Here is a 218,940-nt window from a genome sequence, read left to right as displayed (position 1 = left end):
CGCCGGCTACAACTTCCGGCGCCTCCTCCGCTGGCTGCAGCTCTTGTTGCGCCAAATCCTCGTCCAGCTCATCCTCCGACTTCAGCTCGTTCCGAACTGAAGTTCAGGTTCTTCACGGACGACTCTTGAGTTCTTCGCAGAAAGCAAGTTTAGCGGGGCTTGGTGGCAGCATTCCGACGCACTGTTTCGAGAAGCTCTCGGAGCGACTGTGGACGGCGGCCCTAATTCTGATCTTGCACGAAGAATCCTTCGACTTGCACGTTCGGAAAGCCTGGTGGATCGAAAGCGGAGATTCTTGGAGACAACTAACCGATACATGCCTGACAAAAGCAGCTTTCGGGGAATGGGTGCACTTCGCTAATCGGCAGCGCTGGCACTAGCTGAGTGTGCGTGGTGGCCGTACGCTGCCGACCAATCCTGGTAGGTGCCCAGCATCCCTCGCACCGGTACAACTTGGCAAACCTACGGCGCAGGAATAACTCAGGAGGTCAAGGCTATGTACTTCCAGCTGTACCGGGACGCGCGTAATGAGTGGCGTTGGACGTTGTACTCGGTGAACGAACGCAAAATCGCCGATTCCGGCGAGGGCTATCACAACAAAGTTGATTGCCTTGGTGCCATTGAGCTTGTGAAGAGTACGGACGCCAGTACTCGCGTGCGGGAGTAACGCAGCGAGGATGATCTTAGAGAAAGCCGCCCACGTGCCCGCTAACGTTAGTCGCTTCGCGCTTTTCTTCGAACATATGCCAGCTGCGCGGCGGCGATCAGGGTGAGACTCCAGCGACAATCAAGGTGAGACTGCGCCGATGGGGACGGACCGAAGGGAGGGCGTAGCCCGACCGGAGGACCGTCGCCATCGGCGTCGCGCGTTTTTGGACCCGTCTGGCGGCTGGGCGGGGCTGGTGCAAGCTTTTGATTCGTCTCGACAAGAGGGAATCGATGCCTTGCCTGGCCTTCACATCACCGACCACCAGATGAGGCTGTACATGACCTACCGACTGACATTGTCCCCCGAAGCGGCCGCGGCCAAGGCGGGGTTCTCGAAAGCGAGTGCGTATCGGATTGAGGGCGATGCGCGCCCGCCATCGCAGAAGAAGGCGCCGAGGGGCCGGCGACGATCCGATCCACTCGCGCCCTATTGGGACGCCGAGATCGTTCCGATCCTGAAGGCTGCTCCCGGCATCCGCGTGATCGGTGTGCTGGACGAACTGCGCCGGCGGCATCGCGACCTCAAGCCCAACATCCGACGCACGCTGGAGCGGCGCATCAATGCGTGGCGGGCGCTCAACGGCCCGGAACAGGACGTGATCTTCCGCCAGGAGCACGAGCCTGGGCGGCTGGGTCTGTCCGACTTCACCGACGTGAGCGCGCTCGGCATTACCATCGTAGGTGAGCCACTCGATCACCGGCTCTATCACTTCCGGTTGGCGTTCTCCGGCTTCGAGCATGCCCATGTCGTGCTCGGGGGCGAAAGCTTCGTCGCCCTGGCCGAGGGCTTGCAGAACGCCCTGTGGGCGCTTGGCGACGTTCCACGGGAGCATCGCAGCGACAGCCTATCGGCGGCGTTCCGCAATCTGGCGGCTGACGCGCGTGAGGATCTGACACAGCGCTACGCTGCGCTGATGGGCCACTATGGCATGGCACCAACACGCAACAATGCGGGCATTGCACACGAGAACGGCTCGATCGAGAGTGCGCACGGCCATCTCAAGCGCGCACTGGAAGATGCGCTGTTGCTGCGGGGGACGCGCGACTTCGCCAGTCTCGATGCCTACCGGGCTTTTGTCGACGAGATTGTCGGCCGGCGCAACGCCAACCTCGCCAAGCCGATCGCGCTCGAGAAGGAGGCATTGGCGCCGCTGCCGAAAGGCCGCACGACCGACTTCGACGAGAAAGTGATCCCGGTGACGTCGTCAGGCGGCTTCATCCTGCGGCGCGTGTTCTACACCGTTCCTTCAAGGCTGATTGGCCATCGCCTGCGTGTGCGCATCTTCGACGACCGGCTCGAATGCTTCCTCGGCGTCACGCCGGTTGTGACGTTGCGGCGCGGTCGGCCTGTGTCGGAGAGCCAGGGCGGGCATGTCGTCGATTACCGGCACGTCATCCATGCCCTGCGGCGCAAGCCGATGGCGCTCCTCAACCTCGTCTATCGCGACCAGCTCTTCCCGCGCGCCGCTTACAGACGCCTATTCGAGACCTTGCGGGAGCACGGTGACGATCGGCGCGCCTGCAAGGTGACGGTCGAACTTCTAGCGCTGGCCCACGAGCGAGCCTGCGAAGCCGAGCTCGCCAAGGCGATCGCGATGGATCTGGACGCCGGACAGTTACCCGATCTTGCCGCGCTGCGCGACCGCTTCCGACCCGAGGCGGCCTCGATCCCGCGCGTCGCCGTCAAGCTGGCGCCGCTCGACGTCTACGATGAACTCGCCTCCGTCAGCGTCATGTCGGGCCGCTCGAACCTGGGAGAGGCAGCATGACCGGTATCGCCACCTCCGTCGATGCTGCTCGTGTCGAGTTGCTTCTCAATGAGCTCCGCCTGCCGGGCGTCAAGGCGATCTGGCCGAAGCTCGCCGCACAGTCGGACAAGGAAGGATGGCCTGCCGCCCGCTTCCTCGCCGCCCTTGCCGAGCACGAGGCATCCGATCGCACCCGCCGTCGGATCGAGCGACACATGGTGGAAGCGCGTTTGCCCGCCGGCAAGACGCTCGCCACCTTCGACTTCGAGAGCGTGCCGATGCTATCAAAGGCACAGGCCATGGCGCTCGCCGCCGGCGACGCCTGGTTGAAGGCCGGCGCCAATTTGCTCTTGTTCGGTCCACCGGGCGGCGGCAAGACCCATCTCGGCGCGGCGATCGGCCTGGCCCTCGTCGAGAACGGTTGGCGCGTTCTCTTCGCGCGCACCACTGATCTGGTGCAACGGCTGCAGGTCGCGCGGCGCGAGCTGGCGCTGGAGTCCGCGATCGCCAAACTCGATCGCTATGACCTCCTGATCCTCGACGACATCACATATGTGAGCAAGGATCAGGCGGAAACCAGTGTGTTGTTCGAGTTGATCGCCGCCCGCTACGAACGACGCTCGCTGCTGATCACGGCCAATCAGCCATTTGGCGAATGGGGGCGTATCTTCCCGGACCAAGCAATGACGTTGGCTGCCATCGATCGTTTGGTCCACCACGCCACAATCCTCGAGATGAACGTCGAAAGTTACCGTCGAAAAGTTGCCCTCGATCGCAAGCGCGGTCCAGGCCGGCCGCCTGTTCACACTACCCCCAACGAACTCGACAAGACTGCGATTGACGCTGGCAGCGCCGCTTGATTGTCGCGCAGCGTCAATCAACGCTTGCCAAGCCGGCGGCCAGCGTCAATTATCTCCTGACTCGGCCGCCTCGTCGCGGCACGCTTAGCTTGATGCAATCAACTATTTAGCGTCGACAACAGTCTCGACGAAACTTTGAGCATCACTGTCCTTCAGCGGCCGGTACGTGGCCTTGACGTTTCAGCTTAGAAAATCCTCGATCCGTCGCCATAAAGCGCGCCAACATGGGGGCGATGAGTTTGGTAGGATCGACCACTTGCCCCCCCTGACGCGTAAGCGCTTCTGCATATGCAATGAGATCACGATGGACCGCCGCAGGGAGCTCCGTACTCACTTTGACGGGCTTGTCGTCTGGAAGCTCCCCTATTTTGAGTTTTGGCATGTTGTCACCCTCTATACAATGTAAGTATGAGGTCATGATTGACAAGAACACGAACCGGGAAGCCAGGTCTTACGTTAAGCGTGGGCTGGATGCTGAGACTGCGGCGAACCACCTGCTGCCCGGTCTGGTTTAGTGAGTCCGACGCTCCATGTCGCAATGCCTGGATGATTGCGCTGTCGTTGCTGTTGGTGTCCGAGCCGGCCCCCAGTTCGGTCCCGATCGCCAGAAACGTCGATAGTGCCGCAGCTTTGAACAGTTCGCCCCAGTGATTGTCCACTTGGTCTTCGAGGCCGGCATACCCAGCGGTGTCAGCGCCAGGCTGCCGTTCGAGAACGATGGAACGTCCATTCGGCATGATCAGCCGTGTCCAGACGAGCAGCACACGGGATTGGCCGAAAGTGACCTGGCTATCGTAGATACCGATCAGACGCGCCCCCTGAGGCACAAGCAGAAAGCGGCCGGTCGGCGTGTCAAAGACATTCTCGGTTACCTGCGCGGTGATTTGACCTGGAAGGTCCGATCGGACCCCGGTGATCAGCGCCCCAGGAATCACTGTTCCAGCCTGCACGATGTAGGGTGAAGCGGGCCTAGTGAGGCGGTCAGGGCTTACAGTGCGACGGTCCACCAAAGCGTTTACGAAGGCAAGCTTGCGGTCCTGACCGTTTTGCGCATATCCATCGTCGCCAGAGTTCGTTGCGTTGGGCAGCACGACGCGATCCCCTCCGACCGGCGCAGCGGCGGACGGACGCATCTCTCGCCCATTAGTCGAAGCGAACAGATGACTGATGCGGGCTGCTTCGGTCTCTTGATCCTGGCGCTGTTTGTCGGGGTCAGAGCCACTCGTCGGCGACAAACCTTGAGCGGCAAGGATCGGTCGACCCATGTCGCCGGGAAGCGGCGGACCTAGCTGCGGAACTGCCTGGCGCGGAATGCCGGCGTAGTCCTTCGGCAGTGTCGTAATGCCATCGGCAACATTGTGGTGGTCGGTACTGTAGAGCTCGTCGGCCGCCTGATTACGGGAGCGATTGTTTTGCAAGGACCACAGCACTGCACCTCCGATGACGAGCAGGGCAACCGCGCTCCCGCCCGCCAGTATCTTCCGCGACAACCTCGTGACGGGCGGATGCTCTGCTCTCAAGCGAAAGCTCCTAGACTGCTCCTCTTGTGTTTGCGGCGGCGCGACTTGGGGCTGGTCGTTCTCGTTCGGCGCAATCATGACGACGGCCTCCCGTCTGTCCTGACAATCCTGACCTTCCGTTGGTGCTCACCGCCGAGCCGGAGTTCGGCAGCAGCAAACAGCCGATCCACGATCAACACGTTGCCGTAGGCGCGGTAGTTGACGAGCTCGGTCTTGCCATCCGGGCCAATGACAAAGAGCGGAGGCATCTCGCCTTGCACAATGCCCTGCGGGAATTCGACATAGACCTTGCGGCCATCATCATATGCGGCGAGCGGCCGCCAAGGAGGATTATCCCCTTCGATGGCGTAGCGGGAGATGCGTTGCGCCGGATCAGGCAGAACGGGTTTCAGAGCGACTGAACGCGACCGTTCGCGTGGCGTTTCAGGATAGTACCAGGCAACGGATGGCATGTATGGCCGCTCGCGAGAGCGGAGCTCAATCAGGTAGGTGCGCCGGTCAGTATTGACCACCAGATTAGTCTCGATCGAAGCTCGAGTCGGCTTGACCAGAATATGGACGCGCCGTGTGTCGCCGCTCCCGCTTTCGGTATCGCCCACGACCCACCGTATGGTATCTCCGGCCGCGATCGGCCCTGCCCCCGTTAGCTGCTCTCCTTCCTCTAGCGCGATATCCGTGATCTGCCCCGGCGCAGCGTAAATCTGATACAGCGCTCCGGGACTATAGGTGTAGATTTGCGCCGCGTTGAAATACCCCCGCTTGCGCGGTTCGACTCGGGCTGCGCTGTTTGCGGTCTCAACCCGGCTCACGGGTTCAGCGTCTTCCTTCCCTCCCGACTTGCCGCCAAGAGCCGGATTCCAGAGCGGTGGAACGTGCAGCGGTCGCGACCTGTCGTCGAGAATTGCTGGAGCCGGCGGCAGCGGCGGGACCTCCGCGTCGTAGCTGATCTCCGGCGGAATGTAGGTCGCGCACCCGCCGAGCGCGAAGGAAGCAAGCAGGAGAGCAAACAAGACTGCTCGCTTCGCGGTCGAAAATTCGGGCGGAGTCGGACTGATCCTGCTGTACGGTACCGGATGCTTCGAATGAACGTCAGACGGCGTCTTGGTCACTGACTCAACTCCTTTGACCAGTTGATGGCGCGAACGTAGACGCCAAGGGGATTCTTGCGCAGACGTTCGGCATCGCGCGGTGTCTCGATCACGATCGCGATAATTGCAGTCCAGCGCTCGGTCGAGCTCAACGAGCCGTTTTCGTAGACGCGCTGGGTCCACGCGACGCGAAAGCTTTCCGACGAGGCGCGAATGACGCTCGAGACCTCGACGGAGATCTGCGCCTTCCCCAACTTGGCAAAGGGATCGTTGTTACGCGCATAGTCGTTGAGCGCGGCCGCGCCGCGATCTGTCGTGAAATCATAGGCCCGCAGCCAGTTCTGGCGTAGGACAATCCCGTCCGCAGGAAGGCCCCTGACGTCTTCAATAAACCGAGCCAGATGGTAGGCGATCTGAGCGTCAGTGGGCTGATAGTCGAAGTTGGCGGGCGCAACCCTCTGGGCTTGGCCGAGGTGATCGACCTCGACCACCCAGGGAGTGACTGATCCTTGGTTCGATTGCCAAACAAGTCCGCCTGCAAGCCCCGTAGACAGCAACAGGCAGCCAAACGCCATCAGGCGCCAGTTCTTGGCTTGCACGCGCGCCGATCCAATGCGTTCATCCCAAACCTGAGCTGCCTTTTGGTAAGGCGTAGTCGGCTCAGGCATTCGCCCATAGTGAACTGACGGTCGTTTAAACATCGATATTTGCCCCTGGAATCAACTGATCGGTTTCAAGCCGTGCGCTGTCCGGGTTTTGAGGCGCTGCCGCGCGGCGTATGGTGAAAGTGCTTTCGTCTATGTGTCAGCGCTCTCCATCGGACAAATCGACGGAGGAACCGCTGCCACCGTGATCGCCGGAGCGGACCGCGTGGCCAGCCGCCGATGCACCGTGCCGAATGGCCTCGGCGCGTTTCATGCGTCGCGCCCAATTGGGTTGCCCTTCGGCCGAGGTGCTAGCGGCCTGCTCGCCTGCATGCCCACCTCCGCCGAGCGCAGCCGCTGCGCGGCGCAAAGGGCTCATGGCGGCCGAGCCACCGGCCTCCGCGACGCCAGCAAGGCCTCCGGTTCGGTAGGCGGCGGATACTCCACTAAAGACCGCGCCGCCACCGCGCGCGGCGCCTGCAATGGCACCGCCGGCGAGACCAGCACCACCGGCGGCAAGTCCCGCGCCGGCAGCCATAACTCCGCCAGCGGCAAGTCCGGTACCGACAGCCGCACCGGCGCCGAGTTGTGGTCCGCCGGACACCAGGCCGTTTGCGATTCCAGGACCGAAGATACCGAGGCCCAGCAAAGAGAGCGCCGCAAGCACCAATGTCATGGCGTCTTCGATCGTTGGCTGCCCGCCAGCAAAGCCGGAGGTGAACTGCGAGAACAGGGTCGAGCCGATACCAACGATCACAGCCAGGACCAGGACTTTGATTCCCGAGGATATGACATTGCCCAGAACCCGCTCTGCCGCGAAAGCGGTCTTGCCAAACAAGCCAAAGGGAATGAGGACGAAGCCGGCCAGCGTCGTGAGCTTGAACTCGATCAGGGTGACGAAGAGCTGGATCGCCAGGATGAAGAAGGCGAGCAGCACCACGAGCCAGGCGAACAGGAGAACGAGGATCTGAACGAAATTCTCGAAGAAACTGATGTAGCCCATCAGGTTCGAGATCGAGTCGAGCAACGGCCGGCCGGCATCAAGTCCGACCTGAGCGATCTTTCCCGGTCGCAGGAAATCAGATGCGGAGAGGCTTGCGCCGGATGCCTTCAGTCCAAGACCGGCAAAGCTTTCGAAGACGATGCGAGCAAGGCTATTCCAATTGCCAATGAGATAGGCAAAGACGCCGACGAAGAGCGTCTTCTTGACAAGGCGCGCGATGATGTCCTCATCCGTTCCCCAACTCCAGAACAACGCGGCGAGCGTGATGTCGATCGCGGCAAGGGTCGTTGCGAGATATCCGACGTCACTCCCGAGCAGCCCGAAGCCGTTATCGATATAACGGGTGAACGTCTCCAGGAACTGGTCGATGATCCCCGCACCAGTCATGGCTTGATCGCCTCAGGTTTCGGATATCCTTGCGGGATCCGGCTTTGATCCTTTGGGACCGACACTAGGCCTGCGGCCGCTTCATCGTGGCCTGCGACACCATCTTTCCTGCCAAAGAAGCGGCGGCGGCTTTCGGCCCAAAGCTGCTTGCAATGCTGATAATCTGCCGCTTCCTCCGACGTGATGCTGCGGCAGCGCATGAGCTCAGCGCTGGTTGCGCCCGTCGTGTACTCCGCCTTCTGTGGCGCGGGGTCGTTCCCACCACGAAGCTGAATTGTGCAGGCGGTAACGACCAAGACGCCGATGGTCGAGAGCAGCGACAGCGCCTTGAATGCCCTTACGTCGGTCATCAGTGGAACATCCGCACGTCTTGGGATTGATAGCCTTGTCCCGGCGTCAAAAACCGCCGGAGCTGTTCCCGCCCCTGATCCTGGGCGGATGCGCGCTGCGCCGCTTCAAGGCTCTGCGCCCTGCCCTGGGCCGCCACGGCAGCCGTGAGATCGGCGAGTTGCTGGGCCTGGAGCGCGAGAATTTGATTGCCGGCTTGCGTCGCCTGAAGGGCGCCACTGGCACCTTGGCTTGATGTCACCAATGCGGACGTCTGGATGCGGTTGGTGTCGAGGTTGCCGACGACGCCTGCTTGGACGCGGAGCGCGTCCTGCAATGCGGCGACTGAGTTCTGCCATCTCGACTGCGCGTTTATGACCAACGCCTGGTTGGACTGGCTGCTGGCAGCTGGCGCATAGCTAGTCGAGAAGGCGCGATCGATCTGCTGGACGTCGTAGGCGATCCGCTGAGCCTGGGCCAACAGCAGCTGGGTCCGCTGAATAGATGATTGCAATTGCTGCAGCGACGAGTACGGCAGGTTTGCCAGATTCTTGGCCTGATTGATCAGCATCTGCGCCTCGTTCTGTAACGAGGTGATCTGATTGTTGATCTGCTGGAGCTCTCGGGCCGCGGTGAGGACGTTCTGAACGTAGTTATTTGGATCGAAGACAATGAGCGCCCGTGCGGGCACCGTGACGACAAGCGTCAGAGCAACGGTACCAGCCGTCAGCAACAGACCAAGACGCCTCATAGCGATTTCTCCAGATTGACGAGGTTGGGGATCAGGTCAGTGGCCCAGGCGATGCCGCGGTGCTGAAGCCATGCCGGCACGAACCCCTCAGGCCCATGTTCGGCGAGCAGCCGCGCGATGGCGACCTGGTCCGTCTTGGAGGAGGCTGCCGCAAAGGCGAGCGCGACCTCGCCAAGGCCGAGTTCGAACATCCGGTTGCCGCGACGGGACTGGCAGTAATAGTCGCGCTTGGGCGTTGCCCGGCTCAGAAGCTCAATCTGGCGGTCATTGAGGCCGAAGCGACGGTAGATGGCCGTGATCTGCGGTTCGATCGCTCGTTCGTTCGGCAGCAACAAACGTGTCGGGCAGCTTTCGATGATCGCCGGCGCGATCGCAGAGCCATCGATGTCAGAAAGCGACTGGGTGGCGAAAATAACCGATGCGTTCTTCTTCCGAAGCGTCTTCAGCCACTCCCGGAGCTGGCCGGCAAAATCCTCGTCGTCGAGGGCAAGCCAGCCTTCATCGACAATAAGAAGAGTCGGTCGGCCGTCGAGACGGTCGCCGATCCGATGAAAGAGGTAAGCCAGCACGGCCGGTGCCGCGCTCGTTCCGATCAACCCTTCGGTCTCAAATGCCTGGACCGAGGCCTCACCGAGCCGCTCGAATTCGGCATCGAGCAGGCGCCCAGTGGCGCCACCCAAGCAGTAAGGTTGCAAGGCACGTTTCAGGGAGTTCGATTGCAGGAGGACCGATAGGCCGGTCAGCGTCCGTTCCTGCCTCGGCGCCGATGCGAGAGACGTCAGCGCCGACCACAGATGATCCTTGACCTCCGGGGTGATCTCGACCTTTTCCCGCGCCAGGATCGCTCCGATCCATTCCGTGGCCCATCCGCGCTCGGAAGGGTCGTCGATCCAGGCCAGCGGCTGCAATGCAACGGATTGGTCGTCTCCGTCCGACAACGCGCCGCCGAGATCGTGCCAATCACCGCCCATGGCGAGCGCGGCGGCCCGGATCGAGCCGCCGAAATCGAATGCAAACACCTGAGAGCTCGGGTAACGGCGAAACTGGAGCGCCATCAGGGCCAGCAGCACCGACTTTCCAGCGCCTGTCGGTCCCACCACCAGGGTATGACCGACGTCACCGACATGGAGCGAGAATCGGAATGGTGTTGATCCCTCGGTCTTGCCAAACAGGAGCGGCGGCCCCTTGAAGTGGAAATCCCTCGGCTCACCGGCCCATACGGCCGACATCGGGATCATGTGGGCGAGGTTGAGCGTCGAAACCGGCGGCTGACGCACATTGGCGTAGACGTGCCCGGGCAGACTGCCGAGCCAGGCTTCGACGGCGTTCACCGTCTCGATCATGCAGGTGAAATCGCGCCCCTGAATGACCTTCTCGACCAGACGGAGCTTTTCATCCGCAGCATTGGGATCGCGGTCCCACACTGTGATAGTCGCCGTAACAAAGGCTTGTCCGATCTGATCCGACCCCAGTTCCTGCAGTGCCGCGTCGGCATCAAGCGCCTTGTTGTGAGCGTCGGTATCGAGAAGCGTCGACGCCTCGTTGGTCATGACCTCCTTGAGAATGGCGCCGATGGACTTTCTCTTGGCGAACCACTGCCGACGAATTTTGGTCAGCAACTTGGTGGCATCGATCTTGTCGAGCATGATCGCCCGAGTCGACCAGCGATAGGAGAATGCCAGGCGATTCAAGTCGTCCAGAATTCCCGGCGTCGTCGCGCCGGGAAAGCCGACTATCGTGAGAACACGCAGGTTCGCTGAACCCAACATCGGCTCGAGCCCGCCGGTCAACGGCTGGTCGGCCAACAATGCATCGATGTACATGGGAATTTCGGGCACACGGACGCGATGACGCTTGGTCGAAATCGTCGAGTGCAGGTAGGTCAGCGTGTCCTGATCATCTAGCCAGGCGCGTTCGGGCATGAATCCTTCAACAAGCTGCAGCACGCGGTTGGTTTGATCGATGAACCCACGGAGCACCTCGCGCGCATCGGCTCCGACGGTGCGATCGCGACCCTCATAGAGTAGTCGCTCTGCCCTCGCGGCCCCCTCCTCCGGGGGCAGATATAGGAAGGTCAGGAAATAGCTGGACTCATAGTGGGCACCAGCCTCTTCGAACTGAGCCCTACGTTCCGCGTCAACCAGCGCGGACGCGACGTCCGGAAAGGTGCTCGGCGGGTATGCCCCCGCAAAATGACGCTGCGCCTCGACGAAGACGGCCCAGCCGGATCCCAGTCGACGCAGGGCGTTGTTCAGACGGCCGGCGACGGCGACGAGTTCGGCCGGTACCGCGCTATCGAGGTCAGGTCCTCGGAACTTTGCCGTCCGTTGGAATGAACCGTCCTTGTTGAGGATGATTCCCTCGTCGACCAGAGCTGCCCAAGGCAGGAAGTCGGCGAGACGCGCGTTGGAATGGCGATATTCGGCAAGGTTCATCATGATCGAGAGCTCAAGCGTCGAGATGACCGGGAATCCGCAGATGTCGGCGCACGACATCGACGAAGGCGGGGTCGCGCTTGGCGGCCCAGACGGCGGCCATGTGGCCGACGAACCAGAGGACGAGACCCGCGATCCAGAGCCGCAGTCCAAGGCCCAAGGCTGCCGCAAGCGTGCCGTTGACAATCGCGACCGACCGCGGCGCGCCGCCCATCAGGATTGGCTCAGTGAGCGCGCGGTGAACGGGTACGACAAAGCCTGCGACCTGATCTTCCATCAGATCACCAGGCCGCCGCCGAAGGAGAAGAACGACAGGAAGAAGCTCGAGGCCGCGAACGCGATCGACAGACCGAACACGATCTGGATCAGCCTGCGGAAACCACCTGACGAGTCCCCGAAGGCCAGCGTGAGCCCGGTCACGACGATGATGATGACGGCGATGATTTTGGCGACCGGCCCCTCCACCGACTGCAGAATCTGATTGAGCGGCTGCTCCCACGGCATGTTTGAGCCAGCCGCCCACGCCGGAGCCGTCGTCAAAAGCACTATGCCGGACGCGGCGAGTGTTGCGGCCCGAAGAACTGGAAATTCCAAACGCATGTCAGTCTCCTGCTGGTGAAAGGCTGTAGTCGCCGGCAGCACCAAGCCCTCTGACGAGGGCGAGCTCGGCGAGGCGACGGTCAGCGCCGCGCCCCGCAAGTACGGCGACGAGGTTGATTGTCTCGGCGATCAGGGCGCGCGGAACCGTGATGACGGCTTCCTGGATGAGTTGCTCGAGCCGCCGCAGCGCACCGAGTGCGGTGCCGGCATGAATGGTCCCGATGCCGCCGGGATGGCCGGTGCCCCAAGCCTTGAGCAGATCGAGTGCTTCAGCGCCGCGGACCTCACCGATCGGAATGCGATCGGGACGCAATCGCAGTGACGAGCGAACGAGGTCCGAGAGCGTCGCCACGCCATCTTTGGTCCGCAACGCCACAAGATTTGGCGCTTTGCACTGAAGTTCGCGGGTATCCTCGATCAGCACGACGCGATCGGAGGTCTTTGCCACCTCGGCCAGGAGCGCATTCGTCAATGTGGTCTTGCCGGTCGATGTCCCACCGGCCACAAGAATGTTCTTCCGTCCGGCGACCGAGTTTTTCAGTATTTCGGCCTGCGCCGAGGTCATGATCGCCTTGGCGACGTAGTCGTCGAGCGTAAACACGGCGACCGCAGGCTTGCGGATAGCGAACGCCGGTGCAGCAACGACCGGAGGCAAGAGGCCCTCGAAGCGCTCGCCGGTCCCAGGCAGTTCGGCCGAAACGCGGGGCGAGCCAGCATGCACTTCCGCACGGACGTGGTGCGCTACCAGCCGAACAATGCGCTCACCATCCGCCGCGGATAGAGTTTCGCCGGTGTCAATCAGGCCATTCGACAACCGATCGATCCACAGTCGCCCATCTGGGTTGAGCATCACCTCGATGACCGCTTCATCTTCGAGGTAACCGGCGATCGCCGTGCCAAGCGCGCTACGCAGCATTCGCGCGCCGCGCGAATTCGTCTCCGATTGAAAGGAATGGATTGCCACCGTCGCCCCCACCGAATCAGGGCATCCAGGGCCCTCAGATGGGATGATTAGAAAAGGCACCAACGGACGTGGCGCAACAAGCGCTTTTGGTGATCGTAGAGCAGCGTAGAAAAAGAAAGTCCGAGAACCGGCAATTGAGACTACTCAATTGTCTCGGTTCGCCGCGAGTTGCTGTTCACCACTCCGCATCGTCATCCGCGGGCAGGAGAATCACCGAATCCTCATACAACCCAACTGACTCGGCAGCGTAGGAAACATCAGCCGGCTTGAGGAAAAGGACTGAGTTCATCCACGAAGCGATAGATCGGCCCCAGGGCAGCGCGTACCAGACCAGCGCCGCGATCTGCAGCGCTACGTTGAGACCGAACGCAACTTGATAGGCTTGGACGGTCCTATGGCCTTCATTCGTGGGCCATTGCTCCAGGATCAAGCCTGTCGCGTATTGTGCCAGAAAGGCCCAGCCAAAGTGCAGGACGTTCAAAGCGCCATTGGCACGACCGGCCAGTTCCGGCGGAAAGTAATCCGCTATCACCGCGAAGCTGACCACGGTTGCCGTTCCGAAAATTGCGACAATGGACCAGGGCAAGATGGACGGCAGAGGCGCTCGCAGGATCAGGACCACCTCGGCTGCGATAAACAGCATTGCAACCATCGCAAATATCGTCTCCGCCCCGATTCCAGCTCGTTTGATGTAGTGGACCATCATGCCGAACAACCAGGCACCGCCGCTCAATACGATGGACATGATGAAAAGCCGTCCGACCACGGCTGTGTGATCGAACCTCTCTACGTCCATTAGCCACGGCGACACCCACAATCCCTGCAGAGACCAGGCCGATCCAACGCAAGTCGCTGACAACGGAGCAATACGCCAGAAACGCCTGTCGCGGAAAACGGAGCTGAGGGTCGCGGGAATTGATACTGTTGATGGGATGATGACTCGTTCAGGCACCACGAGATAGATGAGGATGGCGGTAGCACCGGTAGCGACCGCCAGAATCTCAAAGAGCTGTCGCCAGCCCATCCAGGCGAGCAGATGCTCGGCAGGAGCCGTAGCGGTCACCGCTCCTAGCGATCCCAACATGATCATGTAGCCATTCAGCAAGGCAACTTGTTGCCTGGGGAACCAAAGGATGATGGACTTCAGTCCTGCCGTCAGCGCCGCCGCCACGCCAAGCCCGATCATTGCACGCGCGATCAACATCGACAGGAAACCGGTCGATACCGCGAACAGTCCGGCGCCGACTGCTGCGACCAGAAGCAGAACACTCTGAACGCGACGTGGACCGAAGCGGTCCAACAATATGCCGATGGGGATCTGAGCCGCCGCGAAGACCAAGAAATAGACTGACGTAAGCAGTCCAAGGTCGGCAGTCCCAAGCCCGGTATCGGAGCTGAGCTGGCCGGCGATCAAAGCGTTGATCGTTCGAAACAGATACGAAAGATAATGCCCCGCGGCAAAAGGAAGAAAAACGCGCGCGATCCGACGCCATGCTATTGAGATTTGCATGCTGGCCCTTCTTGCTCCTCAGCTCATTCGAGCCGATAGCGCGTCCAGCTTTTTGTCAGTTGGGCTAAATCTCTGCGGTCGTAGGCTGGCGTAGAATAAGGAGGGGCCGACGCGATATCGTATTGAGGACCCTCAGTCAGGTTTCGTCGGCCGGTTCGTGACGGCGGATATCTTCCGGAATCTCGCGGAGGAAGCTTTGCCCCTTTTGCAGCCGGCGCCCGAGCGTTTCGACAAATCCCTCAAAGCGTTCCCTGCCCTTTATCTGTGCGGCCGCCTGCGAATCGTTGGGCAACGGTGGCGTGATCGTCAGCCAGAAACGAATGAAGAGGGCCAAAGTCTCGGCCGTCAAACCGACGTCGCGCTCCAGCCTCTGCATCTGACGCGACATCCGGTCCAGGCGGCGGGTAAACGCTGCCTCCCGTCTGTCCGCGCCATCAGGTGACAAAAATGAAACGACGGCCGCTTCCACGATCGCAGACCGGGAAAGTTTCTTGCGATCGGCCAGTTCCGAGATTTGCTTCAGGAGCTCCGGCGGGAAATACACATTCATCCGGTCGCGCATGTTGCGTCAGAGCTCCATACCGTCATTCGGGTCCATGGCGACCTGACGGGCGACGCCACGCATCTGTTGACGTAGTAGACGGGATTGACGGACGGCGTCCTCATCGTCATCAAGGACGACAGCAAACTCCTGTGCCGGCGTCGGTTCGGTCGTCTCCTTGACGATCGCAATGTGATCGGGGAGTTCAGGCTCACGACGGAGGCCGCTGTTCGCCGCGTCTTCCTCTCCTTGCCCCCTCTCGGTTGGAAGTGGCACCGGCCTCAGCGTTCCGGCCGTTGACCATCCGTCCGTTCGCGATGACCGACCGGATGTCGCCGGATCGGGCGGCGGCAAGACCCGCTCGCTAAACCGCCGATCCTCATAGTAGCGCACCTTCTTCCCCCGGATCGGCGGCGTGCCTGCCACCATCACGATTTCGTCCATCGGCGAAAGCTGCATGACTTCGCCAGGGGTCAGCAGCGGTCTTGCCGTCTCCTGCCGAGAGACCATGAGGTGGCCCAGCCAGGGGTTCAACCTGTGCCCGGCATAGTTTTTCATCGCGCGCATCTCCGTCGCCGTACCCAAGGCGTCGGACACGCGTTTGGCGGTTCGCTCGTCATTGGTCGCGAAGCTGACTCGGACGTGACAATTGTCGAGGATCGCATTGTTGGGCCCATAGGCCTTCTCGATCTGATTGAGCGATTGCGCGATCAGGAAACTTTTGATGCCGTACCCCGCCATGAAGGCGAGTGCGGACTCGAAGAAGTCGAGACGCCCCAGCGCCGGGAACTCGTCAAGCATCATCAGGACTCGATGTCGACGATCGCGGGCGTGCAAGTCCTCGGTCAGGCGCCGGCCGATCTGGTTCAACACCAGACGGATGAGGGGCTTGGTCCGCGAAATATCGGAGGGAGGCACCACCAGGTAGAGCGTCGTTGGGCGGCTATCTGCGATCAGATCCGCGATCCGCCAGTCGCATCGGCAGGTCACCTTGGCCACGACGGGATCGCGGTACAGCCCCAGGAAAGACATCGCCGTCGACAGGACGCCCGAACGTTCGTTCTCCGACTTGTTGAGCAGTTCGCGCGCGGTCGAGGCGACCACGGGATGAGCGCCCTGCTCGCCCAGGTGTGGGGTGGTCATCATCGCCTTCAGCGTCGCCTCGATGGGCCGCTTCGGGTCGGACAGGAAGGCGGCGACGCCGGCCAAAGTCTTGTCCGACTCGGCATAGAGGACGTGGAGGATGGCGCCGACCAGGAGCGAATGACTGGTCTTCTCCCAATGGTTCCGCTTGTCGAGCGAACCTTCAGGGTCAACCAGGACATCGGCGACATTCTGGACGTCGCGAACCTCCCATTCCCCACGCCGGACCTCAAGGAGCGGATTGTAGGCCGAAGACTTTGGGTTGGTCGGGTCGAATAGCAGGACGCGGCCATGTCGCGAGCGGAAGCCGGCGGTCAGTTGCCAGTTCTCACCCTTGATGTCGTGAACGATGGCCGATCCGGGCCAAGCCAGCAACGAAGGAACGACGAGGCCGACACCTTTGCCCGACCGGGTGGGCGCAAAACACAATACGTGCTCCGGTCCGTCATGGCGGAGGTAGTCATGGTCGAGCTTGCCGAGCACCACGCCATCCGGACCGAGAAGTCCGGCCACTCGAACCTCTTCCGCACCGGCCCAGCGCGCCGAGCCATAAGTCTCGACGTTCTTGGCTTCGCGCGCCCGCCGGACCGACATGCCGATCGCCACCGCGATCGAAACGAAGGTCCCCGACGCCGCGATGAAGGCTCCCTCAACAAAGACCTGAGGCGCATAGGCATCATAGACGAACCACCACCAGAAGAAGACCGGGGGGGGTAATAGACCTTGAAGCCCAAGAGTTCGAACCATGGCCGCCCAAGCTCCGGTTGATAGGCAAGCCGCCAGGCCGTCCATTCTGTTGCTCCCCAGATGGCGATCAAGACGATCAGGCCGACAACGATGACCTGTCCCCAGAGGATCTTGGTTCCCGACATCCCGAACGTCCTTCCGCAACTGAATTGGAAAGATTGCTAGAGCCCGAGGTCGCGCTTGCGGCCAAAGCCCCATTCGATGCCACCGCCGTCTTTCACGACGCCGCTGACGTGTTGCCCGAGCCTCTTTTCGAGATCGCGCGACCAGGGCACGAGCTGGAAGCCGAGCCCACTATCGATCATGGCGAAGCGTCCGGAGGTGAGCGTCAACCGCTGGCGATACGTGCCCGCCACATGCTCCCCGGAGGCGGCGTTCACGTGAGCCAGGCCGGTGTCGGCCGAGACTTTTGCCGCCACCTCGTCCAGTTCGCGCCGGCGCAACGTGTTCAGGAGGTCGCGCTGCAAGATGATGCGTGAGCCTTGCCGCCGCGCCAGGTCCTCCTGGATCAAATGCTCGGTACGGGCTTCCAGGGCCTCGCGAGTCTCGCGGCCGAAGCCTCCCATAGCGAGCGGCATGGGGTCTCGTTCAACAAGTCTGTGGTCGAGCCAGGTGGCCCCCTTTGCAGTGACCTGCGCACCGAGATCGAGATCGGAACGAGTCGCCAGCACCACGGTCGGCCGCGGGTCACTGGCTTGACCGAAGCGTCGGATTTCCACGATACCGCCGGCCGGTGGCGCCTGTTCGAACGCCTCGACCCCTCGGAAGCGCACGTGGTGCGCGCGTCCGTCTGTTCCGTCGATCAGAGCGTAGGCCTCGCCAGTCAGTTCGTCATGCAATCCGCGATCGACCAGCCGTCCGATGATCTGGGACGTCGGCTCTCCGCCTTCGATGACGAAGTCGGCAACGCCGCGCGCTTCCCCGCGCTCGGTAAAGGCGCGGTGCATGGTCTTGATGATGTCGCCGCGCATGCCGAGATCGCGCAAGCTACGCTCAGCGTCGAGCCCTACCATCCATTCCCCTGGTGCGACGGATGCGGCAAGGCCCATCTTCTCCAGGTGCTGAAGGCGGCCAACCATCAGGCGCCGAATCTCAGGATCGGACTTGCCGGGAACCTCTGGGCGCAGATCGATAAAGCCGGTCTCATCTGCCGCCAACCGGATCTCCCGGTCGAGCCGCGTCCATCGTTCCGCCGTAACTTCCTTCTCCAGCGAATTGCGGATCTCGTGCTCCGGCTTCGGACCGAGTTCGATGGCAACCAGTTCCTCGGCACGTGAGCGCAGGCCCTGGCTGATATAGTCGCGAGAGATCACGAGGTCCGCCCCTTCCTCGTCCACGCCCCGAACGAGAAGATGGACGTGTGGGTTGTCCGTGTTCCAGTGATCGACGGCTACCCAATCGAGCCGCGTGCCGAGATCGGATTCTATCTGCCTGGCGAGGTCGCGGGTGAAGGCTTTGAGGTCGGTCATCTCGCCAGCGTCCTCCGGCGAGATGATGAACCGGAAATGATGCCGGTCGTCCTCACACCGCTCCGCGAAAGCCGCGCTATCGGCGCCGTCGCTGCCGGCATCGAACATCTTGGCACGCTCACCATTCCGGGTCACACCGTCGCGCTTCAGATATGAGAGATGGGCCGTCAGCGGTGCTGAACGGAAGGCTCGCCCTTTGTGACGAACCACGCGCGCCTTCACCACAACGCGCCGCGTCGGGCTGAATAATCTGGCGCGACTAAAGGCGAGGCGGCCGCGGCCAAACGTGGAGCGCCCATAGGCCGCTGAACGCCTGCCGGATCTGGTCTGATCCGAGGTGTGTCCTGCTTTCTCCGCCGCCCGCAGCACCTGGTTGATGAAGCTCTTCGGCTTCGGCGCGCGGGTACTGCGGATACGCCCAGGCCGAATACGCAGATCGCTGTCGCCCACGCTCACGGCAGGGCCTCCCAACGATCAAACGCCCACACGGTGCCGAAGACCCCCTTGATTGCATTCATCAAAATGCAAGGCGCGGCACGCGCCCCGACCGATCGGCACGCCAGAACCCAAGCCATGCCAATGGCTTGCGGTTCGACCGGCGAGCCCCTTTTATCTAGCCGTCCTGCCGTCGTGGTGTAAGCGTCCGAATCCTGCACGACTTTCCGAGAGTGCGTTGTCGTTCCATATCGGGTTCCTTGCTGCATTGGAGGATCTCCGGTGGGTACGGAATATTTCAAGAACGAAGCGCGTCGCTCTTTTTGGTCGGTACAGGTTGAGGCGTGGCGGCGAAGCGGTCTCAGCAAGCGCAAATACTGTCGTCAGCATCGTCTCAGTGGCGGCACATTCGATCGCTGGCTGCGGCATCTGATTGACGCCGAAACGCTGAAAGTACGTGCGGAATTGCGTCGCGAGGAACGTCGGGAGCGGCTTCGCAAGAAGCGGAGTCCAGTGTCGAAGGACCAGCGCTGCAGAGCCGTCCAAGCGTTCTGGACAATGCACGTTGAAGCGATGAGGTGGTGCGGACTGAGCATGCAAGCCTATGCCCGGGCACATGGCATATCGCAGCACAGCCTGAAACGGTGGCGCGATCTGATCGACGCCAATGAGGTGGAAATCGACTGGCGGACGCAACTTCATCCGAGTGCCCGCCCACTAATAAGCACTAGTGTTAGCAGCGCTGCTAAGGGGTCTCGCGCAAGAAGCCGCTTGACAGATGCACCAGCCGTCGATCCGCCGAGCGACGAACGCGCCAACCGGCGTCGCTTCAGTGAGGAGGAAAAGCTCGCGATTGTGACCCAGTCCGAGCTCCCCGGTGCCACCGCTGCCGAGGTTTGCCGGCGCCACGGCATCGTCACCAGCATGTTGTTCCGGTGGCGGGTACAGTTCGGGTTCAGCAAGCGAGTGCCGGCGAAATTGGCGGCTGTGAGGGTCGCTGGCGCACAATCCGCAACGCTCGTCCTGAATGATCTGTTGCAGCCGCCTGACGGCATGACGGTTGTCGAATTGGACGATGGGCGTCGCGTCTTCGCACCGATCGGCAGTGACCCGGATGCAGTCCGTCGCCACGTCATTGAGCAGGAGACTGCCCGATGATGATCGTGCCGGCCATGGGATATACCGACATGCGGAAGGGCCTGGATGGCCTCGCCGCTCTCGTTCAGGAACACCTCAAGAAGGACCCATTCTCCGGCCACCTGTTTGCCTTCCGAGGCAAGAAGGCAAGCACGCTTAAGATCCTGTTCTGGGACGGCAACGGCCTTTGTCTGTTCAGCAAAAGGCTCGACCAAGGCGGCTTCATCTGGCCGAGAATGAGCGATCCGGGCGGCACGGTGACGCTGTCCCCGGCGCAGCTTGCCATGCTGATCGAAGGCATCGATTGGCGCACACCCGAGCGTCGATGGCGCCCGGTCATCGCGGGTTGAATCGCAAAAACACGCATAGAATATAGCGAAGTTGCTTCGTCGAATCAGCGTGTCCGAGTAGAATCGGTCATGCAGCTCGATCTCGACAATCTGCCGTCGGATACTGCGCTTCTGCATCGCCTGGTGCGCGACATTGCTTCGGTCATCACGCATCGGAACAGCGAGATCCAGCGTCTCCAGGCAATCATCAAACAGCTTCAGCGTGCACAATTTGGGCGTCGTTCCGAGCGTCTCGACGCCGATCAACTCGCCCTTGGACTGGAAGACCTGGACGTCGATCTGTCGGCTGTCGAGGCAGATCAAGCCTCGGTGGAGGCGTCTGCGCCGACGCAGAAACTGCGGCCGAAGCGCAAGCCACTGCCGGATCATCTGCCCCGCGAAGAGGTCGTGCTCAACGTCGATAGCGAGAAATGCGCGTGCTGCGGCGGCGCGCTGCATGCGATCGGTGAGAGTGTCAGCGAGATGCTGGACTGGGTACCAGCGCAGTTGCGCGTGGTGCGCGTCTGCCGCCCGAAATATGCCTGCCGCAGCTGCGGAACGATCACCCAGGCACCGGCGCCCGAACGACCGATCGCCGGCGGTTTGGCCACGCCAGCCATGCTCGCGCAGGTGCTGGTCAGCAAATACTGCGACCACACACCGCTCTATCGACAGGCGCAGATTTTTGCCCGCCATGGCGTCGAACTGGAGCGCTCGACATTGGCCGGATGGGTCGGCGGCGCGTGCTGGTGGTTTGCGGCCCTGCACGATCGGCTGTGCGAGCACATGTTCGCGTCGGATCACCTGTTTGCCGACGACACTCCAATCCCGGTGCTCGATCCTGGCCGCGGGCGCACCAAAACCGGACGGCTGTGGGTGTATGCCCGCGATCAACGGAGCTGGGCTGGGCCTGAGCCACCAGCTGCGGTTTATGTGTTCGCGCCCGACCGGAAAGCGGAGCGCCCGGCAGCGCATCTGACGCACTTTAGGGGCGTTCTGCACGTCGACGGTTACGCTGGATTCTAGCGGCTGACTGGCGCCGGAAACATCACTCTCGCCGCATGTTGGGCGCACACCAGGCGCAAGTTCTACGAGGTTGCGCAAGCCGAGGACACGCCCATCGCGCACGAGGCCCTGCGCCGCATCGCCAGCCTCTATGCCGTCGAAGCGCAGGTGCGTGGTCAATCGCCAGCGCATCGGCTGGCCACGCGGCGCGCACTCGCCAAGCCGATCATTGACAGCCTTCGCCTTTGGCTCGAGGTTCAGCTCCCGCAACTGCCCGGCCGCGGCAATCTCGCCGAAGCGATCCGGTACGCGCTGTCGCGCTGGGATGGATTGACCCGCTTCCTCCATGACGGCCGCATCGAACTCGACACGAACCCCGTCGAGCGGGCGATCCGACCTGTGGCGCTCGGCCGCAAGAACCATCTCTTTGCCGGTAGCGACGGCGGCGGGGAACGATGGGCAATCCTCTGTTCGCTGATCGAGACGTGCAAGCTCAATGACGTCGAGCCTTACGCATACCTGCGTGACGTGCTGCAGCGAATGGTCGACGGACATCCGATCAACCGTCTGGACGAACTGCTGCCGTGGACTTGGAACGCTCAGCATCCTGTCAAGGCCTGAGCTCATGTGCAGGATCCGGACGCATACGTCGTGGTCTCCCAGTCGCCGGATCCCGAAAGAGCCGTCGCGACTTGGCAGCCGGCTCGCGAAGCCCCCACTGCTTCCGAGCGCTTGCGATAGCGATCGTTACCCGAAGGGCCGAGACACCCGAAGGGTGGCTCGGTGAGGAGCGAAGCGACGAGTAGAGCGCGGGCCGAAGGCATCGCCCGTACGCCGTCAGCTTGCGAACCCGCACGCTTGGTCATTGCGATGCTCCTGAATCGATCGAGGCACGAACACGCCAATTGGCCGAGAGAACCATGTGCCCGTCCTGCCGTCGTGGTCTCCCGGTCGCCGAAAGAGCCGCCGCGACTTCGCAGCCAACTCGCGAAGCCCCCACTGCTTCCGAGCGCTTGCGATAGCGATCGTTACCCGAAGGGCCGAGGCACCCGAAGGGTGGCTCGGTGAGGAGCGAAGCGACGAGTAGAGCGCGGGCCGAAGGCATCGCCCATACGCCATCAATACGCGGCACCTTCTTGGTGAAGCACACGAAGGCTTGCGAACCCGCGCACTTGGTCATTGCGATACTCCCGCATCCGATCGAGGGACAAACACGCCAATAGGCCGGGGGACCATGGGCGAAACATCGGGCGCAGAGATTGCAGTCGTGACGCCGCCCGACGGCATGAGCGCCGGCAACCGAACGCGTGTTTTCATGAGACCGGATCGCGTGACGAATAGCGTTGCAGCTGCTGCTGACTGTCCGCTGGACGGCCATCTCGGCGGCAGTTCGATGGCAAGCAGACTTGCAAGTTTTGCGACGTATGCTCGCGTCTCATCTGGCAGAGAGCCGCCTGCAAGATGCTCTTCATAGCGAGAGGGTCCCGCGTTGTACGCGGCAAACACGCCAGGCGAGCCATACCGATCGAGCAGTTCGCGCAAATAGGCCGTACCGGCCAGAATGTTGTTATGCGGGTCGTAGGGGTCGTTCCCGAGATTGTAGCGCTCGCGAAGTTCCCCCCAAGTCGCCGGCATGATCTGCATCAGGCCCAATGCGCCTCTGGCCGACCTGGCGTGCACGTCTCCAGCGCTTTCGATGTTGATGACTGAACCAATCCAGTTCACCGGAACTGCAAAGCGCTCTGAAGCTTCGTCGACGAAAGCTGCGAATTGGTTCCTCGTTTTTGTGACCGTTCGAACCGCGGCCGCTCTGCTCTCGGCGACGGCGGCACCGTGCGGCACAGGGCAGATGAGCAGCAGCGAAGCGAGAACCCAAACACGCGCGCACAACTGGGCCAAGCATGCTGTCGTGCCGGCACCCGTCCAGGGCAATGCTTCTCCGCGCCGGGTATTCGGCCGCCCTGGACCGCCGCTGCGCGCGGCGGCCTCGCGGACGCTCATCGAGGTGGAGGAATGATCTCGCAATCGATCGAACGGAGGAATGGCGGTCTGAACACGTGGAACACGCACGATCACTCCTCCCACGTCCACACCGGCAGCGCACGGCCGATCACTGCCGACGCCGGCAAAAATCCAAAATATCGGCCATCAAGAGAGTCGTGAGACTGCCAGTTCATGAGAAAGAGCTCGCCGTCTCCGACCACGCGGCAGCCCTGCCACTTCGGCAGCGGCCGGCCGCGTCTGTCGCGATCCCTCGCCTCGCCCACGGCGATGTCGTCGACCGAAATCGCGAGGCCGATTCTGCAAACACTCTGCCCCGGCAGGGCGAGCACGCGCTTGAGCATGGGGACGCCAATGGGCAAATAGCCGTTAAGATCGAGGAAGGTCGCGAGCAGGTCCGGTGGCTGCACGGCGACCAATTCAGTGACATGGAATTGTTCCGCCGGTCGCAAGCGATAGAGTCCGATCGGCACGCTCGCGGACGCATTCCAGATGTAGAGCGGAAGCGGCTCCAGGGCGATCGTCGCGACGAGCGCAGCAGCAGCCACAAAACTCGCGGCCAGCGTCTTCAGGCGTCCCGTCATCGCATTACCCTCTGACGGTGAAGCCAGGCCTGGTGGCGCGCTTTCGTATAGGGACGCGGGTTCTCGTTGACGGACAGACGGTTATGAACGTGATGCCAATGATCAGGCGCAACATCAGCGGGATCGATACCGAGGGCCTCGACGGCATCGACCATCTGCAGCACCCGTTCGACCTTCGGCCAACCAGACAGCCGCAGCAAGATCTGTCCGCCGGGCTTCACGTACGGTACAGTCGAGCAGCGCTGTCCCGGCGCGACCGCGCGCAAGATGTCGATCCGAGAAATGATTGTCCCAAGGTCGTTGGAGGTCCAACGGACGAAGGCAAAGATGCTGCCGGGCGCAAATGACAGGACACACCGGTGGCGATCGATCTTGCGTTCCTCGACAACGCGGCCGAACCGAATGCGGTTTTCGATACGCTTCTCGAGCCACAACACTTCCACTTCCGTGAGATCGCTCATGCGGCGGCTCCATGACGCTGGAGCTGGTAGCCGTAAGCTTGAGGCGCGGCGGAGAGTGTGCGTGGCCCGCAAGGGCGAGCTAGACTGACGGACCGGCGTTTCCGGGCGCCGCCAAGGCGGCTTTCCGCCTGGTCCGTTAGAAGAAATCCGAAGGATTTCTGGTTAGTAAAGTTAGAGCGGCCGGAAAGCGCGGAGAAGCAAGCGCTTAAGTCCGATTCCGGTCCCCGATAGCACGAGGATCGGGTCCCCGATAGCACGAGGGTTGCGGTCCCCGATAGCACGAGCTGATTCACAGGTTGTCCTCCGAATTTGGAATGAGACCGCGCCGACCCGGGCGGGCCGTTAAGGGAGCAACAGGCGTTGGCGTGAAGTTCAGGCGGTCGATGCCGTTCGGGTCGCGCGTGAGCACGAGCTGATAGCCGGGCAATATCTGGCGCTGGACGATCTGGCGCACGTCGTAAGCAAAGTGCTTGAGCGGCGAGAGAATGCCGGACTTGGCATGGAGATGCACAAGGTCAAAGCTCCAGCCGCCGTCCTGACGACCGCCGTGCTTGCGCACGAGCCGGTAGAGCCACCGCTCAAGCCCGCCCGTCAGATCGAAATACGAGCGATCAATTGTCAGCACGAGCGCGTCATCGATCACGCCGGCATAGAACCAATCAGGCAGGATCAGTTCGAGCCCGAACGGGCGGCCGTTAGCATCGGCCGTCTCCTTCCACTCGTTGATCCAGGAGAAACGATGCCGCCGCCGTTCTGCCGGCTGACGGATCGACGTCAGCACGGTCGTTGACTGAAGTCTGTCCAGACCAGCCTTCAGGCGGTCATAGTCACGTGCGCTGGTGCCGCGGCCCACGAACGTCAAAATCTCGTAAGGCGTTGCAGCCATCAGGCGCGACGTCTTCAAGCCTGCGTCGCGGGCTTCGACGATCTGGGACGCGGCCCAAATCAAAACGTCTGCATCCCAGATGGTTGCCATGCCGTGTTCCGGCACGGCTTCGACACGAATTGCAATCGCACCGGCACGGAAATCGATCGGCACGATCCGCTTGGTCTTTGCGAGCGAGAAGAACGGATATGCCATCAGATCCTGCGCGTCGCGGGGCGCAAGGTCACCGGGCAGTGCCCGAAAGAGCTCAAGCTGATCGCGCTCGGAATGGACTTTGCGCCGCATGATCACAGTCCTTCCGTGGTGATCAGCGACGTTCCTGGCCGGCATAAGGGCGCAGCGCGGGATGCTTCTTGGCCGGCAGCACCGTTCCCTTGCCGGGGTCGGAGGTCGATGTCTTGGCGCCCCGGTCGGCCCATGCTTTCAGGTCATCGACGGCGTAGACAACACGTCCGCCGATCTTCCGATACGTCGGCCCGGTGCCGTACGTGCGGTGCTTCTCCAGCGTGCGGCCGGACAGGCCAAGATAGCGCGCCGCCTCAGGTGTACGCAGGAATCGCGGGGGAAGACCGGCCATCGGATCGGGCATTTGAGAACTCCAGGAGGACAGCGCACCACGCTTGGCTAGGCCGGCGTGTGTGGGGTCATCATGGAGAAGCAAGATCTCGGAGGGGGATGCTGAATGTTGGAGGTACGATTTTCGGCACCCCTTGAGGACTGCGCTACTCGTCCTTGCGTCCGGGCCGCAGGAGTTTGCGGTAACCACCGCGCATCAACGTGAGGCCGCCTTGCACCAAGCGGATTGTCCGATTGCGCAGATCATGCGTCTTCCAGGCGTGATCGGGGATGCGCCTTTTGCCGAACAGCCCTTCGGCGATAACGCGATAACTGCCGCCGGCGCTATGCGCATCGAGCGCACGGATCGCGGCGCTCAGGCGCTCGCGCCGCTGCTTAGATAACTTGTGAAATGCAGGGCCGGGCGCGCGTCCACTCATCGCGCGCCATAGCCGTCGGGCTGCATAGGCACGCGCGCCGAAATCGCCGTCAAACGCCAGTTCGGCTGCGTATGACGCGCCTACCACGGGAGGCTCTTTCGACCAGACACGGTGATCCGTTGCCCGATGCGCAGCACGACATGCCAGCCATCGGCGGCGCGGCGTACCTGCCCCGCTGCAAGGTCGAGCAGTGGCCGGGAGGCCGAACTGCGACCGGCGGGCGACGCGACCGTGACTGGAACGACGGTCGTTAGAACCTCAGGCGCCCAAAAGATTATCTGCTCGTCGAAGGACCGCTGCGGGTCATGGGCGAAAGCAGGTGCCCCACTTCCTCCTGAACTCGGTGGTCGCTTCGCCATCTGGGCTGGTGGCGATCATCGCCTCAAAGTCGCGTCGATAGTCCGCGTTGCGGCGAAGACATTCCCAGGCGATGTCGGTGATTTCGGCGTCCTGTAGGCTCTTGTAGGAATCCGGCGACCGCCAGTCGAATTCAGGCATTGTTTCCGCCCCATTGCACACAGCTAACAACGATTGCGCCGCAATAGGTATGAACGAAGCGGTTGTAGGAAGCCCCTAGTTTGGCACCACGTGGTGCACCGGAGTGACCACCAATCAGCAAAAGAAAATAGTTCTGCCTGCGAGTCGTCAGTCGATAATTTTCTTCTATTTGGAGCCAGTGCCACGTAATAGGCGGCCCTGCTCGGTCAACCATTTGGCCCGCGCAAGGTGACTCTGATATGCGCTTCGCGCACGGTCCGGCTCCCGCACCGGATCGATGTGCAGCACGATTTGAGCGACTTCCATCCAGTCAGCCCCTTCGCTTTCGGCCTGCAGAAGGCGCATGTAGGTCACCACATGCCGCTCATCGTAGACAGTGAGAATTTGATCTGCAGGCGCAGCATCGGCGACGTCTGGGTCGAGCGGCGGCTTCCTCATAAGACTCCACGCCTTAGATTAGACAATTTCTAACACGCGGTCCGGAAGGAGCAGAAGCGTTAAAACTGTCGCGGGAGCCATCCGGAGGGTGTTTTGTCGAGAATACTCCGTGGTGAAATACTCTTCAAGGACATGCCCTCTCGCGTATGGATATACGCGAGATACTTGCAATCAATTTGCGGAAGCTCCGGCAGGCCCGTGGTTTGTCACAGGAGGAATTGGCTCATCGTGCTGAAATTGACCGCACTTATATCAGCGCACTCGAGCGAAGCGTTTATGCGGCGGGTATCGACGTTGTCGATCGGCTCGCGCGCAGCCTGGGTGTCGAGGCCGCCGACCTGCTCACTCGCCCGCCCACAAGCGCCAAGAAGAAGACTCGGGGACAGGCCGAGTGATTGATGTCGAGCCGCTCGATCCGGCGGCCGGTTTGCGCTCACTGATGCCAAGGATGAGAAGCCCCGCCCGGCGGACCGGACGGGGCTTGATGGAGTGGGCCTACTCGCCAGTCTTGCGCGGCCGCGACCACAGCAGGGTGTAGCCCTCACCGCCTTCGTCGTCGAACAGGTTCGCGTAGATCGGCCCGTTGAACGAGGGGGCGTCCAGCTTGAGCGAGAGGTAGTCGCGGCCTTCCTCGGAACGCTTCGACCAGGCTGCGCCGATCTCCGCCCGGCCCACATAGATTCGGTGGCTGGGGGCGTTGTCATTGGAGCGGTTGGTCTCGGCGACGATGCGGACGCCCTTGGCCTTCAGGCTCAGGGTGACGATCTCGCCCTGGAACTCGTTGCCGACCTTCTTGAAAGAACCGATGTTAGCCATGTCACTTCTCCTGTTGTGTTTCGAGCCCGCGACCACCGCGGCCTCGATGGCGATCTAGGGCCGAGGACGATCGGCGACGCACTCGCTCGCGGGCCGGAGCGCAGCGGAGGACGTCGTTGTGGCGACTTTCTTGTCTCGCGAGGAATGGGCGAAGCCCAGGGGAAGAAAGTCGCATCAACGGCGTTGCGGCTCAGACGATCGAGGCGAAGCCGGTCTTCGGCCAGATCAAGCCATCAACGAGGCCACGTGCGTCTGCGTGCTGAACCACAATCTCTGGAGAAGCGTGGCTATCTCGGTTCTGATGAACAAGAGGTCGGAACGATTCAGCGCGGAAAGAGAAACAATCTGCTGCAAAGGGCGCCATCGTCTCCCAGAAACGAATCGAGGCAACACCGCTCCGCCGCGGCTGCGTGGGCCAGACCGGATGCCGCCGCTTGATCAAGGAGTTCGGAGGAGGATTGCCTCTCCCGCGATCAGGCTTTAGTCATCGCTCAGCGCGCCGATCTACGCGAACCTGTTCGTCGACGAAGGCGGTGAACGGTCATCCTCTCGGGCCATGCGGCCGTAAGAACTGGTTAGGACGGATTCTCCAAGACCCCGCCCGGCTCGAACGAGCGGGTCTTCGCCAAAACCATCAAGCGCGTCCATGACGTAACGCCAATGCAGACTGCGCCGAGGCAAGCGAAGACCTCACGCCAAGCCGGCGAAGGCACCCCGATCTGGGACACCGCGAACACCACATGATAGCCGGCGACAGCCGCGGGAACAGCAAATGCTGTCGCGATCGCGATTTGCAAGGCCGAGGACCGAGTAACAGCAAAGGCGACCTGGCCTAGGACGAGCGTCAGCGCACCGCCGGCCGTTCCAAGAAGCAGCGCGCCGATGAGGCCGGCACCGCTCTGAAACGCTATCATCCCGATACTCAGGGAGACGAAAAGCGGCAACGCATACACGGCGAGTGTAAAGATCGCCCAGCAGAACAAGCCGATGCCGAGTGTGTTGAGAACAAGCCCAATAGCGAGCATGGTGGTGGCTCCATGTGCATAGATGTACCAGTCGCGCCTTCCACCACCACCACGGCGCAACTCTGGATATGAGACCGAAACGAGGCGGAGTTGCGGCGTGCAACTCCACCTTGGCGTCTTCGAGGTGACGGCGCTTACGCGCCGCCGAACTTCCAGACGGGAATGCCGAGCCGCTTTGCCTTGTCGGCAAGGTTGTCCTGAATTCCCGTGCCCGGGAAGTGCATGAGGCCGATCGGCAGGAGTTCGAGCATGGCGTCGTTCCGCTTGAAAGGCGCTGCCTTAGCATGCTTTGTCCAGTCGGGCTTGAAAGCGATCTGAGGCACCTTGCGGGTGATCGCCCATTTGGAGGCGATCAGTTCGGCCCCTTTCGGCGAGCCGCCATGGAGCAGGACCATGTCGGGATGCTTGGCGTGAGCTTTGTCGAGACGATCCCAGATCAGGTGGTGGTCGTTGAAGTCGAGCCCGCCGGTGAGTGCGATCTTCGGGCCCGCCGGCAACATGACCTCGGTCTCAGTGCGGCGCTTGGCTGCGATGAAGTCGCGGGAGTCGATCATCGCTGCGGTGAGCGTGCGGTGGTTCACCAGTGATCCCGATCGGGGACGCCAGAATGAGCCGGTGTGTGTCTCGAAGCGCTCGATGGCCTGGTCACGGAAGAGTTCCAGGCAGTTGCGGCGCTCAATCAGCGTGATGCCTTCCGCCGTAATGCGCTCGAGTTCGACGGATCGGACTTCGGAGCCGTTCTGCTCGCGCTGGCTCTTCTGCTGCGCCTGTTCGTTGTCGTCGAGTTGGCGTTCGATGCGGTCGACGGCACGATGGAACAGGTTGACAGTCGACCAGAGCAGATCGTCAAGATCCGGCTCGAGCCGAGTGTCGCTCAAGGTCGCGACCAGGGCATCGAAGATGTCGGCGACGGCTACGGCGACGATCCTGCCCTCGGGAAGCGGCCGTGGATCGGGCTGGTCGTCGAAGGGGCGGTAACCGAAGAGCTGCAATTCGGTGAGAACGTGATCGGTTGGAGAAGAGACGTGCTGCACCTCGGTGTCGTCGTGGTCGGTCATGGTGGAGAGGCCCTTTGCCGGATCGACCGCGCCCATCGCGGCCTTCGTGGCGATCACTCAGACGGCGGGCGGACCGGGCCAGAACCCGAAGGGCCGAAGCGCAGCGGAGGATGGCGGAGGCCGGCTATTTTGCTTCGCGATGCAAAGCGCGCTGGCCAGATAAATAATGTGTCTTCCATCGCCCACGCGCGGCGGAAAATAGCCGGACGCAGCCATTGCCGGCCCGAGCCGCTTGCCGTCCGATCGCCCTCCAGAAGGCCGTGGTCGCGTGCTCTTCCGGCATTGGACGCGTCGTGACCGGGCTGTCGTCCCCGATCGAAGCGCACGGGCTATTCCGCAGCTACCGTCGGAGAATGCAGGAAGCGGACGACGTCCTCCGGTACGAGTTGAAGGAGCAACGCTGCTCGGAGGGCCTCGAGGCCGAAGATGTGCAGATCTTCGTTGAAGTCGCCCAGTCGAGGCGACAGCGGGATCACTTCAATCCCGACGGCTTCCGCGCGCTGGGCAAGAATAGCCTGTCCGGCATCTCCCGCGGCATCGTCGTCGCGGGCGATATAGAGACGTCGCAGGCCAGACGGCAGCAACATCGCTGAGAGGTGATTGGCAGAGAGAGCAGCGGTCATGGGCAAGGTCGGCAGTACATAACGCAGCGACAGCATGGTCTCGATCCCCTCGCCCGCAGCGAGCACGTCGTCCACCACTCCGAAGCGAACGGCGTTGCCAAGCAGGTCGCCCATGGCCCGTCGTGGCGTGTCGATCGGGGCCTTGCCGAGCCGCACGCGATCGGAGCCGTGTGGATCTAGCCAGGTGCGATGCACGCCGGTGATCCGTCCCTCGAGGTCCGTGACCGAGCCTATCATCGCCGGCCATGTTTCGGTCGGCAAATGCTCGTCCGGTCGGTAGTAACAACGCGGGTGGAAGCGAAGGCTGCCACCATGATGGATTTGGCCTATTCCGCGGCCTTGCAAGTACGTCTCGGCTAGCGTCCCTTTAATCGGGCTTGATATCGCAAAGAGCCGACGAGCGGCTTCCTGCGATCCGGCTGGCGCGACTGAACGAATGGGTTTCGGAGCGAATTGCGGCTGTGAACGAGGCAGCTTCAGAAACCGCCTCGCCTCCTCTACGACCTCGCGAAAGTCTCGCAACGCCAGACTTTCGCGAATGATGTCGAGGAGATCACCATGTTCTCCGGTCGCGGCGTCGGTCCATTTCCCCGCGAGTCCCTTCGGCGATTCCTGGAGCCGGACGAACAACGAGCGGCCCGGCGCGTTGTGGACGTCGCCGACTACCCAGTATCGCCCCGCTCGCTTGCCGCGGGAGAGATAGTGCCTGCACACCGCCTCGGCGTCGCGCGCGAGGCGGCGTGCCAGTTCGGAGGCGTCGCGCGACATCACACAGCCTCCCGCTCACTGATGCGCGCTACCGGATAAGTGTCGAGCACTTTCGACAGGACCTCGACGCCGCTCGCGTCCGTGGGCACGAACATCCGCAGCTTCCAGGAGATGATCTCCCCAAAGAGGCCGTCAGCACGGAGGCGATCGCGCATTGTGTCGTTGAATCCCGAGAGCTCGATGCGATGTGCACCCATCACCTGGACGCGGCGAAGCTGGAGCCCCTCCGCAAGATCGATAACGGCCCGCCCCCCCATCAGCGCGGCAAAGGCTGCGCCCGGCGTCAGTGAAGGCGCGTCCGTCGCAAGGACGTTTGCGACCCACGCGGCAGAAACCTTGCGACCGATGATGCGCTCGCCCGCATCGCTCTGGAGCCGATAGACACGGGTCGATTCGTTCGGCAGCCGCTTCCAAATCGGTAGCAGCAAGCCCGCCACGACGTGGATCGTGCTTTCCGAGAACTCGGGGACCTCGGCAAGCTCCGCCAGCCATGCCGCAGCGAAGCGCTCACGGTCCGCCTCGGCCCAATGGCTTTCCGCCATCATGTTCAAGGCGACCGTGTGCTGCTCCATCGGCCGGACCAGGCGGACGCGCCGTTCGATCTCGCCGTCGTCGAGCATGACGCTCACCGCCGGGACCTGCACGGCGGCTCGTCCAGAGCGCTCATTGATTAGCAGGACAGCCTGACGATCGGAAACACGAGCAAGAGCATCGTCCAGGCCCACAGGATGGTTGCGCTGGCGCTGCGTGATCTTGAGCAGCCGGGCCTCGGCGCCGGTGCCCGGATGGGCGTAGATCGTCCGCCGGTTAGTGACGACAAAGCTTTCGGCGCGGAGCGTTTCCAGCCCGACGTCGTAGGTGCCCGACGCGACTGCGCCTTCGATCCGACCGGTCAAGAGCTGCTCGAAGGCGGTGAACAGGACATTCTGTAGGTCGATGGTGAGCGCCAAAAGCCTGTTCAGGAAGGTCGTGATCGGCGGTAGGTCATCCCTGAGCCCATTGGCATCCGTCAGTTTCAGCCCGGTGGCATCCTCGAACTCTTCGAGCGAGCAGCCTTCGACCTTGCCGCGCACCAACAACGTGTAGAGCTGACGCAACGCGTCACGCCCGTACTGGCTTTCGAGATTGTCCTCCGGCCGAAACAGGCCCTGCCCCCCGGTCTGGCGCTGGCCGCGGGTGATCGCTCCTAGCGTATCGAGCCGGCGGGCAATGGTGCTGAGAAAGCGCTTTTCGGCCTTCACATCGGTCGCGATCGGACGAAACAGCGGCGGCTGCGCCTGGTTGGTCCGATTGGTCCGGCCGAGCCCCTGGATCGCGGCGTCCGCCTTCCAGCCGGGCTCGAGCAGGTAATGGACCCGCAGGCGGCGATTCCGGGCTGACAACTCTGCATGGTAGCTCCTCCCCGTGCCGCCCGCGTCGGAGAACACGAGGATGCGCTTGAGATCGTCCATGAAGGCAGAGGTTTCGGCGAGGTTGGCGGAGCCGGCCCGGTTTTCGACGACCAGCCGGTCGCCCTTGCGAACGATGCGGCGCGAGCGGCCGGTCAATTCAGCGACCATGTCGGTGCCGAAGCGCTGCACGATCTGGTCCAGCGCGCCCGGGACCGGCGGCAGCGAGGCGAGCTCTTCGATGAGACGGTCCCGGCGAGCGACAGCTTCCCGGCTCTCGACCGGCTGACCGTCACGATAGACAGGCCGGGAGCAGAGGTTGCCCTCCTGATCGGTGAAGGGCTCGTAAAGCTGGACGGGAAAGGAATGGGCGAGATAGTCGAGAACATACTCGCGTGGGGTGATATCGACCTGTACGTCGCCCCACTCCTCAGTCGGAATCTCGGCGAGCCGACGCTCCATCAACGCCTCACCGGTCGAGACGATCTGGATGACCGCGGCGTGTCCAGACTCAAGATCGTTCTCGATCGATCGGATGAGCGACGGCGTCTTCATCGATGTCAAAAGATGCCCGAAGAAGCGCTGCTTGGCGCTTTCGAAGGCGGACCGTGCCGCAGATTTGGCCTGCCCGTTCAGCGTTCCCGTTGCGCCTGTGATGTTGGCGGCTCGCATCGCCGCATCGAGGTTGTTATTGATTACGCTGAACGCACCGGCATAGGCATCGTAAATGCGAACCTGCTCCGGCGTAAGTTGGTGCTCCACCAGGTCGTACTCGACGCCTTCGTAGGAGAGCGAGCGAGCCGCGTAGAGACCGAGCGCCTTGAGGTCACGCGCCAGCACTTCCATGGCTGCGACGCCGCCCTCCTCGATCGCTTCGACGAACTCGGCACGGGTGGCGAACGGAAAGTCGGCGCCGCCCCAAAGGCCGAGGCGTTGGGCATAAGCGAGATTATGAACCGTGGTGGCGCCAGTCACGCTGTGCATCTTCGATCAGCTTGTCCGACTTGCTGATCCAGACCGCGCGGCGGCGGCCCTTGAGCCAGTTGTCGAGCAGGATCCCCGCGACCTGCCGCCCCTTGCCCGCCCCGGTGCCATCGCCCAAGAACCAGCCACGTCGAAAGCGGACGGCATTCTCTGCGTCGTCGCGCGCGGCGGCCAGAACATCAAAGGTCGCGTCGACCGTCCAGGAGCCCGAGAGAAACTCAGAATGCGCCTCGCCTGCATAGATGACGCTCTCGAGCTGAGCGTCCGACAGAAGTCCGTCTGCCATAACATTGACGGGCAGGTGCGGACGATAGGATGGCTTCGGTGGCGCAACGGAAGCCATCGCCGCGGATTGAACGAGTTTGGTCGGATGTGCGCACGATCCCGAAATACGGATCGACTGCAATCCATACTCCTCGTAAAGTGCATCGGTCAGCCGGCCGCCTTCCGGCGGCGACCATTCGACCGTTTCGTACGCAAGTTCGACACCTTCTGGCGCTGCGGTTATCGAAGAGGACGAAGAAGTTGGTGCAACGGGGCCGACCGATCGTGACGTTGCTGGCCGCCCGATAGCAGCGATCTCCGATGGTGAGGCGACGGGCAGCCTTTCAGGCACTTGCTGGTTCACCCAGCCAAGCAAGGTCGCGACATCGCCCGCCATTCCTGGCGAGGCAGGAAAAGCTTTCGGATCTGCGGCGGGCAGCTTGTCGATCACAAGCAGCCTCGTATCCGTCCGAGTGCCATGCTTGGCGTAAAAGCTGCCGTCGAGAGCCGCAGAAAAGACGACCCGCCCGCGTTCCTGGAGCCGCACAAAGGCATCTCGCCATGTCGGGTTATCCGGCGCGAAGCTCGCGCCAGCGATGGCGACGAGGCGTCCACCGTCGCAAAGACGCGCGAACGCCGAAGCGACGTGGCGGAGAGCCGCATCCGCCATCCGTCGATCGACATTGGCCAACGCGGAGAACGGCGGGTTCATCAGTACGACGCTTGGTACGAAACTGGCGTCGAGATGATCGTCGATCTGGGCGGCGTCGAACCGCGTAACCTTAACGCTTGCGAAGAGATGATCGAGCAGCGACGCGCGGGCCTCGGCCAGTTCGTTCATCACCAAGGCACCGCCAGCGAGCTCGGCAAACACGGCGAGCAAACCGGTCCCCGCGGAGGGCTCCAGGACGCGATCGGCCGGCGTAATGCCGGCTGCGGTGCATGCCGCAAGCCCGAGCTGGATCGGTGTCGAGAATTGCTGAAGCGCCTGACTGTCCTCGGAACGCCGCGTATGGGTCGGCAAACAGCTCGCGACCTTCACAAGCATCGGCAGCATGGCGACGGTCGAGCCGGCCTTGGCGCGCATGGCCGGGCCGAACTTGCGAAGGAACAGAACGGTTGCCGCCTCGCAGACGTCATAGGCGGTTTTCCAGTTCCAAACGCCGGCTGTGTCCGAAGCGCCAAAGGCGGCTTCCATGGCGCTACGCAAAACAGCGGCATCGATGCGCCGGCCGCGTTCGAGCTCGGTCAGAAGCTGTCGCGCGGCCCTGACGGCGGCTGAGGTGAGATTTGCAGCGGCACGCATGGAGAGCGGCGTGGCGACGCCGCCGGCAAGAGATTCGGTCATGGCAGGATTTCTTTCGGAGAGCAGGAACGAGTCGAACCATCAGGCGCTCTCCTCCGCCCCAACGGCTCAAACCCTTCCCGGCCTAGCTCTCCCTCTGAGCCCTCGCCCATAAGAATGGGGACCGGCATTCTGCACCGGTCCCCAAGCAACTGCAGGACGGCCGGAGCCGTCCCGCTTTGTGTTTTCACTCGGCCGCGTCGAGCTGTTGCGGATCGTCGTCGCTGGCGTTCTCTTGATCCTCATCATCGGCGAGGAATTCGGGAAGCGGGCCCGCTTCGCCCTCCTGTCCCACTGGCGCCGCATCGGGATCGACGAGACGCAGCGGCTCCGGCAACCAACCCGAGCCATCCAGAAGGCGCTCGGCCTCCTTGGCCATGTCGGCCTTCTTCAGATGGTCGATCAGTTGCGCCGACAACTCGCCCTTCGCTTCCCGCACGGCCTCCAGAATACGCGGCTTGGTGACCCGGCCGAAATAGTTGTCGATGGTCGCTCGCCAGCCAGCCTGCGCCATGTCAAGCCCGACCGCGCGCGCCAGCACGTCAGCCTGGTCAAGACGCGTGCGGACACCGTGCGCGGAGACGCGGCCCTGATTGGCGCGATTGGCCGGTTCAAAGACGGCGTTGACCGCGAATGACGCGCAGTGGGCGAACAGCGATGCCTGTGCACCACCATCGAGAGCCGTCAGCGTGTCCCACAGATCGTTCTCGCTCTTCGGCAACCGTGCCTTCCAGGCTTCATGCCGCGCCTCGACAGCCTTGGCCGAGACGCTTTCTCGCAGCCCCGGAGCTTGAGCGGGAAAATTTGGCGTGCGAAGGCCGATCTCAAGACAGCTCCCGGACGAGGCGAACCGGTAAAAGGCCGTCAGCACGAAGTTATGCAGCACCGCCTGGAACGCGACCGCTGGATTTTCTGCCAGCGCATCCCGCAATGCCAGCGTACGATGCGCCGTCAGCTCGATAATCAGCCGATCCGGCAGAGGCCTGGCCGCGTCCTCATCATCTTCTTCAGCATCAGGAGCACTACCTGCGACCGCTATGACCGAGCGCTGGACGGAAGAGCCCCCTCCTTGACCTTCGGTCGACGACGCATCAGCGCCCTGCTCGGCATCAGGATCGGCTGCCGGCACCTCGTCCTCTGGCCGGACGTAACCCCGGTCCACGGAGAGGCGCCCTTCGGAATCGATGCTGATGAAGACGCCGGCTCGGGCGATCTCCGACTGATCATAAAGCATCGGCCGGTCTTCGAATGCCGCCAGTGCCGACTCGATTGCGCCGAGACGCTGATCGACCTCGTCGGGCAATTCGTCGGCATCCTGATAATCGGTTTGGAGCTTGGCCTGCTCGGCGTTCAGCGCATCGATGGTGGCCTGCTCCTCAGGCGAGAGATCGACAGGTCTGCCCTCGATTTCTCTTAGGCCTTGGATGTGACCGTAGGGGAACTCTACGGCGATCGATATCCACTTCCAACCTTCGGCGGCAATCGTCTCAGCCTCGGCCTTGAGCTTTTCGGTTACGAGGCGGTCGAGCAGCACGACGTCCTGAAGCCAGCCGCCGTCGTCGTGCTCGAACAGATCCCGCAGAACGCCGCCACCCGCGTTCTGATAGGCATCAAGGCCCACAAATTGGGCGCGGCGATCGGACCAGCGTACGGTGTTCTCGGTGAGCAAGCGCCGGATAAGGTAAGGCTCGTCATAGCCGGAACGGCTGACATTCTCCCAGACTTGCTCCTGGCGGGCGTGATCGGCCGTGACCGAGAACGCCATGAGCTGCTCGAGAGTCATGCCGTCTTCGGCATAGACTTCATGCAGCTTCGGCGACACCGACGCCAGCCGTAGGCGCTGCTTGACAATTGCAGGGTTCACGAAATGGCGGGCGGCAATGTCTTCCTCGCTCATGCCGAGATCGCGGAGTGTCTGGAAGGCCCGAAACTGATCGAGCGGGTGCAGGCCGACCCGCTCATCGTTCTCCGCCACCGAATCGTCCTCCGCAATGCCCCCTTCGCGAACAACGCAGGGCACCGCCTGCGACTTCGACATCCGCTTTTGCTTCACCAGAAGCTCGAGAGCGCGATAACGCCTGCCACCCGCCGGCACCTCGAACATGCCGGTCTCGTTGCCAGCTGCATCAACAACGGCCCGGACACTCAGACTTTGCAGAAGCGTACGCTGCGCGATGCTCTCGGCTAGCTGCTCGATCGAAACACCGGCCTTGACGCGGCGAACGTTCGACTGGCTGAGCACGAGCTTATTGAAGGGAATGTCCCGGGAAGGCGACAGCGTGATCTTTTGGACGGCTTTCGTCATTTTGGCTCTCCACGACGGGCGGCCGTGAGACTCTCTCTTGGCTTCCAACCCGTCGCGAACAGCCTCCCCTCCTCTCACTCTCGCGCGGCCACCAGGCCAAGCATCACGCCGTCTCGTGATCGGCGACAGCCGAATCCAACGATGCGGGCTCAATGGACCCGGGAACGAAGCCGAGCAAATAGTCCACGGCCTTGCTCGCCTGTGAGGCGGCACGCACGATGGCCCGACTGTCTTCACGTAGGACTTCAAGCCAGGAACCGATATAGTCGGCATGGCGCACGGTCGGGACGATCCCGAGCGATGCGCAGCTGAAAGCGGAGCTCAACTCGGCGACCAGTTCTTCAAAGGCATATTTCTTCGTACCGTAGGATCCGCTCTGGTCGCGATTGAGGCGCGAGGGATGCCCGGTCGCATGGCCGAGTTCATGCAAGGCCGTACGGTGCCAGTTGATGGGTTCGAAATAGGCCTGCGGTGGCGGGACCTGAACATAGTCTTCGGCTGTTGCGTAGAATGCGCGATCTCCACCAATGCGAAATGGAATTCCGCTGGCCTTGATGAGGGCGTCAACCGTGGGTTCAATCAGGCCAGCCGGCGGTGGCGGAGCAGCGGTTGCGATGCCGTCTGGCAGTTCCTCGCACTGATCGACGTTGAAAACGGTAAATCGTTTGAGGAATGGAATCGTCTGCGCGTCTTCACCGGTCTCGGCGGCGCGGCGCTTTTCGTCATTCGGCACGAAACGATCTGCGTAAACAACAGTAGTACCGCGCTCTCCCTTGCGAACGTGGCCGCCAAGCGAGAGCGCCTGACGAAAGGTGAGCCAACTTTGACCTGTAAATCCGCGTTCGATCACGGCTCCCCAGAGGATGAGGATGTTCACCCCACTGTATTGCCGGTTGGTCGACGCGTTTTTCGGCATGGCCAGCGGCGCTTTCGCCGCGGCAGTACCCCAGGGCTGAACCCAGGGGACACGTCCGGCCTCAAGCTCGGCAATGATCTTATCGGTGATTTCGCTATAGAGGTTCGCCCGGTCGTGGCCGGCGCGCGCGCAAGCATTAAGGTTTGACATCGCGGGTCTCCGCGACGGGCACCGCGAGCCTCTCTCGCAGCTTTTAACCCGCCACGAAAAAACCCAGCCTGCACTCTTACTTTCAGCCTCTAGCGCCATCTACCTGGGACCCAGGCCCGATCAGGCGTGTGCACAAGGGCGCATCGCCTCAAGGGAAAATGGCACCCGGAGAGCGTGAGCATAGCGACCCGAAGGGGCACGCGGGTCCGAGTGCAGCGACGACACCGGTTCAATAGCGGCACCCGGGAACGGGGCAGTGATAGCGATCGCCGCAGGCGAGCCCCTTTCCCGAGTGCCCCCGGCGAGGAGCACCAAAGCTCTGGCGCGAGGGATCGAAGCCGCAAGGCCGAGACGCTGCGCGGCTCGGTTCACGAGAGCGCGGTGCGGCCCTGGCCGCACGCGCCAAAACCTGAGCGAACATGATGCGGGCAATGATACGAGAACCGCCTGGCATTTTCACAGGGGTCTCACAATTGTGGAAGAGAGGTCTGTGGGCGGAGCGAAAGCGAAGACCACTCGCGGACGCGGCGAAAGAGGCACCCGCAGGAGGGTCAGCATAGCGCCGACGCGTAGCGGCGGGACCCGGGACCGAGTGCCGTCGCGAGACCGGTTAAGAAGGCACCCGACCCGAAGGGCAGTGATAGCGACGCCGGCATGCAATGACGGCGGGCCCGAGGGCGAGTGCCTCCGGCGAGCGACTCAATGCGGCTTCACGTCTGCTTGGTATCAATTTTGCTTTTGTGATAACGTCTCACTCGTGCGCATGTCTATGCACGTCGTGGGCATGTTCACTGAGAGCCAATTCTTACAGAGGACGACATGGCCAAGAAAGCGAAGAAGGCAAAGAAGACGACGAAATCAGCTACCAAGAAGGTGGCGAAGAAGACTTCAAAGAAAAAGAAGTAGTCGTATCGGCTACTGATCTATTGCCGCCTCCGGGTCGCAACCCGGATGAAAAGCGAGACCTTCCCAAAGGATATGAAGCGTCCTTTGCAGCCGTTTGGTATCGCGGCACGCTAAGATAAAGCCGGACCTTTGTGCAGGTGGCTGCTGCATAAAGGTCCGGTTTTTCGTTTCTGTCCCGCGAGGGAATTATCTTCTCGTGCGCAAGGGATCGAAGCCGCAAGGCCGAGACGCTGCGCGACTCGGTTCACGAGAGCCCGGTGCGGCGACAGCCGCACGCGCAAAACGGACCAAGAAGCAACCACCTGTGCTCGGACGTCTGAAGCATCGGAAAACGGTTCTTCTGTTCGTTTTTGTCCACCCTAGCATCTGGCCGGGCGGAAAATTCGGCCTTTGAAGGACCACGAGATCCCACGATCCGGAATCCCAGTCGTGTGTTAGCGATGGGGAACGTCTGCGGGACTAAACGATTCGTCTCAGCATGGGAGAACCTTCAATGCTGATGACCAAGCAGAGACGGCCAGCGTTCCGCACCCTGCGCGGTTGGGCGATCAACGTGCTGAACGAAGCCGGCGCCATCCGCGAGTGCGAGGAGCACGGTTGGATGCAAGACCGTGCCGATCCGCATGCACGAGAGCGGGCCTTCGACATCGCCCGTCGAGATCCGCCAGCAGACGTATCCCGTCAGGCAGTGGAGGCCGCGATTCGCGACGCGCTGGACTCGATTGGTGATACCTGCCCAGAATGCCCTCCTGACGAGGAGGACCGGCTCTAGGCCCCGACGCCGACCCTACTCCGCCTCAGCGGCGCAGCCGTTTCTCCACGCGCTTGCGCGCGTTGCCGACCTTTTTGACGGCCTTCTTCACCGCTGGCGCCGACCTTCCGGTTTTCTTTGCCTCGTACTGCACTTCGTAGTCCTGCCCGCCTGCCACCCGCGCCCGGTCCTGCCTTCGTCCGCGCGCCGTTTTGCTCTTTTTTGCTCCCGCCATGGGTGCCTCCTGTTGTGACATCGAAGCAACGCGACAGGGATTCGCAGGTTCCGGAACGATTCGAACTGTGCCAATTTGAATCGTCTGTAGCGTGGAGTTCTTCAGTGGCGTTTCAGCGTAAAAAGCAGGCGGTTATCGGCGTCAACGCGCCTTTCCCCGGCTTCATCGAACCGGCCCTGGCCACCTCGAGCGATAAGGTGCCGTCCCTGCATTACGCCACACGCACTGAAGGATTGGCCCTTGAATGAGCCGGACGTCGACCCTGCCCAAGCGCTTACAGCCAATGCTCGCTACGCTCACCGACGCGCCGTTCGACGACCCCGACTGGGTTTTCGAGGATAAGTACGATGGCTTCCGGATGATCGCGGAAGTCCGGCGGGGCAAGGTTTCGCTCTACAGCCGCAACGGCAAGATCATCAGCCGCAGCTATATCGAGGTCGCCAAAGCGCTGGAGGGCGTGAAGGGCGACGCCGTGATCGATGGCGAACTCGTTGCGATCGGAAAGGACGGCGTCTCGCATTTCCAGCTACTTCAGAACGCATTGCGGCATGAAGCGAAGCTCCTGTATTGCGCGTTCGATCTCATGTTTCAGAACACAGTTGACTTGCGCAAACAGCCTCTTCTCGAGCGCAAGGAACGGCTGAAAGCGATCTTGCCGCGTCACCGGCTGATTACCTTCAGCCGTCACCGCAAAGCGAGCGGCACAAAATTCTTCGCCGAGGCCGAGCGGAAGGGTTTGGAAGGCGTCATGGCGAAGCGCGCCGACAGCGCGTATGCGTCCGGAAGCCGGACGGCGGATTGGCTGAAGATCAAGACAGCAAAGCGGCAGGAAGTGGTGATCGCGGGCTTCACGGCGCCGAGGCGTACAAGACCATACTTCGGCGCCCTGGTCCTCGCCGTACGGGAAGACGACACATGGCGCTATATCGGACATGTTGGCACTGGCTTCAGCCACAAGGTCCTGGAAGACCTCCACACCAAACTCATGAAGCTGACGACCCCGAAATCGCCCTTCCCTGCCAAAGTGAAGGACGAGGCTGCCACGACCTGGGTCAAGCCCTCGTTGGTTGCCGAGGTCAAATTTGCGGAGTGGACGAGTAAGGGCGAACTGCGCCAGCCCGTCTACCTCGGGCTCAGGTCCGACAAGCGGGCGAAGGACGTCGTGCGAGAGCGAGAACGTCCGCGCAAGTAGTGCTTCCCTTCGGCGAAAGCCGGCAAAAAGGTTTGACGCACCCTCCGCCGACACTCACTCGCCTCCAAGGTCGTGGATTTCCGGTCGCATGCCGTCAGGCGTGAGTTCGAGCGTCGCAAAACGTGATCGGCAGCTGGAAACGGCGAGGTCCCGCGCTGCCGGGATTCAGGTAGAGAATGCCACCGACCGTGTCGATCTTCGGCACGTGGGAATGCCCGGAGACGATGACGTCGATGCCGGCGCCGGGATCGACCTTCAGCGTCTTCAGGTCGTGCAGAACGTAGATCGACTTGTCCGCCAGACGTACGAGTTTCGTGTCGGGGTAGTCGCGAGCCCACTCGCCACTGTCCACGTTTCCACGAATGGCGGTGACAGGGGCGATCCGGCGAAGTGCGTCAACGATCTCGGGGCGCCCGATGTCGCCGGCATGGATGATATGATCGACGTCCGCCAGGCCTCGTTCCGCCTCGGGCCTCAACAGGCCGTGCGTGTCCGAAATGATTCCAATCCTGAAGATCATTTCCCGGCGCTCTCAACGGCGATCGCCAAAAGACGATCGAGAAGCTCTACCTGCCCGGACAGCATCTTCTTCCGCGCAAACTCGATATCGAACCATTCCGCGCGGTCGACTTCGGGAAAGCTCTGCCGTCGACCGCTTCGTGGCGGCCATTCGATATCGAAGGTATTGCTGGTTAGCGCAGCTGGGTCAAAATGGCCCTCGCCGGCGAATGCGATGACGCGCTTCCCACCGTGCTGTCGGATCTCCCCCAGCGGCTGGAGCGGACCAATCGAAGCACTCGGACCGAGTTCTTCGGCAAACTCGCGCCGCGCGACCTGCTCCGGAGCATCCGCGGCGTCGATTTCGCCCTTAGGAATGGACCAGGCGCCATCATCCTTATTGCGCCAGAACGGACCGCCGGGATGAACGAGCAGTACCTCGAGCCCCCGCGCTCCCTTGCGGTATGCGAGAATGCCCGCGCTCAAGGTCGATCTCCTGGAAGTCTTGTTCACCGCAGCCATATCGCCCCTACTTTGCAGAGCAGTCGAATGCCGGCGAGCCGTCCTGCCATACTGGACCGCGCTCGCTGCTTAGCCTCGTCCACGGCCCTATGCAGCGCGGCTTCGGCCTCGCGGTCGGCCGCCTTGCTGGCGCGCGCACCGACCCGCCGGGCCGCCACTAGACGGCCGACAATACGATCTCGGGTGACCTCGTTGAGATGGGATTAGCCATTCGCCAAAGCCTGCCGCGGACAACGAAGTAGTGGCCGTCCATCGTCACCGGATACTTCACGACGCCTAAGCCGACTTCCGCTGCGGCTTGGCCGCCGGCTTCTTCGCCGCGGTCTCCTTCGCAGGCTTCTTGCCGGTGATCGGCATCAGCATTTCCTTCTGCCCGGCCGCCGCCTTGCGCGGCTTTTTTCCTGATTTCTTGGGTGCCGCTGGAGCTGCCGCGCCCTCTCTTCCGATGCTCTTGCGCAGCGCGTCCATCAGGTCCACGACGTTCTCACCTCGAGGACGCGCTTTCGCGGCGATGGGCTTGCCCGCGCGCTTCTGATTGATGAGATCGATAAGGGCGGTTTCGTACTGGTCTTCGAACTTGTCCGGCTCGAAATGACCCGCCTTCTGATTGACGATGTGCTTGGCGAGATCAAGCATGTCCTTGGTGACTTTTACATCCTGGATATCGTCGAAATACTCATCCGCAGAACGGACTTCGTAGGGATAGCGCAGCAATGTCCCCATCAGCCCCTTGTCCAGCGGCTCCAGCGCGATGATGTGCTCGCGATTGGTCAGCACCACGCGACCGATCGCGACCTTGTTCATTTCGCGGATGGTTTCGCGGATAACGGCGAAGGCGTCGTGCCCGACTTTGCCATCTGGAGTCAGGTAGTAAGGGCGGATCAGGTAGCGTGGATCAATCTCGCTGCGGTCGACGAACTCGTCGATCTCGATCGTTCGCGTCGATTCCAGCGCGACGTTCTCGAGCTCCTCCTTCGTCACCTCAATGAATGTGTCGGTGTCGACCTTGTAGCCCTTGACGATGTCTTCGTTGTCGACCTCCTCACCGGTATGAGCGTCCACCTTGGCGTACTTGATGCGGCGGCCGGTCTTTCGGTTGAGCTGGTTGAACGAGACTTTTTCGGATTCCGACGTGGCCGGATAGAGCGCTACCGGACAGGTGACGAGGGAAAGACGCAGGAAGCCTTTCCAGTTAGCGCGGGGGGCCATGCGGGGGAACTCCATACTGGTGCCGGATTCAAGACGAACGGGCCGGCTTGGTTCCGACACCGCCAGCCGTCTGGCAGGAGGATTTTTCTCACCGCCGGTCTACCTGGACTCGACATTTGTTCTTGTTATGTTCTAATTGCGTATGACCGACCGACCCGCGAGCTGGCGCATGCCGACCCCAAAGCAGATGGAAAAATTGGCCACTGAAGCCGACCGTAGACGAGCGCCGTCCGCTGCGGGTCCGGATGCCCCCCTCCCGGCCGAATATTGGGAATCGGTCCTGAAAGATCCTCGCGCCGGCGCGACCGTGGCCCAGGCCCGGCAGCGACGCCTTTCGGAAATTAGGGCCCACGTCCTGCGCGTCTCCTGCCGCCGCTGCGACCGGACCGTGGAAATCCAGACCGCCGATGCCGTCCGCTTGTATGGCGCCAACGCAGTCTGGAAGGACGTGGCGCAGCGCTTGCTCGACAACACCTGCCAACAGCGCACCGGCAGGCATGAAGAAGACGGGTGTTGGCCAGCGTTCGAGTCGCCGTAGTCGCTCTGAATTTGCCGATCCGATCTCTTTGCGCCCGGAAATCCGGATGGCCCCGAAGTATCACCCTACGCCCCTGTCGGGTGGCGATCGCAAAGCTCTGGCAAAGGAGCTCGGCAAGGCACGCGCGATGGCCAACATGCTTGCTGCCCAATCGGCGCAGATGCGGGCTAAGGGCGAGGCCATGATTCAGCAAGCAGACAGGTTGCTTTGCGAAAGCTGGAACGAGCGCATGTGGAGCGACGGCGAACCGATCGATCCGTCGCCCACCATTGACCAGGCCGTGAACGGAGGCTTCCCTTGGCTCGAGATCAGGTGCACGCGCTGCAAGACGCCGAGCGACGTCGACCTCGCGGCGATGAAGCACCCGCCAACCACCTTCGTGCACGATCTCGCCAGCCGGCTGCGTTGCCGCAAATGCGCCAAGGCGGGCCGGCGTCCATCGGCGACTCTGCTACAGTTGGCTTGGCAGCCTCGCCACCCTCGAACCGAAACCTGATTGATGTGTAATCTCTATTCGATCACGACAAACCAAGCTGCTATTAGTGCGCTGTTTCGCGTCGTAAACCGATACGACGGCAATCTGGCGTCGATGCCCGGCGTGTTTCCAGACTACAAGGCACCGATCGTGCGCAACGGGGCCGAAGGCCGCGAGCTCGCCACGGCGCGATGGGGGATGCCGTCGTCATCAAAGGCGTTAATGGATGCCACCAAGAAACGAGCGCAAAAGCTGCAGGCCAAGGGCAAGACCGTCGACTTCAAGGAACTGCTGCGGATGGAGCCGGACGGCGGCACGACCAACATCCGCAACGTGGAAAGTAAGCACTGGGCCCGCTGGCTCGGCGTCGAAAATCGCTGCGTGGTGCCATTCAACTCGTTCAGCGAATTCAACAAGGCCGAAGGTGGCGACATCTGGTTCGCCCTCGACGAGTCCCGGCCCCTCGCCTGTTTCGCCGGGATCTGGACCAACTGGACCTCCGTTCGGAAGGTCAGGGAAGGCGAGACAACCAACGACCTCTACGCGTTCCTCACGACGGAGCCGAACGCCGAGGTCGGCGCCATCCACTCCAAGGCGATGCCCGTGATCCTGACAACGCCGGACGACGTCGAGACCTGGATGACCGCGGGTAGCGATGAGGCACTAAAGCTGCAACGCCCGCTTCCGGATGGGTCGCTTCGGATCGTCGCCCGAGGTGTCAAGGAAGACCCGGCGGAACCGGCGACGTGACGGAGGAAGACGACATGGATGCAGGGTGCACTTCACCCCTGCACCCATGCGCATCGAGGAGACCGGGGTAGCAAGTGCCAGGGGGAACCGAGCGGAGGAAGACCCGCCCGACAGGGCCGGCGCCCTACTCTGGGCGGGGCACCAGGGGGCACCCCCTGAGATCTTGACAGTGAGTATGTCGGATGGCGCCAACTGAAGCCGCCAGAAGGCAGCAATTTCCGAATGCTTCCGACGGCGGCCGAAGCGCCACTCCAAAGTTCCTGTTAACCCTTGCTTGAACAGACACGCTGACGGTGCCGTGCGTAGGGGTGTTACCCCCAGCGCAAGCGGCCGTTGCTCTTGTATCTTTCCGCAACCGCGAGTTAACCTAGGAGTCTTTTCAGAACCTATTTTCGGTCACATCAATTCAGGGCACGGTCCGCGCATGAGAACTTTTTTAAGAATCGCTGGATGGAGCACCGCTCTGGTCGCATTGGCACTTTCGCCACTCACAACAGCCAAGGCCGCCGACGATTGGACAATCAGCGGGATGGTGCTTAGCCCCAACGGCATCATCTCCGATGGCGCAATTTCCATCTCCAAGCAAATAATCACCGCCGTTGGCCCGATTGCCTCGGTCCCGTCGTCTTCCTCGGCGATCAAAGTCCCCGGCATCATCCTCCCGGGCTTCATCGATCTGCACGACCATCTGACATGGAATGCGTTGCCGCGGTGGATCCCGGCGAGGAAGTTCAACAACAGATACGAATGGCAGGATACGGCCGAATACGACAGGGCCTTGGTGGCCCCACACAACGTAGTGCTTGCTGATACAGCCTGCGAAACCGAGATCTATGCCGAAATCAAGGCGCTTGCGGGCGGCGCGACATCAGTCCTTGGTGGATTGCTGGCGGACGACAAGCATCCAGACAACGCAAAGTGCGTGGCCGGCCTTGTCCGTAATCTGGATACGGCTTCGAACATGCCATTCACCAAGCCGCCTTCCGATCCGAAAGACACGATCTGCCCGACCGATCTAGCGATCGACCGCACTTTACTTGATGTGGTGGAGAATGATGTCTTCCCGCTGGAATTGACGCATGGCCGGATGGACTTCCTTCTATGCGAGCTCAAGGCTGGGACTCTGCGCGGCATGGTCGTCCACCTTTCAGAAGGCGCACCGACTGATTCCGCGGCTCATCGCGAATACACCATGCTGAGCAAGGAAATCCTGCGGCAGAAGGACCTGAAGACCGGCATCGAGTCCGCCATCGAGCGAGAAGGTCTCATCCTCATACATGGCACAGCGCTGCGAGACCAAGATTTCAAAGGCATGAAGGAAAGTAAGGTTGGGCTAGTGTGGTCTCCACGCAGCAACGATGAACTATACGGCTCGACGGTTAACCTCGCAGCCGCCCATCTAGCGGGCATCGACATGGCAATCGCTCCGGATTGGAGTCCGTCTGGCAGCGCCGGGATGCTCCAAGAGATGGGCTACGCCGCGCGGCACTACGGCGTGAAGTCGGACGACCTTATCAAGATGGCCACGTCAACACCGGCGAAGATGGCGCGCATCTCAGACCATGTCGGAAGCCTTGCTCCGAACAAGTTCGCAGATTTTGTCGTCGTCAACGTTGCCGTCGATCCGACAAAGCCAACTGCTCTCGACCCTGTTGTTAAGGCCACTCCTGCCGACATTGCATTGGTCGTGGTTGGCGGCCAGCCAATCTACGGCGATCTTGCGCTGTTGACCCAGCTGCTACCAACTGGAACGGCGGTTGATCAAATGACCGTCTGTGGTGCAACGAAGGCCATCTATCTCGGCCAAAGCGAAGCAGGCGTGCGCGGCTGGAGCGTGGCAGACATCAAGAAGGCGCTAAATGCGGCTCTTGCGAAAGGAAGCTCTAGCCTGCCTGACATTGAGTGCGACTGATCATCGTCGTGGTTCTTCACTAGAAGTCATGGCAGCATCGGTTGGTTCTTTCAACGGTGCTTACAAGCAAGCGCTCAACTGATCTGTCGGAGGCAGGCTCATGCGAAATGCCGTGCGTGTATATTGCGCCACCGTTGTGATGTCGCTGCTTGCGACGCTGGCTGCCGCGCGCGGCGACCAACTCACGTTTTCCACCTGGAAGGCGACAACACCGTTCGAAGGTCCTAGGACCTCGCATGCCGCGACTCTCGTCAACAACAGGATCTACATCCTAGGGGGCCTGTACGCTTCGGCAAACAACTTCACACTATACAACGATGTTCAAACTGCGCTTCTCGGGAACGACGGTGCCATCGCCGAAGGCGCATGGGAGAAGACAACGCCCTTCGTGGAGCCGCGCTCGGGAATGGGCGTAGCTGTCCACAAGGAGTTCATCTACGTCGTCGGTGGCTTTTCGAATAAGGGGACGCGTGCCGACGCTCAGTACGCCCGCGTGATGCCAGACGGTATGCTGGGCTCATGGACTACGAGTCCCAACCAGCTCGCAATACCTCGTTCGAATCTCGCCTTGCAGATATTCTCCACGATGTCGGGCACGAGCTATCTCGCGGCAATCGCTGGCGTCGGCGAGATTGGCAAGGATACGGTTCATTTCGATACGATCGAGACCGCAGAGATCAATCCCGATGGCTCGCTCGGCCAATGGAAACTATGTCCATTTCACCTCAAGGGTGGTCGTTCAGCTCCAGGCGTAGCCGTGAACAAAGGCGTCCTTTATGTCGCTGGAGGATGGGGTGACCTGCTAATTGAAGACGTTTTTAGCGATGTCCAGTATGCTCCAATCAGGGATGACGGCTGTCCTGACGCTTGGCACACCAACGCTGCAAGACTGAACATGCCGCTGTACGGTCATACAATGACTGTCACGTTAGCAGCTGGGAGGCCGTCGCTCGTTGTACTCGGCGGTAATGCCGGACAGGGCAACTACTTTAACAACGTGCAATTTGCCCCCCTGGCGCCAGACAGTGAAACCGGGCGGTTTGTGTTCGACACACATCAATTCGCAGTGCCCCGGTGGGGTCAGGCCACAGTGCAATACAACAACTTTCTCTATGTTCTAGGTGGGTCACAACGCGGAAATGGCGATTATCTGAACGACGTCCAGTTCACCGTCATGGGCAACCAGTAAGACCTCGCTCCCACTGAACGTGTTGCGTGCATCGCGTGTCACCTTCCATGGTGGACTCGAGATTTGCTGCCTCGGGTCCATGCGGAAGCGCCGCCCCACCGCACTTGAGGAAAGGAACCGCCCGCGTCGCACGGGCGCCGGCCGGCGCTTTGCCCCGGCGCGCGCGGCAGTGCCCTCAGAATTCTCGTGGGAATGCTGGGGAATTCGGCCGAGGAGAAGACAAAGCGAAAGACTGGGAGAATCAAAAGAGGCCCCCGGAGAGCGTGAAGCATAGCGACCCGAACGGGCACGCGGGTCCGATAGCAGCGACGAGACCGGTTTAATAGCGCACCCGGGAACGGGGCAGTGATAGCGCTCGCCGCAGGCGGGCCCCTTTCCCGAGTGCCCCCGCGAGGAGCTCCTCAGTCCTTGCGCGAGGGATCGAAGCCGGATGGCCGAGACGCGAAGCGGCTCGGTTCACGAGAGCCCGCTGCGGCAGCGGCCGCACGCGCGCAAACGGAGCAACTCTGCCTAGATTAAACCAGCGGATCTAGATTTCCTCGCGCGCATGCGTGTGCGCGTCATAGATTCTGATCTGAAGCATGGGAAAACGCCTCTTGAGTTCTTCTCCACCTACTCTGGCGCCGTCCCTGGTTGCAAATTCGGCTTTGAGTCGGCCGTCCACTTCAAGCGCATAACCAGAAGCCGGCGGTTCACGGGTGGCTGCAACCATTTCATTCCCATTGTGCAGTGAGGTGGTTGAGAATGATGGTTAGCGTGAGTCGCCTGGACCACGCTAGAGCTACCTACGCAACAGTGGCGATCGGTCATCGCAGGTTGTGGATCGATGCTCGCAGCGGAGTCGCTCAAAGGATGGGCATTGGCGTCCGGCTATTTCCACCCAGCCGTTAGCTGCGAGATGTACACCGGCGAAGAGCTATCCACAGGCTCCGATGCATAGCCCGATCGCATCCGATAGAGTGCACTCTGGCGCGCACGGAGCGCGGTTTCATCTATTGACCATGAACATGACCAATCCCCTAACCTTGGCCGAAATGGCGGCCGCGCTCGAGCAATCGCCGGATTATCGCGTCTTGCGCCGGCTCATTCCACGATCAGAATTCGCTACGAGCAACGGTGAAGCGGTCAAGACTGCTCTCCTGCTGGATGTCGAAACAACCGGCCTGAATCCGGCCCACGATCAGATTATCGAGCTCGGAATGGTCAAGTTCGCCTACCTGCCGGACGGCCGGACCACCCGAGTTCTCGATACCTTCAGCTGCTTCAACCAGCCGTCGGTGCCCATCCCCGCGGAGGTTACGGCTCTCACAGGGATTACCGACGAGATGGTCGATGGCCACAGCCTTGATCCGGATCGCGTTGCCGCCTTTGCGGCAGATGCTGTTGTCGTCATTGCTCACAATGCCGCTTTCGACCGGAAGTTCATTGAGCGTTGCTGTCCATCGTTTGAACATCGAGCGTGGGCATGTTCAGTGAGTGAGATTGAATGGCGCAATCATGGGTTCGAAGGCTCACGATTGCCGTATCTGCTGATGAAGGCGGGCCTATTTCATGAGGCACATCGCGCCGTCGATGACTGCCTCGCGCTCCTCGAGATCCTGGCGCTGCAGCTCCCCCATCACAATCAGACTGTTCGTTCCACTCTGCTGGAACGCGCGCGGCGCAAAACCATTAGGATCTGGGCTGAACATTCGCCGTTCGAGCTGAAGGATGAACTCAAGCGACGCGGATATCGTTGGAGTGACGGTACCGATGGACGGCCAAAGTCCTGGTACATCGATGTCGATGACGGCGATCAAAACGCGGAAATCGAGTTCTTGCAAAAGACGATCTATCTCCGGGAGCTTGAACCGCGTATTCAGAGCCTGACTGCGTTCAATCGCTTTTCTGTCAGGGGTTAGTTGGGGCGCGGTGCTGCTCGATGCCGAAAATCTCGGCGGGATCGGCGGCAGGTATTGAGGGGATTGTAGGCACAACGCCGGATTAAACGCCGGCGTTGTGCCTATTCATCCAGAGGCGACGCTTGTTGTTCGGTCAGAGGCGCCCACCATCGTCGGGACCTCGATTTCGATTGATGTCCGAACTCTCCAATCTTCCTGTATGTGTTGGGGCGACATTCCAAGCGCGAAGAGATGCGATCGCCAGATCGGCTTTCTTTAGCAATTGGCGCAGCGGTGGGCACTCGGGATAGTATCGGACGAGCGTAGCCTTAACCTCGTCAAGATTCAAAATGTGCCGATCCCAGCTTGTGGGTACCGCAGCGAGTGCGTCCCCTTCGGGAAGCTCATGATAGTAGAGATCGAAAAACACGTCATCCGAAAGCTCGTCGCGCCTATACTCACACTGGACCCAGTTATCGAGCTCGCAGCGGATTGCGTCGACGCGTCGGTGAACGCCCGCGCGAGTTCTCGTCCCGATCAGGATCGACTTCAGCAGTCGCCCGACCAGTTTGTGCCCCTCAATTGGCATGCGCGTCTTCGGTCGGCGCTGCGCTCCCGAAAGAAACATGCTATATGGGACAGAGTTGTTGGAGCTGCGCCGCTCGCCAGCTCTCTTGACCTCGCGGGCCTCTGTCTCGATCTCCGCCACCTGACCCGGGCTGACGAAGGCCGGTGCGATCGGCCTCGACTCTCCATCCCAGGCCGACGCCACGATGGGAGCCGGTGCCTCCACCAACCGCGAGATCATCGGCTCAAGCAAATATCCCTTGGACATATCGGCCAAAAGAAAGAGCGATGTCCCGCCGTCAGGCCGATACATTCCCTTCCACGGCGAAACCGCGACCGCCCAACCGTGTCGGTCAGCCCATTCCTTCTGCTCGCGAGTGACGCTATGGGAATAAGGCTCATTGGTGCGGATGAAGGTCTTCGCTGCGGGATCGAACCACGCTGCATCGTGATCGGAGCCCGGCATCCGATGCTGGACTTGTCCTCTGGGGAAAGATCGTTTCGCCTTTGACGGGACCAATCGGGCTGCCTCAATAAACTGAATAGTCCTGGCAGCCTCGCACGCAGCCTCCCGCGCCGCCTCCTGCGACGACGCGGTGTATGTGTCTGCGAGATGATCAGGACCTTCTCGGCGCATCGTACCCAGCCCCCGCGATGCTTTGTATTGTGCCGGCTTAACAAGCGCGTCCAGAGGTCTGCCGAGCGGCATTTTCAGGATCTCGCAGCCCGTAACCTTGGTCGTACGATCCCGCCAAAGAACGGAGATGTACAGTTCGGCCGACGGCCCGGGGGCTGCGAGGCCGTCTCCAAGCTTGCGCAGTGCGTGCTTGTAATTTTCGAAGCCGGCCGCCTTTGATGCCTTGTCCAAGGCGACAGCATGCTGAATGCCGTCGGACTTCTTGAATCGCTTGGCGAGCTGCTTGATGCCCTCAATTGAGGACGGACGAATGTGATCGTTCGACACGTCAGGTCTCCCGGCCCTTAGCGAAGCGTCGCCCGTCAACCACCTCTCGGGCCCGACATGACATGGCGGGAACGATTGATCTGGACAGCGCCTCAACGGCTTCGCTACGACGGGCGGCAGGCTCCTGCCGGGAGCCGAGTCGGAGAATACCACGACCGAGACTTTCGCGAAAGGATGCACCCCAGGACGGGATGACCTCAGGTTGCGCTACTGTATTACCTCTCCTGGAGGGATCCGAGATCGTGGCAATCTCAAACTGAAGGACAGGTTGTGCGGTAAGGCCTGGGGGAATGAATGCGCATCGTCTACTTGGAAGTAGAAAATTTCCGCGGCATCAAAAGGCTGAAATGGGCACCATCCCCTGGCATGAATTGTCTCATTGGCCCCGGGGATTCGACCAAGACCACTGTGCTGGACGCGATCGAGCTGTGCCTCAATCCCAGGTCCTACATTTTTGCCGACGACTGCGATTTCTTCGATCTCGACATTAAGGCGCCGATCCGGATCACCGTAACGCTTTCTGACCTGCCACCGCAGCTCAAGGCCGAAGATCGATATGGGCTCCACCTCCGCGGCTGGGATGTCTCGGCCAAAAAAATCATCGATGAGCCGGGACCAGGCTTGGAGGAAGTGCTCTCGATCAACGTCGTCATCGATCAGACCCTAGAGGCTCGGTGGTCGATATATAATGACAGGATCGACGCGCTCGACAGCGATCCGCCGACGATCCGGTTCAAGGACGCCAAGCAGCTTGCGACGAACCGCCTCGGCCCCTACGCGGAGAGACATCTGGGTTGGGGGCGAACCTCCGTGCTGACTCGCATCGGCGAGGCGGGCGATGGCTTCAGCCTGCAACTCGCTGAAGCGGCCCGCGCCGCCCGTTCCTCGTTCAAAGCCGGCGACCGAAATGTCTTCAAGAGCGCCGTCGATCGAGCGGAGGAGCTGAGCAAGCTCTTCGCAGTGCCTGTGCGGGGCAAGTTTACGGCGGAGCTCGACGTACAGGGTGTCAGCATCACTTCAGGCGGCATCTCACTTCATGATGGCGATCTGCCATTGCGCAGGCTCGGCACAGGCTCCGCACGTCTTCTTGTGTCGGCTCTCCAGCACGACGCCGGTCCCCCGCATGTTGCGATCATCGATGAGATCGAGCACGGCCTCGAGCCGCATCGTATCGCTCGCCTACTAAGATATCTCAAGGCGCCCAAAGCCGCCGCCGACGCGGCTCAGCCGCAGATATTTGCAACCACACATTCCCCGGTCGTGATCCGCGAGCTTACTGCGGCCGATATCTTTTCAGTCCGGTCAGATGTCGGCATCATCACCGTCAAGTCCATCTCTGCTCTTGCAAGGGACTCCGACACTGCACAACGCCATCTCAGAGGAAACCCCGAGGCCTTTCTCGCCCGGAAAATACTGGTTGGGGAAGGCCGCACCGAACAGGGGCTTGCCCGCGGCCTGGACGAATGGTGGCAGACGTCCGGCAATGACTCATTTGCCTTGCAAGCTACTGTCGCAATCGACGGCGGAGGTAAGGACAAAGCACCCCTTATCGCCGAACATTTACGTGACCTTGGCTATGAGGTCTGGCTTCTCCTGGATTCCGACGAAGAACCGAATCAGGCAGGCGCGCCAAGGGGAAAGGCGCAGTTGTTCACCAATGGCCTGACAAGTGCTCGACGGAAGAACGCCTGTTTCTCGACCTCCCCTGGGCTTGTATACGCTCGATGATCGCACTCGCCATTGAATTCAGCAGCGTCGAGAGCGTCAGGGCCGTGATTGACAACGCTCTGTCGACAGTCGGGCTCCCCACCGCCACGGCAGCTAAGCTCGGCAATGACCGCGATACCGTGCAAGTCCGACGTATCCTCGGCAAGGTCGCGAACGACAAGAAGTGGTTCAAAACAATCGAGCGCGGCGAACGGCTGGCCGCGCTCATCGGGCCTCATCTTTGTGCTGTTTCCGACAAGCCTCTCAGCATAGGTGTTGCCGCCATGAGGAAGTGGGTCGATGGCAAATGATGACGATATTGCCCGGCTCGCTGTAAGCATCCGCCGTGGCAGCATTGTCGCCGCAGCTGGGTGCGGTAAAACGGAGCAGATCGCGCTCGCCGTCGGAATCTCCGATCGGCGCAGGCTGATCCTCACGCACACACATGCGGGCGTCGACGCCCTGACCAAACGCCTGCGTAAGCACCAAGTTGCGACCGCAAAGTACCGCATCGACACCATTGCTGGGTGGTGCTTGCGATTTGCGGCATCGTTTCCACAACGTTCGGGACTCGCCGCGTTTGCGCCGGCAACAAGCGCCCACTGGGACGATGTCTACCGTGCCGGCGCGCGCCTGCTCGATAGCGGCGCTGTCGATGGCGTTCTACTCGCATCCTATGGAGGATGCTTCGTCGACGAATATCAAGATTGCACCAAACAGCAGCATCAAGTTGTTTCACGGCTCGCCAACCTTCTGCCGACTTGCGTGTTCGGCGATCCATTGCAAGCGATCTTCGATTTCGGAGATCAGCAACCGGTCGACTGGGATAGCGATGTATTTCCCCTGTTTGAGCGTTCGGCGGAGCTTCTGACGCCATGGCGCTGGAAGAACGCGGAAAATCTAGAATTGGCCGAGTGGCTGCAGGGCGTCCGTACCGCCCTTGAGAACGGCAACGATCTGGACCTGCGATCAAGACCACGATGTGTAACTTGGACGTCTCTGCCCGCGGCAGCTCAACGCCGTCAGAGAGCCATCGTCGGGGAATGCCTCGCTTCCATGCGCGACCCCGTGCAAGGCAGCCTGATCGTCATTGGCGACAGCACAAGCGAGAACCGGCGTTCCGCACTGGCACAAAAACTTGCCAAACAGGGTTTTGGCAACCTTGAAGCGATCAGTTGCAAGACCCTCTATGCCGCCGCCAAGACGATCGATCGGACGACCGGGTTGGCCCGAGCAAAAGCAATCGTCGACTTCGGGTCCAAATGCCTGACGGGCCTCGAAAGGGCGGAGCTGCTCAAAGCGCTCGGAGCCCGCCAGCAAGGTCGGCGCCTGGGACAGGCCAAGTTCGGTTCGCTATTTCCACTCAGCGACGCCGTGATCTCCAGCGGTTCGGAAGCGAGCATTCTCGCCCTTCTGCAAACGCTCCACGACAGACCCGGCGTTTATCTGTATCGTCGTGAGATGTTCCATGCGATGCGATCAGCCCTGCAATTGAAGGCGACGCGCCAACTTGCCACGCTGAGCATCGCGATTTGGGAAGTTCAAAATCGGATGCGGCATGCGGGGCGTCGCCCCGGTAACCGAAGCATCGGCAGCACGCTGCTGGTGAAGGGCCTGGAGTTCGAACGCGCGATCATCATCGCAGAAGACGCGATGACGAGGAAGGATTGGTACGTCGCACTGACCCGGGCGACAACGAGCATTCGGATCATATCCCCGGCGGAGCGATTCCTACCGTCACGGGATCAAATCGAACGTAGCCGCAGCGCTCTATAACCAGGTCGGAGACCGCAGGAGATCTATCGATGTATGCTTTGCACGTAGGTTGAGTCTCGTCTCCGTACATGCTGAGGAGTTTCGGCATACGACCTTAGCGAAGGCAGAGCCATCAGGACGGTTGCCCCTCCCTCTGGGTAGCGGCGATGGATTGGAATGCTTCGTGGATGTCACGAGATCGCCTCGGAAAAAAGGCCCTCATTTCTCCTTCTTCCAGCGGATATTTCTTCAGATTGAAGGTCCCGTGGAGCTCGCGCATTTCATAAAAACGAACGGGCCGTTGCCTACCATCCAGGGCGGTAACGATGGCGTACTTTACGGCTTCCTTGCAGCGCATTCCGAAAATCACCTCTTCGAGCTCCAGTAGGGAACGCTGCACCCCGCGCGGCCCAATCAAACGCCATTCCTGCTCGTATCGCCAGCTCGCCGCCTTTCGCAACAGAACGGCCTCGTCGACCTGACGACGGGCGTCCTTGTCGCCGTCGAGCATAGCTAGGACCTTGCTGGCATCGACGAGCCGCGTGCCGCCGTACTGAACCTTATGGAGATCATCGAGCGCATCAGAAGGCACCGAGTAGCCGATGCAGACGCCGTGATGCTGATCGCCATAGTGGCTCCACATTAACGGGCAGGTAGCGCGCTGACCCAAAGATACAATGCCCTTATCATATTGCAGTAACAGTTCCTTCTCCAGATAGCGGCCAAGCAGAAACTGAAGAGGGTCATCTATTTCATAGCTTGGGTCGGTCGCGTTGTGGATTATTTCCGAGATGACCTGATCGGCCTGTAGGCGGCTAAGTCGATCGATATGATCCAGGGTTTTCGGACCTTTGTACCTGATTGTCTGAGCCGCGGCTTTCATCTCCGCGCTGACGCGTCGCTCGATGAGTTGCCGTAACGCGCTCTCGATGTCTGTGGCAGGAAGATCGGCGTTGAGCGACGGCCGCGTGTCGAGCGGATCATTGAATGTGCTCGGATCGGCATAAAAGAGATTGTCCGCAATGATCATATCGAGTGTGAGATTATTGAACGCGCGGTATTTGAACAGCCGCCTCGGAACGCTTCGTTTTTCTGCCATTGCTTCCTCTTGAGCCGCGATTCGGGTTCGCGGGTTTTGGGGTACGAATCGGATGAGTAGCAACACGGTGGGCACTTCGGTGGGTTTCGGCGCAAGGCGGCGAACGGCCGGACCTCGTTCTTCGGCAGCCTAAGTCCCTGATCTTTTGGGATCTTTGCTCCCAACCTCCACGAACTGATAGAAAAAGGGGCACAGAACTTGACACAGGACAGAAAAAAGGGCGATCTACTTGGCGCGCGTCGGGGCAGAGGGAAGCCGTACCACCATGCAGACCAAGACTTTTCAGCAGCGGTTGGACGCCGCGTTCGCCTACGACACCTACGCAAACACGCTGCGGGCCCTGCGAGAAGGCATCGCCGCAGGCGACGATGTGATCAAGGGCACCCCGATGTTCTCGTCAGAAGTCGGGGACGACATGCGCGGTCTGATCCGCCGAGCCGGCATCCTGATGCGTTTCGAGGAGATGTGCAAAGCCGGCGATCTCCCATTCAAGTGCACGCTGATGCCGATGCCTCGCGGCACCTGGCACTGGCTCGACATTTACAGCGGCGACTGCCACGCGCACATCGTCCGCACCGAGGACCCGACCAAGTTTCCGGAAGACACGCCGAACCGCCAGGACGCGCGGGCGTCGAACATGCCGAACCTGTTCGAGACCGAGCAGGAACGGATCATCCGCCTGGCACCGCCGAAGCTCTACACGTGGTTGACCTATCGCGCAGCGCCAGACGGGCGGCTCTCGCACGCGCTCTGGCAGTCGCCGTCGGCGAATGCTGACGAGTGGCTCGCGCGTATCAACCTGATGACCGTCGTCGTGCAGAAGAAGTCGGAGGACGCGAAACGGCCGGCCGAGGTTGACCCGAAGTCCAAGATGAAGCTCAAGGACAACGTGGTCTCGATGATGGAGAAGAAGAAAAAGAACGACGACACCAAGCGTTGAAGGCGTGCCCATGTCTGCGAGGATCATCCCCGAGAGGATTCGGGAGGCGCGCGAGTCCGTCGGCATGACCGACGAGCAGTTCGCCGACGCGATCGGCGTGAGCCGCCAGTCCGTTGGCACCTATGAGACTGGCGCCTTCGCACCGCGCGGCGACGTGTTCAGCAAGATCATCGCCGTCACCCGCCAGCCACCGGGTTTCTTCATAGCGCCGCGCAAACATACTGCTGAGCGCTTCCTGACGCCGACATGGCGCAGCCTGAAGCGCATGCAGCGGCCCGACCGCCTGCGGATCGGCCGTCGGCTGGAGTGGGCGTTCTACATAGCGGAGTCCCTCGCGGAATACGTCGAGCTGCCGCCAGTGCACTTACCCGCTATCGAGTTCGACTACGAACGCGACGGCAACGAGCGGATTGAGGAGATCGCTGACCAACTGCGCGAGTTCTGGAGCGTCGGCTATGGTCCAATCACCGATCTGGCTCCGCTGCTCGAATACCACGGCGTTATCGTGATCGAGGAGCCGGTGCGCTGCGAGGACATGGATGCAGTCTCCCGCTGGCAGGGCGGCCGACCATACGTGCTCTACGCAGCCGACCAGGAGAGTAACTCGCGTAAGCTCTTCAACATGGCACACGAACTCGGCCACCTCGTCCTGCACAACGCCGTCGAAGTGAACAGTCGCAACCTGGACCGGCTTGAGAACCAGGCCAACCGGTTCGCCGGCGCCCTGCTCCTGCCACGCCGGACGTTCGCGCGGGAGATCGCGAACACAACCATCGACTACTTCATATCGCTCAAGGGCCGGTGGCGCGTGGCCGTGGCGGCGATGATCTACCGGTGCAAGGAACTCGGGATCTTGAACGCCGATCAGGTCAAATACATGTGGAAGCAAATGAACGCCCGTGGCATCCGCAAGCGAGAACCGCTCGACAATGCTTTCGCGCTGTCGAGGCCGACGGTGCTCGGCTCGGCCGCGCAGATGCTGATTGACAACAAGGTCAAGCTCCCCACCGAGATCGCCGAGGACGTGCTCCTCAACGCCAGTGATGTGGAGTCGCTCTGCTCGCTACCTAGCGGCAGCCTGCAGAACAAGGTGGTATCATTCCCTACATTGCGGCAGATCTAGTTCGTGCCGATCGCGAATCCGCCACCGGCGGACCTCAAGCAGTCCTCACCTTCAGTCCGGTGAAGCTCACGACCGCCGAAGCAATCGTCCTGCGTAGCCGGCTTGGAAGCCCATGCCTGGAGTCAATTCGGGAGGCCGAGCAGGAGGATTCTGAAGGAACGAAGGAGCAACTATCCATCGCACCTAGCCCGCTCTGTCTCTCAGTCGTACAGTCGGCGTGGCGCACCAATTCGGTGTCGGCATGGCCGCTACAGGAACGGCGCAGTTCGGCGCCGGGCAATGAAAATGTTGGCCATCGCTCGCTACAGTGCCTCAAGCAGTCGCCCGGGCTGCCTGCCAGTCGAGTGAATAGGTGTCCACCCAATGTAGCAACTCGTCTTCCGACGTGAAGATTTCTCGAAAGGATTGGCTAATCATTGGATTATTGCCTGTGGGTAAGGCTCTTCTCACGTCGGTCTGAATCGCAACGCATGTGAGCCCGAGAGCGTAGGCGAAGCCTACCTCAAAGGCGACCCCCTCATCGATTGTCGCGCCGTCCAGTACTGCTACCAAGGCATCCGACGATCGCAATGCGTCAATGTCTTGCGCGAATACTCTGCGCTCAGCGACAATCTGAGAGACGCCCGCTTCCAGCATATCGACAAGAAGTGTACCGTCGCGCTGTGGAAGAAACACCTTAACGTTCCGTTGCTCCAATTCTCGAGTGAGACGATCATTAAAGGCGCGTTCACGCGGATTGAAGAGCGGTGCAGCCAGGTAGACGCAGGGACTAGGCACAGACGGCCTCACAATGTTTTTGCAATTCGGCGCCAATATCGACAGGGGTGTATTCCGCGAGAAATATTATACGAGCAATTTCACGAGCGACTTCGTCGATGCTTCGACCGCGAGTGCACAGAACAGTCTTGGGAACGTCGCGGTACACCAAATCGATCTCGTTGATCAAGCTTGAGAGTTTGTCATCTTCCCAATATTTGTGCTTGAGACTGTTGCGATGCTTCAATTCATCCAAATCGCAATCCAGCATGATCACGTGCCCCTGCGCAATCGTCATCGCATTTTCGTGAGTCATCGTCGCGAGGAGGTTCGCCGCCTTCGCTTGCTTGTCTCCCGGGAAGGTCAGAGGATCAAGTGGACATCGATCCACAAGATGAATGCCTTCCTTACATTCATTTAGGGCATAGTTCTTTTTGCGGAATTGTTCGGCGATCCAACTGTCTATGCTCGAAGCATCATCCTCGGCACTCTGCGGGCGCGCCAGCTCGGGAAGTCGCTCGTCGATCCATTCATCATAGGTGATCAAGCTACGAAAATTGGAGGCTGCAGTACTTTTGCCTGCCCCGATAGAGCCTACCACGTAGTAGACGAGTTTCCGACTATTCGGCTGGAAACGGACGAATTGCGAGTCTGGCATCCGGATTAAATCTGCCAGATGGCGAATTCCATCAGCGTCTAGAAACAACGTATAGAGATTGTACGATGTAAAGTTGGAATCGAAGACCGCCTTCCGAGTTTCGTCGGAGAGGGAGGTATCGGTCCCGACAAAGTGAACAAAATAGTGAATGTGCCCAGGGCTCGCAACGGCATTCTGCCGAAGCATACTCTGCAGAGTCGTGTCATCAAGCGACAACCCGATCAACAGGCATGTATTGCGGGAAAGGTGATTTGAGAGGTGAACGTAGCGTCCATTCGCTGCGCTTATCAACTGATCCTGGAACCCGTCACTATCAAACACAAGATCTGCACTAGCGCCGTCGTCGAAGCGAGATGGCAGGAAGCCATTGGGATGATAGATCACGCCAGCTGGCTTCTGGAATTGAGCATTCGGTTTGTCGATGGTCTCGTAACCCCGAGTGGTCGACTCCTCTTCTTCATTTCGCGAAAACATCAACAACTTCTCGATCGTATCGTCGAAATTGTAGTTCACCGTGAGCGGCGAGGCTTTAACGACATCCAGGAATGATTTCAGATACGGATGGGCCTCAATCGACTTTTTTCGGTCGTCTGCAGCTTTAGGGACATCTCGATATAGCTCGCTATGAATGATCCGTAGCCAATCGCTTTTGATCCGCTGCTCCTGCAGTAGAGGCACCGATGTGTCAAGACCTGCACCACTCAGCTTTCGCGCGCGAAAATGGTCAAACATCATGTGCGTGAGTGCAGCGAGTGATCGTGGCGGTTTGATCTCACCTGCCCTGCTCAACACATCTTCCGCCTGAACGGCCTCGTGCCTTGCAATACGATTGACCAGATCTTCCCATCCGGGAAATCCTAACGCCTTGCTGGCGCCTGCTCCGAAGATTAGGCCTAGTCGCTTTCGATGTCGCTGTGCGCGCAGGTGCACGATCGCTCGCGCTGAGTTGCCCATCAAGTTCGAAGGATCTGACGGACCAGATTTACGCACCATGAAGCTTGTTATCCGTCTCGAAGAGGTTGAGCTGTTCGTGGTTCGCATGTGAGGGCCGGCAAGCCCAATCTACCGGGGCGAGCGATTCTTCCCGTGGAGCGTCCTTGCCGCCCATAATGTTTATGTAGATTTCAAGTACGTCCAAGAATCTGGGATCCGGACGAAAAAACAAATGATCTAGATTCCAAAGCCCGGAGGTGACGATCCGCCAGTCGACGCTCGCCCGTCCGAGCCAATTGCTATTGGGAGCCGGTCGTATTCCCAAAACGTTTGTGCGGGACAGTAGACCGATAATATTTCGCTCAAGATATGCTCGATCGCTCCGAGGCCCAGCCGCATCAGGAACACTTAGCCAAAGCAATCGCATGTCGCCGATGACGCTGGATACTTTTCGCTCCAACAAAGACTCACTAGCCCGCACATCTGCTGGTGCAGACTGACCGACGCCCCAAGATGCGGGCAATGCCTCGTCCCCTCTGCGGCCGAGAGCCCGTCCTACGTGCGAGCGGAATATCGATGATCGATGACTACCTCCGCCGTGGCCTGCGACCCCACGGTGCGTACTAATGCGGTCCCACAAGGTGGTGCGTGAGCCAGCACTCACTGCGTGAGTTCCGACCCGCGTGATCCAGTCTCGGCCAGCGGGTCCAACAGGCTCGACAACGAAATAGAGCCCTCGCTCGGGCCATGGCTGCCGTCCAGTCGCTTGGGAAAGAAGTCGTCCACCGACCTGAATGCGAGCTAACTGACGCATCAACTGTCCGAAGCGGATTAGCATCGTCTTCAGAAGGGCTTCGTCATTAATCTCTCGAAGGTACTGTAACCGTGCGCCAAGGGATCTACGCCCGAGCGGTTGTTGGAGTCTGTAGCCTGAGGCCAGCAAGGTAGACTTAAGGGGCTTGAAGTAGTCATCCCCGGTGAAGAAGATAAGGGTATCATTTGGGGAAGCGGCCGATGCGAGCTGAGCAGCGACCCGAGTTCCCCAAGCAGCGCGTTCAGCTGCGGGCATGAACTTAAGAGTCTGCTCATAGGGCGAGACGATGTCGCCTGGATTCAGCAACCCATGCTTCGCCGATAAGATCCGAACTTGCTTGCAGCGATCGAGAGCCGCGAGCAACGACTTTCGAAACAACGGGGAGACGTAGAGATCTGAGGCATGCGTCGCTACTTGGCGCTTGGTTTTCGTGCACGCAACGAGGGCGAGATCACCCATAATCAGAGTCCTGCCCAAGCGTGAGCATGTAGCTTACATGCATCGCAATGATGGCACGGTGCGATGGTGCCGTTGACGCGTTGGGGCCTGTAACAGCTCCAAGTGTCCCACTCGCCTAAGCCAAGCTCGCGCGCGAGCAAAGCGATTTGCCGCTTACTCATTCTCAGCAACGGAGCTTGTAAGCTGGCCCCTCCAGGGCTTGCTATGGCTAACATATTTCTGAAAGACTCAAAAAATTCGATCGTACAGTCAGGATAACCGGAAAAGTCTACGCAATTGAGCCCTATGTGGATTTCATCCGCGTGTAGGCCCGCCGCATGTGCGGCGGCAAGTGACAGAAAGACAATATTGCGTCCAGGCAGGAACGCGGGTGAGATCGAAGAGGGCATTTCTTCAATGTCGCGATCGAGTGGAATTTTACGCTGGGGTTTTTCCCATTGAACACGGACCACTTCCCGGCGCGCCCCGATGGCTGCAGCTTGCTGCTCTGCAAACGTCATTTCTACAGCAAGCCGTTGCCCATAGTCGACGCCAAGGCTTATTACCTCATGACCCGCCCGATGCGCTGCGTAAAGGCACACGGTCGAATCCATACCCCCGCTATGAAGCACCAAAATTCGACGCCTCATCAATCACCTCCAACTTCCTCGAGGTCTGAAGTGCCCAAGGCATGCAATCCGGCTTAAAGACCAAGAGCCGGTAACGTCGAAGAATCCTAACCGAGTCTCCGGCTCCTACTGAGCGAATAGGTGACGCACAGCCAGAAATTGCCCCGGCTAGTGGTCGACCACCAGTGGATAATCCGCTCGTTGATCAAGACAAGCCACCTTGTTCCCTTATTGTTCTCACCTAACAGCGACTGCCGGGTCCCTCCAGCGGGGCGCCCGCACAAACCGGAGCCGAGAAAATCACACCGGATGCAATGCTACTGTGACGCTCATCGCTCTTTGAGCGCCTTCCTCGTCTCGCTTACGCGCCGGGGTTACGCGCCGAGCCGAATCCTCTGTTGTACTCTTTCGTAGAGCTGCACTTCGGCCTTGTGCAATAGTTGGACAATGACGGCAAATGACTGCCGCTCCACATGCGTCGCCCAGCCACTCTCGCAACGCACGACGAGATAATAGCTGTCTCCATACTCCTCGACGCCCCGCTTGAATGCCACCATCGCGGATTGAACGGTCCCCCTCTCTCGTGCCTGCGGCCCAGGAATAAGCTGACAGTTGTATCGCGGTGCGAGTTCTGGAAATGGACCCTCTGCCTGCTCGCGTCGACGATAGTGTTCGAAAATCAAGTCCGGCTCACATCCTCGGACCAGCCGGAAGCTCATACCCAAACCTGCATAGTCGTTTCGCGTGTGCCGAACCGGGGGATCAAACGCCAGCGTTACGCGGATTACGCGTTCACCGTTACCCGCCTGAAAGGCATCGGGAATCGGAATCCGGTAGACTGCGAAGTGATCGAGAGCAAGCTCGTCCTCGGCGTAAAGCGTCACGCGAGCATCGTCGGAGAAAGCTGCGCGTTCGAGGTTGACGAGGCCATGCCCGCAGATGTTGCGTATGGCCTCGGTCCCTAGAAGCTGCAATCGATCCCGCGAGGACTCTGGAATGTCTGCAGATCCCACGAGCAGAGCGCGGACCAGATTGGCTGACGCCTGCGGGAAGCGCGTCAGTATTTGCGCTGCGCTAAACGCAACTCGCGGCGCGGCGTAGGACGTTCCCGATCCCCCTGTGAACAGCCGGTCAAGATAGCGGTGATAAAGTGTCAGCACGCCGGCGCTGGCTAGCTCCTCGCCTCCACGAAGGCGGCCGACCACAGGGTCGAAGATCAGCGTCCCGCCGACTTCAACAACATCGGGTTTGGTCGCGCCTCCGGGCCCAGGCCCCACGCGCGAGAATGGCGATGGTTCAAGCTCGCGCGTGATCGGACGGACGCGAACGTCATCGGCACGATCTGGATCGAGCCCTTCGCCGTGCGCCAGCGCACCCACGGTAATGACGTTCAGCGCGCCAGCTGGCTCGAAGAAGCGGTTGGCATCCTCAAGGAGATATCGCGGATACTCAGTGACTGCCTGCTCAAGGCGATTGCCGCCACGCGGGCTGCGGTTTCCGGCCGACACGATGATGACGACGTCAAGCTCGCGCGCGAGCTCGTCAAGCGTGGCGGCCCACGTTCCAACCTTCCCACCATCGAAGACACGGCGCCGGTCGGCGAGAGCGATGACGAAAATCCGACAACCGAACCGCTGCTTCAAGGTCGTCACCGCTTGCCGCATCTGGGAGGGAACGAGGCGCCGGTCGTCAAAATCCCCCTGGTCGTTCACGACCTTCGCCGCGCAAATCCGGGCGCCGCGCTGCAGTTCCCCCCGCCCTAGCTGTGCACGAAGGTCGCCGAAGACCGCCACACCAGCGACACGAGTGCCGTGTCCCCAGACATCTGCGGTGCCAAGGTCGTCGGGCACGGCGATCGCGCCTGCGAAAACATCGGCCAGAAACGGATGATCGTTGACACCACTATCGATGATGCCGATCACCGGTGCATCGTCGGCAAGCGCGTTCATTGGAGGAACGTCGGTCAGCGTCAGATCGAGCGCGTCCGCCGTCGTCACATCGGGTGCGGGCGGGAGGTCGATCGCGGCGATTTCCTCGATTGTCAGTAAGGTGCGAATGAGTTCGCCCGTCAGGCGCGCGCGGAACATGCTGATCGAGGGGCCGATATAGCGATCTAGAACCTCGCCCGCTCGGGCTTCGACATAGCTGATGACATCCTCGAGCTTGCGCTCGCGCAGGCGGCGCTCGCCGAGGTCCCAAAGCTCGAGATCGACCAGGTAAGATGTGCGGGGTAAAAAATCGTTGGGAGCGGAAAAACCCTCTTCACGCAGGCGGTGGCCGATTCGGTCGCGTGGCTCGACTGACCCTATGCTTTCGATTCCAGCGACGAAATTGTTGTATGGCGCGTGCTTCTGGCCAGGCGGGGCCCCGGCTTGGTAGGCGTCGAGCCGGGCGCGAAACTCTTGCATCTCGTCGTTCGAAGCGAACAGCACGAGTGTGCGGTCCGCATCGCTCGACAGCACTGTGAGTCCGAGACGCTGCCACTCTTCCTCCAGAGGCGCCCCGGTCATTTGTACGCGTAGGATTAGTGAGGGGTCAACGAACTCGGGTTTGCGGCGGCTGCGTTGTTCCTGAGTTGCTGCATCGAGCTCGTCGCGCAGCCTCCCGCTGTGCTGGCCACGGTCCCGTGCGGGTGGGGGTCCACCTCCGCCATGCTTACGACGCTCGAATTGCTCGGGCAGTCGGACGAGTTCGAGATGATCGTAGCGCGCCACGTTGCGACTAACTCGGCGGCGCGAGCCGCGATTGGCCAGCGCGGCGCCTTACCTCATCTTCCAAGGCGCGATTGAAGTCGCGTTCCAAAACCTGCTTGCGGCGCTCGACGATCATCGACTTGATCGCCTGGATGCAGACGCGTTCGATCTCGGCATAGGAATAGCCGTCCAACGCCGACGCATGCCGCAGCGGATCGAAGGCCACGGAGACATTCTTGAACTTCAATCGTAGGAAGCGGCCGATCATCGACTTGCTTGGCTTGTCAAACCATACGACCTCGTCGAACCTCCGCCAAATCGCGGGATCCAGCGATCGGTCGAGATTGGTGGCGGCGATCAGGAAGCCCTTCGGTCGAATATTATCAATGAAGAGCAGCAGGCTGTTCACGACCCGCCGCAATTCATTGTGCTCGCTGCTGTCTTCGCGCGAGCGCGCCAGCGCGTCGAACTCGTCGAAGAAGAGGACGCACGGCTGTTTGCGGGCAAACTCGAAGATCTTGCGGACATTGCCTGCTGTCTCCCCGAGATAGGACGAGATCAGCCTATCTAGCTTGACGAGAAAAAGTGGCAAACCGAGCTCCGCCGCGAAGATTTCAGCGCAGAGCGTCTTGCCGCAGCCCGGCGGTCCACAGAACAATAATTTGGAGCGTACCTTCAGGCCATGGCGACGAATGTCGTCCGCGCGACGGTATTCCTTGATGAGCCCAAGGAGCACGCGGACATTGGTCGCGCCGAGAACGATATCATTGCGCGCATGCGTTGGTTCTACACGTTCAATGAAATCTGCAGCCGCATCGGGGAAGGGAATCAGGGGCGCCAGTCCCTTTGGACCGCTGGGTCGGCTTGGGCTTGGGCCGGTCTCCAAAGTCTTGCGCAGGCTACGCGCAAGCACCCGATTATTCTTCTTCTCTTCCTCGTCGATGATTTGCTCCGCCACGGCGCGGAACTCCTCGTCCCGACCGTAGCTGGCCAGCAATTTCTTCATCAACTCTCCGCGGGCCATGGCTCTGCTTCACTTTCTCCGGTTGGGTCGAATCATAACCGCAATCCGACCGTCGCACGATGGGGTTACCGCCCGATTTAAACAGCACAATTGGGGGTTGGGCGCCGCCTCTAGCTGTTCCGGTCGGCCCGCGAACGCCCGGTTCTCGCCCTCGCGAGGCTTAGCTCGGTCCCCATGCCGACCAAGAGCGCCGATCGCCGCGCAAAAGAGACGCGATGCTGACCCCGACGTCATCACCATCGGGTGGCTTTCTATCGCCTGAGCGGACCCGGCGCGCGTGAGATTGCTCTTCGTCCTATTTGTACGCCACGGCTACCCAGCAGCCCGATCCGCGCTCGGGATTTCTTCTTTTCCGGAGAAGCCTAGGCTTTGATCGCCCAAGACCGATTGTGGGTTGGAGCGGAGGCATGGGCGGCAAGGACGGAATGATTCGGATCGAGGCATTTAGATCGCCAGGTAGTAGGAAAATACCGCCTGGGGCGAAGCGCCATCGCAGGAACCGTGGTATGCCGCCACCGGCGACGTTCGATATCGATACGCTGCCGGGCAGCTCTAATTTGACGGCTTTGGAGACAGCAGCGGTCATCCGGCGCACGCCCGGAGCGCTGGAACAGTGGCGGCGCGATCCGAACCACCCGCTGAAATGGCGCTACGTCGATGGCCGCCCCCTCTATCGTGTCGATGCGGTGCGGGACTATCTGGCCAAGTGCGATAAGACGACTAGGACGCCTCGGCCGCATAATGCTCACGGAGACGGCCGAGCAGCTCGGCCTTGATCGGGTCAAGTGGATTCGTCCGCTGCAGGCGCACGATCTTCCCGATGCGTTTCGCGCCAACCAACTCTGCGATGTAGTCGTGAGCGGCCTCGAACGCCATCTTGCGGATGATCCACTGTTCGTCGTGATTGTAGACTTGATCGATTCCGCTTGGCTTCTGCCCAACACACAATCGCTGGATTTCGTTGTCGTAGCCACAGCGCGACATGATGGTGCGCAAACTGCGCCTTAGGTCATGCATGGTGAACTTGGCAACGCCCGCTTCCTTGACCAGGCGGTTGACCATCTTGGTAAAGCCCGACATCTGCCCACCGGTCTTCGGTGACGGGAAGACATAGTCGGACGTCGCGCGCTGGAAATGTTTCGCGGCCGTGAGCACCTCGTCAACCAGGTGAGTGCGCGGCACATCGTGGTGCAGCCCCATCTTGGTCCACGCCGCATCGAAGGTGATCCGGTCGTCCATGATGTGCTTTCGCCACTCGATCATCGTAGGCTCGCTGCGGCGCGGGCCGCCGAGCAGGCACATGCGTGCCAGGAGACCGAAAGCCCCGAGCTTGCCGGATGCATCCCAGACCTTGATGATTTCCTCATCGGTCAGCGCGCGGCCCTTTGTTCGGCGCCCGACTCTCTGCGCGCGAGTTTCCTTGGGCGCGCGATAGCCGGCGAGCACGTTGTGCTCGACGTAACCTTCGCCGACGCACCATTCGAGGAAGGTGTGCACGTGCTTGCGCAAGTCCTTGGCGGCACCGCGCTTGCCGGTCTTGGCAATCTTGTCGACCGCAGCCATGATTTGCCGTCGCGTCAGGTCCCCTACGCCGCTCTCGGCGTGATCCTTGAGCCCGCGCCGCAACGCCGACATTGCTGGCTTCCAGTTGACAACTTGACGTTCGGTCAAGGACGTCTGGTAGGGACCATCTTCAACAATGAGGGTCGCGAGCGTGGTGCGCTGCTTCTCGGCTGCCTGTTGCCGCCTCGCCTCGCGCTTCGCGTCGTTCGGGTCCAAGCCCTTGACCACCTCGCCTGCGGCGATGGTGGCGGCCTTGCGCGCGGCCTTCTCATTATATTTGGGCCACGCGCCGAGGGTCTTGCGCTGGGTACCCCTCACCCCCGGCTTGGTGAAGAGGTAGACCCAGGTCCGGCCGCCGGTGGCGCGCATGCGCAAGGCGAGGCCGGGCAGCTTGTCGTCGTGGAGATAGTGCTGCGCCTTACCCGGCGGCAGCGTTGCGTTGCGGATCACCGCATCGGTGAGTGTCAGCTGGCTGGCCGGCTCCGTCATGATCCATTCCCTCTCTCTGTGCCCCGCAACAAGGGCGGCCAACCTCGAACAGAACCGGGTCTCAGACCTCCCCCGTTTTTGTGCCCCGAGGGAAAATCCACGGCGGGCACAACGGGGGCATACAAAATGTAGCAAGATCACCTATGGCCTCTTATGGCCGCACAAGGCCATACCCACCATCAAAGAGGTTTTTGCATCTCAACTATGGCCGGATTTGGTTGGATCGGGTCTACCGATTGTGGTTCACACGGGAGAGGTCCAAGGTTCGATCCCTTGTGCGCCCACCACGCTTCGCCAGGAGGCTTCGCGTGGCGCAGCCTTCGCCAAGAGGCTTCGCGTGGCGCAGCCACGTCCAACAGTGGCGAAGCGTGTCCGGCGTAGCTCGAAGAGCGTAGACGGACTGGGGCGTCTTGCTCCCGGTCCGGCAAATCGTGAAAACAACCCCATGCACAGTAACTGGCGTCAGCTGGATCAATGGGTTACGAATTTTCCAAATTAAACTTGCTCCGCCGGGCAAAACAGAGCCGCTTACCGCTCTAAAGCGCGATGCGATTAGGATGAATCGTCATCGCGGTTTAGGTTGTTGTTTAAGCATGATCTTTTCGGAAAACCGCTGCGCACTTTTCCGGATCATGCTTTAATGAGCCATCAGGACCGGTAGATCCGCGTGTTCCATGATGTAGCTGGTCGCCCCGCCGAATATCATTTGCCGCAGCCGAGTGCGGGTGAAAGCGCCCTTGATCAGGAGATCGCAGCCCCTGGTCCTGGCGGCATCGAGGACCGCCTCGCCGGTATCGCGATTCCCCAGCTCGACCCTTATCGCCTCGGCTGCAATGTCATTGTAGCGCAGTTGCTCGACGATCCGATCGGCAGATGGTCCTGCTACCTCCTGGCCGCCAATGACAGTTAGGACCGATACCCTTTTCGCCAAGCGAAGCAGCGGCATGGCAAATGCGTTTGCGCGCGCTTGCTCGGTACTACCATTCCAGTGGATCATGATGTTTGTCGCGACGCTTGGCGGTGTATTCAACGGCGCCAGCAGGACCGGCCTGCCGCTCTCAAACAGCGCGGATTCGATCGCGCGACGGTGAAGGCCCGCAGCATCGACGTCAGACCGTGCCATCACGATCAGATCGAAAGCGCGCCCATAATTTCCGACAAAGTCTTCGCCCTCGGGCGCGTTCTCCAGCCAGCCGAAGCATGGCCGACCTGAACCCGCAGTGGCTCGAGGAATGTCGTGCTTCAGCATGAATGCTTCGAAGGAGCTGCGCATGTCATTCAATTCGGCCTCGCTCTTCGCCTCATACGAATCCAGGAGGATGCCGGTGGCCAATTCCGAGGCCACATATGGCGGGATGCCGAATCGCAGCGGAAAGCCTTCGATATAGGCGCCAGTACGTCGCGCGAGGCCTACGACGACATTGAGCGTGGATGTCATCATCGGAATATTTTGAAGCGGGACCAAGAGCGTCTTCATTTTCAACCTTCCAGTGTTTTCGGTGAACATCGAGGTCAGATGCGCTGCGTTATTCCACCATGCGAGACGTTCCGGTTTGTCATCGACCGCGAGAACGGTCAGGCGGCCTGCTCAAGCCTTGTGTCTATCTCCTGGCGCAGCGCCGCGAAGTCGATTGGTTTGGTCATCAGATCGGTTGCGCCGTTCGCCAGCGCCTTGCGCCTGGTCTCGGCGTCGCCGTAGGCCGTGATCATGATGACCGGCACATCGGGGCGAACCGAACGCACGATGGGCAACATCTCCAGCCCGCTCATTCCGGGCATGTTGATGTCGGACAGGATCAGAATCAGGGTGGCATCCTCCATCTCGACCGCGCGCTCCAAGGCCGCGGGCGCGCTAGACGCGAACTCCATGAGAAAGCGGCCGGCGCGCAAATCGCGGCGAAACTGCTGGCGAAACAAGGCCTCGACGTCCGGCTCGTCGTCGACGACCAATATGTAGACGCTCAACTTCTGCCTCCGGTTCGCGATGGTGCAGCCAGCGTGCGTGGCAGCGTAATGATGAACTCGGTATAATCGCCGGGCTCGGTATCGACCTCGATGCTGCCGCCGTGCTGCTTCACGATGATGTCGTGACAAATTGAAAGGCCGAGGCCGGTGCCTTCGCCTGCGGGCTTGGTCGTGAAGAATGGATTGAATATCTTCTCTCTCACGTCGGCCGGGATGCCGGCGCCATTGTCGCGAATCCGGATTTCAACGGAGCCTCCCAGATTTGTGGTCGTCGCGCGCAACCTTGGCTCGAAGCCGTCGCCGGTGGCGTTCTTTTGTTTGCTCGCCGCGTAGAATCCATTGGAAACGAGATTGAGGACCACCCGCGTGATTTCCTGCGGATACAGCTCGAGCGCCCCTGCGGATGGATCGAGATTCCTTTCAAGCGTGATATTGAAGCCTGCTTTTTCAGCGCGCGCCCCGTGATAAGCAAGGTTGAGACTCTCCTCGACGATGGCGTTGATATCGGCCGAGCGGCGCTCGCCTGCCCCCTCGCGAGAGTGCAGAAGCATATTCTTGACAATGGAATCGGCGCGCGTTCCGTGCTGCACGATCTTTTCCAGATTGCCCTGCAGCAGGTGTATCAGCGCGTCGATGTCCTGCCTTGCTTCCTCGCCAAACGTGGCTGAGCGCAGCCCGTCGCGGAGCTCGTCGATCAGCTCGGAGGACAGCGCAGCGAAATTGTTGATGAAGTTGAGCGGGTTCTTGATTTCATGTGCAATGCCGGCGGTAAGTTGCCCGAGCGAGGCAAGCTTCTCGGTCTGGACCAACCGATCCTGCGCATTTCGAAGTTCCTCGAGCGACTGCGACAATTCCCTTGTGCGCTCGCGCAGTTCATTCAGCAGGCGTGCATTCTCGATTGCTATCACGCCCTGGTGCGCGAAATTGGATACGAGTTCGATCTGCTTGTCGGTGAAGGGCTTAACTTCCTGCCGGAAGATCGTGATAGTGCCGATCAGCTCATCTTCCTTGAGCATTGGCACGATGACGAGCGTCCTTGCGCCGGCAAGATCGGCGAGCGCGCGAACGTTCGGGTTGCCTTCGACGTAGGGCGGCTGAGTCCTGATATCGTCGATATGAACCGTCTGGTGAGTTTTCTCGACGGTGCCGAGCCCGCTTGCCGGGTGCGGGCGAATTTTCTGGGATAGCCGGGTGTCAATATAAGCCTGTGGCGCGTTATGCAGCGCCACCGTGCGGAAGCCGCCGTCCTCGTAGAGATTCATGGTGCCGAAACCTGCGCCGCAAATGCGGGTCGCATTCTCCAGCATCTTGTCGAAGACCGGGGTCAAGGCGCCTGATGAAGCGCTTATGATCTCCAGCACCTCCGACGTTGCCGTCTGTCGCTCCAGCGATTCGTTCAGCTGCTCGAACAGACGCACGTTGCCGATGGCGATGACTGCCTGGTCTGCAAAGGTCTGAAGCAGGTTGATCTGCTTCTCGCCGAACGGGCGCACCTCCGTACGGCGTAGCACGATCGCCCCCATGCTCTCGCCTTCTCGCAAAAGCGGCACGCTCAGGACGGTCCGAACGCTGGAGCGAAGCGCATATTCTCGTCCCGTCGGGAATTCCTCCCCTTCAGGCCCGAGCAGGTCGTGCACATGAACTGTGCGGCGATCGATAATGGCCCTGCCGGTGGGCGATTCCGCACTGATCGATCGTCGGCTCCACACCACGGGAACTTGGCCATGGTGCGCCTGGATAACGAGATCGTCCCCGTCCCTCAGAACGACCAGCGCATCATAGGCCTCGCAAAGTCCGCATGCGCTTTCCACAATGGCCTTGAGCACCGGACCGACCTCGGTCGGCGAGGACGCGATGACGCGCAGGATATCGGCGCTGCCGGTCTGGTACATCAGCGCCTCGGACAGATCCCGCGTCCTGGTCTGCAATTGTTCCAGGAGCCGCACATTCTCAATGGCAATCACGGCCTGGTCGGCGAACGTGGTGACGAGCTCGATCTGCTTTTCCGTGAAAGGCTGCACGCGCTTGCGGGCGATCACGATCGCGCCGATCGGCTCATTCTCGCGCAGGAGAGGAACACCGAGCGCGGTGCGCTGACCGGCCATGGTGATCGACGCCTGCAGGCCGTATTCGGGATCGGCAGCGACGTCGAGGATCTGCACCGGACGGCGTTCGAGGACGGCCCGACCTGTGACCGTGCTCCGTCCGGGGCTAATCGGGTGAACCCGCAGAAACTCGATGTATTCCTCGGAGAACCCTACCGCTGCTCCGGCCTGATATTCATCGCCCTCGCGGCGCATGATGAACGCCATCTCCGCTTCGCACAGCCGCGCCGCCGAATCGACCAGCGTATCGAGCACGGTTTGCAGGTCGAAGGTCGAGCGGCTGATCACCTTCAGCACATCGGCCGTGGCCGTTTGCTGCTGAAGCGATTCGGCGAGATCGCGCGTCTTCGCCTGGACCTCATCGAATAGCCGGACATTCTCGATCGCGATCACGGCCTGATCGGCGAAAGTGGAGACCAGGTCGATCTGCTTGTCCGTGAACGAGTTCACGGTCTTGCGGCCCAGGAACAGCACGCCGATCGTTTCCCCGGACCGAAGCAGGGGCACGCCCAGGAGGGTGCGATAACCGCCGGCCCTCTGCTGCTCGGGATAGGCATATTCGGGATCGACCAGGACATCCTGAATCTGGACGGCTTTGCCGCATAGCAGCACACGCCCAACGACGCTGCCGCGTCCAGCACTAAGCCGAATGCCCGCCGAGACTTCGGCCCACTCGGGCGAGAAATTGTATCGCGTTGCATGACAGTAGGCGCCGTCGGCGTCCTGCCGGACGATGGCCGCCATGTCGGCACCACTCAGCCATGCCGCTGATTCCGTCAGAGTGTCGAGAACCGGCTGCAAGTCAAACGCGGAGCGGCTGATGACCTTCAAGACATCGGCGGTCGCGGTCTGCTGCTGCAGCGATTCCCGCAGGTCGTCAGTACGCGCCTGCACCTCATTGAACAACCGCGTATTCTCAATGGCGATAACGGCCTGGTCGGCGAAGGTCTGCAGAAGTTGCACATGATGCGGAGCGAAAGTACCGGGCTCGGTCCGCGTTACGCTGATCATGCCGATCACCACGCCGCCGGTCGCGAGCGGAACGAACAACATGCTGCGAAAGCCGCGGGCGCGAGCGATGAATTTAATCTCGTTCGTCAGCGTTTCAGTGTCGGGAGTCGGTACTACCTTACCCGCCTGGACATCTGCGAAACTTTCAAACTCGGCAATTGGCCTCGGAAACATGTTCTTTAAGGCCTCGTCGGCGGCAGAATTCGTCGGCGTGAATGCCGCCAAATGGGCCGTGCCGTCGATGAAGCGGAATACGGTGGTCGAAAATCCGCCAAGCAAGGCATTGGCCTGCCTCGCAATTGCATCGAATACCGGCTTCACCTCCGATGGCGAACTGGCGATGATCTTGAGGATGTCCGCAGTGGCGCTCTCGCGATCTTGTGCGGCGCGCAATTCGGCCTGGAGCCGCGCATTCTCCTGCTGCAAATCCGTCACCACGTCCTGAGGAAGCGCGGCCATGATGAAAATCCACATCGCCGGCCGGTTCGCGGCCGACGTCAAAATTAAATCAAGAAAGCGTCGGGAATTATTCCACCATCAGGTGCTTCCGACCAGACGTATCGTTAGTTGATTTTCAAACAACTGCGCGTCAATTCGCGTCCCGCGATCTACCGAAGCGGCGAGTTCCACAAGTTGCCGCTGGGGCCGATTTGCTTCGGTCCACTGATTTCGGATTGCCTCCAGTCTCTTCATGATCTGCCGGCAAGGTCTATCAGACCATCGCCAAGAGAGCACCTCAGGAACGCATCGCGTCAATCGCGTGGGCTATCAGGACCGCAACGCTGACGCCGATAAGGATAACGAGGACCCAATTCAAAAACACGTTCGCCTCCAACCCTTGGAATTGAACGCGAGCAATTGTGCACAGTCAAAAACAACCGGCCCAAATTATTAATTTCGGCTTGGGCTGAGGATTCAATGTAACTGTTGCGTCCGTTGTCGGCCCTATCGATGGAATGCCATGAATAGAAGAACCCCGACAACGCACGCCGCGAGTGAGAGCAAGTAAATATCCACGGCAAATCCCGACTCATCTCGAGGTGGAGATTTAAATGGGAACTCGCATTATGCCCCGGTCAAGCCCAAAGCTTACCAGAACAGTCGATATGCCCTGTAACCTGCCAGCTGCGGCAATCATGGCCCGGGAGCCTCGAAAGTCTCTGCCGCGACGACACTCTAGCTTTAAACTGCCGATTTAAAAACATTCCTCCGCGGGGAATTAAATCTTATTTAATTCAGCTCTCACGCGACCGCAACCGGCGCATTCAACTGAGCCTTAGGAAGCGTTGCGATGTGCGCTACTCGCACTCGTCTTGCCGACGCCATTTTCCCCGTTTACGACAAACGACCTCGGTTTGGGGCCGAGGTCGCCAACCTTGGGGAAGGTTTGCTCCCGACGGGGGGCTTTTGATCTGGGGACTTGTCGGGAGCTTGGATTCGACTCGGAATTGGGAAAGTCGTTCCGCTTGCCGAGCAAATAAAAGCTTGCCGAGCAAATAAAAGCGGCCTCGGCGAACGGCGCCGGGCCGCTGCATTTCCGGCCATTCGTTCAGCTCACCTGTCCGATGGATCATCTTCGGGCCCGTCCCTATGGTCATCGGGGGCTTGTAAGCGCTTTCGGCGCACTTCACGGTCGTGTGCACGAAGCCATTTTGGCGGCCAGACGAAGCAATGCTGAAACAACGCGGTCCGATGCTGAGATGAGCGAGGGAGGTTTTAAATGCGTAGCCTAATTTTCGGGGTCGTGCTCGTTGCGCTAGCAGCAATCGGATCTTCATCGTTTATTTCGGCCGCTCTTTCGGCAACGCGGGATGCGAAGTCCGCAACGTTCTCAACGCGGTTCGCGCCAGCAACAAACATTGCCGCCTGCCCTTTGCCCCCCGGGCCGCGGACCGGTTCGGGCGTGCGTTCTTAGCGGCTGCTTTCCGAACCATGGATCGGCGCTCCGCTGTTCGATCAGGGCCTGGCACGGTTTCACGGTTGGAACGATGACAGCTGCACCCCAGGGATAATTGCGCTTTCGCGCGTGGCTTGGGGATATTCTGCCAATAGGTCAACGCATCTGTATTTTCCGAATCGACGTTCCATGGTCGCTCGCTAATGCGTGGCCGTTCGGGGGTGTAGGTGTGAGCCAGTTTCTATCGATGCTGCTGCTGACAACAGCCGTGGTTCTAACCGTCTGCTTCGGAGTGGCGGCCTGGCGCCTCTCTGACGAAAAGGACATTGACATCACTGGCCAGATCGCACGCCAGTCGTATGGATGGAAAGGGGCGCCGGCCAGATAACCCTTTCACTTGCCTCCTGCGCGCCTCTGGTCTGAAATGCCGGCTGCACGTCGCTGGCACGGTCCTTGCCAATCCCGGCCTATCTTCACCGGTCCTGGCAGGGAGCCGTTTCGCGATGAAACAGAAATCTCGAACCTCAAAGCCGCAAAAGCCTACTTTGGCACACATGATCTCCGATTTGGTGAGATTGCTTAAGGCAATAAAGGATCTTGAGGGCCTAAGAAAGAAAGTCCGGCTAGCAGAAGGCTCTCGCGTATTGCACTAAGCTTGGGGTAAAGGCGCATTATTAAATAGATTATGGCTCGATCAGCGCAGCGATCTATTGATCGCAGACGATCAGTGGCGCGCCCGCCACGCCTTAGTACCTGGCGATGATGGGACCGCCAAAGCGGTAGTTCAACCGAGCCCGATGCTGACGTCCTGGCGATCCGCTCCCCGAAGGCGCATCGCTTGCCACGACGGAGGTCTGCTCCCTCCCGCTTGCGGGCGAGTTGAACGAGTTCGCGGCGATCCAACCTTCGTTCGTCGTCATTGCAATGACGTTGTTGATGCAGTTATGCCCGGAACTCCGTTCTCCTGCCCCGGACGCAGCGCAGCGCTACTTCAGCGGTGCGCTGCAGAGCCGGGGCCCATGTCTCAGCGAGTGCCTGGCTCCCTGGGTCCCGGCTCAGCGCAGCAACGCTCGCGCATTGCAGCGCGTCCGGGACACTAACGAGAAAGATGCGCCCTATCGCCGCGCACGCCGCCTCAAGCTTCAAGCAACCCGCTGGGGCCGCCACGCCGTGTAGAGACCGGCCAGGGTGCCGATGGCGACCAGCGCGGCGGCCAGCAGCAGCTGCAACTCCCCGTCATCGGTGGGGCCGACGGACGACACCAGCCGGGTCACGATGACGAACAGAATGCCGACGGCGGCCGCGGCCCCCACGCAGAGATAAGCCAGCTCCCGCGTCAAATTGCGGCCGAGAAGCCCGAGCGCCGTGAAATACATCGCGCAGGCGTTGGGATGAATGAACAAGGCGATGCGTGCGTAACGACCGTAGGCATCGAACAGCGACTCGCATCGGCGCAGGGCCGCCTTCGAGGCCACCCGCTGCAGGAACGGCCTGAAGAAGCGAGCCTGTCCGTAGCTGAGAACGGCGCCGAGGATGATGGCGAGCCATGCCACGGTGAAAACGGAGCCGTCCACGGCCTTGGGATTGAGCGCCACGGACATCAGGATCAAGGCTGTTCCGGGAAAATAGCCGAAGTACGGGAACACCGCTTCCAGCAGCACGCAGACGAACATGAAGGCCGGAAACCATGCCGACCCGGTGGCGCCATGGACGATCGCGTTCAAGTCGAACAGGCTCGTCCTGTACAGAACGAGGTACATGCACACGGCAAGGCCGGCCAGCGCGTAGAACGGCAACGCTCCCGATAGAAACCGTCTCATCCAACCATCGCGCTTCGTTTGGCGGAGACGACGGCCTCGCGCTGTTCCGGATCATGCTTTAGGCGAATGAGATCGCTCCTGTCGATAGCGCGCATTGCTACGCGATCGACAAAATCTCGATCTCCTGCGCGCCTGCCCCCACGACATCGCCGACCGCCTTGCCCATCAGCGACCGCGCCACCGGCGCGACGAACGAGATCGTCCCCGCCTTCGGGTCGGCTTCGTCCTCGCCGACGATGCGATAGGTCTGCACGCGGCCGTCAGCGCGGCTGAAGGTCACCGTGCTGCCGAAGGCGACGATATCGTTCGACACCGGATTGGGAACGACCTGCGCCGTGCGCAGCCGCTCCGTCAGATAGCGGGCATCGCGCAAGGGCACGGCCGATTGCCGGCGCTTCTCGTTGACGTCCTCGATGGCTTGCGCGGCCTCATAGGCCTCGCGGGCTTCTCGAAGCTGCGTCTGCAACGCCTGCAGGCCGGCTTCCGTGACGAGGTTGGGATGCGGCGAGATCGGGCGATCCGGCAACAGCGTCTCTGACGCGGTCTCGGCGCTGTCTTCCTTGGTAAAGGCGACGCTCAATGCAAGAATCCTGTCGAACCGTTCCGGGAGGCGGCGCCAGGCGCCGCCGCTTGTCCCGGACTATATCTCAAGTTCGACGAAACGACGGAGCTTGAAGACGATATCCGGCAAGGCCCGGCGGAACCGCGTTGCATTCTGGAAATTGGTCGAGAACGGCGCGAAGGTGATCATCGCGTTCCATTGCCGGTAGCCATAGACCGTGATTGAGGCCCCGGTTGCCGGAAAATCCTCCAGCTTGCGCAACTCGCCCAGTACGAGATCGGCGATCGCTTCGGCAGGCAGCAGCCGTTTGCCACCCCGCGTCGTGACGACCTTGGCAGGCTGCTCGACCGGCTCCACTTTGGCCGGTGCAGCGTCGGACGCATCCTCCTGCCGGATAGACGTCGCCTCGGCGACGGGCGCCGAAACTGATTCGGCTCCGTTCGCGGGCATTGTCGGCGGCGCCTCGGTGAGCGGCGGCGGTGCAACATTGTCTGCGCGCTTGTTGCCTCCGAGGATGCTGCTGATCATGGCCACAAGGCCAGCATCCTTCACGTCGTCACTCATCATTCCCCCCGGCTTCGGCTTAACTCTAGCACCGCTCTCGCAGACCGCCACCGGGGATCTGCGACCGGAATCCGCCTGGCAGAGGCGGTTCGTCGCAGACCGTTGGTCGGAGGGCCCGGCTCTTCGACAGCCCGTTCTTCGAAGGCAGCAGCGGCGCAAAGCCCAGCATCCCGCGTCGCCGTGCGATCCGTCACCGTTTATCGAACGGAATATATTGCTGGTACTGCCTGGGCACCGAGCTGCGATAGCGCGCGGGCACGGTGCCGGTGTCGATGGAGTGATCGATTTCCTGCTGCCGCGTCATCTTCTTCTTCGCCGGCTTCTTCGACGCACTCTTCTTGGCGTCGGTCGGCTGGCTGGAGCTGTCGGTGGTCGCAGCAGGTGCCGCCGTCGTTGCCGGCGCAGGGGCTGTCGCCGCAGGCGCGGCGGTCCCGCCGGCAGCGGGCGGGGTCTGGGCCAGCGCGAGCGGTGTCTGCATGATGAGCGCCAGCGCCGCTGTCGCGGCCAGCAAGTATGACTTTTGCATCAGAGCCTCCGAAATTGCCTGATCCCAACGAGGCCAAAGCTAGGCCTGCGGCATCGACACGTGCAAGTCTGTCAACATTAGGTCCGATCCCCCACGAGAAATGTGGCCGAGATCACATTGATCGCCACCGGCGCCGGGCACAGCCTTTCCTACAAGTTCCTCGCCAGTCCGCTACGGGTCTCGGACGACACGACGACCATCGAGGTGACCGGCATGGCAGACGGATGGTCGGTGATCACCCGGAGCGGGTCCGACCGGCCTGATTGCGCGTGCTACCGCGCGACGCCGAGACCGGCCTCCGCGAGCCGCGTCGCGAACCAGCGCGACAGCGCGTCGTCGGCAGCGCCGCTGACATAGATCTCCGACATCGTCAGCCGGTCCTTGTCAAGCACCAGCAGCACGCCGATCCAGTAGGGAAACCAGACGTGGACATCGGTCAGCGCCCTCAGCTTGTGCTGGTCGTGCTCCAGCGGCGTGTGATTGCTCGCCTTGCGAATCTCCACGGCGAGCAGATTGTTCGGGATCTCGCGCTGATGCACGACGACATCGGGGTAGATCGACTTTCCCAGATGATCGTCGGTCGAGATGATGGTGCCGTGGGGCAGATGCAGCGTGCGCTCGCCGAGCCGGTCGTAATTGCAGTCGACCGACCAGCCGGAGAACTGCTTCTCCAGATGCACGGCGAAGCGGTGCGTGACCGCGCGCTCGCCGATGTCCTTCTCGAACAGAAAGCCCTCGTGAGCGTAGAAGTCCCGAAGCGCCGCGATCACCTTGTTCAGCTCGGTCTGCATCGTGCCTCTCGACTCATTCGGCCCTGCGTCCCGACCGGTCTCTCGCTCCCTCGCCCCGTTCTTGCGAGGAGAGGGTGGGGTGAGGAGCCGTCTGCGCGAATTCGGATGGAATGATAAGTCGAACGCGCGCGGCGTGCGAGTCGGATGGTCCTTTACGTGGGCTTGCAGCCTGCCCTGCCCCTCACCCGGATGCGCCGGACGATGCTGCGCATCGCCGGGAGCAATCCGACCTCTCCCCGCAGAAGAGCGGGGAGAGGTGAAGAGACCGAGCATGCCTTACATCTGGACTTCGATCAGCCGCGGCCCCGGCTCGGCGACGGCCTCAGCCAGCGCCTTGTTGAACTCGTCGGCATTGGTGACGGCGCGGCCGGGCACGCCCATGCCCTTGGCCAGCGCCACGAAATCCAGCGTCGGACGGTCGAGCCGCAGCATGTCGTTGGCGCGCTGGCCGGGCTCGCCGGCGCCGACATTGTCGAACTCGCCGCGCAGGATCTGGTAGATGCGGTTGGCGAACACGATGGTGACGATGTCGAGGTTCTCGCGCGCCTGGGTCCACAGCGACTGGATCGTGTACATCGCGCTGCCGTCGCCGACCATGGTGATGACCTTGCGGTCCGGGCAGGCGATCGCGGCACCGATCGACAGCGGCGTCGAGAAGCCGATCGAGCCGCCCATGTTCTGCAGCCAATCGTGAGGAGCCGCCGCCGCGGTCGGCGGGAAGAAGCCGCGGCCGGTGGTCAGGGACTCGTCGACCATGATGGCGTTCTCGGGGATCGCGCACGCGATCGCCTGCGCGATCGAGGCGAAAGTCAGCGCGCCGGTCGGCTTGACCAGCTCCTGCAAGGCCTGCGGCTTGACGTCCTTGGCGCTGGCCTTCACCGCGCCGGCAAGCGCCTCGAGCGCGGCGACCGAGTTCTCGCCCCAGGAGGTCATGCGATGGACCTCGCAGCCTTGCGGCTTGAGCATGCTCGGCTTGTTCGGATAGGCGAAGAACGCCACGGGATCGTCGGACTCGACCAGCACGATGTGACGGAACTTGGCCAGCATCGGCAGCGCCTGCTCGATCACGTAATGGATGCGGTCGATCGAGAAGCGGCCGCGGCCGCGCGCCATCTTGGGCCGGAAGGTCGGGCCCATCACGGTGCAGCCGGTCTTGTTCGCGATGCGCTCGGCGAACGCCAAGCCCCGCTCGCTGAGCGCGCTGCCGGTCATCAAGAGCAGCGTACCCTCGCCGTCGCCATGCAGGATCTTTGCGGCCTGCTCGACCGCCTGCGGCGAATAGCTCGCGCGCTGCTGCTCGGCCGGGACCTCGGCGATGCCGTCGGCCTCGTTCCAGGCGGTGTCGGCGGGCAGGATCAGGGTGGCGATCTGCGGCGGCGCGCTTTTGGCGGCGGCAATGGCCGCGGCGCCGTCGGCGGCGACCGATCTGGCATCCGGCGAGGTCCGGACCCAGGACGACATCGGCCGGGCCAGGCCCTCGATGTCGGAGGTCAGCGGCGCGTTGTAGCCGATGTGGTAGACCGCGTGCTGGCCGACGATGTTGACGATGCCGGAATTGGCCTTCTTGGCGTTGTGCAGATTGGCAAGGCCGTTGGCGAGGCCGGGGCCGAGATGCAGCAGGGTCGAGGCCGGCGTGCCCTTCATGCGGAAATAGCCGTCGGCAGCGCCCGTCACCACGCCCTCGAACAGGCCGAGCACGCAGCGCATGCCCGGCACGCGATCGAGCGCTGCGACAAAATGCATCTCGGAAGTGCCCGGGTTGGTGAAGCAGACGTCCACCCCGCCCTTGACCATCGTCCGCACCAGGCTTTCCGCACCGTTCATTCTTTTTGCTCCGCAACCGGCCACTTCCGGCGATCCACGCGATCAATCATTGTTCGCTCGGCCCGTCAAAGCAATAGCCGGCATCGCGGCCCTGCCCCGCATGGCGATGCGCCGGCTTGGCTAATACTCCGTTCCGGTGAGAGCGCTCCAACGTCTTCGAGCAAATTGGCGCAGTTGCCGATTTGGTAACACCATCCGTTAAGGATGCCCTGCCTCACGGCCCCGTGGCTTGCGGAATGCCCGCAAATATGGCCTGTGGCTTTTGTTGAATCGTTTTTTTCTGGGGGAAGCAATGATCCGGTTTTTTGCCGCGCAGATCACCGCAATGGCGCTCGTGCTGGCCGGCGCGGCCGACGCATCCGCGGCGGGAATGATAGACTTCACGGGCACCAGTTCCACCGGCTATCTCGGCGGCGGCGGCGCCAGCCCGATCCCCCGCACCACCGTCATGTACAACGGCAATTATGCGCCCGGCACGATCGTGGTGAACACGGCCGAGCGCCGGCTCTATCTGGTGCTCGGGAACGGTCAGGCGCTGCGCTACGGCATCGGCGTCGGCCGCGACGGCTTCCGCTGGGGCGGGATGCACAGGATCACCGCCAAGAAGGAATGGCCGGACTGGACGCCGCCCTCGCAGATGCTGGCCCGCCGCCCCGACCTGCCGCGCCACATGAAGGGCGGCATCGAAAACCCGCTCGGCGCACGCGCGATGTATCTGGGCTCGACGCTCTATCGCATCCACGGCTCCAACGAGCCGGAGACGATCGGCCAGGCGGTTTCCTCGGGCTGCTTCCGCATGACCAATGACGACGTCAGCGATCTCTATAGCCGCGTCGCGGTCGGTACCCCTGTGGTGGTGCTGAACAATTAGCGCTGCACATGCGGTGCGCTCCCTCCCCCGCTTGCGGGCGAGGGTTGGGGGAGAGGGTCTTGTGCACGCGGCGTGAATACGGCAGCGTCGCACGACAATGAGCGCATTGAATCCCTCCTCGGCTGCCCTTCGCTCCGCCCTGCTGGCGTTCGCGGCGCTCACCTGCGCGCCTGACATCGCTACCATAGCCGCCGCCGGCGAATTGCCCGCGGTCTCCTCGCGCCAGCGCACCGAGAAGAAGAGCTTTACCGACGGCGAGATCGTCGACGGCTTCCTGAAGACGGCGTTCGGCGCCGAATATCATCTCGCCGGCCGCGTCGACCGCATCCGCAAGTTCGACGGACCGGTGCGCGTCTACGCCGAGAGCGACCGCGCCGATCGCAAGGCACAGCTGGCAAAGGTCGTGGCCGACATCGGCAAGCGCGTGCAGCATCTCGACATCGCCATGACCGACACCAACGAGGCGGCGAATGTGCGCGTGAAGCTGGTGCGCGATCGCGATCTCTACCGCACCCTCACCAGCTTCTACGGCGCCGAGAAGGCGCGCGAGATCCGCTCCTCGCTCGACCCGCAATGCCTGTCCGGCTTCCGCAAGAACGACAATTTCGAGATCGAGCATTCCGACGTCATCCTCACCGTCGACAACGGCGATTTCGTCTTTCTCGATTGCGCCTATGAGGAGCTGCTGCAATCGCTCGGGCCGATCAACGACACCACGAGCGTGCCCTGGACCATGTTCAACGACAACGTCTCGATGGGCTATTTCGATATCTACGACCAGTACATCCTCAATCTGCTGTACGATCCCCGCATCAGGGCAGGCATGACCGTCGCCGAGGTCAAGGCGGTGCTGCCCGCCGTGCTCGCCGACGTGCGCGCCTGGGTGAAGCGGGTGAATGATCTGAAGGAGTGAGGCGCCCACCCAAACGCTGAAGTCGTGGGATGGGTAGAGCGAAAGCGAAACCCATCGAGCTGCTGCGACGGCGGCGAAGCTGATGGGTTTCGCTGCGCTCTACCCATCCTACTGCCCTATTGCACCAGATCGGCCACGGTCGTTGCCGCCTTCAGGCCCGTGCCGGTGAGGACCGCGACCGTGGTCTCGGTCGCCTTGATGGCGCCGGCGGCTGCGAGCTTGTCCAGTGCGGCGGCCGCGCTGGCGCTGGTCGGCTCTGTGAACTGGCCCTGGCGCGCAAGGCGGCGCAGCGCGGCGACGATCTCCGCCTCGGTGAGCGCAATGGAGCCGCCGCCGCTCTCGCGCAGGGCGCCGATGATCTCGCGCAGGCGCAGCGGATGCTTGATGGCGGTGCCTTCGGCGATTGTCTTGCTCACCTCGCGGGCGACGGGCGTATCGACGCCGGCCTTGAAACTCGCATCGATCGGCGAGCAATTGAGCGGCTGCGCCGCGAACAGCCGCGGCAACCTTGCGATCTGTCCGGCTTTCTTCAGCTCGCGAAAGCCGAAGGCGCAGCCGAGCAGGCTGCTGCCGGCGCCGACGGGAACGATGACGTTGTCGGGCGCACGGAAGCCGAGGTCCTCCCAGATCTCGTAGGCGAGCGACTTGGTGCCTTCCAGAAAGAACGGCTGCCAATTGTGGCTGGCATAGAACGTCTGGCTCGACTGGCGAATGGCTTCCGCCTCGGATTCCTCGCGCGGTCCCTCGACGAGCTGCACCGCCGCGCCATAGGCGCGCACCTGCGCGATCTTGGCCGGCGAGGTCGAGGCCGGCGCGAGAATCTTCACGCGCATGCCGCCGGCGGCACCGAGCCCTGCCATCGACGAGCCGCCATTGCCGGAGGAGTCTTCGAGAATGGCCGAGACGCCGATCTGCCGGAGGAAGGACAGCATCACGGAAGAGCCGCGGTCCTTGAAGCTGCCGGTCGGGTTGAACCATTCCAGCTTGAACAACGGGCGCAGCTCGCCCCAATTCTGCTGAACCAGCGGCGTGCAGCCTTCGCCGAGCGTGATCGGATTCTTGATCTCGACCGGCAGTGCGGCCCGGTAGCGCCAGAGCGAGCGGGTGCGACCATCGATATCATCACGCGAGATGCCGGCTCCCGGCGTCACCAGCAGCGGCGTGCGCTCGTCCGAGCACCAGCGCGGCTGGTCGAGCGGGTAGAGCTGTCCGTTGCGGGGGTCGATGTAACTGGCGGGCATGGGGATCTCCGGAATAGAGCCGATCCGGTCGATATGTCCGAATATGCAGGCTTTATCCAGTCACCTGTTCGGGCCGCCGGGGCGCCGCCCGCCCCTTCAAAAATTATAGCAATTACATAGATATAGGGAGCATTCTGGCGCCGTTGGCCGATCCGGACGGGCGCGGGAACGGGTCTCGGCGGCCGCGCACGATTAACTTGTCTGTCGCTCGCCGGGGTTACAATATGTTGGATTGAGCTTGCGTCGCCGGCTGTTCCGAGAGCCGGGCCGCAAGCGAGCCAGGCCCGTCCGAGCGGCGGGCCGTTGGCTTTTTGGGAGCCTGGACATGAGCCGCGCGAACCGTACCGACCACATCCGCCTGACCTCCCATCCGGAGCCGGGCCGGACCTCCGCCTTTCCGATCCACTGGGGCGCCACCGAGGCGCGCGCCCGCGGGCCGGTCATCGGCACGGTGTCGCGCGCCGGCGATCGCAACGTGATCGGCAGCCATGGCGGCTCCTACGCGATGTACCGTGCGCTCGCGGTGTCCGCCGGCGCGCTCGATCCGATCCGGCGCCCCGACCTCACCAACACGTTTCCGGCCGCGACGATCGGCCCGTTCCCGCAATGGAGCGATCCCACCAAGATCGTCGCGCTCGATCCCTGGGGCCATCTCGTCGCCGAGAACTTCCGCCAGGAGATCGCCGAGGGCGCCGATATCCGCCCCAGCATCGCGGTGACGCGGGCGCGGCTGGACCTGCCGGAGATCCGCGAGGCGCTCGCCGCAAAACGGCTGCGCGCCGACGGCGAGGTCGTGCACGCCAACGGCAGCGTCTCCGTGGTGAAGATCGCGATCGATCCGGTCTGGTACCTGCCCGGCCTTGCGACGCGCTTCGGCACCAGCGAGACCGAGCTGCGCCGCACGCTGTTCGAGCAGACCGCCGGCATGTTCCCCGAGCTGGTGACGCGCCCCGACATGAAGGTGTTCCTGCCGCCGATCGGCGGCACCACCGTCTACATGTTCGGCGACGTGACGAAACTGCCGGATCATCGCACCAGGATCACCTGCCGCGTGCATGACGAGTGCAACGGCTCCGACGTGTTCGGCTCCGACATCTGCACCTGCCGGCCCTATCTGATCCACGGTATCGAGGAATCGGCGCGCGGCGCGCAGGAGGGCGGGCTCGGGCTCGTCGTCTACAACCGCAAGGAAGGCCGCGCGCTCGGCGAGGTCACCAAATTCCTGGTCTACAACGCGCGCAAGCGCCAGGAGGACGGCGACGCCGCCGCCGCCTACTTCGAACGCACCGAATGCGTCGCCGGCGTCCAGGACGCGCGCTTCCAGCAATTGATGCCGGATACGATCCATTGGCTCGGCCTCAAGCGCATCGACCGCTTCCTGTCGATGAGCGACATGAAATACGACGCGCTGACCTCGCAAGGGATCGACATCGTCGAGCGCGTGCCGATCCCGCCGGAGCTGATCCCGGCCGACGCCTATGTCGAGATCGCCGCGAAGAAGGCCGCCGGCTATTATTCGACCGACATCGCGCCGGAGAAGGACGTCGATGGCGTGGTCGGACGTTCGCTGGAAAAATACTGATCGCACGATGGCGGACGCTTTGGAACGACAGGCCCGCTCCCTGCTCAGCGCAGGAGCGGTGCGCGCGCGTGCCGGACAGATGCTCGGGCTGGGCCTTGCCGGCGGCTTGAGCCATTTCACGATCGATCTCGACCGCATGGACAATGTCGCGGAAGCCGTGCTCGCGGTGACGCGACAGGCCTATCCGACGCTGGAAATTCCGTTCCATGCGCGCTGGCGGCATTTTGTGATCGGCGGCGTCGACCGCTGGGCGCGGCTGGCGGACACGGCGCCCTGGCCCGATCGCGAGGCACGGGCGCGTGCCGAGTTCGACCTTGCGATCGTGAGCGTGCTGCTCGACGCCGGCGCCGGCGCGGCTTGGCGATATCGCGATGCGACGAACGGCGAGAACATCGGCCGCTCCGAGGGACTCGCGATTGCGAGCCTCGACATGTTCGCGGGCGGCCTCTTCTCGGACGCCGCCCGCGCGCCGTTCAGGGCTGATGCGGACGTGCTGGCAAAACTGCCGCTCGCCTCCCTCACCTCCGCCTTTCAGGTGAGCGATGCCAACCCGCTGCTGGGCCTCGAGGGACGCGTCGATCTGCTGCGGCGTCTCGGAACATTGGTGGCGGAGCGCGCCGACGTGTTCGGCCTGCGTGACACGCCACGGCCGGGCGGCCTGTTCGATCACATCGCGGCGCAGGCGAAGGGCGGCGCCATTGCCGCGCCGGCGATCCTCGCCGCGGTGCTGAACCAGCTCGGACCGATCTGGCCCTCACGGCTCGAGCTGGCGGGCGTCCCGCTCGGCGATTGCTGGCGCCATCCCGCGCTCAAGGCCGACGACGCGACGGCAGGCCTCGTGCCGCTGCACAAGCTGTCGCAATGGCTGAGCTATTCGCTGATCGAGCCGCTGCAGCGCTCCGGCTTCGACGTGACCGACATCGACGGCCTGACAGGACTGGCCGAATATCGCAATGGCGGCCTGTTCGTCGATCACGAGGTGCTGCGCCTGCGCGATGGCGCCGATGCCGAGCGCGCGCATGCGGTGGATTCGCTGCTCGTCGTGGAATGGCGCGCGCTGACGGTCGCACTGCTGGACCGGCTCGCCGAACTGGTTCGCGCAAAGCTCGGCCGCACGCCGGAGACCTTGCCGCTCGCCAGCATCCTGGAAGGCGGCACCTGGGCCGCCGGCCGCGCCATCGCCTTCGCTCGTCGCCCCGACGGCTCGCCGCCGCTCAAGGTGATCAGCGACGGCACGGTTTTCTAACCCTCTCCCCTTGTGGGAGAGGGTGGCTTCGCGAAAGCGAAGCCGGGTGAGGGGTTGTCTCCGCGGGCATATCTCTCGCTTGAGTTCGTGGAAGCAGACCCCTCATCCGGCGCTTCGCGCCACCTTCTCCCACAAGGGGAGAAGGGAAGAAGAGAGCATCCGTCATGGAAGGTGTCACGATCGTCGATCATCCGCTGGTGCAGCACAAGCTGACCCTGGTGCGGGACAAGTCCATCTCGACCAAATCGTTCAGGGAGCTGATCAAGGAGATCGGCATGCTGCTCTGCTACGAGGTGACGCGCGATCTGCCGCTCACTGACACCGTGATCGAGACGCCGCTGGCGACGATGCATTCGGCCAAGATCGCCGGCAAGAAGCTGGTGTTCGTGCCGATGCTGCGGGCCGGCACGACCTTCGTCGACGGCATGATGGACCTGGTGCCGACCGCGCGCGTCGCCCATATCGGACTCTACCGCGAGCCGCACAGCTTTGCCGCGGTCGAGTATTTCTTCAAATCGCCGTCCGATCTCAGCGAGCGCCTCGCCATCGTGGTAACGCCGGTGGTCGCGACCGCCAACACGGCCGTCGCCGCCATCGACCGGCTGAAGGAGCGCGGCGCCAGGGACATCCGCCTCGCCTGCCTGATCGCAGCGCCGGTAGGATTGGAGCGGCTGCGCGGGCTGCATCCCGACGTGCCGATCTGGACGGCGGCGGTGGACGAGGGCCTCGACGACAACGGCTTCATCCTTCCCGGCCTTGGCGATGCCGGCGACCGCGCCTACGGAACGCGATAGGCAGGAGCCTAGACCTTCCCGCTGCCGCAGATCAGCTTGAGCGACTGCCATTCCTTGTCCGTCAGCAGCGGCGGGCCGGAGGCCGGGCGATCTTCCCTGGTCATGCGGGCGAGGCGGTCCTCGGTCAGCGGGTGGCTGGCGAGGATGGTCGTGAGCGTCGAGCCGCCTTCCTTGCCGGTGATGCGGAACATCAGCTCAGCCGCGGGCTTCGGCGAGCGGCCGAGCTTGTGCATGATCTCGATCGCGAACGTATCGGCGGCGGTCTCCGCCTCGCGCGAATAGGAGGCTTCGACCAAGCTGCGCGAGGCGAAGATCACCGCGGACGAGCCGGTGACGTCGCCGAACAAGAGGCCGATCAGGAACGAGGTGCCGCCGTTGTAGATCAGCCCGCGCATGTTGTCGTAATGCTTGAGATGACCGAGCTCGTGCGCGAGGATGCCGGCGAGCTCGTCGGGGCTTTCGGCCTTGTCGAGCAGCCCCTTGAGCAGGTAGACCTTGCCGCCCGGCAGCGCGAACGCGTTCGGCACCGAGCTCGGCAGCACGCCCGCGGTCATGGAATCGTCGTCGAGACCGGCGGCATCGCGCAGGCGGTTGACGAGCTTGGTGAAGGCGGCCTTGCCTGCGGGGTCTTCACAGACGCTGCGGCCGAAGATGGTCTTCACCTGCACTTCGGCGGCGTCGCCGATGCGCAGTTCGACGGGTTTCGGCACCAGCGGCGCCAGACGGTCGGCGGCGAGCGGCACGCCGAACAGAACGACGCAGACGATGGAGACGGCGGCCGCCACCGACCAGCCGACGATTTTTGCCATACCGCGGCGCGAGGTCCTGTGCTCGTCGAGCCGCATGCAACGGACTGTCACGTCTGCCGCGAGCGCCGCGTCGCGAATTTCCAGCCGCGCCAATGGCGGCGCGGCGGTGCACGAAAGGCGCAGGATGCCGGGCGGGCTGTCGGCACGGCGGATGTCGCCGTAAGCCCAGCGAACCGGCGCCCCGCCCTCCTCGGCGATCTCGAGCGCATCACCGAGCGCCAATGTCACCTGCCGTCTGCGGCTCGACGTTCCGTCGAAGAAGATGGTCGGCTTCGCCGACTGCGCCGGCGCTTCGGCAAATGTTTCACTCACAGCCTAGAATCCCGCGACATCGAGCCCGTCGGCAAAACCTTCGCCGAGCGCGCTGGCGAGCTGGCCGCTGCCGCGCACATCCGCCGCGGCCGCGATGTCGTGCACCTCGACGGTCTCCAGCACCTTGGCCCAGAGATCGCGCTGGAGATAGACCCGCATCACGATGTTGATCGCGAGCGCCAGGGCGAAATAGCCGATCACCATCATCACCACCATCGGGATGCTCTTGGCGGCGTTGTCACCGGCGAAGATCTCCTCGGCCGAAACGCCGCTCAGCTGAACCAGCAGCAAGGAGCCGCCGCCCATGTAGACAGCGAAGGCGACCGTGAGCAGCATCCACCAGCCGACCAGCTTCCAGTACAGGCCGTAGAAGGCATCATGAGGCAGGTTCGAGGACAGGCTGACGCCGCCGATGCGGATGCCGTCGAGCCACCAGCGCCATTCGCGCGCCTTGAATTCGGCATAGACGAACGGCGCGAGCGGGAAGACGAATAGCGCGATCGGGCTGAGCAGCCACAGCCACCAGGCGCGCTTGAAGAAGGTCCAGCCGTCACCCTCGAAATCGCCGGTGAGATCGCCGTAATGGCTGTGCTGCATCTTGTAGCGTTCGAGCGCGGCCGCGCGCCACGGCAGCGCCAGGCCGAGCGTCAGCAACACCAGCAGGCCCCAGGCCATGGCGCGGAACGAATAGGCCCAGCCGGAGCCGTCCATCCAGAACCGCACGCCGCGCCAGACCGTGCGCGTCAGCCGATAGCGTCGCGCGCGAAAGATCGCGAACTGGCCGAAGGCGTAGAAGCCGATGAACAGCGGCGTCGAGGCAAAGCCCTGCCAGCGCTCGAACTCGATGCCGATCAGGAAGTAGGCGAGGTAGATCGGCACCAGGATCGCGAGCGCGAACAGGAAGCCGACCAGGAGCTCCTTGGCCCGCCCGGTATATTCGGCGGCATCGCCGTCGATCGCCGTGTGCGCCCACAGATGACGGCGAATGTCGGTGACGAGCCAGAACCGGTAGAAGCCGAAGGTGACGAGCTCCAGCATGGCCCCCTTGGTGACCATTTTTCGGAATTCGGAGCGGTTGCCGGAAAACTCGACGCGCGTCGGCGGCAGCGGCGGCGGAATGGGCTCGGAGCCGATCGGGGTCCATTGCATGTCGTTCACGGCGGCAACCTCGGGATGTCGGTCTGTTGCAATCAAACTATAAATCCGAGATTGGTCGATCCCCAACACGGCCGGGTTCGATTTAGCTCGATTCCAGTCGATTCTTGCATGATTTCACGACAAACGGTGTGCGGGGGATCACGCTGCAGCTTCGTAGCCCAATCCTGTAGCCCGGGTGAGCGGAGCGATACCCGGGGACGCCGCGAGCAAGGTCCCGGATGTCGCTTCGCTCATCCGGGCTACGCATTCCCCTCTCGCAAGGGTTGGATGTGGCAAAACTCTCCCTTGCCCCGGCGCAGACAACCGGCTGTAATTGCAAATCAAATACCGCAGCGCAGAATTCAACGAGAACGCGCGGTTCGTGCCAGGGAGAACGGTCATGCATGGGACCATCGAGAGCGCGGCCAAGCTCGACACGCTTCGCGAGCGCGCCAAGTCATTGCCGCTGGAGCAATTCGATCCGGGTGATCCCGAACTGTTCAGGACCGATACGTTCTGGCCCTATTTCGATCGCCTGCGCCGGGAAGACCCCGTGCATTATTGCAAGGACTCGATGTTCGGGCCGTACTGGTCGATAACCCGCTACAACGACATCATGGAGATCGAGACCAACCATGCGGTGTTCTCCTCGGCCTCCGCGCTCGGCGGCATCACCATCCGTGACATCGATCCGGACCTGCGCCGCGAGAGCTTCATCTCGATGGATCCGCCGCGCCACGCCGCCCAGCGCAAGACCGTGGCGCCGATGTTCACGCCGACGCACCTGGACAACCTTGCACTCAATATCCGCAAGCGCTCGGCCGAGTGCCTAGATAATCTGCCCCGCGGCGAGGTGTTCGACTGGGTCGACCGTGTCTCGATCGAGCTGACGACGCAAATGCTGGCGGTGCTGTTCGACTTCCCCTGGGAGGACCGCCGCAAGCTGACGCGCTGGTCCGACGTCGCCACCACGATTCCCGGGCCTGATGGCCTCGTCGCCACCGACGAGGAACGACTGGCCGAGCTCGGGGAATGCGCGGCCTACTTCTCGCGCCTCTGGAAGGAACGCGCCGAGCAGCCGCCGAAGAGCGACCTGCTCTCGATGATGGCGCATGGCGCCGCGACGCGCGACATGGACGCAAAGAACTTCCTGGGCAATCTCATCCTTCTGATCGTCGGCGGCAACGATACCACCCGCAACACCATGTCCGGCTCGCTTCTCGCGCTGAGCCAGTATCCGGAGCAATATCGCAAGCTGCGCGAGAATCCCGCGCTGCTCGACAGTTTCGTTCCGGAGGTGATCCGCTGGCAGACGCCGCTCGCGCATATGCGCCGCACCGCGCTCTCCGACTTCGAGTTCCGCGGCAAGCAGATCAAGAAAGGTGACAAGGTCGTGATGTGGTACGTCTCGGGCAACCGCGACGCGGAGGTGATCGAAAGGCCCTATGATTTCATCATCGACCGCGCCCGACCGCGCACGCATCTGTCCTTCGGCTTCGGCATTCACCGCTGCGTGGGCCTCAGGCTTGCCGAACTCCAGCTCAAGATTATCTGGGAAGAGATCCTGAGGCGGTTCGACCATATCGACGTGGTCGGCGAGCCCAAGCGGGTCTATTCGAGCTTTGTTAAGGGTTTGGAAGAGCTGCCGGTGAAGATTGCGGCTTAGGACATCTCCCTCTCCCCGTTCTTACGGGGAGAGGGTCGGGGTGAGGGGCTCTCTCCGCACACACGCTGAGAGACGGATTCGCGGAGAGTCCCCCTCACCCGGATTGCATCTTCGATGCAATCCGGCCTCTCCCCGCAAGCGGGGAGAGGCGAAGGAAGAGAAACATTGGAGCCACGACGATGAACATCCAAGCGCCGGTTAAGGTGGACAAGGCCGAACGCATGCGCAAGGCCCGCGAGGAGGCCTATGCGACGCCGCTGTCGCAATTCCACCCCGGCGCGCCCCGGCTGTTCCAGGACGACACGCTGTGGCCCTGGTTCGAGCGGCTGCGCAAGGAAGAGCCGGTGCATTACTGCACCAACGCGCCGATCGAGCCGTACTGGTCGGTGGTGAAGTACAACGACATCATGCATGTCGACACCAATCACGGCATCTTCTCCTCGGACTCGACGCTCGGCGGCATCTCGATCCGCGACGTGCCGGAAGGCTACGACTATCCGAGCTTCATCGCGATGGACCAGCCCCGGCATTCGGCGCAGCGCAAGACGGTGTCGCCGATGTTCACGCCAACACATCTGGACGAGCTGGCGAAGCTGATCCGCCAGCGCTCGCAGACCGTGCTGGACAACCTGCCGCGCAACGAAACCTTCAACTTCGTCGAGCACGTCTCGATCGAACTGACGACGCAGATGCTCGCGACATTGTTCGACTTCCCCTGGGAGGAGCGGCGCAAGCTGACGCGCTGGTCGGACGTTTCGACTGCGCTGCCCAAGAGCGGCATCGTGGCTAGCGCCGAAGAGCGCCGCCGCGAGATGGACGAATGCTATGCCTACATGTCCAGGCTCTGGAACGAGCGCGTCAACTCGGCGCCGCGCAACGATCTGCTGTCGCTGATGGCCCATAACGACGCCACGCGCCACATGGACCCCGACAATCTCATGGGCAACATCATCCTGCTCATCGTCGGCGGCAACGACACCACGCGCAACACCATGACCGGCTCGGTGCTGGCACTGAACGAGAACCCGGAGCAGTACGACAAGCTCCGCGCCAATCCGGAGCTGATCGACTCCATGGTTCCGGAGGTGATCCGCTGGCAGACGCCACTGGCGCATATGCGGCGCACCGCATTGCAGGACACCGAAATCGGCGGCAAGCACATCAAGAAAGGCGATCGCGTCGTGATGTGGTACGTCTCGGGCAACCGCGACGACGAGATGTTCGACCAGCCGAACGAGTTCATCATTGACCGCCCGCGCCCGCGCACCCACCTCTCCTTCGGCTTCGGCATCCACCGCTGCGTCGGCATGCGGCTCGCCGAATTGCAGCTCAAGATCGTCTGGGAGGAGATGCTGAAGCGCTTCGACCGCATCGAGGTGGTCGGCGAGCCCAAGCGGATCTATTCGAGCTTCATCAAGGGGTATGAGACGCTGCCGGTGCGGATTCCGGGCTGAGCTCTCTCCGCCGTCATTGCGAGGAGCGAAGCGACGAAGCAATCCAGACCGTCGCCGCGGAAAGATTCCTGGATTGCTTCGCTGCGCTCGCAATGACGAGGTCTTGGATACATAGGCGCGCCACATTCCGGACAGCGAACGCTGCGGCGCGCTGAACCGCTCCCCCTCACCCTGAGGAGCCTGCGAAGCAGGCGTCTCGAAGGGCGAGGCCACCAACCGGGCCTTCATCCTTCGAGACGCGCGAAGACGCGCTCCTCAGGATGAGGATCAGGCATTGAAGCCCAGCTATAAAATTTCGGCATGACAGCTCGCGCCAGATGCGAAGGCAAGTCGGCGCCTGACTGTTCTACGACATCGGCACATCTAGCTCAATTTGATGTCCCACACGCCGTCCTTGCGGCAGGCGGCGACTTCCTCGCGCAGGAGAGCTGTGACCGCCAGCGAGGCCGTCGAGACCGGCCGATCGATCGGAGAAGCGAAAATGAGCTCGCGCGTCATCGGCTTCGACACGGACGTGGTTTCCAGCCGCCCCTCCGCGACCTCGCCATGGACCGACGAGGGCGGCAGCAGCGCGAAGCCGAGCCCCTCCTCGACCAGGCTGGTGAGCACGCGGAAGGAATCCGCCTCGAGCTGGACGTTGATCTTGATCTTGCGCTGGGCCGCCGCGTGCTCGATCAGCGCGCGGAGGCCGTGGGAATGAGAGGGCAGCACCAGCCGCTGCCGCAGCAGCCAGCCGACATCGACGCTCTTCTTGCGCGAAAGGCCGCAGCCGCGCGGCCCGACCGCGACGATGTTGTCGCGCCCCAGGCTCTGCACGTTGAGATGCAGATCGGCGGAGCGGCCGTAGAGGATGGCGAGATCCATCTCGCCGCGATGCAGCCATTCGACCAGATGGCCGCTGTAGCTCTCGACGATGCGCAGCGATATGCCGGGAAACTTCTCGACGCAGCGCCGCGCAAAGCGCGCCGACAGCACGCAGCTGACGGTCGGAACGAGACCGAGCACGACTTGGCCCGAAGGCGGCCCTTGGGACGACTGGATGTCGTCGCGGATCTGGTCGATCTGCCGCACGATGCCGGAGGTGCGCGCCAGCAGCAGCCGGCCGGCTTCGGTCAGCACCATGCCGCGGCCGTTGCGGGTGAAGAGTTCGGTGCGCAGCTCGTGTTCCAGCAGCTTGATCTGCCTGGAAAGCGCCGGCTGCGCCACGCGCAAGGTGTCGGACGCCTTGGAGAGGCTGCCGAGCTCCGCCACGCAACTGAAGGTCCTGAGCTGCCGGAAATCCATGCTTGCCAATCCTGGAAGGCTGCTTCATACGCTATAACAAATGAGCATAGGGGGCTGGCGTTGTTTTCACAACGCCAAGGGATTGGCCGGCGTTATCTTAACTGCCGCTAGGAACGGGAAACGCCATGAGCGAAGAACACCACACCGAAGATTACGCCGACATCCGCGAAGCCGTCGCAAAGCTCTGCGCGCAGTTTCCCGGCGAATATTGGCGCAAGCTCGATCGCGAGATGGCTTACCCGAAGGCCTTCGTCGACGCGTTGACCGAGGCCGGCTATCTGTCGGTGCTGATCCCCGAGGAATATGGCGGCGCGGGCCTGAAGCTGTCGGCCGCGGCGGCGATCCTGGAAGAGATCCAGCGTGCGGGCTGCAACGGCGGCGGCTGTCATGCCCAGATGTACACGATGGGCACCGTGCTGCGCCACGGCAATGCCGAGCAGAAGGCGAAGTACCTGCCGAAGATCGCGAGCGGCGAGTTGCGCCTGCAGGCTTTCGGCGTCACCGAGCCGACCAGCGGCACCGATACCTCCTCGCTGAAGACGTTCGCGCGCAAGGACGGCAACGACAGCTACATCGTCAACGGCCAGAAGATCTGGACCAGCCGCGCCGAGCATTCCGACCTGATGGTGCTGCTGGCGCGCACCACGCCGAAGGAGCAGGTCAAGAAGCGCACCGACGGCCTGTCAGTGTTCATTGTCGACATGCGCGAGGCCAAGAACAACGGCCTTGAGATCCGCCCGATCCGCACCATGATGAACCACGCCACCACCGAAGTGTTCTTTACCGACATGAAGGTGCCGGCTGAGAACCTGATCGGCGAGGAAGGCAAGGGCTTTCGCTACATCCTCTCCGGCATGAATGCCGAGCGCATCCTGATCGCCGCCGAATGCGTCGGCGACGCCAAATGGTTCATCGCCAAGGCGACGAACTACGCCAAGGAGCGCGCCGTGTTCGGCCGGCCGATCGGCCAAAATCAAGGCATCCAGTTCCCGATCGCCAAGGCCTATGCCTCGATGCGCGCGGCCGAGCTGATGGTGAAGGAAGCGACGCGCAAATACGAGGCCGGGCTCGACTGCGGCGCGGAGGCCAACATGGCCAAGATGCTGGCGGCGGATGCGTCCTGGGAAGCGGCGAACGCCTGCATCCAGACTCATGGCGGCTTCGGCTTTGCCGAGGAATACGACGTCGAGCGCAAGTTCCGCGAGACGCGGCTGTACCAGGTGGCGCCGATCTCGACCAACCTCGTGCTCTCCTTCGTCGCCGAGCACGTGCTCGGCATGCCGCGCTCGTACTGAGGTCCGGCCATGGGAGCACTTGACGGGATCAGGGTGATCGCGGTCGAGCAGGCGGTGGCGGCGCCGTTCTGCTCCTCGCGCCTGGCCGATGCCGGCGCGGAGGTGATCAAGATCGAGCGGCCCGAAGGCGATTTCGCCCGCGGCTATGACGCGGCGGCCAAGGGCCAGAGCAGCTATTTCGTCTGGCTCAACCGCGGCAAGCAATCGGCCGTGGTCGATCTCACGACGGCGGAAGGCCGCGCCGAGCTGGAAAAGCTGATCGCCGGCGCCGACGTGCTGATCCAGAACCTGAAGCCGGGCTCGATGGACAAGCTCGGCTTCTCCCGCGAGCGGCTTTTGAAGGACTATCCGAAGCTGATCTCCTGCACCATCACCGGCTATGGCGATGACGGCCCCTATGCGCATCGCAAGGCCTATGATCTCCTGATCCAGGCCGAGAGCGGGCTTGCCTCGATCACCGGAAACCCTGATGGCGCCTCGCGCGTCGGCATGTCGATCGTGGACGTGGCGACCGGCGCCACCGCGCATGCCGCGATCCTGGAGGCGCTGATCGCGCGCGGGCGCACCGGCAAGGGCGCCGACATCCGCATCTCCATGTTCGACGTGATGGCGGACTGGTGCACCGTGCCGCTGCTCAATTCCGAGGCCGGCAATCCGCCCAAGCGCATGGGCCTGCGCCATCCCTCGATCGCGCCCTATGGCGTGTTCACCTCGAAGGACGGCAAGGACATCCTGATCTCGATCCAGAGCGAGCGCGAGTGGAAGACGCTGTGCGCCAAGGTGCTGGATCAACCCGATTTGCCCGCCGATCCACGCGTCGCCAACATGGTCGAGCGCGTGCGCAACCGCGACTTCACCGACACGACGGTCGCGGATGCCTTCGGCAAGATGACGCGCGACGAGCTGTTGAAGCGGCTGTCGGACGCCGACATCGCCTTTGCCGAGGTCAACACCATGGCCGACCTCACCAACCATCCGCATCTGCGCCGCATCGAGGTCGACACGCCGAACGGCCGTGTCAGCTATCCCGCGCCGGCGCCGATCATCGTCGGCGAGACGCGCAGCTACGGCGCCGTGCCCGCGATCGGCGAAAAGCCCCAATCCAAGCGATAGCAGAGCGAGGGCGTCATGACCGAGAAGCTCGACATCGATCACTTGCGGCAATGGATCGGCCGCAGCACGGAGGCGACCGACATCGTCACCGCGCAGCTCGTGATGGGCCTGCGCGCGACACTGTTCCAGGACGTCGGCGAGCCCAGGAAGGGTGACGCCGCGCCGTTCACGGTGCATTGGTGCCTGGCGCAGCCGGTGTTTCCGATGTCGATGCTCGGGCCCGACGGCCACCCGACCCGCGGCGGCTTCCTGCCGCCGGTGCCGCTGCCACGCCGGATGTGGGCCGGCGGCGAGATCGAGTTCTTGCAGCCGCTTCGCGTCGGCGATGAATCGACGCGGACCTCGCGCATTGCCGATGTGCAGGTGAAATCAGGCTCGACCGGCACGCTGTGCTTCGTCTCGGTCGAGCACAGCATTTCCTCGCCGCGCGGCACCGCCATCCGCGAGCGGCAGGACATCGTCTATCGCGAGATGACCGGCAGCGCGCCGACAAGCGCGAAGGCCTCGCCTCCGCCGCCGAAGGCGCAGCACCGCGAGACCCACGTCTCCGATCCCGTGCTGCTGTTCCGCTATTCCGCCCTGACCTTCAACGGCCACCGCATCCATTACGACCGCGACTACGTCACCAAGGTCGAGGGTTATCCGGGCCTGATCTTCCACGGCCCGCTGCAGGCGGCACTGATCATCGAGATGGCGGCCAAGCTTCGCGGCGGCAAGGCGCCGAAGAAGTTCAGCTATCGCGGCCTGCAGCCGCTGTTCGAGGGCAGCGAGTTCTCGGTCAATGCCAACGAGACCGCTGATGGCATGGAGCTGTGGACCGCGAATGCGGAGGGGCAGCCGACCATGAAGGGCACGGCGGTGTGGTGAGCTCCGTCCGCATCGTTGCGAACAGCGATGTAGGAAGTTAGACCCTCACCCTGAGGAGCGCGCCCTTCGCGCGCGTCTCGAAGGGCGAGGCCGCCAGCCGGGCCTTCATCCTTCGAGACGCGCGAAGACGCGCTCCTCAGGATGAGGAATAAGAAGGGGACGGAAACCATGGCCAAGAACGGCAAGAGCGGCAGCAAGTCCGTCACCGTCAAGCAGGCGACGCTCGACCTGCTGCGCGCCTTCGGCATCACAAAAGTGTTCGGCAATCCCGGCTCGACCGAGCTGCCGTTCCTTTCCGACTGGCCCGATGACATCGACTACGTGCTGGCGCTGCAGGAAGCCTCCGCCGTCGGCATGGCCGACGGCTACGCGCAGGCGACGCGCAATGCCGGTTTCGTCAATCTGCATTCGGCGGCCGGCGTCGGCAATGCGCTCGGCAACATCTACACCGCGCATCGCAACCAGACGCCGCTCGTGATCACCGCGGGCCAGCAGGCGCGCTCGATCCTGCCCTTGCAGGCATTCCTCTATGCCGAGCGCGCCTCCGAGTTTCCGCGTCCTTACGTCAAGTACAGCGTCGAGCCGGCGCGGCCCGAGGACGTGCCGGCCGCGATCGCGCGGGCCTATTACACCGCGATGCAGCCGCCGTGCGGGCCGACCTTCGTATCGATCCCGATCGACGACTGGACCCATGCCACCGCGCCGGTGGAAGCGCGCAAGGTCAGCCGCGAGATCGGCCCAGAGCCTGAGGCGATGAAGGCGCTGGTCGCCGCGCTCGCCAGCGCAAAGCACCCTGCCCTCGTCGTCGGCCCCGGCGTCGATCGCGCCGGCGCGGTCGACCTGATGGTGCGCCTGGCCGAAAAGGCCAAGGCGAGCGTCTGGGTCAGCCCGTTCTCCGCGCGCTGCTCCTTCCCGGAGCGGCATCCGCAATTCGCCGGTTTCCTGCACGCCTCGCCGGCGCAGCTGTCCGACGCGCTGCGCGCGCATGACCTCGTCGTCGCGATCGGCGCGCCGGTGTTCACCTTCCATGTCGAGGGCCATGCCGCGATCTTCGACGGTGGCGCGAGCATCTTCCAGATCACCGACGATGCGGACGCCGCGGCGGTAACGCCGGTCGGCACCAGCATCATCGCAACCATGAAGCCGGCGCTGAGCCTGCTGCTCGAGCTGCTGCCGGAGAGCAAGCGCGCCACACCGAAGGGCCGCACGCTGCCGCCGGCGCCGCAGGCCGCCGATCCGCTGCCGGTCGAGTTCCTGCTGCATTCGCTGTCGCAGGCGATGCCGGACGGCGCCTCGCTGGTCGAGGAAGTGCCCTCTCACCGGCCGGCGATGCAGAAGTTTCTGCCGATGCCGGGCCAGGACAGTTTCTACACCATGGCGAGCGGCGGCCTCGGCTATTCGCTGCCCGCCGCCGTCGGCATGGCGCTCGGCAAGCCGAAGCAGCGCACGGTGTGCCTGATCGGCGACGGCTCGGCGATGTATTCGATCCAGGCGCTGTGGACTGCCGCGCAGCGCAAGCTGCCGCTCACTGTGGTCGTCATCAACAATTCCGGCTACGGCGCGATGCGGTCGTTCAGCCAGGTGATGCAGGTGCGCAACGTGCCGGGGCTGGAGCTGCCGGGGATCGACTTCGTCCGACTGGCCGAAGGCATGGGCTGCCATGCGGTGCGGGTGAGCAAGGCGGCGGAGCTCGGCGAGGCGCTGAAGCGCGGCATGGCGTTTGAGGGGGCGAGCCTCGTCGAGGTCGTGGTGGATTCCGCGGTGCCGGTGCTGTACGGGCAGAAGCATTGAGCCTGTCGTAGCCCGGATGAGCGCAGCGATATCCGGGGGGCTGCACCAAAGGTCCCGGATGTCGCTTCGCTCATCCGGGCTACGCCACTACGACGCCAGAAATCCGCCGTCCGCCGCCAGCACGTGCCCGACCACATAGGATGACGCGTCGGACGACAGCCAGACCACGGCCTCCGCCACCTCCTCCGGGGTCCCCATCCGCCGCAGCGGCAGGCCGGCGCTCACCGTCGCGACGTCGCCGACACCGGCGCGCAGCATCATGTCGGTGACGACACGGCCGGGCGCGATGGCGTTGATGCGGATGCCGCGCGGGGCGTTCTCCAGCGCCACCGAGCGCGTCAGCGAGATCGCGGCGGCCTTCGAGGCCGAATAGAGCGAGAAGCCGGGATTGGGATTGCGCACGCCGCTGACGGAGGCGTTGACCACGATGCTGCCGCGCCCCTGCGCCAGCATGACAGGCAATTGATGGCGCAGGCACAGGAACAGCGCCCGGACATTGGTGTCGAACACGCTGTCGTAGATCTCGGTGCCCTGCTCCTCCAGCGGCGCCCGCCGTTCCTGGAAGCCGGCGTTGTTGAAGGCGACGTCGAGCCGGCCACAGCGTTCGACGGCCGTGCGGACCAACCGCTCGACCTCGGCCTCGCGCGTGATGTCGGTCTGGAGCGCAATCGCCGCCGTGCCGAGCTCGCGGCATGACGCGGCGGTCGCCTCGATCTCGGCCTCGCGGCGGCCCGCGACCAGGATCGCTTCGGCACCCTCGGATGCCATCCGCAGCGCGGTGGCGCGACCGATGCCGCTGCCGCCGCCGGTGATCAGGCAGACCTTGCCCGTCATTCGCATCGTCGGCAAAGCTCCGCTCATGGTCGACTCCAAGACGCTTGCGCGCGCCGTTGCGCCCATATAGTTGTATGGTACAACTATATGCCGGGTGTCAAGGATGGCCGAGCTTTCGCTGATCGACGACATCCGCGCCGCCTCGCGCCTGATGGTGCGCGAGCTCGGCTTCATGGATGCGACGGTGGCGGCATCGGACTATCCGCCGTCCGCCGTCCACACCATCCTGGAGATCGGCATCCGCGGGCCCATGACCTCGGGCGAGCTTGGCGATTTCCTGCGTCTGGAGAAATCCAGCGTCAGCCGCCTGGTACGCAAGCTGATCGATTGCGGCGAGCTGCGCGAGACGCCGGACGAGCTCGACGCCCGCAGCAAGCTATTGTCGCTCACGGCGAAGGGCCGGCGCACGCTGGAGGCGCTGCATGCGTTCGGACGGCAGCAGGTGCGTGGTGCGCTGGCGGCGCTGACGGAAGCCGAGCAACGCAAGGTGCGCGAGGGCATGATGCTCTACGCGCGGGCGCTGCGGCAGAGCCGGGTGGAGGATGAGATGGCGCCGGTGGTGTGACCTCAACCTCGGTGTCATCGCCCGCGAAGGCGGGCGATCCAGTACTCCGAGGCGGTTGTGATTGAGTCGAGAGGCCGCGGCGTACTGGATGCCCCGCCTTCGCGGGGCATGACAGCGTCAATCGGGGCGACAGCCTCCGCCCTACTTCCCGAACTCTTCCCGCATCCTGGCCTGGATCTTGGCCATGCCGCCGATCCAGCGGTCGTAATTTTCGGTCTTCTTGCGCATGTAGCCGAGCACCTGGGGGTGCGGCAGGATCAGGAACGTCTCCTGCTCAAGGCCGGCGAGCACGTCTTTGGCGACCTGCTCGGGCGTGAGGTCGCCGTCGCCGGATTGCGGGCCCTTCGGGATCGAGCGCAGCATGTTGGTGTCGACGCCCTGCGGGCAGAGGATCGAGACCTTGATGTTGTGGGCCTTGTGCGAGATCGCGAGATTCTCGGCAAAGCCCACTGCGGCGTGCTTGGTCGTCGAATAGGCCGGGCTGCCGACCTGCGACAGCAGACCCGCGGCCGAGATGGTGTTGAGGAAATAGCCGCCGCCGCGCGCCTTCATGCGCGGGACGAGATGCCGCGCCGCGTAGACATGGGCCATGACGTGGATCGCCCAGCTGCGCTGCCACGGCTCGTCGGAGGCGCCGCCGGCATTTTCCGACATCGGATCGAAGCCGCCGCCGATGCCGGCATTGGAGCAGAACAGTTCGATGGGACCGAACTGCCGTTCGGTCTCCTCGATGACATGCGCAATGTCTTTCTCCTGCGCGACGTCGCATTTGAAGGCCGCGCCATTCACCATGGCGGCGACCGCCCTGGCATTGGCAGCATCCATATCCGCGACGACGACCTTGGCCGCGCCCGCATTGTCAAACGCCTCGCACAGCGCCTTGCCGATGCCGTTTGCGCCGCCCGTGACGACCACCACCTTGCCGGTCACCTGCATGCGACGTCTCCTCTTGTCTCATACCGCCTTGCACCGCGCGGCTTATTCCGCGGCGCGGAGCTTGTTCAGCTCAACACGAGGTCGAGCACCGCGGTATAATGGCATGCCGCGCCGGCCAAGACAAAGCCGTGCCAGATCGCATTCTGGAAGCGCAGCCGCCGCCAGGCGTGGAAAATCACGCCGAAGCTGTAGAGCACTCCGCCGGCCAGGATGAAGCCCAGCACCAGCGCCGGCAACGCTTGGACCACGGCATCGTAGAGCATCACGCCGCTCCAGCCCATCGCAAGATAAATGCCGACCGAGACGCGGTCGAAGCGACCGGGGTAGCAAAGCTTGAGCACGATGCCGAGAATGGCGACGCACCAGACGCCGGCGAGCAGCACCAGCGCGAACCCGCTGTCCTTCACCTCCAGGATGAACGGCGTGTAGGTCGCGGCGATCAGGAGATAGATCGCGGAATGGTCGAACCGGCGCAGCAGCCATTTGGCCGGCGACACCGGCCAGAGGTTATAGGTCGCCGACAGCACCAGCATCGAGAGCAGGCCGGCGATGTAGATCGAGACGCCGACGACGTCGGTCGCGTCGGCATAGATCGCCGTCAGCACCACCAGCACGGTGGCCGCGACGATGCCGGCGAGCACCCCGATCGCGTGGATGATGCCGTCGGCGATGAGCTCGGCGCGGTCGTAGTGCCAGCCCATCGCGTCGGCCGCGGCGTGGACAGAGCTGGATGCAAGCTGTTTCAGTTGGAAGACGGTCATGGCAATCCGCAAAATGAGGTAGTGCCCTCTGCTATGGGTGTTTCGGGATCGGCGCGTCGTTCAAACGGCTGACTGGCCGACAAAGGCGGTGGAAGTATGGAGCTTGATTTTCCCCACGCAATTGCCACTTTTGTGATCGGCCGCACATTCCTCCCGCCCCGGATCCTCTAACGTTCATATGGCATTCAGTTTCCAGGATATGGTCGAAGAGGCGCGGCTGTCTGCGCAGGCGCTGATCGACTATGGCGAGCACTTCTTCAATCCGACGGTGCGGTTAGGCGTTACCGGCCTGTCGCGGGCCGGCAAGACCGTGTTCATCACCGCGTTGATCCACGGCCTCACCCGCGGCGGCCGGTTTCCGGTGTTCGACGCCTATGCCTCGGGCCGGATCGCGCGGGCGCATCTGGCGCCGCAGCCCGACGATGCCGTGCCGCGCTTTGCCTATGAGAGCCATCTGCGCGCGCTCGTGGAGGAACGGCGCTGGCCGAATTCGACCGTCGACATCAGCGAGCTCAGGCTCGTCATCGACTATCAGCGCCCGAACGGCGCCGATCGCACGCTGACGCTCGACATCGTCGACTATCCCGGCGAATGGCTGCTCGACCTGCCGCTGCTGCAGAAGAGCTTTGAACAATGGTCGGCGGAGAGCCTGGCCTTGTCGCGCGAGGCGCCGCGCGCGCATCTCGCCGGCGAATGGCACGCCCATCTCGCGACGCTCAAGCCCGAGGCGCGCGAGGACGAGCAGGCGACGCTCGCCGCTGCGAAGCTCTTCACCGACTATTTGCGCGCCTGCCGCGACGAGCGTTTCGCGATGAGCCTGCTGCCGCCAGGCCGCTTCCTGATGCCCGGCAATCTCGCAGGCTCCCCGGCGCTGACCTTTGCGCCGCTCGAGGTGCCCATCGGCGGGCACGCGCCGGAGGGATCGCTATGGGCGATGATGGTGCGCCGCTATGAGGCCTACAAGGACGTCGTGGTGCGGCCGTTCTTCCGCGATCATTTTGCCCGGCTCGATCGCCAGATCGTGCTGGCCGACGCGCTCGCCGCGTTCAACTCCGGTCCCGAGGCGCTGCACGATCTCGAAGCCGCGCTCGCCGGCATTCTCGATTGCTTCAACATCGGCCGTAGCACCCTGCTCTCCAGCCTGTTCCGGCCGCGCATCGACCGCATTCTGTTCGCGGCGACCAAGGCGGACCATCTGCATCATTCCAGCCACGACCGGCTCGAGGCCGTGCTGCGCCGCGCCGTCTCGGGCGCCGTTGCGCGCGCGGAAAGCACCGGCGCTTCCATCGACGTGGTTGCGCTGGCCGCCGTGCGCGCCACGACAGAAGCGCAGGTCGCGCGCGGCCGCGACAAATTGCCGTCGATCCTGGGAACGCCGGCCGCCGGCGAGAGCGCCGGCGGCGAGTTCTTCGACGGCAACACGGAAGTGGCGACCTTTCCGGGTGACCTGCCGCTGGATCCCGAACCGCTGTTCAACGGCCGTGATGCGTTCCGCGGCCTCGCGACCGAGGCTGCCGAGAGAAGCGATTTCCGCTTCCTGCGCTTCCGCCCGCCAACACTCGAGCGCGAAGGCACCGAGCCGCCGACGCTGCCTCACATCCGCCTCGACCGCGCCCTGCAGTTCCTGATCGGAGACAAGCTCGCATGAACGACCGATCGAAGCCACGGCGGCCGGCGACGTTCCGGCTCGACGATCCCGGCGTCGTCGTCACCGAAGCCGACGAGACGGCGCGGCTCGGCCGCGCCACCATCCAGATCACGCCGGAGCATGATCCGCAGGCGCTGCCGGTGCCGATCGAGGCGGCGCGGCCGGCGCGTCGCGGCTTTCCCTGGGGCACGCTGTTCTGGTCGGGGCTTGCCGGGCTGACACTGCTCGGCACCGGGCTCGGCGTAGTCCATCTGATCGAGGATCTGTTCGCACGCAGCGAAACGCTCGGCTTTGTCGGCCTCGCTTTCGCCTCCGTCACCGCGCTGGCGCTTGCCGTGGTGATCGGACGCGAAGCGTTTGGCCTCGCGCGTCTTGCCACGATCGAGCAATTGCATCAGCGCGCAGCCGCCGTCCTTGCCAGCGACGACCGCAAGGAGAGCCGCGTGATCGTGCAGGACCTGCTCAAGATCGCGCACCAGAACCCGCAGCTCGCGCGCGCGCGCGCGACGCTGGAGAGCCACACCGGCGAGATCATCGACGGCGCCGACATGATCCGGCTCGCCGAGCGCGAGTTGATGTCGCCGCTCGATGCGGAGGCGCGGCGGCTGGTGTCGTCGGCCGCGCAAAAGGTTTCGATCGTCACGGCGGTGAGCCCGCGCGCCGCGATCGACGTGCTGTTCGTGTTCGTCGCTGCGCTGCGCCTGATCCGCCAGCTTGCTTTTCTCTATGGCGGCCGCCCCGGCGCGCTCGGCATGATCCGCCTGCTGCGCCACGTCATCGCCCATCTCGCCATCACCGGCGGCATGGCCGCGAGCGACAGCCTGGTGCAGCAGATGCTCGGCCACGGCATTGCGGCGAAGCTGTCGCAGCGGCTCGGCGAAGGCGTGCTGAACGGCTTGCTGACGGCGCGACTCGGCCTCGCCGCGATCGACGTCACGCGCCCGCTGCCCTTCGCGGCGCTGCCGCCGCCGAAGCTGTCGGACCTCGCGACGGATCTGCTGCGGAAGAAGGATGGGGAGGAGTAGTCTCTTCTTCCTCTCCCCGCTTGCGGCAGGGCCATCGCATATGAGTTCTTGGCGGGGCCTGAGCGAGCGCCTCGTCCTTCGAGACGACCGCTTTGCGGTCTCCTCAGGATGAGGCTGAGTGGCATCTTTGCTTGCGGAAACTGCTGTCACGCACTCGGTCCTCATCCTGAGGGCCCGCCAAAGGCGGGCGTCTCGAAGGATGGCCGCAGGGAAGGGTTCTCAAATGCGATAGCCCTGCCGCGTGCGGGGAGAGGAGAAGAGGGCCAGTACCTTCCACTGAAACAGCGGCGAGTCCTTCGGCGGTGACAGCTCCGGGGTCCAGCCGGAGAGCTTTTCAATCGCGTAGGTATCCATCACGAGGCCGCGCCAGCGGCGTTCGACCTGACCGAGCTGTTCACGTTTCGCCGGAATGTTCTGCCACAGCGACGAACGGTTGTCCGGCTCGCGGCCGACATAGATGCCGGCGTGGCCCTTGATCCGGTCCATGCCGGGATCGGCAAAATCCTGGAAGCGGCCGCGTTCGTTGATCTCGATGACGGGCACGCGCCCACGGAACAGCCAGCGCATCATGGCGTAAGTGCGATAGTCCGTGGTGGCGATCCAGGTCGCGCCGGTCTCGTCCAGTGCAGCCTGCGCGCGCGCGGCGACCTGCTCGTAGCCGGCCTCGGCGCCGATCGGATCGATCCTGCCGAGCAGATTCCAGGGCGCGGCGACGTAATAGAGGAACACGATGACGACGAAGGCGATGCCGGAGACCACGGCTGTCCTGGCCCAGAACAGCGACGATCTCAGCATGCGCGCCGACCAATCCTCCTTCATCATCGCCACGAGGTTCACGGCGGCAGCGGCGAAGCCGACCGGCCACATGAACATCGGCCAGGTGTCGCCGACCCGGAGCGTGGTCGACTTCGCCAGGAAATACAGGAACGGCACCAGCACCGCGCTCGACAACAGGATCGCGACCGGCTCGCGCGTGCGATAGCCGCGCCACGCCGTCAGCACCAGTCCGGTCAGCACCACCGGCAGCATGACGAAGCCGACCAGGCCGAATTGCAGGCCGATGTAATCGCCGATGGTACGCAGCGAGATGCCGTAATTGGCGGTCGCCCGCACGCCCTGGAATCGGAACGAGGCCCAATCGTGCTGCACGTTCCAGATCAGCACCGGCGAGAACACGAGGGTGGCAACCAGCACGGCGAGATAAGGATAGGGGCTGCGCAACCAGCGCCAGCGCCAATCCGGCACCAGCAGAAAGGCGGCGACTGCCGGCGCGAACATGATCGCGGTGAATTTCGACAGCATCGAGAGGCCGGCGAACAGGCCGGCCGCCAGCCACCAGCGTCCGTCGCCGCTCTGTGACAGCCGCACCAGCGACCACATCATCGCCACCGCAAATGGGATCATGGCGACGTCGGGCGCGACCTTGGCCATCAGCAGGCCGTAATAGAGCGCGGCCTCCGGCATCAGCACCGCGAACATCACCGCGCGCGCATCGTGGGTGAGGCGGCGGACGATGTCGGCCAGCAACAGCTGCGTCAGCAGCATCGCGACGATGCCGCCGAAGCGGACACCGAGCGGCGTGTCGCCGAAGATCGCAGTACCGAGGCGGATCAGCCAGGCGATCCCCGGGGGATGATCGAGGAAGCTGAGCGCGCCCTCCTTCGACCAGGTCCAGTAATAGGCCTCGTCGGTGCGCAGCTCGATCGCGGAGGCGTAGACGATGCGGAGCAGCGTCATCGCGGCGATGACGAGCACGGCAACAAGGATGGGACGGCGTTCGGCGCCGTCTGGCTTCACGGGGATATCGGCAGCGATCGTCACGGCCGCGCTTTTCGCCAACCTCGGAGGGGGAGTCAATGCGGGGATGGGCAGCGGCGATCCAGCCCCGACGCGGACGCCGTAGGGTGGGCAAAGCGCAGCGTGCCCACGCCGTGCATAAACGGATAGACTCGGTGGGCACGGCGCTTTGCGCCTTTGCCCACCCTACGATTTCTGGGGGCGCTTGTCCGGGACGACGGCGGTGTGTGGGGCTCCCTCCCAGGCATGTGATCCCGAACCTGTCCACCCCCGGAATTAACCGCTAGGCTGGCTGTTCTCCTTCGTGAACTGATACAACCGAATCATGGCCACCGCTGCTGCACAGATGTCCGAGCTCGTCCGCGCGACCAGCGTGCGGCAGGTGCGGCTCGTCTGCGGCGTGATCCTGTTCTGCTATGTGATCAGTCATTTCCTCAACCATGCGCTCGGCAATATCTCGGTCGAGGCCATGGAGGCCGGGGTCACCTACCACACCCTGTTCTGGCAGTTCCTGCCCGTCACACTCGTGTTCTACACCGCCGCGCTCACGCATATGGGGCTCGGCATCTACGCGCTGTATCAGCGCCGCCAGTTCCGCTGGCGGACGATCGAGCCGCTGCAGCTCGCGCTGGGCCTGAGCATCCCCGCATTGGTCATGGGGCACGTGGTCGGGGTGCGGCTCGGCTACACGCTGTACGATCACCAGAAGCTCTACCCGCAGGAGCTCTATCTGTTCTTCGTCGCCGCGCCCGGCCGGCTCTGGCAGATGACGATCCTGCTCGTGATCGCCTGGGTCCATGGCTGCATCGGCATCTATTTCTGGCTGCGCCTCAAACCGTTCTTCACGCGCGCCGCGCCCTATCTGCTCGCCGCCGCCGTGCTGATCCCGACGCTGTCGCTGCTCGGCATCTACCAGGGCGGCCGCAACGTCGCGTTCGAAGCCGATGACAGGGAGTGGCGCGCGCAGAATCTCACCCGACGCCAGGTCGGCACCACGGCCGAGGCCGCGACGCTCGATCGCATCACCGGCGGCTTCACCATCGCCTATTTCGGGCTGCTGGGCCTGGCGCTGGCGGCGCGCGGCGTGCGCGCCTGGCGCGAGCGGCGCGGCGGCATGGTCGCGCTGTCCTATGGCAACGGCAAGACGGTGCGGGTCCCCAAAGGCCTCTCCGTGCTGGAAGCGAGCCTGCGCCACAATCTGCCGCATGCCAGCGTCTGCGGCGGCCGCGCCCGCTGCTCGACCTGCCGCATCCGGATCATCGGCGATCATGCCACCCTGCCCGAGCCGTCGCAGCGCGAGGCCTTCGTGCTGACCCGCGTCGGCACCAACGATCCCTCGATCAGGCTGGCCTGCCAGTTGCGGCCGACGTCGGATCTCTCCTTCTTCCAGCTCTTCACCCCGCAGACGTCGGCGGCGACAGCGCATGCCTCCGCGCCGGCGAGCATCGGCCAGGAGCGCTATCTCGTCAGCCTGTTCGTGGACATGCGCGGCTCGACGCAGCTCGCCGAGAAGCGGCTGCCGTTCGACACCGTGTTTATCGTCAACCGCTTCCTCGGCGCGGTGTCGCAGGCCGTGATCGAGAATGGCGGCCAGCCGAACCAGTTCGTCGGCGACGGCATGCTGGCGCTGTTCGGGCTGACCGCCGATCCGCAAACCGCCTGCCGGCAGGCGCTGAAGGCGGCAAGCGGCATCGCCACGCAGATCGACGAACTGAATCAGCTCCTGAGCCATGATCTTCGCCAGCCGATCCGCTTCGGCATCGGCATTCACGGCGGCGAGGTCATCATCGGCGACATCGGCTATCGCGATCACATCGTCTTCACGGCGCTGGGCGATGCCGTCAACGTCGCCGCCCGCCTCCAGGACATGACCAAGACGCTGGCCTGCGAGGCGATCGTCTCGGACGAGATCCGCCGTAGCGCGGGTCTCGCCGACGATGCCTTGCCGCACCAGGAGGTCGCGATCCGCGGCCGCGACGAGCCGATGGCGGTGCGGGTGGTGGCGGATGCACGGGAGCTGGCGGCGCTGGTCGATCGCAGCGAGCGCGTCGCGGCGTAAGGTGTGAGCCCCGGAGGCGCTGCGCTCCCTCCCCCGCTTGCGGGGGAGGGTTGGGGAGAGGGTGCTTCCGCAATGAGACCGTCCCCTAGAGGAGAAAGCCCACCCGGCGTGCTCGGGACGATGCTTCGCATCGCCCGGCGCGCAGGACAGGTGCACCGTCGCCGCCGCTACAGTTCGACTCAATTCACTGCCACCGCGTAACACCGGCCTGCTGCGACGCAGCGGCATGGGCCTGCTGCGAAAGCACGAATTGACTTCGTTCCGATCGTTGCAACAGATGAGCGCGGGTCCGCGGTGATGGCCGCTGACAGAAGAAAGGCTCCGGGAGGAGACGAGGATGTTCGATCGACGCGACCTGCTCAAGGGAGCGGGCTTGACCGCTCTTGCGGCCACACTGAATGCCACGAGGGCGTCGGCCCTCGAAACCGTCACGCTTCCGTTCGCCAACGGCGAACGGCCGCTGGTGAAATACCCGCAGAAGCGGCCGATGATCGGCCTCACCAGCCGGCCGCCGCAGCTCGAGACGCCGTTTGCGATCTTCAACGACGGTCCGATCACGCCGAACAACGCGTTCTTCGTGCGCTATCACCTCTCCGATCTGCCCTACGATCTGGATCCCGACAAATTCACGCTGGAGGTCAAGGGCAAGGTCGACAAGCCGCTCAAACTTTCGCTGAAGGACATCCGGAAGATGAAGGCGACGGAGATCGTCGCCGTCGCGCAGTGCTCCGGCAACAGCCGCGGCTTCTTCGAGCCGCGCGTCGCCGGCGGCCAGCTCGCCAACGGCGCCATGGGCTGCGCGCGCTGGCGCGGCGTGCCGCTGAAAGCCGTGCTGGAGATGGCCGGCGTGCAGAGCGGCGCCAAGCAGGTCACCTTCAACGGCATGGACGGGCCGGTCAGCGACAAGACGCCTGACTTCGTCAAGGCGCTCGACATCGATCACGCCAATGACGGCGAGGTCATGCTGGCCTACGGCATGAACGGCGAGGATCTGCCGTTCCTCAACGGCTTCCCGCTGCGCCTGATCGTGCCCGGCTATTACGGCACCTACTGGGTCAAGCACCTCAACGAGATCACCGTCATCGACAATGTCTATGACGGCTTCTGGATGAAGTCGGCCTATCGCATTCCGGATACACCGAACAACGCGGTTGAGCCCGGCACCGCGCCGAAAGCGACCATCCCGATCAACCGCTTCACCATACGCTCCTTCATCACCAGCGTGCCTGACGGCGCCAAGCTGAAGGCGGGAGCTGTGACCCTGCGCGGCATCGCCTTTGACGGCGGCAAGGGCATCAGGGAGGTCCAGGTCTCCACCGACGGCGGCAAGACCTGGGTGAACGCCAAGCTCGGCAAGGATCTCGGCAAATACGCCTTCCGCGAATGGAAGCTGCCGGTGAAGCTCGCGGCGGGCAGCCATGAGCTCAAGGTCCGCGCCACCGGACATGGGGGCGAGACGCAGCCGGACACGCCGCGCTGGAACCCGGCGGGTTATTTGCGCAACGTGGTCGAGACCGTCCATGTGACGGCCGCCTGAAGGAGAATGATCATGCAGCGCACCGTTCTCCTCGCCGTCTCGCTCGGCCTTGTCGCCGCGATGGGTTCGGCACTTGCCGCGCCGGTCAACTACAAGACCCCTGATGAGGTCGCCGCGTTCAAGCCGGGCCCCGGCCTTGAGGTCGTCGAGGGCAATTGCAGCGCCTGCCACTCGGCCGATTACATCAAGACGCAGCCGCCGATGAAGGACAGGAAGGGCTTCTGGCAGGCCGAGGTAACCAAGATGATCAAGGTCTATGGCGCGCCGATCGACGATGCAGATGTCGGCAAGATCGTCGATTACCTGGCCGCGACGTATTGACTGACAGCGCGCAGCACGCGGGCTGTTTGACCGCGAAACGGGCAAAACCGGCAAAAGCGCCGCGAAGTTGAGCGGAATTCGGCGAAATGCCGATGTGGTTTGAGCTACCAAGCCCGCCACATTCCGCGTATCCTGTTAGGACCGAACCGGCCGGTTGGCGGGGACTGGCGGTTCGGAGATCTCGGAGGAAGACCCGCGGAGAAGTCGTGATGGCTAAAGGTACGGTCAAGTGGTTCAACCCGACGAAGGGTTATGGATTTATCCAGCCTGCGTCGGGAGGCAAGGATGTGTTCGTGCATATCTCGGCAGTGCAGAAGGCCGGTCTGTCGACCCTGAACGAGGGACAGACGGTGGAATACGAAGAGATCGCAAACCGGGGCAAGACTTCCGCAGAGAACCTCAAAGTATAAGCCCGCCAGCCTTTGCTGCCTCCCGGATCACCTTCCGGGAGCGGGCCAAGAAAATTTCAGAAGACGGCCAGTGCATTCGACGACAGGCGTTGCGATTGCACGAGGATAGCTATTTTTTCCTGCGAAGACCGCTTGTTCGACGCCGCAGCAATGACAATCGCGACGACATGTCGTCAGCCCACCGGCAACGGTGCGTCGCGCTTGATCTCTTCCATCACCGCATAGGTCCGCGTCTCGCGCACGCCCGGCATCGACAGCAGGGTCTCGCCGAGGAAGCGTCGATAGGCGGACATGTCCGCAAGCCGCGCCTTCACAAGATAGTCGAAGCCGCCGGCAACCATGTGACACTCCAGCACCTCGGGCGCGAGCTTCACCGCGCGCGCAAACCGCTCGAAATTGTCGGGCGTGGTCTTGTCGAGCAGCACTTCGACGAACACCAGAAGGCCAAGGCCGAGCCGATGCGGGTTGAGCCGCGCGCCGTAGCCCTCGACGAAGCCCTCGCGTTGCAGGCGCTTCAGCCGCTCGCCGATCGAGGTCGGCGACAGCCCGATGCGCTCGGCGAGCTCGACATTGGCGATCCGGCCATCCTCCTGTAAAATCGAGAGGATTCTCCGGTCGATGCGATCTAATTCCATAGTTTCTGAGGTCAATTGTCTACCAATCTTCATTTTCTAAGGCAAATGAGCTAGATTGTCTATCGAACTACGGTCACGCGGGCACTATCCTGAATTCAGCCCCAGGAGACGCATGTCGAACATCCCGCCTCCCTTTACCGCCCCCTACGCGCCCGACGATGCCGAGCTCGCCGCGCGGCTGTTACCGGCGTCGCATCTCAGTCCGCCGCAGGAGGCACGGATCGACCGTACCGCGACCCGGCTGATCGAGGCGATCCGCAAGCGCGACGACCGGCTCGGTGGGGTCGAGGACATGCTGCGGGAGTTCGCGCTCTCGACCAAGGAGGGCCTCGCGCTGATGGTGCTGGCCGAGGCGCTGCTGCGCGTGCCGGACGCCCGCACCGCCGACCAGTTCATCGAGGACAAGCTCGGCGAGGGTGACTTCATCCACCACGAGACCAAGTCCACGGCCTTCCTGGTCAACGCCTCGGCCTGGGCACTCGGGCTGTCGGCACGGGTGATCCAGCCCGGCGAGACGCCGGACGGCACCATCGGCCGCCTCGTCAAGCGACTGGGCGCGCCGGCGGTACGCACCGCAACGCGCCAGGCGATGCGGCTGATGGGCAACCATTTCGTGCTGGGCGAGACCATCGAGCAGGCGCTGGAGCGGGCTCAGCCGCGCTCCGGCCAGAAGCCGCGCTATTCCTTCGACATGCTCGGCGAAGGCGCGCGCACGGCGGCCGACGCGAAGCGCTATTTCGATGCCTATGCCAGCGCGATCGAGACCATCGGCAAGGTGGCAGGCACTCATTCCCTGCCCGACCGGCCCGGCATCTCGGTCAAGCTCTCGGCACTGCATCCGCGCTTCGAGGCGATCAGCCGCGCGCGGGTGATCGCCGAGCTGGTGCCGCTGCTGCTCGATCTGGCGCAGCGCGCCAAGGCTCATGACCTCAACTTCACCGTCGATGCCGAGGAAGCCGACCGGCTGGAGCTGTCGCTCGACGTGATCGCAGCAACGCTCGCCGATCCCTCGCTCAAAGGCTGGGACGGATTCGGCCTTGCGATCCAGGCCTATCAGAAACGCGCCGGCGCCGTGATCGACTATGTCGATGCACTCGCGCGCGCGCATGACCGCAAGCTGATGGTGCGCCTCGTCAAGGGCGCCTATTGGGACACCGAGATCAAGCGCGCGCAGGAGCGCGGGCTCGACGGCTATCCCGTGTTCACGCGCAAGGCGATGACGGACCTGAACTACGTCGCCTGCGCGACGAAGCTGCTGGCCTTGCGGCCGCGCATCTTCCCGCAATTCGCCACCCACAACGCGCTGACGGTCGCGACCGTGCTGGAGCTCGCCGCAAGCGGCGGCGGCTTCGAGTTCCAGCGCCTGCACGGCATGGGCGAGGCGCTGTACGAGCAGCTCGCCAAGGACCAGCCTGACATCGCCTACCGCACCTATGCGCCGGTCGGCAGCCATCGCGACCTGCTGGCCTATCTGGTCCGGCGACTGCTGGAGAATGGCGCCAACTCCTCCTTCGTGGCGCAGGCTGCCGATTATCGCGTGCCGGTTACGGCACTGCTGCAGCGTCCGGCGGATGCCATTGTCCGGCCGCAAGCGGCGGCCCATTCCAAGATTCCGTTGCCAGGCGATCTGTTCGCGCCGGAGCGGCGCAATTCGCGCGGCGTCGAATTCGGCGCGCGCCGCGCGCTCGAGCAATTGCTGGCCGACGTGAAGGCCGAAGCTGTGGACCTCAAGCCCATCGCCGATGCCACGCCGGATCAGACCAATGCGGCACTCGCTGCGGCGGTTGCGGGCTTTGCCGCCTGGAGCCGGACGCCGGCAGGCACGCGCGCGGCGGCATTGGAGCAGGCGGCGCATCTGCTGGAGCGCCGCAGCGCCCGCTTCATCGCGCTGCTGCAAGCCGAGGGCGGCAAGACGCTCGACGATGCGCTCTCGGAGCTGCGCGAAGCTGCGGATTTCTGCCGCTATTATGCCGCGCAAGGCCGCAAGCTGTTCGGCGCTGATACCGCGATGCCCGGTCCGACCGGCGAGAGCAATGCGCTCGCGATGCGCGGCCGCGGCGTCTTCGTCGCGATCTCGCCATGGAATTTCCCCCTGGCGATCTTCCTGGGTCAGGTCACGGCCGCGCTGATGGCCGGCAACAGCGTGGTGGCAAAGCCCGCCGAACAGACGCCGCGCATCGCGCGCGAAGCCGTCGCCCTGCTGCACGAGGCCGGCATCCCCAGAAGCGCGCTGCATCTCGTCACCGGCGACGGCAAGATCGGCGCGATGCTGACGGCGCATCCTGGCATCGCCGGCGTCGTCTTCACCGGCTCGACCGAGGTCGCACGCCTGATCAACCGGACGCTCGCCGCCAAGGACGGGCCGATCGTGCCGCTGATCGCCGAGACCGGCGGCATCAACGCCATGATCGCGGACGCCACCGCGCTGCCCGAGCAGGTCGCCGACGACGTCGTCACGTCCGCGTTCCGTTCCGCCGGCCAGCGCTGCTCGGCGCTGCGGCTCTTGTTCGTGCAGGAGGACGTCGCCGACCGCATGATCGAGATGATCGCGGGCGCCGCGCGCGAACTGAAGATCGGCGATCCCTCCGATGTCGCGACCCATGTCGGCCCGGTGATCGACCTCGAGGCCAAGCAGCGCCTCGATGCGCATATCGCGCGGATGAAGCGCGAGGCTCGGCTGCACTTTGCCGGCGACGCACCGGAGGGCTGCTTCGTCGCGCCGCACATCTTCGAGCTCAAGGAGGCCGGCCAGCTCACCGAGGAGGTCTTTGGCCCGATCCTGCATGTCGTGCGCTATCGTGCGGAGACTCTCGCGCGCGTGTTGCAGGCGATCGAGCGTACCGGCTACGGGCTCACCCTCGGCATCCACTCCCGCATCGACGACACGATCGAAGCCATCATCGACCGCGCCCAGATCGGCAACGTCTACGTCAACCGCAACATGATCGGCGCCGTGGTCGGCGTGCAGCCGTTCGGCGGCAACGGCCTCTCCGGAACCGGCCCCAAGGCCGGCGGCCCGCACTACCTCGCGCGCTTCGCCGCCGAGCAGACCGTGACCATCAACACGGCCGCGGCAGGCGGCAATGCTGCGTTGCTTGCGGGTGAGGAGTGAGACGGCGTCCGAGCCCTCTTATCAACGCACGATACCAGTTCCGTCATCCTGAGGTGCGAGTGGCGCGATGCCACGCATCGCGCCGGGAGCCTCGAAGGATGTACGGCCGAGATACAGCCGGGCCGTCGCCCTTCGAGGGCCGCTGAAGAAGCGGCCACCTCAGGGTGACGGAGATGGGTTCGGGTCCGTGGCGGACGCGCGCCGACTACCGCAATGGGCCCTGCGCCGGGCGCCGTTGCATCCCGCGGAAACATCGGTCTAATGCTCCCATGAATGCGCCCGTGCCAATTCCAGCGCGCGGGAAACGACTGAAGCGAGGGAGCGACGCTGCAATGGATAAGGGCATTTTTGCCGGCCTGAAGGTTCTGGACTGCGCGAGCTTCATCGCAGCGCCCGCGGCCGCGACCGTGCTGTCAGATTTCGGCGCCGACGTCGTCAAGATCGAGCCGCCCGGCGCCGGGGATCCCTACCGCAATCTGCCCAACCTGCCGGGCTATCCCACGGGCGAGCACAATTTCGCCTGGCTGCTGGAAGCACGCAACAAGAAGAGCATCGCGCTCGACCTCGCAAAGCCCGAGGCGCAGGCGGTGCTGTACAAGCTGGTGGCGGAGGCCGACGTCTTCATCACCAACATGCCGCCGCCGGTGCGCGCCAAGCTCGGCATCACCTATGATCATCTCGCCCATCTCAACGACCGGCTGATCTACGCCTCCTTCACCGGCTATGGCGAGAAGGGCGAGGAGGCCAACAAGCCCGGCTTCGACAGCAATGCCTATTGGGCGCGGTCGGGCCTGATGGACCTCGTGCGCGCCGACACCGACACCACCCCGGCGCGCTCGGTCGCCGGCATGGGCGATCATCCCTGCGCCATGGCGTTCTACGGTGCCATCGTCACCGCGCTGTATCAGCGCGAGAAGACCGGCAAGGGCTCGCATGTCGCCTCCAATCTGATGGCGAACGGGGTGTGGGCCGCTAGCGTGCTGGCGCAGGCAAAACTCTGCGGCGCCAAGTTCGGCGAGCGGCGCCCGCGCGAGCGCGCGCTCAACGCGGTCGCCAATCACTACCAGTGCAAGGACGGCCGCTGGCTGATCCTGTCCCTGCTGAGCGAGGAGAAGCAGTTTCCGACGCTGGCCAAGTGCCTGGGGCGCGAGGACCTGATCGCCGACCCGCGCTTCGCCACCAAGGCCGACCGCCACGCCCGCTCGGTCGAGCTGATCAAGATTCTGGATGAGACCTTTGCCACCAGGGATCTCGCCGAATGGCGCAGGATCCTCGACGGCAACGGCCTCGTGTTCGGTGTCGTCGCCATTCTCGACGACATCCCGAACGACAAGCAGATGCTCGACAACGAGGTGCTGGTGCCGTTCGAGAACGACACCATGCTCACCATCAACAGCCCGATCTGGATCGACGGCGCCAGGAAGGTGCAGCCGCGCAAGCCGCCCGCCGTCGGCGAGCACAGTGACGAGATTTTGCGCGGGGCGGGATACGACGAGGCGGCGATCAAGCAGCTGCGCAGTTCGGGCGCCGTGGGGTAAGGTGGCGCGCGCCGCTCTAACCCCGTCATTGCGAGCGCAGCGAAGCAATCCAGACTGTCTCCGCGGATGCATGGCTGGATTGCTTCGCTGCGCTCGCAATGACGATGCCGGACGATCCCGCTACAAACCTATGGCAACATCACGCCGCGCGAGGTTCCATGCCCAGCTACCGCCTGCACTACTTCCCGGAATCCGGCAACAGCTACAAGCTCGCGCTGATGCTGACGCTGTGCGGCGAGACGTTCGAGCCGGTGTGGACCGATTTTGCCGGCGGCGTCACGCGCACGGCGGAATGGCGCAAGGCGGTCAACGAGATGGGCGAGATTCCCGTGCTCGAAATCGACGGCGTGAAGATGACGCAGACCGCGCCGCTCCTGCTGAAACTCGCCGAGCAGTACGGCCGCTTCGGCGCGGAAACCGAGGACGAGAAATTCGAGCTGCTGCGCTGGCTGTTCTGGGACAACCACAAGCTCACCGGCTACATGGCGACCTATCGCTTCATGCGCGCCTTCACCGAGAAGAACGATCCCCAGGTGCTGAAGCATTTTCGCCGCCGGCTCGAGGACTTCCTCGGCATTCTCGACGGGCATCTCCAGCACAACGACTTCGCGATCGGCGCAAGGCCGACGGTCGCCGACATCTCGATGATGGCCTATCTGCATTATCCGCGCGACGAGCACGGTTTTGACTTCGCCACGAGCCATCCCGCCATCCACGCCTGGCTCGGCCGCATCGCCGCGCTGCCCGGCTGGAAGCCGGCCTATGAATTGCTGCCGGGCAAGCGGATGAAGAACTTCGCGAAATGAGGGGGCCAGCGCCAAGCTTCAGCGCCGTCATGGCCGGGCTTGTCCCGGCCATCCACGATCTTGGACGCGGATACGAGAACGTGGATGCCCGGGACAAGCCCGGGCATGACGAAGGAAGCGCGGCTTACCGCAGCGACAGCCAGCCGAGCGTGAACAGGATGCCGCCGACGATGACGGCCATCGCAATCGCCGAGATGCTGACGCGGGCGCTGCCGGCGATCTGCTTGGCTTCTTCGTTCTGGGCGATCTCGCGATTGCGCGCCTTGTTGGCGTTGCCCGTATCCGTCATGAATCATCCAAATCGCTTGTTGGCTAACGCGTCTTGATGAAGCACATGCCGATGCGGCGCGAGGCCGCGGCGGCCTGACAGGTGAGACCGTTAGCACAGTTCCATGACGTAAAACTCTTGTCTGGCGTTCCCGATCCCGCATCCCGCAGGGAACAATGCGCGCCCCAGCCGTCCTGATACTCGCTTCCGGCGAGCTCGCGGCTGCCGCGGGTCTGCGGCCGGCTGGCAAATCCGCGTGAGAAATCAGGACGTTTGCCCGTGGCGAAGGCGGTCAGGATATCGCGGCGACGCAGCTGGTCGCCGACGAAATGCGGCGAGGCCGGCACGATGGCCGCGTTGGACGGCTTGTCGGCGAGCCAGTCGACGCCAGGGAAATGGAAGCCGCCGATGCCGCGGGTCTGGTGGCATCCTGAGCAGGTGACGTCGTTGAGACGACGCTGGAAGCCCGCGACCGAGCGGATGTTCTGCATGTCTCCGCGCGCGGCGGCCTGCTTCAGCGCGCCGACCACGTCGTCATCGGTGAAGACCGGGGCGCCGCTGCCCTCGCCTCCTTCTTCTCCTTGCAACATGCCGAACTCGGGCTGCAGCGCGGAAGCGTCGAGGCCGGCGGGCGTCGCCACCACCGCAGCCTTGGCCAGGAATCTTTCCGGGATCAGCACCGTGCCGCGATCGAATTCGCGCAGATTCCCGGGTGCGAGCAGCCAATCCCTGAAATCGCGCCGGAGCGCATCGTCGGCGAGGATGCGGTCGCGGTCGATCTGGTTCTCCAGCACCGCTTCGGCGAACGTCTTCGTCGCGGCGTCGTACTTGAACACCTTGAGCAGATAGTCGGAGCGGAAATCGTGCAGCGCCGATTTCGGCGCGACGGAGACCTGGATGTTGGTCTCGATGCGATCGAGCATGGAATCGTCGCGGCCGCCGATCAGCTCCTGCCAATTGCCGTTGTCGAGCCAGCGCCGCGCGATCTCGGCGCAGCTGATCGGCTTGCCGCCCCCCTCCGTCTGGCGCGCATCCCTCGCCTTTATCACCAGATTGAAGGTCATCGGCAGGCGCGTCGCGATCGTGCCACGGTCGGTTCTAGCGTCGAACCGCGCCAGACGATAAATCAGCCGGATCTCGCCGCAGGATTCTTCGGCGACATAGGCGCGGTCCATGCGGTTGACGATACCGGCCAGCACGAAGCGCGTATCGGGCGACGCCAGATTGGCCCGATCGAACAGCTGTACGTCAAAACCCTCGCCGACGCCGATGGTCTCGGTCGGATACGCTGCCTTCCGCTGGCCAATGTAGCGCTCGAGCTCCGCGTCGATCGCGGGAGGAATGTCCTTGAGCTGCGGCAGCGATGCGAACAGCCGGTCGGTTGTCAGCGGACCGTCCGCCTTGCGCGCCGGCGCCAACAGGCGCGGGATCGTGAGGACGTCGCCGTCGTCGAGCTTGCGCAACAGATCGGGATCGGCGATTGCCGTGCCGCGCATCAGCTGCGCCGTCTCCGCGGCTGATGGCGAGGCGGCGCCGCCAAGCAAGACGGCGGCAGCAATGAGAATTCGCAGCGCGCGGCTCATGCCTTAGGTAACACCGCGCCGGGATGCCTATTCAAGCAAAAAGGCGCCTCACATGCTGGTGAAGCGCCTCTTCGAAAGTCGAATATCGAATGCTCAGCGTGCGACGATCAGCCCCTTGCTGGTGACGACCACCCAGCGGCCGTCCTGGCGGCGGATCGCATCGACGCGGCCGACGCCGGGGATGGGGTCGCCGGGATAGACCTCGTAGAGGCCGTCGCGGCCCTCGATCAGCGCGCCGCCATTGGCAGCGTTGCGCAGCCGCCAGCCTTCGATCGTCGGCAGACGGCCGACCTCGGGCTTGGGGGCGGCAGCCACCGGGGCCGGTGCAGCGGCGGCAGTCGCAACCTGAGTCGGCGCGATCGAGCCGGTGGTCTCCCTGGCGGGAGCTGCGGCAGCCTGCGCGGGCGCGGCGGACGACGTGACGCGGAGCTTGTCGACGGCCTCCGACAGCTTTGCGATCCTGGCGAGCGGCTCGGCCTGTGCCTTCTCGAGCTTGTCGAGGCGATCGTTGGCGCGATTGAACTGGCTGAGGCCCGTCTTCGAGCCCTGCTCGACATTGGCCTTGAGCGCGACGAGGTCGGCATCGATCCGCGCGACCGAAGCATCGAGCGCGCTGGTATCAGTGACCTGCACCGGCGCCTGGGCGGGGCTTGCGAAATGCATCATGCCGGCCGTTGCGAGCGCGCCGCTGATCGCGCCGACACTGGCTGCGATCGCTACCACCGCGGCCATTGCCGACAGGCGCCGCTTGCCAGCGGCCTCGCGCGGCTCGTCCGCCTTCACATGCGGGGCAAAATCCTCGCGGTCCCAAGAGCCATTCCACGACCGCTCCGAGGGCGCCATGACGATGAGCTTGCCGGGCTTCGGCTCGGGCTTGGCCTCGGCTTTGGCTTCGACCTTCGGCAGCTCGATCCTTGACGCTTCGATCTTTGGCGGCTCGACCGGATCCGGCTTGGGCGGCGCCTCGTGGTCGGGGGCGATCGAAGGGGCGTCGATCCCGGCAGCCTCGACAGCCTGCGGCGCGGTCGTCCCGGCTTCGACGACGCTCTTATCCTGGGCAGCCTGCTCAGCCATTGGTTCGCTCACGGTTCAAGTACTCCGCTCTGGATTGACCTTTTGGTAACTTTCATTGCTTGCGAAATCCTTACCTTGGGACCCGCTTACCGAAATTTTAGGAAATTATCCGGGGCCGAATTAGGCCGGGAAGATGGAACCGGTGTGGCGGGCATGAAACAATTTGTAACCGGAGCAAAATGAACGGCGGCGGAATGACGACACGACGCGCGTGTCTCACCCGTCATCCTGAGGCGCGAGTGGGGCGGTGCGCAGCACCGCGCCGGGAGCCTCGAAGGATGAACGGCCGAGCTGCTACAGCCGGGCCGTCGCCCTTCGAGGCTCGCCGAAGTGGCGAGCACCTCAGGGTGACGGTGAGAGACTTGAGCGCGCCACCTCCACGTCGTGATTGCGAGCGCAGCGAAGCAATCCAGAATCCCTCCGCGGAAGAAGTCTGGATTGCTTCGTCGCAAGGGCTCCTCGCAATGACGGAGCAGGCAGTGCCCGCCCCTCACTCACATCACGGTTCGTCACATCACGACCGGCGCATCCGGCAGCTCGTTCGCAGGCGAGGCCCGCGGCGGGAAATGCCGCGCCAATTCGCGCGACACCGCTTCGATGCCGCCGATGACGCCGCGCTCGAACTGGCCGGAGGCGAACTCCGCCTCCATGGCGCGACAGATGCTCTCCCAGCCCGCCGCGCCCACCTTCGCGTCGATGCCGCGATCGGCGATGATCTCGACGTCGCGATCGGCGAGCAGGAGATAGATCAGGACGCCGTTGTTGTGCGCGGTGTCCCAGATACGCAGCAACGAGAACACGTCGAGCGCCCGCGCTCGGGCCGGCTGGTTGCGGAACAGCGGCACGCCGTCGAGTGCGCCCTCGACCACGAAGCGGACCTGGCCGGAATGGGCGGCTTCGCCGCGCTTGATCGCCTGCTCGATGCGGGCGAGGACGTCTGGCGGAAAGATCTGCTTTGCCCGCCAATGATGCTGCACGAGATGTCTGGCAATGCGCTTGATGCTCATGACCGCTACCAGCTCCCCGAGGCGCCGCCGCCGCCGAAACTGCCGCCACCGCCGCTGAAGCTGCCGCTGTCGCTGCTGCTCGAGCCGCTGCTCCAGCCGCCTCCCGACGAGCCGCTCGACCACGAGCCGCCGCGCGAGCGGCCGGTGCCCGGCGTGATCGCCGAAAACAGATCGGCGATGAAGCCGACGATGAAGCCGAGGACGCCGACGGCGGCGGCGAGCGCTGCGGAGCCGAGGATGAACCACGTCACCGCCGCAATGATGCCCCCGGTCACCATTGATCCGAGCAGCCGTCCCAGCATGGCGCGGAAGAACCCGCCGACGCCGATCGAGGCGAACAGCGCCACGGCGAAGACCGGCGCGAGGTCGTCCAGATTGTGGGCGAAGTTGACGCTGCGCGAGGGGGACGGCAGCGGCTCGCCGTCGATCACCCGCATCATGCGGTCGACGCCATCGGAGATACCGCCGGCGAAATCGCCTGCCCTGAACTTCGGCGTGATGACCTCATCGATGATCCGCCGCGACGTGACGTCCGTCAGAGCGCCTTCCAGGCCGTAACCGACCTCGATACGCAAGTGCCGATCATTCTTGGCAACGACGAGGATCGCGCCGTCGTCGACCTTCTTGCGGCCGATCTTCCAGGCGTCCGCGACCCGGATCGAGAACTGCTCGATCGTCTCCGGCTGCGTCGTCGGCACGATCAGGACGGCGATCTGGCTGCCCTTGCGCGCCTCGAAGTCTTGCAGCTTTTGCGACAGCGAGGCGATGTCGGCGCTGGAGAGCGTGTTGGTCTGATCGACGACGCGGCCGGTGAGTTGAGGGACGGCGACGTCGGCAAAGGCTGGGAAAGCGAGGGCGAGGAGGAACGCGACGACGAAGACGATGCGCGTGGGCGCGGCCGAAGCAGCCCGCCACAACCTCGCTGTCATCGCCCGCGAAGGCGGGCGATCCAGTATCCCAGAGGCCGCACTGCTTGAACCGAGAAGCCGCGGCGTACTGGATTCCCCGCCTTCGCGGGGAATGACGGCGGTGGGTGGGGCGCGCATGGGCGACGAATGCGGCTACTTCGACGGCGCTGGCGCCGGATTGAAATCCACCTTCGGCGCGGTCGAGATCGCCTTCTCGTTCTCCACCGAGAAGTTCGGCTTCTCCTTGTAGCCGAACATCATCGCGGTGAGGTTGCTCGGGAAGGAGCGGATGGTGACGTTATAGTCCTGCACCGACTTGATGTAGCGGTTGCGCGCTACCGTGATGCGGTTCTCGGTCCCCTCCAGCTGCGACATCAAATCCTTGAACAGGGCGTCGGACTTCAGCTGCGGATAGTTTTCGGTCACGACCAGAAGCCGCGACAGCGCGCTGGAGAGTTCGCCCTGGGCTGCCTGGAACTTCTGGAAGGCGGCCGGATCGTTCAGCACCTCGGGCGTCGCCTGGATGCTGCCGACCTTGGCGCGCGCATTGGTGACGCCGAGCAGCACGTCCTTCTCTTGCTGCGCAAAGCCCTTCACCGAGTTGACGAGATTGGGCACGAGGTCGGCGCGGCGCTGATACTGGTTCACGACCTCGGACCAGGCGGACTTGATCTGCTCGTCCTCGCTCTGGATCGCGTTATAGCCGCAATTGGTGAGGCTCAGCGAGGCCAGCGCCGCCAGCACGGTCAGGATCTTGCGCATTAAATTTCTCCCGGTGGAATCTGGCGCAAACTACCAGAACGGCTCCGCGGAGTGTCGAGATTTTTCCGTCATTCCGGGGGACCGCGCAAGCGGGGCCCGGAGCATCGAACCCGGAATCTCGAGATTCCGGGTTCGCTTCGCGCCCCGGAATGACTGCGACAAGCACGTGCGCGCCCACCCCAGCCGACTGACGCAAGCCTCTTGCCTATCCCTGACCGACATAGTCAACTCTCGACAACAAGACGAAAAGCGCCAGGGGGAACGCGATGACCTCGTTCGAGACCATCCTCGTGGAGCGGCCCGAGCCGGAGATCACAAGGGTCGTGATGAACCGGCCCGAGGCGCGCAACGCGCAGAACCTGCAGATGACCTACGACCTCAACGCCGCCTTCGACGCGGCGGTGCAGGACGATGCGGTCAAGGTGATCATTCTTGCCGGCAGCGGGCCGCACTTCTCGTCCGGCCACGACCTGCGCCCCGGCGGCAAGAGCGCGGCCGGTGTCGATTTCCCGCCGATCGGAAATTGGGGCGGTTTCGCCGAGCCGAACGCGCACGGCCGCTTTGCGCGCGAGCAGGAAATCTATCTCCAGATCACCCGGCGCTGGCGCAACCTCGCCAAGCCGACCATTGCCGAGGTGCACGGCAAGTGCATCGCCGGCGGGCTGATGCTGGCCTGGGCCTGCGATCTCATCGTCGCCAGCGACGATGCGCAGTTCTGCGATCCCGTCGTCACCATGGGCGTCTGCGGCGTCGAGTGGTTCGTGCACCCCTGGGAGCTGGGCCCGCGCAAGGCCAAGGAGTTCCTGTTCACCGCCGACAGCTGGAGCGCGCAGGAGGCGCACCAGCTCGGCATGGTCAATCAGGTCGTGCCGCGCAGCGAATTGTCATCGCGCGTGCTGGAGCTGGCGCGCAGAATTGCGACAAAGCCATCCTTCGCGCTGAAGATGACCAAGGAAGCCGTCAACCGCTCGGTCGACGTGATGGGACAGCCCGCCGCGATCGATCAGGCCTTTGCGCTGCATCAGCTCTGCCATGCCCACAATCTTCAGGAGTTCGGCATGATCGTCGATCCCTCCGGCCTGCATCCTTCCGTGCGCAAGCCGCCGCCGCCGGCGGAGTAGACAACATGGACCTCAATCTCAGCGACGAGCAGAAGCTGCTGCGCGACAGCGCGGAACGCTTCGTGGCCGGAAGCTACGATGCCGCTCACCGCCGCAGGATGGCGAACGATCCGCTCGGCTTCAGCCCCGCGGTGTGGAAGCAGTTCGCCGAGCTAGGCTGGCTGGCGCTGCCGCTGCCCGAGGAATTCGACGGGCTCGGCGGCGGCGCGGTCGAGATCGGCATCCTGATGGAGGCCTTCGGCCGCGGGCTGGTGTCGGAGCCCTATGTCGCAACCGTAGTCCTGGGCGCCGCACTGATCGCCAGATGCGGCACCCACGAGCAGAAGCAATCGAGCCTGCCCAAGGTCGCGGACGGATCACTGAAGCTCGCATTCGCGCATTCCGAGCGCGCGGCGCGGTTCGATCTCGCCAAGGTCGCGACATCCGCGACCAAGACGGCGCAAGGCTGGCGTCTGTCCGGCAGCAAGATCGCGGTGCTCGACGGCCATGCCGCCGATGAGATCATCGTCTCCGCGCTCGTGCACGACCATCACGGCCCTTCGGGACGGATCGGCCTGTTCGTGATGCCGGCGACCGCGCCGGGCGTCGCGATTTCCGACTACGCGCGCCTCGGCGGCGGGCGCGCCTGCAACATCGAGCTGTCCGACGTGCATCTGCCGGAAGACGCCCTACTCGGCGACGGCCACGACGCGCTGCCGGCGATCGAATGGGCCGTCGATCGCGCCATGGCCGCACTTGGGGCGGAAGCTGTCGGCATCATGCAGACGCTGCTCGACACCACGCTCGACTACACCAAGATCCGGAATCAATTCGGCCGGCCGCTCTCGGCCAACCAGGTCATCCGCCATCGCCTCGCCGACATGGCCATGCAGGTCGACGAGGCGCGCTCGATCGCGCTGCGCGCCGCGCTGAAGGTGGACGCTGCGCCGACCGAGCGCGCCCGGGCGGCGTCCGGCGCGAAGGCCAAGATCGGCAGATGCGCCCGCTTCGTCGGCGAGCAGTCCATCCAGCTTCACGGCGGCATGGGCGTCACCGAAGAGCTCGAGGTCGGCGCCTATTTCAAGCGCCTCGTCGCCTTCGACACGCTGTTCGGCGGCAGCGCGCATCACTATGCCCGCCACGCCGAGCTTGGCCGCAGAGCCTGACACCGGGAGAGCATCATGGACCTGTCGTTCAATGCCGAGGAGCGCGCCTTCCAGGACGAGGTGCGCGGCTTCATCGCCAGGAATCTCACCGAGGAGATGAAGCGCGCGACCGCGCTGACGCCGTCGGTGTTCTCCGACCCCGATATCGGCACGGCCTGGCAGCGCGCGCTGCATAGGCAGGGCTGGGCCGCGCCGGGCTGGCCAGTCGAGTACGGCGGGCCGGCCTGGACGCCGGCGCAACGCTGGATTTTCGAAACCGAATGCGCGCGGGCCGGCGTGCCCAATGTCAACGTGATGGGCGTGAAGATGGTCGGGCCGGTCATCATCGGCTTCGGCAGCCCCGAGCAGAAGAATTTTTACCTGCCGCGGATTCTCTCCGGCGAGGATTATTGGTGCCAGGGCTATTCCGAGCCGGGCTCGGGCTCCGATCTTTCCTCGCTGAAGACGCGGGCGGTGCGCGACGGCGACGATTACATCATCAACGGCACCAAGATCTGGACCACGCACGCCCACCACGCCAACCGCATGTTCGCGCTGGTGCGCACCGGTGACGGGCCGCGGCAGCAGGACGGCATCAGCTTCATCCTGATCGACATGAAGACGCCGGGCATCACCACGCGCCCCATCCTCACCATCGGCGGCGACCACGAAGTCAACCAGGTGTTCTTCGACGACGTCCGCGTGCCGGTCGCCAACCGCGTCGGCGAGGAAGGCAAGGGCTGGACCTATGGCAAATACCTGCTCGAGTTCGAGCGCGGCTCCGGCATCGCTTCGGCGAAGCTGCGCGAGGGCTTGAGAGCGATCACGGATCTTGCCGAGTCGGACCTGACGGGACGCGCCATCGACAGTCCCGATATCGCAACGCGCATCTCCGAGGTCGAGGTCGACATCGACGCGCTGGAGATGACCGAGCTGCGCGTGCTCTCGGCGCTGCAGACCGGGCAAAACCCCGGCGCGGTGTCATCGATCCTGAAGCTGCGCAACAGCGAGATCCGCCAGGCGGTGACGCGGCTCGGGGTCGACGTGATCGGTCACGACGCCCTCGCTGTCGAGCCGATGCGCCCGCTCTACAGGCTCAACCACGAGCCGGCGATCCCTGAGGAGATGCTGACAATGGTGCCGGAATATCTCAACGGCCGCGCCTACACCATTTTCGGCGGCACCTCGGAGATCCAGCGCGATATCATCGCGAAGATGATGCTGGGGATTTGAGGGGCTACGGCTGTCTCCTCCGTCATTGCGAGGAGCTCTTGCGACGAAGCAATCCAGGATCTTTCCGCGGACAAAATCTGGATTGCTTCGCTATGCTCGCAATGACGAGGACCTTGAAGGCTTACCCCGCCGCCCGCGCATCCCGAATCGCCTTCCACACCTTCTGCGGGGTCAGCGGGGTGTTCAGCTGGGTGATGCCGAGCTCGGCGAGCGCGTCCATGACGCCGTTGGTGACGCAGGGCGGGCCGCCGATGGCACCGGATTCGCCGCAGCCCTTGGCGCCGAGCGGATTGGTGCGGCAGGGCGCGGAGCCGTCCAGCGTCACCTCGATCGGCGGCACGTCGTCGGCGCGCGGGATGCAATAGTCCTGATAGCTCGCGGTCAGCAGCTGGCCGTCCGCATCGTAGGACACGCCCTCATACAGCGCCTGGCCGATGCCTTGCGCGACGCCGCCATGGATCTGCCCCGTCACCAGCATCGGGTTGACGGCGACGCCGACGTCGTCAACCGTGGTGTAGCGCACCACCTTGGACACGCCGGTCTCGGGGTCGATCTCGACCTCGCAGATGTGCGTGCCGTTCGGCCAGCTCGGACCGTCCACCTCACCTTCGGAATCGACGCTGAGCTTGGCGCCGCTCTCCTTCTCGGCGAGGTCGAACAGGCTGATGCTGCGGTCGGTGCCGACTACGGTGAGCATGCCACCCTGATATTCAATGTCCTCGATCGAGGTCTCCAGCACGTTGGCCGCCTTCTCGCGCGCCTTCTGGATCAGATCGTTGGAGGAGACCGCAACCGCCGTGCCGCCGACGAACAGCGAGCGCGAGCCGACGCTGCCGAAGCCCATGGCAAGATCGGTGTCGCCCTGCACCACGTCGATCTTCTCCATGGGAATGCCGAGCGTGTCGGAGATCATCTGGGTGTAGGTGGTCTGCAAGCCCTGCCCCATCGCCATGGTGCCGGAATGCAGCACGACGCGGCCTTGCGAGGTCGCGTGCAGGCTGACCTTCTCGGTGTGCGCTCGGCCACCGGTCCATTCGATGTAGGAGGTGAGCCCGCGGCCGTAGAGCAGGCCCTTCTTCTTCGCGGCCTTCTTGCGCGCGGCAAAGCCGTCCCAATCCGCAAGCTTCACGGCGCGGTCGAGCATGTGGGCGAAGGCGCCGGAATCATAGACCTGGCCGGCCGCATTGGTGTAGGGCAGCTGCGCCGGCTTGATGTAATTGGCCTTGCGGATCGCGCGCGGATCCATGCCGATCTTTCGCGCGGCGGCGTCGAACAGGCGCTCGACGATGAACACGGCTTCAGGGCGGCCTGCGCCGCGATAGGCGCCGACCGGTGCGGTGTGCGTCATCACCGACTTCACCTCGAAATGCACCAGCGGCAGATCGTAGACGCCGGTCTGCACGAACGGCCCGAGCACCAGCGGGATGATATTCGCCGCGCCCGAGGAATAGGCACCGGTGCAGCCAATCGACTTGACGCGATAGGCCAGCACCTTGCCCTTCTCGTCGAGCGCGAAGGAGGCGGTCGAGGTCAGATCGCGGCCATGGGTGCCGCCGACGAATTCGTCGGTGCGATCGCCGCGCCAGCGGATCTTCTTGTTCAGCTTGGTTGCGGCATAGGCAACGATGCCGTCTTCGGGGTAGAGATTGGTCTTCTGGCCAAAACCGCCGCCGATGTCGCCGACCAGCACGCGGACACTGTCCTTGGGGCGCTTGAGCACGGCCTCCGCCAGCACGTCGCGGGTCGAGGCCGGCGTCTGCGACTGCACGTGCAGCAGCAGACGGCCGGTCTTCTTGTCGATCTCGGCGATGGTCGAGCGCGGCTCCATCGCGGATGGAACGAGGCGCTGGCTGACGAGATCGAGCTCGACGGTGTGCGCCGCCTTGGCGAAGGCATCGTCGACCTTGGCCGCATCGCCATAGCTCATGGCACCGACGATGTTGTCGGGCGCCTCCGGCCACACCACGGGCGCGCCGGGCTTGACGGCCTCGACGGGATCGACCACCGCGGGCTGAACGTCGTACTCGACGGCGATCGCCTCGGCGGCGCTCTGCGCCTCCGCGCGCGACGAAGCCACCACGGCGGCCACGGCCTCGCCGGCATAGCGCACGACCTCGTGGGCGAGCAGCCGGCGCGGCGGCACCGTCATCGGCTTGCCGTCGGGACGCTTGAAGATGTTCAGGGTGGGGATGGCGCCGATGTCGTCCTTGACGAGGTCGGCGCCGGTATAGATGGCGGTGACGCCGGGCATCCCGGCCGCGGCGCTGGTGTCGACCGAGACGATCTTCGCGTGGGCGTGCGGTGAGCGCAGCACGTGCAACCACAGCGCGCCGTCTTCCGGCTTGTCGTCGATGAACTGTCCCTTCCCGGTGAGCAGCCGCTGGTCTTCCAAACGCTTGACGGGCTGCCCCGCTCCGAAACGCAAATTGCCGGGAAGAATGTTCATTCCGCTGTGTCCTCGAAATCCGCAAAATCGACCGCGGCGGTTTTAACCGATTTTGCGGGCCAGACAACCGAGCCTCGGCGCATCTGCAATGCGCGTCCGAGCCCCTTGCTGACGCGGATCGGCCGGCTAGGACCTGTCGATATCGATGATGCCTACATTCACGTCACGGGCGTCCGAGCCGCGCTTGACCGTAAGCCGAACGGTCTTTCCGGCCCCGGCCTGCTCCAGCGCATCGGTCAGATCGGCAAGGCGCCGCACCGGCTTGCCTTCCACCGCGGTGATGATGTCTCCGACCGCCCCTGTCGAAAAATTGACGCCGCGAATCCCCGCCCGCTCCGCCGGGCTGCCGGGCGCCGTCCGCACCACGATCACCCCTTCGACGCCAAGCCGGGTGGAAACATCCTCGCCGGCGGCCACGATGCCGATGCCGGGCGTCGGCACCCGGCCGCTGCGAATGAGTTCGGGGACAATCCGGTTCACGACGTCGACCGGGACAGCGAAGCCGATGCCGGCGTTCGAGCCGGACGGCGAGATGATCGCCGTGGTAACGCCGATCAGCCGGCCGGCGGAATCCAGCAGCGGCCCGCCCGAATTGCCCGGGTTGATCGCGGCATCGGTCTGGATGACGTTGGCGATCTCCCTGCCGGCATGGGTCGGCAGCCTGCGCTTGAGCGCGCTGATGATGCCGGAGGTCATCGATTGATCCAGACCGAAGGGATTGCCGATCGCGAAAGCGGATTGCCCGACCTTCAGGTCGCTCGAGCTGCCGAGCGCGATCGGCGGCGGCAGCTGGCGCACGCTGCGGATCCGCAGCACCGCGAGATCGTAATTGGGAGCCGTGCCGACGAGGTCGACCTTGGCCACCTCTCCCGACGCAAACCGCACCGCGATCTCGCCCCCATTGGCGATGACATGGTTGTTCGTCACGAGATGACCGTCGCGATCCCAGACGAAGCCCGTGCCGGACGCGCCGCCGCCCTGGCCTTCCTCGCCCATGAGAGGACTGGCTGCCGACTTGGCCGCAACCTGGACGACCGAAGGAGACACGCGCTCGAAGATTTCGATGGTCGCCTTCTCGCCATCGGACAGCGGACCGCGCTGCTCGACCGCGCGTGCGGTGGGCGCCGCCCATGGGACAGGGACATGCAGGACTTTTGCGGCAGTGACGGCAAGCAGCAGGGCGGCGAAGGCGGCCGCGGCAATCGCATAGCGACGGTTCATCGGTGACCACCGTGTCCAGTGCTGAATACGGCCTTGGGATGCATATGCATGGGGTGACAGATCCGGCTTACGCAGCAACGTCGCAAACGAACGGAAGTTTCCCGGTTGGGCAGGTAAGGGCTTTTCTGACTCATGCACGGGTGCCGGGGCATATTGCCGCGCGCCAAACAGCTAGGTCAGCTCGCGCAGCGCCACTTCCACGACCTTCCGTGCCTCGGCCGTGAGCGGCGCCTGCGGCGGGACGGGGTCGCCGACGTCGTAGCCCTGGATCGAAAGCCCCGCCTTGATGCAAGCGGCGAGATTGAAGCGGGCGAAAGCTTCGTTGATGCGCCACAGCCTGCGCTGGAGCACCATCGCCTCGTCCCAGCGGCCGGCCTTGCAGAGCTCGTAGAGCGCAACGCTCTGGCGCGGGATGATGCAGGCCGGGCCCGCCATCCAGCCGAGCCCGCCGATCAGCATCACCGCGGCCGGGATATGGGCGGAGGCCGAGAACACGCGCAAGGCGTCCCCGCAGCGGTTCATGATCGAGAGCAGCCGGCCGGTGTTGGTCGAGGCGTCCTTGATGTAGCCGATGCGCGGATGCGCAGCGAGGCGCGCGATGACGTCGAGAGTGAGATCGGAGCGCTGGAATTGCGGGTTGGTGTAGATGACGACGGGAATGTCGACGGCATCCGCAATGGCGCGGAAGTAGGATTCGACCTGGGCGTCAGTCAGCGGGAAATACGCTTCGAGGATCGCCAGGATGCCGTCGGCCCCACACTTCTGATAGGCTTGCGCCTGGGCCACCGCATCCGCGGTCGAGGTGGAAGCGACGCCGGCGATCACCGGCACGCGGCCCTGCGCGGCCTCGATCGTGGTCTGCACGACGGAGCTGCGTTGCGCGGCATTGAGATAGGCGAATTCGCCGGTCGAGCCCAGCGGCGTCAGGCCGTGTACGCCGGCGCCGATCAGGTCGTCACAGAGCTTTGCCAGCACGTTGGTCCGCACCGTGCCGTCGGCATCGACGGGCGAGACGAGATAGGGAAAGACGCCGTGGAATTCGGACATGTCGGTGAGGATCCCGGAGCGCAGGCTGGCCTGACGGGTCTTAGCAACGCCCGCGCCGGCGATCAAACCCTGATCAGCCGCACCCGGGTGCCCCAGGGATCCACGGCCTCAAGGCCGTCCGAAAGCGCCGTGACCTTCGCGCCGCCCTTGCGCAGGCGTTCCTCCTGTGCGGCGAGAATGTCCTGCTTCGCCGTCACCAGCGAGAACCATGCAAGGCCCGTGGTGGCATCGTCGCGCCGGCCGGCGCCCTGGCTCTGCCAGACATTCATGCCGAGGTGATGGTGATAACGGCCCGACGACAGGAACGCGGCGCCGCTGCGCTTGCGCGTCGGATCAAGGCCGATCGTGCCGTGATAGAAGCTCTCGGCCTGCGCCAGATCGCCGACGCGCAGATGCATGTGGCCGACGCGCAAGCCGTCCGGCGCCCTGGCATAGTCGGCGACGCGTGTATTGGTCAGCGACAGCAGGTCGGGAATGTTGAGCTCGTCGGTCGCCATCTTGACGCTGCCCTCGCTCCATTGCCATTGCGAGGGATCGCGGTCGGCATAGACCTCGATGCCGTTGCCTTCGGGGTCGTCGAGATAGACGGACTCGCTGACGAGGTGATCGGCAAAGCCCGACAGCGGCACGCGATGCGAGGCGGCATGCACCAGCCAGCGCGCGAGGTCTTTTCGCGTCGGCATCAGGAAGGCGGTGTGGTAGAGGCCGGCGGCGTTGCGCGGCTCGATTCCCGCATCGGGACGGGCCTCCAGCACCAGCAGCGCTATGCCGGCCGTGCCGAGCTTCGCGGCGGTCGCCGAACGCTCCATCACGGCAAGCCCGATCACGTCGCGGTAGTAGTCGGCGACCTTGTCGAGATTCTTCACCCGCAGCGTCACCATGCCGACCCGCATCGGGGTGCGGCTGGCAAAGGTCGGCCCGCCGCCTTGAGGAATGCCCTCGGCGCGCGCCGCGGCAGCAGCCGCCATCGCGAGCGAGGTTGCGCCGGCGAGTTGCAGCAGGGTGCGGCGGGTGAGATCGATGGTCATCGGTCAGGGCTCGTTCAAAATGGTTGGGGCCATGCGGCGCAATGTCGGCCGATTGCTACACGTTCCCGTGAGCGGGTCCCAATCACATGTTCGTCGGCCGTGGCCTTGACGAGCCCGTCCTTGTCCTGGCCACCCGGCCAGTTTCGCAATTCCCCGCGACATCCCAGATTGAGGGCAATCACAGGAGCACGCCATGACCGATCCTAGTCCCCTGTCTTCACTGTCATCCGCCCTCGCGGAAGTGGTGGCGCGCACCGCACCCTCGATCGTCTCCGTGCGCTCGCATCGCTTTCGCTCGACCGGCTTCGTCTGGAAGAGCGGCCTGATCGTCACCGCGGACGAGGCGCTGGCCGACGAGGGCGAGGTCGAGATCGGCCTTCCCGATGGTGGCACCACCGCCGCCACGATCGCCGGCCGCGACCACACCACCGATATCGCGCTGCTGCGCGCCGACATCGCATCGGCCCCGGTCAGGCTCGCGGCAACCGTTCCGCCGCTGGGCGCATTGGCGATCGTAGTCGCCACCAACCGCGACACGCCGAGCGCGGCGCTCGGGATGGTCTCGGCCTCCGGCAAGAGCTGGCGCTCCCTGCGCGGCGGCGACATCGATGCGCGGATCGAGCTCGATGTCCGCCTGCGCGGCAGCCAGCAGGGCGGCCTCGCGCTCGATGCCTCTGGACAAGCATTCGGCATGGCCGTGCTCGGCCCGCGGCGCGTGCTGGTGATCCCGACGGCGACGATCGAGCGGGTCGCGGCGCAGCTCGAGACGCGCGGCCGCATCGCGCGCGGCTATCTCGGCCTGGGGCTGCAGCCGGTGCGGCTCGACGACGGCATCGGCGCGATGGTGATGAACGTCGACAAAGCCGGCCCCTCGGCCGCGGCCGGCATCCGTCAGGGCGACGTGATCGTCGCGGTCAACGACCAGAAGCTCTCCGGCGTGCGAGCGCTGTCACGGACGCTGGGACCTTCGAGCGTCGGCGCGGTGATCGATGTCGCGGTGCGCCGCGGCGGCGAGCCGGCCAGCTTCAGGGTCACGGTCGCCGAGAGGCCGGAGACGTGAGCGAGGACAGCTCCCCGGAGATCGTGCTGTCCCTGGAGATCGACGATCCCGCTCTCGCCGACCGCCTGGCGAAGCTGCTCGGCAACGTCACAGGGCTACGCCTAGCCGCGCCCGGCGAAGCTGCCGCGGCGACGATCGTGGCGCGTGATCCGCGCATCATGCCTGATGACATCGCACTGACCCAGCGCGAGCTCGACGTGCTGGCGCTGATGGCCGAGGGCGCCTCCAACAAGATGATCGCGCGGCAGCTCGGCATCTCCGTGCACACGGTGAAATTCCATGTCGGCTCGCTGCTCGACAAGCTCGACGCCACCGGCCGCACCGACGCGGTTGCGCATGCGGCGCGACGCGGCGTGATCGAGCTGTGACGGACTCCAGAGCGGCGAGGTCTTGACGCGGGCGTCAGGGAGCCGGTCCAGCTCTCTCCGCGTCATTGCGAGGAGCGCTTGCGACGAAGCAATCCAGACTGTCCCGGCGGGAGGCAGTCTGGATTGCTTCGCTGCGCTCGCAATGACGAGATGGATAGAGCTTGGCCGCGTCAGGCGGCTCAGCCGTTACACCCGCTTGCCGCCGTTCTTCTCGGCCGCGCGGCGCAGCGCTTCGGCGAGGGCGCCGCCGCCGGAAGAGGATTCCTGCTTGCGCGGGGCCGACGAGGTCATGCGGGACGGATTGCGCGCGCCATTGTCGCGCTGCATGCCGGGGGCGTCCTTCTTGGCGCCGACCTCGTCGTCGAGGCGCAGCGTCAGGGAGATGCGCTTGCGCGCGACCTCGAAGTCCAGCACCTTGACCTTGACGATGTCGCCGGGCTTCACCACCTCGCGCGGATCCTTGATGTAGTTCTTGGACATCGCAGAGATGTGCACGAGGCCGTCCTGGTGCACGCCGATGTCGACGAAGGCGCCGAAGGCGGCGACGTTGGTCACGGTGCCCTCGAGGATCATGCCCTTCTGGAGGTGCTTGATCTCCTCGACGCCCTCCTTGAACACCGCGGCCTTGAACGCCGGGCGCGGGTCGCGACCCGGCTTTTCCAATTCACGCAGGATGTCGGTGACGGTCGGCAGGCCGAAGGTCTCGTCGACGAAATCCTTCGGCTTCAAGGTGCGCACGATCTCGCTCGAGCCGATCAGCGCCTTGATGTCGCTCTTGGTGGCCGCGAGGATGCGGCGCACCACCGGATAGGCTTCCGGATGCACGCCGGAGGCATCGAGCGGGTCCTCGCCGCCGAGAATGCGCAGGAAGCCTGCGCACTGCTCGAATGCCTTCGGCCCGAGTCGCGGCACGTCCTTGAGCGCCTTGCGCGACTTGAACGGGCCGTTGGCGTCGCGGTGCGCCACGATGCTCTGCGCAAGGCCGGCGCCGACGCCCGACACGCGCGCGAGCAGCGGTGCGGACGCGGTGTTGACGTCGACGCCGACGGCGTTCACGCAATCCTCGACCACGGCATCGAGCGACTTGGCGAGCTTGGCCTGGCCGAGGTCGTGCTGATACTGGCCGACGCCGATCGCCTTGGGCTCGATCTTGACCAGCTCGGCCAGCGGATCCTGCAGCCGCCGCGCGATCGAGACCGCGCCGCGCAGCGTGACGTCGAGACCCGGCAACTCTTCCGAGGCGAAGGCGGAGGCCGAATAGACCGACGCGCCGGCTTCGGACACCACGATCTTGGACATCTTCAGCTCGGCAAGCCCCTTGACCAGCTCGGTCGCGAGCTTGTCGGTCTCGCGCGAGGCGGTGCCGTTGCCGATCGCGATCAGCTCGACTTTGTGCTTCATCGCGAGCCGGCCGAGTGTCGCCAGCGACTCGTTCCACTGCCGCTGCGGCTCGTGCGGATAGATCGCGGTGGTGTCGACCACCTTGCCGGTCGCATCGACCACCGCGACCTTGACGCCGGTGCGGTAGCCGGGATCGAGCCCCATGGTGACGCGGGTGCCGGCCGGCGCGGCCAGCAGCAGGTCGCGCAGGTTGGAGGCGAACACGCGCACGGCTTCGGTCTCGGCCGCATTCCACAGCCGCATGCGAAGATCGATGTTCAGATGCACCTGGATCTTGGTGCGCCAGGCCCAGCGCACGGTGTCGATCAGCCAGCGGTCGCCGGGACGCTTGAGGTCGGCGATGCCGAACCGCTTCATGATCTTCAATTCATAGGCGCTGGGCACGCCCGGCGGCGGCGCCTCGGCCTCGGCCTGAATTTGCAAATCGAGGATCTCTTCCTTCTCGCCGCGGAACATCGCGAGGATGCGATGCGAGGGCAGCTTGGTCAGCGGCTCGGAGAAATCGAAATAGTCGGCGAACTTCTCGCCCTCGGTCTTCTTGCCGTCGCGCACCTTGGAGGCCATGCGCGCGTTGGTCCACATCTCCTCGCGCAACGCGCCGATCAGGTCGGCGTCCTCGTCGAAGCGCTCGACCAGGATGGCGCGGGCGCCGTCGAGCGCGGCGGCGGCATCGGCAACGCCCTTCTCGGCATTGATGAAACCTTCGGCCACGACCTTCGGATCGTTGCCGGGCTCGGCGAGCAGTTGATTGGCCAGCGGCTCGAGGCCAGCCTCTTTGGCGATCTCCGCCTTGGTGCGGCGCTTCGGCTTGAACGGCAGATAGATGTCTTCGAGGCGCGCCTTGCTGTCGGCAGCCATGATCGAGGCTTCGAGCGCGGCATCGAGCTTGCCCTGCTCGCGGACCGATTCGAGGATGGCCTTGCGGCGGTCCTCGAGCTCGCGCAGATAGACCAGGCGCTCCTCCAGGGTGCGCAATTGCGCGTCGTCGAGCGCACCGGTCGCTTCCTTGCGGTAGCGGGCGATGAAGGGAACCGTGGCGCCGCCGTCGAGCAGCGTCACCGCCGCCTCGACCTGCTCGGCCCGAACCCCAAGCTCCTGCGCAATTTTCTGGTTGATATTTGCCACGCGAGATTCCTTCTATCCAAGCCCGCCGTGCGGCGGCGAACCACCGGCCACGGGACGCCGCTTATGGACCAAGCGGGGTTGATTCATCAAGGTACGCCGGACCACCGTCGACAGGGGATTTTTTCCTCGAACCGATGCGATCTCGCCACATTCGTGGGGAGACGCAGCTTCTCTCTTGCGTCGCGGCAGACCAGGATAGCCGATCCGTCATCCCTGCTTGACAGGAGCCGCTGTTCAGCGGCTGTTTGCTCCGCCGGGCCCCTGAACTCCACAAGGACAGTCATGCGTACAAGATCGGTCGGCGTCTTCAAGATCGCCACCACGGGCCCCGGCGATGTCTCCGGTCTCATGGCCATGATCGGTTCGGGCGCGATCGATCCGCGCGAAATCCTGGCGATCCTCGGCAAGACCGAGGGTAATGGCGGCGTCAACGATTTCACGCGGGAATACGCCGTCAGCGCGCTGTGCGCGGCGCTGGCGCCCCACCTCGACCTGCCGCCGCGCGAGGTCGAGCAGCGCATCGCCTTCGTGATGTCCGGCGGCACCGAGGGCGTGCTCAGCCCGCACATCACGGTGTTCACGCGCCGAGCCATCGACAGCCCTCCGGTACGCCCCTCCGGAAAGCGGCTGAGCATCGGCATGGCGCAGACGCGGGATTTCCTGCCCGAGGAGCTCGGCCGCTCCGCGCAGATCACGGAGACGGCGACCGCCGTGAAGGCGGCTATGGCGGATGCCGGCATCAGCGATCCCGCCGACATCCACTTCGTGCAGATCAAGTGCCCGCTGCTCACGAGCGATCGTGTCGAGGCGGCAGCTGCGCGCGGCAACAAGACAGCGACGACCAGCGCCTACGCCTCGATGGCCTATTCCCGCGGCGCCTCCGCGCTCGGCGTCGCCGTCGCGCTCGGCGAGATTGCGGCCGATCTCCACGATGAAGACGTGCTGCGGCGCTACGATCTGTTCTCGTCCGTGGCCTCCACCTCATCAGGCATCGAGCTGATGCACAACGTCGTCATCGTGCTCGGCAACTCGGCGGCATCAGCAAGCGAGTTCGAGATCGGTCATGCCGTGATGAACGACGCCATCGACTCCGCCGCGGTGGTCGCGGCGCTGCAAAGCGTTGGACTGCGCATGGCGCCGCAGGCAACGGAGGGCCGCGAGCTCATCAACGTCTTCGCCAAGGCGGAGGCCTCACCTGATGGCACGGTGCGCGGCTGCCGTCACACCATGCTGGAGGACACCGACATCAGCTCGACGCGCCACGCCCGCGCCGCGGTCGGCGGCCTGATCGCGGGTCTTGCCGGCACCGGCGCGGTCTACGTATCAGGCGGCGCCGAGCATCAGGGTCCCGCTGGCGGCGGGCCGGTTGCAGTGATTGCGCGACTGTCGGATTGAGACGGGCGGCATCACCGGTTTTGCGACCCCTCCGCCCCGCGCAACCCTGCCCCCCGCGCCGGCTCAGTTGATTCAGGCCCTCCCTTGCGAAAAAGGTGGCGCCGCACCTTGAGGGGATTTGGATTTCATGACGTTGCCGATGAGCTGGAATGAATGGGCGCAGCACGACGGCGTCGCGCTAGCCGGCCGCGTCCGCAAGGGCGAGCTGACGGCAAAGGAGCTGGCGCGCCAGGCCGCCGCGGGCGTCGCCAAGGTCAATCCGGCGCTGTCGGGCGTGGTCGAGCTGTTCGAGGACGTGATCGCCGATCCCGCCAAGGACGGCGCCAATCTCGGAGGTCCCTTCGCCGGCCTGCCCTTCCTGATGAAGGACCTCGGGCCGACCATGAAGGACCGGCTGCAGGAAATGGGCTCACGGCTGATGCGCGGCAATCGCGCCAGCGCCGACACGTTCCTGACCGGTAAGTTCCGCCAGGCCGGCCTCAACCTGATCGGGCGCACGACGACGCCGGAATTCGGCGTGTGCTCTTCGGCCGACAATCCCGCCGTCTACGTCACGCGCAATCCCTGGAATACCGACTACACCACCTGCGGCTCGTCCGCGGGCAGCGCCGCTATGGTTGCCGCCGGCGTGGTGCCGATCGCACACGCGACCGACGGCGGCGGCTCGATCCGCATTCCCGCCGGCGTCAACGGCAATATCGGCCTGAAAGTCTCGCGCGGCGTGTTCTCGCTGGCGCCCCACATGTCGGACCTGACCGGTCTCGTCTCGATCCAGGGCTGCCAGTCGCGCTCGGTGCGCGACACCGCCGCCTTCGTCGATCATGCGAGGGGACCTGCGCCCGGCGAGTTCATGCCGTTCTGGACCACGGCGCAGCCTTATTCCGAGATGATCAAGCGCGATCCCGGCAAGCTGCGCATCGCGCTCTCGCACACATGGGGCGACTACACCGCGACGCCAGAGATCGCCGCCGAGCTGGAGAAGGCCGGCCGCTTCCTCGAAGGCCTCGGCCATCACGTCGATTATGCGCTGCCCGAGCTCGACTTCCGTGCCGCCTTCGCCGCGCAGACCACCTGCTACATCTCGAACTTCGCGGTGGTGATCTCCAACATGCTCGCCGCGCGCGGGCTGGAGAAGCCGCCGGAAGATCTGATCGAGCCGATGAACATCCGCATCTGGGAAGCCGGCCGGCATACGAGCTTCGCCGAGCGCGCGAAGATGCAGGGCGTGTTCAACACCACCTCCCGCGGTTTCGGCGCCTTCTTCGAGCAGTGGGACGTGATCCTGACGCCGATCACCGCGCTGCCGACGCCCAAGGTCGGCACCAAGGAATATCTCACCATTTCCGACAATCCCGACGTGCTGGACTGGTTCGGCAATCTCTGGCGCTTCTTCGCCTTCACGCCGCTCGCCAATCTCTGCGGCATGCCGGCGATCTCGATGCCGATGGCCATGCAAGACCACGGCCTGCCGCTCGGCATCCAGGCCATCGCCAAGCAGGCCAACGACGGCCTGTTGCTGCAACTCGCCGCCCAGATCGAGCGCGCACTCGACGGCAAGTGGAACGGCGGCAGGAAGCCGAAGGTGCATGTGGGCTGAGGCGAGGCTGCTCGCCTCAGACATGCGTCCAAGTTCCTGCAGCCATCCTTCGAGACGCCGCCTCCGGCGGGCTCCTCAGGATGAGGTCTGGTTTCGCGGCGAGACGTCAGACCCTCATGGTGAGGAGACCGCGAAGCGGTCGTCTCGAACCATAAAGGCCGAACACGATCTCCAAAAATGCGTCGTCAGTTCTTCACCGCCGGAATCTCCTCCGCCATCGGCTGCTTCTGGCCCTGCTGGTACATCGCCAGTGCCTTGTCGAGGGCTTCGCGCAGCGCCAGCGCCGCGGCGACGCTGCAGCGCAAATGCGCGGTCTGGACCACATCGACCCTGACGGCGGCGCCGACCGGCATCAACAGGTTCGCGGCGAGCTCGATCTGGATCGCGCCGTTGTGATGGCCGAAGCAGGACGCGCCGTCGAAATAGATGATCGGCGCCCGCTCCGCGCTGGAGCTCGAAATGGTGACGGGCCCCTGATTGGCGGGCGTTTCGGGGTCGGCCATGGGCGCTCCTTACAGGTCATCGACGAACGAAGCGCCCACCATCGGCGCTTCGGCCCGCTCTGTCGAGGCCAAACCGCCTGCGGTGCGGGGGCCCATCCGGGGTTTTGCGCGGCGCCCGACACTGGTCTAGAACGTCCTCATGAGCACCATACCGACCACGCTCCCGTTCGAGGAACTCGCCGAAGCCATCAAGGGCCGCCGCTCCGATTACGGCCATATCAGCGGGCTCCAGCTCGACCGCTTCGCGCCCGCCGAGGCCTGGTCCAGCCTGCCCTATCGGCCCGTCTTCGTCGGCGACACCGAGACCGGGGTGCTGCATGGCGGCGTCGTCACCGCGATGCTGGACGAGAGCTGCGGCATGGCGGTGCAGCTCGCGCTCGACGGCACGCGAGCGATCGCGACGCTGGACCTGCGCATCGACTACCAGAAGCCGGCAACGCCAGGTCTCGACATCAAGGCGCATTCGGTCTGCTACCGCACCACGCGCTCGATCGCCTTCGTGCGCTCCACCGCCTATCAGGACTCCGAAGACGATCCGGTGGCGACCGCGACCGCCTGCTTCATGATCGGCGCCAACCGCACCAACATGCTTGCCGATCGCCGGATGGATGCGCGCAGCATCCCGGTGCTGGAGGCGCCGGATGATCCGGACGGGCCATTCGCGCGCAGCCCGTTCGCGCGCGCCCTCGGCATCCGCGTCAACGACGACGGCACGCTGACGATGCCGTTCTCGCCGCAGATCATCGGCAACCCTATCCTGCCTGCGATCCACGGCGGCATGACGGGGGCCTTCCTCGAGACCACCGCCGTCATCGGCGTCGCGCGCGAGCTCGGTACCGCCGCTCCGCCCAAGCCGATCGGGCTCACCGTCAATTACCTGCGATCGGGGCGCGCCCTCGATACGTTTGCCAACGTCTCGATCGTGAAGCAGGGCCGGCGCATCGTCGCCTTCGAGGCGCGCGCCTGGCAGGACGATGCGGAGAAGCCGATCGCCACCGCCTTCGGTCATTTCATGCTGCGCCCGACGCCGGGAAGTGACGACGAATAAGCGCATTTTGACTTGACGGTCGCGGCTCCGGCCACAACGATAATACGTCCCCGCGAGAGGTATTGAATTGCGGCATCCGCTCGACATCGTCGCCATGTTCGCCGCGCTCTGGCTGCTGGCCTCGATGATGCTTGACGCGGTGACGCCGAAGGAGCTGACTGCGATCATGATCGCCGTCGCGATCGGCCCCGCGATCGTCATCACTGCCGTGTTCTACTACCTGCGCTGCCCGCGCACGGACTTCGCGGTGATGTTCGCGGCGCTCTGGCTGATCTCGGACATCGCGATCGCCTTCGTCTCGCCGAGGCAGCTGCCGCATTTCCTGATCGTGCTCGGCTTCATGCCGGCCCTGCTGATCGGAAGCGTACTGCACTGGCAACGCCTCCAGCGCCGTGAGCAGCGGCTGCCTGCGCCTTCGGTCAAGCGGGGGTGAGACTGCGCATGCGGTCCTCACCTCTCCCGCTTGCGGGAGAGGTCGGCGCGTTCCGGACGATGCGAAGCATCGTCGGCGCGCCGGGTGAGGGCTTTCTCCTCTAAAGCGCGATGCGATTAGGACGAATCGTCATCGCGCTTTAGGTTGTTGTTTAAGCATGATCTTTTCGGAAAACCGCTGCGCACTTTTCCGGATCATGCTTTAGGGGATTATCCCATTGCGGAAATACCCTCTCCCCAACCCTCTCCCGCAAGCGGGAGAGGGAGCGCACCGGCGCTGTGGCGTCAATCTTGATTTCATCACGCTCTAGCGCGGCAGCAGATTCGTCTTCGCAAGGTCGAGCACCTCGTCGCCGCGGCCGTTCATCACCGCGCGCAAGACCCAGAGGCTGAAGCCCTTGATCTGCTCGGTGGTGATGGTCGGCGGCATCGACAGCTCCTGCTTGGCGGTGACGACGTCGAGCAGCGCCGGCCCGTCATGCGCGAGCATCTCCTTCACCGCACCGGGAAGCTCGCCCGGATCCTCGACGCGTTTGGCAAAAATCCCCATGGCACGCGCCATCGCCGCGAAATCCGGATTCTCCAGGTCGACATTGGTGTCGACGAAGCCGGCCGCCTTCATCTCCAGCGCGACGAAACCGAGCACGCCGTTGTTGAAGACGACCACCTTCACCGGCAGCTTCTCTTGCGTCAGCGTGATCAGGTCGCCCATCATCATGGTGAAGCCTCCGTCACCGGAGAGCGAGATCACCTGCCGGCCGGGCTGGGCCGCCTGCGCACCGATCGCCTGCGGCATCGCATTGGCCATCGAGCCGTGCACGAAGGAGCCGATCAGCCGGCGGCGGCCGTTCATGTCGAGATAGCGCGCGGCCCACACCGTCGGCGTGCCGACATCGGCGGTGAACACCGCATCGTCGGAGGCATGGTCGCTGACGACCTTGGCGAGATATTGCGGATGGATCGGCTTAGCTCCCGGCGTGCCCTTGGCGAGCGAGTCCAGGCCTTCGCGCGCCTTCTTGTAATGCGCGACGGCGTCGTCGAGATGCTTGCGCTGCGTCTTCGCTTTCAACAGCGGCAGCAGCGCCTCGATGGTGAGCCTGACGTCGCCGACGAGGCCGAGATCGATCTTGCAGCGGCGGCCCAGATTTTCCGGGCGGATGTCGATCTGCGCGATCTGGCAATCGGTCGGGAAGAACTGCTTGTAGGGAAAATCGGTGCCGAGCATCACCAGCGCGTCACAGGCGTGCATGGCGGCATAGCCCGAGGAGAAACCGATGAAGCCGGTCATGCCGACGTCATAGGGATTGTCGTATTCGACATGCTCCTTGCCGCCGAGCGCATGCACGATCGGGCTCTTCAGCGCCTCGGCGAGCTGCATCAGGGGCGCATGCGCGCCGGCGCAGCCGCGGCCGCAGAACAGGGTGACGCGCTCGGCACCGTTGAGAAGATCGGCGAGCGCCTTGAGCTCATCCGCCTGCGGCACCACCTTTGGCGCCGCCACGCCAAGGCCGCGCGTCGTCGACAGCGCGCGCTTCGGCGGGCTGCGGAACGCGACGTCGCCGGGCATCGCGACCACGGCGACGCCGCGCAGGCCCACCGCCGCCCGGATCGCGTTCTCGAGCACGTAAGGAAGCTGGCTGGGGTCGGAGACCAGCTCGCAATAATGGCTGCATTCGCGGAACAGGTTCTGCGGATGCGTCTCCTGGAAGTAGCCGCCGCCGATCTCGGCGGTCGGGATCTGCGCCGCGATCGCCAGCACGGGCACGCGGCTGCGATGCGCGTCAAACAACCCGTTGATCAGATGCAGATTGCCGGGACCGCAGGAGCCGGCGCACACCGCAAGGCTCCCGGTCACCTCGGCTTCGCCGGCGGCGGCGAAGGCAGCGACCTCCTCGTGGCGGACATGGATCCATTCGATCGTGCCGCGGCGGCGCAGCGCCTCGGTCAGCGCGTTCAGGCTGTCGCCGACGATGCCGTAGATGCGCTTGACGCCGGCCTGTTCGAGCGTTGCCACGAACAGATCGGCCACGTTGTTGATCGCCATATCGGTCTCCTGCTGCGCCGGTCACACTGCGCGAAGTGTCAACATCAGCATCGCGGCAATATGAGGCACAATAGGCGATGACGGTTCACAGCTGGTTTACTACCCTCAGTCTTTCGCAATCGCCCGATCGTAGGCTTCGACCGTCGCCTTGGCGCGCGCGGCGACATCGGCGGCGCTCATGCCGGGCTTGTACAGACTGGAGCCGAGCCCGAACGCGGTCACGCCGCCCTTGATGTATTCGGCAAAATTCTGGTCGGAGACGCCGCCGACGGCGGCGATCATCACCCCTGACGGCAGCACGGCGCGGATCGCGGCGATGCCGGCGGCACCTAACACGCTCGCCGGAAAGAATTTCAGGCCCGATGCGCCGGAGCGCGCGGCAAGCAGCGCCTCGGTCGGCGAGAACACGCCGGGCAGCGTGACCATGGCGTATTGATGTGCACGCACCAGCACCTGGGTGTCCACGTTCGGCGAGACCATCAGCCTGCCGCCGACGTCATTGAGGCGATCGACATCCGCGGTGGTCAGCACCGTGCCGGCGCCGATCAACACGCCTGGTGGCGCCTGCTTCACGGCCATTGCGATGGAGCGGAATGGATCGGGCGAATTCAGCGGGATCTCGATCGCGGTCATGCCGGCTTCGACCAGCACGCCGACGATAGGCTCGCACTCCTCGGGCTTGACGCCGCGCAGGATCGCGACCAGCGGTCGCTTCATTGGCGGAAAGGCAACGCTCATCTCAAGAATCCTTCTATTTCTTCCAGATCGCGGCAGCCGCCATCGACAGGCCGCGGCGGACGGCTTCATCCGCATCGACCGGCTGCACCGTGAACGACAGTGCATCGAAGGCATGCCGGTACAGCATCGCAAGCCGGCCCGAGGCAATCAGCACGACGGCAGCGTGCGGCACCGCGCCGGAGAGACCGGCGGCCAGCTCGGCGCCGATCAAGGTGCCCGACAGCGTCTCGCGCGCCGCGGCCGGCGTGCCGCCGAACAGTAATTGCCGCGAGCGCGCCGTGAACAGGAGATTCGCGGCGAAGGCCGGCGCCGCGTACGCGGCCTTGACCGCCGCCTTGAAGCTCGCAACATCCTCGGCCTCGTCGGCGCCCGCGATCGCGAGCGACAGGATGGTCTCGCGCGAGACGGCGCTGAACAGCTCGCCGGTCATGAAGGTGGAGAAGCGTTCGACGATGCCGCCCCCGACGCGCACCCATTTCGAATGCGTGCCGGGCATGCAGACCAGCGCCTCGCCCACCGCATCGAGGCCGAGCGCGCCCAGCAGCTGCGTTTCCTCGCCGCGCATGACGTCCGGCGCGGCAGCGTCTCGCTGTGCGATGCCCGGCAGGATGCGGATGTCGCGCGCCTGCCCGGGGACGCGCACGGCCTGGTTCAGGACGGCGGAGAGCGGCGCGGGCGTGTCGACATAGCCGGCCTCGACCCAGCCGGTCTTCGCGCCGGCCATGCCGCAGACGAGAACCGGCAGATGATCCGGCGCCTCGACCGCCGCGAGATGCGATTGCAGCACCGCGGGAAAGCCGGTCTTGGCGGAGGCCAGCATGCCTTCATCGCTGCGGCGTTCGGCCAGCACGAGGCCGGCACGATCGACCAGCCACAGGCGAAAACTGCTGGTGCCCCAGTCCACCGCGACATAAGCGGGTTCGGTCATGCGAAACTGTCCTCGTCTCACGGCCAGGCTCTTGTCCCACCTGCAAGATCTTGTCTCACCAGCAAGACGCCGTCTCGCGACAATGAGACGATCTCTTGCGGGCCTTGGTCGAGATACCGGCTATTGCGCGGGCAAACCAGCCCTTTCTCTCGGATTTGCGGCTGCACCGCGCTGGCACAGCGCTTGCTGAACGCTCCCCGCTCAACGCCGTCAACGCGCGACAAGACGCGGCAACATCAGATGAGGAAACCCATGGAGATCGGCTATTTCACGATGCCTTCGCATCCGCCGGAGTGCGGCCTGAAGGAAGGGAACGACTGGGACCTGCAGGTCATGCGCTGGCTCGACGAGCTCGGCTATCAGGAGGCCTGGGTCGGCGAGCACCACACCGCACCGTGGGAACCCAATCCCACGCCCGACCTCCTGATCGCGCAGGCGCTGATGCAGACCAAGAAGCTTCGCATCGGGCCGGGCGGTTTCCTGCTGCCCTATCACCACCCGGCCGAGCTCGCCAACCGCGTCGCGATGCTCGACCATCTCTCCGAGGGCCGGCTCAATTTCGGCGTCGCCGCATCCGGCCTGCCGAGCGACTGGGCGATGTTCAACGTCGACGGCATGAGCGGGCAGAACCGCGACATGACCCGAGAGGCGCTGGAAATCATCCTGAAGATGTGGAGCGATCCCGCGCCCTGGACCTACAAAGGCAAGTTCTGGACGGTCTCCAAGCCGGACACGATGTTCGACTTCCTCAAGCCGCACATCAAGCCGCTGCAGGCGCCGCATCCGCCGATCGGCGTTGCGGGCCTCTCCAAGAACTCGGACACGCTGAAGCTCGCAGGCGAGCGCGGCTTCATCCCGATGAGCCTCAACCTCAACCCGGCCTATGTCTCCAGCCACTGGGATTCCGTCGAGATCGGCGCCGCCAAGACCGGGCGCAAGCCGAACCGGCAGGACTGGCGGCTGGTGCGCGAGGTGTTCGTCGCCGACACGGACGAGGAGGCCTGGAGGCTCTCGACCGGCGACATGATGGGCCGGATGATGAGCGAGTACTTCCTGCCGCTGCTCGGCCATTTCGGCTTCAAGGACTATCTGAAGCACGCGCCCGACGTGCCCGACAGCGACGTCACCGTCGAATATTGCGCCAAGCGGAACTGGATCGTCGGCTCGCCCGCGACCGTCGCCGAAAAGATCGAGAAGATCTACGACGAGGTCGGCGGCTTCGGCGTGCTCCTGGTGTTCGGCTTCGACTACAAGCACAAGGCCGAAGCCTGGCACCATTCGCTCTCGCTATTGAAGAACGAGGTGATGCCGCGCCTTGCGCATCTCGGTTCTGCGAGGAAGGCGGCTTGACGCTCAGCGGGTGCGGCGCGATCGTTCCGCACCCGCATTTATTTCGGAGATTTCCGCGTGACGGTCGACGCCAAGGACTTCAAGCAGGCGATGCGCCAATGCGCCGGCGCGGTGGCACTGGTGACGGTGGGGACCGAGCACGGCAAGCGCACGGGCCTGACGGTGACCTCGGCCTGCTCGCTGTCGGACACCCCGCCCTCGCTGATCGTCTGCGTCAACCGCAACGCCAGCGCCCATGCGCGCATCCGCGAGGAAGGCGCGTTTGCGGTCAGCTTCCTGCACGAGGATCACGCCCTGCTCGCGCTCACTTTCAGCGGCCAGAAGGGCATCAACGGCGACGACCGCTTCGCGTTCGGGCAGTGGACGCGGGGTGCGACCGGCGCGCCGGTGCTGACCGACGCGGTCGCCGCGTTCGACTGCGTGCTGGCGCAGGAGTTCGAGACCAGGACCCATTCGATCTTCGTCGGCGAGGTCCGCAGCGCCTCGCATTCGGCCATGGCGACGCCGCTCGTGTACTTGCGCAGCAACTTCCATACGCCGCGGGAGATGCGCGAGGGCGTGACGATCGGCGACCTCGACGCGCGACACCTGAGCTGGACGGATTTCTCCTGACGAGGCCGATGCAGGATACGCCGATCTAGAACAGCTCATAGCCCGGAGTGAGATGGCTGCCGGGGTCATGCCTCCCCTTGGCTTCGCGCAAGAGCGACCATCGCACACCGAAATGATCCGTCCAATCGCTGGACGACATCGGGAGCGCGCTCACTGGATACAACACACCACCTGCGCTGCGAATGCGCTCATAGAGCTCGCGGTTTCGCATGACCAGCCGCTCCGCATTCGCCCTGTCTGCCGACGCCGGGATACGGATCAGATTGAACGGAAACACGACGCGTTCGTCAGGAAGCCGAAGCAGGGGCGTGCGGCATCGGTCGGTGAACATCGGATAGTAGGTGATGCGCCCGAACGGGCCCAGATCATCGCTGTTCAGTTCGGCAATGACATCGCGCGCGATCTTCAGCGCGTTGCTGCCGGGCAGATAGGTCAGGAGCCAGGGATGCGGATTGAGCCATTGGCCATTCGCCCGCAGGATCTTCTCGAGCTTGGCGAATGCGTTCGCGTCCTCGCCAAAAGTCAGGTCGGAGACGGTCTCGCGCTTGTCCGCCAGGCCCGCGAGCAAGGCCCCGTCGTCAGGCATCTTGCCGTCGTAGAAGACACCCGCCTCCATTTGATAGCGCCAGCCGCCGGTGCCGTCGGGCACGACAGCCCCCTGCAACTGATCGAAGCGCGCCTCTTCCAGAACGCGCCGCTGATCTGCCGTGAGCGAGGCAAGATCGGGATAGGACAGCTGAAATCGGCGAACCCGCTCGGGAGCGCGCATCAACCGAAGCGTCGCTCTGACGATGATCGCGCATTGCGCAAGTCCGGCTCGAACGGCATCGAAGAGCTCGGAATGCGAGGTCGGCGAACAGGTGAGTTCCACGCCTTCGCCGGTGACGACGTCGAGTTCCAGAACCTGATCGGTCTGGAGACCGTGCCGGGATGAGGATCCCCCGATGCCCCCGACGGCAAGCGTGCCGCCGACGGACAGTTCGAGGTAATTGGTCAAGACCGGCGGAACGAGCCCTTTGGCCAAGGTCGCATCCACCACCTTGTGCCAGGTCGCACCGGCATCGACCACGACGCGATCCGGCTCGACCCGATGGATCGTGGCCAGCATGCCAAGATCCATCACGATGCCGTCCTCGGCCATGGCCCGGCCATAGGTTGCGTGACCCTGCCCGCGCGCCGCAACCTTCAGCCCCTGGTCCTTGGCCCAGCGCATGATGTCGGCGACCTCGCCGCTCGTCGCCGGCTTGCAGACGGCCCGAGGCCGTCTATCCACGATGTGGCCGAAATCCTGCGCGGCCGCCGCGCGCGATTCTGCGTCGTTCGCGAGCAGGGGCCCGGGCGATTGCGAATCGCGCGGGCCGGACGGCTGTCCGGCAAGAGCAGCGGATGCCAGCGTCGCGGTGACGCCGACGCCCGCATGGAGGAGTGTCCGTCTGTTGGGAGTCATGGCGCAGTCCTTCTCGCAGGGCGAAAGTGCCCTTGCGCGTCAAGCTGCGATGGCCCCGGCGCCGGGACAACGGGCGTGGCGCGGGATAGACATTCCCGCCAATCGGTAGAATGCGTTCCGGACGTCGCTCAAAGCCGCTCGAGCTTCAGCCTCTCGGCCAGGAGATCGACGAAGAGATGCGTCTTGGCCGGCGGAATCGCGCTGGGTGGAAACACTGCACGCACGGGCGTTCGCGGTGCCTCGAAATCCGCGAGCACGATTTCGAGAGCCTCCTGGTCGACGAGATCGCGGATCTGCCAGAACGGACCATATCCGACACCGATGCCATGACGAGCGGCAGCATGCGCCGCCGTGGTGCTGTCGGTGCGAAAACGGCCATTCACCTGTACGGTGGTCAAGCGGCCGTCGATCCGAAACCGCCAAACATCGGCTTCGCCCTGAGCAGTCCTGCGCAGGATGCATTGATGATCGGCAAGATCGCCGGGCTGGCGCGGGCGGCCGTGGCGCTCGAAATAATCGGGCGCGCCGTAGACAACCGTGCGCAACTCTCCCAGTCGCCGCGTCTTGAGCGAGGAATCGGGCAATTCCCTGATCCGGACGGCGAGATCGAAGCCGTCACCGACGACATCGACGGGCCGATCGGACATGTTGACGTCGGCCTCGATCTGCGGAAAGCGCGCCATGAACTCGGCAATGGCCGGCACGACATGGGTGGCCCCGAACTGGATTGGCGCAGCGACCCTGAGCAGCCCGGAGGGCTCGACGCGCCGGTTTGCCGCCTCGAGGCGCGCTTCACTGATTTCGGCAAAGGCTGGCTTGACGCGACGATAGAACGCAAGCCCCGCCTCCGTCGCCACCGACTGCCGCGTGGTCCGCCGCACCAGTTCGACCCCGACACTACGTTCCAGCGCAGACAGCGCCCGGTTGACCGACTGGAGCGAGCGCCCCAACCGTCGCGCAGCCGCGGTCTGGCTGCCGGCTTCGACGACAGCCAGAAAGACTTCGATCTCCTCCATCGAGCCTCCTCCTCTCTCGCAATTTGCGGCAATGCCCGTTCGCGGCGCCCCATCCGGCGCTGGGCGTTCCTAGCGCCGCCCACGTTCCGAGCCTGTTTCGGCGGAAGTGGGACGTCGCGCCGGGCCAAGGTTCAGACGGACTCGATCTTCAATTGCTTGATCTTCCGATACAGCGTCGCGCGGCTGAGCTTCAGGGCGCGAGCCGCTTCGGCGACGCGGCCACCATGCGCGCGCAGGGCGCCGACGATCGTGGCGCGTTCGGCGGCCGCGAGATCGGACTCCGCTGCCCGTCCACCGAACGGTGGCAAATCGAGATCCGCATCCGTGATGACACCGTCTTCCGCGGTGCAGCCGGCGAGCCGCAGCACGTGGCGGAGCTGGCGCATGTTGCCGGGATACGGATAGGCCGCAAGCTGCGACCATGCTTCGTCCGATAGCCTGCAGCCCGGCGCTTCCTCGCGCGCGATCTGGCGGATGATATCGTCCCTGTCCGCCCGCTCGCGCAGGGCCGGCAGGCGCACCGCGATGCCGCGCAGACGGAAGTAGAGATCGGCGCGGAAGCTCCCCTCCTCCACCATGCCGCCGAGGTCGCGATGGGTGGCGCTGATCAATCGGATGTCGACCGCCACCGGCTTGAGCGCACCGAGCGGCCAGACCTCGCGGTTTTCCAGGACGCGCAGCAGCCGCGTCTGCAGCGCGATCGGCATGTCGCCGATCTCGTCGAGGAACAGCGTGCCGCCATGGGCCTGCACGATCAGGCCTTTCGAGCCGTCGCGGCGCGCGCCGGTGAAGGCGCCGGCCTCGTAGCCGAACAGTTCGGCGTCGATCAGGCTCTCCGGCATCGCCGCGCAATTCAGGGCGACATAATTGTTGCGCGCCCGGTTGCTCGCCGCGTGAATGGCCCGCGCGAACACATCCTTGCCGACGCCGGTCTCGCCCTGCAGCAGCACCGGCAGATCGCGATCGATGACGGCCCCGAGCCGCTTCACGCTCTTGACCATTTCGGGATCGCGGCCGGCGAGCCGATGCAGCGCATCGAAGCGATCGACGGGCGCGTCGCGGCGTGGTGCAAGGGGCTTTGCGCGCATCGGCGGCGCCACATGCCCCTGGCCCAACGGACTGCCATCCGCCCGACGCTGCTCGACGAGCTCATCCGTGCCGCGCACGGCCTGATGATCAAAACGGACGTAGCGGGACACATCGATGCCGGACGCGATCATGCCGTCGGTGAGGCCCAGCAGTGCGCGCGCGGAGCGGCAGGCGCCGACGACGCGGCGGTCATCGTCATAGGCGATGAGGCCGCTGCCACCGTCACCGGGCACGGTGGCGATCCAGGCGTTGCGGAAATGGGCACGGAAGATCGCGCCCTCGATGCGCCGGGTCGCCTGCATCGTCACCGCGAGCGCGAGCTGATGTGCGGTGCGCTCCAGATCCTCACGGCAGGAGGTGATGTTGACGGCGCCGGCGAGCCGGCCGGCCTGGTCGAACAGCGGCGCCACGGCGCAGGAGAACATGTGCCACTGCGCGCGGAAATGTTCGTCGCGATGCACCAGGATCGGCTTCTCCTCGGCCAGCGCCGTGCCGAGGCCATTGGTGCCCTCGAACGTCTCGGCGAAATTCGAGCCCGTATAGATCTTCCAGTCCAGAAACATCCTTGCGTCGGCTTCGCCCGGCAGGCGGCTGAACAGCATGGTTGCGTTGGCATCAGCGAGATTGACGCAATAGCCGGCGTCGCGCAGCGCACGGGCGAGATCGTCGAGCTCGGGCATTGCGAGCCTGATCGTCTCCTCCATCGGCTCGGCGGCATGCCGGACCTCGGCTTCGGTGAAGGTCTGCGGCGGTCCCTGCCGGGCCGGATCGAGCTTGTGGTTGACGAGGCACCGTCGCCAGGAATTGGCAATTCGCGAAGAGGCATCGACGTCGGCCACATGATTGGCGACCGACAAGACACGGGCGACATGGTTCGAGGCCGACAAGCTGGCCATCGCGGACGTCTCCACCCTGTATTATTGTGCAAAGTCTGGCACCACAGGCGGGGATGTCAATCGGGAACCGGTTTTGCCGTCATTCCGGGGCGGCTCGAAGAGCCGAACCCGGAATCTCGAGATTCCGGGTTCGATGCTTCGCATCGCCCCGGAATGACGGCCTCATCTATTGCTGCACCGCCCTCACCACGTATCGATGCACGGCCGCTTCTTCGCCGTTCGCGCCGGCGGCTTCGGCACCGAGCGCAGGCCCGCCATGATCCACCGCCGCGTCTCGGCGGGGTCGATGACGTTGTCGATCTCGAACACCGAGGCGATCGAGACCGCCTTGCCGTTGGCATAGAGCTCGGCGACCTTGTTGCGATAATAGGTCTCGCGCTCCTCGGGGTCGGCGATCGCCTCCATCTCCTTGCGGAAGCCGAGGCGGACATAGCCTTCCAGGCCCATGCCGCCGAACTCGCCGGTCGGCCAGGCCGCGGTGAAGAACGAGGCGTGGAAGCCGCCGCCGATCATCGACTGCGCACCGAGACCATAGCCCTTGCGCAGCACGATGCCGAACAGCGGCACGGTGAGGCTCGCGCCGGTCACGAACATGCGCGAGACGTGGCGGACGATCGCGGTCTTCTCGGCCTCCGGACCGACCATGAAGCCGGGCGTGTCGCAGAGCGAGACGATCGGCAGATCGAAGGCATCGCAGAGCTGGAGGAAGCGCGCGGCCTTGTCGCCGGCATCGGCATCGATGGCGCCGCCGAGATGGCGCGGATTGTTGGCGATCAGACCGAACGGCTTGCCTTCGATACGGATCAGCGCGGTGATCATGCCGACGCCGTAGTCGCAGCGCAGCTCCAGCACGGAATCCTTGTCCGCGACGAGATCGATCACGCTGCGGATGTCGTAGACGCGCAAGCGGTTCTCGGGGATGGCGCGGCGAAGCAGGCGCTGGTCGGCGGCTTGCCACTCCGCCACCGGACCCTGGAAATACGACAGATATTTCTGCGCGACCCTTGTCGCCTCCTCCTCGTCCTCGACCAGGATGTCGATGACGCCGTTGGGCGACTGGAACGACACAGGGCCGACCTCGGCCGGATGATAGACGCCGAGGCCGCCGCCCTCGATCATGGCCGGGCCGCCCATGCCGATCGAGGCGTTCTTGGTGGCGATGATGACGTCGCAGCAGCCGAGCATCGCGGCGTTGCCGGCGAAGCAGTAACCGGAGACGACGCCGACGACAGGGACGAGGCCGGACAACCTTGCGAACTGCACGAAGGACGGGCCGTCGAGCCCGGTCATGCCGAGCCGGTCGGTGTCGCCGGGCCGGCCGCCGCCGCCTTCGGCATAGAACACCAGCGGGACGCGCCAGTCTTCCGCAAGGGTCAGCATGCGGTCGATCTTCTTGTGATTCATGTGGCCCTGCGTGCCCGCGAGCACGGTGTAGTCATAGGCCACGACGATGCAGCGCGCGCCCTCGGGGCCGAACTTCTCGCCGTTCACGGTGGCGACGCCCATGACGAGGCCGTCAGCCGGCGTGTTCTTGATGAGATCGTCGAGCTTGCGCCGGCGCCGCTGCGCCGCGATCGCGAGGCTGCCATATTCCATGAACGAGCCTTCGTCGACGAGCTGGGCGACGTTCTCGCGCGCGGTGCGCTGGTTGGTGTTGCGGCGGCGCTCGACCGCGGCCGGGCGGTTCGCATCCAGCGTGTTGGCCTGGCGGGCGATCAGCTCGGCAAGATCCGGGCGGATGTAGTCGAGATCCACATCGGCTTCCGCGGCCGTGTGATCCGCCGCGACGTCGAGCGGCTCCAGATACATGATCGGCTCGCCATGCAGCAGCGTGACGCCGTCGCCGGCAACGAGCTTCATGACCCGGCCGCCCTGCTCGGCCATCACGAGATGCTCCATCTTCATGGACTCGATCACCGCGAGCTGCTGGCCCGGGCGCACGATCTCGCCTTCCTTCACCTGAATGGTGACGATGGTGCCCTGCAAGGGCGCTGCGACCAAAACCGCGCCTTCGGGCACCACCTGGGCGACATGCGCTTCGGTGCCGTGCGCTGCGCTTCGTTCCGCCGCGGCAAAATAGAGCGGCTTGGCTGCGCCATCGGCGGCCTCGACGAGCTTTGCGATATTGCGGTCGATGAAATCAGTCGCGATGCGGTTGGTCCTGAAATCGGGATGCACCAGCACGGCCTGGAGGAAGGCGATGTTGGTGACCACACCGTCGATGCGGAACTCGCGCAAGGCGCGCGACGCCTTGGCCACCACGTCATGCCAGGCTTCGCCCGGCGTATGCACGATGACCTTTGCCAGCAGCGAATCGAAGGCGGCGCTGGTCTTGTAGCCGGAATAACCGAAACTATCGACGCGCACGCCCGGCCCGGAGGGCGGCTCGAATACGGCCAGCACGCCGCCGGTCGGATGCGTCGCGCCGGTCTCGTCAAGCGTCTCCATGTTGACACGGAGCTGCATGGCATGGCCGCGGGGCTTCGGGACGGATTCCTGTGCCAGACCGAGGGAAGCCAGCGAAGCCCCCGCAGCGACGGCGAGCTGGGCGCGGACGAGATCGAGGCCAAGCACCTCTTCGGTCACGGTGTGCTCGACCTGAAGCCGCGGATTGGCCTCGATGAAGGCAAAGCTGTCCTCGGCGGTGCCCTCGACCAGGAACTCGAACGTGCCGAGATTGTCGTAGGCCGCGGCCGCTGCAAGCTGCATCGCCGCGTCGATGATGCGGCCGCGCAAGGAGTCGCTCAGCGAGGGGCTCGGCGCGACCTCGATCAGCTTCTGGTGCCGGCGCTGGATGGTGCATTCGCGTTCCCAGAGATGGGTGATCGCGCCATGCTTGTCGCCGATGATCTGCACCTCGATATGGCGCGCCTGCCGGATCAGGCGCTCGGCATAGACACCGTCGTAGCCGAAGGCGGCCTTGGCCTCCGACTGGCAGCGGGCATAGGCCTCCGCGAGATCGGAGGCGTTCTCCACCACGCGCATGCCGCGCCCGCCGCCGCCCGCCATCGCCTTGATGACGATGGCCGCGTTGCTGCCGAGCGAGGTGAAGAACGCCGTGATTTCCTCCAGGCTCGACGGCCCGCTGGTGCCGGCGATGATCGGCACGCCGCAGCGCTTGGCCAATTGCCGAGCCGCGACCTTGTCGCCGAACAGGTCGAGCGCCGCCGGCTTTGGGCCGACGAAGGTAAGACCCGCATCGGCGCAGGCCTTTGCGAACGCTGCGTTCTCGCTGAGGAAGCCATAGCCGGGATGCACGGCGTCGCAGCCGATGCCTTTCGCCGCCGTCACCACCGCGTCGATATCGAGATAGGCCCGGGCGCCGCGGCCTGGGATTTCGATGGCGTCGTCGGCCACACGCACGTGCAGCGACAGCGCATCGTCGGCGGGATGGATCGCAACCGTCGCGATGCCGGCATCGGCCGCAGCCCGCGCAATGCGGATGGCAATCTCGCCGCGATTGGCGATCAGGAGCTTCTTGAACGACATGCGGCGTCTCCATGCCCGCGAGCCGAGGCGCGGGTCGGCAGGTTCGATGATCCTGCTTCTTCACTTTAGCCGCAGCCGTCAAGGGTAGGAAAGCCGATCGCAGTGACCGCTCCCGTCGGCCGGAATATCAGTCGGCCGGGCGCGCCGCGATGAGGCGAATAATCCGCGCCACGGCAGACGGGATCGGCGCGATAACGGGGACAGCGAACACCGGCTGAAGCTCGCGCGCGGCTTCGCCCAGCGGCCCGCCGCCGATAATGACGGCCTCCGCGCCATCCTGCGCGATACAGGCCTCGACCGCGCGGGCCAGCGCGTCGCGCAGCCGCGCCGAATCGCGCATCAGCGCCTCTGGATCGCCATCGGCAAAGCGCGTGCCGGCGTAGTGCGAACGCAATCCCAGCGCGTCAGGCAGCGCGGCGATTTTCGCACCCAGCAACGGCGTCGTAGTCGCGACGCCGAAGCGGCGGCCTTTCTCCGCAGCTTCCAGCATCGAGGACTCGCCAATGCCGACCGCAGGCAAATTCAGCGCTGTCTTGATCTCGGCGAGACCGGGGTCTCCGAACGCGGCGACGATGAAGCCGTCACAAGAATTCTGATGTGCCCGCGCAATGTCCTCGACCTCGGGCGCGGCCTCGTCCAACGCCTTCGCCGACACGATCATCGTCGGCGCCCGCGTGGCCGTTGCGCCGACAATGTCGAAGCCGTCCGTGACTGCAGACTTCGCGATGGCGACCATCATCGCGGTCGTCGCCTCGCTGCTGTTCGGATTGATCAGGAGAATGCGGCGGCCGGCCACGCTATCCGCCCGCCCGCGCCCGCGCACCGATCTCCTGGAAGATCGCGGTGAGCTCGTCGACCTCGTCCTCGCCTTCCCCAGGCCTGATCCGCTGCTCCATCTCCTCGATGTGATGGCGCATGGCGTGGATCGCGCCGGCCTTGTCCTTTGCGAGGATCAGTGCCCCGATGTCGGGGTGCGCGTCGGGCGAGCAGTCCGGCTCACCCGGCTGCTCGAAGGTCGCGATCGCGAGCGACGTCCGCAGCATCAGCTCGCGCGACATGTCGAGCAGCACTTTGTTGCCCGCGAGCTTGGCGACCAGGATGTGGAATTCCGCCGTGAGCGACAGCGAGGCCCAGCGGTCGTTGCGATCGTGGCGCGCCTCGAGCTCCATATGGGCCTTCAACGCGGCCTTGCCTGCCTTGTCCAGCCGGTCGATGGCGGTAGCGACGGCGGCCGTTTCGATGATGCGGCGCGCGGCGAAAATATCCTGCGCCTCCTCCCAGCTCGGCCGGTACACGAACGCGCCGCGGTTGGGGATCTGCATCACCACCTTGCGCGAGGCGAGATGGGTGAGTGCCTGGCGGATGTGAATTCGCGTCGTGCCGAAGGCTGCGGCAAGCTTGTCCTCGCCGAGCTTGGCGCCGGGCTTCAGCCGCTTCTGGCTGATCGCGGTCAAGATGCCCTGCACCACCGGATCATCGTCGATGCTGCGCGGATCGATGGCTTCGGGCTCCCTGCGTTTCGGCTCGGGGCGCTTCGGCTTGCGCTTGAGGGGGCGGGTTCGCTTCATGCGTCGCTCTTACAGGATTCCCGGATGTTGCCGGAGCCCATTTTTTGCACAAACGAGCCGCCGACTGTTTACAATATAGACAACAAATTGGCGCCAATTTTTGGCGCCTGAATTTTAACGCAGCATCTACAACGCTTTAGCGAATGGCCCGCACTGGCACGTCGCTTGCTAACCCCCTCGCGCTGAGACAACGCGAAGGATGGAGCTGGCGTTGAGTGACGAGCGCGGACATTCGCTGGATCTGAAGGGCATCGGCCACGCCTTCGGCGCGACCGTCGCGCTGGACGAGATCAACCTCACCGTCGCAGCCGGTGAGCTGATCGCGCTGCTTGGCCCGTCCGGCTGCGGCAAGACCACGATGCTTCAGATCATCGCGGGCTTCCTGCGCCCGTCCAAGGGCGAGGTCCGCTTCGACGGCGCAAGGGTCGAGCATATTCCCGCCAATCGCCGCCGCATCGGCATGGTGTTCCAGAACTATGCGCTGTTTCCGCATCTGACCGTGTTCGAGAACGTCGCCTACGGTCTGCGGGCGCGCAAGACGGCGAAGGATGTGGTCGCGGCGAAGGTCGAGCAGATGCTCGGCCTCGCCCAGATGGCTTCGTACGCGCGCAGGCTTCCCGGAGAACTCTCCGGTGGACAGCAGCAGCGCGTCGCGCTGGCGCGCGCGCTTGCGATCGATCCGGGCCTCGTCCTGCTCGACGAGCCGTTCTCGGCGCTCGACAAGAATTTGCGCCTCGACATGCAGATCGAGATCAAGAGCCTGCTGAAGACTTTTGGCGTCACCTCCATCATCGTCACGCACGACCAGGAGGAAGCGCTGTCGATGGCCGACCGCATCGTCGTGCTCAACAGGGGTCGGATCGAGCAGATCGACAGCCCGGATGCGCTTTACGACCAACCGGCGAGCCTGTTCATCTCGAGCTTCATCGGGCACACCAACCTTTTGCGCGGCACCGTGACCGAAACCGACCGCGTACAGCTCGATGCAGGACCGGAGATCGACCTCGGGCGTTCCGCGCAGCGACGGCGCGGCTCGCCGGTGACGCTCTCGGTGCGGCCGGAGAACATCGCATTCGGTGCCGAGCGACCCGGCGCCATTCCCGTCACCATCCGCGCCACTGTGCCGCTCGGCGCCATCAGCGTCACCGAGGGCATCACCGCGAGCGGCGAAGCCGTGAAGATCAGCCAGGCCCGCGCCGCCGGCATCGCGAAGGCGCAGGTAGGAGAGACGGCCTGGCTTGCGATCTCCGACATTTCACGCGTCAGCGTTTTCAGCACGCCGGTCGACGAATTTTCACAGCATCAGCAAAGGAGTGTTTGACATGAGCCTATCCCGGAGATCGCTGCTCACCTCGGGTTCGGCCGCGCTTGCGTTGGCGGGCCTGGGATGGCCGACATCATCGCGCGCCGCCTCTTCCATCGTGGCGACGACCTATCCCGGCAGCTTCGACGAGGCCTTCCGCTCGGTGGTCGGGCCCGCTTTCAAGAAGACCAGCGACGGCAGCGTCACCTTCACGCCCCTGCTCGGCGTGGACCAGATCGGCAAGATCCAGGCCTCGCGCAACGCGCCGCCGTTCGACGTGGTTCTGTTCGACGAGGGCCCGCTGATCCCGGCGATCGCGAGCGGCGTACTGGAAAAATTCCCGGTCGAGCAGTCGAAATCCTTTGCCGACATTCCAGGCGCATTCCGTCATCCCGACGGTTACGCACCTGTCATCACCTGCCAGTTGATCGGCATCGCCTACAATCCGAAGAAGATCACGACGCCGCCGACCTCGTGGGAGGATCTGTGGAAGCCCGAATACAAGGGCCGCGTCGGCATCACCGGGCTCGGCTCGAGCCTCGGCACCGCCTTCATGGTCGAGATCGCAAAGCTGAACGGCGGCTCCGAGACCAATATCGAGCCGGCTTTCGAGGCCATCAAGAAGCTCTTGCCGAATGTCGGCGCGATCGCGGCCTCGCCCGGCGCACTGGCGGCGCTGTTCCAGCAAGGCGAGATCGATATCGCCTTCAATTTCTGGAACAACGTGGCGCTGCTCGCCGCCAAGGGCGTCGATATCGCCTTCGCCAAACCGAAGTCCGGCGCCGTCGTGATCCGCACCAGTGCGCAGATCGTCAAAAACAACCAGGATTCGAAAGCGGTGCTGGACTATCTCGACACGGTGATGTCGGTCGACACGCAGAAGGGGCTGGAGGCGTCGCCCTGGGTGATGATGCCGACCAACAGCAAGGTAGCGCTGACCGGCGCGAATCTCACGGTGGCCAAGAGCGTCGATGATCTCGTCGCCAGCAATGTCCTGCTCGACTGGACCAAATTCCAGGCGATGCGGGGCGAATGGATCACCCGCTTCAGCAAGGAAGTGAGGATCTGAGATGACACCGGCCAGCACGAGCGGTTCTAGACAGTTGCTGCCAGTGGTCCCGCTGGCAGCGCTGTTCTTCGCGGCCTTCGTGCTGCCGCTGGCCGCGCTCGTGCTGGTCAGCTTGTTCCGCGATCCGCAATTCTCCGGCCTGTCGCCGGTGCAATATTTGCGCTTCCTGTCTGATCCGTTCAGCCTCAGGGTACTGTCGGATACGCTGTTGCTGGGTGCGGAAGTCGCACTGGCGACGCTGATCCTCGCTTACCCGCTCGCGCTGGTCTATGTCGCGAGCGGGCAATTCCTGCGCACCCTTATCACGTTCCTGATCATGCTGCCGATCCTGACCAGCACGGTGGTGCGCACCTTTGCCTGGATCGTCATCCTCGGCCGCGACGGCATTATCAATTCGGCGATGCTGTCGCTCGGGTTTTGGCAGGCACCGGCCCGGCTGCTCTACACCTGGGAGGGCATGGTGCTGGCGCTGACCCAGATCCAGCTTCCCCTGATGGCGCTGCCGGTCATCAACAGCCTGCTGCGACTCGACGGCAATCTGACACGGGCGGCGGAAGGACTGGGTGCAAGCCGCGCCCGCATTTTCATCACGGTCATCCTGCCGCTCACATTGCCCGGCGCCATCGCCGGATGGCTGCTCGTCTTTGCAGCGGCCGCAACCGCCTTCATCACCCAGACGCTGGTCGGCGGCGGACGTATCATCCTGATGCCGTCCTACATCTACCAGCAGGCGGTCGGTGTGCAGGACTGGCCGTTCTCGGCAGCGCTGTCGCTGATCTTCACGCTGGCCGTGACCGGCATCGTCTTTGCGATCGGCGTGCTGTCCCGCCACTTCGTGCGAGGCGTCGATGCAGCGTAACCTCATTGACCGCCTTTATTCCGGCGTCGTCGGAGCCATTACTAGCTTCGGCATGCTGTTGCTGCTAGCGCCGACGCTGGTCGTGGTCATCATCTCCTTCACCGGCGGCATCACGCTGAAGTTTCCGCCGCCGAGCTGGTCGCTGCGCTGGTATGTCGAACTGCTGCAATCGCAGGAGATCGTCGAGCCCGCGCTGACCAGCCTGAAGGTTGCTGCGGCGGCGACCGTTCTCTCCGGGGTGCTGGGCGGCGCGGCGGCGCTTGGGCTTGCACGCAGCCGGCTGAAGATCGCGCGCGCACTGGATGCGCTGTTCATGTCGCCGATGGTGCTGCCCGCGATGGCGTTCGGGCTGTCGCTGCTGCTCGTATTCAACCTGCTCGGCATCCGCCTGTCGGCGGCGACGTTGGTGCTCGGCCACACCATCATCTGCGTACCCTTCGTGATCCGGATGGTCGGCGCGTCGGTGCAGCAGCTCAATCCGGTTCTGATCACCTGTTCGCTCAGCCTTGGTGCCAGCCGCTGGTACACCTTCCGCCGCATCACGCTGCCGCTGATCCGCCGCGGCATCGTCGCGAGCTGCTTTGTGGCGTTTCTGACCTCGTTCGACAATGTTCCGGTCTCGCTGTTCCTGGCGGATGCGCGCACCGAGGTGCTGCCGATCAAGCTCTGGGCGATCCTCGAAGGCAGCCTCGACGTGCGCGTCGCCGCCGTCTCCGGCGTGATCGTGCTTGTGACGCTGGCCGGCCTCGTCTGCGCCGAACTCTTCGGCGGCGTCAGCCGCCAGATCGGGAGCCGCTGACCATGCCGATCGAACGCGATCTTCGTGGCTATGGAAGGGCACGCCCGGAGATTATCTGGCCCAACGGCGCCCGCGTTGCGGTGTCGCTGGTGGTGAATTTCGAGGAAGGCGCCGAGCTCGCCGTCGAGCAGGGTGACGCGGAGACGGAACGCTATGGCGAGGTCGCCTCGACATCGCCGCCGGGCGTCCGCGATCTCGTGCAGGAGCAGGTGTTCGACTACGGCATGCGCGCCGGCCTGTGGCGCTTTCTCGACGCTTTTGCCGACGCCAATGTCCGCTCCACCTTCATGATGTGCGGCCGCGCCGTGGAGCGCGTGCCGGACCTTGCCCGCGCCGCGATCGAGGCCGGGCACGAGCCGGCGGTGCACGGCTGGCGCTGGCTGCCGCACGCGCTCTACGGCAACGCCGAGACCGAGCGCCGCGACATCGAGAGGACGCGCGATGTCATCGCACATGCGACCGGCGTCACGCCGGTCGGCTTCATGTCACGCGGGAGCCAGAGCCCATGGACCCGCGACCTGCTGACCGATCTCGGCTTCGCCTATGACAGCAACGCGCTCGACGACGACCTGCCTTATTGGAGCCGGTCACCGCGCGGATCGATGCTGATCCTGCCCTACGGCTTCGACACCAACGACATGAAGTTCTTTCATCCGAACGGTTTTGTGCAGCCAGAGGATTTTTCTGATTACGTCGGCGCTGCGTTCGCGACCTTGATCGAGGAAGCCGAGCGCGGCCGATCCGCGATGCTGACAGTCGGCCTTCATTTGCGCATTTGCGGCCGGCCCGCGCGCTTCCGCGCAGTGAAAGCCATTCTCGCCGAACTGGCGCGGCTGCAGGGCCGCGTCTGGATCGCAACGCGCGCCGAGATCGCCGCGCATTTTCGCGCCGTCGCCCGCTAGGCGGCGCGCACGCCGGCAACGAAGGTGCTGACCTCGTCCTGAAGCGATTGCAGCTTCTGCGTCAGACGGCCGCTGGATTGCAGCACGAGGCCAGCGGCCTGGCCGGTCGCCGCGGTGGCCTCGGTGACGCCGGAGATGTTCTGCGAAACCTGGTCGGTGCCGGACGCCGCCTCCTGCACGCTGTGGGCGATGGCGGCAGTCGCGGCGCCCTGCTCCTCGACGGCTGCGGCGATCGACGAGGAGATCTCGTTGACCTCCATGATGGTGGCGCGGATGCTTTCGATGTTGCCGACGACCTGATTGGTCTCGGCCTGGATCGCGGTGATCTGCGCGCCGATCTCGTCGGTTGCCTTCGCGGTCTGGCTCGCCAGCGACTTCACTTCGCTCGCGACCACCGCAAAGCCCTTGCCGGCCTCGCCGGCCCGCGCCGCCTCGATGGTGGCATTGAGCGCGAGCAGATTGGTCTGCGAGGCGATCTGGTTGATGAGGTCGATGACCTCGCCGATCTTGTGCGCGGCCGCAGCCAGCCCCTGCACGGTGTCGTTGGTGCGCTGCCCGTCGGCGGCGGCCTTGTCGGCCACGGTCGCGGCCTGCGCGACGCGCTGGCTGATCTCCGAGATCGAGGACGACAGCTCACCGGCGGCGGAGGCCACGGTCTGCACGTTCGTCGATGCCTGCTGGCAGGCGGATGCGACGAAGCTGGCGCGGTCGCTCGCCTTGTTCGCGGTCTCCGACATGCCCTGCGCGGCCTGTTGCATCGCGCGCGCCTCGTCGAAGACGTCGCGGACGACGGCCTGGACGCTCGCCTCGAACTTGCCGGCGAGGTCGGTCATCGCCTTGCGCTTCTCGTCATCGGCTTTCCGCTTCATCTCTTCCTGCTCGGCATGCATCTGGCGAACGGCCGACGCATTGTCCTTGAACACGGCGAGTGCCTTGGCGAGCCCGCCGACCTCGTCGCGACGATCGATGTAGGGCACCTCGAAGGCGCTGTCGCCGGCGGCGAGGCGCTCGGTCAGCGCGGTGATCCGGGCCAGCGGTCCGGTGACGCTGCGGCCGATCAGGAAGGAGGCAGCAAGGACCACGACCAGCACGGCCAGGCAGATGTAGGCGAAAGTCATCGCGTTCTGGCGGAACGCGGTGTCGACATCGTCGAGATAGATGCCGGTGCCGATGACCCAGCCCCAGGGCGCAAAGCCCTTCACATAGGAGATTTTCCCGACCGGCTGGTCGAAGCCGGGCTTGGGCCAGAGATAGCCGTAGAAGCCCGCCCCCTGCTTCTTGACCACGTCGACGAAGCCCAGGAACAGGGCGTTGCCGGCGGGATCCTTCATGCCGGACAGATCCTTGCCGTCGAGTTCCGGCTTGATCGGATGCATGACCATCTTGGGGGTCATGTCGTTGATCCAGAAGTACTCGACCTTGTCGTAACGCAGGCTCTTGATCTCGGCCGTTGCGGCGGCCTGGGCCTGTTCGCGCGGCAGTTTTCCTTCGCTCTCGAGCTTCTGATAATGGGCGAGAATGCCGTAGCCGACGTCGACCATCTGCTGCGTCTTGGCCTGGCGATCGGCCACCATCTGGGTGCGCAGGGTCGACAGCGCGATCGGCGCCAACGCGATCATGCCGAGCAGGCTGATGCCGACAATGAGGACCAGCTTGAAACTGATGCGGGAGAAAATCATCGGAGCTCGCAGAATTGGCGGTACAGATATGCCAATTTATCCCGCCCCTCTTAGCAAAGCCTTAAGCATTCCGGTTCCGCCAGCGGCCGCCGCAGGCCCGCCGCCGCGCATCGCTGTCGTCGTCCAACGACCCGGCCTCGCATTCGAATGTAAACCTCTTCAAATCTAGAACACCTCGATATCGGCCTTCCGCGCGTTGACTTGGCAGGGGCTCTGGCAGAACGATCGACGCAGACAACCCGCGCCAGCTGTGGCGTGCGAGCAGCCAAGGGCCAGAGGCTCCATGCATCCATCGACATCACCAAGGTCTCTCGACCTGCCCGCGCTGAGCGCGGCGGAACGGCTCTTCATCTGGGGATTCCGGGCCAAGGCACGCAGCGGAGGTGCCGTTCCGACCGCAGCCGACATCCAGGAAGTGTACGACCATTTTCGCGTAGGCGATGCCGTGGCCTCGCTGGAATCCATCATCGAGATATTCGCCTGCACGGCCCATACGGCCATCGAAGTGCACTGCCCGACCTGCCCGCGCGTGTCGGACAGCGAGCGGGAAATTTTGCATGCCATCGCCGCGGCACAACAGGATCGCATCGACATCGCGCGCGAGCGGTTCGAGAGCTGGCTGCCGCCGGTCGGCGCCGATTGGGCGCTCGCGCCTGTGCGGGGGCTCGCGACGATCTTCCGCATGGCAGGCCTCATCCTGCCCGACCGCCAGGTGCGGTCTTTCGATCATGACCGCACCATGGCGATGAAGAGCTGGCTGGTCGGAAGCCCGACGCTGCACTGACGAGATCGTTCATGTCCCCCAATGTCTGCGGTTCTGTGACGGTCCCGGCCGCCGGCCAGTCGCGGCTCTGTCCGCTCCAGGCCGCGCTTGCGGCGCACCCTTACGTCGAAAGCTACGACGATTTCTGCCGCGTCGCGCTGTCGTTGTTCCGGTTCATCGGGGCGGCCTATACGACCGGCGCCTCCGATTGCTGGGAAGCGGCCTATCGCTTTGCCGACGAGGCGCCCGGCGTCTCCGACAGTCCGCTGCTGGTGGCACGCGCTGCCGCGCTGGTCAGAATCCTGCGCAGCGGCCGGCCCTGCGAATTGTGCTTCATGCCGCCGTCCTGCCGGCGCCTGTCGAAGGACGAGGCCGGATTGATGCAATTGCTGGCGGTCGCGCGCCGCAAGCAGCCGGGCGAGCTCGAATCCATCGTCTGCCAGCTGGTCGGCTCCGGCAAGGAAGACGCGGCGACACGGGCGGTCAACGCGCTTGCCCTGTGCTGAGGCCTCGACGGGTTCTGGGCGCATATCCCCTCTTGAGAATTTTCGGCAAGGTGCATCGGGACCAAGGCGAGACGGTCCTGGTTCGATCGGCAATCCAGTGCTCAGTGAGACTGTAACCCCTCACCCGGATCGCATCTTTCGATGCGATCCGACCTCTCCCTACGGGCGAGGTGTTCGAGTTCTCGGCCTGCATCGCGTCATCCAAATCCTATTCCGCCTTCAGAACCTTTCTCATCCGCAACGCATGCCGCCATGATGCTGTCGAGCTCCGCCTTCGAAAGCACGCCGAGCTCGGCGATGAAGACGATCCGCGCGCGCGGCACGCCCGGCGCGGGCGCATCGCCAGGGGCCAGCGTGGCGCGGCCGCCGGCGAATTGAAACACCATCTGGCGGCCGGGCTGCTCAACCGTCTCGAACAGGCCTTTTGCGCGCGCCAGCTTCGGCGCCAGCCTGGCGATCGCCTGTTGCAGGCGCGGCAGCGACAGCGGATGCTCGGAGGTCCAGCTCAGCGTCTCGAAACGGTCCTCAGCCGGCCGTTTCGGCCCGGGCGTGCGCGGCGCGGGCGCGCGATCGACATGCGTGGGAAACAGCAGCGCGGACGGAATTGCGCCGTGTGGCGCATCGACGACCATTGCAGGAACGCGCTGAGCGCGAATGGCGGCGCGCATCCGCATTCCCGCGCCCTCGTCCGCCAGATCGAGCTTGCTGAGCGCCACGATGTCGGCGACGCGCAATTGCGAACGCTGGAGGGCATCGTCGAGGGCGGCCGGCGGTGTGCCGGCGTCCATCACGCACAGCACCGTCTCCAGCAGCGCCTCGCGCAGGATCACGGGATCCATCAGATTGCGGACGATGTCGGCGGGATCGGCGACGCCGCTGGTCTCGATCACGATATAATCGGGCTTCGGATCACGCCGCAGCAGCGTCGAAAGCGTGCGGAGCAGGTCGCCTTCCAGCGAGCAGCAGATGCAGCCATTGGCGAGGCTGACCACGCCGTCGCTGGCGCCCGCGATCAGCTCGGCATCGATGTTGATGGCGCCGAAATCGTTGACGACGGCGGCGATGCGCCGTCCCTCCGCATGCGCCAGCAGGTGGTTCACGACAGTCGTTTTGCCCGCCCCCAGAAAGCCCGTGACCAGCAGAATGGGGACCGGCATGGGTCAGCCCTCGACGACGGGGCGGCGCACCGGTTTTCCCGGCCGCGCCGCGACATCGAGAATGCCGTCGCTGATCAGCACCTCGCCGCTGACGATCAGGTGCCGCACGCCCTCGGACGGACGGTTCATCGCCGTGAAGGTGGCGCGGTCCGAGAGTTTTTCGTAGTCGAACACGACGATGTCGGCGTCCGCACCTTGTTGCAGCCGGCCTTTGGCGCGCATCGCCGGCGTGCTCTGCGACAAGATCTCGGCCGGGATCAGCGCGCATTTGCGCACGCCTTCCAGCAGCGACACCGTCTTGCGCTCGCGCACCCATTCGCGAATGAACTTGGTGAAGCAGCCGGCCGAGCGCGGATGCGAGGTGGCATCATCAGGCAGCGGCCAGGCATCGCCGGTGTAGGTCTTGCCGTCCGACGTTGTCCACGGCATCGCGTCGGAGGCGATGGCGCCGCCGGGATACAGCACCGACATGTCGAGCAGGTCGCGGTGATGGGCATTGTGCTCGGTGTCGAGGATGTGCCAGAGCACCAGCGAGGACGGCTCCTCCGCCTGCGCCTTCAACAGCTCCTCGCGGTCGTGGAAGCGATAGCCGTCGGTCACGCGCTGCACGGAATCGTAGCCGGTGCCGTTGCGCTCGACGAATTCGGGGTCGCTGAAGAAGGCGGCGGCCAGCACGGTCGAGCCGGTGCCGTAGGGATAGGCCTCGACTGTGATCGGCAGGCCCTGCGCCTGCGCTTTGGCGATCAGCGCGCGGCAGCGCTCGACGTCGGTCTTGCTCGACGAGTTGAAATGGCAGATGTGCATGTGCGCGCCGGTGGCGCCGGCATAGCCGATCAGGCGGATATAGGCTTCCACCGCGCTTTCGGGGTCGATGCGCGACATGAAGGCGACATGGGTGAAGGTCGGCACGTTCCTGGCAGCCGCGAGCTGGCAGACCGCGGTCAGCTCCTGCACGCCGGCGCCCGGCGCGTAAGCATTGAGGATGCCGATACCGATGCCGCCTTCGTTGAGCCCGCGCCCGAGACGTTCGAGAATGCCGGAGACTTCCGCGTCGGTCGCGACATTGTCCATCCAGCGGCGGTCGCGCATGGCGTTGCCGAACGCCTCCAGCGAGCTCTCGGCATTGGAGCCGGTCATCGCGCCGATGCGCGCAAAGGCCCAGTTGGTGGCGGCACCATAGTTCAGCACGCGCCCCTTCCTGGCCTGGCGCTCATACCAGGACGCCACCGGCAGCACGCCGGCCTCGAGATCGAGCGTGGTCGTGACGCCGTCGAACGCCTGCATGCGGTCGGCGGGGATCGACTGGCCGTGCGCGTGCAGATCGATGAAGCCGGGGGCGACCACGAGCCCGGTGGCGTCGATCACCCGCTCGGCGCCGCCAAGCGAGGAGCCGACCGCAGCGATCCTGCCGTCCATTACCGCCACGTCGGCGACGGCATCCATGCCGCTTGCGGGATCCACCACCCGGCCGCCAGAGATCACCATACCGCTCATATCGTCACTCCTCCACCTCGAGATCGCATCAAGGCAGATTCCGGAAGCGACGACCACCTCCACCGGAGCCGACGCAGCATGCTGATAGGGAAGATCGTCTGGCAGGCAAATCGCGGACAAGCGCCCACGTCCTCGCGGCATGATGTGCCCGAGCTGTGCTTCTCTTCTCACCCTCTCGAAGGAAAGGGCGCAGGGAAGGCCGGGCGCCGGCTGGCACCCGTAAAGACCCCCGTGCTGAATGGATGCACACGCAATGCACAGGGGAGACACAGGGCAGCCAAAACCCGGCCTTCCCTGCGCGATGGTCTGACGGCCTGTATGCCGCGCTCTCCCGGGAGCCGAACTTTCCTTCTGGCCTCCCTCGCCCCGCGAATTGGATGATGCAGTCTGCCCGGTCGGGCTCGCTGGCATCTCCGCGAAAGGCTTGACCGTAGCAACGACGGCCAGGACCACACGGTTTCGCCGTACGCAGGGGCGCCGTTCGTCTTCGCGGGTCACGCATGCTCACGAGGTGATCTCGCCCTGCACGCGCAAGCTCCGCCTTTAACGCCGCCCGCGTCCACCGCAATCCCAGCCCGCGCTCGAAACGACGTACGACCGCCCCTTTGGTGGGCTGGGATGCCCGACACATACGCCGAATCCGAATTTCGGTAAAGTGGAATGTTTTTGCGAAGAGGGATTGACAGCGGATTGGGGTGTTTCGCCCGACGGGCGACCTCGACCGGCCTGGCGATGGCCAGTTGGTATCTCGACGAGATACCAAGGCCTTGAAGTACGTATCTCAATGAGATACGTACAACCATGATCAAGAGCTTCCGGGGGAAATTCGCCAAACCTATCCTTCAGGCCCGGGCGATCCCGAAGGGGTTTCCGGCGGACCTCGCAAAGATCGCGCGCCGAAAGCTCATCATGGTGGACGCCGCCGATTTTCTCGAAGCCCTCAGGTCGCCTCCCGGCAATCGCCTCGTAGCTCTCAAGGGCGAATTGGCGGGCAAGCACTCGATCCGCATCAACGATCAGTGGCGGATCGTGTTCCGATGGACGGACGCGGGACCGGAAGACGTCGAGATCATGGACTATCACTAATTCGACGGGCCGATTGTGGCCAACAAAAAGGAGTTCGCAGATGGCAAGGAGACTTCCGCCGATTCATCCCGGCGAAATCCTGCGCGAAGAATTTCTCGTTCCGCTCAAGCTGACCCCCTACGCGGTCGCGGCCGCGCTGAACGTGCCGCGCACCCGGATCGAGCGCATTGCGCGCGAAGAAAAGCCCGTCACGGCCGACACCGCGCTGCGGCTGGGAAAATTCTTCAAGACCGGCGCGGCGTTCTGGATGAACATCCAGACCCGTTTCGACCTCGAAACGGCGGAAGACGTGCTCGCACCTCAGATCAGGAAAATCGCGTCTTACGAGGCGGCTTGAGGGGGCCGCAGTTGCGGCGATTTGGAGCCAAGTCCGATGCCCGCGAAGTTCCAAGACATCATCACAGCGTTCGAGTTCGCCAACACCAACGGCGACATGGGAGAGTTTCGCGCCTTCGTCTGCAAACAGACCGGAAATATCTTCTATCAGACCGACTTCATGGACGGGGAAGAGTTCAACGACGAACTGCCCGATGACATCGACGACCGGGAGAAATATCTCCCGCTCCCGGACAAACGAGATCTCGGCCTCGGCAAGCCCCTGGCGCTGGCCTTTGTCCGCGAGTTCCTGCCTGATGATTTCGACGACGTCTGCCATTTCTTCAGGAAGCGCAATTGGTGCGAGCTCCATTCCATCGAAATCGCCGACTGACCTGGCACGCGTTCGAACGTCACGAGGTACGCAAGGCTCCTTCGCCGTCTTCTCGCCCCCATTGTCATTCAGGGACTAGGCGGGGCGGCATTAAGGTGGGCAAAGTTCCCAAAGGTTCCGTGTGATCGTCCAAGATCTTCCGCAACGCGACCATTCCATGTCGCGCCGCGCTTTCCTCGGCGGACTTCTGTCGACAGGGAGCGCCCTCGCGCTCGGCGGATGCGCCGGCTTGGGTGCGACCGGCGCGCGCTTCGACGCCTCGTCGCTCTCCGTCGACTCCACATTGCTTGTCGCCACCACGCGCAAGCCCGTGAATGGTGCTCGCGCCAAACCCTGGTTCGGGCCGGAGCGCGCAACGAGCATGACGGTCGCGCGGGCCAAGCTGGTGGCGCCCGACGAGAGCCGCCTGTCGCTCGCCTCGGTCGGACTTGGCAGCTGGCGTCTTGATCGGATCGAACCGGTGCCGGCCGACGCCGGCGACCTCGCCGCGCAGGCCGGCGGAGGCGACGTGCTGATCTATGTGCATGGCTTCAAGCAGACGTTCGAGACGGCGGTGCTGGATGGCGCCTACCTCTCCGATGCGATCAAGTTCCGCGGCCGCACCATGGTGTTCGCCTGGCCCTCCAAGGCCGGGCTGTTCGACTACGCCTATGACCGCGACAGCGCGATGTGGTCGCGCGACGATTTCGAACGGGTGCTCTCGACGCTGGTGTCGGCGCCGGGGACGGGCCGCGTGCACATCGTTGCGCACAGCATGGGAACCATGCTGACGCTCGAAAGCCTGCGCCAGCTCCATGCGCGATACGGCGAGACGGTCACGAGCAAGATCGGCGCGGTGGTGTTTGCCGCGCCCGATATCGACATGGACGTGTTCTCCTCGGCGGTCCAGCGCATCGGCCCGCTCGCCGGCAAGATCACCGTGATCGCCGCGACCAACGACCGCGCACTGGCGCTGTCGGGACAGCTCGCAGGCGGCATGACCAGGGTCGGCGCCGCCGAGAAGGCCGCTATCGCGCGGCTCGGCGTGCGCGTGATCGATGCGTCAGCGGAAGGCTGGGGCATCGTCAACCACGATCTGTTCCTGTCGAATGGGCAAGTGCAGCAGGTGATCCGGCGGTCGATCGACGGCACGACGGCGTGAGAGGGCGGCGGTGGGGCGCCAATTGATGCATTGCAATCAATGACGCCGAAGCGGCCACCAATTACGGCGGCAATCTCCGCTCGGCGATGATCCGCACCGGAGGAAAGACGACGCAATCCGCCACGTCGAACAGCACTTCCATGTTGCGATCAAACGCGCGTGCAAAGGCAATCGCCTCATCGCGCCGCTCATCGGCAACGGCGGTGCCGAGCGTGCAATGGGGGGTCCAGGCGCCGGGCCGGTAATGAGGACGACAATGCGCTGGATCAGTTGCCGCGCTGATGGCGGCATGGATGCGAGCCAGGGTTTCATTGGCCTCCGGCTCCGCCCAGAGAACGAGCGGAGAACCTTCGAACCAGCGAATTCGCTTGAACTCGATCCGCAGTTGCGTCTCGCCGGCAACAGCTGCCAGCATCGCGTCCCACGCAGCCTTCTCGTCAACCGCCGCCGAGTCGTAGATGGCAAATGTAAAATGGGGCCGATAGCCGAGGGCGCGCATCGAGGCCTCGACCTCGAACACGGCAACCTGATCCCACAACCGCTCGATCTCGCCGGCAGACTCGTTCTCGGCCCGGATATTGATTGCCAATGCCACAGGTTCACCCAAGGGGTGGAACAATCAAATCGAGATCAGGGGAAGGGCTGGGTTGAAGACAATGGCGCTCCCTAGGGGAATCGAACCCCTGTTTCAGCCTTGAGAGGGCCGCGTCCTAACCGCTAGACGAAGGGAGCGTGAGGGCTAGCCAATAGCCTCGAAATTTGTCCGCCGCAAGGACCCCGACGGGCCTTTTAAGGCTCATTGGCGAATTTCAGCCGTCCGGCGGGCCTCAGGCTATGGGCGTCGAAGGTCCGGATCTCGATGACCCCGCCGAGATCCAGCGTGACCACGAGCCGGTCGCCCGCAACCCCGGTCGAGACGATCCTGGCGCCCTTGGGCAGGGTGGCGGTGACGTCGCCGGCCGGCTCGGTCGCCCTTCCCTCCGACTTGAAAAGGCGGTAGCCCACCGCGATCAAAACGGCGCAGATCGCCAGCGCCGTGGTCAACCCCGCGATCAGCATCATCCGCCGCACCCGCGCGAACAGCGCGGCCTGCTCGGGGGTCGGTTCGGGAACAGCGGTATCAGACGTCGTCATGGAAAGTCTTGGCCCCAAGGGTCTTGGTTCAGCGCAGAGGTTAGAGGTCGTGGTCGCCGGCGACGAGGGCTCGGCCCGGCTCGACCGCGTGTTGGCGGCGCGCCTGCCGGAGCTGTCGCGATCAAGGCTCAAAACCCTGATCCTGGCGGGAGCGGTGAGCCTGAAGGCGGCCCCGGTCCGCGACCCCGCTTATCACGTCGCATCCGGCGATACGATCACAATCGACGTGCCGGAGGCGGCGCCCGCCGAGCCCAAGGGCGAGGAGATCGCCCTCGACATCGTGTTCGAGGACGACGACATCGTCGTGATCAACAAGCCGAAGGGGCTGGTGGTGCATCCTGCCGCCGGCCACGAGACCGGCACGCTGGTCAACGCCCTGATTGCCCATTGCGGCGCTTCGCTCTCGGGCATCGGCGGGGTGCGCCGGCCCGGGATCGTGCACCGGCTCGACAAGGACACCACGGGGCTGATGGTGGTCGCCAAGAACGACATGGCCCACGCCTCGCTGTCGGCGCAGTTCGCCGATCACGGCCGCACCGGCGAGATGCGGCGCGGCTACATGGCCTTTGCCTGGGGCGTGCCCGGCCGCCACCGCGGCACCGTCGATGCGCCGATCGACCGCCATCCGCATGCCCGCGAGAAGATGGCGGTGCGCCAGGGCGGCCGCGAGGCGGTGACGCATTGGGAAATCCTGGAGAGCTTTGCCGGGCGCGACGGCAAGGGCGTGGCGTCGCTGCTCGCCTGCGAGCTCGAGACCGGACGCACCCACCAGATCCGCGTCCATCTCGCTCATATCGGCCATCCCCTGATGGGGGATGCGGTCTATGGCCCGCACTTCAAGACCAAGGCGAACCAGCTCGGCCCCGAGTCGCAAGCCGCCCTCGCCGCGCTCGGACGGCAGGCGCTCCACGCTTACCTGCTGGTATTGGAGCACCCGAGGACGGGAGAATTACTGCACTGGGAGGCGCCTCTACCGGAGGATTTGCTTCTCCTCCAGGGCACCCTGAAAGCGGCGCTATGACGCAGCCGTTTTAAGAAAGTCGTTACATTACAAAAAGTTATAGCTGCCACACGGGGACGTGACGTCAGCAATCCTTCCCTTTTTGCCCCCCGATGGAGTATATTGCGCCTGCGTTGGAATGACCGACGCGGAACATCGCAGCCCGGCCGGCTTTGACACAGCGGTCGTCTGCCTGGCCCGCCGCTATCGGGGGCCTGAACCTTTGGAGGGCGCACTATGGCCCGTACCGCTGCTTTGCCGGTCCTCAATGGAGAATCCGGCCTATCTCGCTACCTCGCCGAGATCCGCAAATTCCCGATGCTGGAACCCCAGCAGGAATACATGCTCGCCAAGCGTTGGCGCGAGCATGACGATCGCGACGCGGCGCACCAACTCGTCACCAGCCATCTCCGGCTCGTGGCCAAGATCGCCATGGGCTATCGCGGCTACGGCTTGCCGATCTCCGAGGTCGTCTCGGAAGGCAATGTCGGCCTGATGCAGGCGGTGAAGCGTTTCGAACCCGAGAAGGGGTTCCGTCTCGCCACCTACGCCATGTGGTGGATCAAGGCGTCGATTCAAGAGTACATCCTGCGTTCCTGGTCGCTCGTGAAGATGGGCACCACCGCGAACCAGAAGAAGCTGTTCTTCAACCTGCGCAAGGCGAAGAGCAAGATCAACGCGCTGGACGAAGGCGATCTGCGCCCCGACCAGGTGAAGGTCATTGCCAAGCGCCTCGGCGTCACCGATCAGGACGTGATCGACATGAACCGCCGCCTCGGCGGCGACGCGTCGCTCAACGCGCCGATCCGCGACGACGGCGAGGCCGGCGAATGGCAGGACTGGCTGGTCGACAACACGCCCAACCAGGAAGCCATGATGGCGGAGCACGAGGAGTACGATCACCGCCGCGAGGCGCTGAACGGCGCCATGGGCGTGCTCAACCCGCGCGAACGCCGCATCTTCGAGGCCCGACGCCTCGCCGATGAGCCGATGACGCTGGAAGACCTTGCCGCCGAGTTCGGCGTGTCGCGCGAGCGCGTCCGCCAGATCGAGGTCCGCGCCTTCGAGAAGGTGCAGTCCGCGGTCAAGGGCACGATCGCAAGGGCCGAACAGGCCGCGCTGGAAGCCGCGCATTAAGCGGGGCTTCGCCGCGACAGAGAGATTGGCGGATCGAAAGACAGAAAGCCGGCGGCGACGCCGGCTTTTTGTTTGTGGGGATGAGCATCGTACGCGAAGCCCGCCCACCCTCGCTGTCATGCCCCGGCTTGACCGGGGCATCCAGCACGCCGCGGCCCCCGTAGCGGCAGCGAGATCTTCAACGCACACCTCTGGAATACTGGATCGCCCGGTCGAGCCGGGCGATGACAGCGGTGGTTGTGGTTCGCCGTCATAGAACCGGCCCGCGCCTTGAACCCGCGCTGCCAATCGACCGACCCAGAATGATCGGACCGATAGCAGCGAGTGGACAAGCGCCGTGTCGATCATTCTGCAATCCACCGTTGGCGGCTTCTCGGCCCAGTTCATCCGCAAGCTGCCGCTGGTCGAGCAGGCGATGCGCGAGCACGGCCTGGAGCCGTCGGAGTTCGTGATCTCCAAGGATTATGCCGGCACGGCGACGATCCCGCTGATGGGCCCGTTCTTCTACAGTTACAGCGTGTTCTTCGGCGAGGAGTCGTTCACCGTCACCGAGCCGAACGACATGGTGTTCCTGGATTACTTCTTGAAGCGCGTTCTGGCCGTGGACGAGCCGGAGTTGCCACGCCGGCCGGGACTGATGGCGCGGCTGTTCGGCTGGATGTCGCAGGCGGTGTGAGCTCCGCCGTCACTCCCCCCACATCCGCGCCAGGGTCGCGAGCCAGCAGCCTTCGCAATAGCGCGCGTCCTTGTAGTCGATCCAGTTGTGCGCATAGACGCGGTCGAGGGGAATGTCGTAGCGCGTGCGCAGCACCTTCACCAGGATCTTCCACGCCGCGACCTGCGCCTCGGTCGGACCTGCGGCGACGTCGGGATAATTGCCGGCGAACTCGACGCCGATCGAATTGTCGCGCACGACCTGGCGATAGGTCGAGCGGTTGTCGATGTACTTGTTGTCGTTGCGGTTGGCGCCGTCGCCATGGGTCGGCACCATGTTTTCGGCGACCGCCCAATAGACCGTGCCGTCGGTCTCGACCCACACCGTGACGCCGCGGCGCGTCGGGGCCTTCGCCTGCGCCTGCGCGCCGCCGCGCGCCGAGCCCGCCGGCCCTTCGGTCTGGTGCACGATGATGTTGCGCCAGGGCCTTGCGTCGCGGACGTCACCCCACGGCGCCAGCCAGACAATCTTCAGGCCGGGAATCTCGGGCGTGCCGGAGGCGCGCGCGAGTTTTGTCGGTTCGGCGTCCTCGGCATTGGCGGGGACGATCAGACAGAGAGCGGCGAGAGCGGCCGCGAGCAGGCGAGCAATCATCATGCGGGTCCGACGGGGACCGCAATCTAGCACGGCCTCAGGCGAAATAGCGCGAAGCCTCGCGCGAGCCGGTCGGCTCGGGCGACAGCGGCGGCGCCGGATCGTAGACGGCAAAGTCGTTCTTGCCGTTCTTCTTGGCGGCGTAGAGCGCGTGGTCGGCATTGGCCATCAGGCGGTCCGGGAAGGCGCCGATGCCGTGATCCCACTGCGCGACGCCGATCGAGATCGCGATCGGGATGTCGTTGCCGGTGCAGGCCTCGGCATCCTGGCGGCAGACCTCGAGCACGCGGCGGGCGATCACCGCGGCCTCGCGCAGGGACGAGGATGGCAGCACGACGCAGAACTCGTCCCCGCCGGTGCGGGCCAGCATGTCGCCGGGCCGAAGCCGCGTCTGCGCCATCAGGGTGAAGTGCTTCAGGCAGGCATCGCCGGCGGCATGGCCGTGGGTGTCGTTGATGGTCTTGAAGCCGTCGAGATCGATCACCAGTAGCGCGAACGGCCGATGACTGCGCTCGGAGCGGGCGCATTCCTCGGTCAGGCGCTGCAACAGATGCCGCCGGTTGGCGACGCCGGTGAGATCGTCGAGCAGCGCGAGGTCGGCGACCTCGTTGCGCAACCGCTCGATCGCCATCAGCAGGCAGGCGAAATTCCAGCCCATGGCCAGAAACACCAGGAGCAGGATCATGATGGACTGCAAGCCGTTGAAGTTGATCGCCGTGATGGCGCCGCCATAGCCGAGCAGCGCCGCGCCGGAGCGGACGGCGTGAATCGACAGCAACAGAAATCCCACGATCGCAGCGAGCCGGGCGCCGGGGTTCTCCCGGCCGTTCTGCTCGCCGATCAGCAGCGGCAGCGTCAGCAGGATCGGGGTCGATTGGCCCAGCGAGTAGATCACGACCCGCATCGGCATGTTGTCGACGACGACCAGGAAGAACGCGAGCCCGGCGGTGCAGAGCAGCGAACTGACGATGGCGGCCGGCCAGGATACCGGCCGGTGATAGAACCGCGCCACACCCATGCAGGCGAGCCAGGACGAAAAGATCATGATGCCGCCGCCGCCGATCAGCGGAAGGCGCGGGTCCATCACGTCGCGCAGCATTGAGATCGCCGCGCCCGATGCGGCCAGCACCGCGGCCGCCGTCCAGTACCGCGCCGCCTCGAATTTGGGATAGGCGCGCGCCACATAGGCCCACACCATGCCCAGCGCCAGGAAGTTGATGACGATGACGGTCCAGAGTGTCGGCACGCTCAGCATGGCGACTGCGGGACGCGCATGGTCCCGCCCTCTTCGTTTGGCAAACGTCCGTACATACCCGCCCCCGTGTTCTTGCGGAGGATCATGCGCGCGACGCGCTTAATGGAGTCTCACCGCAATCGCGCAAACTCCGGCGTTGGTTTTGGATTGATGAATCCCGCGAGCGGCCTCCGGCATCGTTAATCAAGCCCTGCCGCAGACGCGTGGGCCGCGCCGCGGCGGGGCCGCGAAGCGGATTCGCGCGGCAAAATCACCTGAAAATGCATCTGAGCTGTGGATAACGCGATGACATGGATGTGACAGCGCGGGGCAGAGAGCTGCGAATCTGCTGAGTTTGTCGTCGAGGATGTTGCGAGGCTGGCCCTCCGCCGAGCATCCCTCGTGTCGCGTTTCACCATTAACCCTTAAGAGGATCCTATGGCTAAGAAAGCGAAGAAGGCGACGAAGAAGAAGGCGAAGAAGGCCAAGAAGGCGAAGAAGAAGTAACGAGGCTTGTTCTTTGCCCGGGTGGAGCCTCGCTCCGCCCGGGCGTCGGGTCGGGTTGAAGGTTTTTGATGTGGCGGGCGCGAGCCCGCTTTTTGTTTGGCCGGAGGGCTACCGCTCCGCAAACGCCAGCTTGGCGCCGAGTGCGGCAAAACCGGCGGCGAAGCTGCGGCGCAGCCAGGCCATGACGCGCGGGCGGGAGATGACGCGCTCGCGCACCGAGGCGGCGCAGAGGCCGTAGACGACGAACACCGCGAAGGTCATCGCCATGAAGGCGCCGCTCAATTCCAGCATGCGCGCCAGCACATGGGCCTCGTCCGCGGCGATGAACTGCGGCAGGAAGGCGAGGAAGAAGATCGACAGCTTGGGATTGAGGATGTTGATCAGAAAGCCGGTGACGACGACGCGGCCGCTCGAACGCTCACGGATGCCCGCCTCGACAGAAAGTGCCCCGCTCTCACGCAACGCCTGCCAGGACATGTAGAGCAGATAGGCGACGCCGCCCCATTTCAGCGCGGCGAAGGCGAGCGCGCTGGTGTGGAGCACGGCGGCGAGCCCCAGCATCGCGGCACACATATGCGGCACGATCCCGAGCGTGCAACCGAAGGCGGCGGCGAGGCTGGCGCGCGAGCCGCGCGTCAGCGCCGCAGCCAGCGTGTAGAGCACGCCGGTGCCGGGCGAGGCGACGACGATGAGCGAGGTGAGCAGGAAGGACCAGGACATAGCCGGACCTTAGCAGCCCGCCTCGGGGTGAGAAAGCGAGGTCTCGACCTCAAGAACGCGGGCTGAGAACTGTCCTGTCCCGCAAACAAAGCAATTTTGACACCGTCACCCTGAGGTGCGCGCTCTACTGCGCGCAGCGCTGCAGAGCAAGCCTCGAAGGGCGACGGCCCGGCTGCATCGGGGCCGCGCATCCTTCGAGGCTTGCGCCACGGCGCTATCGCGCCGCAGCGCGCGCACCTCAGGATGACGGGTCGAGGAGGGTCAGGACAGCTGCGCGAGTTCGGCTTCGCGCAGCACGTCGAGCGGCGCCCAGGGTTTGGCCCAGAACTTCGCACCCTGGGGCAAGGGCTGCATCAGCGGGCGGCCGGAGGTGACGACGACGTCGAGCCTGGGATTGCGGTCCTTGGCGACATGGGCGAGCTCGACCCCGTTCATGCGGCCGGCAAGCTGCACGTCGGTCATCATCAGGCAGAGCGCGCCGGCGCTCTTCTCGAGCACGCGCTCGGCGGCCTCGGCGCTCTCGCATTGGATCACCTGGTAGCCGCTCTCTTCCAGCAGAAGACACAGCATCTCGCGTTGCATGACGTCGTCTTCCACGATCAGCGCGGTGGCGGGGAATGGTTGCGCTTGTCCCATCGGCGTCTCCAATGCTCGCTTGCGTAACGTATGTTAAGGAGAAAATTCGCGTCGAGTTCGGTTCCATTATGAAAAAATGTAAAGCATAGTTCCATCTGCGGGAGATCGACGGGGAACATCATGACAGCAATTTGCGGCGCCGCCGCCATCACGGGAGCGGCCAGCGGCATCGGCCGGGCGCTGGCCATCGAGCTTGCGCGGCGCGGCTGCGATCTCGCGCTCGCCGATCGCGACGAGGCCGGGCTGAAGACGGTTGCTGCGGAGATCGGGCGCGGCCGCAAGGTCAGCGTCCATCGCGTCGACGTCGGAGAGCCCGCCGATATCGCACAGTTCGCAGCCGAGGCGATTTCCGCGCATCCGGAGCTCGGCATCGTCGTCAACAATGCCGGGGTGGCGCTGATGGGCTTGTTCGAGGAGATCGACCAGACGCAGATGGACTGGCTGTTCGACATCAATTTCTGGGGCGTGGTGCACGGCACGCGCGCCTTCCTGCCGCATCTGAAGACCAGGAGCGAGGCGCATATCGTCAACCTCTCCTCGATCTTCGGCATCATCGCCCCGCCCGGACAATCGGCCTATGCGGCGGCGAAATTCGCGGTGCGCGGCTTTTCCGAGAGCGTGCGGCATGAGCTCAGCGTCGCGGGCAGCCCGGTCAGGCTGTCGGTCGTGCATCCCGGCGGCGTCGCCACCGCGATCGCGCGCAATTCCCGCACCGGCGTCGGCGTCACCGACAATGCCCGCCGTGCGCAGTCGATCGAGCGGTTCGAGAACGCGGCCAGGACCACGCCGAAGGACGCCGCGCTGCGCATCATCAAGGGCATCGAGAGCAACGCGCCGCGCATCCTGATCGGCAACGACGCCCGCTTCATGGACCTGCTGCAGCGCTTCCGTCCGGGCACCTATTGGGCGCCGCTGCAACGGAAGCTGGAGAGGATGGCGAAGGGGACGTGAGGTCAGGGACGCGATGGCGACACCTGCACTCCGCTGTCGTAGGGTGGGCAAAGCGAAAGCGTGCCCACGACTTCTTACGACGACACGAGATGGTGGGCACGGCGCAAGTGCGCCTTTGCCCACCCTACGAGTTCAGCGCCCTCACTGCCCCGCCAGCCGGTCCGCGAAATAGCCGATCGTCTTGCGATACACCACCGCCCTGTTCCACTCGCGCATCGCCTCGAAATTGGCGGTGCCCTCGCCGTAGGGCTGGCCCATCTTGAAGCCGCTCGTGTGCAGGAGGTTCGCGGTCGAGGCGAGCACGTCGGGGACGCTGCGGCGGAGGTCGACATGGCCGTCGCCGTCGAAATCGACGCCGTACTTGATGTAGGACGACGGCAGGAACTGGGTCTGGCCGATCTCGCCGGCAAAGGCGCCGATGAGGTCGCGCAGCGGCAGGTCGCCGCGCTGCACGATCTTCAGCGCGGCGAGCAGCTCGCCCTGGAACAAATCGGTGCGGCGGCAATCATGCGCCAGCGTCGCCAGCGTGCGGACCACCGGCATCTTGCCGATGTCGCCCTTGCCGAAATCGCTCTCCAGGCCCCAGATCGCGACCAGGATGTAGCGCGGCACGCCGAACTGCTGCTCGATGCGCGAGAGCAGCGCAGCGTGGCGCTGCAGCAGCGCGCGGCCGCCATTGATGCGGCCCGGGCCGACGCGGGTCGAGACGTATTGCTCAAAGCTCTTGTTGAAGGTGTAGCGCTGGCGGCGGTCGAAGGCGAGCACCGCAGCATCGGGAGTCACGCCGCTGAGCGCCGCGTTGGTCACGCTCGCCGAGACGCCGGCCGCCTGGGCCTCCTGCGCCATCGCCGCGACGAAGGCGTTGAAGTCGCCGCCGCAGCGCGCGGCCTGCGCCGAGCCGCCGGCCAGACACAGCACCGACGCGGCGGCGAGAAGCAGTCTCAGCATATGGAGCAATCCCCCAAAACCTGGCGCGAAGCAGTGCGCGGATCATGCCCGGGAAAGCAGCGAGCGTCAAAGCAGCAAGCTTGATCCGCATCAAACTGTCTCACGCTATCTTTCCTAGATTGCGGCAGACAGCAGCGCCCGCCCAGGAGACGCGCCCATGACCGGAATTACCCTGACCGCCGAGCAGATCCGCAATGCGCCCGCAGCGGTGCGGCAATGGATCGAGCAGGAGGTGATCAGCTCGCTCGGGCTTGCGCCGCGCGCGCCCGTAACCATCCCGCCCCAGGCGTCCCATCTCGTCGCCTGCAGCGTGGAGGACGTCGCCGGCGTGCTCGAGCACATCAGGGGCGTGCTGCCGGCGGTCAACGTGCTACTCGAGCTCGGCCGTCCCGGCATCAGCTTCGGCCAGCCCGCGGTGATGACGTTCCGCCTGATGGACATCCTGCATCACACCCGCCTGCACGAAGTCGGCGAGGTCATCACCTGCCTCGAGATGATCAACCAGGCGCTGATCGAGGTGAGGAAGGATCCTCTCGTGCGGTTCTGCGGCTTCGACAATGAAGGCCATTGCCTGATCGCACCGCAGACGCAAACGAGCATCGCAACGCTGTGGCAGACCATGATGGAACGCCAGCACGCAGCGCAGCAGCGCGCGGCCGCCGGCCGGGCTGCGCCGGCGGCGTGAGGTGAGGCGATACTCTCCCCTCGTCATTCCGGGGCGCGCGCAGCGCGAGCCCGGAATCCATCGGGCGGCAGAGATGGTGGATGAATGGATGCTCAGGTGCGCAATTGCGCACCATAGCTCGCGACTTCGTCGCGCCCCGGAATGACGGACGAGAGAGTTGCCGCTATGATATCGCTGCTAGCGTCGCGCGATCGCCGTTTTCAGCCAGCATGAAGCAATCACCCATGCCCCACCACCAGCAGCCTCAACCAATCCGCTCCCTGCTCCGCATCCCCTTGTTCCGCCTGCTCGCCATCAACCTCGCGATCGGGGCCTGCGCCGCGGCGCTTCTCGTCGGCGGCCTGCTCTGGCTCAATCCCGGACATCTGCGCGAGCTGATCTTCGCCGATCGTTCGCCCGGCATCGCGCTGGCGCTGCTGCTGGCCTCCTTCCTCATCACCTTCGGCTCGGCTGCGATGGGCAGCGCGATCATGGCGCAGGGGCGGAAAGAGGACAGCGGCAAAGGCGGCGGCGGACACGGATCGCGACTCGCCGTGCAGGAGGTGGCGCAGCGCAGGCGCACGCAATGAGATATGTGCGCGATGGAACTCGCTTCGTGCGTCGATCACGTCATCTGCACGCAAGCGGGAGGAACATGCAGGCCAGCGCAGCTTCCGACAACAGCGCGACCCACATGCGTGCGGCGAGAGGGCGCGAAGATGAACAAAGTGGTTTGACAGTCCAAGCAATTGCTTCGATGGGGCGCCACATCGCACATCGCAGCCAACGCATATCTGATGCGACTCGCTGCGACATCGACGCCGTCCTGATTTGCCTTGCCATCGCAGAGCGTCTTCTATAGCCTTCTATTTTAGGTTGTCGCCCCGCCAGCCCCAGGCGACACTGAAGACCCGAGATAAACGGCGGGCCCGGCCCGCCGTTTATTGAGGCGAGCGTTCGTGAGAAGCGTTCATGAGACTGGGCTCTCCGATGCAGCGGGTCCGCGGCCACCGCTCCGCACAGACCCCGCAGGCGCGCAAAGTCATTTGACTACGGCGCTTCTATCGACGACAAGCCGCCATGGCCAAGAAACCCGGAACCAATCCCAAAGGCGAATTTGCCTTTTTCAACGTCGTCTATGAAGACGATTCCCAACGCTCCAACCGCCGCGTGCCCGCAGAACTGCTCGGCGGCCTCGACGGCGACGAACCCGCGCGCGGCTTCATCATGGAACAGGACCGCGAGATCGCGGAGAAGAGCGGCAAGCCGACGCTGGAGATCAAGCGGCTCGAACGGGTCGGGGCGAAGAAGAAGTAGGCCTCCAATCGCCACGTCATTGCGAGCGCAGCGAAGCAATCCAGAATCGCTTCCGCGGAAAGACTCTGGATTGCGTCGCTGCGCTCACAATGACGACAAGACAAAACGGCGGGCCAAGGCCCGCCGTTTTGCTTTCGATCGCCGTCTTCAATCAATTATCCAAGAAGCTCCGCAGCTTCCTGCTCCTTGACGGATGCTTCAACTTCCTTAGCGCCTTTGCCTCGATCTGGCGGATACGCTCGCGCGTCACGCTGAACTGCTGGCCGACTTCTTCCAGCGTGTGGTCGGTGTTCATGCCGATGCCGAAGCGCATGCGCAGGACGCGTTCTTCGCGCGGGGTGAGCGAGGCCAGCACGCGCGTGGTGGTCTCGCGCAGGTTGGACTGGATCGCGGCGTCGATCGGCAGGATCGCGTTCTTGTCCTCGATGAAATCGCCGAGATGCGAATCCTCTTCGTCACCGACCGGGGTTTCGAGCGAGAGCGGCTCCTTGGCGATCTTGAGGACCTTGCGGACCTTCTCCAGGGGCATGCCGAGCTTCTCGGCGAGCTCTTCCGGGGTCGGCTCGCGGCCGATCTCGTTGAGCATCTGGCGGGACGTGCGCACGATCTTGTTGATCGTCTCGATCATGTGCACGGGGATGCGGATGGTGCGGGCCTGGTCGGCGATCGAGCGCGTGATCGCCTGCCGGATCCACCACGTGGCGTAGGTCGAGAACTTGTAGCCGCGGCGGTACTCGAACTTGTCGACCGCCTTCATCAGGCCGATGTTGCCTTCCTGGATCAGGTCGAGGAACTGCAGGCCGCGGTTGGTGTATTTCTTGGCGATCGAGATCACCAGACGGAGGTTGGCTTCCACCATCTCCTTCTTGGCCTGGCGAGCCTCGCGCTCGCCCTTCTGCACGGAATGCACGATCTTGCGGAACTCGACGATCTCGAGGCCGGTCAGGGCGGCGAGCTGATGCACCTCGTGACGGAGGTCCTTGATGCGGTCCTTCTCGTGATGGACGAAGTTCTTCCAGCCCTTTGCGGAAAGTTTCGAGACGCGGTTGAGCCAGCGCGGATCGAGCTCCGAGCCGGTGTAATTGCGCAGGAAGTCCTCGCGCGCGACGCCGTGGCTGTCGGCAAGGCGCATCAATCGGCCCTCATGCGAGACGAGGCGCTTGTTGATGTCGTAAAGCTGCTCGACGAGTGAGTCGATACGCGCCTGGTTGAGGCGCAGCGACTTCACCTCGACGATGATCTCGTCCTTCAGCTTCTTGTACTTGCGCTCCTGGTGCGGCGAGAGCGACTCGTTCTGGAGCTGGTTCTGGATGTCCTGCTCCTGAAGCTTGCGCAGCTTCTTGTAGCTGTCGGCGATCTTGTCGAAGATCTCGACCACCTTCGGCTTGAGCTCGGCCTCGATCGCCGCGAGCGACATCTGGTTCTCGAACTCGTCGTCGTCGATGTCGGATTCGGCGGCGGCCTCGGCCGGATCCTTCTCCTCGGCTTCGGCGGCACCGGGTGCAGCGGCGGCACGGAACGGGGTCGGCGCCGGCGGCGCGGCCGGCGGGGCGACATGCGCGGGCGCGGCAACGGAGGCGACATCACCACCTTCAGCCGTGGCTTCGCCGGCCTCGCCGGTGGGGCCGGCGATCATCGCATTGTTCATGCCGGCCTTGGCGTCGGGGCCGGCATAAGTGGCTTCGAGATCGATGATGTCGCGGAGGAAGATCTTGCCCTCGTTGAGCTCGTCGCGCCAGATGATGATGGCCTGGAAGGTCAGCGGGCTTTCGCACAGCCCCGCGATCATGGCCTCGCGGCCGGCCTCGATGCGCTTGGCGATCGCGATTTCGCCTTCGCGGGAGAGCAGCTCGACCGTGCCCATCTCGCGCAGATACATGCGCACGGGATCGTCGGTGCGCTCGCCCGGCTCGCTCTTCTTGACCTCGGTGACGGCCTTCTGGGTGACCTCGACGAGCTCGTTGTCGGTCTCGTCCTCGCCCTCGTCCTTCTCTTCCTCGCCTTCGGTGTCGTCGGCTTCGGTGACGTTGATGCCCATGTCCGAGAGCATCGACATGATGTCCTCGATCTGTTCGGGCGAGGTCTGGTCCGACGGCAAGACTTCGTTGAGCTGATCGAAGGTCACGAAGCCGCGCTTCTTGGCCTGCTTGATCATCTTCTTCACGGCGGCGTCGGACAGGTCGAGCAAGGGCGACGGCGCGTCCTGGGAGTCCTTCTCCGGCGCGTCCGCTGCCTTGTCGTCTTTTTCCTTGTCCTTCGCCTGCAGCGTCTTTGCCTTGGTGGCCATCCATTGCTCCTAAACGCGCTTCACGCGAGGCGCTTCGCAGCGCCTGCCTGAATTCACATGAACCTGTTGCTCGACGCTCTCGCTTCGGCAGCTCTCGACACGGAAAGGGCGGCGCACATGTCTCTCGCCACCCCCAACTCTCTCTCGCCGGAATTGCCTAACGCTTCGTCAGCCTCTTTGTCGCAGCGGATGCAGGTGTAGTGCCAACAGCGATTGCGCGGATTCATTCCTGACGCGTCTGTTCTGCCTGCGGCCGCCTAATGGCCAAAGTGCTACAAGACCGTTAAGCCTCGATTAACCCTGTTTTTGCCGCCAAACCTTGGATTTGGCGAGTCTTTTAGCGGTTCCGGCACCGGCCGTCCGCATGATTCTTTTCATCACATGCTCTTCTGGAACCGACCCGACAGCTCGCCAAAACCCTCGATCAGGGCTTCGGTACCGTCGACTTCACCTATCCGAGCCTTGACGTCACGCAGCCACGCCAAATTGGCCTCGCTGGGGTCTTCCCCCAAGGCCAGCTCGGCGTCCTTCAGCTCCCTAAGTAGTGAATGCCATTGCCGATGCAAGGCAACCAGCTGATGCCATGTGGCAAGAACGTCGTCCCGCGCCGCGCCCTCGCGCGCGCCCCACACCGCGGCGGTCGTGATGCCGTTCTCAACCCTTTGAAGGACTTGCGAAAATCCACCCTTCGCGAGGTCCGACCGCATTTTCTCGGCCTGCTCCTCGGGGTCGGGCGAATGGTGATGGTCGTTGGCGAAGGCGGCGATGATGCCCGCCCTGAGCTTGTGGGCCTCGGGATGGGCCAGCTCCAGGGCCGCGACCTCCTCGAGGTGGTCATGCAGCAGCCAGGGGTGGTTGATCAGGCATTGCAGGATCAGGGCCTCCCGGCGGGAGATGGCGCTGCGCTGGCCCTTCATGATCGGGCTTGCCGCCAGCTGGGGGCTGGCTGCCTGGTAGGGGCCTGATGGTAGCGGGGTGGGGGCGAACGCGCCGCGGCCGCCGCCTCTGAAGCCCTGGCCGCCGAATCGATTCGCCGCTCCGCCCCTGGGCTGGAATGGGCGGCCGCCACCGCCTTGGCTTTGACGGAAATTGCCCCGGCCATTGAAGCCACCGCGGCCGCCGTCGGGGGCGAAGGTGCGCTGCAGCCGCTCGGCGAACTCGTCGCGGTAATAGCGCCGCACCACCTCGTCGCGGATGCCGTTCGTCAGCTCCTTGATGCGCGCCTCCAGCGCGGCGCGGCGCTCGGGCGTGGCGAAATTGCCGCCTTCAAGCTCGCGCGACCAGATCATGTCGGCGAGCGGGCGGGCAGCTCCAATCACCTCCTCGATCGCGCCGCGCCCGCCGGAGCGCGCGAGATCGTCGGGGTCCTGCCCTTCCGGCAGCAGCGCGAAACGCAGGCTCTTGCCGGGCGCGAGGAATGGCAGCGCAAGATCCGCGGCGCGATAGGCCGCCTTCTGACCGGCGCGGTCGCCGTCGAAGCAGAGGATCGGCTCGTCCGCCATCTTCCAGAGCAGCCCGAGCTGGCTCTCGGTGAGCGCGGTGCCGAGCGGCGCGACGCTGCCGGCAAAACCCGTGGTGACCATGGCGATGACGTCGACATAGCCTTCGACCACGATCAGCGGCGCACCGTCATGCGTGGCTTTGCGCGCGGTCTGGTGGTTGTAGAGGTTGTCGCCCTTGTGGAAGAGCGGCGTCTCCGGCGAGTTCAGGTATTTGGCCGGAACGTCCTTCTCCAGCGCGCGTCCGCCGAAGGCGATGACGCGGCCTCGGAGATCCGTGATCGGAAACATCACGCGATCGCGGAAGCGGTCGTAAGGCACGGGAATGTCGTTGCCGGCCACGAGCAGGCCAGTCTCGACCATGTCGTCGACGGAGACGCCGAGCTTGCCAAGGTGCTCCTTCAACGCGAAGCGATCGGGCGAGGCATAGCCGAGGCGGAACTGCAATTGCGTCGCCGGCGAGATGGCGCGGTCGGCGAGATAGCCGCGCGCCTTGGCGCCTAAGCGCGAGGCCAGCGTCTCCGCGAAATGGGTCGCGGCGAGGTCCATGACGTCATGCAGCGTGCGGCGGCGCTGCTCCTGCCGGGCCGCATCCGGCGTCACCGCCGGCAGCGCCAGGCCGGCCATGCCGGCGAGCCGCTCCACAGCCTCCGCGAACGGCAGGCCGTCGGTCTCCATCACGAAGCTGATGATGTCGCCGTGCTTGCCGGAGGAGAAGTCGTGGTAAAAACCCTTCTGGTCGTTGACGTAGAAGGACGGCGTCTTCTCCTGCTGGAACGGCGACAGCCCCTTCCACTCCCGCCCCGCCTTCTTCAGCTTCACGCGCTTGCCCACGACTTCGGAGACCGAAAGCCGGGCACGAAGCTCGTCGAGGAATTGAGGCGTGAAGCGCATGGGATGTGTCTAGCGCAATCCAAAGTGAGTCGGGCTGGGATTAGGGATATAGGTGCGGCGAACCGAAAAGTTAGGTTTGTCAGGATTATGCGCGCTGTTCACAGCCTGCCTTCCTTCGGTCATTCCGGGGCGCCCGCAGGGCGAACCCGGAATCTCGAGATTCCGGGTTCGATGCTACGCATCGCCCCGGAATGACGGGAAAAGCTTGAACCCGGCCTGGTTCCACGCTTCCATGGGGCATGTTCAGGACCTTTCGAGGCGGCCAGAGCGGGGGCTGGCGTGTGACCTCGATTGCACCGGTTACGGGCGAGCCCCTGCCCTTCGTCCCAGCGCTGTCGGTGACCGACAGCGAGGCCGTGTCGTTGCCGCTGGTGCCCTCGCGCAATGCGTGGCGGCTGGTCGGCGTTGCCAGCAGCCTGCGCTACACCGAGCGGGCCGAGAAGGAGAAGCTCGTCGCCGTGCAGGCCGGCCTCGGCCGGATGGAAGCAACCTCCGCGGCGCTGATCCCGATCCGCAAGTCGCAGGCCTGGTGGGAGCTGACGCAGGAGGAGCGGCGCAAGGTTTTCGAGGACAGATCGCACCATATCGCGAACAGTCTTCGTTTCCTGCCCGCGATTGCGCGCCAGCTCTATCATTGCCGCGACCTCGGCGAGCCCTTCGATTTCCTCACCTGGTTCGAATTCGCGCCAGCGCATGCCCCGCTGTTCGACGAGCTGGTCGGGATATTGAGGCAGACCGAGGAGTGGGCTTACGTCGAGCGCGAGGTCGACGTGCGCGTGGTGAAGGAAGTGCTGTCGGCCTAGAGCATGATCCGGAAAAGTGCGCAGCGGTTTTCCGATAAGATCATGCTCGAAGATATCTAATGCTGCAGGAAACGCCCGGACTCGATGTGCGGCAGGCCGGTGACAGGCCAGTTGTAGACATAGGTCCAGGCCTTCTCCGCGGTGCCGTCCGGCAATGTCACGTCGACCAGCTGGCGCAGATATTCGGTCGGCTCGGGAAAGCCTTCGCCGCAGGCTTCGTACATGTCGAGCTCGCGCAGCAGTTCGTCCGGCACGCGCATCCGAAACAGCTCGCCATGGACGAGTTCGGAGACCGCCTCCGACAGCAGCAGGCCCGGATAATGCTTCACCAGAACGAGCCGGCCCCGGCAGGTCGCTTCACCCAGAAAATCGGCGTGCCCCGCCAGCAGCCGCGCCATCGGATGGTCGAAGCCGCGCATCAGGGTGCCGTAGACGAAGAGGCGATCGGAGGTCATGCTGTTCTAACGTTGCGACGTCGGGGCAATATCGTTACTCGGTTTACACACGTAATCGTTTCATAGGCAATCAGGATGGACCTGCATACGGCCGAGGCAACCGATCAACTGCTCGGCGAGGGCGACATTCCGCCCGTGCATGAGGTGAATGCGCGGGGGACCTCGCCTTTCCTGCTCACCTCGGATCATTACGGGCGGGTGCTACCGCGTGCGCTTGGCGACCTCGGCATCGCCGAGGCCGAGCTGACGCGGCACATCGCCTGGGACATCGGCATTGCCGGCGTCGCCGAGCACCTCGCGACGCTGCTGGATGCCCATCTGATCGCGCAGCGCTATTCGCGGCTCGTGATCGACTGCAACCGCCCGCCCGAAGCGGCAAGCTCGATCCCCGTCATCTCCGAAGCAACCGCGATCCCGCGCAACGACGGCATTTCGGACGAGGAGCGCGCGGCGCGGCGGCGCGAGATCTTCGAGCCCTATCATGATCGCATCGATGCCGCGATCGATCACCGCGTGCGCGCCGGTCAGCCGACCGTGCTGGTGTCGCTGCACAGCTTCACGCCCGTCTATGCCGGCGTCGCGCGGCCCTGGCACATCGGAGCGCTCTACAATCGCGACACCGTGCTGCCGCAGCTGCTGCTGAAGCATCTGCGCGCGGCCGGCGACCTCGTCGTCGGCGACAACGAGCCTTATGCGGTCAACGACCTCACCGACTATACCATCCCCGTGCACGGCGAAGGGCGCGGCCTCGTCAACACCGGCATCGAGATCCGGCAGGACCTTATCGCGGACCAGTCCGGCCAACAGCAATGGGCCGAACGGCTGGCAGGGATACTGGCAGGGATCCTCGGCGAGATCGCGGTCGAGCCGACCGCGGAGCGGCTGGTGTAGGGCTCACTTCGCCCGCGTCAGCGCCAGCCAGATGCCGCCGCCGATCATGAAGCCGCCGGAGATGCGCGACATCATCCGCGTGCGGCGCGCCGAGAAGAACTTTCGCGCACGGCCGGCGGCGATGGCGTAGAGCGCGTCCGTCATCACGGCGGTGACCATGAAGGTGGCGCCCAGCAGCGCGACTTGCGGAAAGTGCGGCTGGTTCATGTCCATGAATTGCGGGATGAAGGCGCCGAAGAACACCAGCACCTTCGGGTTCGACAGCAGCACCAAAAACCCTTGCAGGAAGAAGCCGCCGCGCGGCGGCGGAGGCGTCTCGACATCGACGCCCTCGACCGGCGCCCAGATCAGCTTGATGCCGAGCCAGACCAGATAGGCGGCGCCGGCAAAGCGCACCCAGTCGAACCAATAGCCCATGGTCGCCATCAGCGAGGTCAGGCCGACCGCGACGATGCCGATGACGATGGCAAGTCCGGCTTGCGCGCCGGCCACGTTGGTGAGCGCGGCACGCGTGCCGTGGCGCAGGCCGTTGGCGATGACGAGGGTCACGATCGGCCCCGGCAGCAGCGCCAGCGCAATGCAGGCGGCGACGAAGGCGAGATAGGCTTGCATGGACATCATGGGAGGGACTCGGCTCGGGGCAGTTTGGAGCCATTAATGCATGGGAGAGGCGGAAACGGAAGCCGGATCAGCGCGAGCGTAGACCTCACCGCCGGTGTCATACCCGCGAAGGCGGGTATCCAGTACGCCGCGGCCTTTCCGTATTTCACGACCGCCGCGGCGTACTGGATCACCCGCTTTCGCGGGTGATGACAGCGGAGCATGAGGTGAGATCGTGGGCACCCGCGCCGCATCGTCACGCGCCTCATCGTCAGTTCTTCGGCAGGCCGGAGGCCGTGCGCGCGGGACCGGTCAGATCGAGGATGTGCAGGCCGGTATTGGCGCGGTCGACGATGTAGATGTAGCCGCGGTCGTCGGTCTCGACATTGTTGGTCTGGATCGCGACCTTGCAGCGCTCGCCGCCTTCGATGGGAATGCAGCGCTTGTCGGTCGCAGCGGTGATCGACGGAATGAAATAGCCGACTTCCCTGGGATGATAGGGATCGCGGATGTCGAGCGCGCGCACGCCGGCATTGAAGAAGGCGATGAAGGCCATCTTCTTGTGATAGACCGGCGCCGTGCTCTCGTTCGAGGAATGCGCGCCGAACCGGCCGCCGCGCTGGCAGAACTGCCCGCTCGCCTCCGGCACGGTGTAGCTCGAGATCATCATCGGCCGCGTCTCGGTGGTGACGTCGGCGAACCACACCATCTGCCGAGCCTCGCCGCATTCGTTGAGGATCGCTTCGTTCACGATCATGACGATGTCGCGGGTCTTGCCGTCCTTGTCCTCGGAAAATTCCGCGATCGGCATGTCGAGCATCGGAAACGTGGTGTGCGCGCCGTTGAAGGCGGACATCGGCAGCCGCGCAATCTCGGGATAGCGCAGATTGTCGGGCGTCGGCTCCTTCGCCCCGCTCAGGAGCTTGTCGCGGTCGACGATCTGCAAAATGCCGCCCTTGTTGGTGCCGTAGCCGAAATAGACGCGGTTGCCTTTGGGCCCAGTCGAGATCGGCCCGTGCAGCTCGGTCGGCACCGCGCGGGTCGAACCGGGCTCCTGACCCGGCAGGCCAAAGTCGCGGATCTTCTGCGGACGCGCGGGATCGGAGAGATCATAAACTTGCGTCATGCGCCGCGTGCGCCAGTCCGGCGCCCCCGAGACGAGATAGGCAATGCCGGTGTCGCATTCCCACCAGCTCTTGTGCGTGTCCTTCAAGCCGCCGATGCGCGTGATGAGCACCGGGCTGGCGGGGTCGGTGACGTTCCAGATCTCATGCGCCTCGCTGCCGAAGGTCCTGAGCATGTAGACCGCATTGGGATCGCCCTTCGGCAACGCCTTGCCGTCGCAGACCCGCACCATCTGCGCGCCGCCGGATTCGTACTTGCCCTCCTGCCCCGGCAGATGCCGCAGATATTTCGGACGCGCGGGATCGGTGACGTCGACAATGGACGTTCCGTTCGGCTCGGGCTTGCCCGTCATCGGGTTGACGGGCGCGGGCACGTCGTCGGTGCCGCCGTGATGGCCAATATAGGCGATCCAGCGATCGCCCTGGTGATGGATGGTCGGTTGATAGGCGCTGCGGGCCTGGAGGTCGTTGTAGCCGACGAGCTTCATGTTGGACGCTTCAGGCGGCGCGCCGACGGTTTGCCTCTGGGCGTGGACCGCGGTGCTGCTAGCGAAGAGGACGACGGCGGCAGCAGTCAGGACGCAACGGAACATCAATGTCCTCCCGGAACCAATCTGTGCTGGCTGAGATGAAAAGCTAGCACGGCCGATTGCGCGCGCCAAAAGCACGATTTCTCAAGTTGTCATTCCGGAAACCGCGCAGCGGTTATCCGGAATCTCGAGATTCCGGGTTCGCGCTTCGCGCGCCCGGAATGACGTTCCGCTTGACATGCAACCCTTTGGTTGCATATTATCATTGCCATGGATGCGGTCTTCAAAGCGCTCGCCGACGCATCACGACGCTCGCTGTTGGACCGGCTTCACGCCAGGAACGGCCAGACGCTGAACGAGCTCTGCGAGGGCCTTGCGATGACGCGGCAGGCCGTGACCAAGCACCTTGCGATTCTGGAGGAGGCCAATCTCGTCACGACGATCAGGCATGGCCGCGAGAAGCTGCACTACCTCAACCCGGTGCCGATCCATCAGATCGGCGAACGCTGGATCAAGAAATTCGAGCGCGGCAAGCTCGCCGCGCTCGGCGAGTTGAAACGCCAATTGGAGAAGCGCGATGAGTAAGCCCGCTCAACGAAGGATCGATGCACGATGAACCTCGACCAGTTCAAGCCTCTCACCGTCTACACCATCTACATCGCCGCTACGCCGGAGAAGGTATGGGAGGCGCTGACCTCGGCCGAGTTCAGCCGCGAATATTTTTCCGGCTTCGCGGTGGAGATGGAGCCGAAGCTTGGCGGCACTTTCATCGTGCGCGCTCCCGATGGCTCGGAGCACATCTCCGGCGAAGTGCTCGAATATGATCCGCCCAGGAAGCTCACGGTGACGTGGAACGTGAACTGGCCCGGCCTCGTCGAAAAACTCGGCATCACCGTCGTCACCTATGAGATCGAGCCGGCCGGCGGCGCCGTCCGCCTCACCCTCAGTCAGCGCCATGATCGCCCGCTCAGCGAAGACATCCTTTCCGGCGGCCGCACCGGCTGGCCGGCGATCCTGTCGGGGCTGAAGAGCCTGCTGGAGACCGGCAAGTCGCCGAAGATCGAGATGTCGCCTCCAGTGAAGCTGCTGGAAGCGTTGAAGGCGATGGGGATCAATATCCCGTAGGATGCCGTGTCATTCCGGGGCGGAATGACGACTAGGCAGGCATGGGCGCCACCAGCCGCCGATAGAGATGCCACGTCGCGTGCCCCAGCACCGGCAGCGTCACGATCAGCCCGAGAAAGTAGGGCAGCGCCGAGACGATCAGCAGCATCACGATCACGGCGGCCCACGAGATCATCGGCAGCGGGCTCGTCACCACCGCGCGCACGCTCGTCACCATCGCCGTGACGAAATCGACCTCGCGGTCGAGCAGCAGCGGAAACGATACCACGGTCAGCGAAAACAGGATCAGCGACAGCACCGCACCGACCGCATTGCCGATGCCGAGGAACAGCAGGCCCTCGTTGGTCGTCAGCACCACGGTCATGAATTCCTGAAGGCTGGAGAACGAGGCGTGCAGGCCGAGCAGCAGCGCGATCAGGAGCCGCACCTGGTACATCCAGACCACGAACACGAACAGCGTGACGAACGCCATCCAGCCGATCTCGCTACGCGAGCGCACGGCCGACCAGATCGCGCCGAAGGAGACCGGCTCGCCGCGCTCGCGGCGGCGGCTGACCTCGTAGAGGCCGATCGCCACGAACGGTCCGATCAGCGCGAAGCCCGCCGCCAGGGGATAGACCAGATAGACCATGCCGAAGGCGGTGAGGCACAGCATGATGGCGATGCCGCCGGCGGCGTAAAGCGCGCCGAGGCACAGACCGTAGAGCGGCAGTGCCTGGAAATCACGCAGCCCCTCGACCAGCGCCTCGGCGATGTCGGTCGCCGCGACGGGACGCACCACCGGATCGACCTTGCCCGAGATGGACATCAGCATCCTCCACAGATCGGCGCGATCTTTCGTCGCGCGCGGGTTGAGCGCGATACTAGCGCCGCCGCGCGCAGGCGCAACTTAATGCGGGCCGGTGCGACGAGTAGCGGCGACGCAGCAATGCTCGCGATGCGAAATCTTGGCCTCTGGTGCGATTTTCGCGCTGAGGCTATGGACGGCGCGGTTGATCGTGCCGCAAATTGTACCTCCGAGCACCCTCGCCCGAGAGCGGACCGTCCCACCGATGAGCCTGCGTACCCGGTTACTGATCCTCGTCATCGCGGCCATGCTCGTACCGGCGATTCTGGTCGGGTTGCGCTTCATGCAGAACCGGACCAGCGAGATCGACGCGGCGCTTGCCAATCTGGCCGCATCCGCCGACGACATTGCGGCCGATCTGGGCGAGAAGATCCAGGGCACCGCCCAGCTCCACTACGGACTCGCCCGTGCCCGCGACCTCGACACCCGCGACAAGACGGCGTGCTCGGCGTTTCTGGCGGATGTCCGCGAGGAATATCCGCAGTTCACGGGTATCCTGACCATCGATCCCGACGGCAGACTGTTCTGCGACTCGCTGCGGACCAACCGCGCGCTCGACCTGAACGACCGCGGCTATTTCAAAGAGGTCAAGACTCTTCAAGGCAAAGTCGCGGTAGAGCCGGTGTTCGGCCGCCTCACCGGATTGTCGGTGCTCCAGATCGCCTATCCCGTGCGATCAGAGGCGGGCGCGCTGAAGTTCGTGCTGCTCGCGTCCTTCAATCTGAACAAATTCGCGGAATTTCACGACAAGCGGCTGCTCGCCGAAAAGAACATCCTCTTCGTCGACGCCAAGGGAACAGTCCTGGTCGCCCCCAAGGGCGGCTGGAGCGAGCCCGTCGGCGGATCCATTGCGGGCTCCGACCTGTTCCGCTTCGCGGTAGCGCCGGACGGCGAGCCATTTCGGGAGGTCACCGACCGCGGCGGCCACACGCAGATCTGGGGCGTCGCCCGCTCGCCCTCGATCCGCAAGACCGGCCTCTACATCCTGGTCGGACGTTCCAAGAACGGGCTGGTCGCGGCGGCAAACCGCCGGCTCTACGAGGACACGGCGATTCTCGCGGTGGCCTTGCTGCTGCTCCTGGCCGGCCTGTGGATCCTCACCACCGTGAGCATCGGGCGCCAGGTCGGGCGGCTCGCCGTCATGGCGAAAAGGCTCGGGCGCGGCGATCTCAGCGCACGAATTCCGCCGCCGCATCCGCGCGGCGAGCTCGGCGGATTGATGACCCTGCTCAACGGCACGGCCGAGTCGCTCGAGCAGCAGCGCGCCGCCATCGCCGATCTCAGCCACAAGCTCAGCCAGTCCCAGAAGATGGAAGCCATGGGCCAGCTCACCGGCGGCGTGGCGCATGACTTCAACAATCTGTTGACCGTCATTCTCGGCAATTCGGAGCACCTCGCCGACAGGCTGGCGGGCAACAAGGAATTGCAGCGGATCGCCGACGACATTGCGACCGCCGCCGAGCGCGGTTCCGACCTGACTCGCAGCTTGCTCGCCTTCGCGCGCAAGCAGCCGCTCCGGCCAAGAGAGGTCAACATCGCCGAAAAGATCCTCGGCATGGAGCAGCTGCTGCGCCGGACCCTGGGCGAACACATCGAGTGCAACTTCACGTTCGCGCCGGGTCTGTGGCTGGCCAGCGTCGATCCCGGCCAGTTGGCAACCGCCGTTCTCAACCTCGTGCTCAACGCGCGCGACGCGATGCCGGAAGGCGGCAGGCTGACGGTCGAGGTCCGCAACGCATCGCTCGGCCAATCCGACCTCGACGTCAACGGCGAGCCGCGGCCCGGCGACTACGTCATGGTGGCTGTCACCGATACCGGCAGCGGCATGAGCTCCGAAGTGGCGACCCGCGCGTTCGAGCCGTTCTTCACGACCAAGGAGGTCGGCAAGGGAACCGGCCTCGGCCTGAGCATGGTCTACGGGTTCGCACAACAATCCGGCGGACTCGTGCAAATGCAGTCGGAGCCGGGACAAGGCAGTGTCGTCAGGCTGTTCTTTCCCCGTCTCGCAGCACCGCCGAGCGAAGATCCGCCGCCCGCGGCGCGGACCGTCACGCAGGCGGACCACGAGACCATTCTCCTCGTCGAAGACGACGACATGGTGCGCGCCTATGTCGAGAACGAGTTGAAGGCGCTCGGCTACCGCGTCATCACGGCGGCGAACGGGCCCGCGGCGCTGGAATTGCTGCACCAGAGCAGAGACATCCAGTTGCTGCTGACCGACGTCGTGATGCCCGGCGGCATGTTCGGGCCCGAGCTCGCAAGACAAGCCGTGGCGCTGCGGCCCGATCTCAAGGTGCTCTTCACCTCAGGCTACAGCCAGGATCCCGTCAAGACGCCGGACGGGATCAACGCCCGCATTCTGACCAAGCCGTTCCGAAGGCAGGATCTTGCCGCGATGCTGCGGTCCGCCCTGGCAGCGCCGCCGCGATAGTTAGAAGCGCGATGCGAGCAGAAGCGCCACTGCGAGATTGGCCGCGAACAGACCCGCGTCGATGACGAAGATCCGCAGCATCGGGCCCTTCAGCACCGGCCAGTAGGCGACCCCGACCCGGCCGCCGCGCATCAGCACCGGAAGATTGTAGGCGAACTGGCTGAAATGGCAGGCGGCGAAGAACAGGAACAACACGAGCTGGGCTTCGACCGGCTGGAAGAAGGACGGACGCGCCGCCAGAAGGTAGAGCGACAACAGCCCTATCGGCAGATTCATTCCGCCGAGAAACGCAACGCTGGCCGCCAGGGTCGGCGCGATCGGATTGCTGCGCTCTTCCCGCGGCAGCAATATCTTCAGCGTGTTGGTTTGCGCGATGCTGAACTGGATGAAGGCGCCGACGAACCAGAGCGTGTTGAGGAGCAGGACGATATCCGAAAGACGCATGGTCATTTTCCGTAGAAGGCTTCGCTGCGGACGACGCGGCCGGCATCGTCGAAATCCATGAATTCGCTGGCGCGGGTGTCGCCAAGCTGCCACCACACCGTCAGTCGCGCGATCGTATCGTCCCAGCTCCAGCTCAATATCTTCAGGTCGGCGCTTTCGATGTGACCATAGGCCTTCTGCCAATAGGCGCGGATGTTCTCGGCCCCGGCTACGACCGGAGAGCCGGTCAGCGTCAACGCCAGAGGACTGCGCATCTGCGCGTCGGCGGCAAAATGCGCGACGACGGCGTCGATATCGACCTTGCGCCAGCTCGCACACCACGCCGCGACGAAGGGCTCGGCGGCCGCGCGATTCATCGTCTGTCCGCTCATGAAACGGCCCTCCCCTCGCTCGTTGGCCAGGAAAGTGGCAAAGCCAACTCCTCATGTCAACTACGTTGACTTGAGAAATCGTCAGTTGTGGTCGGCGATCGCCTCCATGACGGCCATCCAGGCCGCGGCCCCAGGCGCCCCGACGCGATCGAACGCCTCGCGCATGACCTTGCGCTCGTGGTCCGAGGCCCGTTGCTCGATGCGCTGCCCGGCGCCCGTCAGACGCAGCAGCTTCGAGCGATGCTGCTCGGGCGAGCGCTTCGAGGTCACGAGCTTGCGCTCCAGCAGCAGATTGAGCGGCCGGTTCAGCGCCTGTTTGGATATGCCGAGGACCTCGATCAGCGCGCCGATCGCGATATCGGGCCGGCGCGCCACCACGTAGAGGATGCGATGGTGCGGACGCGACAGGCCCTGCTTGGCAAGGTATGCGTCGGCCTCCAGCGTCATCCCGCGCCAGCCGTAGTACATGAGCTCGAGCGCCGCATCCAGATCGTGCAGCTTGTCGAGCGAGGCGCGGTGAAGTCCCGCGGCTTGAGGCGCCTTTGCCATGGTGAATGTCAGCCCTTGGCCCGCAGCTCGCGCCGCAGCACCTTGCCGGTGGCCGTCATCGGCAGCGTCGCGGCGAATTCGATGAAGCGCGGGTATTCGTGCGCGGCGAGCTGCACCTTGACGAACTCCTGGATTTCGCGGGCGAGCGCGTCGGTGCCGGCAAAGCCGGGACGCAGCACGATCCACGCCTTGATCGATTCGGTGCGGATCGGATCGGGGATGCCCACGACCGCGGCCATTGCCACCGAGGGATGCTTCATCAGCGTGTGCTCGATCTCGGACGGACCGACGCGATAGCCTGCGGTGGTGATGACGTCGTCCTCGCGGCTGACATACCAGAAATAGCCGTCCTCGTCCTGCACGCCGAGATCGCCGGTGAGCAGGAACGCGCCGGCATATTTCTTCGCCGTCGCCTCCGGATTGCGCCAATATTCGAGCATGGTGACGGGGCACGGCTGGCGCACGCCGATGATACCGCGCTGCCCGCGCGGCAATTCCTCGCCCTTGTCGTTGACGATGCGGACGTCGAAACCCGGCGTCGCCTTGCCCATCGAACCCGGGCGGATCGGAAACAGGTTGGCGTTGCTGCCGATCACGAGATTGCACTCGGTCTGGCCGAACACCTCGTGCGCATCGATGCCGAAGGTCTCGCGCACCCAGCCGAGCAGCTCGCCGCCGAGCGATTCCCCGCCGGTGAAGATGCTGCGCAGCTTGACGCCCGTATGCTTCACGCCGGCCTGCCGCATCAGCTTCAGCGCGGTCGGCGGCAGGAACACGTTGCGCACGCCGAGGTCGGCCATCATCTGCATCGCTGCCTGCGGCTCGAACTTGCGCGCACGATGGCCGACCAGGGGGATGCCGTGATACCAGAACGCGAGCAGGCCGTTGATGAGGCCGCCGATCCAGGCCCAGTCCGCCGGCGTCCACATGAGATCGCCGGGCCTGGGCAGAAAGTTGTGGCACATCTCGACGTTGGGCAGATGGCCGAGCACGACGCGGTGCGCATGCAGCGCACCCTTGGGGTTTCCCGTGGTGCCCGAGGTGTAGATGATCAGCGCGGGGTCATCGCACGAGGTGTCCACCCGCGCGAAGTCGGGCGAAGCGGCCTTCACTGCATTCCAGAACGATGTCGTGCCCGCGGGTGCACGCGTGCCGACGATATAGACGTTCTTCAACTCCGGCAGGCGGTCGCGGATCTTCGCAAGCTTCTCCCAGCCGCCCTCGTCGGTGACAATGGCCTTGGCCTCGGAGTTGGACAGGCGAAACTCCAGCGCGTCCTCGCCGAACAGCGCGAACAGCGGGATCGAGATCAGGCCGGAGCGGAACGCCGCCATATGCGCGATGGGCAATTCCAGCGATTGCGACAGGAACACCGCGACGCGGTCGCCGCGCACCAGCCCGTCCGCCTTCAGCACATTGGCAAAGCGGCGCGACATCTCGGCGACCTCGTCGAAGGAGGTGCGGCTGGTCACGCCGTTCTCGTCGAGATAGATCAGCGCGAGCCGGCCGGTGCCGTCGGCATGGCGATCGCAGCACGCCTGCGCCATGTTGAAGCGCGCCGGGATATCCCAGCGGAAGTTGCGGACGAGTTCGTCGTAGGTTGCGGCTTCGGTCAGCATGGGCTCGGTCGTTTCCGCGCTCTCGTCGTCATGGCCGGACTTGTTCCGGCCATCCACGTTCTTCTTGGGACCAGTTTAAGGCCGTTGATGCCCGGGACAAGCCCGGGCATGACGATGGGGGAGATCCTATATCTCAGTCGTTCCGGGGCGATGCGAAGCATCGAACCCGGAATCCATTGCGCGGTATTTCCGCGGCTCGATGGATTCCGGGTTCGTCCTGCGGGCGCCCCGGAATGACAGTAGAGGCTACCGCACCGTCGCGAAGAATTTCCTGACATCGCGCACGAACAGCTCGGGCTGCTCGAACGCGGCGAAATGGCCGCCCTTCTCCATCTCGCTCCAATGGGTGATGTTGGGAAAGCTCGGCTCCATCCAGCGCCGCACCGGCGTGATGATCTCCTTGGGAAACGCGGCGACGCCGGTCGGCACCTTGACGACAGGCGTGGTGCGACGCTTGCCGAAACTTTCCCAGTAGAGCCGCGCCGAGGAGGTCGCCGTCTCCGTCGCCCAATAGAGCATGACGTTGTCGAGTAGCTCGTCCTTGCTGAAGATGTTCTCGGGATGGCCGTTGCAATCAGTCCAGGCCCAGAATTTTTCCAGGATCCAGGCCGCCTGCCCGCTCGGCGAATCCGTGAGGCCATAGCCGAGCGTCTGCGGGCGCGTCGACTGCTGCTTGGAATAGCCGGAGTCGAGATCGACATAGTGCTTGAGGCCGGCCAGCGCGCGCTTCTCTTCCGCCGTCGGCTCGCCCTCGATGCGCGGCGGCGAGTTGAACGACAGCGTGATGTGGATGCCGGCGCAGTGCGCCGCATCCTGCGCGCCGAGCGAGCTCGTCACCGCCGAGCCCCAATCGCCGCCTTGCGCGCCGTAACGGATATAGCCGAGCCGATGCATCAGTTTCGCCCAGGCCGCGGCGATGCGATCGACGCCCCAGCCGGTGGTCTTCGGCTTCTCGGAGAAGCCGAAGCCCGGCAGCGAGGGGCAGATCACGTGAAATGCTTCCGCGGGATTGCCGCCATGCGCGGCGGGGTCGACCAGCGGCGCGATCACCTTCTGGAATTCGACGATCGAGCCGGGCCAGCCGTGGGTAATGATCAGCGGCAGCGCGTTCGGCTCCTTCGAGCGCGCGTGGATGAAGTGGATGTCGAGCCCGTCGATCTCGGTGGTGAACTGCGCGAAGCGGTTGAGCTTCGCCTCGCGCGCCCGCCAGTCGTAATCGTCGGCCCAGTAGGCGCAGATCTCCCGGATCCACTTCAGCGGCGCACCCTGGCTCCAGTCGTCGACCAGCTCGGCATCCGGCCAGCGCGTGCGGACGAGGCGGGACTTGAGATCGGACAGGATGTCGTCGCTGATGGCGATGCGAAACGGCTCGATGGCGGTCATGGCGGCCTCCCTTGTTCTTGTTGTCATTCCGGGGCGCGCAGGGCGCGAGCCCGGAATCCATTTCGCAACGGGGTTGGCGGCCCAATAGATTCCGGGCTCGACGCTTCCGCGTCGCCCCGGAATGACAGGTCAGCCCGACAGCGCAGTCTTCACCAGGCCCGACGCCTTGCCGAAATCCATCTGGCCCGCGTACTTCGCGCGCAGCACGGCGATCACCTTGCCCATGTCCTTCATGCCGGCAGCGCCTGTCTCGGCGATCGCATCAGCGATCGCCTTCTTGACCTCGTCGTCGGCCATCTGCTTCGGCAGGTAGGCCGAGATCACCGCGATCTCCTCGCGCTCCTGGGCTGCAAGCTCGGCGCGGCCGCCCTTGTCGTAGAGCTCGACCGCCTCCTGACGCTGCTTGATCATCTTCTGAAGCACACCGAGCAGGTCGGCGTCCGACAGCGGCGGCTTGCCGTTGCCGCGGGCGTCGATGTCGGCGTTCTTGATGGTCGAGTTGACCATGCGCAGCGTGGACAGCTTGCGCTCGTCCTTGGCCTTCATGGCCTCCTTGACCGCATTGTTGATGTCGTCGCGCAGCATGATCGTGATCCCTTCGAATATCTGGCGCCTGATCTAGGCCGTTCGCGGCCCCTAGACAACCTCGGTTCCGAGCCATTCGGTGAGCGCGCGCACGGTCGCGTCCGGCTGCTCGGCTTGCGGCAGGTGTCCGCAGCGCTCGAGGATCACGAGCCTTGCGCCGGCGATGCCCTCGGCCATCTCCTTCGCGAACGCGTTCGGAATCGTGTTGTCGGCATCGCCCGTCAGCACCAATGTCGGGCAGCTGATGGCGGACAGCGACGGACGCGAATCCACCCTTGCGATGATCGCGGCCTGCTGCCGCAGATAGCCCTCGACGCCGACATCCTCGTCCTGCGCATGCACGAGCTTGAGAATCTCGGCATCGTCGCGCCGCGATGGATGCACCAGCTCCGGAAAGCTCTCCTCGCGAATGGCGCGGAGCTCGCCGCGCCTGGCGCGCGCCATCAGGCCGAGGCGGCGCGCGGTCGCCTCGGGCGTATCGGGCCGGGCCTGGGTGTTGATCAGCGCCAGCTTCACAACCCGCTCGGGCGCCTGGCGCATGATCTCGAGCGCAATGTAGCCGCCCATGGAATGGCCGGCGAGCGCGAAGCGCGGCGGCGCCTCGCTCAGCACCCGGGCCGCGATCGCCGCCATGCTATCGTCGCGGATATGGTTGGCGATCATCACGGGGCCGAACCGCCACAGCGCCGGGATGACGGGGGCGTAGATCCGGGCCGAGGAGGCCAGCCCCGGAACCAGCACGATCGGGGTGGTCTGGTCCATTATTGCCTCGCAAGCCCCTCAAATTGCCGGAAATTATGCGGCCGAGCTTAAGGGCCCAAGGAGGCCTGTCAAATATGCAAAAACGCATGTGAATCCGGCTTCTGGCGCTTTGACGGCGGCGCCCGCGGGGACTATGAAACGCGCTCATGACACAACATGACAACGATCCCGCCTGGCCGGACCACAAACCGACCGCGCTCCTCGTGCTCGCCGACGGCACGGTGCTCGAAGGCTTTGGTCTCGGTGCCGAAGGCCACGCCGTCGGCGAGGTCTGCTTCAACACCGCGATGACCGGATATGAGGAGATCCTCACCGATCCCTCCTATGCCGGCCAGCTCATCACCTTCACCTTCCCGCATATCGGCAATGTCGGCACCAACGAGGAAGACATCGAGACGGTGAACATGGCGGCAACGCCGGGCGCGCGCGGCGTGATCCTGCGCACCGCGATCACCGACCCCTCGAACTACCGCGCCACCAAGCATCTCGACCAGTGGCTGAAGGCCCGCGGCATCATCGGCCTCTCCGGCATCGACACCCGCGCCCTGACCGCGCTGATCCGCAGCAAGGGCATGCCCAATGCCGTGATCGCGCATTCCAGGACCGGCGAGTTCGACCTGCATGGCCTGAAGGAAGAGGCGCGCGAATGGCCCGGCCTCGAGGGCATGGATCTCGTGCCGATGGTCACCAGCGGCCAGCGCTTCACCTGGGACGAAACGCCTTGGGCCTGGGACAAGGGCTTTGGCCGGCAGGACAAGGCGGAGTTCAATGTCGTCGCCATCGACTACGGCATCAAGCGCAACATCCTGCGCCTGCTCGCCGGCGTCGGCTGCAAGGTGACAGTGGTGCCGGCGACGACCTCGTCCGAAGACATCTTGGCGATGAAGCCGGACGGCGTGTTCCTGTCCAACGGTCCGGGCGATCCGGCCGCGACCGGCAAATATGCCGTGCCTGTGATCCGAGACGTCATCAAGTCGGGCACGCCGACCTTCGGCATCTGTCTCGGCCACCAGATGCTCGGCCTTGCCGTCGGCGCCAGGACGAAGAAGATGCATCAGGGCCATCACGGCGCCAACCATCCCGTGAAGGACGAGACCACCGGCAAGGTCGAGATCACCTCGATGAACCACGGCTTTGCCGTGGACGAGACGACGCTGCCGAAGGGCGCGACGCAGACCCACATCTCGCTGTTCGACGGCTCCAACTGCGGCATCCAGCTCGACGGCAGGCCGGTGTTCTCGGTGCAGTACCACCCCGAGGCCTCGCCCGGCCCGCGCGACTCGCACTATCTGTTCCAGCGCTTCGCCGACCTGATGCGGCAGAAGAAGAGCGCGTAAGGCGACAAGACCGCCCGGCGGATAAGTCCGCCGGGGCCCGGCTCCCTCACGGACGCATGAACATGAAGTCCGTGTCCGGATCGCAGTTCTCGGCGATGAAGCGCAGCTCTGCCTGGATGTCGGCGACCGACCTCGTCTCCAGATATTTCGAAATCACCAAATTGAGCAATGCCCGGCAGACGGCTTCGTGCCCGAGGCCGGCAGTCTCAGCCTCGTCGACGGCCGCCGAGAAATGACGCTGCGCAACGTCGGATGCGTACATGGCGTTCCCTCTTCTTCGCTCGAACTTGCGTGCCCGCCAATGGCCGCCAGCGCCTTGATCTCGGTCAATCCGGCGTATGGAGTGTCGTCAGGAACAAGAGGGCTTGCGCCCGCTTGATTCCGGTCCGTTGCCAGTGAGAGCCCCCATGACCGTCGTCCGCAACCCTGCCGAGCCGCTCGCCATCGTTTTCGAGGACGACGGGCTGGTGCCGAACAACATCCTCCCGTTCCTGGTCTACCAAAGCGCGGTGAAGCTCGATCCGAAGCGGCCGGAAGCGACGATCGAAAATCTGTTCGAAGCCAACGGCTGGGGCGGCACCTGGCGCAACGGCGTCTACGACTATCTGCATTATCACGCGACGGTGCACGAGGCGCTCGGCGTCGCGCGCGGACGTGCACGGGTTCGCTTCGGCGGCGACCACGGCCAGGAGCTGGACATCAAGGCCGGCGACGTCGCGATCCTGCCCGCCGGCACCGGGCATCAATGCATCGAGGCGAGCGACGATTTCTGCGTGATCGGGGCCTATCCGCCGGGCGCAGAGATGGAGATCACGCGCGCGACGCCGGAGAACCACGCCAGGGCGCTGACGAGGATTCCCCAAGTCGCGCTGCCGCTGGCCGATCCCGTCACGGGGAAGCATGGCGCGCTGATGCGGCTGTGGCGCTAGACAAGCGAAGGTGCGTAGGTGCGTAGGGTGGGCAAAGGCGCGCTCTTGCGCGCCGTGCCCACCACTGCGAATTGGTGGGCACGCTTCGCTTTGCCCACCCTGCAAGAGCTCGGCCTACGCCGCGTTGCTGCCTTCCTGCCGGGTCGCCTCGAACAGGAACCAGGTGCGGCGCTCGGTCTCGTCGATGAAGTTCTCCAAAATGCTGGCGCTGGCGACATCGCCGGCGTCGTCGCAGACCTCGTGCGCCTTGCGCATCGCGGCGGCGACGTGCTTGTTGTCCTGCATCAGCTCGCGCAGCATCTCGCGCGGCGGGACGTAGTCCTCGTTGTTGTCCTTGATGGTCTGGAGCTTTGCGACCTGGCCGATCGACTTCAGCGTGGTGCCGCCGATCTTGCGGACGCGCTCGGCAAGCTGGTCGGTGGTGGCGAAGATCTGGTCGGACTGCTCGTCGAGCAGCAGATGGTAGTCCCGGAAGTGCCGCCCGCTGATGTGCCAGTGGAAATTCTTGGTCTTCAGATACAGCGCGAAGGCGTCGGCCAGAAGCACGTTGAGCGCCTCCGAGACCTTCTTGACCCCGTCGGGCGACAGATCGGTGGGGGTATCGAGATCGGGCGAGACCTTGTTGTTGGTTTTGCTCACGGGAGACCTTCCTGTTAGGACGCGGACATTGACGGCGCGCCGTCGCACCCCTAACGCAAGGGCGGCAGCGCCGGTTCCTGATCAGGAACCATTTGGCCGGGACCTTCGGATACCATGGACGATTGGATCGATTATTACGACTCCACGCATACGATCTATGTCAGCAGGCTGCATCGCGACCTGCACTTCCAGATCATCGCGCGGGACATCATCGGCTACATCTCCTCGCCCGACGCGGTCGTGCTCGACTATGCCTGCGGCGAGGCGCTGTCGGCGAACCAGGTGGCGGCCGCCTGCGGCCAGCTGATCCTGGCCGAGCCCGCGCCGGGGGTGCGCGGCCGGCTGATTGCGCGCTTTGCCCCGAACACCAGGATCCGCGTCCGCTCGCTCGACGACGTCCGCAAGATGCAGGACCAGTCGATCGACCTCGTGGTGATGAACTCGGTCGCGCAATACATGGCGCCGGACGAGCTCGATGCCGCGCTGCTCAACATCCGCCGTATCCTGAAGCCCTCCGGCAAGCTGGTGCTGGGGGACATCCTGCAGCCCAATGTCGGCATGTTCAGGGACGTCATGGCGCTGCTCGGCTTCGGGCTCCGCCACGGCTTCCTGAAGGACGCGCTGATCGGACTGATCAGCACCGCACTGTCGGATTACCGTCAGTTGCGCACGCGTATCGGGCTGCAGCGCTACAGCGAGGACGAGATCACCGCCAAGCTGAGGGCCGCCGGGTTCGCGGTCCAGCGCGCCCATACCAATATCGGCCATAATCGCTGGCGCATGACCTTCATCGCCCGGCCGCCTCTGGTTCGTTAAGCATAACAATTAGCCGTTGTAGCCTGTCGCACTGCAATCGGTCATGATCGCCGCGGCCCGGTGGCGGAAGCGTCTACGCGAGGGCGGTGCAACGCTCTTCATCCTGGTTCAAATCCAGGCCGGGTCTCCACGCTTCGCCCCTTCGGGGCTACGCGTGGCGCAGCCACGCCGGACCCGAAGGGGCAAAGCGTGTCCGGCGTAGCGGGAGCGGAGCGCAAGCGTAGACGGACGTTCCGGCGGACCACCCTCCAAGACCCCTAACTCGCCAAAATTGGCGGTTGATGGGCATTTTTCGGGGTTTCGCCGCCCCGAAAACTGGTCTAAGACCCACCCGCGCGCGAGGGAGACCACCGCGCTCTCGGCCACAGGGACGCGCAGCAGCGCGCCCTTTTTTTGTGCCCAAATTCCACTTCGGCGAGAGTTGATGCCCAAACGTACAGACATCACCACCATCCTGATCATCGGCGCCGGTCCCATCGTGATCGGCCAGGCCTGCGAGTTCGACTATTCCGGCACGCAGGCGGTGAAGACGCTGAAGGAAGAGGGCTACCGCATCGTCCTCGTCAATTCCAACCCGGCCACCATCATGACCGACCCGGAATTGGCCGATGCGACCTATATCGAGCCGATCACGCCCGAGATCGTCGCCAAGATCATCGAGAAGGAACGTCACGTCATTCCCGGCGGCTTCGCGCTGCTGCCGACGATGGGCGGACAGACCGCGCTGAACTGCGCGCTGTCGCTGCGCCGCCAGGGCACGCTGGACAAGTTCGACGTCGAGATGATCGGCGCGACCGCCGACGCCATCGACAAGGCCGAGGACCGCCAGCTGTTCCGCGAGGCCATGACCAAGATCGGGCTTGAGACGCCGAAGTCGCGGCTCGCCAACGCGTCGGCCTTGAAGAAGTCGTTCCGCGACAAGTACCTCGCCGAGCGCGAAAAGCTCTCCGGTGCCGCGCTCGAGGAGCATGAGCGGCAGTGGACGCTGGGTGAGAGCGATCGCCGCAAGCGCTATCAGGAATACGCGCTCGGACAGGCGATGATGGCGCTGTCCGAGATCGGCCTGCCCGCGATCATCCGCCCCTCCTTCACGATGGGCGGCACCGGCGGCGGCATCGCCTACAACAAGGAAGAGTTCCTCGACATCATCGAGCGCGGCCTCGATGCGTCTCCGACCAACGAAGTGCTGATCGAAGAATCCGTGCTCGGCTGGAAAGAGTACGAGATGGAGGTGGTGCGCGACAAGAACGACAATTGCATCATCGTCTGCTCGATCGAGAACCTCGATCCGATGGGCGTTCACACCGGCGATTCCATCACGGTGGCGCCGGCGCTGACGCTGACCGACAAGGAATACCAGATCATGCGCGACGCCTCGCTGGCGGTGCTGCGCGAGATCGGCGTCGAGACCGGCGGCTCCAACGTGCAATTCGGCGTCAATCCGGAAGACGGCCGCATGGTCGTCATCGAGATGAATCCGCGCGTGTCACGCTCCTCCGCGCTGGCGTCCAAGGCCACCGGCTTCCCGATCGCCAAGGTCGCCGCCAAGCTCGCGGTCGGCTACACCCTGGACGAGATCGCCAACGACATCACCGGCGGCGCCACGCCGGCCTCGTTCGAGCCGACCATCGACTACGTCGTCACCAAGGTGCCGCGCTTCGCCTTCGAGAAATTCCCCGGCGCCTCCACCACGCTGACGACGTCGATGAAATCGGTCGGCGAAGTCATGGCGATCGGCCGCACCTTCCAGGAAAGCCTGCAGAAGGCCCTGCGCGGGCTCGAGACCGGCCTCACCGGCCTCGACGAGATCGAGATCGAGGGTCTCGGCCGCGACGACGACAAGAACGCGATCCGTGCCGCGCTCGGCACCCCGACGCCGAACCGCATTCTTCAGGTCGCCCAGGCCATGCGGCTCGGCTGGTCGAACGAGGACATCTTCAACTCCTGCAAGATCGACCCCTGGTTCCTCGGCGAGATGCGCGGCATCGTCGACATGGAGGAGAAGGTCAGGAAGAACGGCCTGCCCGGCAACGCCTTCGGCATGCGCACGCTCAAGGCCATGGGCTTCTCCGACGCGCGGCTTGCGGTGCTCGCCCACACGACGGAGGCCGAGGTCACCGCGAAGCGTCATGCGCTCGGCGTGCGCCCCGTCTACAAGCGCATCGACACCTGCGCGGCCGAATTCGCCTCGCCCACCGCCTACATGTATTCGACCTACGAGGCGCCGTTTGCGGGCGCGCCGGCGGACGAGAGCGCCCCGTCCGACAAGAAGAAGGTCATCATTCTCGGCGGCGGGCCCAACCGTATCGGCCAGGGCATCGAGTTCGACTATTGCTGCTGTCACGCCTGCTTCGCGCTGCATGATGCCGGCTACGAATCCATCATGGTCAACTGCAATCCGGAGACGGTGTCGACCGACTACGACACTGCCGACCGGCTCTATTTCGAGCCGCTGACCGCCGAGGACGTGCTGGAGATCATCGCCACGGAGCGCAGCAACGGCACGCTGCACGGCGTGATCGTGCAATTCGGCGGCCAGACGCCGCTGAAGCTGGCCCGCGCGCTGGAAGCCGCCGAAGTGCCGATCCTCGGCACCTCGCCCGATGCCATTGACCTTGCCGAGGACCGTGACCGCTTCAAGCGCGTGCTCGACAAGCTTCGCCTCAAGCAGCCGAAGAACGGCATCGCCTATTCGGTGGAGCAGGCAAGGCTCGTCTCCGCCGATCTCGGCCTGCCGCTGGTGGTGCGGCCGTCCTACGTGCTCGGTGGCCGCGCGATGCAGATCATCCGCGAGGAGAATCAGCTCAACGACTACCTGCTCGGCACGCTGCCGGAGCTGGTGCCGGCCGACGTCAAGGCGCGCTATCCGAACGACAAGACCGGGCAGATCAACACCGTGCTCGGCAAGAACCCGCTGCTGTTCGACCGCTATCTGTCGGATGCCACCGAGATCGACGTCGACTGCCTCTGCGACGGCAAGGACACCTTCATCGTCGGCATCATGGAGCACATCGAGGAAGCCGGCATCCATTCCGGCGATAGCGCCTGCTCGCTGCCGCCGCACTCGCTCGAGCCCGAGATGATCGAGGAGCTGGAGCGTCAGACCCGCGAGCTCGCGCTCGGCCTCGACGTGGTCGGCCTGATGAACGTGCAATACGCCATCAAGGACGGCGAGATCTACGTGCTCGAGGTCAATCCGCGCGCCTCGCGCACCGTGCCCTTCGTCGCCAAGGTGGTCGGCACGCCGGTCGCCAAGATCGCCGCGCGCATCATGGCGGGCGAGAAGCTCGCCGATTTCAAGCTGAAGAAGGCGAAGCTCAAGCACGTCGGCGTCAAGGAATCGGTCTTCCCCTTCGCGCGCTTCCCCGGCGTCGACACGGTGCTCGGCCCCGAGATGCGCTCGACCGGCGAGGTCATGGGCATCGACCGCAATTTCGAGGTCGCCTTCGCCAAGAGCCAGCTCGGCGGCGGCACGCGGGTACCGCGCAAGGGCACGGTGTTCGTCTCGGTGCGCGAGAGCGACAAGACGCGTATCGCCGAGGCGGTCCGCGAACTGCATTCGCTCGGCTTCAAGGTGCTGGCGACCTCCGGCACGCAGCGCTTCCTGACCGACCAGGGCATCCCGACCGAGAAGGTGAACAAGGTGCTGGAAGGACGGCCGCATATCGTCGATGCCATCACCAATGGCGACGTCCAGCTCGTCTTCAACACCACGGAAGGCCCGCAGGCGCTGGCCGACAGCCGTTCGTTGCGGCGCGCGGCCCTCTTGCATAAAGTGCCGTATTACACCACTCTTTCCGGGGCCGTGGCGGCCGCGCAGGGCATCCGGGCCTATCTGGGCGGGGACCTTGAGGTTCGTACCCTGCAGAGCTACTTTTCGGAAACCTGATCGCTAGCGGCGGTGAAACCGCCGCTAAGTGATTGGCAATGAAGCCACAATGGCCGGAGGAACTGTCCGGCCATGTGGGTTGTTCTGTTCCGGCGCCAGACCCACATAACTCCCGGTGGGCGCGTGTTCAGCCCGGGAATACCGACGAATCAAGGTTGCCGCGCCCGGTCTTGGTGGGCGCGCAGCTGAAGGACGAGAGAAGAGATGGAAAAGGTTCCGATGACCCAGGCCGGCTTTGTCGCGCTCGGGGAAGAATTGAAGAAGCGCCAGTCGGAAGATCGTCCGCGCATTATCGAGCATATCGCGGAAGCGCGCTCGCACGGAGACCTGTCGGAAAACGCGGAATATCATGCCGCGAAGGAAGAGCAGTCGCATAATGAAGGCCGCATTGCCGAGCTCGAGGACAAGCTGGCGCGCGCCGACATCATCGACATCTCGAAACTGTCCGGCGACACCATCAAGTTCGGCGCCACCGTGACCTTGGTCGACGAGGACACCGAGAAGAAGACGGTGTGGCAGATCGTCGGCGAGGTCGAGGCCGACGCCAAGAAGGGCCGCATCTCCATCACCTCGCCGCTGGCGCGCGCGCTGATCGGCAAGAAGAAGGGATCGACCGTCGAAGTCAACGCACCCGGCGGCGCCAAGGCGTATGAGATCACCAAGGTGGAGTGGCGGTAGGGATTTGCCGCTGCATGTGACGTTTGAAAAAGGCCGTGCGATCCGCGCGGCCTTTTTGTTTCGGCGCGTTGCTGCGGTGAGCGAGACCGTGCCGTCTCCCCGCGTCATTGCGAGCGCAGCGAAGCAATCCAGAATCTCTCCGCGGAAGACAGTCTGGATTGCTTCGTCGCAAAAGCTCCTCGCAATGACGCGGCAGGAGCAGCGAGCATCACTCCATCACCGTCACCCTGAGGTGCTCGCCTCTTCGGCGAGCCTCGAAGGGCGACGGCCCAACTGTTGGCGCGCGCCGCTGCATGCGGGCCTCGCATCCTTCGAGGCTCTCCATCGGGCGCTTTGCGCCCGATGCTTCGAACCTCAGGATGACGGAACTGGCAGGACGCCTAGAGAGGCGACCTCCGCCCCTTCACATCCAGCGGCACCGCCGCCTCATATTTCGAATTATGCAGCACCAGCGAGGTCCGCACGTTGCGGACGTGGGGCGCCGCCGTCAGATGAGTGACGAAATCCTGAAAGGTCGCCATGTCGGGTGCGACGCATTTGAGGATGAAATCGACCTCGCCCGACAGCATCCAGCACTCCCGCACCAGCGGTTCGGCGCGGACGAATTCCTCGAAGGCACGCAAATCCGCCTCGGCCTGGCTGGACAGGTGCACGGCGGCGAACACGGTCACGTCGAAGCCGAGCTTGCGGGCATCCAACAGGCCGCGGTAGCCGTGGATATAGCCCTCCTCCTCCAGCGCCCGGACGCGGCGCAGGCAGGGCGGCGGCGAGATGCCGACTCGCTTGGCCAGCTCGACATTCGTGATTCGACCGTCGGCCTGAATCTCGGTGAGAATTTTCAGGTCGATCTCGTCTAGGTTCCGCGACACGTGATTGGAACTCCTGGCCTTTACGGCGGTATTGGGTGGGTTGTCGCAATCCTCATAACCAGTCTGCAACGTCAGCGCAATTTTATTGCGCGTGCATCGCAATCGACTTTTGTTCCCTGTTGGAAAAATCCGCCGAGAGGGAATGCAATTCTTGCATAGCTCACCAGAAGGCTTAGATTAGCTCTGACATTTCAGCGCCCCGCAACGCCTCCCGGCATGTTCCGCGCCCGCGCTGCAAATCCCCCGTGAAAGGCGTCCATCGGAATGTCCGCTCCCGTTCATGCAAAGGTCGTCATTATCGGCTCCGGCCCCGCCGGTTACACGGCGGCGATCTACGCCGCGCGGGCGATGCTCGAGCCGATCCTGATCCAGGGCATCCAGCCCGGCGGCCAGCTCACCATCACCACGGACGTCGAGAACTATCCAGGCTTCGCCGACGTGATCCAGGGCCCCTGGCTGATGGAGCAGATGGAGAAGCAGGCGGTCCATGTCGGCACCAGGATCGTCACCGACCTGGTCACCAAGCTGGAGACGGCGCACCGGCCGTTCCGACTTACCTGCGACTCTGGCGACGTCTATCTCGCCGACAGCGTGATCCTCGCCACCGGCGCGCAAGCGCGCTGGCTCGGGCTGCCGTCCGAAGCCAAGTTCCAGGGCGGCGGCGTGTCGGCCTGCGCCACCTGCGACGGTTTCTTTTACCGCAACAAGGACGTCGTCGTGGTCGGCGGCGGCAATACCGCGGTCGAGGAAGCTCTCTACCTCACCAACCATGCCTCGCAGGTCACGATCGTGCATCGCCGCGATCATTTCCGCGCCGAGCGCATCCTGCAAGAGCGCCTGTTCAAGCATCCGAAGATCAAGGTGATCTGGGACTCGGCAGTCGACGAGATCTGCGGCACCGAGAACCCGAACAAGGTCACCCATGTGCGCCTGAAGAACGTCAAGACCGGCGCGCTGACCGACGTGAAGACCGACGGCATCTTCATCGCCATCGGCCACGCGCCGGCGACCGAACTCGTGAAAGACCAGATCAAGCTGAAACCGTCGGGCTATGTCGAGGTCGCCCCGAACTCGACCGCCACCTCGGTGCCCGGCCTGTTCGCCGCCGGCGACGTCGCCGACGAGACCTATCGCCAGGCCGTGACGGCCGCAGGCCTCGGCTGCATGGCCGCGCTCGAGGCCGAACGTTTCTTGGCCCTTCGCGCCAGCGAGCGCGCGGCAGCGGAATAGCGATCATGCCCCGAACACGCGACGGATTTACGGATATGGACTGGGACAAGCTGAAGGTGTTTCACGCAGCGGCGGAAGCGGGCAGCTTCACGCATGCGGGCGAGCAACTCGGCCTGTCGCAATCGGCGGTGTCGCGCCAAGTCTCGGCGCTGGAGCAGGAGCTTTCGGTCTCGCTGTTCCACCGCCACGCCCGCGGCCTGATCCTCACCGAGCAGGGCGACCTCCTGTTCCGCACCGCGCATGACGTGTTCATGCAGCTGCAGGCGGCGCGCGCGAAACTCACCGACAGCCGCGAGCGGCCGAGCGGCGACCTCAAGATCACAACCACGCCCGGCGTCGGCATCAACTGGCTGATCCCGCGGCTCGGCGAGTTCACCGCGCTCTATCCCGAGATCCGGATCTCCCTGATCGTCACCGACGAGGAGCTCGATCTGTCGATGCGCGAGGCGGATGTCGCGATCCGCACCCGCAAGCCGACGCAGCCGGATCTGATCCAGCGCAAGCTGTTCGCGATGGGCTTCCACGCCTATTGCTCGCCGGAATACATCAAGCGCTTCGGCACGCCGCGCACGCTGGAGGAGCTCGACTCCCACCGCATCATCACGCTCGCCGACGGCAACTTCGCGCCGCATCTGCAGAACCGTAACTGGCTGGTCGAAGCCGGGCGCAACGGCTCCGGTCCGCGCGAAGCCTATTTCAGGGTGAACAACATCCTCGGTCTGGTGCGCGCCTGTCAGCAGGGCCTCGGCATCGCCGCCCTGCCCGACTACCTCGTCGAGGAACAGAGCAAACTCGTGCAGCTGTTCGGCGAGTCGGATTCGATCCAGCTCGATACCTATTTCGTCTATCCCGAGGAGCTGAAAACGGTGGCGCGCGTGCAGGTGTTCCGCGACTTCGTGGTCAGCAAGGCGCAGCGCTGGCCGTCCTAATTTCCGCATGACTGACATGCGGCCTCGGCTGTTGCTGCGGGCCGCTCGTCAAGCCCATACTGTTTGCACGCTGAGCCTTCGCGTTGCGCATTTGTCCCCCTCCTCCAGTGGCGCGGGAGTTCAGTAATCCCTCTTGGAAGGTGATTGTGTCGGCCTCACGTGGCCAATACCTAAGCCGGGCCCTTCGGGTCCGGCTTTTTTTCTGTCAAATCAACCCTCGCCCTCCGCGTGTATTGACAGTTCCACGCATACCCCGCATCATTCGCAAATGATCACGAAGTCGTGCGCAATCTCGTTCGAGGCCATCGCCTCGAAAAAAGGCCCCCATCCCGGGGCCTCGGATGTTTGCACGCGCTAGCTAAGCTTCGTCATCGCTGCAAATCTTCGAAAACCCCGCCGCCTGGACGGGGTTTTTTCATGTGCCCTCCGTCTCAGGTTTTTTTCCCGAGAAGGAGATGGAAACATGACTGGTCTACAGGAACAATTGCACGGGCTGTGGCTGCCGCTGGTGACGCCGTTCCAGAACGGCGCCCTCGACGAGCGGTCGTTGCGGCGGCTGACGCGGCACTACAGCGCGCAAGGCATCGACGGCTTCATCCTGGGCGCGACCTCCGGCGAAGGCATGACGCTGCGCGAGGCCGAGCTCGAACGTCTCGTCGCCGTCGTGAGCGAGGAGATGGCGGCCGGCCGCCGCACCTTGCCGGTCTGCCTTGGGCTGTCGGGCGCCGACACCGCGCGGCTGCAGGAACGTCTCGACGAGACCGCGGACTGGCCGATCGACGGTTATCTGATCGCGAGCCCCTATTACGTGCGGCCCTCGCAGCGGGGCCTCTTGGCGCATTTCGAGGCGCTCGCCGACCACGCCGCATGGCCGCTCGCGCTCTACAACATTCCCTATCGCACCTCGGTGAACATCACCAACCAGACCATGCTGCGGCTCGCCGAGCACAGGAACATCGTGGGCCTGAAGGATTGCGGCGCGAGCCGCGAGCAATCGATCGCGCTCTTGCGCGACCGCCCGAAGGAATTTCGCGTGCTCACCGGCGAGGATGCGAACTATTTCGAGGCGCTCACCGACGGCGCCGACGGCGGCATCGTGCTGTCGGCTCATGTCGAGACCGCGACCTTTGCGGCCGTGCATGCCGAGCACAAGCGCGGCAACCGCGACGCCGCGCAGGCGCGCTGGCAGGAGGTTGCCGAGCTGACGCGCCTGCTGTTCACCGAGCCGAGCCCGGCGCCGGCGAAGTACTGGCTGTGGCGATGCGGCCTGATCGACAGCCCCGAGGTGCGCCTGCCGATGGTCGAAGTCAGCAGCGAGCTCGCCGCCGCCATCGATCGCGAGATCGAGCGGCGGACGAAGGTCGCGGCGTAGCAGCCCTCTCACTCCACCCGCATGTCATTCCGGGGCGCGACGAAGTCGCGAACTAGGATGCGCAATTGCGCATCTGAGAATCCATGGCGCGGCAGAGTTGGTGGATGAATGGATTCCGGGTTCGCGCTATGCGCGCCCCGGAATGACGCTGGCGGATATGGCCGAGCAAGCCTCGTGGTTAACAACGCGCGAACAGTCTTCGCAGCCGCGGCATGGCGCATCCACGACTCGTTTACGCTCCGGTGCCTATCGTTGTCCTCGAAAGGCTTCTCAGAGGGGAATGACCATGGGGCATCGCATCCGGCCGACGGCCGTCCGGCAATTCGCGCCGGCCGATCTTTTGCAGGGAATTCTCGTCGTTTCGTCGTTCGGGTTCTGGGCGGTGATGCTCGGCCTGATGCCGGTGCTGCTGTTTCGGATCTGGCTGACCTAGAGTCGGCAGCTCGCGCGGATGGTTAAACGGCCGTCACAAATGCGTTCAAAATGCGCGGCAGCTTGCAAGCCGGAATCTTAAAACATCCCGGGTATCGTTCACGCCCATAAGCGAAGAAATCGCGGGGGCGTTTTGTGAATAGTCAGAATGAAATGGCGTCGCATTTCGACGCCGGATACGAGAAGCTGTCCACCGAGCAGAGCTTTACCACCGAGGACATTCTCTGGGCTGTCGGCATCTGGTCGGTGATCCTCACGCTGTCGCCGGTCATCGTGTTCTACATGCTGATGGTGGCGTAACTCTTTTCCGCCGGTCCAAGAAACGCAAAACGCGCGGACACCGCGCGTTTTCCGTCCGGGGAATGATTTTAAAAAATTAGGCTGCCTGCTTGTGCATTGCGCCGGATGCCGACGCCGTGCCGCGAATGGCCTTCACTGAACGCTCGATCGCCGCCCACAGCCTTGCGATCTCCTGGGCCGCACGGCTCTCGGCCTGATACTCCCGCGCGCCCTCGCCGTGGCTCAGCGCCATCAGCAGATCCGAACGGTTGGTGATCTGGCCGCCCCACACTGGCGCACGGAATTTCGCCAGGGCTTCGCGGGCGATGGTGACGATCGGGCTTTCGGCCTCGTCGCGCTTGGCCGGCGCACCGTTGAGCACGACCGCATAGGGCTTACGTGCGGCGCGGCACATCTGGATGGTCTCCTGCACCGCGTTGACGTCGAACACGCCGGGACGGGCGGGAATCACCACCATGGTGGCGTTCTTGATCGCGTCGTCGACCACGGCCGAGAGGTTCGGCGGCGTGTCGATCAACACCCATTCATAACCGTCGCGCTTGGCAGCGGAGACGATGCCGCTGACCGAGTTCACGGCCGACTTGATCGGCGGTTCGTTGGTGCCGCGCAGCTTGTGCCACAGCGTCAGCGAGCCCTGCGGGTCCGCGTCCACGAGCATGACCTGCTTGCTCGCCTTGATCTGTGCGGCAAGATGTGCGGCGAGGGTACTCTTGCCCGAGCCGCCTTTACGCGATGCAAAAACAATGACGTTCATACCTTCGGCCTCCAGATTGACCCCAGGCCGCGAAAATGAATCACCGCGCTGATTCGTGAAAGATAAATTTATCGGGAGTTGCGCCACGGTCACGAAATAACAAGGCGTGCTGGCTTTTGAGTCACACTGCAATGTGCGGGGCACGACACCAGCTGCAGTCAAACGCTGTGTTCTGTGCGTTTCTTGAGCATTCGTTCGGGACCTAATCGGAATGCAACTTCGCCGCGCAAATCGACACCCGACTCATTTCCGTGATGTTTGCCCGGCATCGCCGCAAGCCTCGCGCCATGCCGCGCGAACAAAAGGAGTCCGTTACATTACGAAGTTTCGAAAGAGGAACGAGGCGCGAGGCGCTCAGCCCTCGCTGGTCTTTTTCTTCTTGGCCGCCGGCTTGGCGCTCTTCTTCGCGGTTTTGGGCGCGATGTTGGTCGGCTTGCCGGCGCGCTGCTCGCCCGGCTCGGGTCCGGGACGGAAGAACACCCGGCATTGCGGCGAGAGCTGCGCCTTCTTCCTGATCATGCAGGCGGTGATGGCATCGACGTTCGGAACGAACTCGCCGCATAGCCGCATCGCATCCGGCGAGCAGGCCTGCTGCTCCTCCTGGGTGTAGGCGAAGCCGGTGCCGGGCTGGACCAGCACGGCGAGGGCCATGGCGAGGGTTGCAGCAGCCAAGGATGTCTTGAAGCGAAGCGCCGGCATGGAATCCCCCCATGTGTCGAACAGAAGCGGATAGTGGGTGAACCGCTGTTCGTTGGCAACGGAGGGAGATGCGAAAGCCGGACGCTGTGCGGTCTCGGCAACAGGCGGGCCAGGCTTCCTCGTACCTGTCCACGCGTCATGGCCGGGCTTGTCCCGGCCATCCACGCCTTGTCACGCAGCACCAAGAACGTGGATGCCCGGGACAAGCCCGGGCATGACGACCACCTGGGAACGCGGGGATGACAGTGAGCAAGAGACCTCTCAAACAAAAACTGCGAAAACAACCCCATGCACAGTAGCCAAGTCACGGTAATCCCTCAGCCTTTTCTTTCTTAGGATTTGGCGAAACCGGGTTTGACTTGTCGGGCAAAACGGGGGCATCATGGCAGCATCAAGAAGATGCGCGTGGGGTGGCCGGCTTGTCTCCTGCGCCGGTCGAAAAGCGCACGCGAGGAGGAAGTCGCATGGAGGGGAATGAGGCGGAGCTGCCGCTGTCGGGCGTCAAAGTGGTCTCGCTCGAGCAGGCGATCGCGGCGCCGCTGGCGAGCCGGCACCTGGCGGATTGGGGCGCGCGGGTGATCAAGATCGAGCGGCCGGGCGCAGGCGACTTCTGCCGGGACTACGACCACGTGATGAACGGCATGTCGAGCCAGTTCGTCTGGACCAACCGCTCCAAGGAAAGCCTTGCCATCGACATCAAGAGCCCTGAAGGCCGCAAGGTGCTCGACGCCCTGCTGCCGCAGGCCGACGTGTTCATCCAGAACCTCGCGCCGGGCGCGGCGGAGCGGCTCGGCCTCGATGCGGCATCGCTCCTCCAAAAGTATCCGCGCATCATCGCCTGCGACGTCTCCGGCTATGGCAGCGGCGGCCCCTACAGCGACAAGAAGGCCTATGACCTCTTGGTCCAGTGCGAGGCCGGCGTGCTCGCCATCAACGGCACCGAGGCGGAGCCGGCCAAGGTCGGGCTTTCCGTGGTCGATATCGCCACAGGCATGTACATCCTCAATGGCGTCCTGATGGCGCTGTACCGCCGCGAGCGGACCGGCAAAGGCACGGCCTTCCAGGCCTCGCTGTTCGATTCCATCACCGACTGGATGAGCTATCCCGCCTTCTACACAAGCAGCACCGGCCGGCCGCTGCCGCGCACCGGCGCCAGGCACGCCACGATCGCGCCCTACGGCCCGTTCCGGGTCGGCGACGGCAGCACTATCTTTTTCGGCATCCAGAACGACCGGGAATGGCGCTCGCTGTGCCGCATCGTGCTCGGCGATGCCGATTTCGCCGACGACCTGCGCTTCCGCACCAATCCGCTGCGGATGCAGAACCGCGACGAGCTGCAGGCGCATATCGAGCAGCGCTTCGCCGCCATGAGCGGCGAGGAGGTGCTGCGGCTGCTGGACGAGGCCGGGGTCGCCAACGCGCATCTGAATTCGGTCGAGGCTTTCCTGGCGCACGAGCAGCTGCATGCGCGCTCGCGCGTGCAAAGCGTGGGATCGCCGTGCGGCCCGGTTATGAGCTTCCTGCCCGCGCTGACCATTCCCGGAATGAAGCCGCGGATGGATCCGGTACCGGATGTGGGGCAGCACAACGAGGCCATCCTTGGCGAGCTCGGCCTGGTGAAGGAGCCGTGACGATGGCGCATCAGCGGCCAACACGGGCCTACCTTGCCGTTCCCGCGCATCGCACCCGTCTCGTCGCCAAGGCGGCGGCCTCAATGGCGGACGCGGTGTTCATGGATCTCGAGGACGCCGTGCCGCCCTCCGAGAAGGCTGTTGCGCTGGAGGAAGCGGTGCGGTCGCTGTCCTCGCTCGACTGGGGCAGCAAGCGCGTCACGGTGCGGATCAACGCCGTCGACAGCCCGTTCATCACTGAAGAGATCCGCGCGCTGGCGGCACTGCCGAGGCTGGATGCGGTGATCGTGCCGAAGGCGGAGCGCGCCAGCGACATCGTTGCCATCGCCGATCAGCTGCGCGCCGCCGCGCCGGATCGCGCCGTGCCGGCGCTGGAATTGCTGATCGAGACCGCGCTGGGCCTCGTCAATGTCGATGCGCTCGCCGCCGCACACACAAGCGTGGCCGCGCTTCACCTCGGCGTCGGCGATCTCGCGGCCTCGCTCGGCGCCCGCACCTCGGACATCGGAATCTCGCCGGATGGCTACCGCCATGTGGGTACAGCGCAAAGCGGCTACGCCGCCACGCCGCTCGACCTGTTCGCCTATCCCATGATGCGCCTGCTGGTGGCCGCGCGCGCCTTCGGCCTGCGCGCCATCGACGGCCCCTGCGGCGCCTTCCGCGATGCCAGGCTCACCGAGAGCAGCGCGCAGAAGGCCGCGGCGATGGGTTTTGACGGCAAGCAGGTCATCCATCCTGACCAGATCGAACCGACGCTGCGCGCGTTCACCCCGTCGGCCGAGGAGCTGGCCCAGGC

194 protein-coding genes, 2 tRNA genes and 5 pseudogenes (1 of these 201 cut by a window edge) are annotated in these 218,940 nt (G+C 64.0%); 89 read left to right on the top strand and 112 right to left on the bottom strand.

Features of this window, described 5'->3' with window-relative positions; genetic code table 11:
• Positions 1–496 precede the first annotated feature (496 nt).
• The 3 genes from D6B98_RS23630 (at position 497) to istB (ending at position 3,316) form a co-directional block, all read left to right on the top strand.
• The gene (locus tag D6B98_RS23630; RefSeq protein ID WP_126259291.1) at positions 497–667 is read left to right on the top strand and encodes a YegP family protein; all 171 of its coding nucleotides are present in this window, start codon (positions 497–499) and stop codon (positions 665–667) included.
• 277 nt (positions 668–944) lie between these two features.
• The gene (gene istA / locus D6B98_RS23625) at positions 945–2,477 is read left to right on the top strand and encodes an IS21 family transposase (RefSeq protein ID WP_126259314.1); all 1,533 of its coding nucleotides are present in this window, start codon (positions 945–947) and stop codon (positions 2,475–2,477) included.
• Positions 2,474–3,316, top strand: a complete 843-nt coding sequence (gene istB, locus D6B98_RS23620) for an IS21-like element helper ATPase IstB (RefSeq protein WP_126259290.1) — start codon at positions 2,474–2,476, stop codon at positions 3,314–3,316. Before istA ends, istB begins: the two co-directional genes overlap by 4 nt.
• A gap of 142 nt (positions 3,317–3,458) precedes the next feature.
• Here the strand turns inward: istB and D6B98_RS23615 are convergent, their stop codons facing one another.
• The 15 genes and pseudogenes from D6B98_RS23615 to D6B98_RS23545 all read right to left on the bottom strand — a co-directional run bounded on the left by D6B98_RS23615 (position 3,459) and on the right by D6B98_RS23545 (position 18,901).
• Positions 3,459–3,698, bottom strand: a complete 240-nt coding sequence (locus tag D6B98_RS23615) for a DUF2274 domain-containing protein (protein ID WP_126259289.1) — start codon at positions 3,696–3,698, stop codon at positions 3,459–3,461.
• Between the two features lie 4 nt (positions 3,699–3,702).
• Complete coding sequence (locus D6B98_RS23610; RefSeq protein WP_126259288.1) at positions 3,703–4,914, bottom strand: TraB/TrbI/VirB10 family type IV secretion system protein; 1,212 nt, start codon at positions 4,912–4,914, stop codon at positions 3,703–3,705.
• Positions 4,911–5,945 (bottom strand): P-type conjugative transfer protein TrbG, encoded by a 1,035-nt coding sequence (trbG, locus tag D6B98_RS23605; RefSeq protein ID WP_205680520.1) that lies wholly within the window; start codon positions 5,943–5,945, stop codon positions 4,911–4,913. Before trbG ends, D6B98_RS23610 begins: the two co-directional genes overlap by 4 nt.
• The gene (trbF, locus tag D6B98_RS23600) at positions 5,942–6,625 is read right to left on the bottom strand and encodes a conjugal transfer protein TrbF (protein WP_126259287.1); all 684 of its coding nucleotides are present in this window, start codon (positions 6,623–6,625) and stop codon (positions 5,942–5,944) included. The genes trbG and trbF overlap by 4 nt, the downstream gene beginning before the upstream one ends.
• Positions 6,626–6,728: 103 nt before the next feature.
• Positions 6,729–7,958, bottom strand: a complete 1,230-nt coding sequence (gene trbL, locus D6B98_RS23595) for a P-type conjugative transfer protein TrbL (protein ID WP_126259286.1) — start codon at positions 7,956–7,958, stop codon at positions 6,729–6,731.
• Positions 7,955–8,308, bottom strand: a complete 354-nt coding sequence (gene trbK-alt / locus D6B98_RS23590; protein WP_126259285.1) for a putative entry exclusion protein TrbK-alt — start codon at positions 8,306–8,308, stop codon at positions 7,955–7,957. Before trbK-alt ends, trbL begins: the two co-directional genes overlap by 4 nt.
• The gene (trbJ, locus tag D6B98_RS23585; protein ID WP_126259284.1) at positions 8,308–9,036 is read right to left on the bottom strand and encodes a P-type conjugative transfer protein TrbJ; all 729 of its coding nucleotides are present in this window, start codon (positions 9,034–9,036) and stop codon (positions 8,308–8,310) included. Before trbJ ends, trbK-alt begins: the two co-directional genes overlap by 1 nt.
• Positions 9,033–11,474 (bottom strand): conjugal transfer protein TrbE, encoded by a 2,442-nt coding sequence (trbE, locus tag D6B98_RS23580; protein WP_126259283.1) that lies wholly within the window; start codon positions 11,472–11,474, stop codon positions 9,033–9,035. The genes trbJ and trbE overlap by 4 nt, the downstream gene beginning before the upstream one ends.
• Positions 11,475–11,484: 10 nt before the next feature.
• A complete protein-coding gene (locus D6B98_RS23575; RefSeq protein ID WP_126259282.1) occupies positions 11,485–11,748 on the bottom strand; it encodes a VirB3 family type IV secretion system protein in 264 nt (87 codons plus the stop codon).
• Positions 11,748–12,071, bottom strand: coding sequence for a TrbC/VirB2 family type IV secretion system protein (locus D6B98_RS23570; protein ID WP_126259281.1), 324 nt, complete (start codon positions 12,069–12,071; stop codon positions 11,748–11,750). The genes D6B98_RS23575 and D6B98_RS23570 overlap by 1 nt, the downstream gene beginning before the upstream one ends.
• Before the next feature lies 1 nt (position 12,072).
• Positions 12,073–12,987, bottom strand: a complete 915-nt coding sequence (gene trbB, locus D6B98_RS23565) for a P-type conjugative transfer ATPase TrbB (RefSeq protein WP_135167081.1) — start codon at positions 12,985–12,987, stop codon at positions 12,073–12,075.
• Between the two features lie 223 nt (positions 12,988–13,210).
• Positions 13,211–14,545 carry an MFS transporter gene (locus D6B98_RS23560; protein ID WP_126259279.1) on the bottom strand — a complete coding sequence of 445 codons (1,335 nt, stop codon included), beginning with the start codon at positions 14,543–14,545 and terminating at the stop codon, positions 13,211–13,213.
• A gap of 136 nt (positions 14,546–14,681) precedes the next feature.
• Complete coding sequence (locus tag D6B98_RS23555; protein ID WP_126259278.1) at positions 14,682–15,107, bottom strand: ribbon-helix-helix domain-containing protein; 426 nt, start codon at positions 15,105–15,107, stop codon at positions 14,682–14,684.
• A gap of 6 nt (positions 15,108–15,113) precedes the next feature.
• A pseudogene (locus D6B98_RS23550) lies at positions 15,114–17,101 on the bottom strand (conjugal transfer protein TraG).
• A gap of 36 nt (positions 17,102–17,137) precedes the next feature.
• Positions 17,138–18,901 carry a relaxase/mobilization nuclease domain-containing protein gene (locus D6B98_RS23545; protein WP_126259277.1) on the bottom strand — a complete coding sequence of 588 codons (1,764 nt, stop codon included), beginning with the start codon at positions 18,899–18,901 and terminating at the stop codon, positions 17,138–17,140.
• Positions 18,902–19,162: 261 nt separating this feature from the next.
• Here D6B98_RS23545 and tnpA point away from each other — a divergent pair, with 261 nt between their 5' ends.
• The 3 genes and pseudogenes from tnpA to tnpC all read left to right on the top strand — a co-directional run bounded on the left by tnpA (position 19,163) and on the right by tnpC (position 21,972).
• Positions 19,163–20,038: an IS66 family insertion sequence element accessory protein TnpA gene (tnpA, locus tag D6B98_RS23540; protein ID WP_126259276.1), complete on the top strand. Its 876-nt coding sequence runs from the start codon at positions 19,163–19,165 to the stop codon at positions 20,036–20,038.
• Positions 20,035–20,367, top strand: coding sequence for an IS66 family insertion sequence element accessory protein TnpB (gene tnpB, locus D6B98_RS23535; RefSeq protein WP_126259275.1), 333 nt, complete (start codon positions 20,035–20,037; stop codon positions 20,365–20,367). Before tnpA ends, tnpB begins: the two co-directional genes overlap by 4 nt.
• A gap of 69 nt (positions 20,368–20,436) precedes the next feature.
• Positions 20,437–21,972 (top strand): annotated as a pseudogene (gene tnpC / locus D6B98_RS23530) (IS66 family transposase).
• A 555-nt stretch (positions 21,973–22,527) separates the two neighbouring features.
• Here the strand turns inward: tnpC and D6B98_RS23525 are convergent.
• The 8 genes from D6B98_RS23525 to D6B98_RS23485 form a co-directional block, all read right to left on the bottom strand.
• Positions 22,528–23,427, bottom strand: a complete 900-nt coding sequence (locus tag D6B98_RS23525) for a lytic transglycosylase domain-containing protein (protein ID WP_245481448.1) — start codon at positions 23,425–23,427, stop codon at positions 22,528–22,530.
• Positions 23,424–23,936 carry a S26 family signal peptidase gene (locus D6B98_RS23520; RefSeq protein WP_126259274.1) on the bottom strand — a complete coding sequence of 171 codons (513 nt, stop codon included), beginning with the start codon at positions 23,934–23,936 and terminating at the stop codon, positions 23,424–23,426. Before D6B98_RS23520 ends, D6B98_RS23525 begins: the two co-directional genes overlap by 4 nt.
• Positions 23,933–24,397, bottom strand: coding sequence for a DUF2840 domain-containing protein (locus tag D6B98_RS23515; RefSeq protein ID WP_126259273.1), 465 nt, complete (start codon positions 24,395–24,397; stop codon positions 23,933–23,935). The genes D6B98_RS23520 and D6B98_RS23515 overlap by 4 nt, the downstream gene beginning before the upstream one ends.
• Before the next feature lie 289 nt (positions 24,398–24,686).
• A complete protein-coding gene (locus D6B98_RS23505) occupies positions 24,687–25,568 on the bottom strand; it encodes a replication initiator protein A (protein WP_126259271.1) in 882 nt (293 codons plus the stop codon).
• A gap of 22 nt (positions 25,569–25,590) precedes the next feature.
• On the bottom strand, positions 25,591–25,872 hold the full coding sequence (locus tag D6B98_RS23500; RefSeq protein WP_008561544.1) for a helix-turn-helix transcriptional regulator: 282 nt from the start codon (positions 25,870–25,872) through the stop codon (positions 25,591–25,593).
• A 133-nt stretch (positions 25,873–26,005) separates the two neighbouring features.
• Positions 26,006–26,278 (bottom strand): DUF2285 domain-containing protein, encoded by a 273-nt coding sequence (locus D6B98_RS40935; RefSeq protein ID WP_235885188.1) that lies wholly within the window; start codon positions 26,276–26,278, stop codon positions 26,006–26,008.
• Positions 26,279–26,581: 303 nt separating this feature from the next.
• The gene (locus tag D6B98_RS23490; protein WP_126259270.1) at positions 26,582–26,776 is read right to left on the bottom strand and encodes a transcriptional regulator domain-containing protein; all 195 of its coding nucleotides are present in this window, start codon (positions 26,774–26,776) and stop codon (positions 26,582–26,584) included.
• Between the two features lie 165 nt (positions 26,777–26,941).
• Positions 26,942–27,214, bottom strand: a complete 273-nt coding sequence (locus tag D6B98_RS23485; RefSeq protein WP_126259269.1) for a DUF2285 domain-containing protein — start codon at positions 27,212–27,214, stop codon at positions 26,942–26,944.
• A gap of 146 nt (positions 27,215–27,360) precedes the next feature.
• Here D6B98_RS23485 and D6B98_RS23480 point away from each other — a divergent pair, with 146 nt between their 5' ends.
• Positions 27,361–27,609: a helix-turn-helix domain-containing protein gene (locus D6B98_RS23480; RefSeq protein WP_126259268.1), complete on the top strand. Its 249-nt coding sequence runs from the start codon at positions 27,361–27,363 to the stop codon at positions 27,607–27,609.
• 100 nt (positions 27,610–27,709) lie between these two features.
• On the opposite strand, the gene D6B98_RS23475 is transcribed toward D6B98_RS23480, so the two are convergent.
• The 7 genes and pseudogenes from D6B98_RS23475 to D6B98_RS23440 all read right to left on the bottom strand — a co-directional run bounded on the left by D6B98_RS23475 (position 27,710) and on the right by D6B98_RS23440 (position 38,856).
• Entirely contained in the window at positions 27,710–28,030 is a 321-nt protein-coding gene (locus D6B98_RS23475; protein WP_126259267.1) for a DUF736 domain-containing protein, read from the bottom strand.
• 575 nt (positions 28,031–28,605) lie between these two features.
• Complete coding sequence (locus D6B98_RS23465; protein ID WP_126259265.1) at positions 28,606–29,055, bottom strand: hypothetical protein; 450 nt, start codon at positions 29,053–29,055, stop codon at positions 28,606–28,608.
• A gap of 134 nt (positions 29,056–29,189) precedes the next feature.
• Positions 29,190–30,113: a DUF2493 domain-containing protein gene (locus tag D6B98_RS23460; RefSeq protein WP_126259311.1), complete on the bottom strand. Its 924-nt coding sequence runs from the start codon at positions 30,111–30,113 to the stop codon at positions 29,190–29,192.
• 329 nt (positions 30,114–30,442) lie between these two features.
• On the bottom strand, positions 30,443–31,504 hold the full coding sequence (locus D6B98_RS23455; protein WP_126259264.1) for a DUF7146 domain-containing protein: 1,062 nt from the start codon (positions 31,502–31,504) through the stop codon (positions 30,443–30,445).
• Positions 31,504–35,488: pseudogene (locus D6B98_RS23450) on the bottom strand (strawberry notch C-terminal domain-containing protein). Before D6B98_RS23450 ends, D6B98_RS23455 begins: the two are co-directional and overlap by 1 nt.
• 184 nt (positions 35,489–35,672) lie before the next feature.
• Complete coding sequence (locus tag D6B98_RS23445) at positions 35,673–37,790, bottom strand: ParB/RepB/Spo0J family partition protein (RefSeq protein WP_126259263.1); 2,118 nt, start codon at positions 37,788–37,790, stop codon at positions 35,673–35,675.
• A gap of 103 nt (positions 37,791–37,893) precedes the next feature.
• Positions 37,894–38,856: an ArdC family protein gene (locus D6B98_RS23440; RefSeq protein WP_126259262.1), complete on the bottom strand. Its 963-nt coding sequence runs from the start codon at positions 38,854–38,856 to the stop codon at positions 37,894–37,896.
• A 1,399-nt stretch (positions 38,857–40,255) separates the two neighbouring features.
• Between D6B98_RS23440 and D6B98_RS23435 the strand changes: the two genes are divergently transcribed.
• On the top strand, positions 40,256–40,534 hold the full coding sequence (locus tag D6B98_RS23435) for a hypothetical protein (protein WP_126259261.1): 279 nt from the start codon (positions 40,256–40,258) through the stop codon (positions 40,532–40,534).
• A 25-nt stretch (positions 40,535–40,559) separates the two neighbouring features.
• Here the strand turns inward: D6B98_RS23435 and D6B98_RS23430 are convergent, their stop codons facing one another.
• A complete protein-coding gene (locus D6B98_RS23430) occupies positions 40,560–40,748 on the bottom strand; it encodes a DUF3606 domain-containing protein (RefSeq protein ID WP_126259260.1) in 189 nt (62 codons plus the stop codon).
• Positions 40,749–40,852: 104 nt separating this feature from the next.
• Here D6B98_RS23430 and D6B98_RS23425 point away from each other — a divergent pair.
• A pseudogene (locus D6B98_RS23425) lies at positions 40,853–40,954 on the top strand (non-homologous end-joining DNA ligase); the annotation flags it as partial.
• A gap of 38 nt (positions 40,955–40,992) precedes the next feature.
• Entirely contained in the window at positions 40,993–41,940 is a 948-nt protein-coding gene (gene ligD, locus D6B98_RS23420; RefSeq protein WP_126259259.1) for a non-homologous end-joining DNA ligase, read from the top strand.
• Between the two features lie 54 nt (positions 41,941–41,994).
• Here ligD and D6B98_RS23415 read toward each other — a convergent pair.
• The 3 genes and pseudogenes from D6B98_RS23415 to ku form a co-directional block, all read right to left on the bottom strand.
• Positions 41,995–42,460 (bottom strand): annotated as a pseudogene (locus D6B98_RS23415) (metallophosphoesterase family protein).
• A complete protein-coding gene (locus tag D6B98_RS23410; protein WP_126259258.1) occupies positions 42,457–42,960 on the bottom strand; it encodes an NUDIX hydrolase in 504 nt (167 codons plus the stop codon). The pseudogene D6B98_RS23415 and the gene D6B98_RS23410 overlap by 4 nt, the downstream one beginning before the upstream one ends.
• Positions 42,961–43,236: 276 nt before the next feature.
• Positions 43,237–44,169 carry a non-homologous end joining protein Ku gene (ku, locus tag D6B98_RS23400; RefSeq protein ID WP_126259310.1) on the bottom strand — a complete coding sequence of 311 codons (933 nt, stop codon included), beginning with the start codon at positions 44,167–44,169 and terminating at the stop codon, positions 43,237–43,239.
• A 142-nt stretch (positions 44,170–44,311) separates the two neighbouring features.
• Here ku and D6B98_RS23395 point away from each other — a divergent pair, with 142 nt between their 5' ends.
• From D6B98_RS23395 to D6B98_RS23375, 5 genes are all read left to right on the top strand, one after another.
• Positions 44,312–44,707, top strand: coding sequence for a hypothetical protein (locus D6B98_RS23395; protein ID WP_205680519.1), 396 nt, complete (start codon positions 44,312–44,314; stop codon positions 44,705–44,707).
• Between the two features lie 46 nt (positions 44,708–44,753).
• Positions 44,754–45,203 carry a hypothetical protein gene (locus D6B98_RS23390; protein WP_126259256.1) on the top strand — a complete coding sequence of 150 codons (450 nt, stop codon included), beginning with the start codon at positions 44,754–44,756 and terminating at the stop codon, positions 45,201–45,203.
• 3 nt (positions 45,204–45,206) lie between these two features.
• A complete protein-coding gene (locus D6B98_RS23385) occupies positions 45,207–45,932 on the top strand; it encodes an SOS response-associated peptidase (RefSeq protein ID WP_126259255.1) in 726 nt (241 codons plus the stop codon).
• 424 nt (positions 45,933–46,356) lie between these two features.
• Complete coding sequence (locus tag D6B98_RS23380) at positions 46,357–47,844, top strand: amidohydrolase family protein (RefSeq protein WP_126259254.1); 1,488 nt, start codon at positions 46,357–46,359, stop codon at positions 47,842–47,844.
• Between the two features lie 100 nt (positions 47,845–47,944).
• On the top strand, positions 47,945–49,033 hold the full coding sequence (locus tag D6B98_RS23375; RefSeq protein WP_126259253.1) for a Kelch repeat-containing protein: 1,089 nt from the start codon (positions 47,945–47,947) through the stop codon (positions 49,031–49,033).
• Positions 49,034–49,562: 529 nt separating this feature from the next.
• On the opposite strand, the gene D6B98_RS23370 is transcribed toward D6B98_RS23375, so the two are convergent.
• Entirely contained in the window at positions 49,563–49,745 is a 183-nt protein-coding gene (locus tag D6B98_RS23370; RefSeq protein WP_126259252.1) for a hypothetical protein, read from the bottom strand.
• A 295-nt stretch (positions 49,746–50,040) separates the two neighbouring features.
• On the opposite strand from D6B98_RS23370, the gene D6B98_RS23365 reads away from it, so the two are divergent.
• Entirely contained in the window at positions 50,041–50,934 is an 894-nt protein-coding gene (locus tag D6B98_RS23365; RefSeq protein WP_164718803.1) for a 3'-5' exonuclease, read from the top strand.
• A 133-nt stretch (positions 50,935–51,067) separates the two neighbouring features.
• Here the strand turns inward: D6B98_RS23365 and D6B98_RS23360 are convergent, their stop codons facing one another.
• Positions 51,068–52,444 carry a DUF5623 domain-containing protein gene (locus tag D6B98_RS23360; protein ID WP_235884852.1) on the bottom strand — a complete coding sequence of 459 codons (1,377 nt, stop codon included), beginning with the start codon at positions 52,442–52,444 and terminating at the stop codon, positions 51,068–51,070.
• Positions 52,445–52,738: 294 nt separating this feature from the next.
• On the opposite strand from D6B98_RS23360, the gene D6B98_RS23355 reads away from it, so the two are divergent.
• The 3 genes from D6B98_RS23355 to D6B98_RS23350 are packed head-to-tail and all read left to right on the top strand — an operon-like array spanning position 52,739 to position 55,927.
• Positions 52,739–54,172, top strand: a complete 1,434-nt coding sequence (locus D6B98_RS23355; RefSeq protein WP_245481447.1) for an ATP-dependent nuclease — start codon at positions 52,739–52,741, stop codon at positions 54,170–54,172.
• Positions 54,169–54,462, top strand: coding sequence for a hypothetical protein (locus tag D6B98_RS40930; RefSeq protein WP_245481446.1), 294 nt, complete (start codon positions 54,169–54,171; stop codon positions 54,460–54,462). Before D6B98_RS23355 ends, D6B98_RS40930 begins: the two co-directional genes overlap by 4 nt.
• Entirely contained in the window at positions 54,452–55,927 is a 1,476-nt protein-coding gene (locus D6B98_RS23350; protein ID WP_126259249.1) for a UvrD-helicase domain-containing protein, read from the top strand. Before D6B98_RS40930 ends, D6B98_RS23350 begins: the two co-directional genes overlap by 11 nt.
• A 112-nt stretch (positions 55,928–56,039) precedes the next feature.
• On the opposite strand, the gene D6B98_RS23345 is transcribed toward D6B98_RS23350, so the two are convergent.
• Positions 56,040–57,005: a DUF2971 domain-containing protein gene (locus D6B98_RS23345; RefSeq protein ID WP_126259248.1), complete on the bottom strand. Its 966-nt coding sequence runs from the start codon at positions 57,003–57,005 to the stop codon at positions 56,040–56,042.
• Positions 57,006–57,270: 265 nt separating this feature from the next.
• Here D6B98_RS23345 and D6B98_RS23340 point away from each other — a divergent pair, with 265 nt between their 5' ends.
• Both D6B98_RS23340 and D6B98_RS23335 read left to right on the top strand, forming a co-directional pair.
• On the top strand, positions 57,271–57,945 hold the full coding sequence (locus D6B98_RS23340) for a hypothetical protein (protein ID WP_126259247.1): 675 nt from the start codon (positions 57,271–57,273) through the stop codon (positions 57,943–57,945).
• Between the two features lie 10 nt (positions 57,946–57,955).
• Positions 57,956–59,068 (top strand): XRE family transcriptional regulator, encoded by a 1,113-nt coding sequence (locus D6B98_RS23335; protein ID WP_126259246.1) that lies wholly within the window; start codon positions 57,956–57,958, stop codon positions 59,066–59,068.
• Positions 59,069–59,380: 312 nt separating this feature from the next.
• Here D6B98_RS23335 and D6B98_RS23330 read toward each other — a convergent pair whose 3' ends face one another.
• From D6B98_RS23330 to D6B98_RS23255, 16 genes are all read right to left on the bottom strand, one after another.
• Entirely contained in the window at positions 59,381–59,845 is a 465-nt protein-coding gene (locus D6B98_RS23330; RefSeq protein WP_126259245.1) for a nucleoside 2-deoxyribosyltransferase, read from the bottom strand.
• Positions 59,838–61,475: an SIR2 family protein gene (locus D6B98_RS23325; RefSeq protein WP_164718802.1), complete on the bottom strand. Its 1,638-nt coding sequence runs from the start codon at positions 61,473–61,475 to the stop codon at positions 59,838–59,840. Before D6B98_RS23325 ends, D6B98_RS23330 begins: the two co-directional genes overlap by 8 nt.
• The gene (locus D6B98_RS41990; protein ID WP_430642547.1) at positions 61,465–62,688 is read right to left on the bottom strand and encodes a GIY-YIG domain-containing protein; all 1,224 of its coding nucleotides are present in this window, start codon (positions 62,686–62,688) and stop codon (positions 61,465–61,467) included. Before D6B98_RS41990 ends, D6B98_RS23325 begins: the two co-directional genes overlap by 11 nt.
• A gap of 2 nt (positions 62,689–62,690) precedes the next feature.
• Positions 62,691–63,317: a 7-cyano-7-deazaguanine synthase QueC gene (gene queC / locus D6B98_RS41985; protein ID WP_126259243.1), complete on the bottom strand. Its 627-nt coding sequence runs from the start codon at positions 63,315–63,317 to the stop codon at positions 62,691–62,693.
• 353 nt (positions 63,318–63,670) lie between these two features.
• Entirely contained in the window at positions 63,671–66,010 is a 2,340-nt protein-coding gene (locus D6B98_RS23315; RefSeq protein ID WP_126259242.1) for a S8 family peptidase, read from the bottom strand.
• Positions 66,011–66,017: 7 nt separating this feature from the next.
• Positions 66,018–66,995 carry an AAA family ATPase gene (locus tag D6B98_RS23310; RefSeq protein ID WP_235884853.1) on the bottom strand — a complete coding sequence of 326 codons (978 nt, stop codon included), beginning with the start codon at positions 66,993–66,995 and terminating at the stop codon, positions 66,018–66,020.
• Between the two features lie 738 nt (positions 66,996–67,733).
• Positions 67,734–69,065: a tyrosine-type recombinase/integrase gene (locus D6B98_RS23300; protein ID WP_126259240.1), complete on the bottom strand. Its 1,332-nt coding sequence runs from the start codon at positions 69,063–69,065 to the stop codon at positions 67,734–67,736.
• Positions 69,066–69,702: 637 nt separating this feature from the next.
• Positions 69,703–70,542 (bottom strand): universal stress protein, encoded by an 840-nt coding sequence (locus tag D6B98_RS23295; protein ID WP_126259239.1) that lies wholly within the window; start codon positions 70,540–70,542, stop codon positions 69,703–69,705.
• A 98-nt stretch (positions 70,543–70,640) separates the two neighbouring features.
• Positions 70,641–71,030 carry a response regulator gene (locus tag D6B98_RS23290; RefSeq protein WP_126259238.1) on the bottom strand — a complete coding sequence of 130 codons (390 nt, stop codon included), beginning with the start codon at positions 71,028–71,030 and terminating at the stop codon, positions 70,641–70,643.
• Positions 71,027–74,605 carry a GAF domain-containing protein gene (locus D6B98_RS23285; RefSeq protein WP_245481445.1) on the bottom strand — a complete coding sequence of 1,193 codons (3,579 nt, stop codon included), beginning with the start codon at positions 74,603–74,605 and terminating at the stop codon, positions 71,027–71,029. Before D6B98_RS23285 ends, D6B98_RS23290 begins: the two co-directional genes overlap by 4 nt.
• 2,580 nt (positions 74,606–77,185) lie before the next feature.
• A complete protein-coding gene (locus D6B98_RS23280; protein ID WP_126259236.1) occupies positions 77,186–77,863 on the bottom strand; it encodes a hypothetical protein in 678 nt (225 codons plus the stop codon).
• A gap of 97 nt (positions 77,864–77,960) precedes the next feature.
• Positions 77,961–78,443, bottom strand: a complete 483-nt coding sequence (greA, locus tag D6B98_RS23275; RefSeq protein ID WP_126259235.1) for a transcription elongation factor GreA — start codon at positions 78,441–78,443, stop codon at positions 77,961–77,963.
• A 60-nt stretch (positions 78,444–78,503) separates the two neighbouring features.
• Positions 78,504–78,989, bottom strand: coding sequence for a hypothetical protein (locus D6B98_RS23270; protein WP_126259234.1), 486 nt, complete (start codon positions 78,987–78,989; stop codon positions 78,504–78,506).
• Positions 78,990–79,179: 190 nt separating this feature from the next.
• The gene (locus tag D6B98_RS23265; RefSeq protein WP_126259233.1) at positions 79,180–79,515 is read right to left on the bottom strand and encodes a hypothetical protein; all 336 of its coding nucleotides are present in this window, start codon (positions 79,513–79,515) and stop codon (positions 79,180–79,182) included.
• Positions 79,516–79,787: 272 nt separating this feature from the next.
• Entirely contained in the window at positions 79,788–80,306 is a 519-nt protein-coding gene (locus tag D6B98_RS23260; protein WP_126259232.1) for a hypothetical protein, read from the bottom strand.
• A 276-nt stretch (positions 80,307–80,582) separates the two neighbouring features.
• Positions 80,583–82,130 carry an acetolactate synthase large subunit gene (locus D6B98_RS23255; RefSeq protein ID WP_126259231.1) on the bottom strand — a complete coding sequence of 516 codons (1,548 nt, stop codon included), beginning with the start codon at positions 82,128–82,130 and terminating at the stop codon, positions 80,583–80,585.
• A 292-nt stretch (positions 82,131–82,422) separates the two neighbouring features.
• On the opposite strand from D6B98_RS23255, the gene D6B98_RS23250 reads away from it, so the two are divergent.
• Together D6B98_RS23250 and D6B98_RS23245 are read left to right on the top strand one after the other, a co-directional pair.
• Positions 82,423–83,001 carry a L,D-transpeptidase gene (locus D6B98_RS23250; RefSeq protein WP_126259230.1) on the top strand — a complete coding sequence of 193 codons (579 nt, stop codon included), beginning with the start codon at positions 82,423–82,425 and terminating at the stop codon, positions 82,999–83,001.
• Between the two features lie 97 nt (positions 83,002–83,098).
• Positions 83,099–83,914, top strand: coding sequence for a DUF2927 domain-containing protein (locus tag D6B98_RS23245; RefSeq protein WP_126259229.1), 816 nt, complete (start codon positions 83,099–83,101; stop codon positions 83,912–83,914).
• A gap of 116 nt (positions 83,915–84,030) precedes the next feature.
• Here the strand turns inward: D6B98_RS23245 and D6B98_RS23240 are convergent, their stop codons facing one another.
• Positions 84,031–85,155 carry a threonine synthase gene (locus D6B98_RS23240; RefSeq protein WP_126259228.1) on the bottom strand — a complete coding sequence of 375 codons (1,125 nt, stop codon included), beginning with the start codon at positions 85,153–85,155 and terminating at the stop codon, positions 84,031–84,033.
• 325 nt (positions 85,156–85,480) lie between these two features.
• On the opposite strand from D6B98_RS23240, the gene D6B98_RS23235 reads away from it, so the two are divergent.
• The 3 genes from D6B98_RS23235 (at position 85,481) to upp (ending at position 88,777) form a co-directional block, all read left to right on the top strand.
• On the top strand, positions 85,481–86,737 hold the full coding sequence (locus D6B98_RS23235; RefSeq protein WP_126259227.1) for a GTP cyclohydrolase II: 1,257 nt from the start codon (positions 85,481–85,483) through the stop codon (positions 86,735–86,737).
• Between the two features lie 7 nt (positions 86,738–86,744).
• The gene (locus D6B98_RS23230; RefSeq protein WP_126259226.1) at positions 86,745–87,983 is read left to right on the top strand and encodes a URC4/urg3 family protein; all 1,239 of its coding nucleotides are present in this window, start codon (positions 86,745–86,747) and stop codon (positions 87,981–87,983) included.
• A gap of 164 nt (positions 87,984–88,147) precedes the next feature.
• Positions 88,148–88,777: a uracil phosphoribosyltransferase gene (gene upp / locus D6B98_RS23225; protein ID WP_126259225.1), complete on the top strand. Its 630-nt coding sequence runs from the start codon at positions 88,148–88,150 to the stop codon at positions 88,775–88,777.
• An 8-nt stretch (positions 88,778–88,785) separates the two neighbouring features.
• Here the strand turns inward: upp and D6B98_RS23220 are convergent, their stop codons facing one another.
• On the bottom strand, positions 88,786–89,898 hold the full coding sequence (locus D6B98_RS23220; protein WP_126259224.1) for a M48 family metallopeptidase: 1,113 nt from the start codon (positions 89,896–89,898) through the stop codon (positions 88,786–88,788).
• A gap of 3 nt (positions 89,899–89,901) precedes the next feature.
• The gene (locus tag D6B98_RS23215) at positions 89,902–91,047 is read right to left on the bottom strand and encodes a DUF898 family protein (protein ID WP_205680521.1); all 1,146 of its coding nucleotides are present in this window, start codon (positions 91,045–91,047) and stop codon (positions 89,902–89,904) included.
• 388 nt (positions 91,048–91,435) lie between these two features.
• Between D6B98_RS23215 and D6B98_RS23210 the strand changes: the two genes are divergently transcribed.
• Complete coding sequence (locus tag D6B98_RS23210; protein WP_126259222.1) at positions 91,436–92,701, top strand: cytochrome P450; 1,266 nt, start codon at positions 91,436–91,438, stop codon at positions 92,699–92,701.
• A 179-nt stretch (positions 92,702–92,880) separates the two neighbouring features.
• Positions 92,881–94,155 carry a cytochrome P450 gene (locus tag D6B98_RS23205; RefSeq protein ID WP_164718800.1) on the top strand — a complete coding sequence of 425 codons (1,275 nt, stop codon included), beginning with the start codon at positions 92,881–92,883 and terminating at the stop codon, positions 94,153–94,155.
• A gap of 363 nt (positions 94,156–94,518) precedes the next feature.
• Here D6B98_RS23205 and D6B98_RS23200 read toward each other — a convergent pair whose 3' ends face one another.
• The gene (locus D6B98_RS23200) at positions 94,519–95,439 is read right to left on the bottom strand and encodes a LysR substrate-binding domain-containing protein (RefSeq protein ID WP_126259220.1); all 921 of its coding nucleotides are present in this window, start codon (positions 95,437–95,439) and stop codon (positions 94,519–94,521) included.
• A gap of 125 nt (positions 95,440–95,564) precedes the next feature.
• Between D6B98_RS23200 and D6B98_RS23195 the strand changes: the two genes are divergently transcribed.
• From D6B98_RS23195 to mdlC, 4 genes are all read left to right on the top strand, one after another.
• The gene (locus tag D6B98_RS23195; protein WP_126259219.1) at positions 95,565–96,734 is read left to right on the top strand and encodes an acyl-CoA dehydrogenase family protein; all 1,170 of its coding nucleotides are present in this window, start codon (positions 95,565–95,567) and stop codon (positions 96,732–96,734) included.
• A gap of 9 nt (positions 96,735–96,743) precedes the next feature.
• Positions 96,744–97,847, top strand: a complete 1,104-nt coding sequence (locus D6B98_RS23190; protein ID WP_126259218.1) for a CaiB/BaiF CoA transferase family protein — start codon at positions 96,744–96,746, stop codon at positions 97,845–97,847.
• 15 nt (positions 97,848–97,862) lie between these two features.
• Positions 97,863–98,714, top strand: a complete 852-nt coding sequence (locus D6B98_RS23185; RefSeq protein ID WP_126259217.1) for an HTD2 family dehydratase — start codon at positions 97,863–97,865, stop codon at positions 98,712–98,714.
• A 168-nt stretch (positions 98,715–98,882) separates the two neighbouring features.
• Positions 98,883–100,505, top strand: coding sequence for a benzoylformate decarboxylase (gene mdlC, locus D6B98_RS23180; RefSeq protein ID WP_126259216.1), 1,623 nt, complete (start codon positions 98,883–98,885; stop codon positions 100,503–100,505).
• Positions 100,506–100,592: 87 nt separating this feature from the next.
• Here the strand turns inward: mdlC and D6B98_RS23175 are convergent, their stop codons facing one another.
• Positions 100,593–101,366 carry an SDR family NAD(P)-dependent oxidoreductase gene (locus tag D6B98_RS23175; protein WP_126259215.1) on the bottom strand — a complete coding sequence of 258 codons (774 nt, stop codon included), beginning with the start codon at positions 101,364–101,366 and terminating at the stop codon, positions 100,593–100,595.
• Between the two features lie 76 nt (positions 101,367–101,442).
• Here D6B98_RS23175 and D6B98_RS23170 point away from each other — a divergent pair, with 76 nt between their 5' ends.
• Positions 101,443–101,904, top strand: a complete 462-nt coding sequence (locus tag D6B98_RS23170; protein ID WP_126259214.1) for a MarR family winged helix-turn-helix transcriptional regulator — start codon at positions 101,443–101,445, stop codon at positions 101,902–101,904.
• Positions 101,905–102,045: 141 nt separating this feature from the next.
• Here D6B98_RS23170 and D6B98_RS23160 read toward each other — a convergent pair whose 3' ends face one another.
• Together D6B98_RS23160 and trhA are read right to left on the bottom strand one after the other, a co-directional pair.
• Positions 102,046–102,840 carry an SDR family oxidoreductase gene (locus tag D6B98_RS23160; protein ID WP_126259213.1) on the bottom strand — a complete coding sequence of 265 codons (795 nt, stop codon included), beginning with the start codon at positions 102,838–102,840 and terminating at the stop codon, positions 102,046–102,048.
• A 65-nt stretch (positions 102,841–102,905) separates the two neighbouring features.
• Positions 102,906–103,601: a PAQR family membrane homeostasis protein TrhA gene (gene trhA, locus D6B98_RS23155; RefSeq protein ID WP_126259212.1), complete on the bottom strand. Its 696-nt coding sequence runs from the start codon at positions 103,599–103,601 to the stop codon at positions 102,906–102,908.
• 178 nt (positions 103,602–103,779) lie between these two features.
• Between trhA and D6B98_RS23150 the strand changes: the two genes are divergently transcribed.
• Both D6B98_RS23150 and D6B98_RS23145 read left to right on the top strand, forming a co-directional pair.
• Positions 103,780–105,249 (top strand): YcjX family GTP-binding protein, encoded by a 1,470-nt coding sequence (locus D6B98_RS23150; RefSeq protein ID WP_126259211.1) that lies wholly within the window; start codon positions 103,780–103,782, stop codon positions 105,247–105,249.
• A complete protein-coding gene (locus tag D6B98_RS23145) occupies positions 105,246–106,274 on the top strand; it encodes a YcjF family protein (protein ID WP_126259210.1) in 1,029 nt (342 codons plus the stop codon). The genes D6B98_RS23150 and D6B98_RS23145 overlap by 4 nt, the downstream gene beginning before the upstream one ends.
• A 219-nt stretch (positions 106,275–106,493) precedes the next feature.
• On the opposite strand, the gene D6B98_RS23140 is transcribed toward D6B98_RS23145, so the two are convergent.
• The gene (locus tag D6B98_RS23140) at positions 106,494–108,011 is read right to left on the bottom strand and encodes a glycosyltransferase family 39 protein (protein ID WP_245481449.1); all 1,518 of its coding nucleotides are present in this window, start codon (positions 108,009–108,011) and stop codon (positions 106,494–106,496) included.
• Between the two features lie 385 nt (positions 108,012–108,396).
• On the opposite strand from D6B98_RS23140, the gene D6B98_RS23135 reads away from it, so the two are divergent.
• From D6B98_RS23135 to D6B98_RS23115, 4 genes are all read left to right on the top strand, one after another.
• The gene (locus D6B98_RS23135) at positions 108,397–110,130 is read left to right on the top strand and encodes an adenylate/guanylate cyclase domain-containing protein (RefSeq protein ID WP_126259209.1); all 1,734 of its coding nucleotides are present in this window, start codon (positions 108,397–108,399) and stop codon (positions 110,128–110,130) included.
• Positions 110,131–110,467: 337 nt separating this feature from the next.
• Complete coding sequence (gene sorA / locus D6B98_RS23125; RefSeq protein ID WP_126259207.1) at positions 110,468–111,667, top strand: SorA family sulfite dehydrogenase catalytic subunit; 1,200 nt, start codon at positions 110,468–110,470, stop codon at positions 111,665–111,667.
• A 12-nt stretch (positions 111,668–111,679) separates the two neighbouring features.
• Positions 111,680–111,988, top strand: a complete 309-nt coding sequence (sorB, locus tag D6B98_RS23120; protein ID WP_164718799.1) for a SorB family sulfite dehydrogenase c-type cytochrome subunit — start codon at positions 111,680–111,682, stop codon at positions 111,986–111,988.
• A 209-nt stretch (positions 111,989–112,197) separates the two neighbouring features.
• Positions 112,198–112,398, top strand: a complete 201-nt coding sequence (locus tag D6B98_RS23115; RefSeq protein ID WP_008563500.1) for a cold-shock protein — start codon at positions 112,198–112,200, stop codon at positions 112,396–112,398.
• Between the two features lie 173 nt (positions 112,399–112,571).
• Here the strand turns inward: D6B98_RS23115 and D6B98_RS23110 are convergent, their stop codons facing one another.
• The gene (locus D6B98_RS23110; RefSeq protein WP_126259205.1) at positions 112,572–113,033 is read right to left on the bottom strand and encodes an Lrp/AsnC ligand binding domain-containing protein; all 462 of its coding nucleotides are present in this window, start codon (positions 113,031–113,033) and stop codon (positions 112,572–112,574) included.
• A 112-nt stretch (positions 113,034–113,145) separates the two neighbouring features.
• Here D6B98_RS23110 and putA point away from each other — a divergent pair, with 112 nt between their 5' ends.
• The 3 genes from putA (at position 113,146) to D6B98_RS23090 (ending at position 118,489) form a co-directional block, all read left to right on the top strand.
• On the top strand, positions 113,146–116,145 hold the full coding sequence (gene putA / locus D6B98_RS23105; RefSeq protein ID WP_126259204.1) for a bifunctional proline dehydrogenase/L-glutamate gamma-semialdehyde dehydrogenase PutA: 3,000 nt from the start codon (positions 113,146–113,148) through the stop codon (positions 116,143–116,145).
• 332 nt (positions 116,146–116,477) lie between these two features.
• On the top strand, positions 116,478–117,683 hold the full coding sequence (locus D6B98_RS23095) for a CaiB/BaiF CoA transferase family protein (RefSeq protein ID WP_126259203.1): 1,206 nt from the start codon (positions 116,478–116,480) through the stop codon (positions 117,681–117,683).
• A 158-nt stretch (positions 117,684–117,841) separates the two neighbouring features.
• Positions 117,842–118,489 carry a glutathione S-transferase family protein gene (locus D6B98_RS23090; RefSeq protein ID WP_126259202.1) on the top strand — a complete coding sequence of 216 codons (648 nt, stop codon included), beginning with the start codon at positions 117,842–117,844 and terminating at the stop codon, positions 118,487–118,489.
• 124 nt (positions 118,490–118,613) lie between these two features.
• Here D6B98_RS23090 and D6B98_RS40070 read toward each other — a convergent pair whose 3' ends face one another.
• The 6 genes from D6B98_RS40070 to D6B98_RS23060 all read right to left on the bottom strand — a co-directional run bounded on the left by D6B98_RS40070 (position 118,614) and on the right by D6B98_RS23060 (position 124,091).
• Positions 118,614–118,778 (bottom strand): hypothetical protein, encoded by a 165-nt coding sequence (locus D6B98_RS40070; RefSeq protein WP_164718798.1) that lies wholly within the window; start codon positions 118,776–118,778, stop codon positions 118,614–118,616.
• A 23-nt stretch (positions 118,779–118,801) separates the two neighbouring features.
• The gene (locus D6B98_RS23085) at positions 118,802–120,340 is read right to left on the bottom strand and encodes a hypothetical protein (protein ID WP_126259201.1); all 1,539 of its coding nucleotides are present in this window, start codon (positions 120,338–120,340) and stop codon (positions 118,802–118,804) included.
• A 93-nt stretch (positions 120,341–120,433) separates the two neighbouring features.
• Positions 120,434–121,414: a hypothetical protein gene (locus tag D6B98_RS23080; RefSeq protein WP_164718797.1), complete on the bottom strand. Its 981-nt coding sequence runs from the start codon at positions 121,412–121,414 to the stop codon at positions 120,434–120,436.
• Between the two features lie 509 nt (positions 121,415–121,923).
• Positions 121,924–122,421, bottom strand: a complete 498-nt coding sequence (locus D6B98_RS23070; protein WP_126259198.1) for a TPM domain-containing protein — start codon at positions 122,419–122,421, stop codon at positions 121,924–121,926.
• Positions 122,422–122,426: 5 nt separating this feature from the next.
• Positions 122,427–123,350 (bottom strand): TPM domain-containing protein, encoded by a 924-nt coding sequence (locus D6B98_RS23065; RefSeq protein ID WP_164718796.1) that lies wholly within the window; start codon positions 123,348–123,350, stop codon positions 122,427–122,429.
• 132 nt (positions 123,351–123,482) lie between these two features.
• Positions 123,483–124,091 carry a LemA family protein gene (locus D6B98_RS23060; RefSeq protein ID WP_061878947.1) on the bottom strand — a complete coding sequence of 203 codons (609 nt, stop codon included), beginning with the start codon at positions 124,089–124,091 and terminating at the stop codon, positions 123,483–123,485.
• Between the two features lie 266 nt (positions 124,092–124,357).
• Between D6B98_RS23060 and D6B98_RS23055 the strand changes: the two genes are divergently transcribed.
• From D6B98_RS23055 to D6B98_RS23045, 3 genes are read left to right on the top strand one after another with little or no spacing between them, the layout of a single operon-like run.
• Entirely contained in the window at positions 124,358–125,212 is an 855-nt protein-coding gene (locus D6B98_RS23055; protein WP_126259196.1) for an enoyl-CoA hydratase, read from the top strand.
• A 5-nt stretch (positions 125,213–125,217) separates the two neighbouring features.
• Positions 125,218–126,357, top strand: a complete 1,140-nt coding sequence (locus D6B98_RS23050) for an acyl-CoA dehydrogenase family protein (protein ID WP_126259195.1) — start codon at positions 125,218–125,220, stop codon at positions 126,355–126,357.
• 15 nt (positions 126,358–126,372) lie between these two features.
• Positions 126,373–127,569 carry an acyl-CoA dehydrogenase family protein gene (locus D6B98_RS23045; protein ID WP_126259194.1) on the top strand — a complete coding sequence of 399 codons (1,197 nt, stop codon included), beginning with the start codon at positions 126,373–126,375 and terminating at the stop codon, positions 127,567–127,569.
• Positions 127,570–127,690: 121 nt separating this feature from the next.
• Here D6B98_RS23045 and D6B98_RS23040 read toward each other — a convergent pair whose 3' ends face one another.
• From D6B98_RS23040 to D6B98_RS23025, 4 genes are all read right to left on the bottom strand, one after another.
• The gene (locus D6B98_RS23040; protein ID WP_126259193.1) at positions 127,691–130,015 is read right to left on the bottom strand and encodes a xanthine dehydrogenase family protein molybdopterin-binding subunit; all 2,325 of its coding nucleotides are present in this window, start codon (positions 130,013–130,015) and stop codon (positions 127,691–127,693) included.
• Positions 130,016–130,141: 126 nt separating this feature from the next.
• On the bottom strand, positions 130,142–131,236 hold the full coding sequence (locus tag D6B98_RS23035; protein WP_126259192.1) for a S1C family serine protease: 1,095 nt from the start codon (positions 131,234–131,236) through the stop codon (positions 130,142–130,144).
• A 171-nt stretch (positions 131,237–131,407) separates the two neighbouring features.
• On the bottom strand, positions 131,408–132,283 hold the full coding sequence (locus D6B98_RS23030; RefSeq protein ID WP_126259191.1) for a dihydrodipicolinate synthase family protein: 876 nt from the start codon (positions 132,281–132,283) through the stop codon (positions 131,408–131,410).
• A 62-nt stretch (positions 132,284–132,345) separates the two neighbouring features.
• A complete protein-coding gene (locus D6B98_RS23025) occupies positions 132,346–133,311 on the bottom strand; it encodes a VOC family protein (protein ID WP_126259190.1) in 966 nt (321 codons plus the stop codon).
• 193 nt (positions 133,312–133,504) lie between these two features.
• On the opposite strand from D6B98_RS23025, the gene D6B98_RS23020 reads away from it, so the two are divergent.
• Together D6B98_RS23020 and D6B98_RS23015 are read left to right on the top strand one after the other, a co-directional pair.
• A complete protein-coding gene (locus tag D6B98_RS23020; protein WP_126259189.1) occupies positions 133,505–134,371 on the top strand; it encodes a S1C family serine protease in 867 nt (288 codons plus the stop codon).
• Complete coding sequence (locus tag D6B98_RS23015; RefSeq protein ID WP_126259188.1) at positions 134,368–134,739, top strand: response regulator transcription factor; 372 nt, start codon at positions 134,368–134,370, stop codon at positions 134,737–134,739. Before D6B98_RS23020 ends, D6B98_RS23015 begins: the two co-directional genes overlap by 4 nt.
• 186 nt (positions 134,740–134,925) lie before the next feature.
• Here D6B98_RS23015 and D6B98_RS23010 read toward each other — a convergent pair whose 3' ends face one another.
• Positions 134,926–137,265, bottom strand: coding sequence for a Tex family protein (locus D6B98_RS23010; protein WP_126259187.1), 2,340 nt, complete (start codon positions 137,263–137,265; stop codon positions 134,926–134,928).
• A gap of 282 nt (positions 137,266–137,547) precedes the next feature.
• Between D6B98_RS23010 and atzD the strand changes: the two genes are divergently transcribed.
• Together atzD and D6B98_RS23000 are read left to right on the top strand one after the other, a co-directional pair.
• On the top strand, positions 137,548–138,660 hold the full coding sequence (gene atzD / locus D6B98_RS23005; protein ID WP_126259186.1) for a cyanuric acid amidohydrolase: 1,113 nt from the start codon (positions 137,548–137,550) through the stop codon (positions 138,658–138,660).
• Between the two features lie 127 nt (positions 138,661–138,787).
• Positions 138,788–140,257 carry an amidase gene (locus D6B98_RS23000; protein WP_164718795.1) on the top strand — a complete coding sequence of 490 codons (1,470 nt, stop codon included), beginning with the start codon at positions 138,788–138,790 and terminating at the stop codon, positions 140,255–140,257.
• A 185-nt stretch (positions 140,258–140,442) separates the two neighbouring features.
• Here D6B98_RS23000 and D6B98_RS40065 read toward each other — a convergent pair whose 3' ends face one another.
• Positions 140,443–140,760 (bottom strand): hypothetical protein, encoded by a 318-nt coding sequence (locus D6B98_RS40065; protein ID WP_164718794.1) that lies wholly within the window; start codon positions 140,758–140,760, stop codon positions 140,443–140,445.
• A gap of 139 nt (positions 140,761–140,899) precedes the next feature.
• Between D6B98_RS40065 and D6B98_RS22990 the strand changes: the two genes are divergently transcribed.
• Both D6B98_RS22990 and D6B98_RS22985 read left to right on the top strand, forming a co-directional pair.
• Positions 140,900–141,808: a PaaI family thioesterase gene (locus D6B98_RS22990; RefSeq protein ID WP_126259185.1), complete on the top strand. Its 909-nt coding sequence runs from the start codon at positions 140,900–140,902 to the stop codon at positions 141,806–141,808.
• Between the two features lie 67 nt (positions 141,809–141,875).
• Complete coding sequence (locus D6B98_RS22985) at positions 141,876–142,241, top strand: hypothetical protein (protein ID WP_164718793.1); 366 nt, start codon at positions 141,876–141,878, stop codon at positions 142,239–142,241.
• A gap of 306 nt (positions 142,242–142,547) precedes the next feature.
• On the opposite strand, the gene poxB is transcribed toward D6B98_RS22985, so the two are convergent.
• The 3 genes from poxB to D6B98_RS22970 form a co-directional block, all read right to left on the bottom strand.
• Complete coding sequence (gene poxB, locus D6B98_RS22980) at positions 142,548–144,284, bottom strand: ubiquinone-dependent pyruvate dehydrogenase (protein WP_126259184.1); 1,737 nt, start codon at positions 144,282–144,284, stop codon at positions 142,548–142,550.
• Between the two features lie 105 nt (positions 144,285–144,389).
• A complete protein-coding gene (locus D6B98_RS22975; protein WP_126259183.1) occupies positions 144,390–145,022 on the bottom strand; it encodes a 2-dehydro-3-deoxy-6-phosphogalactonate aldolase in 633 nt (210 codons plus the stop codon).
• A gap of 13 nt (positions 145,023–145,035) precedes the next feature.
• The gene (locus D6B98_RS22970) at positions 145,036–145,950 is read right to left on the bottom strand and encodes a 2-dehydro-3-deoxygalactonokinase (RefSeq protein ID WP_126259182.1); all 915 of its coding nucleotides are present in this window, start codon (positions 145,948–145,950) and stop codon (positions 145,036–145,038) included.
• Between the two features lie 252 nt (positions 145,951–146,202).
• Here D6B98_RS22970 and D6B98_RS22965 point away from each other — a divergent pair, with 252 nt between their 5' ends.
• Positions 146,203–147,300, top strand: a complete 1,098-nt coding sequence (locus tag D6B98_RS22965) for an LLM class flavin-dependent oxidoreductase (protein WP_126259305.1) — start codon at positions 146,203–146,205, stop codon at positions 147,298–147,300.
• A 57-nt stretch (positions 147,301–147,357) separates the two neighbouring features.
• Positions 147,358–147,912: a flavin reductase family protein gene (locus tag D6B98_RS22960; RefSeq protein WP_126259181.1), complete on the top strand. Its 555-nt coding sequence runs from the start codon at positions 147,358–147,360 to the stop codon at positions 147,910–147,912.
• A 25-nt stretch (positions 147,913–147,937) separates the two neighbouring features.
• On the opposite strand, the gene D6B98_RS22955 is transcribed toward D6B98_RS22960, so the two are convergent.
• The 6 genes from D6B98_RS22955 to D6B98_RS22925 all read right to left on the bottom strand — a co-directional run bounded on the left by D6B98_RS22955 (position 147,938) and on the right by D6B98_RS22925 (position 157,417).
• Complete coding sequence (locus D6B98_RS22955; protein ID WP_126259180.1) at positions 147,938–149,359, bottom strand: FAD-binding protein; 1,422 nt, start codon at positions 149,357–149,359, stop codon at positions 147,938–147,940.
• 128 nt (positions 149,360–149,487) lie between these two features.
• A complete protein-coding gene (locus tag D6B98_RS22950) occupies positions 149,488–150,375 on the bottom strand; it encodes a LysR family transcriptional regulator (RefSeq protein ID WP_126259179.1) in 888 nt (295 codons plus the stop codon).
• Between the two features lie 131 nt (positions 150,376–150,506).
• Positions 150,507–152,360: a sigma-54-dependent Fis family transcriptional regulator gene (locus D6B98_RS22945; RefSeq protein WP_164718792.1), complete on the bottom strand. Its 1,854-nt coding sequence runs from the start codon at positions 152,358–152,360 to the stop codon at positions 150,507–150,509.
• Positions 152,361–152,543: 183 nt separating this feature from the next.
• Positions 152,544–155,849, bottom strand: coding sequence for an acetyl-CoA carboxylase family protein (locus tag D6B98_RS22935; RefSeq protein ID WP_126259177.1), 3,306 nt, complete (start codon positions 155,847–155,849; stop codon positions 152,544–152,546).
• A gap of 127 nt (positions 155,850–155,976) precedes the next feature.
• Positions 155,977–156,645 carry an aspartate/glutamate racemase family protein gene (locus D6B98_RS22930; RefSeq protein ID WP_126259176.1) on the bottom strand — a complete coding sequence of 223 codons (669 nt, stop codon included), beginning with the start codon at positions 156,643–156,645 and terminating at the stop codon, positions 155,977–155,979.
• 1 nt (position 156,646) lies between these two features.
• Complete coding sequence (locus tag D6B98_RS22925) at positions 156,647–157,417, bottom strand: GntR family transcriptional regulator (protein WP_126259175.1); 771 nt, start codon at positions 157,415–157,417, stop codon at positions 156,647–156,649.
• 199 nt (positions 157,418–157,616) lie between these two features.
• On the opposite strand from D6B98_RS22925, the gene D6B98_RS22920 reads away from it, so the two are divergent.
• The 5 genes from D6B98_RS22920 to D6B98_RS22900 are packed head-to-tail and all read left to right on the top strand — an operon-like array spanning position 157,617 to position 162,349.
• Entirely contained in the window at positions 157,617–158,738 is a 1,122-nt protein-coding gene (locus D6B98_RS22920; protein WP_126259174.1) for an ABC transporter ATP-binding protein, read from the top strand.
• Between the two features lies 1 nt (position 158,739).
• Entirely contained in the window at positions 158,740–159,789 is a 1,050-nt protein-coding gene (locus D6B98_RS22915) for an extracellular solute-binding protein (protein ID WP_126259173.1), read from the top strand.
• A 1-nt stretch (position 159,790) separates the two neighbouring features.
• Positions 159,791–160,648, top strand: coding sequence for an ABC transporter permease (locus D6B98_RS22910; protein ID WP_126259172.1), 858 nt, complete (start codon positions 159,791–159,793; stop codon positions 160,646–160,648).
• Positions 160,638–161,447: an ABC transporter permease gene (locus tag D6B98_RS22905; protein ID WP_126259171.1), complete on the top strand. Its 810-nt coding sequence runs from the start codon at positions 160,638–160,640 to the stop codon at positions 161,445–161,447. Before D6B98_RS22910 ends, D6B98_RS22905 begins: the two co-directional genes overlap by 11 nt.
• A 2-nt stretch (positions 161,448–161,449) precedes the next feature.
• A complete protein-coding gene (locus D6B98_RS22900) occupies positions 161,450–162,349 on the top strand; it encodes a polysaccharide deacetylase family protein (RefSeq protein ID WP_126259170.1) in 900 nt (299 codons plus the stop codon).
• On the opposite strand, the gene D6B98_RS22895 is transcribed toward D6B98_RS22900, so the two are convergent.
• A complete protein-coding gene (locus D6B98_RS22895) occupies positions 162,346–164,028 on the bottom strand; it encodes a methyl-accepting chemotaxis protein (protein ID WP_126259169.1) in 1,683 nt (560 codons plus the stop codon). The genes D6B98_RS22900 and D6B98_RS22895 overlap by 4 nt on opposite strands.
• 283 nt (positions 164,029–164,311) lie before the next feature.
• Here D6B98_RS22895 and D6B98_RS22890 point away from each other — a divergent pair, with 283 nt between their 5' ends.
• On the top strand, positions 164,312–164,812 hold the full coding sequence (locus D6B98_RS22890) for a hypothetical protein (RefSeq protein ID WP_126259168.1): 501 nt from the start codon (positions 164,312–164,314) through the stop codon (positions 164,810–164,812).
• Positions 164,813–164,823: 11 nt separating this feature from the next.
• A complete protein-coding gene (locus tag D6B98_RS22885; protein WP_126259167.1) occupies positions 164,824–165,297 on the top strand; it encodes a hypothetical protein in 474 nt (157 codons plus the stop codon).
• A gap of 197 nt (positions 165,298–165,494) precedes the next feature.
• Here D6B98_RS22885 and D6B98_RS22880 read toward each other — a convergent pair whose 3' ends face one another.
• Entirely contained in the window at positions 165,495–166,454 is a 960-nt protein-coding gene (locus tag D6B98_RS22880; RefSeq protein WP_126259166.1) for a CobW family GTP-binding protein, read from the bottom strand.
• 3 nt (positions 166,455–166,457) lie between these two features.
• Entirely contained in the window at positions 166,458–168,089 is a 1,632-nt protein-coding gene (locus D6B98_RS22875) for an amidohydrolase family protein (RefSeq protein ID WP_126259165.1), read from the bottom strand.
• 660 nt (positions 168,090–168,749) lie between these two features.
• On the opposite strand from D6B98_RS22875, the gene D6B98_RS22870 reads away from it, so the two are divergent.
• From D6B98_RS22870 to D6B98_RS22855, 4 genes are all read left to right on the top strand, one after another.
• Positions 168,750–169,034 carry a type II toxin-antitoxin system RelE/ParE family toxin gene (locus D6B98_RS22870; RefSeq protein WP_126259164.1) on the top strand — a complete coding sequence of 95 codons (285 nt, stop codon included), beginning with the start codon at positions 168,750–168,752 and terminating at the stop codon, positions 169,032–169,034.
• A 40-nt stretch (positions 169,035–169,074) separates the two neighbouring features.
• Positions 169,075–169,371, top strand: a complete 297-nt coding sequence (locus D6B98_RS22865) for a HigA family addiction module antitoxin (protein WP_126259163.1) — start codon at positions 169,075–169,077, stop codon at positions 169,369–169,371.
• A gap of 36 nt (positions 169,372–169,407) precedes the next feature.
• Entirely contained in the window at positions 169,408–169,743 is a 336-nt protein-coding gene (locus tag D6B98_RS22860) for a hypothetical protein (RefSeq protein ID WP_205680518.1), read from the top strand.
• A gap of 157 nt (positions 169,744–169,900) precedes the next feature.
• Positions 169,901–170,884, top strand: a complete 984-nt coding sequence (locus D6B98_RS22855; RefSeq protein WP_245481443.1) for an alpha/beta hydrolase — start codon at positions 169,901–169,903, stop codon at positions 170,882–170,884.
• A 61-nt stretch (positions 170,885–170,945) separates the two neighbouring features.
• Here D6B98_RS22855 and D6B98_RS22850 read toward each other — a convergent pair whose 3' ends face one another.
• The 3 genes from D6B98_RS22850 to D6B98_RS22840 all read right to left on the bottom strand — a co-directional run bounded on the left by D6B98_RS22850 (position 170,946) and on the right by D6B98_RS22840 (position 172,018).
• Entirely contained in the window at positions 170,946–171,479 is a 534-nt protein-coding gene (locus D6B98_RS22850; protein ID WP_126259304.1) for a 2'-5' RNA ligase family protein, read from the bottom strand.
• Between the two features lie 62 nt (positions 171,480–171,541).
• Positions 171,542–171,616, bottom strand: a tRNA-Glu gene (locus D6B98_RS22845).
• A 57-nt stretch (positions 171,617–171,673) separates the two neighbouring features.
• Complete coding sequence (locus D6B98_RS22840; protein WP_126259161.1) at positions 171,674–172,018, bottom strand: hypothetical protein; 345 nt, start codon at positions 172,016–172,018, stop codon at positions 171,674–171,676.
• Between D6B98_RS22840 and D6B98_RS22835 the strand changes: the two genes are divergently transcribed.
• The 3 genes from D6B98_RS22835 to D6B98_RS22825 all read left to right on the top strand — a co-directional run bounded on the left by D6B98_RS22835 (position 171,909) and on the right by D6B98_RS22825 (position 174,831).
• Complete coding sequence (locus D6B98_RS22835; protein ID WP_502699919.1) at positions 171,909–173,039, top strand: RluA family pseudouridine synthase; 1,131 nt, start codon at positions 171,909–171,911, stop codon at positions 173,037–173,039. The two genes, D6B98_RS22840 and D6B98_RS22835, sit on opposite strands and share 110 nt — an antisense overlap.
• 216 nt (positions 173,040–173,255) lie before the next feature.
• Positions 173,256–174,155, top strand: coding sequence for an RNA polymerase sigma factor RpoH (gene rpoH / locus D6B98_RS22830; RefSeq protein ID WP_126259159.1), 900 nt, complete (start codon positions 173,256–173,258; stop codon positions 174,153–174,155).
• Between the two features lie 337 nt (positions 174,156–174,492).
• On the top strand, positions 174,493–174,831 hold the full coding sequence (locus tag D6B98_RS22825) for a hypothetical protein (protein ID WP_126259158.1): 339 nt from the start codon (positions 174,493–174,495) through the stop codon (positions 174,829–174,831).
• A gap of 9 nt (positions 174,832–174,840) precedes the next feature.
• Here the strand turns inward: D6B98_RS22825 and D6B98_RS22820 are convergent, their stop codons facing one another.
• The 4 genes from D6B98_RS22820 to D6B98_RS22805 all read right to left on the bottom strand — a co-directional run bounded on the left by D6B98_RS22820 (position 174,841) and on the right by D6B98_RS22805 (position 178,561).
• Positions 174,841–175,467: a peptidoglycan recognition protein family protein gene (locus tag D6B98_RS22820; RefSeq protein WP_126259157.1), complete on the bottom strand. Its 627-nt coding sequence runs from the start codon at positions 175,465–175,467 to the stop codon at positions 174,841–174,843.
• Positions 175,468–175,501: 34 nt separating this feature from the next.
• The gene (locus D6B98_RS22815) at positions 175,502–176,719 is read right to left on the bottom strand and encodes a GGDEF domain-containing protein (RefSeq protein ID WP_126259156.1); all 1,218 of its coding nucleotides are present in this window, start codon (positions 176,717–176,719) and stop codon (positions 175,502–175,504) included.
• 594 nt (positions 176,720–177,313) lie between these two features.
• Positions 177,314–177,925, bottom strand: coding sequence for a LysE family translocator (locus D6B98_RS22810; protein WP_126259155.1), 612 nt, complete (start codon positions 177,923–177,925; stop codon positions 177,314–177,316).
• A 261-nt stretch (positions 177,926–178,186) separates the two neighbouring features.
• On the bottom strand, positions 178,187–178,561 hold the full coding sequence (locus D6B98_RS22805) for a response regulator (RefSeq protein ID WP_126259154.1): 375 nt from the start codon (positions 178,559–178,561) through the stop codon (positions 178,187–178,189).
• Positions 178,562–178,681: 120 nt separating this feature from the next.
• On the opposite strand from D6B98_RS22805, the gene D6B98_RS22800 reads away from it, so the two are divergent.
• Positions 178,682–179,512, top strand: a complete 831-nt coding sequence (locus D6B98_RS22800; RefSeq protein ID WP_126259153.1) for an SDR family NAD(P)-dependent oxidoreductase — start codon at positions 178,682–178,684, stop codon at positions 179,510–179,512.
• Positions 179,513–179,653: 141 nt separating this feature from the next.
• Here D6B98_RS22800 and D6B98_RS22795 read toward each other — a convergent pair whose 3' ends face one another.
• A complete protein-coding gene (locus D6B98_RS22795; RefSeq protein ID WP_126259152.1) occupies positions 179,654–180,460 on the bottom strand; it encodes a lytic murein transglycosylase in 807 nt (268 codons plus the stop codon).
• Positions 180,461–180,617: 157 nt separating this feature from the next.
• Between D6B98_RS22795 and D6B98_RS22790 the strand changes: the two genes are divergently transcribed.
• The 3 genes from D6B98_RS22790 (at position 180,618) to D6B98_RS22780 (ending at position 182,441) form a co-directional block, all read left to right on the top strand.
• The gene (locus D6B98_RS22790) at positions 180,618–181,145 is read left to right on the top strand and encodes a hypothetical protein (protein ID WP_126259151.1); all 528 of its coding nucleotides are present in this window, start codon (positions 180,618–180,620) and stop codon (positions 181,143–181,145) included.
• Positions 181,146–181,369: 224 nt separating this feature from the next.
• Positions 181,370–181,714, top strand: coding sequence for a hypothetical protein (locus D6B98_RS22785; protein ID WP_126259150.1), 345 nt, complete (start codon positions 181,370–181,372; stop codon positions 181,712–181,714).
• Positions 181,715–182,204: 490 nt separating this feature from the next.
• A complete protein-coding gene (locus D6B98_RS22780; protein WP_126259149.1) occupies positions 182,205–182,441 on the top strand; it encodes a hypothetical protein in 237 nt (78 codons plus the stop codon).
• A 151-nt stretch (positions 182,442–182,592) separates the two neighbouring features.
• On the opposite strand, the gene rpoD is transcribed toward D6B98_RS22780, so the two are convergent.
• Complete coding sequence (rpoD, locus tag D6B98_RS22775; RefSeq protein WP_126259148.1) at positions 182,593–184,728, bottom strand: RNA polymerase sigma factor RpoD; 2,136 nt, start codon at positions 184,726–184,728, stop codon at positions 182,593–182,595.
• 377 nt (positions 184,729–185,105) lie between these two features.
• Entirely contained in the window at positions 185,106–187,121 is a 2,016-nt protein-coding gene (dnaG, locus tag D6B98_RS22770) for a DNA primase (protein WP_126259147.1), read from the bottom strand.
• 239 nt (positions 187,122–187,360) lie between these two features.
• On the opposite strand from dnaG, the gene D6B98_RS22765 reads away from it, so the two are divergent.
• Complete coding sequence (locus tag D6B98_RS22765) at positions 187,361–187,924, top strand: chlorite dismutase family protein (protein WP_126259146.1); 564 nt, start codon at positions 187,361–187,363, stop codon at positions 187,922–187,924.
• A 56-nt stretch (positions 187,925–187,980) separates the two neighbouring features.
• Here the strand turns inward: D6B98_RS22765 and D6B98_RS22760 are convergent, their stop codons facing one another.
• Positions 187,981–188,379 (bottom strand): gamma-glutamylcyclotransferase family protein, encoded by a 399-nt coding sequence (locus D6B98_RS22760; RefSeq protein WP_126259145.1) that lies wholly within the window; start codon positions 188,377–188,379, stop codon positions 187,981–187,983.
• A 75-nt stretch (positions 188,380–188,454) separates the two neighbouring features.
• Between D6B98_RS22760 and D6B98_RS22755 the strand changes: the two genes are divergently transcribed.
• The gene (locus D6B98_RS22755; protein ID WP_126259144.1) at positions 188,455–189,270 is read left to right on the top strand and encodes an N-formylglutamate amidohydrolase; all 816 of its coding nucleotides are present in this window, start codon (positions 188,455–188,457) and stop codon (positions 189,268–189,270) included.
• A gap of 3 nt (positions 189,271–189,273) precedes the next feature.
• Here the strand turns inward: D6B98_RS22755 and D6B98_RS22750 are convergent, their stop codons facing one another.
• Together D6B98_RS22750 and D6B98_RS22740 are read right to left on the bottom strand one after the other, a co-directional pair.
• A complete protein-coding gene (locus D6B98_RS22750; protein ID WP_205680517.1) occupies positions 189,274–189,891 on the bottom strand; it encodes a LysE family translocator in 618 nt (205 codons plus the stop codon).
• Positions 189,892–190,141: 250 nt separating this feature from the next.
• A complete protein-coding gene (locus D6B98_RS22740) occupies positions 190,142–191,587 on the bottom strand; it encodes an LVIVD repeat-containing protein (RefSeq protein WP_126259143.1) in 1,446 nt (481 codons plus the stop codon).
• 207 nt (positions 191,588–191,794) lie between these two features.
• Here D6B98_RS22740 and D6B98_RS22735 point away from each other — a divergent pair, with 207 nt between their 5' ends.
• The gene (locus D6B98_RS22735; RefSeq protein ID WP_126259302.1) at positions 191,795–192,109 is read left to right on the top strand and encodes an ArsR/SmtB family transcription factor; all 315 of its coding nucleotides are present in this window, start codon (positions 191,795–191,797) and stop codon (positions 192,107–192,109) included.
• 27 nt (positions 192,110–192,136) lie between these two features.
• The gene (locus tag D6B98_RS22730) at positions 192,137–192,649 is read left to right on the top strand and encodes an SRPBCC family protein (protein WP_126259142.1); all 513 of its coding nucleotides are present in this window, start codon (positions 192,137–192,139) and stop codon (positions 192,647–192,649) included.
• Between the two features lie 31 nt (positions 192,650–192,680).
• On the opposite strand, the gene D6B98_RS22725 is transcribed toward D6B98_RS22730, so the two are convergent.
• Positions 192,681–193,457, bottom strand: coding sequence for a DUF2189 domain-containing protein (locus D6B98_RS22725; RefSeq protein ID WP_126259141.1), 777 nt, complete (start codon positions 193,455–193,457; stop codon positions 192,681–192,683).
• Between the two features lie 244 nt (positions 193,458–193,701).
• Here D6B98_RS22725 and D6B98_RS22720 point away from each other — a divergent pair, with 244 nt between their 5' ends.
• Entirely contained in the window at positions 193,702–195,927 is a 2,226-nt protein-coding gene (locus tag D6B98_RS22720) for an ATP-binding protein (RefSeq protein ID WP_126259140.1), read from the top strand.
• On the opposite strand, the gene D6B98_RS22715 is transcribed toward D6B98_RS22720, so the two are convergent.
• From D6B98_RS22715 to D6B98_RS22685, 7 genes are all read right to left on the bottom strand, one after another.
• Complete coding sequence (locus tag D6B98_RS22715; RefSeq protein ID WP_126259139.1) at positions 195,928–196,371, bottom strand: hypothetical protein; 444 nt, start codon at positions 196,369–196,371, stop codon at positions 195,928–195,930.
• A 2-nt stretch (positions 196,372–196,373) separates the two neighbouring features.
• Positions 196,374–196,742: a nuclear transport factor 2 family protein gene (locus D6B98_RS22710; protein WP_126259138.1), complete on the bottom strand. Its 369-nt coding sequence runs from the start codon at positions 196,740–196,742 to the stop codon at positions 196,374–196,376.
• A gap of 81 nt (positions 196,743–196,823) precedes the next feature.
• Entirely contained in the window at positions 196,824–197,291 is a 468-nt protein-coding gene (locus D6B98_RS22705; RefSeq protein WP_126259137.1) for a MarR family winged helix-turn-helix transcriptional regulator, read from the bottom strand.
• Between the two features lie 8 nt (positions 197,292–197,299).
• Positions 197,300–198,910 carry an acyl-CoA synthetase gene (locus D6B98_RS22700; protein ID WP_126259301.1) on the bottom strand — a complete coding sequence of 537 codons (1,611 nt, stop codon included), beginning with the start codon at positions 198,908–198,910 and terminating at the stop codon, positions 197,300–197,302.
• Positions 198,911–199,156: 246 nt separating this feature from the next.
• Entirely contained in the window at positions 199,157–200,293 is a 1,137-nt protein-coding gene (locus tag D6B98_RS22695) for an epoxide hydrolase family protein (RefSeq protein WP_126259136.1), read from the bottom strand.
• A 129-nt stretch (positions 200,294–200,422) separates the two neighbouring features.
• Complete coding sequence (locus D6B98_RS22690; protein ID WP_126259135.1) at positions 200,423–200,878, bottom strand: GatB/YqeY domain-containing protein; 456 nt, start codon at positions 200,876–200,878, stop codon at positions 200,423–200,425.
• A gap of 51 nt (positions 200,879–200,929) precedes the next feature.
• Entirely contained in the window at positions 200,930–201,640 is a 711-nt protein-coding gene (locus D6B98_RS22685) for an alpha/beta fold hydrolase (protein ID WP_126259134.1), read from the bottom strand.
• A 146-nt stretch (positions 201,641–201,786) separates the two neighbouring features.
• Here D6B98_RS22685 and carA point away from each other — a divergent pair, with 146 nt between their 5' ends.
• Positions 201,787–202,977, top strand: a complete 1,191-nt coding sequence (gene carA, locus D6B98_RS22680; protein WP_126259133.1) for a glutamine-hydrolyzing carbamoyl-phosphate synthase small subunit — start codon at positions 201,787–201,789, stop codon at positions 202,975–202,977.
• Positions 202,978–203,023: 46 nt separating this feature from the next.
• Here the strand turns inward: carA and D6B98_RS22675 are convergent, their stop codons facing one another.
• Positions 203,024–203,239 carry a hypothetical protein gene (locus D6B98_RS22675; RefSeq protein WP_024340377.1) on the bottom strand — a complete coding sequence of 72 codons (216 nt, stop codon included), beginning with the start codon at positions 203,237–203,239 and terminating at the stop codon, positions 203,024–203,026.
• A gap of 145 nt (positions 203,240–203,384) precedes the next feature.
• Between D6B98_RS22675 and D6B98_RS22670 the strand changes: the two genes are divergently transcribed.
• Complete coding sequence (locus tag D6B98_RS22670) at positions 203,385–203,906, top strand: cupin domain-containing protein (protein WP_126259132.1); 522 nt, start codon at positions 203,385–203,387, stop codon at positions 203,904–203,906.
• Positions 203,907–204,020: 114 nt separating this feature from the next.
• On the opposite strand, the gene D6B98_RS22665 is transcribed toward D6B98_RS22670, so the two are convergent.
• Positions 204,021–204,545, bottom strand: coding sequence for a Dps family protein (locus D6B98_RS22665; RefSeq protein WP_126259131.1), 525 nt, complete (start codon positions 204,543–204,545; stop codon positions 204,021–204,023).
• Positions 204,546–204,659: 114 nt separating this feature from the next.
• Between D6B98_RS22665 and D6B98_RS22660 the strand changes: the two genes are divergently transcribed.
• The 4 genes from D6B98_RS22660 to greA (D6B98_RS22650) all read left to right on the top strand — a co-directional run bounded on the left by D6B98_RS22660 (position 204,660) and on the right by greA (D6B98_RS22650) (position 209,928).
• Positions 204,660–205,361, top strand: coding sequence for a class I SAM-dependent methyltransferase (locus D6B98_RS22660; protein WP_126259130.1), 702 nt, complete (start codon positions 204,660–204,662; stop codon positions 205,359–205,361).
• A gap of 54 nt (positions 205,362–205,415) precedes the next feature.
• Positions 205,416–205,491, top strand: a tRNA-OTHER gene (locus tag D6B98_RS40060).
• Positions 205,492–205,785: 294 nt separating this feature from the next.
• The gene (gene carB / locus D6B98_RS22655) at positions 205,786–209,250 is read left to right on the top strand and encodes a carbamoyl-phosphate synthase large subunit (protein WP_126259129.1); all 3,465 of its coding nucleotides are present in this window, start codon (positions 205,786–205,788) and stop codon (positions 209,248–209,250) included.
• 204 nt (positions 209,251–209,454) lie between these two features.
• Positions 209,455–209,928, top strand: coding sequence for a transcription elongation factor GreA (greA, locus tag D6B98_RS22650; protein WP_018643807.1), 474 nt, complete (start codon positions 209,455–209,457; stop codon positions 209,926–209,928).
• Positions 209,929–210,308: 380 nt separating this feature from the next.
• Here greA (D6B98_RS22650) and D6B98_RS22645 read toward each other — a convergent pair whose 3' ends face one another.
• Positions 210,309–210,797 carry an Lrp/AsnC family transcriptional regulator gene (locus tag D6B98_RS22645; RefSeq protein WP_126259128.1) on the bottom strand — a complete coding sequence of 163 codons (489 nt, stop codon included), beginning with the start codon at positions 210,795–210,797 and terminating at the stop codon, positions 210,309–210,311.
• 264 nt (positions 210,798–211,061) lie between these two features.
• On the opposite strand from D6B98_RS22645, the gene trxB reads away from it, so the two are divergent.
• The 5 genes from trxB to D6B98_RS22625 all read left to right on the top strand — a co-directional run bounded on the left by trxB (position 211,062) and on the right by D6B98_RS22625 (position 215,060).
• Positions 211,062–212,027, top strand: coding sequence for a thioredoxin-disulfide reductase (gene trxB / locus D6B98_RS22640; RefSeq protein ID WP_126259127.1), 966 nt, complete (start codon positions 211,062–211,064; stop codon positions 212,025–212,027).
• A 5-nt stretch (positions 212,028–212,032) separates the two neighbouring features.
• Positions 212,033–212,956, top strand: a complete 924-nt coding sequence (locus D6B98_RS22635) for a LysR family transcriptional regulator (protein ID WP_063197141.1) — start codon at positions 212,033–212,035, stop codon at positions 212,954–212,956.
• 463 nt (positions 212,957–213,419) lie between these two features.
• Positions 213,420–214,328, top strand: a complete 909-nt coding sequence (locus D6B98_RS22630; RefSeq protein ID WP_126259126.1) for a 4-hydroxy-tetrahydrodipicolinate synthase family protein — start codon at positions 213,420–213,422, stop codon at positions 214,326–214,328.
• 286 nt (positions 214,329–214,614) lie between these two features.
• Positions 214,615–214,761 carry a hypothetical protein gene (locus D6B98_RS40055; protein ID WP_164718791.1) on the top strand — a complete coding sequence of 49 codons (147 nt, stop codon included), beginning with the start codon at positions 214,615–214,617 and terminating at the stop codon, positions 214,759–214,761.
• A 134-nt stretch (positions 214,762–214,895) separates the two neighbouring features.
• Positions 214,896–215,060, top strand: a complete 165-nt coding sequence (locus tag D6B98_RS22625; protein WP_164718778.1) for a hypothetical protein — start codon at positions 214,896–214,898, stop codon at positions 215,058–215,060.
• 76 nt (positions 215,061–215,136) lie between these two features.
• Here the strand turns inward: D6B98_RS22625 and D6B98_RS22620 are convergent, their stop codons facing one another.
• Both D6B98_RS22620 and D6B98_RS22615 read right to left on the bottom strand, forming a co-directional pair.
• The gene (locus tag D6B98_RS22620; RefSeq protein ID WP_027547672.1) at positions 215,137–215,814 is read right to left on the bottom strand and encodes an AAA family ATPase; all 678 of its coding nucleotides are present in this window, start codon (positions 215,812–215,814) and stop codon (positions 215,137–215,139) included.
• A 354-nt stretch (positions 215,815–216,168) separates the two neighbouring features.
• Positions 216,169–216,513: a hypothetical protein gene (locus D6B98_RS22615; RefSeq protein ID WP_126259125.1), complete on the bottom strand. Its 345-nt coding sequence runs from the start codon at positions 216,511–216,513 to the stop codon at positions 216,169–216,171.
• A 464-nt stretch (positions 216,514–216,977) separates the two neighbouring features.
• Here D6B98_RS22615 and D6B98_RS22610 point away from each other — a divergent pair, with 464 nt between their 5' ends.
• The gene (locus D6B98_RS22610; RefSeq protein WP_126259124.1) at positions 216,978–218,144 is read left to right on the top strand and encodes a CaiB/BaiF CoA transferase family protein; all 1,167 of its coding nucleotides are present in this window, start codon (positions 216,978–216,980) and stop codon (positions 218,142–218,144) included.
• A gap of 2 nt (positions 218,145–218,146) precedes the next feature.
• Positions 218,147–218,940, top strand: the 5' portion of a protein-coding gene (locus D6B98_RS22605; protein ID WP_126259123.1) for an HpcH/HpaI aldolase/citrate lyase family protein. Its footprint extends 127 nt past the window's final position; the window shows 794 of its 921 coding nt (coding positions 1–794); its start codon is at positions 218,147–218,149; its stop codon lies beyond the right edge, outside the window.

Source organism: Bradyrhizobium sp. LVM 105, assembly GCF_003957705.1.
In the GTDB taxonomy this organism is placed as follows: domain Bacteria; phylum Pseudomonadota; class Alphaproteobacteria; order Rhizobiales; family Xanthobacteraceae; genus Bradyrhizobium; species Bradyrhizobium frederickii.
This window is presented reverse-complemented; position numbering and strand designations above follow the sequence as displayed.

Coding starts and splice junctions, on each gene's coding strand:
- D6B98_RS23485 (WP_126259269.1), bottom strand. CDS start 27,214: ATGAGGAAGCCGCCGCTCGACCCAGACGTCGCCGATGCTGCGCCTGCA.
- D6B98_RS40055 (WP_164718791.1), top strand. CDS start 214,615: ATGGGGCATCGCATCCGGCCGACGGCCGTCCGGCAATTCGCGCCGGCC.
- D6B98_RS23410 (WP_126259258.1), bottom strand. CDS start 42,960: ATGGCTGCGGTGAACAAGACTTCCAGGAGATCGACCTTGAGCGCGGGC.
- atzD (WP_126259186.1), top strand. CDS start 137,548: ATGCGTACAAGATCGGTCGGCGTCTTCAAGATCGCCACCACGGGCCCC.
- D6B98_RS22950 (WP_126259179.1), bottom strand. CDS start 150,375: ATGGAGGAGATCGAAGTCTTTCTGGCTGTCGTCGAAGCCGGCAGCCAG.
- D6B98_RS23190 (WP_126259218.1), top strand. CDS start 96,744: ATGGGAGCACTTGACGGGATCAGGGTGATCGCGGTCGAGCAGGCGGTG.
- D6B98_RS22990 (WP_126259185.1), top strand. CDS start 140,900: ATGAGCACCATACCGACCACGCTCCCGTTCGAGGAACTCGCCGAAGCC.
- D6B98_RS22715 (WP_126259139.1), bottom strand. CDS start 196,371: ATGCGTCTTTCGGATATCGTCCTGCTCCTCAACACGCTCTGGTTCGTC.
- D6B98_RS23285 (WP_245481445.1), bottom strand. CDS start 74,605: ATGGCCGCGCTTCCTCAGGACGTGGTGACGGATTTGCAGCAGGAGAAT.
- D6B98_RS23055 (WP_126259196.1), top strand. CDS start 124,358: ATGACCTCGTTCGAGACCATCCTCGTGGAGCGGCCCGAGCCGGAGATC.
- D6B98_RS23435 (WP_126259261.1), top strand. CDS start 40,256: ATGCTGATGACCAAGCAGAGACGGCCAGCGTTCCGCACCCTGCGCGGT.
- D6B98_RS23570 (WP_126259281.1), bottom strand. CDS start 12,071: ATGCGTTTGGAATTTCCAGTTCTTCGGGCCGCAACACTCGCCGCGTCC.
- D6B98_RS40070 (WP_164718798.1), bottom strand. CDS start 118,778: ATGACGGATACGGGCAACGCCAACAAGGCGCGCAATCGCGAGATCGCC.
- D6B98_RS23085 (WP_126259201.1), bottom strand. CDS start 120,340: ATGAGCCGCGCGCTGCGAATTCTCATTGCTGCCGCCGTCTTGCTTGGC.
- D6B98_RS22700 (WP_126259301.1), bottom strand. CDS start 198,910: ATGCTGACCGAAGCCGCAACCTACGACGAACTCGTCCGCAACTTCCGC.
- D6B98_RS23480 (WP_126259268.1), top strand. CDS start 27,361: ATGGATATACGCGAGATACTTGCAATCAATTTGCGGAAGCTCCGGCAG.
- D6B98_RS23465 (WP_126259265.1), bottom strand. CDS start 29,055: ATGCTCGCTATTGGGCTTGTTCTCAACACACTCGGCATCGGCTTGTTC.
- D6B98_RS22790 (WP_126259151.1), top strand. CDS start 180,618: ATGACCGGAATTACCCTGACCGCCGAGCAGATCCGCAATGCGCCCGCA.
- greA (WP_018643807.1), top strand. CDS start 209,455: ATGGAAAAGGTTCCGATGACCCAGGCCGGCTTTGTCGCGCTCGGGGAA.
- D6B98_RS23385 (WP_126259255.1), top strand. CDS start 45,207: ATGTGTAATCTCTATTCGATCACGACAAACCAAGCTGCTATTAGTGCG.
- D6B98_RS23115 (WP_008563500.1), top strand. CDS start 112,198: ATGGCTAAAGGTACGGTCAAGTGGTTCAACCCGACGAAGGGTTATGGA.
- D6B98_RS22805 (WP_126259154.1), bottom strand. CDS start 178,561: ATGGGACAAGCGCAACCATTCCCCGCCACCGCGCTGATCGTGGAAGAC.
- D6B98_RS23335 (WP_126259246.1), top strand. CDS start 57,956: ATGTCTGCGAGGATCATCCCCGAGAGGATTCGGGAGGCGCGCGAGTCC.
- D6B98_RS23030 (WP_126259191.1), bottom strand. CDS start 132,283: ATGTCCGAATTCCACGGCGTCTTTCCCTATCTCGTCTCGCCCGTCGAT.
- D6B98_RS22705 (WP_126259137.1), bottom strand. CDS start 197,291: ATGGCAAAGGCGCCTCAAGCCGCGGGACTTCACCGCGCCTCGCTCGAC.
- D6B98_RS22860 (WP_205680518.1), top strand. CDS start 169,408: ATGCCCGCGAAGTTCCAAGACATCATCACAGCGTTCGAGTTCGCCAAC.
- trxB (WP_126259127.1), top strand. CDS start 211,062: ATGTCCGCTCCCGTTCATGCAAAGGTCGTCATTATCGGCTCCGGCCCC.
- D6B98_RS22660 (WP_126259130.1), top strand. CDS start 204,660: ATGGACGATTGGATCGATTATTACGACTCCACGCATACGATCTATGTC.
- D6B98_RS22840 (WP_126259161.1), bottom strand. CDS start 172,018: ATGACGACGTCTGATACCGCTGTTCCCGAACCGACCCCCGAGCAGGCC.
- D6B98_RS23295 (WP_126259239.1), bottom strand. CDS start 70,542: ATGAAGACGCTCTTGGTCCCGCTTCAAAATATTCCGATGATGACATCC.
- D6B98_RS22810 (WP_126259155.1), bottom strand. CDS start 177,925: ATGTCCTGGTCCTTCCTGCTCACCTCGCTCATCGTCGTCGCCTCGCCC.
- D6B98_RS23630 (WP_126259291.1), top strand. CDS start 497: ATGTACTTCCAGCTGTACCGGGACGCGCGTAATGAGTGGCGTTGGACG.
- ku (WP_126259310.1), bottom strand. CDS start 44,169: ATGGCCCCCCGCGCTAACTGGAAAGGCTTCCTGCGTCTTTCCCTCGTC.
- D6B98_RS23050 (WP_126259195.1), top strand. CDS start 125,218: ATGGACCTCAATCTCAGCGACGAGCAGAAGCTGCTGCGCGACAGCGCG.
- D6B98_RS23170 (WP_126259214.1), top strand. CDS start 101,443: ATGGCCGAGCTTTCGCTGATCGACGACATCCGCGCCGCCTCGCGCCTG.
- D6B98_RS22795 (WP_126259152.1), bottom strand. CDS start 180,460: ATGCTGAGACTGCTTCTCGCCGCCGCGTCGGTGCTGTGTCTGGCCGGC.
- D6B98_RS22895 (WP_126259169.1), bottom strand. CDS start 164,028: ATGATTTTCTCCCGCATCAGTTTCAAGCTGGTCCTCATTGTCGGCATC.
- D6B98_RS23490 (WP_126259270.1), bottom strand. CDS start 26,776: ATGCCTGAATTCGACTGGCGGTCGCCGGATTCCTACAAGAGCCTACAG.
- D6B98_RS23615 (WP_126259289.1), bottom strand. CDS start 3,698: ATGCCAAAACTCAAAATAGGGGAGCTTCCAGACGACAAGCCCGTCAAA.
- D6B98_RS23280 (WP_126259236.1), bottom strand. CDS start 77,863: ATGAGACGGTTTCTATCGGGAGCGTTGCCGTTCTACGCGCTGGCCGGC.
- D6B98_RS22755 (WP_126259144.1), top strand. CDS start 188,455: ATGGACCTGCATACGGCCGAGGCAACCGATCAACTGCTCGGCGAGGGC.
- D6B98_RS22815 (WP_126259156.1), bottom strand. CDS start 176,719: ATGCTGAGCGTGCCGACACTCTGGACCGTCATCGTCATCAACTTCCTG.
- rpoH (WP_126259159.1), top strand. CDS start 173,256: ATGGCCCGTACCGCTGCTTTGCCGGTCCTCAATGGAGAATCCGGCCTA.
- trbL (WP_126259286.1), bottom strand. CDS start 7,958: ATGACTGGTGCGGGGATCATCGACCAGTTCCTGGAGACGTTCACCCGT.
- D6B98_RS22900 (WP_126259170.1), top strand. CDS start 161,450: ATGCCGATCGAACGCGATCTTCGTGGCTATGGAAGGGCACGCCCGGAG.
- D6B98_RS22720 (WP_126259140.1), top strand. CDS start 193,702: ATGAGCCTGCGTACCCGGTTACTGATCCTCGTCATCGCGGCCATGCTC.
- D6B98_RS22820 (WP_126259157.1), bottom strand. CDS start 175,467: ATGATGATTGCTCGCCTGCTCGCGGCCGCTCTCGCCGCTCTCTGTCTG.
- D6B98_RS40065 (WP_164718794.1), bottom strand. CDS start 140,760: ATGGCCGACCCCGAAACGCCCGCCAATCAGGGGCCCGTCACCATTTCG.
- queC (WP_126259243.1), bottom strand. CDS start 63,317: ATGAGGCGTCGAATTTTGGTGCTTCATAGCGGGGGTATGGATTCGACC.
- trbB (WP_135167081.1), bottom strand. CDS start 12,987: ATGCTGCGTAGCGCGCTTGGCACGGCGATCGCCGGTTACCTCGAAGAT.
- D6B98_RS22620 (WP_027547672.1), bottom strand. CDS start 215,814: ATGAACGTCATTGTTTTTGCATCGCGTAAAGGCGGCTCGGGCAAGAGT.
- tnpB (WP_126259275.1), top strand. CDS start 20,035: ATGATGATCGTGCCGGCCATGGGATATACCGACATGCGGAAGGGCCTG.
- D6B98_RS22740 (WP_126259143.1), bottom strand. CDS start 191,587: ATGTTCCGTTGCGTCCTGACTGCTGCCGCCGTCGTCCTCTTCGCTAGC.
- dnaG (WP_126259147.1), bottom strand. CDS start 187,121: ATGCGCTTCACGCCTCAATTCCTCGACGAGCTTCGTGCCCGGCTTTCG.
- D6B98_RS22765 (WP_126259146.1), top strand. CDS start 187,361: ATGTTCAGGACCTTTCGAGGCGGCCAGAGCGGGGGCTGGCGTGTGACC.
- D6B98_RS23080 (WP_164718797.1), bottom strand. CDS start 121,414: ATGGCTGAGCAGGCTGCCCAGGATAAGAGCGTCGTCGAAGCCGGGACG.
- D6B98_RS22970 (WP_126259182.1), bottom strand. CDS start 145,950: ATGACCGAACCCGCTTATGTCGCGGTGGACTGGGGCACCAGCAGTTTT.
- sorA (WP_126259207.1), top strand. CDS start 110,468: ATGTTCGATCGACGCGACCTGCTCAAGGGAGCGGGCTTGACCGCTCTT.
- trbK-alt (WP_126259285.1), bottom strand. CDS start 8,308: ATGACCGACGTAAGGGCATTCAAGGCGCTGTCGCTGCTCTCGACCATC.
- D6B98_RS23215 (WP_205680521.1), bottom strand. CDS start 91,047: ATGCAATGGACCCCGATCGGCTCCGAGCCCATTCCGCCGCCGCTGCCG.
- D6B98_RS22750 (WP_205680517.1), bottom strand. CDS start 189,891: ATGATGTCCATGCAAGCCTATCTCGCCTTCGTCGCCGCCTGCATTGCG.
- D6B98_RS23240 (WP_126259228.1), bottom strand. CDS start 85,155: ATGCCCGCCAGTTACATCGACCCCCGCAACGGACAGCTCTACCCGCTC.
- D6B98_RS22670 (WP_126259132.1), top strand. CDS start 203,385: ATGACCGTCGTCCGCAACCCTGCCGAGCCGCTCGCCATCGTTTTCGAG.
- istB (WP_126259290.1), top strand. CDS start 2,474: ATGACCGGTATCGCCACCTCCGTCGATGCTGCTCGTGTCGAGTTGCTT.
- D6B98_RS22635 (WP_063197141.1), top strand. CDS start 212,033: ATGCCCCGAACACGCGACGGATTTACGGATATGGACTGGGACAAGCTG.
- D6B98_RS22945 (WP_164718792.1), bottom strand. CDS start 152,360: ATGGCCAGCTTGTCGGCCTCGAACCATGTCGCCCGTGTCTTGTCGGTC.
- D6B98_RS23205 (WP_164718800.1), top strand. CDS start 92,881: ATGAACATCCAAGCGCCGGTTAAGGTGGACAAGGCCGAACGCATGCGC.
- D6B98_RS23610 (WP_126259288.1), bottom strand. CDS start 4,914: ATGATTGCGCCGAACGAGAACGACCAGCCCCAAGTCGCGCCGCCGCAA.
- D6B98_RS22865 (WP_126259163.1), top strand. CDS start 169,075: ATGGCAAGGAGACTTCCGCCGATTCATCCCGGCGAAATCCTGCGCGAA.
- D6B98_RS22920 (WP_126259174.1), top strand. CDS start 157,617: ATGGAGCTGGCGTTGAGTGACGAGCGCGGACATTCGCTGGATCTGAAG.
- D6B98_RS41990 (WP_430642547.1), bottom strand. CDS start 62,688: ATGGGTGATCTCGCCCTCGTTGCGTGCACGAAAACCAAGCGCCAAGTA.
- D6B98_RS23235 (WP_126259227.1), top strand. CDS start 85,481: ATGAGCCGCGCGAACCGTACCGACCACATCCGCCTGACCTCCCATCCG.
- D6B98_RS40930 (WP_245481446.1), top strand. CDS start 54,169: ATGATCGCACTCGCCATTGAATTCAGCAGCGTCGAGAGCGTCAGGGCC.
- D6B98_RS22975 (WP_126259183.1), bottom strand. CDS start 145,022: ATGAGCGTTGCCTTTCCGCCAATGAAGCGACCGCTGGTCGCGATCCTG.
- poxB (WP_126259184.1), bottom strand. CDS start 144,284: ATGGCGATCAACAACGTGGCCGATCTGTTCGTGGCAACGCTCGAACAG.
- D6B98_RS22925 (WP_126259175.1), bottom strand. CDS start 157,417: ATGAAGCGAACCCGCCCCCTCAAGCGCAAGCCGAAGCGCCCCGAGCCG.
- D6B98_RS23020 (WP_126259189.1), top strand. CDS start 133,505: ATGACCGATCCTAGTCCCCTGTCTTCACTGTCATCCGCCCTCGCGGAA.
- D6B98_RS22875 (WP_126259165.1), bottom strand. CDS start 168,089: ATGCCGCGAGGACGTGGGCGCTTGTCCGCGATTTGCCTGCCAGACGAT.
- D6B98_RS23000 (WP_164718795.1), top strand. CDS start 138,788: ATGACGTTGCCGATGAGCTGGAATGAATGGGCGCAGCACGACGGCGTC.
- trhA (WP_126259212.1), bottom strand. CDS start 103,601: ATGACCGTCTTCCAACTGAAACAGCTTGCATCCAGCTCTGTCCACGCC.
- D6B98_RS22685 (WP_126259134.1), bottom strand. CDS start 201,640: ATGGACCAGACCACCCCGATCGTGCTGGTTCCGGGGCTGGCCTCCTCG.
- D6B98_RS22885 (WP_126259167.1), top strand. CDS start 164,824: ATGTCCCCCAATGTCTGCGGTTCTGTGACGGTCCCGGCCGCCGGCCAG.
- D6B98_RS23145 (WP_126259210.1), top strand. CDS start 105,246: ATGAACGACCGATCGAAGCCACGGCGGCCGGCGACGTTCCGGCTCGAC.
- D6B98_RS23150 (WP_126259211.1), top strand. CDS start 103,780: ATGGCATTCAGTTTCCAGGATATGGTCGAAGAGGCGCGGCTGTCTGCG.
- D6B98_RS23340 (WP_126259247.1), top strand. CDS start 57,271: ATGCAGACCAAGACTTTTCAGCAGCGGTTGGACGCCGCGTTCGCCTAC.
- D6B98_RS23520 (WP_126259274.1), bottom strand. CDS start 23,936: ATGACGGGACGCCTGAAGACGCTGGCCGCGAGTTTTGTGGCTGCTGCT.
- D6B98_RS22905 (WP_126259171.1), top strand. CDS start 160,638: ATGCAGCGTAACCTCATTGACCGCCTTTATTCCGGCGTCGTCGGAGCC.
- D6B98_RS23210 (WP_126259222.1), top strand. CDS start 91,436: ATGCATGGGACCATCGAGAGCGCGGCCAAGCTCGACACGCTTCGCGAG.
- D6B98_RS23025 (WP_126259190.1), bottom strand. CDS start 133,311: ATGACCATCGATCTCACCCGCCGCACCCTGCTGCAACTCGCCGGCGCA.
- D6B98_RS23230 (WP_126259226.1), top strand. CDS start 86,745: ATGGCGGACGCTTTGGAACGACAGGCCCGCTCCCTGCTCAGCGCAGGA.
- D6B98_RS22730 (WP_126259142.1), top strand. CDS start 192,137: ATGAACCTCGACCAGTTCAAGCCTCTCACCGTCTACACCATCTACATC.
- D6B98_RS23045 (WP_126259194.1), top strand. CDS start 126,373: ATGGACCTGTCGTTCAATGCCGAGGAGCGCGCCTTCCAGGACGAGGTG.
- upp (WP_126259225.1), top strand. CDS start 88,148: ATGGAAGGTGTCACGATCGTCGATCATCCGCTGGTGCAGCACAAGCTG.
- D6B98_RS23270 (WP_126259234.1), bottom strand. CDS start 78,989: ATGAGTGACGACGTGAAGGATGCTGGCCTTGTGGCCATGATCAGCAGC.
- D6B98_RS23070 (WP_126259198.1), bottom strand. CDS start 122,421: ATGAGCATCAAGCGCATTGCCAGACATCTCGTGCAGCATCATTGGCGG.
- D6B98_RS22855 (WP_245481443.1), top strand. CDS start 169,901: ATGTCGCGCCGCGCTTTCCTCGGCGGACTTCTGTCGACAGGGAGCGCC.
- D6B98_RS22710 (WP_126259138.1), bottom strand. CDS start 196,742: ATGAGCGGACAGACGATGAATCGCGCGGCCGCCGAGCCCTTCGTCGCG.
- D6B98_RS23375 (WP_126259253.1), top strand. CDS start 47,945: ATGCGAAATGCCGTGCGTGTATATTGCGCCACCGTTGTGATGTCGCTG.
- D6B98_RS23140 (WP_245481449.1), bottom strand. CDS start 108,011: ATGACGCTGCTCCGCATCGTCTACGCCTCCGCGATCGAGCTGCGCACC.
- carA (WP_126259133.1), top strand. CDS start 201,787: ATGACACAACATGACAACGATCCCGCCTGGCCGGACCACAAACCGACC.
- D6B98_RS23505 (WP_126259271.1), bottom strand. CDS start 25,568: ATGCGGCGCAAAGTCCATTCCGAGCGCGATCAGCTTGAGCTCTTTCGG.
- putA (WP_126259204.1), top strand. CDS start 113,146: ATGTCGAACATCCCGCCTCCCTTTACCGCCCCCTACGCGCCCGACGAT.
- mdlC (WP_126259216.1), top strand. CDS start 98,883: ATGGCCAAGAACGGCAAGAGCGGCAGCAAGTCCGTCACCGTCAAGCAG.
- D6B98_RS23250 (WP_126259230.1), top strand. CDS start 82,423: ATGATCCGGTTTTTTGCCGCGCAGATCACCGCAATGGCGCTCGTGCTG.
- D6B98_RS22760 (WP_126259145.1), bottom strand. CDS start 188,379: ATGACCTCCGATCGCCTCTTCGTCTACGGCACCCTGATGCGCGGCTTC.
- D6B98_RS23460 (WP_126259311.1), bottom strand. CDS start 30,113: ATGACCGACCACGACGACACCGAGGTGCAGCACGTCTCTTCTCCAACC.
- D6B98_RS22735 (WP_126259302.1), top strand. CDS start 191,795: ATGGATGCGGTCTTCAAAGCGCTCGCCGACGCATCACGACGCTCGCTG.
- D6B98_RS23090 (WP_126259202.1), top strand. CDS start 117,842: ATGCCCAGCTACCGCCTGCACTACTTCCCGGAATCCGGCAACAGCTAC.
- D6B98_RS23370 (WP_126259252.1), bottom strand. CDS start 49,745: ATGGTTGCAGCCACCCGTGAACCGCCGGCTTCTGGTTATGCGCTTGAA.
- D6B98_RS23040 (WP_126259193.1), bottom strand. CDS start 130,015: ATGAACATTCTTCCCGGCAATTTGCGTTTCGGAGCGGGGCAGCCCGTC.
- D6B98_RS22870 (WP_126259164.1), top strand. CDS start 168,750: ATGATCAAGAGCTTCCGGGGGAAATTCGCCAAACCTATCCTTCAGGCC.
- D6B98_RS23395 (WP_205680519.1), top strand. CDS start 44,312: ATGACCGACCGACCCGCGAGCTGGCGCATGCCGACCCCAAAGCAGATG.
- D6B98_RS22800 (WP_126259153.1), top strand. CDS start 178,682: ATGACAGCAATTTGCGGCGCCGCCGCCATCACGGGAGCGGCCAGCGGC.
- D6B98_RS23265 (WP_126259233.1), bottom strand. CDS start 79,515: ATGCAAAAGTCATACTTGCTGGCCGCGACAGCGGCGCTGGCGCTCATC.
- D6B98_RS23560 (WP_126259279.1), bottom strand. CDS start 14,545: ATGCAAATCTCAATAGCATGGCGTCGGATCGCGCGCGTTTTTCTTCCT.
- D6B98_RS22785 (WP_126259150.1), top strand. CDS start 181,370: ATGCCCCACCACCAGCAGCCTCAACCAATCCGCTCCCTGCTCCGCATC.
- trbJ (WP_126259284.1), bottom strand. CDS start 9,036: ATGAGGCGTCTTGGTCTGTTGCTGACGGCTGGTACCGTTGCTCTGACG.
- D6B98_RS22880 (WP_126259166.1), bottom strand. CDS start 166,454: ATGCCGGTCCCCATTCTGCTGGTCACGGGCTTTCTGGGGGCGGGCAAA.
- D6B98_RS22610 (WP_126259124.1), top strand. CDS start 216,978: ATGGAGGGGAATGAGGCGGAGCTGCCGCTGTCGGGCGTCAAAGTGGTC.
- D6B98_RS23555 (WP_126259278.1), bottom strand. CDS start 15,107: ATGCGCGACCGGATGAATGTGTATTTCCCGCCGGAGCTCCTGAAGCAA.
- sorB (WP_164718799.1), top strand. CDS start 111,680: ATGCAGCGCACCGTTCTCCTCGCCGTCTCGCTCGGCCTTGTCGCCGCG.
- D6B98_RS22915 (WP_126259173.1), top strand. CDS start 158,740: ATGAGCCTATCCCGGAGATCGCTGCTCACCTCGGGTTCGGCCGCGCTT.
- D6B98_RS22725 (WP_126259141.1), bottom strand. CDS start 193,457: ATGTCCATCTCGGGCAAGGTCGATCCGGTGGTGCGTCCCGTCGCGGCG.
- D6B98_RS23325 (WP_164718802.1), bottom strand. CDS start 61,475: ATGGTGCGTAAATCTGGTCCGTCAGATCCTTCGAACTTGATGGGCAAC.
- D6B98_RS23500 (WP_008561544.1), bottom strand. CDS start 25,872: ATGCCCGATCCGATGGCCGGTCTTCCCCCGCGATTCCTGCGTACACCT.
- D6B98_RS23175 (WP_126259215.1), bottom strand. CDS start 101,366: ATGAGCGGAGCTTTGCCGACGATGCGAATGACGGGCAAGGTCTGCCTG.
- D6B98_RS22615 (WP_126259125.1), bottom strand. CDS start 216,513: ATGCCGGCGCTTCGCTTCAAGACATCCTTGGCTGCTGCAACCCTCGCC.
- D6B98_RS23135 (WP_126259209.1), top strand. CDS start 108,397: ATGGCCACCGCTGCTGCACAGATGTCCGAGCTCGTCCGCGCGACCAGC.
- D6B98_RS22910 (WP_126259172.1), top strand. CDS start 159,791: ATGACACCGGCCAGCACGAGCGGTTCTAGACAGTTGCTGCCAGTGGTC.
- D6B98_RS22630 (WP_126259126.1), top strand. CDS start 213,420: ATGACTGGTCTACAGGAACAATTGCACGGGCTGTGGCTGCCGCTGGTG.
- D6B98_RS23475 (WP_126259267.1), bottom strand. CDS start 28,030: ATGGCTAACATCGGTTCTTTCAAGAAGGTCGGCAACGAGTTCCAGGGC.
- D6B98_RS23255 (WP_126259231.1), bottom strand. CDS start 82,130: ATGAACGGTGCGGAAAGCCTGGTGCGGACGATGGTCAAGGGCGGGGTG.
- D6B98_RS23390 (WP_126259256.1), top strand. CDS start 44,754: ATGGCCCCGAAGTATCACCCTACGCCCCTGTCGGGTGGCGATCGCAAA.
- trbE (WP_126259283.1), bottom strand. CDS start 11,474: ATGATGAACCTTGCCGAATATCGCCATTCCAACGCGCGTCTCGCCGAC.
- D6B98_RS23035 (WP_126259192.1), bottom strand. CDS start 131,236: ATGAACCGTCGCTATGCGATTGCCGCGGCCGCCTTCGCCGCCCTGCTG.
- D6B98_RS23060 (WP_061878947.1), bottom strand. CDS start 124,091: ATGCGCAAGATCCTGACCGTGCTGGCGGCGCTGGCCTCGCTGAGCCTC.
- D6B98_RS22965 (WP_126259305.1), top strand. CDS start 146,203: ATGGAGATCGGCTATTTCACGATGCCTTCGCATCCGCCGGAGTGCGGC.
- D6B98_RS40935 (WP_235885188.1), bottom strand. CDS start 26,278: ATGAGTGGACGCGCGCCCGGCCCTGCATTTCACAAGTTATCTAAGCAG.
- D6B98_RS23575 (WP_126259282.1), bottom strand. CDS start 11,748: ATGGAAGATCAGGTCGCAGGCTTTGTCGTACCCGTTCACCGCGCGCTC.
- D6B98_RS23380 (WP_126259254.1), top strand. CDS start 46,357: ATGAGAACTTTTTTAAGAATCGCTGGATGGAGCACCGCTCTGGTCGCA.
- D6B98_RS23430 (WP_126259260.1), bottom strand. CDS start 40,748: ATGGCGGGAGCAAAAAAGAGCAAAACGGCGCGCGGACGAAGGCAGGAC.
- D6B98_RS22780 (WP_126259149.1), top strand. CDS start 182,205: ATGGCCAAGAAACCCGGAACCAATCCCAAAGGCGAATTTGCCTTTTTC.
- trbF (WP_126259287.1), bottom strand. CDS start 6,625: ATGTTTAAACGACCGTCAGTTCACTATGGGCGAATGCCTGAGCCGACT.
- D6B98_RS22935 (WP_126259177.1), bottom strand. CDS start 155,849: ATGTCGTTCAAGAAGCTCCTGATCGCCAATCGCGGCGAGATTGCCATC.
- D6B98_RS23245 (WP_126259229.1), top strand. CDS start 83,099: ATGAGCGCATTGAATCCCTCCTCGGCTGCCCTTCGCTCCGCCCTGCTG.
- D6B98_RS23260 (WP_126259232.1), bottom strand. CDS start 80,306: ATGCAGACCGAGCTGAACAAGGTGATCGCGGCGCTTCGGGACTTCTAC.
- rpoD (WP_126259148.1), bottom strand. CDS start 184,728: ATGGCCACCAAGGCAAAGACGCTGCAGGCGAAGGACAAGGAAAAAGAC.
- D6B98_RS23065 (WP_164718796.1), bottom strand. CDS start 123,350: ATGACAGCGAGGTTGTGGCGGGCTGCTTCGGCCGCGCCCACGCGCATC.
- D6B98_RS23160 (WP_126259213.1), bottom strand. CDS start 102,840: ATGCAGGTGACCGGCAAGGTGGTGGTCGTCACGGGCGGCGCAAACGGC.
- D6B98_RS23440 (WP_126259262.1), bottom strand. CDS start 38,856: ATGTCAAACCTTAATGCTTGCGCGCGCGCCGGCCACGACCGGGCGAAC.
- D6B98_RS23195 (WP_126259219.1), top strand. CDS start 95,565: ATGAGCGAAGAACACCACACCGAAGATTACGCCGACATCCGCGAAGCC.
- D6B98_RS23515 (WP_126259273.1), bottom strand. CDS start 24,397: ATGAGCGATCTCACGGAAGTGGAAGTGTTGTGGCTCGAGAAGCGTATC.
- D6B98_RS22695 (WP_126259136.1), bottom strand. CDS start 200,293: ATGACCGCCATCGAGCCGTTTCGCATCGCCATCAGCGACGACATCCTG.
- D6B98_RS23300 (WP_126259240.1), bottom strand. CDS start 69,065: ATGACGGAGCCGGCCAGCCAGCTGACACTCACCGATGCGGTGATCCGC.
- D6B98_RS22955 (WP_126259180.1), bottom strand. CDS start 149,359: ATGACTCCCAACAGACGGACACTCCTCCATGCGGGCGTCGGCGTCACC.
- D6B98_RS23095 (WP_126259203.1), top strand. CDS start 116,478: ATGGATAAGGGCATTTTTGCCGGCCTGAAGGTTCTGGACTGCGCGAGC.
- D6B98_RS23455 (WP_126259264.1), bottom strand. CDS start 31,504: ATGTCGCGCGACGCCTCCGAACTGGCACGCCGCCTCGCGCGCGACGCC.
- D6B98_RS22675 (WP_024340377.1), bottom strand. CDS start 203,239: ATGTACGCATCCGACGTTGCGCAGCGTCATTTCTCGGCGGCCGTCGAC.
- D6B98_RS23355 (WP_245481447.1), top strand. CDS start 52,739: ATGCGCATCGTCTACTTGGAAGTAGAAAATTTCCGCGGCATCAAAAGG.
- D6B98_RS22690 (WP_126259135.1), bottom strand. CDS start 200,878: ATGCTGCGCGACGACATCAACAATGCGGTCAAGGAGGCCATGAAGGCC.
- ligD (WP_126259259.1), top strand. CDS start 40,993: ATGAGCCGGACGTCGACCCTGCCCAAGCGCTTACAGCCAATGCTCGCT.
- D6B98_RS23185 (WP_126259217.1), top strand. CDS start 97,863: ATGACCGAGAAGCTCGACATCGATCACTTGCGGCAATGGATCGGCCGC.
- D6B98_RS23365 (WP_164718803.1), top strand. CDS start 50,041: ATGACCAATCCCCTAACCTTGGCCGAAATGGCGGCCGCGCTCGAGCAA.
- D6B98_RS23200 (WP_126259220.1), bottom strand. CDS start 95,439: ATGGATTTCCGGCAGCTCAGGACCTTCAGTTGCGTGGCGGAGCTCGGC.
- D6B98_RS23110 (WP_126259205.1), bottom strand. CDS start 113,033: ATGGAATTAGATCGCATCGACCGGAGAATCCTCTCGATTTTACAGGAG.
- D6B98_RS22890 (WP_126259168.1), top strand. CDS start 164,312: ATGCATCCATCGACATCACCAAGGTCTCTCGACCTGCCCGCGCTGAGC.
- D6B98_RS23445 (WP_126259263.1), bottom strand. CDS start 37,790: ATGACGAAAGCCGTCCAAAAGATCACGCTGTCGCCTTCCCGGGACATT.
- D6B98_RS23350 (WP_126259249.1), top strand. CDS start 54,452: ATGGCAAATGATGACGATATTGCCCGGCTCGCTGTAAGCATCCGCCGT.
- carB (WP_126259129.1), top strand. CDS start 205,786: ATGCCCAAACGTACAGACATCACCACCATCCTGATCATCGGCGCCGGT.
- D6B98_RS23345 (WP_126259248.1), bottom strand. CDS start 57,005: ATGGCAGAAAAACGAAGCGTTCCGAGGCGGCTGTTCAAATACCGCGCG.
- D6B98_RS23310 (WP_235884853.1), bottom strand. CDS start 66,995: ATGAAGAAATTGCTGGCCAGCTACGGTCGGGACGAGGAGTTCCGCGCC.